The sequence below is a fragment of the Komagataeibacter diospyri genome (assembly GCF_043995075.1).
GTDB lineage: Bacteria > Pseudomonadota > Alphaproteobacteria > Acetobacterales > Acetobacteraceae > Komagataeibacter > Komagataeibacter diospyri.
Genome location: NZ_CP171836.1, coordinates 3,045,515 through 3,276,200, shown reverse-complemented (window position 1 = coordinate 3,276,200; position 230,686 = coordinate 3,045,515). Strand labels below are relative to the sequence as shown.

At 62.6% G+C, this 230,686-nt stretch carries 197 protein-coding genes, 3 tRNA genes and 1 pseudogene (2 of these 201 cut by a window edge); 69 read left to right on the top strand and 132 right to left on the bottom strand.

The annotated features are described in order from the left end of the window. Window positions 1–71, bottom strand: partial view of a nucleoside-diphosphate kinase gene (ndk, locus tag ACE2AA_RS15230; protein ID WP_010514331.1) — the beginning only. Its footprint begins 352 nt before the window's first position; 71 of the gene's 423 nt are visible here — the first part of the coding sequence; its start codon is at window positions 69–71; its stop codon lies off the left edge, out of view. A 160-nt stretch (window positions 72–231) separates the two neighbouring features. Between ndk and ACE2AA_RS15225 the strand changes: the two genes are divergently transcribed. Beyond that, a complete protein-coding gene (locus tag ACE2AA_RS15225) occupies window positions 232–2,118 on the top strand; it encodes an ABC-F family ATP-binding cassette domain-containing protein (protein ID WP_141302434.1) in 1,887 nt (628 codons plus the stop codon). 453 nt (window positions 2,119–2,571) lie between these two features. Continuing rightward, on the top strand, window positions 2,572–3,258 hold the full coding sequence (locus ACE2AA_RS15220; RefSeq protein ID WP_395370352.1) for a hypothetical protein: 687 nt from the start codon (window positions 2,572–2,574) through the stop codon (window positions 3,256–3,258). Window positions 3,259–3,424: 166 nt separating this feature from the next. On the opposite strand, the gene ACE2AA_RS15215 is transcribed toward ACE2AA_RS15220, so the two are convergent. After that, window positions 3,425–4,630 carry an MFS transporter gene (locus ACE2AA_RS15215; protein ID WP_395370350.1) on the bottom strand — a complete coding sequence of 402 codons (1,206 nt, stop codon included), beginning with the start codon at window positions 4,628–4,630 and terminating at the stop codon, window positions 3,425–3,427. Window positions 4,631–4,844: 214 nt separating this feature from the next. On the opposite strand from ACE2AA_RS15215, the gene ACE2AA_RS15210 reads away from it, so the two are divergent. Continuing rightward, window positions 4,845–5,969, top strand: a complete 1,125-nt coding sequence (locus ACE2AA_RS15210; RefSeq protein ID WP_395370348.1) for an AI-2E family transporter — start codon at window positions 4,845–4,847, stop codon at window positions 5,967–5,969. Window positions 5,970–6,070: 101 nt separating this feature from the next. On the opposite strand, the pseudogene ACE2AA_RS15205 reads toward ACE2AA_RS15210, so the two are convergent. The 5 genes and pseudogenes from ACE2AA_RS15205 to ACE2AA_RS15185 all read right to left on the bottom strand — a co-directional run bounded on the left by ACE2AA_RS15205 (window position 6,071) and on the right by ACE2AA_RS15185 (window position 11,136). Further along, window positions 6,071–6,822 (bottom strand): annotated as a pseudogene (locus ACE2AA_RS15205) (IS5 family transposase). A 164-nt stretch (window positions 6,823–6,986) separates the two neighbouring features. Then, window positions 6,987–7,571, bottom strand: coding sequence for an HAD family phosphatase (locus tag ACE2AA_RS15200; protein WP_141262278.1), 585 nt, complete (start codon window positions 7,569–7,571; stop codon window positions 6,987–6,989). Further along, entirely contained in the window at window positions 7,568–8,056 is a 489-nt protein-coding gene (locus ACE2AA_RS15195; RefSeq protein ID WP_141262277.1) for a hypothetical protein, read from the bottom strand. Before ACE2AA_RS15195 ends, ACE2AA_RS15200 begins: the two co-directional genes overlap by 4 nt. A gap of 15 nt (window positions 8,057–8,071) precedes the next feature. After that, complete coding sequence (locus tag ACE2AA_RS15190) at window positions 8,072–9,208, bottom strand: DegT/DnrJ/EryC1/StrS family aminotransferase (RefSeq protein ID WP_395370346.1); 1,137 nt, start codon at window positions 9,206–9,208, stop codon at window positions 8,072–8,074. After that, window positions 9,205–11,136: a polysaccharide biosynthesis protein gene (locus ACE2AA_RS15185; protein WP_395372230.1), complete on the bottom strand. Its 1,932-nt coding sequence runs from the start codon at window positions 11,134–11,136 to the stop codon at window positions 9,205–9,207. Before ACE2AA_RS15185 ends, ACE2AA_RS15190 begins: the two co-directional genes overlap by 4 nt. Window positions 11,137–11,239: 103 nt before the next feature. Between ACE2AA_RS15185 and ACE2AA_RS15180 the strand changes: the two genes are divergently transcribed. Beyond that, window positions 11,240–12,274 carry a glycosyltransferase family 4 protein gene (locus tag ACE2AA_RS15180; protein WP_227002517.1) on the top strand — a complete coding sequence of 345 codons (1,035 nt, stop codon included), beginning with the start codon at window positions 11,240–11,242 and terminating at the stop codon, window positions 12,272–12,274. Window positions 12,275–12,337: 63 nt separating this feature from the next. Here the strand turns inward: ACE2AA_RS15180 and ACE2AA_RS15175 are convergent, their stop codons facing one another. From ACE2AA_RS15175 to ACE2AA_RS15165, 3 genes are all read right to left on the bottom strand, one after another. Beyond that, window positions 12,338–12,823, bottom strand: coding sequence for a hypothetical protein (locus ACE2AA_RS15175; protein WP_141262274.1), 486 nt, complete (start codon window positions 12,821–12,823; stop codon window positions 12,338–12,340). A gap of 20 nt (window positions 12,824–12,843) precedes the next feature. Next, window positions 12,844–13,263, bottom strand: coding sequence for a MarR family winged helix-turn-helix transcriptional regulator (locus ACE2AA_RS15170; RefSeq protein ID WP_141262273.1), 420 nt, complete (start codon window positions 13,261–13,263; stop codon window positions 12,844–12,846). Window positions 13,264–13,423: 160 nt separating this feature from the next. Further along, window positions 13,424–14,863, bottom strand: coding sequence for a M17 family metallopeptidase (locus ACE2AA_RS15165; RefSeq protein WP_141302426.1), 1,440 nt, complete (start codon window positions 14,861–14,863; stop codon window positions 13,424–13,426). A 131-nt stretch (window positions 14,864–14,994) separates the two neighbouring features. Here ACE2AA_RS15165 and ACE2AA_RS15160 point away from each other — a divergent pair, with 131 nt between their 5' ends. The 3 genes from ACE2AA_RS15160 to fdxA all read left to right on the top strand — a co-directional run bounded on the left by ACE2AA_RS15160 (window position 14,995) and on the right by fdxA (window position 18,428). Continuing rightward, window positions 14,995–17,607, top strand: coding sequence for a helicase-related protein (locus ACE2AA_RS15160; RefSeq protein ID WP_395370344.1), 2,613 nt, complete (start codon window positions 14,995–14,997; stop codon window positions 17,605–17,607). 5 nt (window positions 17,608–17,612) lie between these two features. After that, the gene (locus tag ACE2AA_RS15155) at window positions 17,613–17,906 is read left to right on the top strand and encodes an RNA-binding S4 domain-containing protein (protein WP_141262270.1); all 294 of its coding nucleotides are present in this window, start codon (window positions 17,613–17,615) and stop codon (window positions 17,904–17,906) included. A 189-nt stretch (window positions 17,907–18,095) separates the two neighbouring features. Further along, the gene (gene fdxA, locus ACE2AA_RS15150; RefSeq protein WP_010507641.1) at window positions 18,096–18,428 is read left to right on the top strand and encodes a ferredoxin FdxA; all 333 of its coding nucleotides are present in this window, start codon (window positions 18,096–18,098) and stop codon (window positions 18,426–18,428) included. A 126-nt stretch (window positions 18,429–18,554) separates the two neighbouring features. Here fdxA and cyoD read toward each other — a convergent pair whose 3' ends face one another. From cyoD to ACE2AA_RS15125, 5 genes are all read right to left on the bottom strand, one after another. Continuing rightward, window positions 18,555–18,884, bottom strand: a complete 330-nt coding sequence (cyoD, locus tag ACE2AA_RS15145; RefSeq protein ID WP_026018424.1) for a cytochrome o ubiquinol oxidase subunit IV — start codon at window positions 18,882–18,884, stop codon at window positions 18,555–18,557. Continuing rightward, window positions 18,884–19,489, bottom strand: a complete 606-nt coding sequence (gene cyoC / locus ACE2AA_RS15140; protein ID WP_010507645.1) for a cytochrome o ubiquinol oxidase subunit III — start codon at window positions 19,487–19,489, stop codon at window positions 18,884–18,886. Before cyoC ends, cyoD begins: the two co-directional genes overlap by 1 nt. Continuing rightward, window positions 19,489–21,483: a cytochrome o ubiquinol oxidase subunit I gene (cyoB, locus tag ACE2AA_RS15135; RefSeq protein WP_141262269.1), complete on the bottom strand. Its 1,995-nt coding sequence runs from the start codon at window positions 21,481–21,483 to the stop codon at window positions 19,489–19,491. Before cyoB ends, cyoC begins: the two co-directional genes overlap by 1 nt. Window positions 21,484–21,488: 5 nt before the next feature. Next, window positions 21,489–22,415, bottom strand: a complete 927-nt coding sequence (gene cyoA / locus ACE2AA_RS15130; RefSeq protein WP_025437651.1) for a ubiquinol oxidase subunit II — start codon at window positions 22,413–22,415, stop codon at window positions 21,489–21,491. A gap of 652 nt (window positions 22,416–23,067) precedes the next feature. Next, the gene (locus tag ACE2AA_RS15125) at window positions 23,068–23,844 is read right to left on the bottom strand and encodes a Bax inhibitor-1/YccA family protein (RefSeq protein ID WP_162851970.1); all 777 of its coding nucleotides are present in this window, start codon (window positions 23,842–23,844) and stop codon (window positions 23,068–23,070) included. A 196-nt stretch (window positions 23,845–24,040) separates the two neighbouring features. Here ACE2AA_RS15125 and thpR point away from each other — a divergent pair, with 196 nt between their 5' ends. The 5 genes from thpR (at window position 24,041) to ACE2AA_RS15100 (ending at window position 30,218) form a co-directional block, all read left to right on the top strand. Continuing rightward, a complete protein-coding gene (gene thpR, locus ACE2AA_RS15120; protein WP_395370339.1) occupies window positions 24,041–24,592 on the top strand; it encodes an RNA 2',3'-cyclic phosphodiesterase in 552 nt (183 codons plus the stop codon). Between the two features lie 462 nt (window positions 24,593–25,054). Further along, window positions 25,055–27,274 (top strand): PQQ-dependent dehydrogenase, methanol/ethanol family, encoded by a 2,220-nt coding sequence (locus ACE2AA_RS15115; RefSeq protein WP_141262267.1) that lies wholly within the window; start codon window positions 25,055–25,057, stop codon window positions 27,272–27,274. 53 nt (window positions 27,275–27,327) lie between these two features. Continuing rightward, window positions 27,328–28,734, top strand: a complete 1,407-nt coding sequence (locus ACE2AA_RS15110; protein ID WP_227001110.1) for a cytochrome c — start codon at window positions 27,328–27,330, stop codon at window positions 28,732–28,734. 140 nt (window positions 28,735–28,874) lie between these two features. Next, window positions 28,875–29,579 carry an NAD-dependent deacylase gene (locus tag ACE2AA_RS15105; RefSeq protein ID WP_141262265.1) on the top strand — a complete coding sequence of 235 codons (705 nt, stop codon included), beginning with the start codon at window positions 28,875–28,877 and terminating at the stop codon, window positions 29,577–29,579. Window positions 29,580–29,588: 9 nt separating this feature from the next. After that, window positions 29,589–30,218, top strand: a complete 630-nt coding sequence (locus ACE2AA_RS15100) for a uracil-DNA glycosylase family protein (protein ID WP_395370338.1) — start codon at window positions 29,589–29,591, stop codon at window positions 30,216–30,218. Here ACE2AA_RS15100 and ACE2AA_RS15095 read toward each other — a convergent pair. The 3 genes from ACE2AA_RS15095 to ACE2AA_RS15085 are packed head-to-tail and all read right to left on the bottom strand — an operon-like array spanning window position 30,205 to window position 34,696. Next, a complete protein-coding gene (locus ACE2AA_RS15095) occupies window positions 30,205–30,942 on the bottom strand; it encodes a MarC family protein (protein WP_141262263.1) in 738 nt (245 codons plus the stop codon). The genes ACE2AA_RS15100 and ACE2AA_RS15095 overlap by 14 nt on opposite strands. Before the next feature lie 36 nt (window positions 30,943–30,978). Further along, window positions 30,979–33,078 carry a lysylphosphatidylglycerol synthase domain-containing protein gene (locus tag ACE2AA_RS15090; RefSeq protein WP_395370336.1) on the bottom strand — a complete coding sequence of 700 codons (2,100 nt, stop codon included), beginning with the start codon at window positions 33,076–33,078 and terminating at the stop codon, window positions 30,979–30,981. 10 nt (window positions 33,079–33,088) lie between these two features. Next, window positions 33,089–34,696 carry a lysine--tRNA ligase gene (locus ACE2AA_RS15085; protein WP_141302412.1) on the bottom strand — a complete coding sequence of 536 codons (1,608 nt, stop codon included), beginning with the start codon at window positions 34,694–34,696 and terminating at the stop codon, window positions 33,089–33,091. Window positions 34,697–34,828: 132 nt separating this feature from the next. On the opposite strand from ACE2AA_RS15085, the gene ACE2AA_RS15080 reads away from it, so the two are divergent. Beyond that, a complete protein-coding gene (locus ACE2AA_RS15080) occupies window positions 34,829–37,768 on the top strand; it encodes an ATP-dependent DNA helicase (RefSeq protein WP_395370334.1) in 2,940 nt (979 codons plus the stop codon). 42 nt (window positions 37,769–37,810) lie between these two features. Here ACE2AA_RS15080 and ACE2AA_RS15075 read toward each other — a convergent pair whose 3' ends face one another. From ACE2AA_RS15075 to groES, 3 genes are all read right to left on the bottom strand, one after another. Then, window positions 37,811–38,014 carry a cold-shock protein gene (locus ACE2AA_RS15075; protein ID WP_010507660.1) on the bottom strand — a complete coding sequence of 68 codons (204 nt, stop codon included), beginning with the start codon at window positions 38,012–38,014 and terminating at the stop codon, window positions 37,811–37,813. Window positions 38,015–38,308: 294 nt separating this feature from the next. Further along, a complete protein-coding gene (groL, locus tag ACE2AA_RS15070) occupies window positions 38,309–39,958 on the bottom strand; it encodes a chaperonin GroEL (protein WP_141262259.1) in 1,650 nt (549 codons plus the stop codon). 62 nt (window positions 39,959–40,020) lie between these two features. Next, on the bottom strand, window positions 40,021–40,311 hold the full coding sequence (gene groES, locus ACE2AA_RS15065) for a co-chaperone GroES (RefSeq protein WP_141262258.1): 291 nt from the start codon (window positions 40,309–40,311) through the stop codon (window positions 40,021–40,023). A 490-nt stretch (window positions 40,312–40,801) separates the two neighbouring features. Between groES and ACE2AA_RS15060 the strand changes: the two genes are divergently transcribed. Further along, on the top strand, window positions 40,802–41,464 hold the full coding sequence (locus ACE2AA_RS15060) for a dienelactone hydrolase family protein (RefSeq protein ID WP_141302404.1): 663 nt from the start codon (window positions 40,802–40,804) through the stop codon (window positions 41,462–41,464). Between the two features lie 157 nt (window positions 41,465–41,621). On the opposite strand, the gene ACE2AA_RS15055 is transcribed toward ACE2AA_RS15060, so the two are convergent. Together ACE2AA_RS15055 and ACE2AA_RS15050 are read right to left on the bottom strand one after the other, a co-directional pair. After that, window positions 41,622–42,527, bottom strand: a complete 906-nt coding sequence (locus ACE2AA_RS15055) for an S-methyl-5'-thioadenosine phosphorylase (protein ID WP_141262256.1) — start codon at window positions 42,525–42,527, stop codon at window positions 41,622–41,624. Beyond that, a complete protein-coding gene (locus ACE2AA_RS15050) occupies window positions 42,517–43,338 on the bottom strand; it encodes a cytochrome c1 (RefSeq protein ID WP_141262255.1) in 822 nt (273 codons plus the stop codon). Before ACE2AA_RS15050 ends, ACE2AA_RS15055 begins: the two co-directional genes overlap by 11 nt. Before the next feature lie 175 nt (window positions 43,339–43,513). Here ACE2AA_RS15050 and hemF point away from each other — a divergent pair, with 175 nt between their 5' ends. Continuing rightward, the gene (gene hemF / locus ACE2AA_RS15045; RefSeq protein ID WP_395370331.1) at window positions 43,514–44,422 is read left to right on the top strand and encodes an oxygen-dependent coproporphyrinogen oxidase; all 909 of its coding nucleotides are present in this window, start codon (window positions 43,514–43,516) and stop codon (window positions 44,420–44,422) included. Window positions 44,423–44,521: 99 nt separating this feature from the next. Next, window positions 44,522–45,613 (top strand): hypothetical protein, encoded by a 1,092-nt coding sequence (locus ACE2AA_RS15040; protein ID WP_141262253.1) that lies wholly within the window; start codon window positions 44,522–44,524, stop codon window positions 45,611–45,613. A gap of 177 nt (window positions 45,614–45,790) precedes the next feature. Here ACE2AA_RS15040 and ACE2AA_RS15035 read toward each other — a convergent pair whose 3' ends face one another. The 5 genes from ACE2AA_RS15035 to ACE2AA_RS15015 form a co-directional block, all read right to left on the bottom strand. Beyond that, window positions 45,791–46,405, bottom strand: coding sequence for a Smr/MutS family protein (locus ACE2AA_RS15035; RefSeq protein WP_395370330.1), 615 nt, complete (start codon window positions 46,403–46,405; stop codon window positions 45,791–45,793). Between the two features lie 146 nt (window positions 46,406–46,551). Next, the gene (locus ACE2AA_RS15030; protein WP_141262251.1) at window positions 46,552–47,964 is read right to left on the bottom strand and encodes a cytochrome-c peroxidase; all 1,413 of its coding nucleotides are present in this window, start codon (window positions 47,962–47,964) and stop codon (window positions 46,552–46,554) included. Window positions 47,965–48,048: 84 nt separating this feature from the next. Further along, the gene (locus ACE2AA_RS15025; RefSeq protein WP_141262250.1) at window positions 48,049–48,939 is read right to left on the bottom strand and encodes a site-specific DNA-methyltransferase; all 891 of its coding nucleotides are present in this window, start codon (window positions 48,937–48,939) and stop codon (window positions 48,049–48,051) included. A 57-nt stretch (window positions 48,940–48,996) separates the two neighbouring features. Further along, on the bottom strand, window positions 48,997–50,202 hold the full coding sequence (locus ACE2AA_RS15020) for a murein transglycosylase A (protein WP_395370328.1): 1,206 nt from the start codon (window positions 50,200–50,202) through the stop codon (window positions 48,997–48,999). Window positions 50,203–50,258: 56 nt separating this feature from the next. Further along, a complete protein-coding gene (locus tag ACE2AA_RS15015; RefSeq protein WP_141302396.1) occupies window positions 50,259–50,945 on the bottom strand; it encodes a Tim44/TimA family putative adaptor protein in 687 nt (228 codons plus the stop codon). A gap of 201 nt (window positions 50,946–51,146) precedes the next feature. Between ACE2AA_RS15015 and secB the strand changes: the two genes are divergently transcribed. Continuing rightward, window positions 51,147–51,668 (top strand): protein-export chaperone SecB, encoded by a 522-nt coding sequence (gene secB, locus ACE2AA_RS15010; protein ID WP_141262247.1) that lies wholly within the window; start codon window positions 51,147–51,149, stop codon window positions 51,666–51,668. 229 nt (window positions 51,669–51,897) lie between these two features. Here secB and ACE2AA_RS15005 read toward each other — a convergent pair whose 3' ends face one another. Both ACE2AA_RS15005 and hemC read right to left on the bottom strand, forming a co-directional pair. Beyond that, entirely contained in the window at window positions 51,898–52,590 is a 693-nt protein-coding gene (locus ACE2AA_RS15005) for a uroporphyrinogen-III synthase (protein ID WP_227001108.1), read from the bottom strand. A 37-nt stretch (window positions 52,591–52,627) separates the two neighbouring features. Beyond that, on the bottom strand, window positions 52,628–53,710 hold the full coding sequence (gene hemC, locus ACE2AA_RS15000; protein WP_141262245.1) for a hydroxymethylbilane synthase: 1,083 nt from the start codon (window positions 53,708–53,710) through the stop codon (window positions 52,628–52,630). A 71-nt stretch (window positions 53,711–53,781) separates the two neighbouring features. Here hemC and tsaD point away from each other — a divergent pair, with 71 nt between their 5' ends. From tsaD to ACE2AA_RS14970, 6 genes are all read left to right on the top strand, one after another. Next, window positions 53,782–54,900 carry a tRNA (adenosine(37)-N6)-threonylcarbamoyltransferase complex transferase subunit TsaD gene (gene tsaD / locus ACE2AA_RS14995; RefSeq protein WP_141262244.1) on the top strand — a complete coding sequence of 373 codons (1,119 nt, stop codon included), beginning with the start codon at window positions 53,782–53,784 and terminating at the stop codon, window positions 54,898–54,900. Between the two features lie 253 nt (window positions 54,901–55,153). Continuing rightward, on the top strand, window positions 55,154–56,125 hold the full coding sequence (locus ACE2AA_RS14990; RefSeq protein ID WP_141262242.1) for an NAD(P)H-dependent glycerol-3-phosphate dehydrogenase: 972 nt from the start codon (window positions 55,154–55,156) through the stop codon (window positions 56,123–56,125). A 106-nt stretch (window positions 56,126–56,231) separates the two neighbouring features. Next, window positions 56,232–56,717 (top strand): glutathione peroxidase, encoded by a 486-nt coding sequence (locus ACE2AA_RS14985; RefSeq protein WP_395370325.1) that lies wholly within the window; start codon window positions 56,232–56,234, stop codon window positions 56,715–56,717. 36 nt (window positions 56,718–56,753) lie between these two features. Beyond that, window positions 56,754–58,316 carry a murein biosynthesis integral membrane protein MurJ gene (gene murJ / locus ACE2AA_RS14980; protein WP_395370323.1) on the top strand — a complete coding sequence of 521 codons (1,563 nt, stop codon included), beginning with the start codon at window positions 56,754–56,756 and terminating at the stop codon, window positions 58,314–58,316. Window positions 58,317–58,376: 60 nt separating this feature from the next. After that, complete coding sequence (mutS, locus tag ACE2AA_RS14975; RefSeq protein ID WP_395370321.1) at window positions 58,377–60,986, top strand: DNA mismatch repair protein MutS; 2,610 nt, start codon at window positions 58,377–58,379, stop codon at window positions 60,984–60,986. 82 nt (window positions 60,987–61,068) lie between these two features. After that, window positions 61,069–63,978: a [protein-PII] uridylyltransferase gene (locus tag ACE2AA_RS14970; protein WP_141262238.1), complete on the top strand. Its 2,910-nt coding sequence runs from the start codon at window positions 61,069–61,071 to the stop codon at window positions 63,976–63,978. 112 nt (window positions 63,979–64,090) lie between these two features. On the opposite strand, the gene ACE2AA_RS14965 is transcribed toward ACE2AA_RS14970, so the two are convergent. Then, the gene (locus tag ACE2AA_RS14965) at window positions 64,091–66,262 is read right to left on the bottom strand and encodes a tetratricopeptide repeat protein (protein WP_395370319.1); all 2,172 of its coding nucleotides are present in this window, start codon (window positions 66,260–66,262) and stop codon (window positions 64,091–64,093) included. 98 nt (window positions 66,263–66,360) lie between these two features. Between ACE2AA_RS14965 and ACE2AA_RS14960 the strand changes: the two genes are divergently transcribed. From ACE2AA_RS14960 to ACE2AA_RS14935, 6 genes are all read left to right on the top strand, one after another. After that, entirely contained in the window at window positions 66,361–67,881 is a 1,521-nt protein-coding gene (locus ACE2AA_RS14960; protein ID WP_395370317.1) for a carboxypeptidase M32, read from the top strand. Window positions 67,882–68,047: 166 nt separating this feature from the next. Beyond that, the gene (locus ACE2AA_RS14955; RefSeq protein WP_395370315.1) at window positions 68,048–69,199 is read left to right on the top strand and encodes an L-dopachrome tautomerase-related protein; all 1,152 of its coding nucleotides are present in this window, start codon (window positions 68,048–68,050) and stop codon (window positions 69,197–69,199) included. A gap of 77 nt (window positions 69,200–69,276) precedes the next feature. Next, window positions 69,277–70,683, top strand: coding sequence for a threonine synthase (gene thrC, locus ACE2AA_RS14950; protein WP_141302380.1), 1,407 nt, complete (start codon window positions 69,277–69,279; stop codon window positions 70,681–70,683). An 82-nt stretch (window positions 70,684–70,765) separates the two neighbouring features. Further along, window positions 70,766–72,031, top strand: a complete 1,266-nt coding sequence (locus tag ACE2AA_RS14945; protein ID WP_141302510.1) for a pitrilysin family protein — start codon at window positions 70,766–70,768, stop codon at window positions 72,029–72,031. Continuing rightward, window positions 72,028–73,368 (top strand): TldD/PmbA family protein, encoded by a 1,341-nt coding sequence (locus tag ACE2AA_RS14940; protein ID WP_395370312.1) that lies wholly within the window; start codon window positions 72,028–72,030, stop codon window positions 73,366–73,368. The genes ACE2AA_RS14945 and ACE2AA_RS14940 overlap by 4 nt, the downstream gene beginning before the upstream one ends. Before the next feature lie 151 nt (window positions 73,369–73,519). After that, complete coding sequence (locus tag ACE2AA_RS14935; RefSeq protein WP_395370311.1) at window positions 73,520–74,488, top strand: Tim44-like domain-containing protein; 969 nt, start codon at window positions 73,520–73,522, stop codon at window positions 74,486–74,488. Window positions 74,489–74,705: 217 nt separating this feature from the next. On the opposite strand, the gene ACE2AA_RS14930 is transcribed toward ACE2AA_RS14935, so the two are convergent. From ACE2AA_RS14930 to ACE2AA_RS14870, 13 genes are all read right to left on the bottom strand, one after another. Further along, the gene (locus ACE2AA_RS14930) at window positions 74,706–74,852 is read right to left on the bottom strand and encodes a hypothetical protein (protein WP_395370309.1); all 147 of its coding nucleotides are present in this window, start codon (window positions 74,850–74,852) and stop codon (window positions 74,706–74,708) included. A 35-nt stretch (window positions 74,853–74,887) separates the two neighbouring features. Continuing rightward, on the bottom strand, window positions 74,888–75,847 hold the full coding sequence (cyoE, locus tag ACE2AA_RS14925) for a heme o synthase (RefSeq protein WP_141262203.1): 960 nt from the start codon (window positions 75,845–75,847) through the stop codon (window positions 74,888–74,890). A gap of 2 nt (window positions 75,848–75,849) precedes the next feature. Continuing rightward, a complete protein-coding gene (locus ACE2AA_RS14920; RefSeq protein WP_227002511.1) occupies window positions 75,850–77,214 on the bottom strand; it encodes a cbb3-type cytochrome c oxidase subunit I in 1,365 nt (454 codons plus the stop codon). A gap of 172 nt (window positions 77,215–77,386) precedes the next feature. After that, window positions 77,387–78,100 carry a class I SAM-dependent methyltransferase gene (locus ACE2AA_RS14915; protein WP_141262202.1) on the bottom strand — a complete coding sequence of 238 codons (714 nt, stop codon included), beginning with the start codon at window positions 78,098–78,100 and terminating at the stop codon, window positions 77,387–77,389. Between the two features lie 224 nt (window positions 78,101–78,324). Further along, window positions 78,325–79,335 carry a glutathione synthase gene (gene gshB, locus ACE2AA_RS14910; RefSeq protein ID WP_141262201.1) on the bottom strand — a complete coding sequence of 337 codons (1,011 nt, stop codon included), beginning with the start codon at window positions 79,333–79,335 and terminating at the stop codon, window positions 78,325–78,327. Window positions 79,336–79,447: 112 nt separating this feature from the next. After that, window positions 79,448–79,984, bottom strand: coding sequence for a transcription elongation factor GreB (greB, locus tag ACE2AA_RS14905; protein WP_395370307.1), 537 nt, complete (start codon window positions 79,982–79,984; stop codon window positions 79,448–79,450). Then, window positions 79,978–80,874, bottom strand: coding sequence for an aldose 1-epimerase (locus ACE2AA_RS14900; RefSeq protein ID WP_395372229.1), 897 nt, complete (start codon window positions 80,872–80,874; stop codon window positions 79,978–79,980). Before ACE2AA_RS14900 ends, greB begins: the two co-directional genes overlap by 7 nt. 46 nt (window positions 80,875–80,920) lie before the next feature. Next, window positions 80,921–83,167 (bottom strand): excinuclease ABC subunit UvrB, encoded by a 2,247-nt coding sequence (uvrB, locus tag ACE2AA_RS14895; RefSeq protein WP_395370305.1) that lies wholly within the window; start codon window positions 83,165–83,167, stop codon window positions 80,921–80,923. A 70-nt stretch (window positions 83,168–83,237) separates the two neighbouring features. Further along, a complete protein-coding gene (locus ACE2AA_RS14890; protein WP_395370303.1) occupies window positions 83,238–84,629 on the bottom strand; it encodes an ABC1 kinase family protein in 1,392 nt (463 codons plus the stop codon). Beyond that, a complete protein-coding gene (locus ACE2AA_RS14885; RefSeq protein ID WP_141262197.1) occupies window positions 84,610–86,463 on the bottom strand; it encodes a M3 family oligoendopeptidase in 1,854 nt (617 codons plus the stop codon). Before ACE2AA_RS14885 ends, ACE2AA_RS14890 begins: the two co-directional genes overlap by 20 nt. A 196-nt stretch (window positions 86,464–86,659) precedes the next feature. Beyond that, window positions 86,660–91,189: a glutamate synthase large subunit gene (gene gltB / locus ACE2AA_RS14880; protein WP_395372227.1), complete on the bottom strand. Its 4,530-nt coding sequence runs from the start codon at window positions 91,187–91,189 to the stop codon at window positions 86,660–86,662. A 5-nt stretch (window positions 91,190–91,194) separates the two neighbouring features. After that, entirely contained in the window at window positions 91,195–92,649 is a 1,455-nt protein-coding gene (locus ACE2AA_RS14875; protein ID WP_141302366.1) for an NAD(P)-dependent oxidoreductase, read from the bottom strand. A gap of 165 nt (window positions 92,650–92,814) precedes the next feature. Then, window positions 92,815–93,708: a complex I NDUFA9 subunit family protein gene (locus ACE2AA_RS14870; protein ID WP_141302364.1), complete on the bottom strand. Its 894-nt coding sequence runs from the start codon at window positions 93,706–93,708 to the stop codon at window positions 92,815–92,817. A 197-nt stretch (window positions 93,709–93,905) separates the two neighbouring features. Here ACE2AA_RS14870 and ACE2AA_RS14865 point away from each other — a divergent pair. From ACE2AA_RS14865 to hpf, 7 genes are all read left to right on the top strand, one after another. Beyond that, window positions 93,906–93,992: transfer RNA gene (locus ACE2AA_RS14865), tRNA-Leu, on the top strand. A 251-nt stretch (window positions 93,993–94,243) separates the two neighbouring features. Next, on the top strand, window positions 94,244–94,891 hold the full coding sequence (locus tag ACE2AA_RS14860; RefSeq protein ID WP_395370300.1) for a ribonuclease D: 648 nt from the start codon (window positions 94,244–94,246) through the stop codon (window positions 94,889–94,891). Window positions 94,892–94,944: 53 nt separating this feature from the next. Next, entirely contained in the window at window positions 94,945–95,997 is a 1,053-nt protein-coding gene (locus ACE2AA_RS14855) for an SIS domain-containing protein (RefSeq protein ID WP_141262192.1), read from the top strand. Further along, window positions 95,994–96,731, top strand: coding sequence for an LPS export ABC transporter periplasmic protein LptC (lptC, locus tag ACE2AA_RS14850; protein WP_141302362.1), 738 nt, complete (start codon window positions 95,994–95,996; stop codon window positions 96,729–96,731). Before ACE2AA_RS14855 ends, lptC begins: the two co-directional genes overlap by 4 nt. Then, window positions 96,731–98,038 (top strand): LptA/OstA family protein, encoded by a 1,308-nt coding sequence (locus tag ACE2AA_RS14845; protein ID WP_141262190.1) that lies wholly within the window; start codon window positions 96,731–96,733, stop codon window positions 98,036–98,038. The genes lptC and ACE2AA_RS14845 overlap by 1 nt, the downstream gene beginning before the upstream one ends. Continuing rightward, window positions 98,035–98,817, top strand: coding sequence for an LPS export ABC transporter ATP-binding protein (gene lptB / locus ACE2AA_RS14840; RefSeq protein ID WP_141262189.1), 783 nt, complete (start codon window positions 98,035–98,037; stop codon window positions 98,815–98,817). Before ACE2AA_RS14845 ends, lptB begins: the two co-directional genes overlap by 4 nt. A gap of 282 nt (window positions 98,818–99,099) precedes the next feature. After that, complete coding sequence (gene hpf, locus ACE2AA_RS14835) at window positions 99,100–99,726, top strand: ribosome hibernation-promoting factor, HPF/YfiA family (protein WP_141262188.1); 627 nt, start codon at window positions 99,100–99,102, stop codon at window positions 99,724–99,726. Window positions 99,727–99,837: 111 nt separating this feature from the next. On the opposite strand, the gene ACE2AA_RS14830 is transcribed toward hpf, so the two are convergent. Continuing rightward, window positions 99,838–100,092: a DUF1150 family protein gene (locus tag ACE2AA_RS14830; RefSeq protein ID WP_141262187.1), complete on the bottom strand. Its 255-nt coding sequence runs from the start codon at window positions 100,090–100,092 to the stop codon at window positions 99,838–99,840. Between the two features lie 83 nt (window positions 100,093–100,175). Further along, window positions 100,176–100,652 carry an Hsp20 family protein gene (locus ACE2AA_RS14825; protein ID WP_141262230.1) on the bottom strand — a complete coding sequence of 159 codons (477 nt, stop codon included), beginning with the start codon at window positions 100,650–100,652 and terminating at the stop codon, window positions 100,176–100,178. A 214-nt stretch (window positions 100,653–100,866) separates the two neighbouring features. On the opposite strand from ACE2AA_RS14825, the gene def reads away from it, so the two are divergent. The 3 genes from def to truA all read left to right on the top strand — a co-directional run bounded on the left by def (window position 100,867) and on the right by truA (window position 103,300). After that, on the top strand, window positions 100,867–101,409 hold the full coding sequence (gene def / locus ACE2AA_RS14820; protein ID WP_141262186.1) for a peptide deformylase: 543 nt from the start codon (window positions 100,867–100,869) through the stop codon (window positions 101,407–101,409). A 75-nt stretch (window positions 101,410–101,484) separates the two neighbouring features. Next, entirely contained in the window at window positions 101,485–102,486 is a 1,002-nt protein-coding gene (gene fmt, locus ACE2AA_RS14815; protein WP_395370295.1) for a methionyl-tRNA formyltransferase, read from the top strand. After that, entirely contained in the window at window positions 102,479–103,300 is an 822-nt protein-coding gene (gene truA, locus ACE2AA_RS14810) for a tRNA pseudouridine(38-40) synthase TruA (protein WP_141262184.1), read from the top strand. The genes fmt and truA overlap by 8 nt, the downstream gene beginning before the upstream one ends. A gap of 102 nt (window positions 103,301–103,402) precedes the next feature. Here truA and ACE2AA_RS14805 read toward each other — a convergent pair whose 3' ends face one another. The 9 genes from ACE2AA_RS14805 to rpmH all read right to left on the bottom strand — a co-directional run bounded on the left by ACE2AA_RS14805 (window position 103,403) and on the right by rpmH (window position 110,492). Next, window positions 103,403–104,053 (bottom strand): hypothetical protein, encoded by a 651-nt coding sequence (locus ACE2AA_RS14805; RefSeq protein ID WP_193557712.1) that lies wholly within the window; start codon window positions 104,051–104,053, stop codon window positions 103,403–103,405. Beyond that, window positions 104,053–105,210 (bottom strand): succinyl-diaminopimelate desuccinylase, encoded by a 1,158-nt coding sequence (gene dapE, locus ACE2AA_RS14800; RefSeq protein ID WP_395370293.1) that lies wholly within the window; start codon window positions 105,208–105,210, stop codon window positions 104,053–104,055. Before dapE ends, ACE2AA_RS14805 begins: the two co-directional genes overlap by 1 nt. Before the next feature lie 23 nt (window positions 105,211–105,233). Beyond that, window positions 105,234–106,082 carry a 2,3,4,5-tetrahydropyridine-2,6-dicarboxylate N-succinyltransferase gene (gene dapD / locus ACE2AA_RS14795; protein ID WP_141262182.1) on the bottom strand — a complete coding sequence of 283 codons (849 nt, stop codon included), beginning with the start codon at window positions 106,080–106,082 and terminating at the stop codon, window positions 105,234–105,236. Window positions 106,083–106,223: 141 nt separating this feature from the next. Next, window positions 106,224–107,129 carry an acetylglutamate kinase gene (gene argB / locus ACE2AA_RS14790; RefSeq protein WP_141262181.1) on the bottom strand — a complete coding sequence of 302 codons (906 nt, stop codon included), beginning with the start codon at window positions 107,127–107,129 and terminating at the stop codon, window positions 106,224–106,226. A gap of 66 nt (window positions 107,130–107,195) precedes the next feature. Next, on the bottom strand, window positions 107,196–107,861 hold the full coding sequence (yihA, locus tag ACE2AA_RS14785) for a ribosome biogenesis GTP-binding protein YihA/YsxC (RefSeq protein ID WP_162851969.1): 666 nt from the start codon (window positions 107,859–107,861) through the stop codon (window positions 107,196–107,198). 13 nt (window positions 107,862–107,874) lie between these two features. Next, window positions 107,875–109,638 carry a membrane protein insertase YidC gene (gene yidC, locus ACE2AA_RS14780; protein WP_141302351.1) on the bottom strand — a complete coding sequence of 588 codons (1,764 nt, stop codon included), beginning with the start codon at window positions 109,636–109,638 and terminating at the stop codon, window positions 107,875–107,877. Then, window positions 109,638–109,934 carry a membrane protein insertion efficiency factor YidD gene (gene yidD / locus ACE2AA_RS14775; RefSeq protein WP_141302349.1) on the bottom strand — a complete coding sequence of 99 codons (297 nt, stop codon included), beginning with the start codon at window positions 109,932–109,934 and terminating at the stop codon, window positions 109,638–109,640. The genes yidC and yidD overlap by 1 nt, the downstream gene beginning before the upstream one ends. Beyond that, window positions 109,931–110,281, bottom strand: a complete 351-nt coding sequence (gene rnpA, locus ACE2AA_RS14770) for a ribonuclease P protein component (RefSeq protein WP_141262227.1) — start codon at window positions 110,279–110,281, stop codon at window positions 109,931–109,933. Before rnpA ends, yidD begins: the two co-directional genes overlap by 4 nt. Window positions 110,282–110,357: 76 nt before the next feature. After that, window positions 110,358–110,492, bottom strand: a complete 135-nt coding sequence (gene rpmH / locus ACE2AA_RS14765) for a 50S ribosomal protein L34 (RefSeq protein WP_010507731.1) — start codon at window positions 110,490–110,492, stop codon at window positions 110,358–110,360. A 152-nt stretch (window positions 110,493–110,644) separates the two neighbouring features. Between rpmH and ACE2AA_RS14760 the strand changes: the two genes are divergently transcribed. Further along, window positions 110,645–110,872 carry a hypothetical protein gene (locus ACE2AA_RS14760; protein ID WP_162851968.1) on the top strand — a complete coding sequence of 76 codons (228 nt, stop codon included), beginning with the start codon at window positions 110,645–110,647 and terminating at the stop codon, window positions 110,870–110,872. 14 nt (window positions 110,873–110,886) lie between these two features. Here the strand turns inward: ACE2AA_RS14760 and gloA are convergent, their stop codons facing one another. From gloA to folK, 20 genes are all read right to left on the bottom strand, one after another. Continuing rightward, the gene (gloA, locus tag ACE2AA_RS14755) at window positions 110,887–111,276 is read right to left on the bottom strand and encodes a lactoylglutathione lyase (RefSeq protein WP_141262177.1); all 390 of its coding nucleotides are present in this window, start codon (window positions 111,274–111,276) and stop codon (window positions 110,887–110,889) included. A 14-nt stretch (window positions 111,277–111,290) separates the two neighbouring features. Continuing rightward, a complete protein-coding gene (locus ACE2AA_RS14750) occupies window positions 111,291–112,157 on the bottom strand; it encodes an LpxI family protein (RefSeq protein ID WP_141302345.1) in 867 nt (288 codons plus the stop codon). Beyond that, a complete protein-coding gene (gene lpxA / locus ACE2AA_RS14745) occupies window positions 112,147–112,998 on the bottom strand; it encodes an acyl-ACP--UDP-N-acetylglucosamine O-acyltransferase (RefSeq protein ID WP_141302343.1) in 852 nt (283 codons plus the stop codon). The genes ACE2AA_RS14750 and lpxA overlap by 11 nt, the downstream gene beginning before the upstream one ends. A gap of 131 nt (window positions 112,999–113,129) precedes the next feature. After that, on the bottom strand, window positions 113,130–113,615 hold the full coding sequence (gene fabZ, locus ACE2AA_RS14740; RefSeq protein WP_141262174.1) for a 3-hydroxyacyl-ACP dehydratase FabZ: 486 nt from the start codon (window positions 113,613–113,615) through the stop codon (window positions 113,130–113,132). An 89-nt stretch (window positions 113,616–113,704) separates the two neighbouring features. After that, window positions 113,705–114,847 (bottom strand): UDP-3-O-(3-hydroxymyristoyl)glucosamine N-acyltransferase, encoded by a 1,143-nt coding sequence (lpxD, locus tag ACE2AA_RS14735; RefSeq protein WP_395370289.1) that lies wholly within the window; start codon window positions 114,845–114,847, stop codon window positions 113,705–113,707. Next, the gene (locus ACE2AA_RS14730; protein ID WP_141262172.1) at window positions 114,801–115,649 is read right to left on the bottom strand and encodes an OmpH family outer membrane protein; all 849 of its coding nucleotides are present in this window, start codon (window positions 115,647–115,649) and stop codon (window positions 114,801–114,803) included. Before ACE2AA_RS14730 ends, lpxD begins: the two co-directional genes overlap by 47 nt. A gap of 7 nt (window positions 115,650–115,656) precedes the next feature. Then, a complete protein-coding gene (bamA, locus tag ACE2AA_RS14725) occupies window positions 115,657–118,077 on the bottom strand; it encodes an outer membrane protein assembly factor BamA (protein WP_141262226.1) in 2,421 nt (806 codons plus the stop codon). Between the two features lie 192 nt (window positions 118,078–118,269). Further along, window positions 118,270–119,376, bottom strand: coding sequence for an RIP metalloprotease RseP (gene rseP / locus ACE2AA_RS14720; RefSeq protein WP_141302339.1), 1,107 nt, complete (start codon window positions 119,374–119,376; stop codon window positions 118,270–118,272). A 48-nt stretch (window positions 119,377–119,424) separates the two neighbouring features. Then, complete coding sequence (dxr, locus tag ACE2AA_RS14715) at window positions 119,425–120,582, bottom strand: 1-deoxy-D-xylulose-5-phosphate reductoisomerase (RefSeq protein ID WP_395370286.1); 1,158 nt, start codon at window positions 120,580–120,582, stop codon at window positions 119,425–119,427. Between the two features lie 44 nt (window positions 120,583–120,626). Continuing rightward, window positions 120,627–121,460, bottom strand: coding sequence for a phosphatidate cytidylyltransferase (locus ACE2AA_RS14710; protein ID WP_395372226.1), 834 nt, complete (start codon window positions 121,458–121,460; stop codon window positions 120,627–120,629). A 4-nt stretch (window positions 121,461–121,464) separates the two neighbouring features. Then, entirely contained in the window at window positions 121,465–122,169 is a 705-nt protein-coding gene (gene uppS / locus ACE2AA_RS14705) for a polyprenyl diphosphate synthase (protein ID WP_193557715.1), read from the bottom strand. A gap of 98 nt (window positions 122,170–122,267) precedes the next feature. Continuing rightward, window positions 122,268–122,834 carry a ribosome recycling factor gene (gene frr / locus ACE2AA_RS14700; RefSeq protein ID WP_141262167.1) on the bottom strand — a complete coding sequence of 189 codons (567 nt, stop codon included), beginning with the start codon at window positions 122,832–122,834 and terminating at the stop codon, window positions 122,268–122,270. Between the two features lie 76 nt (window positions 122,835–122,910). Then, window positions 122,911–123,651: a UMP kinase gene (gene pyrH / locus ACE2AA_RS14695; RefSeq protein WP_141262166.1), complete on the bottom strand. Its 741-nt coding sequence runs from the start codon at window positions 123,649–123,651 to the stop codon at window positions 122,911–122,913. Window positions 123,652–123,767: 116 nt separating this feature from the next. Next, window positions 123,768–124,682: a GTPase Era gene (gene era / locus ACE2AA_RS14690; RefSeq protein ID WP_141302335.1), complete on the bottom strand. Its 915-nt coding sequence runs from the start codon at window positions 124,680–124,682 to the stop codon at window positions 123,768–123,770. Continuing rightward, on the bottom strand, window positions 124,679–125,455 hold the full coding sequence (rnc, locus tag ACE2AA_RS14685; RefSeq protein ID WP_141262164.1) for a ribonuclease III: 777 nt from the start codon (window positions 125,453–125,455) through the stop codon (window positions 124,679–124,681). The genes era and rnc overlap by 4 nt, the downstream gene beginning before the upstream one ends. Before the next feature lie 2 nt (window positions 125,456–125,457). Continuing rightward, window positions 125,458–126,264 (bottom strand): signal peptidase I, encoded by an 807-nt coding sequence (gene lepB, locus ACE2AA_RS14680; protein ID WP_395370283.1) that lies wholly within the window; start codon window positions 126,262–126,264, stop codon window positions 125,458–125,460. A gap of 126 nt (window positions 126,265–126,390) precedes the next feature. Continuing rightward, complete coding sequence (acpS, locus tag ACE2AA_RS14675; protein ID WP_141262162.1) at window positions 126,391–126,804, bottom strand: holo-ACP synthase; 414 nt, start codon at window positions 126,802–126,804, stop codon at window positions 126,391–126,393. Between the two features lie 3 nt (window positions 126,805–126,807). Further along, window positions 126,808–129,093, bottom strand: a complete 2,286-nt coding sequence (locus ACE2AA_RS14670) for a bifunctional (p)ppGpp synthetase/guanosine-3',5'-bis(diphosphate) 3'-pyrophosphohydrolase (protein WP_141262225.1) — start codon at window positions 129,091–129,093, stop codon at window positions 126,808–126,810. 60 nt (window positions 129,094–129,153) lie between these two features. Beyond that, on the bottom strand, window positions 129,154–129,549 hold the full coding sequence (rpoZ, locus tag ACE2AA_RS14665) for a DNA-directed RNA polymerase subunit omega (RefSeq protein ID WP_141262161.1): 396 nt from the start codon (window positions 129,547–129,549) through the stop codon (window positions 129,154–129,156). Window positions 129,550–129,630: 81 nt separating this feature from the next. Beyond that, window positions 129,631–130,167 (bottom strand): 2-amino-4-hydroxy-6-hydroxymethyldihydropteridine diphosphokinase, encoded by a 537-nt coding sequence (gene folK, locus ACE2AA_RS14660; protein WP_395370280.1) that lies wholly within the window; start codon window positions 130,165–130,167, stop codon window positions 129,631–129,633. A 194-nt stretch (window positions 130,168–130,361) separates the two neighbouring features. Here folK and ACE2AA_RS14655 point away from each other — a divergent pair, with 194 nt between their 5' ends. Next, entirely contained in the window at window positions 130,362–130,970 is a 609-nt protein-coding gene (locus ACE2AA_RS14655) for an NYN domain-containing protein (protein ID WP_141262160.1), read from the top strand. 52 nt (window positions 130,971–131,022) lie between these two features. Here the strand turns inward: ACE2AA_RS14655 and ACE2AA_RS14650 are convergent, their stop codons facing one another. Then, entirely contained in the window at window positions 131,023–132,519 is a 1,497-nt protein-coding gene (locus tag ACE2AA_RS14650; protein WP_395370277.1) for a malate:quinone oxidoreductase, read from the bottom strand. Between the two features lie 340 nt (window positions 132,520–132,859). Beyond that, window positions 132,860–133,813: a bifunctional enoyl-CoA hydratase/phosphate acetyltransferase gene (locus tag ACE2AA_RS14645; protein ID WP_395372225.1), complete on the bottom strand. Its 954-nt coding sequence runs from the start codon at window positions 133,811–133,813 to the stop codon at window positions 132,860–132,862. A gap of 181 nt (window positions 133,814–133,994) precedes the next feature. Here ACE2AA_RS14645 and ACE2AA_RS14640 point away from each other — a divergent pair, with 181 nt between their 5' ends. Further along, window positions 133,995–134,870, top strand: a complete 876-nt coding sequence (locus ACE2AA_RS14640; RefSeq protein WP_141262158.1) for an NAD(P)-dependent oxidoreductase — start codon at window positions 133,995–133,997, stop codon at window positions 134,868–134,870. A 121-nt stretch (window positions 134,871–134,991) separates the two neighbouring features. Here ACE2AA_RS14640 and ACE2AA_RS14635 read toward each other — a convergent pair whose 3' ends face one another. Then, window positions 134,992–135,846, bottom strand: coding sequence for a squalene/phytoene synthase family protein (locus ACE2AA_RS14635; RefSeq protein ID WP_141262157.1), 855 nt, complete (start codon window positions 135,844–135,846; stop codon window positions 134,992–134,994). A 129-nt stretch (window positions 135,847–135,975) separates the two neighbouring features. Between ACE2AA_RS14635 and ACE2AA_RS14630 the strand changes: the two genes are divergently transcribed. Further along, the gene (locus tag ACE2AA_RS14630; protein WP_141262156.1) at window positions 135,976–136,584 is read left to right on the top strand and encodes a superoxide dismutase; all 609 of its coding nucleotides are present in this window, start codon (window positions 135,976–135,978) and stop codon (window positions 136,582–136,584) included. 77 nt (window positions 136,585–136,661) lie between these two features. On the opposite strand, the gene ACE2AA_RS14625 is transcribed toward ACE2AA_RS14630, so the two are convergent. Both ACE2AA_RS14625 and yajC read right to left on the bottom strand, forming a co-directional pair. Beyond that, window positions 136,662–138,095: a sugar porter family MFS transporter gene (locus ACE2AA_RS14625; RefSeq protein WP_193557714.1), complete on the bottom strand. Its 1,434-nt coding sequence runs from the start codon at window positions 138,093–138,095 to the stop codon at window positions 136,662–136,664. An 85-nt stretch (window positions 138,096–138,180) separates the two neighbouring features. Continuing rightward, window positions 138,181–138,570, bottom strand: coding sequence for a preprotein translocase subunit YajC (gene yajC / locus ACE2AA_RS14620; RefSeq protein ID WP_141262154.1), 390 nt, complete (start codon window positions 138,568–138,570; stop codon window positions 138,181–138,183). A 172-nt stretch (window positions 138,571–138,742) separates the two neighbouring features. Between yajC and ACE2AA_RS14615 the strand changes: the two genes are divergently transcribed. From ACE2AA_RS14615 to mutT, 4 genes are all read left to right on the top strand, one after another. Beyond that, window positions 138,743–139,615, top strand: coding sequence for an ATP-binding protein (locus ACE2AA_RS14615; RefSeq protein ID WP_141302327.1), 873 nt, complete (start codon window positions 138,743–138,745; stop codon window positions 139,613–139,615). 87 nt (window positions 139,616–139,702) lie between these two features. Next, window positions 139,703–139,909, top strand: coding sequence for a hypothetical protein (locus ACE2AA_RS14610; RefSeq protein ID WP_162515748.1), 207 nt, complete (start codon window positions 139,703–139,705; stop codon window positions 139,907–139,909). Next, entirely contained in the window at window positions 139,887–141,008 is a 1,122-nt protein-coding gene (locus tag ACE2AA_RS14605) for a Rieske 2Fe-2S domain-containing protein (RefSeq protein WP_395370274.1), read from the top strand. The genes ACE2AA_RS14610 and ACE2AA_RS14605 overlap by 23 nt, the downstream gene beginning before the upstream one ends. Further along, window positions 141,005–142,015, top strand: a complete 1,011-nt coding sequence (gene mutT / locus ACE2AA_RS14600; protein WP_141262152.1) for an 8-oxo-dGTP diphosphatase MutT — start codon at window positions 141,005–141,007, stop codon at window positions 142,013–142,015. The genes ACE2AA_RS14605 and mutT overlap by 4 nt, the downstream gene beginning before the upstream one ends. Window positions 142,016–142,168: 153 nt before the next feature. On the opposite strand, the gene ACE2AA_RS14595 is transcribed toward mutT, so the two are convergent. Then, complete coding sequence (locus ACE2AA_RS14595) at window positions 142,169–143,086, bottom strand: SMP-30/gluconolactonase/LRE family protein (protein ID WP_395372224.1); 918 nt, start codon at window positions 143,084–143,086, stop codon at window positions 142,169–142,171. A 97-nt stretch (window positions 143,087–143,183) separates the two neighbouring features. Here ACE2AA_RS14595 and ACE2AA_RS14590 point away from each other — a divergent pair, with 97 nt between their 5' ends. Further along, window positions 143,184–143,942, top strand: coding sequence for a competence/damage-inducible protein A (locus ACE2AA_RS14590; protein ID WP_395370272.1), 759 nt, complete (start codon window positions 143,184–143,186; stop codon window positions 143,940–143,942). A gap of 110 nt (window positions 143,943–144,052) precedes the next feature. Here ACE2AA_RS14590 and ACE2AA_RS14585 read toward each other — a convergent pair whose 3' ends face one another. The 3 genes from ACE2AA_RS14585 to ACE2AA_RS14575 form a co-directional block, all read right to left on the bottom strand. After that, entirely contained in the window at window positions 144,053–145,009 is a 957-nt protein-coding gene (locus ACE2AA_RS14585; protein WP_141262150.1) for an acetyl-CoA carboxylase carboxyltransferase subunit alpha, read from the bottom strand. Between the two features lie 75 nt (window positions 145,010–145,084). Then, window positions 145,085–146,008 (bottom strand): tyrosine recombinase, encoded by a 924-nt coding sequence (locus ACE2AA_RS14580; protein ID WP_141262149.1) that lies wholly within the window; start codon window positions 146,006–146,008, stop codon window positions 145,085–145,087. Window positions 146,009–146,020: 12 nt separating this feature from the next. Next, window positions 146,021–146,248, bottom strand: coding sequence for a hypothetical protein (locus ACE2AA_RS14575; protein ID WP_227001104.1), 228 nt, complete (start codon window positions 146,246–146,248; stop codon window positions 146,021–146,023). A gap of 128 nt (window positions 146,249–146,376) precedes the next feature. Between ACE2AA_RS14575 and aroB the strand changes: the two genes are divergently transcribed. From aroB to ACE2AA_RS14550, 5 genes are all read left to right on the top strand, one after another. Next, a complete protein-coding gene (gene aroB, locus ACE2AA_RS14570) occupies window positions 146,377–148,110 on the top strand; it encodes a 3-dehydroquinate synthase (protein ID WP_141262147.1) in 1,734 nt (577 codons plus the stop codon). A gap of 281 nt (window positions 148,111–148,391) precedes the next feature. Further along, the gene (locus tag ACE2AA_RS14565; protein WP_395370269.1) at window positions 148,392–149,582 is read left to right on the top strand and encodes an OmpA family protein; all 1,191 of its coding nucleotides are present in this window, start codon (window positions 148,392–148,394) and stop codon (window positions 149,580–149,582) included. Between the two features lie 406 nt (window positions 149,583–149,988). Then, window positions 149,989–151,074: an OmpA family protein gene (locus tag ACE2AA_RS14560; protein ID WP_141262145.1), complete on the top strand. Its 1,086-nt coding sequence runs from the start codon at window positions 149,989–149,991 to the stop codon at window positions 151,072–151,074. Window positions 151,075–151,437: 363 nt separating this feature from the next. Further along, the gene (locus ACE2AA_RS14555; RefSeq protein WP_141262144.1) at window positions 151,438–152,532 is read left to right on the top strand and encodes an OmpA family protein; all 1,095 of its coding nucleotides are present in this window, start codon (window positions 151,438–151,440) and stop codon (window positions 152,530–152,532) included. A 156-nt stretch (window positions 152,533–152,688) separates the two neighbouring features. Continuing rightward, window positions 152,689–153,213, top strand: coding sequence for a GtrA family protein (locus tag ACE2AA_RS14550; RefSeq protein WP_141262143.1), 525 nt, complete (start codon window positions 152,689–152,691; stop codon window positions 153,211–153,213). Here the strand turns inward: ACE2AA_RS14550 and tenA are convergent. Continuing rightward, window positions 153,135–153,839 (bottom strand): thiaminase II, encoded by a 705-nt coding sequence (gene tenA / locus ACE2AA_RS14545; protein ID WP_141262220.1) that lies wholly within the window; start codon window positions 153,837–153,839, stop codon window positions 153,135–153,137. The two genes, ACE2AA_RS14550 and tenA, sit on opposite strands and share 79 nt — an antisense overlap. A 168-nt stretch (window positions 153,840–154,007) precedes the next feature. On the opposite strand from tenA, the gene alaS reads away from it, so the two are divergent. From alaS to ACE2AA_RS14530, 3 genes are all read left to right on the top strand, one after another. Beyond that, a complete protein-coding gene (gene alaS, locus ACE2AA_RS14540) occupies window positions 154,008–156,656 on the top strand; it encodes an alanine--tRNA ligase (protein WP_395370266.1) in 2,649 nt (882 codons plus the stop codon). A 295-nt stretch (window positions 156,657–156,951) separates the two neighbouring features. Next, window positions 156,952–157,644, top strand: a complete 693-nt coding sequence (locus tag ACE2AA_RS14535; RefSeq protein ID WP_141262141.1) for a carbonic anhydrase — start codon at window positions 156,952–156,954, stop codon at window positions 157,642–157,644. After that, a complete protein-coding gene (locus ACE2AA_RS14530) occupies window positions 157,559–158,542 on the top strand; it encodes an endonuclease/exonuclease/phosphatase family protein (protein ID WP_395370264.1) in 984 nt (327 codons plus the stop codon). Before ACE2AA_RS14535 ends, ACE2AA_RS14530 begins: the two co-directional genes overlap by 86 nt. Before the next feature lie 27 nt (window positions 158,543–158,569). Here ACE2AA_RS14530 and ACE2AA_RS14525 read toward each other — a convergent pair whose 3' ends face one another. After that, window positions 158,570–158,917, bottom strand: a complete 348-nt coding sequence (locus tag ACE2AA_RS14525) for a hypothetical protein (RefSeq protein WP_141262139.1) — start codon at window positions 158,915–158,917, stop codon at window positions 158,570–158,572. A 123-nt stretch (window positions 158,918–159,040) separates the two neighbouring features. On the opposite strand from ACE2AA_RS14525, the gene ACE2AA_RS14520 reads away from it, so the two are divergent. Continuing rightward, window positions 159,041–159,814: an NADPH-dependent F420 reductase gene (locus ACE2AA_RS14520; RefSeq protein ID WP_395370261.1), complete on the top strand. Its 774-nt coding sequence runs from the start codon at window positions 159,041–159,043 to the stop codon at window positions 159,812–159,814. Here the strand turns inward: ACE2AA_RS14520 and ACE2AA_RS14515 are convergent. Next, on the bottom strand, window positions 159,793–160,341 hold the full coding sequence (locus ACE2AA_RS14515) for an HdeD family acid-resistance protein (RefSeq protein WP_395370259.1): 549 nt from the start codon (window positions 160,339–160,341) through the stop codon (window positions 159,793–159,795). The genes ACE2AA_RS14520 and ACE2AA_RS14515 overlap by 22 nt on opposite strands. Window positions 160,342–160,657: 316 nt before the next feature. Between ACE2AA_RS14515 and rpsD the strand changes: the two genes are divergently transcribed. The 4 genes from rpsD to ACE2AA_RS14495 all read left to right on the top strand — a co-directional run bounded on the left by rpsD (window position 160,658) and on the right by ACE2AA_RS14495 (window position 165,195). Then, complete coding sequence (gene rpsD, locus ACE2AA_RS14510) at window positions 160,658–161,275, top strand: 30S ribosomal protein S4 (RefSeq protein ID WP_010506989.1); 618 nt, start codon at window positions 160,658–160,660, stop codon at window positions 161,273–161,275. A gap of 118 nt (window positions 161,276–161,393) precedes the next feature. Further along, on the top strand, window positions 161,394–162,956 hold the full coding sequence (locus tag ACE2AA_RS14505) for a peptide chain release factor 3 (protein ID WP_141262136.1): 1,563 nt from the start codon (window positions 161,394–161,396) through the stop codon (window positions 162,954–162,956). 86 nt (window positions 162,957–163,042) lie between these two features. Beyond that, a complete protein-coding gene (gene cysS / locus ACE2AA_RS14500; RefSeq protein WP_141302311.1) occupies window positions 163,043–164,407 on the top strand; it encodes a cysteine--tRNA ligase in 1,365 nt (454 codons plus the stop codon). Next, window positions 164,404–165,195, top strand: coding sequence for an RNA methyltransferase (locus ACE2AA_RS14495; RefSeq protein ID WP_193557710.1), 792 nt, complete (start codon window positions 164,404–164,406; stop codon window positions 165,193–165,195). Before cysS ends, ACE2AA_RS14495 begins: the two co-directional genes overlap by 4 nt. A gap of 96 nt (window positions 165,196–165,291) precedes the next feature. Here the strand turns inward: ACE2AA_RS14495 and gltX are convergent, their stop codons facing one another. The 4 genes from gltX to ACE2AA_RS14475 all read right to left on the bottom strand — a co-directional run bounded on the left by gltX (window position 165,292) and on the right by ACE2AA_RS14475 (window position 169,854). Continuing rightward, window positions 165,292–166,629, bottom strand: coding sequence for a glutamate--tRNA ligase (gene gltX / locus ACE2AA_RS14490; RefSeq protein WP_395370256.1), 1,338 nt, complete (start codon window positions 166,627–166,629; stop codon window positions 165,292–165,294). 212 nt (window positions 166,630–166,841) lie between these two features. Then, window positions 166,842–167,210 carry a hypothetical protein gene (locus ACE2AA_RS14485; protein WP_141262132.1) on the bottom strand — a complete coding sequence of 123 codons (369 nt, stop codon included), beginning with the start codon at window positions 167,208–167,210 and terminating at the stop codon, window positions 166,842–166,844. Between the two features lie 48 nt (window positions 167,211–167,258). Then, window positions 167,259–168,419: a nicotinate phosphoribosyltransferase gene (locus ACE2AA_RS14480; protein WP_141302307.1), complete on the bottom strand. Its 1,161-nt coding sequence runs from the start codon at window positions 168,417–168,419 to the stop codon at window positions 167,259–167,261. Between the two features lie 31 nt (window positions 168,420–168,450). Further along, entirely contained in the window at window positions 168,451–169,854 is a 1,404-nt protein-coding gene (locus ACE2AA_RS14475; RefSeq protein ID WP_141262130.1) for a class II 3-deoxy-7-phosphoheptulonate synthase, read from the bottom strand. Between the two features lie 307 nt (window positions 169,855–170,161). Between ACE2AA_RS14475 and ACE2AA_RS14470 the strand changes: the two genes are divergently transcribed. Continuing rightward, a complete protein-coding gene (locus ACE2AA_RS14470) occupies window positions 170,162–170,506 on the top strand; it encodes a hypothetical protein (RefSeq protein WP_141302305.1) in 345 nt (114 codons plus the stop codon). Between the two features lie 157 nt (window positions 170,507–170,663). On the opposite strand, the gene gorA is transcribed toward ACE2AA_RS14470, so the two are convergent. Next, window positions 170,664–172,064, bottom strand: coding sequence for a glutathione-disulfide reductase (gene gorA, locus ACE2AA_RS14465; RefSeq protein WP_141302302.1), 1,401 nt, complete (start codon window positions 172,062–172,064; stop codon window positions 170,664–170,666). 135 nt (window positions 172,065–172,199) lie between these two features. Further along, complete coding sequence (locus tag ACE2AA_RS14460) at window positions 172,200–173,078, bottom strand: ferredoxin--NADP reductase (RefSeq protein WP_141262128.1); 879 nt, start codon at window positions 173,076–173,078, stop codon at window positions 172,200–172,202. Between the two features lie 295 nt (window positions 173,079–173,373). On the opposite strand from ACE2AA_RS14460, the gene ACE2AA_RS14455 reads away from it, so the two are divergent. Further along, window positions 173,374–175,821 carry a helicase-related protein gene (locus tag ACE2AA_RS14455; protein WP_141302290.1) on the top strand — a complete coding sequence of 816 codons (2,448 nt, stop codon included), beginning with the start codon at window positions 173,374–173,376 and terminating at the stop codon, window positions 175,819–175,821. Window positions 175,822–175,929: 108 nt separating this feature from the next. Here ACE2AA_RS14455 and serS read toward each other — a convergent pair whose 3' ends face one another. The 8 genes from serS to ACE2AA_RS14415 all read right to left on the bottom strand — a co-directional run bounded on the left by serS (window position 175,930) and on the right by ACE2AA_RS14415 (window position 184,288). Next, entirely contained in the window at window positions 175,930–177,201 is a 1,272-nt protein-coding gene (gene serS, locus ACE2AA_RS14450; protein ID WP_141262126.1) for a serine--tRNA ligase, read from the bottom strand. Next, window positions 177,201–178,010 carry a twin-arginine translocase subunit TatC gene (tatC, locus tag ACE2AA_RS14445; RefSeq protein ID WP_141302288.1) on the bottom strand — a complete coding sequence of 270 codons (810 nt, stop codon included), beginning with the start codon at window positions 178,008–178,010 and terminating at the stop codon, window positions 177,201–177,203. Before tatC ends, serS begins: the two co-directional genes overlap by 1 nt. A 7-nt stretch (window positions 178,011–178,017) precedes the next feature. Next, on the bottom strand, window positions 178,018–178,590 hold the full coding sequence (gene tatB, locus ACE2AA_RS14440) for a Sec-independent protein translocase protein TatB (protein WP_141302286.1): 573 nt from the start codon (window positions 178,588–178,590) through the stop codon (window positions 178,018–178,020). Between the two features lie 90 nt (window positions 178,591–178,680). Beyond that, complete coding sequence (gene scpB, locus ACE2AA_RS14435) at window positions 178,681–179,343, bottom strand: SMC-Scp complex subunit ScpB (protein WP_395370252.1); 663 nt, start codon at window positions 179,341–179,343, stop codon at window positions 178,681–178,683. After that, window positions 179,343–180,185, bottom strand: coding sequence for a segregation and condensation protein A (locus ACE2AA_RS14430; RefSeq protein WP_395370251.1), 843 nt, complete (start codon window positions 180,183–180,185; stop codon window positions 179,343–179,345). The genes scpB and ACE2AA_RS14430 overlap by 1 nt, the downstream gene beginning before the upstream one ends. A gap of 39 nt (window positions 180,186–180,224) precedes the next feature. Then, window positions 180,225–181,199, bottom strand: a complete 975-nt coding sequence (locus tag ACE2AA_RS14425) for an SPOR domain-containing protein (protein ID WP_395370249.1) — start codon at window positions 181,197–181,199, stop codon at window positions 180,225–180,227. Continuing rightward, the gene (argS, locus tag ACE2AA_RS14420; RefSeq protein ID WP_395370247.1) at window positions 181,196–183,001 is read right to left on the bottom strand and encodes an arginine--tRNA ligase; all 1,806 of its coding nucleotides are present in this window, start codon (window positions 182,999–183,001) and stop codon (window positions 181,196–181,198) included. Before argS ends, ACE2AA_RS14425 begins: the two co-directional genes overlap by 4 nt. A gap of 108 nt (window positions 183,002–183,109) precedes the next feature. Continuing rightward, window positions 183,110–184,288, bottom strand: a complete 1,179-nt coding sequence (locus ACE2AA_RS14415) for a deoxyguanosinetriphosphate triphosphohydrolase (protein WP_141302278.1) — start codon at window positions 184,286–184,288, stop codon at window positions 183,110–183,112. 127 nt (window positions 184,289–184,415) lie between these two features. Here ACE2AA_RS14415 and ACE2AA_RS14410 point away from each other — a divergent pair, with 127 nt between their 5' ends. Beyond that, entirely contained in the window at window positions 184,416–184,781 is a 366-nt protein-coding gene (locus ACE2AA_RS14410) for an iron-sulfur cluster assembly accessory protein (protein ID WP_141262119.1), read from the top strand. Continuing rightward, a complete protein-coding gene (locus ACE2AA_RS14405; protein WP_395370244.1) occupies window positions 184,778–185,563 on the top strand; it encodes an exodeoxyribonuclease III in 786 nt (261 codons plus the stop codon). Before ACE2AA_RS14410 ends, ACE2AA_RS14405 begins: the two co-directional genes overlap by 4 nt. On the opposite strand, the gene ACE2AA_RS14400 is transcribed toward ACE2AA_RS14405, so the two are convergent. The 16 genes from ACE2AA_RS14400 to ACE2AA_RS14325 all read right to left on the bottom strand — a co-directional run bounded on the left by ACE2AA_RS14400 (window position 185,538) and on the right by ACE2AA_RS14325 (window position 209,331). Beyond that, on the bottom strand, window positions 185,538–186,446 hold the full coding sequence (locus ACE2AA_RS14400) for an EipB family protein (protein ID WP_395370242.1): 909 nt from the start codon (window positions 186,444–186,446) through the stop codon (window positions 185,538–185,540). The two genes, ACE2AA_RS14405 and ACE2AA_RS14400, sit on opposite strands and share 26 nt — an antisense overlap. A gap of 8 nt (window positions 186,447–186,454) precedes the next feature. After that, the gene (gene aspS / locus ACE2AA_RS14395; protein ID WP_395370240.1) at window positions 186,455–188,251 is read right to left on the bottom strand and encodes an aspartate--tRNA ligase; all 1,797 of its coding nucleotides are present in this window, start codon (window positions 188,249–188,251) and stop codon (window positions 186,455–186,457) included. Window positions 188,252–188,385: 134 nt separating this feature from the next. Continuing rightward, window positions 188,386–189,477 carry an S-methyl-5-thioribose-1-phosphate isomerase gene (mtnA, locus tag ACE2AA_RS14390; protein WP_162851965.1) on the bottom strand — a complete coding sequence of 364 codons (1,092 nt, stop codon included), beginning with the start codon at window positions 189,475–189,477 and terminating at the stop codon, window positions 188,386–188,388. A gap of 529 nt (window positions 189,478–190,006) precedes the next feature. Beyond that, entirely contained in the window at window positions 190,007–191,893 is a 1,887-nt protein-coding gene (gene htpG, locus ACE2AA_RS14385) for a molecular chaperone HtpG (RefSeq protein WP_395370238.1), read from the bottom strand. 286 nt (window positions 191,894–192,179) lie between these two features. After that, a complete protein-coding gene (locus tag ACE2AA_RS14380; RefSeq protein ID WP_141262114.1) occupies window positions 192,180–192,809 on the bottom strand; it encodes an NUDIX hydrolase in 630 nt (209 codons plus the stop codon). After that, window positions 192,806–193,264 carry a cupin domain-containing protein gene (locus tag ACE2AA_RS14375; protein WP_141262113.1) on the bottom strand — a complete coding sequence of 153 codons (459 nt, stop codon included), beginning with the start codon at window positions 193,262–193,264 and terminating at the stop codon, window positions 192,806–192,808. The genes ACE2AA_RS14380 and ACE2AA_RS14375 overlap by 4 nt, the downstream gene beginning before the upstream one ends. A 74-nt stretch (window positions 193,265–193,338) precedes the next feature. After that, complete coding sequence (locus ACE2AA_RS14370) at window positions 193,339–194,007, bottom strand: hypothetical protein (protein ID WP_395370236.1); 669 nt, start codon at window positions 194,005–194,007, stop codon at window positions 193,339–193,341. 8 nt (window positions 194,008–194,015) lie between these two features. Next, complete coding sequence (locus ACE2AA_RS14365; RefSeq protein WP_395370234.1) at window positions 194,016–196,220, bottom strand: beta-glucosidase; 2,205 nt, start codon at window positions 196,218–196,220, stop codon at window positions 194,016–194,018. A gap of 221 nt (window positions 196,221–196,441) precedes the next feature. Next, the gene (bcsD, locus tag ACE2AA_RS14360) at window positions 196,442–196,912 is read right to left on the bottom strand and encodes a cellulose biosynthesis protein BcsD (protein WP_141262111.1); all 471 of its coding nucleotides are present in this window, start codon (window positions 196,910–196,912) and stop codon (window positions 196,442–196,444) included. Then, window positions 196,912–200,901: a cellulose synthase subunit BcsC-related outer membrane protein gene (locus ACE2AA_RS14355; RefSeq protein WP_395370232.1), complete on the bottom strand. Its 3,990-nt coding sequence runs from the start codon at window positions 200,899–200,901 to the stop codon at window positions 196,912–196,914. The genes bcsD and ACE2AA_RS14355 overlap by 1 nt, the downstream gene beginning before the upstream one ends. 2 nt (window positions 200,902–200,903) lie before the next feature. Further along, a complete protein-coding gene (locus ACE2AA_RS14350) occupies window positions 200,904–203,318 on the bottom strand; it encodes a cellulose biosynthesis cyclic di-GMP-binding regulatory protein BcsB (RefSeq protein WP_227001099.1) in 2,415 nt (804 codons plus the stop codon). Then, on the bottom strand, window positions 203,305–205,542 hold the full coding sequence (gene bcsA, locus ACE2AA_RS14345; protein ID WP_141262109.1) for a UDP-forming cellulose synthase catalytic subunit: 2,238 nt from the start codon (window positions 205,540–205,542) through the stop codon (window positions 203,305–203,307). The genes ACE2AA_RS14350 and bcsA overlap by 14 nt, the downstream gene beginning before the upstream one ends. 187 nt (window positions 205,543–205,729) lie before the next feature. Further along, window positions 205,730–206,698, bottom strand: coding sequence for an endoglucanase (locus tag ACE2AA_RS14340; RefSeq protein WP_395370229.1), 969 nt, complete (start codon window positions 206,696–206,698; stop codon window positions 205,730–205,732). After that, a complete protein-coding gene (locus ACE2AA_RS14335) occupies window positions 206,695–207,774 on the bottom strand; it encodes a glycosyl hydrolase family 8 (RefSeq protein WP_141262108.1) in 1,080 nt (359 codons plus the stop codon). The genes ACE2AA_RS14340 and ACE2AA_RS14335 overlap by 4 nt, the downstream gene beginning before the upstream one ends. Before the next feature lie 1,057 nt (window positions 207,775–208,831). Beyond that, window positions 208,832–208,907 (bottom strand) — tRNA-Glu (locus ACE2AA_RS14330). A gap of 67 nt (window positions 208,908–208,974) precedes the next feature. Further along, entirely contained in the window at window positions 208,975–209,331 is a 357-nt protein-coding gene (locus tag ACE2AA_RS14325; RefSeq protein WP_141262107.1) for a hypothetical protein, read from the bottom strand. A 48-nt stretch (window positions 209,332–209,379) separates the two neighbouring features. Between ACE2AA_RS14325 and ACE2AA_RS14320 the strand changes: the two genes are divergently transcribed. Beyond that, entirely contained in the window at window positions 209,380–210,351 is a 972-nt protein-coding gene (locus tag ACE2AA_RS14320) for an RluA family pseudouridine synthase (protein WP_141262106.1), read from the top strand. A 242-nt stretch (window positions 210,352–210,593) separates the two neighbouring features. After that, entirely contained in the window at window positions 210,594–211,496 is a 903-nt protein-coding gene (rpoH, locus tag ACE2AA_RS14315; protein ID WP_141262105.1) for an RNA polymerase sigma factor RpoH, read from the top strand. Window positions 211,497–211,663: 167 nt separating this feature from the next. Here rpoH and ACE2AA_RS14310 read toward each other — a convergent pair whose 3' ends face one another. From ACE2AA_RS14310 to argC, 5 genes are all read right to left on the bottom strand, one after another. Next, window positions 211,664–212,953, bottom strand: a complete 1,290-nt coding sequence (locus tag ACE2AA_RS14310; RefSeq protein WP_395370226.1) for an adenylosuccinate synthase — start codon at window positions 212,951–212,953, stop codon at window positions 211,664–211,666. Between the two features lie 85 nt (window positions 212,954–213,038). After that, window positions 213,039–214,190 carry an ATP phosphoribosyltransferase regulatory subunit gene (locus tag ACE2AA_RS14305; RefSeq protein WP_141262103.1) on the bottom strand — a complete coding sequence of 384 codons (1,152 nt, stop codon included), beginning with the start codon at window positions 214,188–214,190 and terminating at the stop codon, window positions 213,039–213,041. Between the two features lie 77 nt (window positions 214,191–214,267). Continuing rightward, window positions 214,268–215,449 (bottom strand): phosphoserine transaminase, encoded by a 1,182-nt coding sequence (locus tag ACE2AA_RS14300; RefSeq protein ID WP_162851964.1) that lies wholly within the window; start codon window positions 215,447–215,449, stop codon window positions 214,268–214,270. 55 nt (window positions 215,450–215,504) lie between these two features. Next, window positions 215,505–215,588, bottom strand: a tRNA-Leu gene (locus ACE2AA_RS14295). 74 nt (window positions 215,589–215,662) lie between these two features. Beyond that, window positions 215,663–216,598 carry an N-acetyl-gamma-glutamyl-phosphate reductase gene (gene argC / locus ACE2AA_RS14290; protein WP_395370225.1) on the bottom strand — a complete coding sequence of 312 codons (936 nt, stop codon included), beginning with the start codon at window positions 216,596–216,598 and terminating at the stop codon, window positions 215,663–215,665. A 97-nt stretch (window positions 216,599–216,695) separates the two neighbouring features. Between argC and mazG the strand changes: the two genes are divergently transcribed. Continuing rightward, window positions 216,696–217,490 carry a nucleoside triphosphate pyrophosphohydrolase gene (gene mazG, locus ACE2AA_RS14285; protein ID WP_141262100.1) on the top strand — a complete coding sequence of 265 codons (795 nt, stop codon included), beginning with the start codon at window positions 216,696–216,698 and terminating at the stop codon, window positions 217,488–217,490. A gap of 107 nt (window positions 217,491–217,597) precedes the next feature. Here mazG and ACE2AA_RS14280 read toward each other — a convergent pair whose 3' ends face one another. From ACE2AA_RS14280 to dusB, 8 genes are all read right to left on the bottom strand, one after another. Next, the gene (locus ACE2AA_RS14280; protein WP_141302257.1) at window positions 217,598–218,437 is read right to left on the bottom strand and encodes an inositol monophosphatase family protein; all 840 of its coding nucleotides are present in this window, start codon (window positions 218,435–218,437) and stop codon (window positions 217,598–217,600) included. A 107-nt stretch (window positions 218,438–218,544) separates the two neighbouring features. Further along, window positions 218,545–219,855 carry a GTPase HflX gene (hflX, locus tag ACE2AA_RS14275; protein ID WP_141262098.1) on the bottom strand — a complete coding sequence of 437 codons (1,311 nt, stop codon included), beginning with the start codon at window positions 219,853–219,855 and terminating at the stop codon, window positions 218,545–218,547. Further along, on the bottom strand, window positions 219,852–220,133 hold the full coding sequence (gene hfq, locus ACE2AA_RS14270; RefSeq protein WP_141262097.1) for an RNA chaperone Hfq: 282 nt from the start codon (window positions 220,131–220,133) through the stop codon (window positions 219,852–219,854). The genes hflX and hfq overlap by 4 nt, the downstream gene beginning before the upstream one ends. Before the next feature lie 125 nt (window positions 220,134–220,258). Further along, window positions 220,259–221,650 carry a sigma-54 dependent transcriptional regulator gene (locus ACE2AA_RS14265; protein ID WP_141262096.1) on the bottom strand — a complete coding sequence of 464 codons (1,392 nt, stop codon included), beginning with the start codon at window positions 221,648–221,650 and terminating at the stop codon, window positions 220,259–220,261. Continuing rightward, window positions 221,640–223,901 carry a PAS domain-containing sensor histidine kinase gene (locus tag ACE2AA_RS14260; protein WP_370685936.1) on the bottom strand — a complete coding sequence of 754 codons (2,262 nt, stop codon included), beginning with the start codon at window positions 223,899–223,901 and terminating at the stop codon, window positions 221,640–221,642. The genes ACE2AA_RS14265 and ACE2AA_RS14260 overlap by 11 nt, the downstream gene beginning before the upstream one ends. A 2-nt stretch (window positions 223,902–223,903) precedes the next feature. Further along, window positions 223,904–225,355, bottom strand: coding sequence for a nitrogen regulation protein NR(I) (gene ntrC, locus ACE2AA_RS14255; protein ID WP_141302256.1), 1,452 nt, complete (start codon window positions 225,353–225,355; stop codon window positions 223,904–223,906). A 35-nt stretch (window positions 225,356–225,390) separates the two neighbouring features. Continuing rightward, entirely contained in the window at window positions 225,391–226,530 is a 1,140-nt protein-coding gene (locus tag ACE2AA_RS14250) for a nitrogen regulation protein NR(II) (RefSeq protein ID WP_141262093.1), read from the bottom strand. Between the two features lie 2 nt (window positions 226,531–226,532). Next, window positions 226,533–227,594: a tRNA dihydrouridine synthase DusB gene (gene dusB, locus ACE2AA_RS14245; protein WP_141262092.1), complete on the bottom strand. Its 1,062-nt coding sequence runs from the start codon at window positions 227,592–227,594 to the stop codon at window positions 226,533–226,535. Window positions 227,595–227,832: 238 nt separating this feature from the next. Between dusB and ispF the strand changes: the two genes are divergently transcribed. Further along, window positions 227,833–229,002 (top strand): 2-C-methyl-D-erythritol 2,4-cyclodiphosphate synthase, encoded by a 1,170-nt coding sequence (ispF, locus tag ACE2AA_RS14240; RefSeq protein WP_141302296.1) that lies wholly within the window; start codon window positions 227,833–227,835, stop codon window positions 229,000–229,002. 109 nt (window positions 229,003–229,111) lie between these two features. On the opposite strand, the gene ACE2AA_RS14235 is transcribed toward ispF, so the two are convergent. Together ACE2AA_RS14235 and ACE2AA_RS14230 are read right to left on the bottom strand one after the other, a co-directional pair. Then, window positions 229,112–229,885, bottom strand: a complete 774-nt coding sequence (locus ACE2AA_RS14235) for an ATP12 family chaperone protein (protein ID WP_395370222.1) — start codon at window positions 229,883–229,885, stop codon at window positions 229,112–229,114. After that, window positions 229,882–230,686: the 3' end of an AsmA family protein gene (locus ACE2AA_RS14230; RefSeq protein WP_395370221.1), read on the bottom strand. Its footprint extends 1,673 nt past the window's final position; the window shows 805 of its 2,478 coding nt (coding positions 1,674–2,478); the start codon falls outside the window, past its right edge; it ends in the stop codon at window positions 229,882–229,884. Before ACE2AA_RS14230 ends, ACE2AA_RS14235 begins: the two co-directional genes overlap by 4 nt.

The window sequence follows — 230,686 nt, the reverse complement described above, 5'->3', positions numbered from 1 at the left end:
TTGATCTTGCCGGTCAGGTTACGGCGGGTCGCATCGGGCTTGATGATCGAGAGGGTACGTTCGACTGCCATGGGACAGCTCCTTTCAAACGGGTTCTGAAATATACGAGGCGGCATTGGACATAAGCCGACATCACCTTACAAGCGCCATCTAGAGCATATCGCCGCAGACTGGTAGGTACAACCCGCACGAAACCAGCCATGTCCCCCATATTGCCGGAGTTTCCCGCCCGTGAGCCTGCTCGTCATATCCGACCTGACCCTGCGCATTGCAGGTCGCACCCTGCTTGATGGTGCCAGCCTGAGCATTGATCCGGGCCGCAAGATCGGCCTGGTCGGCCGCAATGGCGCGGGCAAATCGACCCTTCTGGCCGCGATCGCGGGGGATATCGCGCCTGATGGCGGCACGATCCACATGTCGGCGCGCGCGCGCATGGCGCGGATCAGGCAGGAAGCGCCTACGGGCTATGGCTCGCTACTGGATACGGTGCTGGCGGGTGATACCGAACGGACGGAGCTGCTGCGCGAATCCGAAACCACGACCGATCCCGCCCGCATTGCCGACATCCATGAACGCCTGCTGGCGATCGACGCCCACAGCGCCCCGGCGCGGGCGGCCGCCATCCTGTCCGGGCTGGGGTTTGATGCGCAGGCGCAGAGCCGCCCGGTATCGGACTTTTCGGGCGGGTGGCGCATGCGCGTGGCCCTTGCCACGGCGCTGTTTCTCAACCCCGACCTGCTTCTGCTGGATGAGCCGACCAACCATCTCGACCTTGAGGCCACGATCTGGCTGGAAAACTGGCTGGCGCGGTTTTCGGGTGCGGCCCTGATCGTCAGCCATGACCGCGGGTTGCTGGACCGCGCGGTGGACGCCATCGCCCATCTGGACCATGGCAGGCTGACGCTGACGCCGGGCGGGTATGAGGAATTCGTGCGCATCCGCACCGAACAGGCCCTGCAGCAGGCCCGCATGGCCGAACGCATCAACGCCAAGCGCGCGCACATGCAGTCCTTCGTTGACCGCTTCCGCGCCAAGGCCACCAAGGCCAAGCAGGCGCAGGCCCGCATCAAGGCGCTGGAAAAACTGCCGCAGATCGATAGCGTGGTGGAAGATACGCCCAGCCACTTTTCCTTCCCCGAACCCTCGCCGCTGCCGCCGCCCATGCTGACGATGGAGCGGGTTTCAGCCGGTTATGGCGATCATACCATCCTGGCCAACCTGTCGCTGCGCATTGACATGGAAGACCGGATCGCCCTGCTGGGGGCCAACGGCAACGGCAAATCCACCTTCGCCAAACTGGTGGCGGGGCGGCTGGAACCCCAGTCAGGCACAATCCAGCACAGCCCGAAGCTGAAGGTCGGCTATTTTGCCCAGCACCAGGCAGAGGAACTCCGCCCCAACGAAACCCCGGTGGACCACATGGCCCGCGCCCTGCCCGACGCCACGCCGCCAGCCGTGCGCGCGCAGCTTGCCCGTTTCGGACTGGACGCGGAACGTGCGGAAACGCCCACCCGCGACCTGTCGGGGGGCGAGAAGGCGCGCCTGCTGCTTGCACTGGCCACGCGTGATGCGCCGCACCTGCTGATCCTTGATGAACCGACCAACCACCTTGACCTTGATGCGCGTGACGCGCTGATCCGCGCGCTTGCGGAATTCGAGGGTGCGGTCCTGCTGATCAGCCATGACCCGCATCTGGTTGAACTGGTGGCCGACCGGCTGTGGCTGGTGGGGGATGGCACGGTCCGCCCGTTCGAGGGCGACATGGCGGAATACCGCACATGGCTGACCGAACGGGCGCGCGCAGTCTCGAACAACGACCCTGCCCGTCCTGCCGCAGCCCCGAAGCGCGACGACCGCCGCGAACGCGCCGAAGCCCGCAAGGCCACGGCCCCCCTGCGCAAACGCATCCGTGATGCAGAGCAACTGATGGCCAGACTGGTGGCCGAGCGCGCGAAGCTGGAAGCCCGTCTGGCGGACCCCAAACTGTATGAAAGCGGCAAGACGGATGAAGTCACCGCACTGAACACCCGCCTTGCCGCCATTGCACGCGAACACGACCGGGCGGAAGAAGACTGGCTGGCAGCGGAAACGGAACTGGAGGCCGCCAGCGCGGAATAGGCCCGCCTCCCCATCCACGCGCCTGCCTGATGAGGTCATTCACGGGCAGGCGCGTGCGGGCGGACCAGAAATCGGACTTACGTGGTGAACGCGCCATCCTGCCATGCAATGCCATCGCCTGCGGAACTGCGTCATCATATCGGACTGAAATGTCTCGATCCCCGCGCGCGCTGCATTCCATATGATTGACACATCGGCCGTTTTTCCCGGATTCGTTCACCGCATTCATGATCCGGGTGGGGTAAAGACCGCGCGGATGCGACCCAAATACGGTCATGTCGTCATCTTCTCCCTGCCCATTGCATGGACTGAAGTCAGGCATATCGGCTGATCTCAATTACGCGGCAGACAGACATTGAAGATATTACCAGACGTCAATAGTAGTGCTGGAAATTTTCAGATACAGGGAGATACAGTTAGATACAAAAAGTTACAAATGCAGGCTGTCATAAAATGAAAAAAGTCAGTTCCCTCATTTCATCCAGCGTCTTATGTGCGCTTCTTGCGGGATGTTACGGTACTGTTGCCAAGGAAGGCATAAAATACAGGCACCTGTCAAAAATGTCCGAGGAACAGATACAGGCGAAAACAATCGTAACCAACCAGCCATGGTCAAAAACCGCGATAGTCAGTCAGGAAAAACTATACGACAATGGTCACAATTGGGATAATTTTGGAGATAATAAAGTATTAACGGTTGATCTTACTTCATTTCTTTACTCTGTTATTAAAAAAAGTGATATATCTATAAATTATTATTTGGGTATTGATACAGATGTTGGCGGCGTTGCATATCAGCATATGGAATACACCGAAGATGGGGTCAAAAAATATACCAATGTCACCAATATTGATAACGAAACAAGCTGCGATGGAGCGCATGTCTATGCGGGCCGCGTCAGTCCGGACTGCCATTACGAAACAAATGCAGCCTTCCCCATCAGCAAGGAACTTCTGGAAAAAATAGCCAGTTCAGATCAGCCATTTAAAGTATTGTTTGTATCCGAAAATTCCACAATCGTCCCGTTTGATGACATTATCGCCCCATCAGAAGCCCGCGCCCTGCTTGACCGCGTGCAGCAGGAAGCCGCCAGCGTCACCCCCGCGACCAAAGCACAACCGGATACCCCATCGAAATAACATCATCCCCGACCACTCCGCGACGACCGACATTTTTCCGGAGATTGCCTGAAAGCAACCTGATGGCGGGGCATTGCGCGCGATGGGAGAACCCAGGTGGCAATATGCCGCATCCGCCCCGCCATTCATCATGGGTCACGCATTCTGCCAGCAGCAAATTCCTGACCTAGACCGGGCCACGCGCTCCCGCACGCGGCACCAGCAGTCCGATCAGGAAAATCGCCAGCCCCGCGACCGACAGCCCGGCCCCGGCCCATCCCACGTCCTGCGCACCATAGCCTGCGGCAATCACCGCCCCGCCCAGCCACGCGCCAAATGCATTGGCTACGTTGACGGCAGAATGGTTCAGCGCCGCCACCAGCCCCTGCGCATCGGCCGCCACATCCATAAGCCGGGTCTGCAACGCGGGCAGCAGGGCAATGATGCCGCCCATCAGGCTGGTTACGATCAACACCAGCACCATGCTTTCCGCGCATACGGAAAACAGGCACAGCATGATGGTACTGGCCGCCAGCGTCACCACCACCGCCAGCGTGGGGCTGATATCCACCAGCCGGGCACCGGCCATGTTGCCCGCCACCATGCCCACGCCCCACAATGACTGCGCCAGCGGCACGACATAGGCAGGCACGCCGGTCACGCCCAGCAATACCGCGGACAGATAGGTGCCGACACAGAACATGCCGCCAAACCCGATCGCGCCCGTCGCCAGCGTGAACCATACCTGCGACCGCCGCAGCGCACCCAGTTCACGCCACAGCGAACCCTGTGGATCGGGCGCCACGATGGGCACCGTACGCGCGATCATGACAAGGGCCAGCAGTTCCATGACCGCGATGAAGGCGTAAACCGCCCGCCAGCCCAGCATCTGCCCCGCCCATGTCACCAGCGGCACCCCGACCACATGGGCGACCGTAAGCCCGACGAACACACCGGCCACCGCCCGTCCCCGCCGCGCGGGATCGGCCATGCCCGCGGCGACAAGGGCCGCCACGCCGTAAAAGGCCCCATGCGGCAACCCGGTCAGGAAACGTATGACCAGCAGCATCCCGTAACCCGGCGCCAGCGCCGATGCCGCATTGCCCACAACAAACATGGCCTGTAGCGCCAGCAGCAGCCAGTAGCGCGACATGCGCGCACCGATCAGGGTGGCAAGCGGGGCACCGATCACCACGCCCACCGCATAGGCACTGATGACATGCCCCGCCACCGGCACCGACACGCCCAGCGATCGGGCGACACCGGGCAGCATCGCCATCAATGCGAACTCCCCCGTGCCTATGGCAAAGGTGGCGACAGCCAGCGCCCATCCTGCCGCCCCAAGCCGCGCGGGCGGGACCGGCTGCGATGAAGAAATATCTGGATTACTCACATGTCTGCCCTTTTCCGACAGGAGATATTGGCTTACGCCTTAACCGGTCACGAAGGGGATGCACCCACTGGATCCCACGTCCTAGCCTGCTGCCAGTTAGTGGAATTTCAGGTTAACGCAATCCATACCCTTTCCCGGACGTTATCCCGGCTGCGGCTGTGCTGGCGTTCACGTTCCACGCAGCCCGTTTCATGGCCACCATACGGACATATAGATGACAGCCTCCTCCCCGTCGGACCCGACGCCCGACGCACCAGATTCCCGCCCTTCCCCACAGAAAGACGAAACACCCGATCCCCGCGCCCAGCAACTGGCGCGCATTTACGCCCTGCTGCGGCTGACACTGGTCATTACCATCGTGGTCATGCTGATCTGGGTGGTGGGCGATGTGCTGATGGTCATCTTCGCCGCGACCCTTGTCGCCGTGATCCTGCACAACCTTGCCGGCCTTGTGGAACGCCACACGCGCATGCCCTACTGGCTGTCGCTTACGGCGGTGGTCGTAGCCATAATCGCGGCACTGACCGGACTGATCTGGAGCAGCGGCCCCGAAATATCGGAACAGGCCGTAAAGCTGCGCACCGCACTGAGCGAGCAGGCCCATAACCTGCGCGACAGCATGGGCCATTCCTCCACCGGGCGGATGATCCTCGACAATCTGCCCACGACACTGGGGGGGAATGAACAGGCCGCCAGCAGCAGCGGGTTCGGGTCCCTGGCGGGATCCATGACCGGTTTCGTCTCATCCGCCTTCGGGGCGGCTGGCACGCTGGCGGTCATCCTGATCGCAGGGCTGTATTTCGCCATCTCGCCCGAACTGTATGTCAACGGCATGCTGCGGCTGATCCCGCATGAATACCGTCATACATCACGCGAACTGCTGCTGACGGCAGGGCGCACCCTGTGGGCATGGACGGCGGGACAGGCGCTGGATATGGCCGTGGTGGGGCTGCTGTCCTTCATCGGGCTGTGGTGCATTGGCGTGCCACTGGCGCTGGCGCTGGGGGTCGTGGCGGGGATGGCCAACTTCATTCCCTATATCGGCGCATTCGTCGGTGCGGTGCCCGCCGTGCTGATCGGCCTGTCACAGGGCACGCGCGAAGGGGTCATGGTCCTGGGCCTGTATGCCGCCATCCAGTTTTTCGAGGGTAATGTCATGGCGCCGCTGATCCAGCGCCATGCGGTAAAGATGCCGCCAGGACTGACCATCCTGTCCCAGACGATCTTTGGCACTATCCTTGGCATTCCGGGACTTATCCTGGCCTCACCGCTTACGGCGGCCCTGCTGGCGACCGCCGATCGCGCCATGCCGAAGCTTAAGGACGACGAACGGGTATAAAAGGATGCCGGACGCAACATTCGGCAATCATCAGAACGTTTTTGATGAAGCTCTTTTCAAAAAGCTTCAGAAAACGCTGCCTTTTTGGGGCCTGTTGGGAATTATCTTGAATTGATGATTGCGCCAACGAGATAGATCATGGCTTCGAATGATCTGTCTGTTTTTTCGCTGCGCATGGCGATGCGCTTGAACTCCTTGAGCTTGCAGAAGAAGTTCTCAATGAGATGGCGTGCTTTGAACAGGGCCCCATCGAACGGGCGTCTGTCGAGGCGGTTTTTGCGCTGGGGAATGACCACACAGGCCCCTTGCGCGTGTAGGGCGTCCACGATCCAGTGGACGTCAAACGCTTTGTCAGCGAGAATCCCCTTGAAATCCGCCGGTTCGAGAAGGGGGGCAACCCCGACCGTGTCGTAATGCTGGCCAGGAATAAGCGTGAAGCGGACCAGATTGCCCAGGGCGTCGGTCATGGCGATGATCTTGGTCGACCACCCCGTCACACTGCGTCCTATCGCCTGATTCCGGGTCCCCCTTTTGCGCCCTGGCCGTGGCGATGAACCCGGACCACCGTACCGTCAATCATCGCGTATTCCATATCGGCATCGTCAGAGACAGCGTCAAAAAGCCGTTTGAAAACACCGGCTTTCATCCAGTCACTGTAGCGCGAGTAAACCGAGTTCCAATGTCCGAAATACGTCGGCAGATCCCGCCACGGACTGCCGGTCCGCGCTATCTATAAAACCGCTTCGATAAAGAGGCGGTTATCCTTCCCGCTGCGACCTCGATCCGTCTTCCTGCCAAGGCACAGCGGTTCCATTTTCGCCCATTGGGCATCCGTCAGTATGAAGCGATCCATATGGTCTTTGAAACACATCATGGCCCTTTAGAAAACTCAATTCCCAACAGCCCCTGAAAAAAGGCAGCGTCCAAAAACTTTCATTGTCTTTTATCATCCGAACAGAAACGGGGACGGGAGATCACACTCCCGTCCCCGTTCTGCATTCATCCGCATAGCCCGGTTCAGGGCAGCAGCGTATTTACATCCACATGCGCCATGCCGGCGCGGGTGGCGGCCAGCATGCCCTCGCGGCTGTCCTCGAAAACAAGGCATGATGCAGGGGCCAGCGCCAGTCTGCCCGCCGCCAGCAGAAACATGTCCGGTGCCGGTTTGGGATTATTCACGTCATCTATGGTGATGATGGCGTCAAACAGACGTTCCAGACCAAGGTGACGCAGACAGGCGGATACAATCTGCCGTGACCCGTTGGACGCCACCGCCATGGGCAGGCGGCCGTGGTACTGGCGGGCAATGTCCGCCACCACGGTAATTTCACGCAGCACGTGCAGCCTGCGCAGCATGCTGTCGCGCGCCTGTGAAATAATGCCGTCGCGGTTCACGCTGCGGCCCAGCCTGGCCTCGACAATATCCAGCACCATGTGTTCGGACATGCCGCCATGGCCATGAAACCATTCGGGCGGCACGCTCTGTTCTATGGCGTCCTCAAGGGCTGCGATCCAGCCCTCCCGGTATAACGGCAGGCTGTCAACCAGCGTGCCATCACAATCAAAGATCAGGCCCGCCGTATCTGCGCGCACCGGGCTCATGGAAACGCGGACCGGGGATAGTCGTACTGGTTGACGATGTCACGCAGTGCGTTGAAATCCTTGTCCTTGAAATGGTGGAAGCGGATGACCGCACCGGGCCGTTCTTCCACAAACACGGTATTGTTCCAGTCTGCGGCGCTGATACCGGTCCACAGTGTAATGCGGTAGGGAACCGCCTGCTCACCCGCAGGCTGCTGCCCCTTATGCTCGACCTGCATTTCCAGCACCGCATCCCCGCTGGATGGTGGCGTCTGTCCCAGCGGACCCCAGCCCGCGGTATGGGCCTGCAGCCAGTCATTGAGCGTATGGACCTGTGCCGCCGTCAGCGTGCGTTCCTTGCGCATGGGGCCTACGGCAATGGTGCCCGTTTCCATGGTGGGAAAGCTGAGGGGCCGGAAATTGGGCAGGGCGATAAGCCACAGCCCCGCCGCCGTACCGATCGTGATAACCAGGAACCCGATCAGCAGGGCTGTCTCGCGTCTCATTTGCGTATGATCTCCTTATGCACGCACGGCCGCGATGACCCGGCCCACGTCATGATCCGACAGTTCCGCATGCAGCGGCAGCGCCATGATCCGGCGCGACAGGTCTTCCGCCACCGGCAGTGCCGCGCCATCATGGGCACCGACATAGGCAGGCTGCTGGTGCAGCGGAAGCGGATAATAGATGGCCGACGCCACGCCATGGCTTTTCAGCTTGTGCTGCAGGACGGCACGGTCTTTTTCCCCCTTCGTCAGGACGGAATAGATCGCCCATGAACCGTGGCTGTGCGGCACGCGCGCCGGCGGGATCACATGGCCCGCGATGCCTGCATCATACGCGTCCGCAATGGCGCGCCTGCGTTCGAGTTCCATGTCGAACACATCCAGCTTGGCCAGCAGGATCGCGGCCTGGATGGTGTCCAGCCGCGCATTCATGCCAGTGCGCAGGACCTCGTACCGGGTCTTGCCTTCACCATGGGTGCGCAGCGAACGGTACAGTTCGGCCCGCTGCGGGTCATCGGTCAGGATGCCACCCGCATCACCATAGGCCCCCAGCGGCTTGGAGGGGAAAAAGGACAGGGTGGTCGCCACCGCCTCACGCCCCAGCCTGCGGCCCGACAGCGTCGCACCAAATGCCTGCGCACAGTCTGCCATGAGGAACAGCTTCTCCTCCTCGGCAATGGCGCGCAGTTCGGGCCACGGGGCAGGCTGACCGAACAGGTCGACGCCGATCACGGCACGCGGGCGCAGCTTTCCTGCCTGGCGGACATCGGCAATGCGCTTGCGCAGGCTGGCAGGGTCGATCTGGAAGGTCTCAGGGTCGACATCCACGAAGACCGGGGTCGCCCCCAGCACCAGCGGCACCTCCGCCGTGGCGGTATAGGTGAAGGCAGGCAGGAATACCGCGTCACCCGCGCCGATTCCCTCGGCCATCAGGACAATCTGGATGGCGTCCGTCCCGGACGATACCCCGACACACTGCGCGGCACCACTGTAGCTGGCCAGCCGTTCTTCCAGTTCGGTGACTTCAGGCCCCATGACAAAACGGCAGTGTTTCATGACCGCGTCGATACGCTGCCTGATTTCATTGGCAATCAGGCCCTGCTGCTGGGGCAGGTTCAGAAAACCTATGGGTGCTTCCGCCGGAGCGTTCATGATGCATTCCTTTCCACATCGACCTGTCCCGCTGTGTCCGGAACGGCCACGCCATGCGGGTTATGGGCAAATTCGGGGACAAGCCTGCGGACAAGGTCCAGCGCGCGCGCGCCATCACCATCCCGGCATGCCAATGTAAGTGCATCCATGATATTGGCGACCTGCGCAAGGTCCACCGTACGCGGCGTTGCCATCCGCAGGCCGGGACAGTCGGTAGGCTGCAGGATTTCCTGCTTATAAAACAGGTCCTCGGTCAACTTTTCCCCTGGCCTCAGCCCGGTAAAGCGGATCTGCACGTCCCGGTCGGGCCGCAATCCCGCCAGCACGATCATCTGGCGTGCCAGATCGACAATGCGCACCGGCGTGCCCATGTCCAGCACAAATACCCCGCCACTGCGCAGCAGTACCGCCATGTCGTCCGCCTGCCCCCCCGTGCCCCGCGCAGTGGCCTGCAGCACAAGGCCCACCGCTTCGGACACCGTCATGAAATACCGCGTCATGCGCGGGTCGGTCACCGTAAGCGGGCCACCGCATTCCAACTGGTGGCGAAACAGGGGAATGACCGACCCAGTGGATCCCATGACATTGCCAAACCGCACGGTCACGCACCGCATGTCCCCCCCGTCTGCACGGTTGCGAGCTGCCACATCCAGTGCCTGACAGTACATTTCTGCAATGCGCTTGGACGCCCCCATCACGCTGGCGGGATTGACCGCCTTGTCCGTGGAAACCAGGACCATGGCCGTCACCCCATGCCGGGCGGCGGTATCGGCCACGATGCGGGTGCCGGTCACGTTGGTCAGCAGTCCCTCGCACGGGTTTTCCTCCACCATGGGCACGTGCTTCAGCGCCGCGGCATGGAACACCAGTTCAGGACGGAAACGGGCAAATATGCGCTCCATCCTTCCTGCATCGCGTATATCGGCCAGGACAAGGTGGCGCGTAATGTCAGGGGCTTTTTCCGCAAGGTCGATATCCACCTGCCATAACGGAAATTCGCCAATATCCACCAAAATCATCTGGTCAGGGGCATGACCCGCGATCTGGCGGGCCAGTTCGCTGCCAATCGATCCGCCCGCCCCCGTAATCAGCACGCGCCTGCCGCGCAGCATGTCGGCAATGCCCTGCCCATCCGGTGCGACAGCCGGGCGGTTGAGCAGGTCTGACAGCCTGACCGGATGCAGAGGCGTCGTACCCCCCCCCGCGATACCCGACAGGTCGGGCATGCAGCGCACCTGCGTGCCGGTTTCCTGCGCCATCCGCAGGACAGTGGACAGACGCTCGCCACGAAAGCGCGGATCGGCCACCACCAGCAGCAGTTCATCTTCAGCCCGAAACGCCGACAGGATGCCCGGCAGGTCCGCCACCTGCCCCAGCACCGGCACGCCGCGCAACCTGCGGCCGGGACGGCGCTGGCGACCTTCGACCACCATACCCACGACCAGACCGCCCATATCGGGCATCAGGCTCAGGAACCGGCTTGCGTCCTCCCCATCCCCCAGCAGGATCACACGTCGGCCGCCCCTGTCCCGCCCCCCCCGATAGGACCGCCAGCACTGGTAACCCGCACGCACTCCCGCCATGATAACGAAGGCCGCCATGGCATACGCCCCGCCAAAGGCCGCCGCGCGCGCCCCCCCCGACGGGGCAAGCACACCCACAACCAGACCGCCAGCCAGTGTGCATGCGCCCGCCAGCCGCCAGAAATCGGACCGCCCCGCGAAACGCCAGTGCTGCTGGAATATACGGAACGGCCAGCCCGCCCCCCCGATGGCCGCCATGCCCAATACGGACAGGCCCCACCACGGCCATGCGGTATCAGGATAAGGGCTCAATCCCGTCGCCACGATTGCGGCCAGCCCCCCCATGACCGTATCAAGGGTGCTGTTTACGGCCAGCGTCCGTATCTTGCGCAGGCACTCCGCCATGCTGCCACTGCTTGAGGATTGCGTAACCATTACCCTCCCCCTATAGCCGAGCAGATGCAGGGCAAGAAGGAGAGATCATGCCCCCCTTCCAGCTTTCATGACCATGTTCCATTCATTTCATGCCGAAAACGTCTTTTTCGGGCTGTTCGTGGTGGCGGCGATCCTGATGTCCGCCGTGCTGTCGCGCCGGGTGATCGCGATGCGCGTGCTGGATTACCCCACCGGGCGCAGCGCCCATGCCATGCCGGTGCCCAAGGGCGGCGGACTTGCGATTCTGATCGTATTCGTGGTGGGCGTGCCGCTGGGGCAGATGATCTGCCATCGCCATGCGGATACGGCGGACGTGACACTGCTGCTTGCCACGGTGGGACTGGGGCTGTTTTCATGGCGCGACGACATGCAGCCCATGCCGCCGGTATGGAAACTGGGGGCGCAGATTGCAGCAGCCGCGCTGGTGGCATGGGGCGACATGACTGGCGGGTCGGTACATGCGCTGACAATGGGCGGACTTGGGCTGGGGGTCGTATGGCTGGTGGCCCTGTGCAACTGCATCAATTTCATGGACGGGCTGAACGGACTGGCCAGCGGGTGCACGCTGATCGCGGGCGTGATTACGGCGGGGCTGTGCATGCTTGCGGGCGGCGGGGTGGAAACATGGGGCAGCGCCCTGATGCTGGCAGCCGCCTGTGCCGGTTTTCTGCCCTTCAACTTTCCCCATGCGCGACTGTTCATGGGCGATGTGGGCAGCCAGTGCTGCGGGCTGGTACTGGGGGCGCTGGGACTGCGCATGGCGGGCATGCCGCAACTGGCCCATGGGGCATGGCTCATGCCGCTCATGCTGTCGGGGCTGCTGGTGGATGTCATCGTAACCCTGCTGCGGCGGCTGTACTGCCGCCGCCCCATCATGCAGGCGCACCGGGAACATTTCTACCAGATGGCCCATCGCAGCGGCATGCCGGCTGTCGATATTACGGTCGTGACATGGGCGGGCACGGTGTGCGGCGGCATGGGGGCCGGCGTCGTGGGCATGGGATGGGCCAGTCCCGGCCCCATCCTGCTGATCGTAGGCCTGATCCAGCTTGTATGGGTCACCAACGTCATACGCCGGGTGGGACGTATTCCCGGCCTGTCATGGTAACAAAAAACAGGGGGAACGGCCTGCTGGCTGTTCCCCCTGATTCTTTTGCCCTGACAGCGGATCTTATTTGCGCAGGGTAATCTTCATGCCCTGTGCTGCGGCGGCCAGACGGCCACCGGAACTGGACGTATCAAGGCGGATACGGACACCCGCGGGGTTGTTGAGCAGCACGGCGCCCACGCCGGTCCCGGCCGTAACATCCCCGTTGACGGCGGCATAGCTGCCTTCAAAATCCTTGACCCTGGTCAGGTTATAGACCTCACCCTGGCCAGTGATGTTGGCATAACCCACGGCCGCCAGCGAACCGCCCTCGATCTTGAAGCGGTAGGTGTGGTTCTGGAACACCAGCTTGCCCGTGCCCCACGTATGGCCAACCCCGATATCAAGCGACTTGAACTTCATCGTGACATGGCCCGATGGCGTGCCAAGCGATGATTCCGCAGCCCGTGCCAGTGTCGGCGCGCCCGCAAGCGGCGCCATGATCATGGCCAGGGCAACCAGACGTCTTGAAATGCGCATGGAATTGAAACCTTTTGTCTGTTTGAGCATGAAGTGAACCCTCATGTAACTCAGCCAGCGCGGCGATGTTCCTCGGTCCGACGCGTACGCGTGGCCTTGCGGGCGGGGGCCGCCGCCTTTTCCTGCGTTGCCGCTTCATTCACGATGCTGCACAGGTCACGCAGGTAGGCCTTGCCCTTGATGGTGTGCTTGATCAGCACCGAGCGGCGATCCATCGGGTCCGGCGCACGACGGGCGAGGTCCAGCGCCTTCAGCCGGTCCAGCGCACGGGTGATGGCGGGCTTGGACACGTTCAGTTCAGCCGCAAGGCCACGTACGGTGTGCGAACCGTCGCCACGCAGGTAACAGGTCAGGAACACGGCCAGCTGCCGTGCCGACAGGTCGGGGCCGTCGCGGCGGACCATCGCGACAATGGTATCGCGTAACGAATTGATCATCTGATCCGTATTAGTGTCTGATGACTTGCTCATCGGTGAAAATCCTCTGTCAGAAGTCAGCCTGCGGACCGGTGCGCATGAATGCGGAATCGGGCGGACTGGAATGGTGCGTTTTGGTTCTGCCTATATAATTAGCATTTACGGCATATATAAGTCGCACCAACCAAATTAGTTCGCATCCGGCATTGTTTCTTTAGTGATGCATTCTGTCCTCGATATTAAATATTTTTAACATTCCTTCGTAAACCGCTCTTAAACCAAGACTTTCTCCGCCTTCTGGCCGTCCGGGTCGTGCCGAATCGTTCCATCCATACGTGTCGATATGAACCCAGCGCACATCAGTTTTGACAAAATTTTCTAGAAAAAGCGCCGCCGTAATCGCCCCGGCCATGGGTTTGGATGAAATATTGTTCATATCTGCCACCGGACTGCGCAGCCATTTCCGGTAACCCGGCCACAGCGGCAACTGCCACAGCGGGTCACCACAGGCCAGACCGGATGCCACAAACGCTCCCGCCGTTTCATCATGGTTGCTGAACACAGCCGGCACATCCGGCCCCAGCGCCACGCGGGCCGCCCCGGTCAGGGTCGCGGCATCCACCAGCAGGTCCGGCTGGCGTTCGCACGCCGCATGCAGCAGGTCACACAGGACCAGCCTGCCTTCGGCATCGGTATTACCGATTTCCACCGTCAGCCCCGCGCGGGTCTTCACCACGTCGGATGGCCGCATGGCATGGCCCGATACGCTGTTTTCCACGCAACCCAGACGCAGTTCCAGCCGTATCGGCAGGTCACGCAGCATGACCAGCCGCGCAAGGGCCAGCATGATGGCAGCGCCCCCCATGTCCTTTTTCATCCGCAGCATGGAAGACGGCGGCTTGAGGTCATATCCGCCCGTATCGAAACACACGCCCTTGCCCACCAGCGACACCAGCGGCGCCGTCTCGGTGGCGGTGCTGCCCTGCCAGCGGGCTTCGACCACACAGGGCGCGCGGTCCGATCCCATGCCAACATGCAGCACGGTCGGGAAATCCTGCGCCAGCCGTGCCCCGCGAATGACCGATACATCCGCCCCCAGCGGGGCCAGCGCCATCTCGGCCGCCTTCGCCAGATCATCCGGCCCCATGAGGTTGGGCGGCGTATTGATCAGTGAACGGGCCAGATTGATGCACCGCGCCATGCTGGCCGCAGCCTGTCCCCCCGTATCCACCATCAGCCGCGCAGCCGGGACGGCCGGTGCTGCATCACGCCCGAAAGCGGGCATGCGATAGGCACCAAGGCAGAAGCCCAGTGCGATGTCACCAACCTGCACATCGGCAGGCGCACGCACCTGCCATGCCCCCGCGGGAAGCGAGTCGGGCAGTGCCCCGAACACGAACGGATCGGTACCATCCGCCTGCTCCGCAATGCCCAGCAGGGCTGTCGTAATGGTGCCATCCGCACCGGGCAGCAGCAGCACCTGACCATAACGGGCGGCAAAACCGGCCTGACGGGCAAAGCGGGCCGCCACTTCGCCTACCACCGCGTCCAGTTCCCCCAGCATGGAGGGACGGATGGCATGCACCATACCCACCGCTTCGCCGTGCACATCCTCCGCCGCGATCAGGCAGTCCTGCGTTTCCAACGCGTTCATCACACGTCCCTTCCCTGCATATGTTCCTATTTCCGGCAGGTTGCGTCCCCCGTCCGGGCAACGCAACACCCCATCGCGACCAGTACGTGGTTTTGCTTGCATTTGCCGTCACTTGGCCGGAGCATACGTCCATGACGGGTGTACCCAAGGGCACTGGTGGCCCCTATCGCGCAGCGGCCGGACATGGTTCCGGCCCCCATTCCGATACGCTGGTCCGGGCGGTGCTCGGCCCGACGAATACCGGAAAAACCCATCTGGCCATAGAAAGGCTGCTTTCGCATTCCAGCGGCATCATCGGTTTTCCCCTGCGGCTGCTGGCGCGTGAAAACTATGATCGCATGGTGGCACAGAAGGGGGCGCATGCTGTCGCCCTGATCACGGGCGAGGAAAAGATCATCCCGCCAAAGGCACGCTGGTTTTCATGCACGGTGGAAGCCATGCCGCTGGACCGGCGCGTGGAATTCGTGGCCGTGGACGAAATCCAGCTCTGTGCCGACCCTGATCGTGGCCACATCTTCACCGACCGGCTGCTGCATGCGCGCGGGATGTCGGAAACCATGTTTCTGGGCGCGGATACCATACGCAACCTGATCCGCCGCCTTGTGCCGGGCATCGAGATCGAACACCGCCCCCGTCTGTCGCAGCTGACGCATGCGGGCGCCTGCAAGCTGACACGCCTGCCACCGCGTTCGGCCATTGTCGCCTTTTCCGCGGGCGAGGTTTACGCCATTGCCGAACTGCTGCGCCGCAGGCGGGGAGGCTGCGCCATTGTCATGGGGCAGCTTTCGCCGCGCACCCGCAACGCGCAGGTGGCGCTGTACCAGGAAAAGGAAGTCGATTACCTCGTCGCGACCGATGCGATCGGCATGGGCCTGAACATGGATGTAAACCATGTCGCCTTTGCCAGCCTGTCCAAATTCGACGGCACGCGCATCCGCCCACTGACGGCGGGGGAAATCGCGCAGGTGGCGGGGCGCGCCGGTCGCGGTCTGCGCGATGGCACATTCGGCACCACCGGAACCTGCCCGCCTTTGTCCGAGGAACTGGCCGAAGCGGTGGAAGAACACCGTTTCGACCCACTGACCCGGTTGGCATGGCGCAACAGCGATCTGGATTTTTCCTCACCCGACCGGCTGCTGTCCAGCCTCAACCGCGCCTCTCCCCGTCCCGAACTGGTGGCGGGGCATGAGGCAAGCGACATGCTTGCCCTGTCCGCGCTGGCGGCGAGCACCGAAATCCGTCCGCTGGTCCATTCCCGCGCCGCGACGCGCCTGTTGTGGGAAAGCTGTCAGATACCGGATTTTCGCAAACTGGGCGATGACAGCCATATCCGCCTGTGCGGGCGGATCTTTACCCACCTGATTCAGGACGGGCGAATTCCCGCAGCATGGATGGATAACCAGATCACCCATTTTTTCCAGACGACGGGCACCATAGACTCGCTCATGCAGCGCCTGGCGGGCATCCGTGTGTGCAGCTACATCGCCGCCCGCCCCGGCTGGATCGCCAATGCGGAACACTGGCAGGCCCGCACGCGCGAAGCCGAGGACAGGCTGTCTGATGTCCTGCATGAACAGCTTACCGCACGTTTCGTGGACCGTCGCGCCACCACCCTGATCCGCCGGCTGGACGAAGGCGGCCATGACAACCTGCTTTCCGCCGTAACGGCACAGGGCAATGTCGTGGTGGAGGGACATGAAGTCGGCCGCATTGCCGGGCTGGACCTGATCGCGGGCGAACACACCGATGCCGAGGACGGGCGCCTTCTCATGCGCGCGGCACGGCGGGCGGTGCGCAGTGAAATCCCGCGCCGTGTCGCGGCCCTGGTGCAGGACGATGACCAGCAGTTCGCCTTTTCTGTCGACGGTTCGCATATCCTTTGGCAGGACATGCCCATCGCGCGGATGCAGCCGGGTAGTGACATGCTGTCACCGCGCCCGCAGGTGCTGGACAATCCGCTGCTGGACAATGCCCAGCGCGAACGAATCCGCAACCGCCTACAGACCTGGCTGGGACAGGTCGTGCGTGAACATCTTGCTCCCCTGTTTGCCGTGCAGGCAGCAGTAGCCAGCACGCCGGAACTGCGCGGTATCATCCATCGCCTTATGGAAGGTGCGGGGGTCGCCCCGCTCCATCGCGGCGAACGCCTTGGACACGACATGATCCACCGGCTACGGCGGCTGGGGGTACGGGTGGGTCACTACAGCCTGTTCATGCCCGCAATCCTGAAGGAACGTCCCATGCAGTTACGGGGCTGGCTGGTGGCGATCAGCCTGAACATGCCCTGTCCGCCCCTGCCCGCCATGGGCCGCATTACGTTACCACCCGACGCCCTGCCCCCCGCCTTCATGGACCGGATCGGCTGGCTGGATGCGGGGCCTGTGCGGATCAGGCTGGATATCGCAGAGAAATTTATCCTTGAACTGGCGCGCATGACACGTCGGGCGCCCATACCACTGCCTCCCCATCTGGCATCACGGCTGGGCATACGGCGCGAAATGCTGCCTGCGGTGATGAAAGGGCTGAACATGCGTGTCTATCATCCACGTCCCATGGCGGCCAACCGCTACGGGCCACCCGCCCCGGTGATGATCCGCTTCCTGCCTGAAAACGAAAATGGCGGCAGGGAAAAAGCCGTGCGGACCGTCCCCCCCCGCAATCACAGGCAACCGGCCACGGCCACCCGGTCGCGACGGGCCGACAGCCCCTTCGCCGCCCTGGCGACCCTGCTCAACCGTTCCTGACCGCCATGACACAGCCCCCCGATCCCATCATGAACCAGCGGCTGGACCTGTGGCTGCTACATGCCCGTTTTGGCCGTAGCCGCAGCATCTGCGCCAGGATCGCATCCGGCGGCCATGTCCGCATCAACCGCCAGCGCATAACGAAAGCGCATGCACAGGTGCATGTGGGTGATATCCTGACCCTGCCCTCCCCGGACCGGCAGACGGTGATCGTCATACGTGTCGTGGCCTGTGCCGAACGGCGGCAATCCGCCCCACTTGCACAACTTCTGTATGAAATTGTTCCGGAAACTGTCTGAATATTGTGGCCGACAGGCCAATACAGACGATGATTATGCATTAGCCGCCGTCTTGGGCTTGCCACGGCCCGAAAACACTCTCATATCTTCCGCCATTCCTGATGAGGTCATGCCCCATGTGGCACCTCATCCCTTTTAATGGCCGGGCCTATTGCCGCAGGCCGAACAAATAATGATCGGAGATAGGCGATGACCTATGTGGTCACCGAAAACTGCATTCGCTGCAAATTCACAGATTGTGTCGAAGTCTGTCCGGTTGACTGCTTCTACGCCGGTGAAAACTTTCTGGTAATCAACCCGGACGAATGCATCGACTGCGGTGTGTGCGAACCAGAATGCCCGGCTGAGGCCATCTTCCCCGATAGCGACGACCGCGCCACTCCCTGGGCCGAGCTGAACGCCAAATACGCCGCGGTGTGGCCCAACATCACGCGCAAGATTGACGCCCCGGCCGATGCCGAGGAATGGAAAGACAAGCCCAACAAGAAAGAGCTGCTTTCCCCTGAACCACAGAAAGGCTGATCCCAGCCTTTTCCATCGGGTTACCCCATAAAAAAAAGAACGGGGCGGGGGGGCGGGGCGGGGTCTTTTTTTATGCCGTCCGGCACAGGGGCAGTTACCTGCCCCCGCACCCTGACATGATACCGCTTAGCGCGACATCATGTTGATGGCCGTGTCATGCATGATGAACATCGTGCCGGCCACAAGGACCAGGACCGAAAGCACCGTGAAGACAAATGCCATGACGTTCCAGCGCTGTTCGGACGAACCGTTCATGTGCAGGAAATAAATGAGGTGAACAACAATCTGCACCACCGCCAGCAGGGCAATCGCCCCACCGGTGCCGGCCGGTGACATCGCATGCGACATCACCAGACCGAAAGATGCAACCGTCAGGATAACGGCAAGTACGAACCCGGTAAGGTAAGACCCTACACTCCCGTGGCTCTCTCCCGAGGAAGAAATATGGTCTGCCATCAGATCACACTCATCAGATAGACAAAGGTGAAGACACAGATCCAGACGATATCCAGAAAGTGCCAGAACAGGCTGAGGCAGGTCAGCTTGCCGATCATGCGTTCGTTCAGCTCGGTCTTGCCAGCCGTCTGGAACAGCAGGACAGCCATCCACAGCAGGCCGCAGGTGACATGCAGACCATGCGTGCCAACCAGCGTGAAGAAGGCGGACAGGAACGCACTGCGATCCGGGCCGTTACCTTCGGCAATCATGTGAGAGAACTCACGGATTTCCATGAACAGGAAGCCCAGCCCCAGCAGGAAGGTCACCCCGAGCCAGGTCCGCATGGTGCTGACCTTGTTCTCATGGGCGGCGATCATGCCGAAACCGTAAGTGATGGAGCTGAACAGCAGGATTGCCGTTTCAATGCCAACACCCGAAAGTTCGAACACTTCGTGGCCGGTCGGACCGCCGGCAAACTGGTCACGCAACACCGCGAACACTGCAAACAGTGTACCGAAGATGATGCAGTCCGTCATCAGATACAGCCAGAACCCGAACACCACGGGAGATTCGTGGTGTTCATCATGGGCATGGGCTGCATCAGCAGTCATGTTTTGCGCCATTATTCCGCTGCCTGTGCTGCCATAAGGTTATGGGTGTGCTCCTGCTCAATGCGAACCACCTCGGACACCGGCACATAGTAATCGACGTCGTTGTCGGACGAACGGGCGATCACCGTAGCGATGACACCGATCAGACCAACAGCCGCCAGCCACCAGATGTACCAGATCGCACCGAAGCCAAGCACGAAGCTGAAGGCACCGATCAGGAAACCGCATGCCGTGTTCTTCGGCATATGGATCGGCTGATAGTTGCCACCGGCCTGACGCGTGTCGATACCGGCTTCCTTGTCATGGGCAAAGGCGTCCAGTTCGTGGACTTCCGGCAGGATGGCGAAGTTGTAGAACGGCGGCGGCGAAGACGTGGACCATTCCAGCGTACGTGCGTTCCAGGGATCGCCCGTCAGGTCGCGGTTTTCGGCCAGATTGCGATCACGGATCGAAACATACAGCTGGGTCAGCTGGCACACGATACCGCATGCGATCAGAACCGCACCAACTTCAGCAATCAGCAGCCAGGGATGCCATTCGGGGTTGTCGTAGTGGTTCATACGACGGGTCATGCCTTCGAAACCGAGGACATAAAGCGGCATGAACGCAACATAGAAACCAATGAACCAGCACCAGAACGCGCGCTTGCCCCAGGCTTCGTTCAGCTTGAAGCCGAAAGCCTTCGGGAACCAGAAGTTCATGGCAGCGACGTAACCGAAATACACACCACCGATAATCACGTTATGGAAGTGGGCGATAACGAACAGGCTGTTGTGGAGAACGAAGTCAGACGCCGGGATTGCCAGCATGACACCGGTCATACCACCGATGGAGAAGGTGATCATGAAGCCGATCACCCAGTACATGGTCGCGTGGAATTCGATACGCCCCTTGTACATCGTGAACAGCCAGTTGAAGATTTTCACCCCGGTCGGAACCGCGATGACCATCGTCATGATACCGAAGAACGCGTTAACGTTCGGGCCGGCACCCATGGTGAAGAAGTGGTGAACCCACACCACCAGCGACAGGACCATGATGGAAGCGGTCGCATAGACCATGGTCTTGTAGCCGAACAGCGGCTTGCGGGAGAAAGTCTGCGTGATTTCGGAGAAAGCACCGAAGGCAGGCAGGACAAGGATGTACACTTCCGGATGGCCCCAGCCCCAGATCACGCTCAGATAGAGCATCTGGTTGCCGCCGCCGTCATTGGTGAAGAAGTGCATGCCCAGGTAACGGTCCAGACCCAGGAGGCCCATGGCCACGGTCAGGATCGGGAAGGCAACCATGATCAGCACGGTCGTGCAGAAGATGGTCCAGGTGAACACCGGCATACGCATATAGGTCATGCCCGGCGCACGCATCTTCACGATGGTCGCGAAGAAGTTCACACCGGTCAGCAGCGTGCCGACACCGGACAGCTGCACCGCCCAGATGTAGTAATCAACACCGACACCGGGGCTGAACTGCTGTTCGGACAGGGGCGGGTAAGCCAGCCAGCCGCACTGCGAGAACTCACCGATGAACAGCGAGACGTTGACCAGCAGGAAGCTGATGGTCGTCATCCAGAAGCTCAGTGTGTTCACGAACGGGAAAGCCACGTCACGCGCACCGATCTGCAGCGGCACCACGATGTTCATCAGACCCTGCATGAACGCCATGGCCATGAAGAAGATCATGATCGTGCCGTGTGCGGAGAAGATCTGGTCATAATGGTGCGGCGGCAGGTAACCGGGGTTACCGGCATAGGCCAGCGCAAGCTGGGAACGCATCATGATCGCGTCCGCGAAACCACGGAACAGCGCCACGAGTGCGACAACGATATACATGACACCAATGCGCTTGTGATCGACCGAGGTCAGCCATTCACGCCACAGGTAGCCCCATTTACCGTAGTAGGTGATGAGACCGACGACGGCCAGGCCAGCAATGGCCGCACCGATGAAGGTCCCAACAAGGATCGGCACATCATAAGGAATGGCCGACAAAGTTAATTTGCCTAACATCTGTCCTATTCCTTCATGTTCATGTCGGACATCGCGGACTGCTGCACATGCAGCATCTTGCCGGTGCTCTTATCCATGACCATGCCGTTGTTGTACTTGGCAACGATGTCATCGAAGAGACCTGCATCGACATGCGAGAAGTATTCAACCGGGTTGGCCTCGCTCGGCGCGGCCAGCTTCGGATAGCTTGCGCTGTCCAGCTGTTCGGAAGAAGCCTTCACCTTCTCTACCCACGCGCTGTACTGGTCCGCAGGCATTGCCAGCGCACGGAAACGCATGTCGGAGAAACCACGGCCGCTGAAGTTGGAGGATTCACCCTGGAAATCACCAGCTTCGTTCGCGATCAGGTGCAGCTGTGTCTGCATCCCGGCCATGGCATAGATCATCGTGCCGAGCTGCGGGATGAAGAAGGAGTTCATCACGGAGTCAGAGGTGATCCGGAAATCAACCGGCGTGTTCACCGGCATGGCCATCTGGTTGACGGTCGCGATCCCTTCATCCGGATAGATAAAGAGCCACTTCCAGTCCAGCGCCACAACATCGACATGAATAGGCTTGACGTTGGCTTCAGCCTCAAGCGGCTTGTACGGGTCAAGCGAATGACATGTCTGATAGGTCAGCACTGCCAGGAACAGGATGATCAGGCTGGGAACGGCCCAGATAACCACCTCGATCTTGTTGGAATGCGACCATTTCGGCAGATATTCCGCCGAAGTGTTGGACTGACGGTACTGCCATGCGAACAGCAGCGTCAGGATACATACCGGTATCACTACCAGCAGCATCGCGTAGGTCGAGGTCAGGATCAGGCTTTTTTCCTGAGCACCGATCACGCCTTTGGGGTCGAGCGTATCCCACGTACAGCCTGCTAACAGCGCTGCCGAAGATAGGCTCATCAGCTTCGTTAATCTTGGCAAGATTTTTTTCTTCATCTCACGCCTCGTTGGTTTCGACATCACCCTGTTTTGCTCACATCCTCGCTTCATCCACGGGCTTAGACAACAACGGCCACGTTATACGCCTGGCAGGAAAAATGCATCCGACTTTCCCCTGGCACCCAGCGACATCGCGCCTACGTCGACTTCCGAAATCGACACATGGTCTTTTTCGGTTTGCATCCGTCATGAGTTAGTTGCCGACCGGCTGACCATGATCTTGATCAATACGGCCCGCCAGACCTTACGTAATTATTACTGTCAGGGCAGATCGGACCATAAATCGCGACGCCGTCCTGTGTGCTGAAGCGCATGTTCTGTGCCGCATACCCTTTCATATAGTTTTTCTATTCAAGGGTTATCCGACCTGAATGGCCTCAGAGGCAAGCCTTCACATAATATTTCAATAAATTTCATTGCCAAAAATTTATCTAAGAAAATGCATATTTTACAATGGGTTGCATGAGTGTCCTGAACCTCACACTCATGTCATCTTATATTTTCTATATATGAATAAGTCTTATCTTTTTTAACTGTATGCATGGCTGGCAACCCTTCCCATGCAAAAAGGGCCGCCACTTGTGTGACGACCCTTCCATATTCTCATACCAGACCGATACGGTGCTGGTTCCGCAGGACTCCTGCGGGTTCAGTCGTTGCTGTTGTTACGCACACCCATGAACTGCAGCAGGAACTGGAACAGATTGATGAAGTTCAGGTAGAGGTTCAGCGCATCATAAACCGACCGCTTCGCCGCCTGTTCCGGCCCCTCATAATAGGCGAACTGCTGATAGTTCGCCTTGATCTGCTGCGTATCGAACATGGTCAGGCCGACGAACAGCAGCACACCTACCGCGCTATACACGAAATACAGGCCCGGGCTGTGCAGGAACATGTTCACAACGCCTGCGATAATCAGACCGAACAGCCCCATCATCAGGAAGGAGCCAAAGCGGCTGAGGTCGGTACGAGTCGTGTAACCCCAGATCGACATGGTGCAGAAAGTCGCGGCAGTAATGAAGAAGACCCGCGTGACCGATACCCCGGTGAACACCATGAAGATGTTGGACATGCTGGCGCCCATCACGCCACAGAACAGCCAGAACAGCGTCTGTACCGCCTGCGTGGACAGCCGGTTCACACCAAACGACATGACCAGCACAAAGCCCAGCGGGGCAATCATGGCCAGCATGGACAGCGCCGTCGGTTTCAGCGCCATGCCCATCGGTGTGGGCACATGCTGGTAAAACAGGGCCTGCAAGCTGGTATTTGCGATCAGATAGGCAACCAGACCGGTCAGGACCAGTCCGGATGCCATCCAGTTATAGACTCGCAGCATATAGGCGCGCAGGCCCATATCGACAGAACCTGCGGCACTATCAGCGGTGGGGCGGATGAAGCTCCGCGAATCAGGGCCAAATGCCATTGTGTTTCCTTCCTCCACGTCCTTGACTGACGTGCCTCTCCCAGCATGTGGGAATATGTTAGAACACGTTCAAGAACGGGAGCGTGTCCAATACATTACAATACGGCAACGCACGCCGCGGGCATATCACCTTATATATACTGTACACCCGATCATCACGGCACAGTCCGTTTTCCCTTGTCCGCAGGTATTCGTCATGCGTCTTTTCGTTGGTCTGGAACTTCCCCCCGCGCTGCTTCATGCGATAGGCGAACTACGTGGAGGCCTGCCGGATGTTACGTGGCAATCCCCTGAATCCTACCATCTCACGCTGCATTTCATTGGGGAAGTCACCCATCCTCACCTCCTGGAAGAAATCCATCACGGCCTGTCCGCAATCCGCGCGACACCTCCTGCCCTGCGACTGGGTGGAACAGGGCTGTTTACAGCAGGCCGCCCGAACGGACCGGATACGCTATGGATTGGCTGCGCACCCGACGATGCCCTGATGATGTTGCGCGAGAAGATTCGCAAGGGTCTGAACCGCATGATCCCGACCGGAAGCGAGCGGAACAACCGCCATTTTACTCCGCATATCACCATCGCCCGGATGGAACGTCCCGACCAGACCCGCAGGCAGCGCTGGCTTGCAACCACGGTTCCCCCGACCGGGGCACGACCGATCGGGCATTTCACCCTGTTCCAATCCATACGCCATGCGGATGGACCGTTTTACGAGCCACTGGAACATTATCCGTTGCACTTCTGATTCTCTGACCCATCCGCCCGATGCGGATGGAAACAGGAGTCTTCTGTAACCAGATATTTATTCCATTTATGAATAATAAAAATATCTTTCTTATCAATTATTGTGAACCGACCATATGTGCGCGACAGACACACCTTGTCATTCTTCCTGAAATATCAACAGATTTTATGAAAACATCCGAAATTCAGAACTATCCGTTTCATTGCTTATGCGACAGCATATTCACGTTTTAGTGAGGTCGAACACTAAAATGTCAGGAGACGGACGTGCTAGCCTCAGTATGTTCGGATGAAACGGACCACCTGCTTTGTCTTCCCTGTCTGAAGCCGGTTTCCTGTCTGGCCGGAAAAGGAGCGCTAGCGTGCTTTTTTTGCCGGATACATTCAGAAAGCCGCTCCGGGCAGAAAGTTGCAGCGGCGGCATCCTGAATTCGAAACCGTTAGTTTTCTGAGGACATCACATATGATTTCTGCCGTTTTCGGAAAAAGACGTTCTCTGAGCAGAACGCTTACAGCCGGAACGATATGTGCGGCTCTCATCTCCGGCTATGCCACCATGGCATCCGCAGATGACGGGCAGGGCGCCACGGGCGAAGCGATCATCCATGCAGATGATCATCCCGGCAACTGGATGACCTATGGCCGCACCTATTCTGAACAGCGCTACAGCCCGCTGGACCAGATCAACCGTTCCAATGTCGGTAACCTGAAGCTGGCCTGGTATCTGGATCTCGATACCAACCGTGGCCAGGAAGGCACGCCCCTGGTTGTTGATGGTGTCATGTACGCCACCACCAACTGGAGCATGATGAAAGCCGTCGACGCCGCAACCGGCAAGCTGCTGTGGTCCTATGACCCGCGCGTGCCCGGCAACATTGCCGACAAGGGCTGCTGTGACACGGTCAACCGTGGTGCGGCGTACTGGAATGGCAAGGTCTATTTCGGCACGTTCGACGGCCGCCTGATCGCCCTTGACGCCAAGACCGGCAAGCTGGTCTGGAGCGTGAACACCATTCCGCCCGAAGCGGAGCTGGGCAAGCAGCGTTCCTACACGGTTGACGGCGCGCCGCGCATCGCCAAGGGCCGCGTGATCATCGGTAACGGTGGTTCCGAGTTCGGTGCACGTGGCTTCGTCACGGCGTTCGATGCGGAAACCGGCAAGGTCGACTGGCGCTTCTTCACGGTTCCGAACCCCAAGAACGAACCGGACCACGCTGCATCCGACAGCGTGCTGATGAACAAGGCCTACCAGACCTGGAGCCCGACCGGCGCATGGACCCGTCAGGGTGGTGGCGGCACGGTGTGGGATTCCATCGTGTATGACCCCGTGACCGACCTGGTCTATCTGGGTGTCGGCAACGGTTCCCCGTGGAACTACAAGTACCGCTCCGAAGGCAAGGGCGATAACCTGTTCCTGGGCAGCATCGTCGCACTGAAGCCGGAAACCGGCGAATACGTCTGGCATTTCCAGGAAACGCCGATGGATCAGTGGGACTTCACCTCGGTCCAGCAGATCATGACGCTTGACCTGCCGATCAATGGTGAAACCCGCCACGTCATCGTTCACGCCCCGAAGAACGGCTTCTTCTACATCATCGATGCGAAGACCGGTGAGTTCATCTCGGGCAAGAACTACGTCTATGTGAACTGGGCCAGCGGCCTTGATCCCAAGACCGGTCGTCCGATCTACAACCCCGATGCGCTCTACACCCTTACGGGCAAGGAATGGTACGGCATTCCGGGTGACCTCGGTGGCCATAACTTCGCGGCCATGGCCTTCAGCCCCAAGACCGGGCTGGTCTATATCCCCGCGCAGCAGGTTCCGTTCCTGTACACCAACCAGGTCGGTGGCTTCACGCCGCATCCCGACAGCTGGAACCTTGGTCTGGACATGAACAAGGTCGGCATCCCCGACTCGCCAGAAGCCAAGCAGGCTTTTGTTAAGGACCTGAAGGGCTACATCCTGGCCTGGGATCCCCAGAAGCAGGCTGAAGCATGGCGCGTTGACCACAAGGGGCCGTGGAACGGCGGTATTCTGGCAACTGGCGGCGACCTGCTGTTCCAGGGCCTGGCGAACGGCGAATTCCATGCCTATGACGCGACGAACGGGTCCGACCTGTTCCACTTCGCGGCGGACAGCGGCATCATCGCACCGCCTGTGACCTACCTTGCCAATGGCAAGCAGTATGTTGCGGTTGAAGTGGGCTGGGGCGGCATCTATCCGTTCTTCCTTGGTGGCCTGGCCCGTACCAGCGGCTGGACCGTCAACCACTCGCGCATCATCGCCTTCTCGCTCGATGGCAAGTCCGGCCCGCTGCCCAAGCAGAATGACCAGGGCTTCCTGCCCGTCAAGCCGCCGGCACAGTTCGACAGCAAGCGTACTGACAACGGTTACTTCCAGTTCCAGACCTATTGCGCCGCCTGTCATGGTGATAACGCCGAAGGTGCTGGTGTGCTGCCTGACCTGCGCTGGTCCGGGTCCATCCGTCATGAGGACGCGTTCTACAATGTTGTCGGCCGCGGCGCGCTTACCGCCTACGGTATGGATCGCTTCGACGGTAACATGAACCCGACCGAGATTGAGGACATCCGCCAGTTCCTGATCAAGCGTGCGAACGAGACCTATCAGAGGGAAGTTGATGCCCGGAAGAACGCTGACGGTATCCCCGAGCAGCAGCCATAATCTCCCGGTTTTGACAATTTTTCGCATCAACGCGACGCATGATGGTGAACATAATGATCAACAGACTTAAGGTGACATTCAGCGCGGCAGCGTTTAGTCTGCTGGCAGGGACGGCATTGGCACAGACGCCAGATGCTGACTCCGCGCTGGTCCAGAAGGGGGCATATGTCGCGCGACTGGGTGACTGCGTAGCATGTCATACCGCTCTCCATGGGCAGCCGTACGCAGGCGGGCTTGAAATCAAGAGCCCGATCGGTACGATCTACTCCACAAACATCACTCCGGACCCGACCTACGGTATCGGCCGCTACACCTTCGCCGAATTCGACGAAGCCGTGCGCCATGGTATCCGCAAGGACGGCTCCACGCTGTATCCGGCCATGCCGTACCCCTCCTTCTCGCGCATGACAAAGGAAGACATGCAGGCGCTGTATGCGTACTTCATGCATGGGGTGAAGCCGGTCGCACAGCCGGACAGGCAGCCGGACATCTCCTGGCCCCTGTCCATGCGCTGGCCGCTGGGCATCTGGCGCATGATGTTCTCGCCTTCGCCGAAGGAGTTCACGCCGGCACCGGGCACGGATGCGGAAATCGCACGTGGCGATTATCTGGTAACCGGCCCCGGACATTGCGGTGCGTGTCATACCCCGCGTGGCTTCGCCATGCAGGAAAAGGCACTGGACGCGGCTGGTGGACCTGACTTCCTGTCCGGTGGCGCGCCGATTGACAACTGGGTTGCGCCGAGCCTGCGCAACGACCCCGTCGTTGGTCTGGGCCGCTGGTCCGAGGATGACATCTACACCTTCCTGAAGTCCGGCCGTATCGATCATTCCGCCGTGTTCGGTGGCATGGGCGATGTGGTGGCATGGAGCACCCAGTACTTCACCGATGACGACCTGCACGCCATCGCGAAGTACCTGAAGAGCCTGCCGCCGGTGCCGCCGTCACAGGGCAACTACACCTATGACGCGTCCACCGCGACCATGCTGGCTTCGGGTAACACCGCCAGCGTTCCGGGCGCCGACACGTATGTGAAGGAATGCGCCATCTGTCACCGTAACGACGGTGGTGGCGTGGCCCGTATGTTCCCGCCGCTGGCTGGCAACCCGGTCGTGGTGACCGAGAACCCGACCTCGCTGGTGAACGTGATTGCACATGGTGGCGTGCTGCCGCCGAGCAACTGGGCACCGTCCGCAGTGGCAATGCCGGGTTACAGCAAATCGCTGTCCGCCCAGCAGATTGCTGATGTGGTCAACTTCATCCGCACCAGCTGGGGCAACAAGGCACCTGGCACCGTTACGGCTGCGGATGTCACCAAGCTGCGCGACACGGGCGCGCCGGTTTCCAGCTCCGGCTGGAACAGCGTCAGCAGCGGCTGGTCGGTCTTCCTGCCGCAGCCTTATGGCTCGGGCTGGACGTTTGCTCCGCAGACGCACACCGGTCAGGACGCCGCCCAGTAAGGCGGATGGGTGGTCCCCCTCCGGGGGCCGCCTTTTCCTGATACCGTTACTGAAAACCGCCATGGGTTCTGCCCATGGCGGTTTTCTTATGTACGGCAATCCTCCACACTCGAGCGGCAACCAACGGGAGAAATGCCATCATGCAACGCATCGTGGTCCTGACCGGAGCAGGCATCAGCGAGGAATCGGGACTACAGACCTTCCGTGGGGCAGACGGGCTGTGGAACCATGAACGGATCGAGGATATCTGCACCCCGCAGGGCTTCATCCGCGATCCCCTGCGGGTGGACCGTTTCTATAACGGCCTGCGGGCACTGTTACCCACTGTCCACCCCAATGCCGCCCATCTGGCGCTGGCGGAACTGGAACGCGCAGGACGGGAGCGGCGCTGGGATGGGCAGGTCACCATCGTCACCCAGAATATCGATGACCTGCATGAACGCGCCGGTAGCCACAATGTCATCCACATGCATGGCGAACTTCTGCGCCTGCGCTGCACAGCCTGCCACGCAACCCCGGCGTGGCGAACGGACTGTTTTCCCGATACCGCCTGCCCTGCCTGCGGCCAGCCAGCACTGCGGCCCGATATCGTCTGGTTTGGGGAAATGCCTTACCATATGGACATTATTGCCCGGCATCTGGCCGAATGTGACCTGTTTGTCGCCATCGGCACGTCCGGCGTGGTCTATCCCGCCGCAGGTTTTGTGGACAGCGTGGCCGGACATGCGGATACGATGCTGTTCAATCTTGAAATCCCGTCCGGTCCCTCCGCCTTTGACCAGGCCGTTATCGGCCCCGCGACACGCACCGTACCTGCATGGACACGCGACCTGCTGGAAGCGTAAAGCTGGGCCATGGCCGAAACACTGGAAGAGCTTCTGGACGCCATCCGCGCGTGCCAGATTTGTGCCGCCCACCTGCCGCTTGGTCCCCGTCCGGTTCTGCATGTATCGCGCACGGCACGGCTATTGATCGCCAGTCAGGCCCCCGGCACGCGCGTGCATGAAACCGGACAGTCCTTCAATGATGCATCTGGGGACAGGCTGCGTGGCTGGATGGGAATCGACCGGGCGACATTCTATGATTCCAGCCGTATCGCACTGGTTCCCATGGGGTTGTGTTACCCCGGCAGGCTGACACAGGGGGGTGACTGCCCTCCGCGGCCCGAATGCGCGCCGCAATGGCGTGCACGCATCATGGCGCAGATGCCTGATATCAGGCTGACACTGGTGGTCGGGTCCTATGCCCAGCAGCATATTCTGGGCAAGGGACGCGTCAGTGCCCGCTGCCTTGATTTCCGGCGTTACCTGCCCCGGTATTTCCCCCTGCCCCATCCATCGTGGCGTACGGGGGCATGGGAACGGCGCACGCCACGGTTTGGCGCGGATGTGCTGCCTGCATTACGGGCCTGCGTGCAGGCCATACTGGCGGGTAATGACCTGCCGGACATTCCGCCATTATCCCCAGCCTTCAGCCAGCCATAAGCAAAATGGACCGCGCGCTGGACAGGACCACACCCTGTATGCCGGTAATCAGGATCTGCACGCCGATCGACAGCAGGATCAGGGCAGCAAGGCGCGAGACAATGCGCGTGCCGGTCGTACCCAGCAGACACAGAAGCTGGTCGGCATAAGTATAGGCCGCCCATACGATCGCAGCCACCAGCATGGCCGCCAGTGACAGTACGCCATAGAAGACAATGTGGTTCCCGCCCGGCGGCCCTTCCGATCCCAGCGCAATGGCAACTGCGATCGTGCCGGGACCAACGGTAAAGGGCATGGTCAGGGGAAAAAACGCCTGTCCCATCATGTTGCTGCTGGCCTGTGCCGAACCGCCCTGGCTGGCCTGCGCCTGCTTGCGGGCTTCCTCCGTTTCGGGGGCCTGCAGCAGGGACCATGCCCGTACCGCCACCACCAGTCCGCCCGCAATACGCAGGGCATCAATGGTAATGCCGAAAAATGAAAGAACCAGCCCGCCAATCCAGATCGAGGCCAGCATCAGCATCGCGGAATAGAACGCGACCTGCCGCGCCAGCGACATGCAGGCACGCCGGTCATGTCCCGCAGTAACCTGCGCGAAAATCAGCGCGGCCCCCAACGGATTGACAATGGAAAACAGCGCCGGAAACGCCATGAGGAAGGCGCCGGACAGGCTGGGCAGCCCCACCACGGTGGAAAAATGGGTCAATAACCCCTCATGGCTGGTCATGGGCACCCCACCATGTCGCACGGAATGCGCACGGGCTTATTCCTCCGCCTGTGATGGGACATGGAATGAAGGTCGTATCAGGGTACGGACCATGGTCAGGTCATCCGCCGCGGCACACAGGTAACCGGGATGGGTCGGATGCCCCTCTTCCGTCAGGGGCCACGGCGTCAGGCCCAGCTCGTTATAGACAGGCAGCAGGCTGATTCCGACATGCCAGAAAACCGGCTGGCATCCTTCCTGCAATGCAAGGTCACGCAACCACCATATGGCGGATGTACAGTCATCCGCCTTCCCCGCCGGATCACCCAGCCCGACCAGATAGGGCCCCAGCCTTACAAAGGGCAAAAGTGCACGCCGACGCGCACCCGGTATCAGCCCTACCGGCACCGGTGTCATCTGCCCCAGCCCATCCAGCGAATGGTCAAAGCTGTGGTACAGCGCCTGCGTCTGCGCATTCCACGGCATCACCTGAATGCGGCCTGGCCGTACCAGCCGCACGATCGTGACCAGCGCCAGCATGACCGCAAGCCCCAGCGTCCACTGGGCAATACCCGGACGCGTGGCGAACAGCATGATTTCCCACCAGCTGCCGCCCGCGGAATCATGCGGCCCCGCCATGATCAGAACGACGATGGAACTGATCAGCAGCACAAGAGATACAATGGTGTGGGAAGAAAGCGGTTCGCTCATGATCCGGGCATGGCGGTAATACGACCCGCGGAATGGCGCAAGCAGCATGCAGACCAGCATGAGCAGCCCCGGCACCGCCATGGGCGATCCCCGCAGCAGGGTCAGCCCGCACGCCCCCGCCAGCAGTATCATTGTCGCCTTCCACGCCAGCGTCACACGCTGCGACAGGCCGATGCCAAGACCGATCAGCACCACCCCGATCAGTGACAGCAGATAATCCCCCACCGTCGCGAACAGGGGCTGCATGCGACCCGTATTCAGCCAGTTTTCCGGGTCCAGCAGGGTCAGCGCCAGCAGCAGGCCGCCACATAGCGAGACCGCGCCAGTGGCCACGGCCACGGAAAAATCGGCCTCGCTTTCGCGTATGACCTGACTGGGACGCCCCATGCGCGGTCCCCGCACCGGACTGCGCGCCCCCACCTTGCGCGACAGGGCCGCATCCCCGCGCAGGAACAGTTCGTGGGCGGCAAACATGATCCCTGCCACGAACAGCGGCACGATGTAATAGAACAGCCGGAAGATCAGGATGGCGGTCACTGTCCGGGTCGCGGGCACATACGGTCCCAGCGCGAACATCATCGCGCCATCAAAGACGCCCAGGCCGCCGGGCACGCTGGCCACAAGACCCGCGGTGTAGGACGCGATATAGATGGCAAGAAACGTGCCGTAATCCAGACCGGGTGCTGAAGGCAGGAACGTGTAGGCAATAGCCGCCGTCGCCGCCACTTCCAGTGTCGCAACCAGCGTCTGCATGACCGCCATGCCAGAGGACGGAAAGGTGATCTGCCACCGCCATAGCCGGATCTCGTTCACATAACGGCCCATGACGACATAGGCGATGACCCCGCCCCACAGCACGATCCCCACCAGCCGCATGAGGATTCCGGGCAGCATGTGGCCCACGAAGGGCACCGTTCCGGGTTCCAGTACCAGCACGCTGCCGATCAGCACCGCCGCCCCCAGCAGGTAGGTGGCCGAACAGAAGGCGATGATCTGTGCAACCTGAAATGGCTTCAGGCCCCAGTTGCCATATAGCCTGAAGCGGACCGCCGCCCCGGAAATGGCGGAAAACCCAAGGTTATGCGACAGCACGTACGAACAGAATGCGGCAAACGCCGTGCGCCTGAACCCAAGCGGGCACCCCACCTGCCGCACCGCAAGCCAGTCATAGAAGGACAGGACAAGATAGGACAGCAGCGTAAAGCCCGCCCCAGCCCATAATGTTCCGACCGGGATGGCAGCCAGTGCATGGCTTATGTCGCGCCAGTGCAGATGGCGCACCTCGCGCTGCACCACGACCACGGCACCGACCAGCAGCAGCAGGCCCAGCACGTGCGGCAGGTGCCGCAGCAATGGATGCCTTGACGGTGGCGGCACGCTTCCCCCGGTCGCATTTCTTTCCCCATCGGGCTCGTGGGGCGCGTCGTGCAACGGATGGTCGGACATGGGCTGGCCCTTAGGCCACGGCCCCTTCGTTACGGGTCAATGCCGCTTCGATCAGGGCCACGGTTTCCGCAATCCCGTACAACGCCACGAAAATCCCGAAACGCGGGCCTTCCTTCTGTCCCAGCAGCACTTCATACAGACAGCCGAACCACGCCCGCAGCGGCTCGAAGCCATGGGTCTTGCCGATTTCAAACACAAGGTTCTGGCAGGCATCGGGGGATACCTCGCCCCCTTCCAGCCCGCGCAGGGCTTCAGCCAGGTCGGCCAGCGCCTTGCGTTCATGCGCATCAGGCGCACGGTAATGCTTCGTCGGGCGGACGAAATCGGCATAATAGACGATGGCATGATCCACCAGCCGCGCCAGCATGGGGCAGCTGGTGGGGGTGGCCTTCGCATCATAACGCTGGATGAACTTCCACAGCACATCCGGCGTCTCGGCATTGGCGACGGAGGCGAGGTTGAGCAGCATGCCAAACGTGACCGGGCTGCCCGCGTCCGCCGGGATTTCCCCCTTGTGGATGAACCATGCCGGGTTGGTCAGCAGGGCGGGATCTTCCGCCGCCAGCGTTTTCGCCTTGGCTACATGGGCCAGGTATTCATCCGTGGCCTTGGGGATCACGTCAAAGAACAGGCGCTTGGCGCGCTGCGGGGCGTTGAACATGTACTGGCCAAGGCTTTCCGCCGGGGCGTAGCGCAGCCATTCCTCAACCGAAATCCCGTTGCCCTTGGACTTGGAAATCTTCTGGCCGTTCTGGTCAAGGAACAGCTCGTACGTCAAACCCGCGGGCGGATGACCGCCAAGGATACGGCAGATCCTGCCCGACAGCCGCACGCTGTCAATCAGGTCCTTGCCCGACATTTCGTAATCAACGCCCAGCGCGTACCAGCGCATGGCCCAGTCGGCCTTCCACTGCATCTTGGCATGACCGCCGGTGACCGGAGTCTCGAACGTCTCGCCGTCCTCATCCGTCCAGCGTACCGTGCCCGCCACGGGGTCGATCGCATCCATCTTCACCTGCATGACCTGACCAGTGCGCGGGTGGATGGGCAGGACGGGGGAATAGGTGGCGCGGCGTTCCTCACCCAGTGTCGGGGCGATCACGGCCACGATTTCATCATGCACTTCCAGCACGCGCTTCAGTGCGGCATCAAAGCGGCCGCCTTCGTAATATTGCGTGGAGGATGCGAATTCATATTCAAACCCGAACCCGTCGAGAAAGGACCGCAGGCGGGCATTATTGTGGGCGGCAAAGGATTCATGGGTGCCAAACGGGTCGGGCACGCGCGACAGCGGCTTGCCGATATACTGGCGCAGCATGTCCTGGTTTGGCACGTTGTCCGGCACCTTGCGCAGGGCATCCATGTCATCGGAAAACGCCAGCAGGCGCGTGGGCAGGCCGGTCAGCTTCGTAAATGCCTGACGCACCCATGATGTACGCGCGACCTCGCCAAACGTGCCGATATGGGGCAGTCCCGACGGGCCATAGCCGGTTTCCAGCAGGGCGGGTCGGTCAGCCGTGACCTCACGCGCGCCAACATGCGTGGACAGTTTGGCGGCCTCCTCAAACGGCCAGGACTTGGGAAGGGGCGAGATAAGGGGACGATGCTGTTCTGACATGGACCGGCAAGCTATGGACAGGAAGGGCGCGGGTCAATCTATCCTATTTCGCGCCCGGGGGCACAGCAATAATAATGACATGACACACGACGGGCGACATCTGCCCGCCCGTGCCCTATATCATTGACCGACATGCCAGACACCCCGCCCCTGCCGGACAGTGCGCCGGCGCTCATTCCCCGGCACGGCGCATGGTCGGTGCTGACCCCGGACGGGGAAATCCTGTCCATGTCAGCCGATGACATACGGCGCGAACTGCCCCAGTGGCCCGTCCCCATGGTCATCCATGCGCCCGCGACCGCACGCAGGCTGGACCTGCCACCGCCGCCACGCCCCGGCCCATGGCTGGACCTGCTGGAACTGTTCGCCTTTGCCCTGCCCGCCCATGGCGCGCCACCGACCGCGCGCGGGCTGGGGGCGGCACTTGGCATTGCCGAAAACAGGCTGGACGCGCCGGAAGCCGACCTGCTGCCCGATCTGGCGTTTGAACTGCTGCGCCGGATCGCGGCCAGCCGCAATACGCCCGAAGGCAGCATAAAGGCCACGCTGGCCTGGGGCATGCGCAAGGCCGGATGGGCATGGGGACCATCGGTCTGCGCCGCACTGGGGCTGCCCCCCGCCGGCGGGCTGCCTGCGGGCATGATCCAGCCCAATGAGGCGCTGAAGGTCTGGACACGCCTGCCCAAATGGGAAGAAACCGCGCCCCGTCCCGCACCCGCCACACACCCGGTCACGGGGGAGGAAGCGCGCGCGCACCTGCGCACGATCCTTGGCGAAGGGGCGGAACACCGTCCTGCGCAGGAAGCCTTCAGCCACGTTGCAGCCCATGCCTTCGCCCCGCGCACGACACAGGGCGACCCGCACATGGTGCTGGCGGAAGCGGGCACCGGCACCGGCAAGACCCTTGGCTACGTCGCCCCCGCCAGCATCTGGGCGCAGCGCAATGGCGGGGCCGTATGGATCAGCACGTACACCCGTCACCTGCAGCGACAGATCGAATCGGAACTGGCCCGTGTCTATCCCGATCCCGACATCCGGCGCAGCCATGTCGTGGTCCGCAAAGGGCGGGAAAACTACCTGTGCCTGCTGAACATGGAAGAAAGCGTGAATATCGCGCTGTCGCGTGGGCAGGCGGCGAACCACACCATCATCGGGCTGGCGCTTGTGGCCCTGTGGGCAGCGCATACGCGTGATGGCGACCTGTTTGGCGGCGACCTGCCGGGGTGGTTTACCGACCTGTTCGGGCGCGGCCTGCTGACCGGCATCGCGGACCGGCGCGGCGAATGCATCCATGGTGCGTGCCCGCATTACCAGCAATGCATGGTCGAACACTCCATCCGCCGTGCCCGCACGGCGGACCTTGTGATCGCCAACCACGCGCTGGTCATGTCACAGGCGGCATGGCACGCCATGGACGGCGCGGACACCAATAACGAGGACAACACCCCCACCCGCTACATCATGGACGAGGGGCATCATATCGCCGATGCCGCCGACAGCGCCTTCGCCCTGGAACTGTCCGGGCTGGAGGCCGCTGAACTGCGGCGCTGGCTGCTGGGGGCAGAGGGCGCACGATCGCGCGCGCGCGGCCTGCGGCGCAGGCTGGAAGACCTGCTGGTGCATATTCCCCGTATCGAGACACCGCTGGACACGGCGCTGATGGCCGCCCGCGCCCTGCCCGCGCCGGGATGGTCCGCCCGTCTGGCAGCACTGGATCCCGGCAACAAAGCATCAGCCCCGACGGACGCGCCGGAGGAAAACGGCGAACCCACCCTGTCCAACCCGTCGGAAGCCCTGCTGCATGAACTGCGCCAGCAGGTGCTGGCGCGCACCCATGGCAGCCCCGAGGGCGGCCAGCGTCGCAGCGACAGTGAATGTGACCTGCACCCCATGCCCGAATCCCTGCATGCGGCAGCACAGGGGCTGGAACGTGCACTGCGGCGGCTGGCCGAACCACTGCGCACCCTGATCGCCCGGCTGGATGAAGCGCTGGAGACCGAAGCCGACTGGCTGGACACCCCCATGCGCGAACGGATTGCCGCTGCCATCCGGTCAATCCGCAGGCGGGCGCTGTCACGCGTGGATGGCTGGTGCGCCATGCTGGGTACCATGCAGGCAGGAGAGCAGCCGCCCGCAGGCGAAACCCCACAATATATCGACTATATCCGCATGGACCGGCGCGAGGGCCAGAACCCCGGCGAGCGGGACGTGGGGCTGTACCGCCACTGGCTGGACCCGACCATTCCGTTTGCCAGCGTGCTGGCAGCCCCTGCGCACGGCGTGCTGGTGACATCGGCCACATTGCGTGACGAGACGGGCGAAGACACGGAAAATGACAGCGCCGAGCGTGCCTGGGACGCAGCCGAAGCACGCTCGGGCGCGATCCACCTGCCATCCCCTGCTATCCGGTCGTCATTTCCCAGTCCGTTTGATTACGCGAAACAGAGTCGCGCCTTCATCATCACCGATGTGGCGCATGATGACCCGGCCGCGCTGGCCGGGGCCTACCGCACGCTGTTCATGGCGTCGAACGGGGGCGCGCTGGGGCTGTTTACCGCCATATCGCGCCTGCGCGAAGTCTATCGCCGCATCGTAACCCCGCTGGAAGCCGCGGGCCTGCCGCTGTTTGCCCAGCATGTGGACCCGATGGACAACGCCACACTGGTGGACATACTGCGCAGTGAACGCAATGCCTGCCTGCTGGGTACGGATGCGATGCGTGATGGGGTGGACGTGCCGGGCAATGCGCTGCGTCTGGTGGCGTTCGAACGCGTGCCGTGGCCGCGTCCCGACATCCTGCACCGTGAACGGCGCATTCACCTGTCCGGTGGCGCACCGGGGCGCTATGATGACAGGATAGCCCGCCTGCGCCTGCGTCAGGCGTTCGGGCGCCTGATCCGCAGCCGGCAGGACAGGGGTGTATTTGTCCTGCTGGACCGGCGCACCCCGTCACGCCTTCTGTCCGCCTTCCCCGAAGGGGTGACGGTCCGCCGCCTTGGCCTGAGTGCCGCGGCGCGGGAGATCACGGCTTTCCTGCAGGAGCAGGATACATCCGTGGACCAGCTTTCCTGATCATCGCTCCCTCTGTGGGCCGCCCCGCTACAGGGCCGCGTGTCAGAGCGCCTTGAGGTTGGTCGCGGCGGCCTTGCCACGTTCCATGGCGATGTCATAGCTGACAGCCTGATCCTCGTTCAGGCCACGCAGGCCGGCCGCCTGCACTGCGGTGATGTGTACAAACACGTCCTTGCCGCCATCATCAGGCATGATGAAGCCAAAACCCTTGGTTGCGTTGAACCATTTTACTTTTCCGGTAGCCATAGCCAGTCTCTTCTCCAGCGCCATCCTTGCCGGTCCTAATACCGGCAATCCGGGCGCGTGCCTTTACGGCCATGAAAAAAACGGGGCATCCGGAAAACACCCTGCCACTTTCACGTCGTTCGTGCTCCCTAGGGGCAGCATGAAATGACCGCCCGTGTCAAATCATCCTGACATGTCCGGCGCGCAAATGCCTGCCATGTGTACAAAAAAAGGGGGAAAGGCCACTGGCCCTTCCCCCCTTTTCGTGGCGCATGATCCCCGGCTTGCCCGGGGACCATGGCATGTACGGCTGGATCAGAAATCCATACCGCCCATGCCGCCCATACCACCCATGCCACCTTCCGGCATTGCGGGGGCCTTCTTTTCCGGACGCTCGGCCACCATCGCTTCGGTGGTGATCAGCAGACCGGCAACCGATGCCGCATCCTGCAGCGCCGTGCGGACAACCTTCATCGGGTCGATGATGCCGGCTTCCACCAGGTCCTTGTAATCGCCGATCTGGGCATCGAAACCATAGGTGTAGGTGTCGTTTTCCAGAACCTTGCCGGCGATGACCGCACCGTCTTCACCCGCATTGTGGGCGATCTGGCGCAGCGGAGCCTGCAGGGCCTTGCGGATGATGTCCGCACCGACGCGCTGGTCGTCGTTATGGAAGTGCAGGCCACCCAGCTTGGTCGATGCGCGGGCAAGCGCCGTGCCACCACCGGGGACAATGCCTTCCTCAACCGCCGCACGGGTCGCGTGCAGGGCATCGTCAACGCGGTCCTTGCGTTCCTTCACCTCGATCTCGGTGGAGCCACCGACGCGGATCACGGCCACGCCGCCTGCCAGCTTCGCCAGGCGTTCCTGCAGCTTTTCACGGTCGTAGTCGGAAGTGGTTTCCTCGATCTGCGCGCGGATCTGGCTGCAACGGCCCTTGATGCCGTCCGTGTTGCCAGCGCCTTCGACAATGGTGGTGTTTTCCTTGTCGATGTGCACCTTCTTCGCGGTGCCCAGCATGTCCAGGGTCACGCTTTCCAGCTTGATGCCGAGGTCTTCGCTGATGACCTGGCCACCGGTCAGGATCGCGATGTCTTCCAGCATGGCCTTGCGACGGTCACCGAAGCCCGGTGCCTTGACGGCCGCGATCTTCAGGCCACCACGCAGCTTGTTGACGACCAGGGTCGCCAGCGCTTCGCCATCAACGTCTTCCGCAATGATCAGCAGCGGACGACCGGACTGCACCACGGCTTCAAGCAGCGGCAGGATCGGCTGCAGCGAGGACAGCTTCTTTTCGTGGATCAGGATGTAGGGGCTGTCCAGATCGACGGTCATCTTTTCCGCATTCGTCACGAAATACGGGGAGATGTAGCCACGATCGAACTGCATGCCCTCGACCACGTCCAGCTCGGTGTGCAGGCCCTTGGCTTCTTCCACCGTGATGACGCCTTCGGAGCCGACCTTCTGCATGGCCTGCGAGATCATCTCGCCGATTTCCTTTTCGCCATTGGCGGAAATCGTGCCGACCTGTGCCGTCTCGGCCGGGGTCGTGATCTTCTTCGCGTTCTTCTTCAGCTCTTCAACGACAACACCAACCGCCTTGTCGATGCCGCGCTTGAGGTCCATCGGGTTCATGCCGGCGGCAACAGCCTTGGCACCTTCACGCACGATGGCCTGCGCCAGCACGGTCGCCGTGGTGGTGCCGTCGCCTGCGATGTCGTTGGTCTTGGATGCGACCTCACGGACCATCTGCGCGCCCATGTTCTCGAACTTGTCAGCCAGTTCGATTTCCTTGGCGACGGAGACACCGTCCTTCGTTATGCGCGGTGCGCCGAAGCTCTTGTCCAAGACAACGTTACGACCCTTCGGGCCCAGCGTCACCTTTACCGCGTCTGCAAGAATATCCACGCCACGCAGCATGCGCTGGCGGGCTTCACCGCCGAACTTTACGTCCTTGGCTGCCATTTTCTTCTTCTCCGATATGGAAAGTTCTAAAAGGTTACTCGGTCAGGAAAACACCGGGTGGGTCAGGCGACCACGCCCATGATGTCGCTTTCCTTCATGATCAGCAGTTCTTCACCGTCGATCGTCACTTCCGTGCCCGACCACTTGCCGAACAGGACGCGGTCACCCGCCTTCACGTCGAGGGGCACAACCTGACCCTGCTCGTTACGGGCACCTGCGCCCACCGAGATCACCTCGCCTTCCATCGGCTTTTCCTTGGCGGTCTCAGGGATGATGATACCACCTGCTGTTTTTTCCTCGCTCTTGAGGCGACGGACGACCACACGGTCATGCAGGGGACGAAATTTCGTCATGGATCGCTCCAAATCTCTTAAAAGGTAACGCCCTTGAATCAAGCAACGCCACCGGTTGGCGCGCGCGCCAGGCCGCATCGCGTTAGCACTCCCCTCATGAGAGTGCTAACATCCAGATAGGAAGCCCCCATACAGGTGTCAAGAACAGCGGCGGGGCTGGGCACGCATAATTCGTCCCCCAAAGACAACAAAGCGGGATGTTGTATTTTTATACTTTAATATCAAACAGTTACCCAAACAGATCCCACCCCGTCAAAAGCGGAAGCCCAGCCTTCACCCCAGTGCATGATGGATGATGGCGCCGATTCCCGACAGCCGGTCAGAGACCACCACAATGCCCCCACGCGGCACGCGGCCCCTGTTCCCGTGACAGGCTGCCGGGGCAGGAAAAAATTCTTGTAAACCGCCTCCTCACGCGGGTTTCATATTGACGCGGGATGGCACGGCATCATTGTGTGGCGGGCAACGAAGGAACGAATGGAGCAAAACCATGGGCGCAGTCATCACCGTTACAGCGGCGGACGGGCACACCTTTTCCGCCTACCGGGCCGGTCGGCCTGATGCCGCGCGCTGCGTTGTGGTGGTACAGGAAATATTCGGGATCACGCCCTATATCCGCGCCGTTTGCGATGCCTTTGCCGCACAGGGGTATCAGGCAATTGCCCCTGCCCTGTTTGACCGCGTGAAGCGCGACGCCATCCTGCCCTATGACAGCACCGGCATGCAGGAAGGCCTGCAACTGCGCAGCAGGATTGCACAGGCCGATACGCTGAAGGACCTTGTGGCTGCCGCCGGGACCCTGCCTGCGGAAAAGAAGGGCATTGTCGGCTTCTGCTGGGGTGGCAAGCTGGCGTGGGAAGCATCATGCCATACAAAGGCGTTCTCGGCGGCTGTGGCGTGGTATGGCGGTGGCATTGCCCAGACCCGCAACCAGGTACCCAACTGCCCCGTGCAACTGCATTTTGGCGCGGAAGACGCGCATATCCCCGCTGATGAAGTCGACGCCATCCGCGCCGCGCATGAGGATATCGAGATTTTCACGTATGAAGGGGCCGATCACGGTTTCGGCTGCACCGACCGCCCGTCCTATAACGAAGCCGCCGCAACCCTGGCCATGCAGCGCACACTGAGCTTTTTTGAACACTGGCTGTAACAGCCCTGCATAAAAAACGTCCATGCCCGGGCAAGGCATGGACGTTCTTTCAGAAGCCAAAACAAAGAAGTTGTTGGTGAAGCTTTTTTTTATGCTTCAAAGAGACACCGCCTTTTTCAAAAAGGCGGCACCCAAAAACTTTTATTACTTTCTCAGATCAGCCCCGCTTCAGCACGCGTCCCGCCACAGCTTCCAGCTTTTTCAGCAGGGCCGGGTCGCGTTTGTCCGGGGCCGTGATGATGGCGTGTTCCAGCGCGCGGTCACAGCCCGCGTAACAGGGGCCACGCTTCGCACCCAGCTTCGGGATGACCGAACGGACAAGGGCACGGGCACGGCTGGCGTTTTCCTGCATAACCTTGACCACTGCATCCACCGTCACGCTGTCATGATCGTCGTGCCAGCAGTCGTAATCGGTCACCATGGCGACGGTGGCGTAACAGATCTCGGCTTCACGGGCCAGCTTGGCTTCGGGCATGTTGGTCATGCCCACTACCGAACAGCCCCATGAACGGTACAGGTTACTTTCGGCGCGGGTGGAAAACTGCGGACCTTCCATGACCAGGTATGTGCCACCACGCGTCACATCCAGCCCCAGTTCCCGGCACTGGCCTTCCAGCACGTCACCAATGCGCGGACACAGCGGGTCGGCCATGCCGACATGGGCCACGCAGCCCGTGTCGAAAAAGCTTTTTTCACGTGCGAACGACCGGTCAATAAACTGGTCGATCACCACGAAGTGGCCCGGCGGCAGTTCTTCCTTCAGCGAACCGACAGCCGAAAGCGACACGATATCGGTCACACCCGAACGCTTCAGCGCGTCGATATTGGCGCGGTAGTTCAGGCGTGAAGGCGGCAGCGGATGGCCACGGCCATGACGCGGCAGGAACACGCAGCGCACACCGTCAAGCCTGCCGAACAGAAGCTGGTCGGATGGCTTGCCCCACGGGGTTTCGACCGTGCGCCATTCCTTGTCTTCAAGGCCTTCGATATCATACAGGCCGGAACCGCCGATCAGGCCGATAACCGGCTCGATCTGTTCTTCGGTGGCAGGCTTAGTGGACATTGGACCACGTTCTCCGTTTCAGGCAGATGGAAAGAATAAGCAGGATCAGCAGGAACACGGCCGCCCCCACGCCCGCGCGGTGGCGTTCGACCAGATGCGGACTGGCCGCCCATGCCAGGAAGGTCGTGACATCACGCGCCTGCTGCGCCACGGTTGCGGGCGTCCCGTCGGGATAGGTGATCGCGCCATCGTACAGCGGCGGCGGCATGGCGATCTGCCCATTCGCGGCATAGGGGTTGTAGAACAGCCCCGGCGGCACGACCGTGCCGGGCGGCGGGGTCTGCCCATAGCCGGTCAGGAAGGCGTAGATCCGGTCCACCCCACCCGGATGCACCACCGCCAGCCGCGACTGGTCCGGCGGTGCCACGCCATGGTTGGCGGCGGCGGCCGTATGCGCGTCGGGATAGGGCGACAGCAGATGGTCATCCATATTGGCCGGACGCGTGGCCGGGCGCCCGCTGGCATCCACGCCCGCCGGGACACGGTGTGCGCCCGCTATGGCGTTGATGTCCGCGTCCTTCAGGCCCATTCCCGCAAGGTCGCCATAGGTGACCGATTTCATGCCATGGCAGGCGGAACAGACCTGTGCGTATACGGTATAGCCGCGCTGGACCGACGCCATGTCAAAATGCCCAAGCGGCCCGCGAAAGCTCCAGTCCTGCCGGGGTGGTTCCCGATAGTCATGTGCCTGCGCCATCGCCCCGCCACCCGACACAAGCACCGGCATGACCAGACCGGCCAGCAGCATGCCACGCCGCAACAGATTACGCCCAGATGGCGCATTGCACTGCTGATGACCCCGTTCATGCATGTCCGCTACGTTCCCGCCGCAATTACGTGTTCCTTTTCGCGTTCCCGCCAAAAGGGTGCCCCCTTCCTAGCGGTTACGTAATGGATCTTGCAATCGCCCGTCTTGCAATAGGCGGAACAAACGGGCACCCGTAATACCCATTGCGAATGACCAGAACGGGCAGAACGATACAATCATGACAACATCCCGCACCCCAGTGGCCCACGACGGACTGAAGGACACGGCCCGGGCCTGGTTTGAAAACCTGCGTGACCGGATATGTAATGCGTTCGAAAAGATCGAGGACGACGCTGCGGCACACGGCAGCCCGACCCTGCCGGGCAAGGATGCGCCGGGCCGCTTCGAGCGCACGCCATGGAACCGCACGAATGATGACGGCACGCCCGGCGGCGGCGGTGTTATCAGTCTCATGCGTGGGCGCGTGTTTGAAAAAGTGGGGGTGAATGTTTCCACCGTCAGCGGGGAATTCAGCCCGGGCTTTCGCGACTCGATCCCCGGTGCGGCGGAAGATCCGCGCTTCTTCGCCACGGGCATAAGCCTGGTCGCCCATATGTGCAGTCCGCTGGTACCTGCCGCCCATTTCAACACCCGCATGATCATCACCACACAGGGGTGGTTTGGCGGTGGCGGCGACATTACGCCCATGTTCCCCGACAGCGCCGAAGCCATTAGCGACGCCGCACGGTTCCATGACGGATTCCGGCTGGCGTGCGAAAAGCATGACCCGGAATACTACCCGCGTTTCAAGGAATGGTGCGACAGGTACTTCTACCTTCCCCACCGCGATGAAGCGCGCGGGCTCGGCGGCATTTTCTATGACCGGCTCAATACCGGCGACCTTGATGCCGACTTCGCCTTCACGCGCGACGTGGGCCTCGGCTTTCTGGAAACCTATCCCGACATCGTGCGCGGGCGGATGATGGAACCGTGGACCGCCGAACAGCGCAAGGCACAGCTTGTCCGCCGCGGGCGGTATGTCGAGTTCAACCTGCTGCATGACCGGGGCACCATTTTCGGCCTAAAAACCGGCGGAAACACCGAAGCCATCCTCATGAGCCTTCCCCCGGAAGTCCACTGGCCATAAGAATAGGCCCATGCCTGCCTTACGCACCCCGTCCCGCCCCGTCCCGACCACCTGCCGCCCCATGCGGATGGGCCGGGCCGTGCCCGCGCAGGCACGGTCATGATCGGCCGGCGCAGCCTTCTGGCCCTGCTGGCGGGTGGGGTAGTGACAGCACCCATGCGCCAGGGAACTGCGTCCGAACTGCCGCGTGAGCGCCTGCCCATGCCTGCGGGCACGGCAGGTGGGGCAGGGTTGCTGATGGCGGGGAACCAGAGCGCCATGGCCGACCGGTGGAAGCCGGTATTGCCCGGCGCGCTGGCGCAGGGGCTGGGGTTGCCCGCCCCACTGCCGGTGCGCGATACCGTGGGGCAGGACGGGGTGACGGGGGCCAACCTGTTCGATTCCCAGTTCGCGTCGGATGGCATGATGGCGCTGGCTGCCCCCGGTTCGGCGCTTGTCGCCTCCCTGTGCGGTGATCCGCGCGTTCATTTTGACTACAGCCGCTGGCTGCCACTGCTGCTTAGCACGACAATGCCGGTGGTGATCGGGCGCGCGCAGCTGCATCGCGGCCTTGGCAGCTTCATACGTGACCGGCCCGTACGCATTGCCGTATCGACCCTGACGGGCATTGAGCTGCCGACCGTGCTGGCCATGAGCCTGTTCGGGCTGCGCCCCATCCCGGTCACCGGACTTGCGACACCACAGGCTGCGGCGGATGCCCTGCGCGATAACCAGGTCGATACCATACAGATCACCGACCCACTGGGCACACCCGAGACCTCAGCACTGGTCCATGCGCTGGCGCAGGCAGGTTTCCCCGCCCTGTTTACCCTCGGCACACAGGCCAGACCTCTCGATCTGTTAGATCAGCAGGTCATGAGCATGCAAAGCCGCCTGCAGCAGGACGCGCATTCGGCCCTGCATGACCTGCTTTATGCCGCATGGAAGCCGCTGGCGGCGGCGGCTGGCGTGGATCTTGCCCTTGTGCTGCCCATGCTGACCCAGCCCGCGACACTGGCCCGATGGCGTGCCGCCACGGCACAGGCCATACGCGACAGCGCCGTGCATACCATGGCGCAGGATACCGGCCGCGTCCTGCTGACCGGTACTGACGCGACCGAGGCATTGCGGCTGGCGGCGGGTGATATGTCCGCCATCATGACGCTACGCCGCTGGCTGGCCAGCAACCTGCCGACATGGCGACTGGGCTGACGCCACAGGTCGTTTTTTTCAGAAACTGTTTGGGAATCCAATCCGGGAAACACCGGGCAATCATAAGAAAGTTTTTGGTGAAGCTTTTTTCAAAAAGCTTTGAAAAACCCGCCTTTTAATAAAGGCAGCACCCATAAACTTTTATTTTTATCCGGACAAGTTGCTTCAGACAGTCTTTCAGAAACCGTTTCCACGCGCTGACCGGCGCAGCAGCACGCGCACCGCGCCCTGATTGGCTGCATGCGGGTGCACGACCGCAAGAATCAACCGTCCCAGATCACCGCGCCCCAGCCAGAACGGCAGTTCACGCCGCAGGATGCCGCCATTATGGCCACTGCCCAGCCCGGTTATGATCTCGACACAGCGCACATTGTCCGCATGGGCCTGGATCAGGAAACCATGCAGGCGGTGAAACGCCGTCTGCGCCACCTGCCCATGCAGGTCCAGCCTCCGGGCCGGGCGCAGCTTGCCGCTGACCAGACCACGCCAGCTGGTGTCATCCAGCCCCGGCCTGCGCACGCCAATTTCAAACGCCCCGCCTTTCCCCTTCTGCACGGTCAGGCTGTGGCTGGCGGTGCCATGGACCGCATGCACTCCGCCCGATGTCAGCCGCTGCATGATGGCGGCACGGCTCATGCCCGGTTTTGCCGGAGTTGCAGGGGGAATGGCCGGGGGCTGGGATGGCAGGGTATCGGGTTTTGCCTGCCTGGCGGCGGTCCGCAATGGCGCGATCCCATGCGCGAAGGCCGCCCACAGGGCCTGTTCCTCCTCGTTCAGTCTGCGCTGCCTCACGGTATGGTTCCTTTCTCCGGGCCGCTATCCGTGGCCATAGAATCATACCCCGCCCGGCAGGTCCATGTTTTCAGGCATGGCCCCATACGCAAAAACCCTGCCGCATATACGGCAGGGTCTGCGTTCCCTAACGGACAGGAACCGTCTTACTGTGCCGCGTTCTGCAGGGTCTCGCCCTGATAACGCCCGGTCAGGGTGTTGAGGAACGCCACGATATCCGCCACGTCCTGATCAGAAATGTTGTGATCCGGCGTCTGGTAACGCGCCATGTCACGCACGGCCCCGTCCAGCGTCTTGATACTGCCATCATGGAAATACGGACCGGTCAGCGCGATGTTGCGCAGGTTGGGCACCTTGAAGCGTTCCATGTCGGCGGGATCGTGGGTCACTTCAAAGCGTCCCTTGTCCGCATCCGTCAGCTTGCCGCCACGGGCCGAGAAATAATTACCTTCCAGCCCCAGCGGCTCGAACGCCTGTCCGCCCATGGACGGGCCGGTATGGCAGCCTGAACAGCCAACCTGCTTGAACAGCGCATAACCATGCTTTTCCTGCGTGTTCAGCGCTGCGTCATCCCCCTTGAGATACTGGTCAAAGCGGCTGTCGGGCGTCACCAGCGTCTTTTCATATTCACCAATGGCGTCGGTAATGGTGTTTTCATCAATCGTATCGCTGCCATAAGCGGCCTGGAAATCCGGGGCATAAGTGGGATCTTCACGCAGGCGGGCCGCAACCGATGTCCAGTCATGCGATCCCATCTCGACCGGATTCATGACCGGGCCGGCCGCCTGCTGCGCCAGCGTTCCCGCACGACCGTTCCAGAACTGCCATTTGTTGAACACCGCATCATAAACGGTAGGGACATTGATCGGCCCCTTCTGTCCATGGATGCCGGTCGCGGTAACCAGCCCGTCCACGCCACCATGCTGCAGGCTGTGGCAGCTGGCGCAGTTCAGCGTGCCATCACCAGACAGCTTGCGGTCAAAGAACAGGCGCTGGCCCAGCGCAACCTTGTGACTGTCCACCGGCACGGATTCGGGCACGGGCTGCACCGGTTCGGCGGCAAAGCGGTCGGCAACGCCGGGTGTCGCATAATGCTGGCGGCGCACCTGCGCAATCCATGTCAGCATGCTTTCCCGCTGGGCCGCCGACAGATGGGCATGCCAGTGCATGAGCAGGTACAGCGTAGGCGGCATGCGGTTCTGGTTGATGACCTCTTCAATGCGGGCCAGCGGTTCCTGATCGGGCACTCCACCGTTCTGCAGGGCATTGATGACCGGTTCAACACGGAAATGCCGCAGCCCCTGGTCCCGGTCATGGCTCATCAGCGTATTGGCGACGGGCAGGCTGAAATAGAACGGCAGGTCAACTTTGGCCGCGTGGCAGTAATCGCAACGGGCTTCACGTATGACATTCAGCGCCGCAGACGATGTCGCGTCCATCCCTGCCCCCGCAGGTGCTGGTGCGGTCGCATGATCGAAATGGGTCAGATAGGCGACCGTCCCGCCATACGCCACGATACCCGCAGCCATTAACGCCGCCACTGCTTTTTTAACCGACATCCACAGACCCCCTGTCCCTTGCTTGAATGGGTTTCTGGCCGATTCAGGGATTATTTGTCAAAATAATCGTTTAAATGAAAACCATCAAAGTTTTCGATCACCTGTCCCGGCCACGCCATCCACCTGCGCCTGCATGGCCTGCCGTACCCTTTGCCGCGCGACATTGACATAGATGGTATCAAGGTCGATTCCGATGCCCCGTCCCCCTTCGCGCACGGCGGCGACCAGCGTGGTGCCCGTACCCATGAACGGGTCCAGCACCACGGGTGCGGTCTTGCCATGCAGGCGGATGCACATCTGCGGCAGCAGCACGGGAAATGTGCCGGGATGATGGAATTTCTGTGCCTTGCCCTGCACGGTTTCATACGGGATGAACCATGTATCGCCCCGGCATCGCCGGTCCTGCCGGTGGCCCCGGCGCACGATATTGGACTTGTCCATGTAGGGCACACCAATATCCAGACGTTTCAGCCCGACATTGCCCGTACGTGTCAGATGGAACAGGTGTTCGTGATTGCGGTTAAGGTAACGGTGGCTGTTGACCGGCTTGAAATGTCCATGCGTTTCCGTTCCCACCGAAATCGACTTGACCCAGGTGATATGGTTCTGCAGCACGAACAGTTCACGCAGCCGGACCATCAGTTCAAACGGCAGCCATGGCTGCGCCGAGGAACCCGCGACATTAAGAAAGAATGACCCATCAGGACGCATGACGCGACGCACCTCACGCGCGACATCAACCATCCAGTCCAGATAGCCGTCTTCTGCCAGCCGGTCGCGGTACGTGCGGTATTTCAGACCGATATTATACGGCGGCGAGGTCACGACCACGTCCACGCTGTCCGGTTCCATGCGGCGCATGGCCCGGATGCAGTCGCCACGCACCAGCAGGTGCGGCCCCTCGGGATAGCGGACAGTCCGCGGCAGGCGGGTTTCGGGTGCGCAAGCCTGCCCCGCGCGGGGTCGCCCTGTCATTGATCTACTACGCTCTTCACTCCGCCCATGCGGATCTGGTGTTTGGACCTGTATATCTTATTTTGCCGGTTCGGCACCACGGGGTACCAGCACGACCATCTGCCCGGTCGAACGCAGGTTGCCCGCCGCCTGTGCCGCTTCCGGTCCCCAGCCCATGTACAGGTCGGCGCGGTCAGGCCCCTTGATGTCGGTGCCCAGATCCTGTGCGAAATCAAGTCGGTTCCATGTTGTGGGATGTCCATCCTGCGGAACCTGCGCCTGCACCCATACCGGGCTTCCGAGCGGAATGAAATCCCGGTCCACCGCCATGGAACGGCCCGGCGTCAATGGCACGCCCAGTGCGCCTGGCGCACCGGCCTGCGCATCATCATGGTCCAGTTCACGAAAAAAGACATAATTGGGGTTCTGTTCCATCATGTTCATGGCCTTGTCCGGATTCGCCTCAAGCCAGCCCCGGATGGACGCCATGTTCACGTCATCGGCGCGCAGCAGGCCCTGCGCCACCATCACACGACCCAGTGGCACATAAGGCTGGCCATTCAGGCCGTCAAAGCCAAGGCGGATCACCCTGTCATTGGGCAGGCGCACGCGGCCCGCGCCCTGCAACTGCAGGAAGAACAGGTCAACCGGGTCAGCCAGCCACAACAGTTCAAGCTTTTTATGCGCCAGCGCGCCCTGGTCAATCTGCGCGCGGCTCCAGTACGGCACGATCTGCCCGTCCCGGCTGCGGCCCGTCACGACCTTGCCCTGCGCGTCGCGTTCGCGCACCAGATCGGGCGGACGGCGATAGACCGGGGTCTGGTAAATTCCGCCACGACGCAGGGAACCACGGATTTCAGGTTCATAATACCCGGTGAACAGCGTGCCATCCGTCCGTTTGCCGACCGGCAGGGTGTATGGCACGAACCACTGTTCAAAAAATGCCCGTGCGGCGGCACGGTCGCCGGTAGGCACATCGCGCGCGGCATTGCAGGCAGCCTGCCAGTCACCGACCTGCCGCCCGGCATATTTTATGTCTGTCCCGCCCAGCGTGCTGTCTGCAGGAAGACTGCCGACCTTGTGACAGTCCTGCAGGAAAACCGGCAGGGCGTCTTCCAGTGCATCATCCTTCCACCCCGGCAGGGCACTGAAGGACACGGGCCGGGCATGACCGGATTTATGATGGGAGCCGTGTGGGGGTCGGGGGGCGCCCAGATTGGGGCTTTCCCCGACATGACATCCGCACAGGGTGAGAACGGCGCATAAAGGCGCCATACGCTTCATTACTTTCATACGCACAGACTGATCACGGATTTGTCGGTAAATTATGGCAGGACGGCCTATGCGCTGCGGCTGGCCCCCAGACGCCAGCCTGCGCCATCGGTGTTGACGCCCAGCAGACGTTCGAACGTCCACAGGTCCGAAAACTCCGTCACGGCATCCACACCGGCCACGGGCTGGCCATTGCTGTCCACGGTCAGGCTGATCTGGTCGGACACGATCCGCACCTCGATCCGGGCCAGCGGGCTGGGGCCGGCCGTCTCGTCAATGTCGGCGCCAATGATGGCGATATCGGTAATATCTTTGATTTCGCTGCGCAGGACTTCGCCCGCCTGCTGCCGGGACTGGATCGCGGCCTCGAAGGCTGTGAATGTCGCCGCCGTCAGCCGCTGGCGCAGTACGTTCAGGTCCCCCGCCGCATACGCGCCGACGATCTGGCGGAAGGCGGCCTCGGTCCCCTTTGCAAAATCCTGCGGGGTGAAACCGGGCTGGAGCGTGCCGATACGGGCCAGCACGCCACCCACCCGCGTATCGGGGGCGGGAATGTCATAGGTAATGGCAGGTGGCGGCGGCTCGGGCTTCTGTTCCACCACATTTGCAGCCATGGGCGGCGGCGCCATGGGGCGCGGGGCCGGTTCCGCGCCAACCCGGCGGCCAAGAATGCTGCGCAGTCGCAGAACAAGGAATACAGCCACCAGCCCCAGAACAATCAGATCCAGCGGAAAATGACCAAAAGAAAAATTCATGCCGCGCGTCCATAATGCAGGCGGGCACCCTGCCCAGATTACCCTGCGCAACAACATAGGCAACGCCCGGAGCCAGCACAATGCGCAAGGACCGTTAAAATTCCGACAGCTGGTATGGCATCACCCGCAGACCCATGCTACGGCCAGAGAATACGGTATTCATTTCTTTTTTCCGCATATCCCTGGGGAATACAGACAAGCATGTCCGACACGACTCAGCCGCCCACCCCTGAAAACGGCCAGAGCGCGCCCCCGGCGCTGCCGCTGGCAATCAACCTGCAGTATATCAAGGACCTTTCGTTTGAGGTGCCCGCCGGTGCGGAAATCTTCGCAACCCTGCGCACGAACCCGCAGATTTCGGTCAATATCGACGTGCAGGCCAACCGCCTTGAGCAGGAACAGCCGGTATTCGAAGTTGTCCTGACCGTAAAGGCCGAAGCCAGCGAAGCCCCGCAGCAGGAAGGAGGCCCCGCCGGTCGCCCGGTCTTCATTGCCGAACTGTCCTATGCCGCGATCGCGACACTGAACAGCCCGCCCGCCGAACTGATCGAGCCGATCCTGCTGGTGGAAGTGCCGCGCCTGATTTTCCCGTATGTGCGCAACATCCTCAGCGAAGTCACGCGCGATGGCGGGTTCCCGCCCGTGGTGCTGCAGCCGATCGACTTCGTGGCGCTGTGGCAGGCCAAGCGTAACTCGTTCGACCAGACGCCGGGCCACGCCTGATCCATACAGGCATGATACCAGAGGCTGTTTCAGGACAACCTGTTGATAGGGAATAATAAAAGTTTCTGGGGGTCGCCTTTTTTCAAAAAGGCGGCGTTCTTCGAAGCCTTTTGAAAAAAGCTTCGCCAAAAACGTCCTTATCAGTCTGCCGAATTTCTGAAACAGTCCCTGATGAATGGGCCGGGAGCATATGCTTCCGGCCTTTTTTCATTGCCGGGACAACCCGATTTCAGGCGGCATCATGGGACAGGCAGTCCAGCATGGCATCCTGATCGGGACGGGCGGCCACACGTATGTCACGCCAGCGCACACCCGCACCAAGAGCGGCAGCCACCCCGTCTGACATGGCGATGGCCTCCACCCCCAGCAGCAGGGGCACCAGTGCTGGCGTCAGGGCCGTGATGAAAGCTTCCGCCGTTCGGGTGGAATAGACCATCACCGCCCCCACCTGCCCCGCCTGCAGGGCCGCGACAGCATTGGATGGCAGGCCTGTTGCCGCACGCACGACATAAACGCAGCGCCGCAGCACACGGTATCCATGCCCGCGCAGCGCCACTGCCATTTCCTGCCCATAACCCTGCCCCACCGCCAGCAGCAACCGGGCGGCGGGCGGCACGGCGGCCTGCAACAGCACCAGAAGGTCATCCGCCGTGCCAGATGCAGCAGTCACATGGACAAACCCCGCCGCACGGGCACGCCGCGCGGTGGCGTCCCCCACCACGTAACAGGGAATGTCATGCAGTTGCGGGTCGGTCAGGCTGCCCACCGCCTGTCCACTGGTCAGGACAATGGCATCGGGACGGAATGAACCGATGGAAAGGGTGCGCTGGCTGACATGCAGCATGGGGGCGGCGATTGGATGCAGTCCCCGCGCCGCCACCGCCGCCATGGTCGGGGCAAGCCCCGGCGGCGGACGGGTCACGATCACCCCCGCGCACCGGGCGGAAGGGATGGAATCGTTACTTCTGTTCAACAAAAATATCGGCAGGACTGTCAGCACGCAGGCTGCGGCCAAGATCACGGCCAAGACGCGCCGCATCGCCCGGTGCGCCGCTGATCGAACGCTTGAGCAGGAACGACCCGTCTTCGCGCGCAACAAGGCCGGTCAGATGCAGTTCCGGCGCGCCACCGGCCACGACCGGGATCAGGCGGGCATAACCACCGATCGGCGTACGGCACGATCCATCCAGTTCCGCCAGCAGCGCGCGTTCGGCCGTGGCGACGGCGCGGGCTTCATAATCCTCGATCGCGGACAGCAGTTCACGCAGTTCGACATCGCTTTCACGCACAGTGACCCCGACAATTCCCTGCCCCGCCGCAGGCACCATGATGGTGGGGTCAAGGATCACGTCGGCCCGGTCTTCCATGCCAAGGCGCCGCAGCCCGGCATAGGCCAGCAGCGTTGCATCGCACTGCCGCGCCGCCAGCTTGTCCAGTCGCGTCTGCACATTGCCACGCAGCAGGCCGAATTTCAGGTCGGGACGCACATGCAGCATCTGCGCCTGACGCCGGACGGAGGCACAGCCCACCAGCGCACCATGCGGCAGGACCGCATACGGGTCGGCAGGATCAGGCTCACCACAGCCAGGACCAAGGATCAGCACATCGCGTGCATCCTCGCGCTTGAGGGTGCAGGCCAGAACCAGCCCCGGCGGCAGCGTGGTCTCGAGATCCTTCAGGCTGTGGACGGCAAAATCGATCCGGCCATCCAGCAGCGCTTCATGAATTTCCTTGGCGAACAGGCCCTTGCCGCCAATTTCCGCCAGCTTGCGGTTCTGCACCTGGTCGCCGGTGGTGCTGATCTGGTGTTCCTGGAACGCGCCCATGTCGCGCAGCACGGGACAGAAACGGGTCAGCAGCGTCAGGAACGCCCGTGTCTGCACCAGCGCCAGCGGGGAAGCGCGCGTCCCGACCTTCAGCGGCAGCTGCCGGCGGTGGGGTTCGGGATGTGTGGCTTCCTTTCGCTGGCGTGCAGCGGCCTCGGCCGCGACTTTCTGTAGCGCGGACGATGGAAACGGGGCAGATGGCTTTGCGGACTCCATATCGCGTGTCTATTACCGCACCGCGATAAAGGAAAGATGACATTCGGCACATCCGGATTGTAAATTACGCCATGCCCCATACCGAACCGACATGCCCCGATCTGCCAACGCCCGTTATGGCCATTGAATCTTCGTGCGATGACACGGCCTGCGCGATCGTTACGACAGGCGGCCAGATCCTGGCAGAAACGACATTATCGCAATCCGGCCATGTGCCATTCGGCGGGGTCGTGCCCGAAATCGCCGCCCGCGCCCACCTTGGCGCGCTGCCTGCACTGGTGCGCGACACGCTGCGCGCGGCCGATATGCAGCCACATGAACTGGGTGCGATTGCCGCAAGCTGCGGACCGGGGCTGATTGGCGGCCTGATCGTGGGGGCCGACATGGGCAAGGGCATGGCCATCGCACTGGACCGGCCCTTCATTGCCGTCAACCACATCGAGGCCCATGCCCTGACCGCGCGCCTGCCCGGTGTCGCCAGCAATGGCGCGCCGTTTCCCTACCTTCTGCTGCTGGTGTCTGGCGGACATTGCCAGTGCATCGCGGTGGAAGGGATTGGCCATTACCGCAGGCTGGGCGGCACGATTGATGACGCGGCGGGGGAGGCATTCGACAAGGTGGCCAAGATGCTGGGCCTGGGCTGGCCCGGCGGCCCGGCGGTGGAACAGCTTGCACGTGAGGGCGATCCGCACGCCGTACTCCTGCCGCGCCCACTGCTGGGGCGGGCCGGATGCGATTTCTCCTTCTCCGGCCTCAAGACCGCCGTGGCGCAGAAACTGCCTGCCGAGGTCCGCACCGCCCTGCCCCGCCAGCAGGCCGCCGATATCGCCGCAAGCTTCCAGCAGGCGGTCAGCGACATCGTAATCGACCGCCTTGGACACGCGCTGGACATGATGGAGCAGCGCCCCACCACGCTGGTCGTGGCGGGCGGGGTAGCCGCCAATGGCGTCCTGCGCGCACGCCTGCAGGAATTCGCCACTGCGCACGATTTGCCCTTCGCAGCCCCGCCGCTACGGTTATGCACCGATAACGCGGTCATGGTGGCATGGGCCGCGATCGAGACCATGCGCGCACGCACGGCCCTTGGCCTGCCCATACCCAATGATATCGCCATGCGCCCGCGCCCGCGCTGGCCACTGTCGGAGATGACGCAGCGCATGACGGTGGATGCGGACAGCATGCCCGCCTGAACGCATTCGCTTCCCCCAGCGATCGGGCATTGCGGTTGCCTTGCAGCCAACATAACGCCTGAAATATCTTATTGATAAGGAACAATAAATTTTTTAGCGCTACTTTTTTTTCAAAAAGACGGCGTTCTTTGACGCTTCTTGAAAAAAGCTTCACCAAAAACTTCTTTATGATTTACAGGCCGTTTTGTTAGCTGACTGACAAGCAAGCAACAAAAATGCCGGATACGGTACATAACCTTCGGGGAACAGACGGATGACGCATACCGCACGGATTGCCGTGATCGGCGCAGGCGCATGGGGGACGGCGCTGGCGCTGCAGGCCGCCCGCGCGGGGGCCGAAGTCAGCCTGTGGGCACGCAATCCCGCTGCCATGTCCGCAGGCCGCGTCATGCCCCGCCTGCCCGGCTACGCCCTGCCATCCGGCATTGCCGTAAGCGATGTCATGCCACGTCAGGCCGACCTGATCCTGCTGGCATGCCCCATGCAGCACCTGCGCGTCACTGCCCGCAACGTGCCGCCCTGCGCGCCGATGATCGCATGCTGCAAGGGGATCGAGCAGGCAACCGGCCTCATGCCGCTACAGGTTCTGGGAGAACTGTTCCCCCACAGCGTGCTGGGCGTGCTGTCCGGTCCCAACTTCGCGCATGAAATCGCGACCGGGCAGCCTGCCGCCGCCGTGCTGGCCAGTGCGGATCGCACGCAGGCCCGGAGGCTTGCGGACCTGCTGACCACGCCCGCCTTCCGGCTGTATGCCAGCGACGACCCGACGGGCGTGCAACTGGGTGGGGCGGCAAAGAACGTGATCGCCATCGCAGCAGGTGCGGCCATCGGGGCGAAACTGGGGGAAAATGCCCGCGCGGCCCTGATTACCCGCAGCATTGCCGAACTGTCGCGCCTGTCCCACGCGCTGGGCGGGCGGCCCGAAACGCTGTCGGGCCTTGCGGGAATCGGGGATCTGCTGCTGACCTGCACCGGGGCTGCGTCACGTAATTACCGCCTTGGTCTGGCGATTGGTCAGGGAACCCCGGCACAGCAGGCCGCAGATGCGCTGGAAGGTGTTGCCGAAGGCCGGGCGACGGCACCCGCGCTACTGCAGCTTGCACGCCAGCATGGCGTCAGCACGCCGGTCATCGCCACCGTCACCAGCCTTCTGGCTGGCACGATCGACATGGATGACGCCAGTCAGCTGCTGCTGTCGCGCCCGGTCGGGCATGAATTTGCCTGAACGGACACGCACGCCACATCCCTCATCTGCAAACAGGCGACTTGACCCCCTGCATGCGACCCGGCAATCCGGTTCTTCCGGCGCGCTTACGAAACCGAGCATCCCAATGACCACGATCTATGATTTTGTCCTGCCTGCCCTGAATGGTCCCGACATTGACCTGTCCGCGTTGCGGGGCAAGCCGATCCTGATCGCCAATACGGCGTCCAAATGCGGTTTCACCCCGCAATATGAAGGATTGCAGAGCCTGTGGACAACATGGCGCAGCCATGACCTGATGGTGATTGGCGTACCGTCCAGTGATTTCGGCAATCAGGAACCCGGTACGCCCGAGCAGATCACAACATTCTGCCAGCGCAACTACAACGTCACCTTTCCCCTGACCGCCAAAAGCCATGTGAAGGGACCGCAGGCGATCCCGCTGTTCCGGTGGCTGGCGCGCGAGGGCGGGTTCCTGTCGCTGCCGCGCTGGAATTTCTACAAATACCTGATCGGGCGCGACGGGCAGCTGGTCAACTGGTTCACTTCCGTCACATCACCCGAATCGCGGCGCGTGCGCATGGCGGTCGAACGGGCGGTGATGGATCACTGATGCCCCCATCATCTCCGCGCGCGTCATGCTGACACCATGCTGAAGGGTTTCCTGACCGTAAGCGGCTGGACCATGATCAGCCGCGTGCTGGGACTGGTGCGTGACCAGCTGCTTGCGGCCCTGCTGGGCACGGGCGCGGCGCAGGACGCGTACCAGATCGCCTTCCGCCTGCCCAACATGTTCCGCCGCCTGTTTGGCGAAGGCGCACTGAACGCCGCCTTCGTGCCACTGTTCTCCGCCCTGCTGGAACGCGAGGGCCGCGACACCGCACAGCGATTCGCCAGCGAGACGATGAGCGTCCTGCTGTCATGGCTGCTTCTTCTGACAGTGCTGGGGGAAATCTTCATGCCCGGCGTGCTGCGCCTGATCGCGCCAGGGTTCACGCACGGCGACGTGCGGGACACGCTGGCCATATCGCTAAGCCGCATCACGTTTCCCTACCTGCTGATGATCTGCGGGGCAGCACTGGTTTCGGGCGTTCTGAACGGCATGCACCATTTCGGCGTGGCGGCAGCAGCGTATGTCAGCTTCAACATCATCGGCATCGCCGCCATCCTTATCCTTCCCCCGCTTACGGGTGACGTAGCCCATGCCGCCGCATGGGGGGTGACGGCATCGGGCGTGGTACAGTTCGGCATCCTCCTATATGCCGCCCGCCGGGCCGGAATGCGCCTGCGCCTTGTCGCGCCCTGCCTGACACCCCGCATCCGCACGCTGCTGGCGCGCATGGGGGTTGGGCTGGTGGGCAGCGGGATCACGCAGATCAACTTCCTGATCGACACCATCATCGCCACCCTGCTGCCTGCGGGCAGTGTCTCGCTCATGTATTTTGCCGACCGGGTAAACCAGCTGCCGCTGGGGGTACTGGGGGCTGCGGCAGGCACCACGCTGCTGCCGGTGCTGACGCGGCACCTTGCGGCGGATGATCTGACCGGGGCGCACCATATCCAGAACCGGGCCATTTCCTATGCCCTGATCCTGACGCTGCCTGCGGCGGCGGGGCTGCTGGTCATTGCGGCACCGGTCATGATGGCGCTGTTCGGTCATGGGCATTTTTCGGCGCATGACGCGATGCTGTCGGCGCAGTCACTGCGGGCCTACGCACTGGGACTGCCAGCCTTCGTGCTGGTCAAGGTACTCTCGCCGGGGTTCTTCGCGCGCGGGGATACACGCACACCGGTGCTGGTGGGCATGGGCACGCTGGTGCTGAATTTCATCCTGAACATAAGTTTCATGCACTGGCTGGCGCATATCGGCCCGCCACTGGCCAGCAGCCTTGCGGCGATGGTCAATGCCGGTGTTCTGGCATTCCTGCTGCTGCGGCGTGGCGCGCTGGTGCCGGACCCGACCCTGATCCGGCAACTGGCGGGCATGACGGTGTGCGCGGTGGTGATGACGGTGGGGCTGGTCATGCTGGGTTACACACCCCTTGGCCGCGCGATGCAGGCTGGCCCGGTCATGCGGATCGTGGATGTGGGCGTGATGGTCACGCTGGGTGTCGGCATTTACCTGCTGGCGCTGCAGGTGCTGGGGATTGCGGACATGCGTCAGGCTATGGCCGCGATCAGCCGCAGGCTGCGCCGCAACCGCGCGGCATAAGCCGGGGCTGCCATGAAATCCGCACTGGCGAATCCCCTACCCCGCCGCTAGACACCGGACATGACATTCCCATCCCCCGAAGGCGCCACCCCCGCCATGGCGCAGTGGTTTGCGCTCAAAGCCGAACATCCCGACGCCCTGCTGTTCTTCAGGATGGGGGATTTCTACGAACTATTTTTCAATGATGCGGAAGCGGCGGCGGCGGCGCTGGACATCTCGCTGACCGCGCGCGGCACGCATGGGGGCGAACCCATCGCCATGTGCGGCGTGCCTGTGCATGCGGCGCAGGCCTACCTTGCGCGCCTGATCCGGCGCGGGTTCCGCGTATCGGTGGCCGAACAGACCGAACAGCCCCGCAAGGGACGCCCCGCATCCAAGGGACCACTGCGGCGCGAGGTCGTGCGCCTGATCACGCCGGGCACGCTGACCGAGGATGAACTGCTGGAGGCGGGACGGCAGAACCTGCTGGCCGCCATTATCTGCCCCACCGGACGTGACGCCAGCGATCCCGGCCTTGCGTGGATCGATATTTCCACCGGGCTGTTTGAAACCGCCACGGTCCCCGCGCGTGACCTGAACGACCTGCTGGGCCGTCTGGACCCGGCGGAAATCCTGTGTGCGGATAATGTGGATCTGGGTGATTTCGCGGGCCGCCGCACGCCCATCGTCCCGCCTGCCAGCGCCGATGCCGCCCGCCAGCGCATGGCCGAAGCCTTTGGCGTAGCCAGCCCTGACGCCTTTGGCACCTTCAGCGACGCGGAAGCCATGGCGGCTGCGGCGGCCATTGACTATATCCGCCGCAGCCAGGCGGGCCAGCTGCCACGCCTGTCGCATCCCCGCCCCAGCGACAGCAGCGACATCCTTGGCCTTGACCCCGCTACCCGCGCCAGCCTCGACCTGCTGCGCACGCGTGATGGCGAAACCGAACATACCCTGTTCGCCGCCGTGTCCCGCACCGTCACCGCAGCCGGCAGCCGGATGCTGGCGGACTGGATCGCCGCCCCCCTGACCGATCCCGAACGCATTGCCCGCAGGCAGGCCGGATGGGTATGGCTGCTGGACAAGCCGGGAATACGCGACGACCTGCGCGCCAGCCTGCGTGCCGCCCCCGACATGGCGCGCGCGCTGGGCCGGCTGTCACTGGGCCGCGGGCAGCCACGCGACGCGGTGGCCATCCGTCTGGCCATTGGCGTGGCGCGCGAAATCGGGACAATCCTGAACCGGCACGACACCCTGCCCCTCATCATGGAACAGGCGGCACGCCATCTGGACCGCGCACATGAACTGCAGGACCTGCTGGCGCGCGCGCTGAGCGAAAACCCGCCCGCGCGCATGGATGACGGTGGCATCATCGCCAGTGGCTATGATGCGGAACTGGATGCCCAGCGCGAACTGCGCGACGGCAGCAGGCGTGTGATTGCGGCCCTGCAGCAGGAATACGCCACCGAGTTCGGCGTCCCCAACCTCAAGATCCGCCACCATGCCCAGCTTGGTTATGTGATCGAGGTGCCCGCCGCAGCCAGCGCACGCCTGCGCGGGCGTGAAGACCTGATCATGCGGCAGGGCACCGCCAGCGCCAGCCGCTTTTCGACCGAACGGCTGGTCAGCCTTGACCAGCAGATCGCGCAGGCCGCCGAAAACGCGGGCCTGCGCGAACGCCACCTGTTTACACAGGTGGTGGGCAGGATACTGGACGAAACTGCCCTGCCGGACATGGCGGCCGCCCTGTCGTGCATCGACATCGCACAGTCCTGCGCGATGCTGGCCGGTGGCGGCATGTGGTGCTGTCCCGCTGTCAGCACGGATACGTCCTTTGTCATCCGCGCGGGCCGGCATCCGGTGGTGGAAGCCGCCCTGCCCAAGAACGCGCGCTTCACCCCCAATGACTGCGATCTGGAACCCGATCACCGCGTCATGCTGCTGACCGGCCCCAACATGGCGGGCAAGTCCACCTTCCTGCGGCAGACGGCGCTGGCGGTCATACTGGCGCAGGCAGGCCTGCCTGTTGCGGCACAGGCCATGCGCATTGGCGTGGTGGACCGGCTGTTTTCACGTGTTGGCGCATCCGATGACCTGGCGCGCGGGCGGTCCACCTTCATGGTGGAAATGACCGAGACCGCCGCCATCCTGAACCAGGCAGGCCCACGGTCGCTGGTAGTGGTGGATGAAATCGGGCGCGGCACCTCCACGCTGGATGGACTGGCAATTGCATGGGCCGTGCTGGAAACCCTGCATTCCACGCTGCGCTGCCGCGCGATATTCGCAACGCATTTCCATGAACTGGCCGAACTGGCGGACAGCATGCCCCGCCTGTCCCCCCACACCATGAGCGTGCGCGAATGGAAGGGACAGGTCATTTTCCAGCATGAGGTCATACCCGGTTCCGCCCGCCGCAGCTGGGGCGTGCATGTCGCGCGCCTGGCGGGCGTGCCCGAACCCGTAGTGCGCCGCGCGGGCCGCCTGCTGTCCATGCTGGAGAAGGAACGCGGTCGGCAGGCCCCGCCCCTGCCGCTGTTTGAACAGGCATCACCCGACATGCCGGAAGAACCGGAGGCCCCCGCACTGCCGCCTGCCGCGATGGATATGATCGCGGAACTGGACCCCGATGCGTTAAGTCCGCGCACGGCACTGGAAATGTTATATAAACTCAAAAAACTGCTGAAACCCTGATACGGCTCTGGACCTGACCCTATCAAGGGCGGCACACTCCCCCGGATCTTTACCGTCATATACAGGACGCCATCTGACCACGATGTCGAACGCCGCCCCCCCTTTCGCCTCTGCTTCGGTCGAGGCCATGACAAACGCCCTCCATACCGCCCTGTTCCCGTCCGGGGATGGCGGTGACGATGCACGCGCCCTGCCGCGGGAGGACGCCATAGGGCTGGTCCGCCGCCACCTGTCGCGTTACCAGGCCCATGTACGCGAGGAATTCGAGCATCACCGTCTGGGCGGCGCCGAGGCCGGCAAGCTGCTGGCGGCCTATACCGATGGCATGATCCGCGTGCTGGCCAGCTTCGCCATGCAACAGACGGATATCGATTCGCAACCCGAAGCCCCCTTCGCCATTGCAGCGACCGGCGGGTACGGGCGCGGCCTGCTGGCGCCGTTCAGTGATATCGACCTTCTGTTCCTGATCCCCGATGCGTCAGAAGAACAGGGCGAGGACGTACGCGCCTGCGTGGAATACATTCTGTATTTCCTGTGGGATCTGGGGCTGAAGGTCGGGCACGCAACCCGCACCATCAATGAATGCATTGCCGAGGCGGAAGCCGATACCACCGTGCGGACCACCCTGCTGGATGCCCGCGCCCTGACCGGCAGCGAATCGCTGTTTTCCATGTTCCAGGCCCGCTATATCGTGGCCTGCGTGCGCGCGGGCGCGGACCGCTTCATTACCGACAAGCGCAAGGAACGCGCCGCCCGCCACCACCGTTTTGGCGACAGCCCCTATCTGGTGGAACCCAACATAAAGGAAGGCCGTGGCGGCCTGCGCGACCTGCAGACGCTGTACTGGATGTGCCGCTATACCTTTGGCACGCGCCATGTCTCCGACCTGCTGGCCCCCGGCTTCAGCGAACTGGGGCTGCTGACGGAACCCGAAGCCAAGCGCGCGCGCCGGGCATGGGACTTCCTGTGGCGGGTGCGTTTCCACCTGCATTACGTGTCGGGGCGGGCGGAAGAACGGCTGACATTCGACGTACAGCCGGTCGTGGGCGGCCGCATGGGCTATACCCGCCACGGGCGGCAGGTGGGCGTGGAACGCTTCATGCGCCACTACTTCCTGACCGTGCGCGAGGTCATGCGCCTGACACTGGTGCTGGAACCCGCCGTGCTGCGTCAGGCGCTCGGTCCCGTGGCCAACGCGCCCGAAGCCGACAGCCAGATGCGTGACGCGGGCTTTACCGTGCTGGATGGCCGTATCCTTCCCCAGCGCGGCACATCGTTCGAAAATGAACCCATCCAGATGATGCGCCTGCTGGACTGGGCCAAGAAGCGCAAGCTGCCCATCCACCCCATGGCGATGCACCAGCTGATCCGGTGGGAACGCAAGGCCGCCAGCCTGCGTGGCGATCCGGAAACCGCGCGCATCTTCCTTGACCTCATGTGCGGCGACCCGCCTGACCGCCCGCAGCGCGCCCCCCGTGGCGAGACAGCCGAACTGCCCGATGCCTCCCCCAGCTTCCACCTGATGGATGAAGGACGGCGCAAGGGTAACGCCTACTGGCTGCATATCCTCAATGAAACCGGGCTTATGGGCCGCCTGCTGCCCGACTGGTCCCGTGTTGTGGGACAGATGCAGTTCGACACGTACCATGTGTTTACGGTTGATGAGCATATCATCGACGCGCTGCGCATCCTTGGCCGGGTGGAACACGGGCAGATGGCTGATGAAATCCCCATCGCCTACGACCTTGCGCGCAACCTGCATTCACGCCGCGCGCTGTATGTGGCGGTCATGCTGCATGACATCGCCAAGGGCCGTGGCGGCGACCATTCGGAAATCGGGTCGCAGATCGCGCTGTATGTCTGTCCCGAACTGGGCATGGACAGCGAGGAGACGGAAACGGTTTCATGGCTGGTGCTGCACCACCTGCTGCTCAGCCACACCGCGTTCCAGCGCGACATTGACGATCCCAAGACCATCCTTGACCTGGCCGATATCATCCAGTCGCCCGAACGCCTGCGGCTGCTGCTGCTGCTGACCATCGTGGACATGCGCGCGGTGGGGCCACGCGTATGGAACGCGTGGAAGGCGACGCTGCTGAACGAGCTGTACATGCGCGTGGCGGAGGTGCTGGAAGGCAGCCTTGCCACCACCGAACGCGACGTGCGCGTGGAACGTGCCAAGGGTGCGACCGCCCAGTGGCTGGTGGAAGACGGCATGAACGAAGCTGATGTCCAGCACTTCATGGGACTGGGTTACGGCAGTTACTGGCTGTCCTTCGACCATGATACCCATGCCCGCCATGCCCGGCTGATCAGCGAATCGGAACGCATGCATTCGCCGCTGACGGTGGAAACCCAGCCCCTGCCCGCGCGCGGGGTGACGGAAGTCACGATTTACGCTGCCGACCATCCGGGCCTGTTTTCCAAGATCGCAGGGGCGGTGGCCATTGCCGGGGCCTCGATCGTGGATGCGCGCATTCACACCATGACCAACGGCATGGCGCTGGATACGTTGTGGATTCAGGATGCGGGTGGGGCTGCGTTCGAGGAACCGCAGCAGCTTGCGCGGCTGTCACTGCTGGTGGAACAGGCGCTGACGGGCCGTATCAACATCAACCGTGAAATTGCCCAGTGTGGCCGCAGGCTGAGCGGCCGCCGCATGCGCGCAATCCACGTGCCGCCACGTGTGGTGATCGACAACCGCGCATCGAACACCTGCACGGTGGTGGAAATAAACGGCCGCGACCGACCTGGCCTGCTGCATGATGTGACTGCGGCGCTGAGTGAACAGAAACTGCAGATCGCGTCTGCCCATATCACCACCTATGGCGTGCGGGCGGTGGACGTTTTTTACGTCAAGGACCTGTTTGGGCTGAAAATCACGGACAAGGGCCGTCTTGACCGTATCCGCACGACCCTGCTGGCGGGATTGCAGGAAGCGGAAGCCGCTGCCCAGCGCCGGTCGTCCGAACTGGAATCCATTACAATCTGACCCACCGATTCAACCCATTGATAAAAATAAATAAAAATTTTCGGTGCCGCCTTTTTTCAAAAAGGCGGCACTCTTTTGAAGCTTTTTGAAAAAAGCTTCACCAAAAACTTTTTCAGGTTCCAGCATCCCGTCGCCAATCCGCCGCCCATACCCGCAGGGTGCGGCACAGGTCGGCCATGACCGGCTTCCATGCCTGTTGCGGGGGCAAAAGGCTGGCCTGACGGAACAGGCGCAGGTTTGGGTACCACTGGCTGGCAGGCCGCAAAGGGGGAAGCATATTCCTGTGCCTGGAAATAATTTGAAAACAACTTGTTGATAAAAAACAATAAAAGTTTCCGGATGCTGTATTTTCCCGAAAAGACGACGCTTCCTGAAGCTTCCTGACCAAAGCTTCAATAGAAACCTCCCTGTCATTTAAAGATGCTTCAAAGCCTGACGTTTCACGCAGCTTTTTGCCGTTTCCTGATGGTAACGGGTCAGGTTCGGGCAATCTCCCAGCCATTGCCGGCACAGGCAGGTCAAAAGCCGGCGACCACCGCCAGTCCCCGCCGAAACGACACAACAGCCACACCGGACAGCCCATGGCCCCGGCCAGATGGGCGGACAGCGTATCCACGCTGATGACCAGATCCAGCGTTGCGATCAGACGCGCAGTATCCATCAGGTCTGCATCAGACGGCAATTCGTGCCGGACAAAAGGCGGATCCACCATGTCCACAGCCTGCGGACGCAGGGATATGAATTCGATCCCTGCAATTTCCCCCAGTGCCGACAAATCCTCCACCGGAATGGAACGTCGCGCGTCAAAGCGATAGGCGGCGTTACCCGCATGGCACAGCCCAACCCGTAATGGCCCCTTCCGTCCACTGGGCTGCCGCCATGGGCTTTCTCCCAGATATGGCCTGAAGGGTGGCACGCTGTCCGCGCCCAGCAGGTGCGGCAGGCTGAACAGATCACATTGCGCAGCCGAACCCGCACTATCATTTGTATTATGTGTGATAATTTTTATGGGATATGTCTCCCCCTGCCCCAACGTGGCCGCCAGTCGCCGCAGGGAAGCGGGCACTTCCAGCACAACCGGCACCCGCCGGGCCGCAAGGGTTACGTAACGCAGGAAATGGACAGCATCCCCCAGCCCCTGCCCTGTCACATGCACCAGCAGTGCCCAGCCCGCAGGCAGCCCATGCCCATCCCATCGCGGCAGGCGGCTGGCGGATGGATGCGCGGGCAGGAAGTCCAGCCGGGATTCCCACAGCTTCCATCCCTGCCGCAGTTTCCCCTGCGCCAGACAGGCCACGCCAAGGTTGAACCGCGCCCGGGCCAGTGTATCGCGATCGGGCGGCGGATCATGCGCCAGTATGGTTTCATATACCGTGGCTGCCTGCATCACGTTGCCGCCTTCAAACAGACCGGTTGCATGGTTCAGCGCAATACGCGCGTCATCGGGCCGCAGGCGCATCGCAATGGCAAAAGCACTGCCCGCCCCCCGCATGTCCCCCAGCGCCATGCGGGCAAGGCCAAGGTTGCTGCAGGTTTCCACTGTCGGACCATGCGCCATGGCGCGTTCCAGCACTGCCGCCGCAGGGCGTATCCGACCACGCGCAAACAGAAGCGTACCCAGCAGGGACAGGGCCACGCCATCATCGGGATCATGCGCCATGACCGCCCGAACGACTGCTTCGGCCTGTTCGGGCAGTCGATGCGCCAGCAGCATTTCGGCCAGTTCGTGCATAAGGACCGGGTCCGGCACACATCGTATCATATGACGCATCTGCTGTATGGCGGCGTCACGCCGCCCCCGTCGCCACAGGAAACGGGCATGCAGCCTGCGTGCCTGCACGGCCGGCGCAGGGGATATGGTGACCGCCCGCACATAAGCCTCAGCTGCGGCCCATGGATCGCCTGTCGCCTCCATGATCTCGGCACAGGCCAGCAGGACAGGCACATCATCGGGCTGGCACATGCACGCCGCCCGAATCGCGGCCTGTGCGGCCATGTGGTGCCCCTGCACCAGCAGGGCGCGGGCCAGCACTTCGTGGAATGGTCCCTGTGGCGAAAGTCTGACGGCCTGCCCTGCAAGACTTATGGCCAGATCCGGTCGCCCCGCCGCCAGCGCAACGCAGGCCAGTCCGTGCAGGGCATCAGGATCATCGGAATGGCGCGCGCGAAGGGCAGCGAAACACGCCCGTGCAGTATTGATATCCCCCGCACGCAGGGCCGCATGGCCACGTGCCAGGATGCCCCGTCTGTCCATGTCCTGCCTGCCCGCGCTGTTCGCGTTCATCTCATCCGGCCTTCCCTTGCATGGTGGGGGACGGTCCCGCACACTCCCCCCGTTATCCATACGCGACAGAACGTTAAGAATTTCGGTCAGGAACCCGCATGAACACTTCCTCCGGCACGACCGGCCAGCAGGCCTATGATACGTTGCGGCAGCGTTTCGCCCGCATGGGGCATATACGCAATGCCCAGGGAATCCTCGGCTGGGACAAGGACACCATGATGCCAACGGGGGCGAGCGACAGCCGCGCCGAAAGCATTGCGGCCCTTGCCGTCCTGTCGCACGAACTCATGACCGCGCCGGACATGGGCGAGCTGCTGGCGCGCGCGCAGGCCCCCGGCACCCCCATGGCGCAGGCCAACCTGCATGAAATGCGCCGCCAGCATGCCCATGCCGCCGCCGTGCCGTCAGATCTGGTGGAGGCGATGTCACGCGCGTCCTCGCGGTGCGAAATGGCCTGGCGCACCGCGCGACAGAACAGCGATTTCGCCAGCCTGCTGCCCGAACTGGAAACCGTGCTGGCCCGCACGCGCGACATTGCCGCAGCCAAGGCGCAGGCCCTTGGCCTTTCGCCTTATGACGCGCTGCTGGATCAGTATGACGCGGGTACGCGGCAGGCGGATATCGACCCGGTCTTTGCCGAACTGGCCAGCGAACTGCCCGACCTGATCCGCACGGCGCTGGCGCATCAGGCAAGCCTGCCCGCCCCCGTGGCACCTTCCGGCCCGTTTGATGTGCCGGCGCAAGCGCGACTGGGACATGGGACCATGCATGCGCTGGGCTTCGACATGCAGCGCGGGCGGCTGGATGTCAGCCTGCACCCCTTCTGCGGCGGGGCGGAGGATGATGTGCGCATCACCACCCGGTATGAGGAACAGGACTGCATCAACGCGCTTATGGGCATCGTGCATGAAACCGGGCACGCGCTGTATGAACAGGGCCTGCCCAGGGCATGGCGTGCCCAGCCAGTGGGAGAGGCACGCGGCATGAGCCTGCATGAAAGCCAGTCCCTGCTTATGGAAATGCAGGTCGCACGGTCGCAGCCCTTCATGGACTGGATGGCGCCACGCCTGCGCGATGCGTTTGGTGGGACTGACACCGACCCGGCATGGGATGCGGACAACCTGCACCGGCTTGTCACCCGCGTGCGCCCCGGCTTCATCCGCGTGGATGCTGATGAAGTCACTTATCCTGCGCATATCCTTGTGCGGTATGAAATGGAAACCGCGCTGATCGCGGGCAGGATGAAGCTGGCGGACCTGCCGGAAGCCTTCAATGCCCGCATCCATGACCTGCTGGGGCTGAAGGTAACCGAAGATCGTCTGGGCTGCCTGCAGGATATCCACTGGCCATCTGGCGCATGGGGATATTTCCCCACCTATACGCTGGGGGCTGTTATCGCGGCGCAGTTGCGCGAAGCAGCACAGCGTGACGATCCCACCATCATGTCCAGCATTGCCAAAGGCGATTTCGCGCCCCTGCTGGCATGGCTGCGTCCGCGTATCCATGCCCGTGGCAGTGGTGCGTCCACCAGTGAGATCGTGCGCGACGCCACGGGCGCGGTGCCCAATACGGGGCCATACCTGCGACACCTGCGTCAGCGGTACTGCGCGCTGGCCTGAAATTATTTGATAAAAAATAACAGCATTTTTTAGGATGCCGCCTTTTTCCAATAAAGGCGGCGTTCTTGATTGACAGGCAGCCTCCCCCAACAGTCCTGTACGACAGGGCGGACATGCCGCATGCCCCCCTTGCCAATCGCCGCGGTTCGTGACGAGATAACGCGCGATGTACGCGAAATCTCCATCTGCCATCCGCCACCTGCGCTCCGCGGGTTTTCTCCTTGCCTGCGGTACCTGCCTGCTGGGCGCGCCCCATACGGCCCATGCGGCCAAACCCGCGCCGCCACTCAACCCGCCTGCAGTGCTGGAGGACGTAGCGTCCTCCTCAACCGCCGCATGGGATCGGGTGGTCGTACTGCCGGACGGACAGCTGCTGGTGGAACTGCCGCGCTGGGCAGGGAATAGCGGCCCGGGGCTGGCGCTGGTGGACGGGGACAATACGCCCCATCCCTATCCCGACAATTCATGGAATGATCCTGCCACACCAGCGGCAGACCGGCTGGTCGCCCCGTCCGATATCCAGCTCCAGCCCGATGGCACGCTGTGGGTGCTGGATAGCGGACAGCCCGACCCGGCAGGCAAACCGGAAGAAGGTGGCCCCAAGATCGTGAAGATCGACAGCCATACCGGTCAGGTCATGCAGACATGGCCACTCAATCCCGGCATGCTGCGCGCGGGCAGTTATGCCGCCACCATGCGTATTGCGCGCGGGCATGCCTTCATCGGGGATTCCGGCATCCCCGCCATGATCGTGGTCAGGCTGGACACCAACATCCAGCGCCGCCTTATGGAACACACGCCCGCCCTGACCGCGCACCAGCCCATTACGGTCGACGGCAAGGTGGCGACCAACCCGGCAGGACACACCGCCATCATCAATATCAGCCAGATGGACATAAGTGCCGATGGCCAGTGGCTGTATTTCGAGCCGCTATGCGGTCCCGTTTACAAGCTGGACACAGACCTGCTGGTGGACCCGAAGGTTACCCCCATCGAACTGGAGGAAGGCCCCACCCTGTGGTACAAGACGCCACCGCTGGGCGGCATCACCGTCGGGCCGGATGGCACGCTGTATTTCAATGACGTGTCCACCGGCAGCATCTTCCGCCTGATGCCTGATCGCGTTTACCAGAAAATCGTGACCGACCCGCGCCTGCACTGGCCCGGCGGGTCGTTCGCGACCGGCGACGGGCAGCTTTATGTGCCCGCATCCCAGCTTGACCGCACCGCACCGCTGAATGGCGGGCATAACGCCATCCAGTGGCCGGTACATATCTACCGCATCAATATCGGCAACCTGCCACCACCGAAATTCTGACACACCACGCGCGGAATTGCACCGCGCGCCGCATCCGCCCCCTTCGCGCGGGGGGCGGTTGGGATTATGATGGTGCAATGCGCTATATTTCTACCCGGGGGAATGCCCCCGTCCGCGATTTTTCGTCCGTTCTGCTGGCGGGGCTGGCAGAGGACGGTGGCCTGTACCTGCCCGAAAGCTGGCCCGAACTGTCGGTGGCCCAGTGGCGCGACCTGCGCGGCCTGCCTTACCCCGAGCTTGCGGCCCGCATCATCGCCCCCTTTGCCGAAGGGTCGATCACGCATGACGTGCTGCTGAAGCTGTGCCGTGATGCCTATAGCCGATTCGACCATCCGGCCATCGTGCCGCTGACGCAGGTGGAAGACGGACTGTTCGTGCAGGAACTGTTCCACGGCCCGACGCTGGCGTTCAAGGACATGGCCATGCAGCTGCTTGGCCGCCTGTTTGACCATGTGCTGAACGAACGTGACGAGAAGGTCACCATCGTGGGTGCGACCTCGGGTGATACCGGCTCGGCTGCGATCGAGGCATGCCGTGGCCGGAAGCGTCTGAACGTGGTGATCCTGCACCCCGAGGGCCGCACATCGGAAGTGCAGCGCCGGCAGATGACCACCGTGCTGGAACCCAACGTGACCAACCTTGCGGTGCAGGGCACGTTTGATGACTGCCAGGATCTGGTCAAGGCGATGTTCGCCGATGCGCCCTTCCGCACCGACATGCACCTCTCGGCGGTCAATTCCATCAACTGGGCGCGTATCGCAGCCCAGGTGCCGTATTATGTCTACGCCGCCCTGGCGCTGGGTGCGCCGGACCGCGAGGTATCGTTTGCCGTGCCCACGGGTAATTTCGGCAACGTGCTGGCCGCATGGGTCGCCCGCCGCATGGGCCTGCCCATCCGCGCGCTATGCGTGGGGTCCAACCGCAACGATATCCTCTCGCGCTTCCTGAACGAAAACGACATGAGCATCCACGGCGTAGTGCCCAGCCTGTCGCCGTCGATGGATATTCAGGTGTCGTCCAACTTCGAACGCCTGCTGTTCGAACTGCTGGACCGCAACGCCACCGAGTGCGCGCGCGTCATGACCGATTTCCGCAAGACCGGCGTGATGAAGGTGTCCACCCCGGTCTGGGACCGCGCCAATGCGCTGTTCCACGGCATTTCGCTGGATGACGCCGCGACGGAGGCGGAAATCCGCATGCTGAACACCCGCAGCCACTACCTTGCCGACCCGCACACGGCCATTGGCATCGCTGCTGGCCGCACCTTCCGCGAACCCGGGATTCCCATGGTGGCCATGTCAACTGCCCACCCCGCCAAGTTTCCCGATGCGATGGAACTGGCAACCGGCATCCGCCCCGCCCTGCCCGCATCACTGGCCGACCTGTATGACCGGCCCGAACGGTACAGCGTGGTACCAGCCGATCTGGGCATGATCGAGGACAGGGTGCGCGCGGCGGTCCTGTCCAACAGCAAGGCGGGCTGATCCCACTCCTTTCCTTTTTCCATCTTACGCAAGCAAGGGGCGGCATGGGGCCATGATGCGCCACGTCGCCCGCAGGACCAGCATGACCGACCTGATCAATGTGACCCGACTGGATTCCGGCCTGACCATCGTGACCGAACGGATGGACCGGGTGGAGACCGTGTCCCTCGGGGCGTATGTCGCCGCGGGCACCTGCAATGAAACCGCGCCCGAAAACGGGGTGTCCCATTTCCTCGAACACATGGCGTTCAAGGGCACGGGCACCCGCACCGCCGTGGGCATTGCCGAGGAAATCGAGAACGTGGGCGGCCATATCAACGCCTACACCGCGCGTGAGCACACGGCATATTACGTCAAGCTGCTGAAGGAGAACCTGTCGCTGGGTGCGGACATCATCGGGGATATCCTGACCCACAGCACGCTTGCGCCGGATGAGCTGGAGCGCGAACGCGGCGTAATCCTGCAGGAAATCGGGCAGGCGAATGACACGCCCGATGACATCGTATTCGACCATTTCCAGGAAACCGCCTTTCCCGACCAGCCGATGGGGCGCCCCACGCTGGGCACGGAAGCGGGCATCCAGACCATGTCGCGCGCAACGCTGGTCAACTACATGGGCACCCATTACCGCGCGGGCAACACCATCGTCGCGGCGGCGGGCAACCTTGAACACGACCGCGTGGTGGATCTGGTGCGGCAGCATTTCGCGGACCTGCCCACCGGTACGGTCCCGCCACAGCCCGCCGTCAATTATGTAGGCGGTGCGTTTACCCGCGAACGCGAACTGGATCAGGCCCATATCGTGCTGGGCTTCCCGTCCATGCCTTATGGCGATCCGGACTATTACCCGGCCCTGCTGCTGTCCACGCTACTGGGTGGCGGCATGTCCTCGCGGCTGTTTCAGGAAATCCGGGAAAAGCGGGGACTTGTCTATTCCGTCTATTCCTTCAACGCGCCCTTCCGTCAGGGCGGGCTGTTCGGCATCTATGCCGGCACGGGGGAAGCACAGGTGGCCGACCTTGTCCCCGTGACGCTGGAGGAACTGCGCAAGGTCCGCCATACGGTAACGGACGCGGAACTGGGGCGTGCGCGTGCGCAGCTCAAATCCTCGCTGCTCATGTCACTGGAAAGTACGGGCAGCCGGTGTGAACAATTGGCCCGGCAGTTGCAGGTCTTTGGCCGCCTGATCCCGACTGCGGAAACCGTGCGCCGGATCGACGCTGTCACAATCGCCGATGTGCAGCGTGTCGCAACGCGCATCTTCAGCGGCAGGCCGACGCTCGCCTCCCTCGGGCCGGTCAGCCATATTCCTTCCCTCGACAGCATCACGGGGGCGCTGGCGGCATGAGTACCGAACCACTCGACCTGATTTCCACCCTCATCACCCGTGCCCGTACGGCAGGGGCCGATGCGGCGGATGCAATCTACGTCACCCGCGTCGCCCACGGTGCGCAGGTGCGCAATGGGCAGACCGAAGACCTTGAACGCTCAGAAACCTGCGACCTTGGCCTGCGGGTCTTTGTCGGGCAGCGTTCGGCCATTGTCTCGGCCACGGCGCTGGACCCCGAACGTTTTGATACGCTGGCCGAACGCGCCGTCGCCATGGCCCGCGTGGTGCCCGAGGACCGCTTTGCCGGATTATGCGCCGAAGCCGCGACCACCTTTACCGACGCCAGCGGGCTGGACCTGTTCGACCCGACCGAAGTCCCCACCACCGACCTCGTAACCCGCGCGCGCGTGGCGGAGGAAGCGGCACTGGCGGTAACAGGCATCACCAACAGCAATGGCGCATCCGCAAGCTTCGGACTGTCGGACATCATCCTCATGACATCCGCCGGATTTTCGGGACGGTATGCACGGACCAGCCATTCCGTCTCCGCCAGTGCTGTTGCGGGCAGCGGCACGAAGATGGAACGGGATTACGACTATCATTCCGCTGTACACCTGTCCGATCTTGAGGATGCGGGTCTGATCGGCCGCCGTGCGGGGGAACGTACGGTAGCCCGCCTGAACCCGGTGCGTCCGCGCACGGGGCGCATGCCCATCGTGCTGGACCCGCGTGTGTCCACCAGCCTGCTGGGCCACCTGTCAGGGGCGATCAACGGCATCGCCATCGCGCGCGGGACCTCTTTCCTCAAGGAAAAGATGGACAGCCGCATCATGCCTGCCGGCATCACCATCATTGACAACCCACGCCGTGTGCGTGGTCCCGGCGCGCGCCCGTTCGATGGCGAAGGCATGCTGACCGCCACCCGCACGCTGGTGGAAGATGGCGTGCTGAAGACATGGGCGCTCGACTCACGCTCCGCCCGGCAGCTGGGGCTGAAGCCCAATGGCTGCGCCAGCCGGGGCACGTCGGGGCCGCCTGCGCCATCGCTTGGCAACATGTTCATGCAGCCCGGCGACCTGACGCCTGCCGCCCTGATGGCGGACATAAAGGAAGGGATTTACATAACCGAGATGATGGGATCGGCCATCAACGGTATTACCGGCGATTACAGCCGGGGGGCTGCGGGCTTCATGATCCGGAATGGCGTACTGGCCGAACCGGTGGCCGAACTGACGGTTGCGGGCAACCTGAATGACATGTTTGCCCGTCTGGTCCCGGCCAATGACCTGGTCTTCCGCCAGTCCACCAATGCGCCGACCATCCGTATTGACGACATGGTGATTGCAGGGGCGTAACTTATCCTTTCTGTGATTTCATGTTTCTGTAAGCCCGTTGCCCCTGTTATGGGGGCGCGGGCTTACTTATATTTGCAACAGGTGGCCCAGGATAATGCAGGCCGCAGGATAATGATGGTTCCGACACAGGATTGCAGATACCCTGACCCAGATGAAAAAGAATTCCTCGCGCCTGATGCCGCGTAAAAGCATCGTCCTCGCTGCCAGCGCGGCCCTGACCATGCTGCCGCTACTGGCCCATCCCGATGTAGCCGACGCCCGCGCTGGTGGTGGCTTCTCCATGGGCAGCCGTGGATCCCGTACCTATAGTGCGCCCGCGCCATCACAGACCGCCCCGTTTGGCGCAACCCCGTTCCAGCGTACCATGACGCCCCGCCCGCAGCCCACGCCTGGCTACGGCGCGCGTGCGCCGTTTGGTGGCGCAATGGCCATGGCACAGCCCCGTCGCCCGTTCATGAGTGGCTTCATGGGCGGCCTGATCGGCGCGGGCCTGTTTGGCATGATGTTCGGTCATGGCATGTTCGGATCCGGCATGGGGGGCAGCGGTTTCCTTGGCCTGCTGATCCAGCTGGCCCTGGTCTTCTTTATCGTTCGCTGGGCCATCCGCCGTTTTGCCGGAAATCGTGCCAATGCCGGCAGCGCCATGCCGTTTGGCATGCAGCGCCCGGGTGCGGGGCCTGTGCCACAGGGCGGCCAGCAGCCGGTAAGTGTCGCCATTACGGCAGCCGATTACCAGGCCTTCCAGCAGGCGCTGATCAATATCCAGACGGCATGGAGCCAGCAGAATGTTGGGGCCATGCAGCACATGGCCACGCCGGAAATGGTGTCCTATTTCAGCAGTCAGCTGAATGATCTGGCCAGCCGCGGCGCACGAAACGTGGTGTCGGATATCCGGTTTGATCGCGGCGATCTGGTGGAAAGCTGGCGCGAAAACGGGTTTGATTATGCCACCGTCGCCATGCAGTATTCCATGATCGACATCACAACCGACATGACGGGCCGCGTAATTGAAGGCGACCCCAGCAACCGTACCACCGTGACCGAACTGTGGACATTCGTCCGCTCGGCCGGGACAGGCACATGGCTGCTGTCCGCCATCCAGCAGACCCCACGCCGCTGACCCGGTTCATATCTGGACAGGAAAAGGCCCGCATCACCTGATGCGGGCCTTTTTTATGACCGTCCCGACTGAACCGCGAGCGGGAGCAGTGTCACACCGATCATATCCAGCAAATCATGTTGCCTTTTTTCAGAAAGGCGACGTTTTCTAAAGCTTTTGAAAAAAGCTTCACCAAAAACTTCTATTTTTTATAAGTAAGTGATTTTGGAACGCACTTTTATATATGCGCAAGGCTGAGCGCATACAGGATGGCCGCCAGCGCCGACAGCGTAATCGCCACGGCGCGGATACGCCCCTTGTGCCGACGCGCCGCCTCCTGCGCTTCCATCTGCGGGGTAACCTGCACCGTCGTTGCCTGATCCATCTGCCCGAACTCCCGTATGGCTAGAAACTGCCCGATCAGTGGGCGATAAAGGCATGGTCGGCCAGCAGGCCAAGGAACAGGAAGAACAGATACGCCAGCGAATAGCGGAACGAGCGGCGTGCCGGTCCATCACCCGTCAGGCTGACACCACTTGTGTCCTGCCGGTCACGCAGCACCCCGATGGCGCAGCAGATGAACCCTGCCCCCAGCACGCTGGCCACGACCGTGTACAGCCAGCCCGCCAGATGCATGAAGGACGGCACCAGCGACACGGCGGTCAGGATGATCGTGTACCACAGAATCTGCCACCGCGTATGCCGCGCTCCACGCACCACCGGCAGCATGGGAATGCCAGCCCGGCCGTAATCCTTGCACGCATAAAGCGACAGCGACCAGAAATGTGGCGGCGTCCACAGAAAGATGATGCCAAACATCACCACCGGCATGACCGCCATCGACCCGGTAGCGGCTGCCCACCCGATCATGGGCGGAAACGCACCTGCGGCCCCGCCGATCACGATGTTCTGCGGCGTCGAACGCTTCAGCCACATGGTGTAGATGACGGCATAGAAGAAAATGGAAAACGCAAGGATACCCGCAGCCAGGGCATTGGTGGCAAGCCACATCAGGATAACAGACGCCACCGACAGGCCGATGCCATAACCCAGCGCCGCATCGGGACTGACACGCCCGTTGGGAATGGGACGGGTCACGGTGCGCTTCATCACCGCGTCGATATCGCGGTCATACCACATGTTGATCGCACCGGCAGCCCCCGACGCCATGCATATGCACAGGATGCTGACAGCCGCCACCAGCGGGTTAATCGGTCCTGGCGCCATGTACAGGCCTGCCGCGCCGGTGAACACCACCAGTGAGATGACACGCGGCTTGAGCAGCACCAGCCAGTCGCGGGCTTCCGTGCCAACGCGCGCGGCATCATAGGTAATGGCGGCGGTTTCAGCCGCGTCGGGCGTTGTGATGGCGCCACTCATGCTCATGCATCTCCACGCGTGGGGGATGGCGCCTGCCATTCAGGGGTGCGCGCACCCGGTCCCCAGTAATTGGCGGGCAGCGACGTGCCGGGTTCCATGCCAACGCGCACCACGATTCCGGCAAACACCACGACGGACAGTCCCATCAGCACCGCGCCAATAACACCAAGCGGCCCATGGAACGCCATAAGCGACAGGATTGTTCCCCCAACCGTCAGCCCGAAATGGACGCGGCTGGCGCCCACCGGGGCGACATGGCCCATCATCTTGCCAATCCAGTAATAGAAACCGGCGAACAGCGCGAATACTGCGGCATACAGCGTTGCCGCATGCACATCCGCCATGCCGCCGGGCAGCAGCGACATGCCAGACCCCGCCAGCAGCAGCGCCACGAACCCTGCGGCCCATTCCATGGGAACCGAGGCACGGACATGCCCGGCCCGTACCGTGCGCGCCCATGCCACCAGAACAGCCAGCACCGGCAGGACGATCAGCCCAAGCTGGACAATGGCCGCCGGGGCCGCCATCTGCGCCAGACCACCATGCAGCAGGTCATGCACCCATACCGAACCCCCACCGACGGACATGACGACCAGCGCACCCAGCACCACGCGCGGCATCTGCAGGGGGGCATGGGAAAACGTTTCGATAATCTGGGAAACGATTCCGATGGACGGCAGCAGCAGCAACGCGATTTCAGGCCCGGCGAAAACATGCAGCAGGCCATCGATCTGTCCGGACATGTCACCACCGGCCATTACGATGCGTGTCAGCCCGCCAGCCAGCACCGGCATGACCATGACAGCCATCATGGCCGTCAGCCCCTGCGCCCATACGAATATGGGCATGTCACGCAGGCGCTGGCCCATCGGCCCCATATTCAGGACAGTGGCGACCATGTTGATGGCCTGCAGCAGCATGCCAAGGCACCATGCCACCAGCGCCAGCAGCGAAACCTGGGCGGGCACGGCAGGGGAAAGTCCCGCAAGGACGGCCACGAAACTGGTAGCCACAAGACCCCACCCCGCCAGCGCCATGCGCGGGAAGGCCAGTGCGCGGGCACGCAGCAGCAGTGGCACGAACCAGTTGCCGAACCCGCCGAACAGGGCTGGCAGCGCACAGAAGAACACCATCATCATGCCATGGCGGCGACCGATGCGCCCTGCGGCGCCAGCGATATCACCCCCGGCCCATGCGTCGGTCAGCGTCTGTGGCAGCAGGCCGGCCTGAAGACCGACAGCCAGCAGGCCACCGACCATTCCAGCCACAATCGCCATGACAAGGTACAGCATGCCAACCGTCCTGTAGCCACAGGATCCGCCAGCCTCCCGCACCGTATCTGCCCCGAACTGTGTGCCTGTGGGCATACGATGTACTCCCTGCTGCCATGCGCCGGTGTCTGGCATGGCCAATCGTTACCATGATTTCATCATATACCGCGCCTTATACACAAAAACGACCCTGTGGGCCGCTCCTGTGGTCGCGCAATCGTCATTTCAGCCCTGTCACAGGGACAGGGCTGGCCGTCCGCTGCGGGATTTATGCCACCATGGGACTGGCACAGCTATCCGCTTCGCGCGGCAGCGTGACCAGGGTGAACAGTCCAGCAGGCGGCACCGGCTGCAGCGTCGCACGCCGCAGGTCAGCGGGCGGCAGCAGCGATTCAATGGCAAAATCGGGATGCCACCCCAGCGAGTGCGAAGCCCGCGCCATGCCGCGTTCAACCGCCAGCCGCACACCGCCCTGCGCCAGGAAGTGATTGACGAACAGGATATGCCCACCCGGCTTGACCACACGCTTGAGTTCCGCCAGCAGCGCACGCGGATGCGGCACGACGGACGCGACAAACATCGCCACCGCGATATCGAACGTGCCATCGGCAAACTTCGTTGCCTCGGCATCCATTTCCAGCAGGTCATCCACGTTGGACAGATGCTGCCGCCTTACGCGCAGGCGTGCGCGTTCCAGCATGTCACCGGACAGGTCGATGCCGGTAATATGCTTGTCCTTGCGGTAATACGGCAGCGCAAGACCCGTGCCCACGCCCACTTCCAGCACCCGCGAACCGGGCAGGGTGTTGACGGCTTCGACCGCGCGCTTGCGCCCGAAGGCTGAAATGCTGCCGAATACGGCATCATACACGCTGGCCCAGCGGCGGTACGCCGCCTTGACCGCAGCCGCGTCCAGCGCGGATTTGGGGGAAGGTATTTCCACGACTTTCTCGGCAGCCTCATCATGCAGAACGTCACTCATCAGGCTGCTCCCATGCCAAGGCCATGGAAGACGGCACATCCGGCCCGCTCCCGTGCTGCATCCGCCATGATCAAATCCGTCCCGTTCTGCTGCATTACACTTCCACCTGACCTGCCCACGCGCCACCCGGCCCGTGCGACCGTCCGTAATCCCTGCCCGATGCCATGCCACATGGCACGACAGCCACGACCATCGTGCCTGCCATGGACACCGTTTCCCAATTCCTACGCGTCCACGCCGCCCGTGACCAGACGGGACACGATCGCATCCCATATCAGACCCGCGGTATTGATACCGTCAAAACGGTCGATTTCCTGCAGGCCGGTCGGTGAGGTGACATTGATTTCGGTCAACCATTCACCAATCACGTCGATTCCGACAAAAATAAGTCCCTGTTCACGCAGCATCGGGCCGATCGTGTCACAGATTTCCCGGTCCCGCGCAGTCAGTTCCGCACGCACCGGCCTGCCGCCCACATGCATGTTCGACCGCGTCTCCCCTTCCGCCGGGATCCGGTCAATCGCACCCACCGGCACGCCATCAACCAGGATAATGCGCTTGTCGCCACGCCGCACGGCGGGTTCGTAGCGCTGGATCATCAGCGGTTCACGTGACCGGGCAAAATGCATTTCCAGCAGGGCGTTCAGGTTGGGATCGTCTTCCCGGATACGGAAAACGCCTGCCCCCCCGTTGCCAAACAGCGGTTTTACGATGATGTCGCGCCATTTTGCACGAAATTCCAGTATCGCCTTCACATCCCATGTCACCAGCGTGGGCGGCATGAGGTCGGGATAATGCGTGACCAGTATCTTTTCAGGCGCATTGCGCACGGCGGCGGGGTTGTTCACCACCAGCGCGCGATCCGGTCCGATGCCATGGATATGTTCAAGAATATGGGTCGCGGTAATATAGGCCATGTCGAATGGCGGATCCTGACGCATCAGCACCACGTCCATATCAGCAAGGTTGATGACCTGTTCCGGCCCGAAGGCCGCATGGTCGCCTGCCCTGCGCCGCACCGTGACCGGACGGGCACGGGCGGTGACGCGGTCGGTGCGCTGGCCACCCTGTGGCGCGGTCCGTCCCTCGCTCAGGCTCAGGGCCTCGACCTGATAGACAAACAGTTCATATCCCCGGGCCTGCGCCTCCAGCATCATGGCAAAAGTGGAATCACCGTTGATGTCGATACCGCCAAGCGGGTCCATCTGGACAGCAACCTTCAGGGGGCGTGACATAGGCAGGTTTTCTCCACGCGGAACAGGGCTGGTTCATGCTGGCAGCCAGGGGGCAGGGCCAATCGGGAACAAACGTCATAATATGCCTTTGCCCCCACGGCCAGCCCCCTTCTTACGGCGTGGATGGATAGGAAATGGCGAGGACCTCGATCATTTCCTCGCCACGCGGAGTGACCAGACGGACCTCATCCCCCACACCCGCACGCATGAGCGCCCGCGCAACGGGGGAGACAAGACTGATCTGGCCAGCCGCCATATCGGCTTCATCCACGCCAAGTATGGTAACGGTCCGTTCCTCGTCACGTTCAGTGACATAGGTGACCGTCGCGCCAAAAAACACACGGTTGCGCTGCGGCTGGGCCGACGGGTCGACAATGATGGCGTTATCGATGCGCCTGGTCAGGAACCGGATGCGGCGATCAATTTCACGCAGGCGACGCTTGCCATACTGGTAATCACCATTTTCCGACCGGTCGCCATTACCTGCCGCCCAGGACACGATTTCCACGATCTTTGGCCGTTCGTCACGCAGCAGGGCGTTGAGTTCTTCGCGCATGGCAGCGATACCGCCGGGTGTAATATAACATGACAGACCGCCCTGTGTCGGCCTGCCCCCTTTCGCTGCGGGTTGCGGGCGGGTCGTCAGCATCGTGCCACCGTCATGCGAACATGCCCTTCCATCACCTGTCCGGGCGCCAGCGCGCGCACGCCGCTATCGGCGATGGTGGTGCGGTTGAAGCCGTCATTCATGTTGCTGACCGGCTCCAGCCCGATATAGGGCAGTTCCGGTGGCGTAAACAGCACGAGGTGGGAAAGTTCCGGGCTGCCTTCCACCGTCAGGGCATATCCTGCCCGTGGCCAGCGCAGGAAGGCGCTGCCCGACCACCCGGCGTAACAGTTGTCGATCGGCGCATGGCCTGCGTCGCGCATATGGGCGAATGACCAGTCCCCTTCCGCCGGGATCCGCAGCAGTGGCAGGTGATCCGGCCCGTTTGTCCACACGCTGCTTGCGACGAACCCCAGTTTCAGCCCCGAATGACGGGGAAAATAGGGATGGAAGCCAATGCCCACCGGCTGGTCACGCGTATCGGTATTTTCCAGCAGGATCCCGATCGACAGTCCCGCTTCATGCAGGTCATAACGTAGCTGGGCGCGATAGCTGAATGGCCACTGTCCCGCATAGGCACCAGACGGGGTATGATCGAGGGCCAGGGTCGCGCTGCTGTCGGACAATAGCGCGATTCGCCACCGCCGCTGCCATCCATTGCCATGAATGGCGCAGTCTTCCCCCGCGAAGCTGGGGGCAAGGTGGTAGTCCACCCCTTCGAAATGGAAATGATCACCCGCCACCCGGTTGGAAAACGGCACCAGCGGATAACCCGCCACCGCGCGACCGTGCTGGGCCACAAGATGCGGATCACTGACGGGACGCAGGAATTCCATGCCCGCCCCGTTACGCCAGAACGCGATACTGCCCCCAACCTCGGGCAGCAGACCAAGGCTCATGCCGCCTGCACGCAGCTCCAGCGTGGGGGACATGCTCCGTTCCCGCTGTCCGGCGCAGGGCTGGGGCTGTGCGCCTGTCCTATCGTCCACGCCGCTTTCCCCTTCCCTTTGCCTGATCGGGGTCATAGCCACCGCCCCCCGGACCCAGCGGCACCGGGCCACGGTTGCGCCGGGCTATTGCCTTCGGGCTGGTGCCCGGCCGTCCCGCGCTGGATTGCGGCAGGGGCGGTGGTTCCATGCCCAGCTCCAGCGCCTCCAGCCTGCGGATTTCGTCGCGCAGACGGGCCGCGGTCTCGAATTCCAGTTCGGCCGAAGCCGCGCGCATCTTCTTTTCCAGATCGGCAATCGCCGCCTTGTAGTCCTTGCCCACCATTTCCTGCACGCTGCCATCCGCCGTGGGCGTGACGGTGACGTAATCCTGCTCGAACACCGAGGATATGGCCTCCCCGATATGCTTGCGCACCGATTGGGGGGTAATGCCGTGTTCCTCGTTCCACAGGCTCTGCTTTTCGCGCCTGCGGGCGGTTTCCTCGATGGCGTAGGCAAGGCTGTCGGTCATCTTGTCGGCATATAGCAGTACCCGGCCATCCACGTTACGCGCGGCGCGCCCGATCGTCTGGATCAGCGACGTGCGTGAGCGCAGGAAGCCTTCCTTGTCCGCATCCAGAATGGCGACCAGCGAGCATTCGGGAATATCCAGCCCCTCACGCAGGAGGTTGATGCCAATCAGCACGTCAAACGCGCCAAGCCGCAGGTCACGGATGATCTCGATGCGTTCCAGCGTATCCACATCCGAATGCAGGTAGCGCACGCGGATACCGGCTTCGTTCATGTATTCGGTCAGGTCTTCGGCCATGCGCTTGGTCAGCGTCGTGACCAGCACGCGCCCGCCATCGGCAATGGTCAGGCGGCATTCGGCCAGCAGGTCATCCACCTGATGTTCGACAGGGCGGACAATGGTGACCGGATCGATCAGGCCCGTCGGGCGGATGACCTGTTCAGCGAACACGCCATCAGTACGGCGCATTTCCCACGGACCGGGGGTGGCACTGACGAACACGGTCTGGGGACGGTAGGAATCCCATTCAGCAAAGGTCAGCGGACGGTTATCAAGGCAGGACGGCAGGCGAAAGCCGAATTCCGCCAGCACGGATTTACGTGCGTGATCGCCCCGTTCCATCCCGCCAATCTGCGGCACGGTCACGTGGCTTTCATCCACGATCAGCAGCGCATCCTCGGGCAGGTATTCAAACAGGGTGGGCGGCGGTTCACCCGGTGCGCGACCGGACAGGTAGCGTGAATAGTTCTCGATCCCCTTGCACACGCCTGTCGTCTCGATCATTTCAAGGTCGAAAGTCGTGCGCTGCTGCAGCCGCTCGGCTTCCAGCAGCTTGCCTTCCCCGGTAAAGCGGGCCAGCGTTTCGCGCAGTTCCTGCTTTATGCCCGTCATCGCCTGCGTCAGCGTGGGGCGCGGGGTAACGTAATGGCTGTTGGCGTAAATGCTGATGGATTCCAGGTCACCGGTCTTTTCACCCGTCAGCGGGTCGAATTCGATGATTTCATCAATCTCGTCGCCAAACAGGCTGATGCGCCAGGCGCGATCCTCGTTCTGGACGGGAAAGACATCAATCGTCTCGCCACGCACGCGGAAGGTGCCGCGCTGGAAGGCCGCGTCATTGCGGCGGTACTGCAGTTCAACCAGCCCCTTTATCAGCCTGTCGCGGTCGATTTCACCACCGACCTCCAGCTTGACCACCATGCGCGAATAGGTCTCGACCGAGCCGATACCGTAGATGCACGACACCGAAGCGACGATGATGACATCGTTGCGTTCCAGCAGCGCCTGCGTTGCGGCATGGCGCATACGGTCGATCTGTTCGTTAATCTGGCTGTCTTTTTCGATATACGTATCCGACCGGGGCACATACGCTTCGGGCTGGTAGTAATCGTAGTAGCTGACAAAATACTCGACCGCGTTATCGGGAAAGAACTGCTTCATTTCCGCATAAAGCTGGGCGGCGAGCGTCTTGTTGGGGGCAAGCACCAGCGTCGGCTTCTGCGTCGCCTCGATGATCTTGGCCATGGTGAAGGTCTTGCCCGACCCGGTCACGCCCAGCAGGACCTGATCGCGTTCGCCCCCCTCCACGCCGCTGACCAGTTCGGCAATGGCCGTGGGCTGGTCGCCTGCGGGTTCATAGGGGGAATGGACCCTGAATTTGTTGGTCTTGGGTTTTGCGGGCTGACGTTCGGGCTGGAACAGGACAGGCATGTCCGCCGGATCAATGTCAGTCGTCTTTTTCTTCTTGCTGCGCGATGCTGTTGCCATGGCTACAGACAGTGGGGACGCAACCGCCGCGACACAAGGGCGCCGTGTCGGTGTCTTGTCCCCTTTTCCTTCAGTTCCGTGACCCGAGCGGCGCAGGCACCCTGGCGGTGCGCAGGGCTTCGGCCTGCCTGCGGGCCAGCGCGGCCTCGTTAAAGTCGCCAGCCAGTTCCTGAAACAGTTCGTGCCAGTTCACCTTGGCCTTCAGGCGCAGGAACACGCTGCCCAGCCCCACGGCGGAACGGTCCACCAGCACGAATTCACGCGGCGGCTGCACGCCTCCGGTGCGTTTCAGGCCATTATAGACGCGTTCGGCCACGGCGCGGCCATACTGGGGGTCGTTATCTTCCTGAATGAAGCGTTCCCGGTCATCAAGCAGCGGGCCATAGATGAAGCGCGCCCATTCATTAAGCACCCGCACCGTATCACGCGACAGGTTGACGAAGCCCCATGCTTCATACGCATGCATGGCCAGATCCTCGTCATCCGTCTCGATCGCGCGGTGCAGATCGATGATGCCCTGCACGAAGCGTGAGGGAAAAATCCGGATCGCACCGAAATCCAGCAGGTTGATGCCGTAATCATCGCGCACGGTGAAATTGCCCATATGCGGGTCACCATGGATGACGCCATACCGGTACAGCGGCGCATACCACGCGCGGAACAGGGCGCGGGCCATGCGGTTGCGCTCCTCCTGCGTGGGATTGGTGTCCAGCACCTGCTGGATGCCACGTCCATTGACCCATTCCATGGTCAGCAGACGCTGGGTACACAACGCGTCCACCGGCTGGGGAATGGTGATGTCCTCGAATTCCGACAGCATCAGGTGATACAGCCGCATGTTCGCGGCTTCACGCAGATAGTCCAGTTCCTCATACAGCCGGTCCTGCAGTTCCTCCAGCACGTCATCCTGACAGATCGTGCTGTCCAGCCGGTAGAACAGGCTCACTGCCAGGCGAAACTGCTTGAGGTCGGATTCGACCGTGGATTTCATGTCCGGGTACTGCAGCTTGCACGCGACCTCGCGCCCGTCAGGCAGCACCGCACGATGCACCTGCCCAAGACTTGCGGCAGCCGACGCCTCGCGGTTGAAAGAGCGGAAATTGCGCTCCCAGTTCGGCCCCAGTTCGGCGGACATGCGGCGGCGGACGAAGTTCCATCCCATGGGCGGCGCATTGGCCTGAAGCTGCGCCAGTTCCTTGGCATATTCCTCCGGCAGGGCACCGGGAATGGTGGACAGAAGCTGCGCACCCTTCATCAGCGGCCCCTTCAGCCCGCCAAGGACGCTTTTCAGATCCTCGGCATGGATGGACTGGTTGGAGCGGAAACCCATCTTGTGCCCGGCGATACGCGCGGCAATGCCACCCACAGTCCCCGATGTGCGCACCATGCGACGGAATTCACCAAACAGGCCGGTATTATCGATATTCCGTTCATCCGCCACGTCAGACACGCTCCAGTTCATCAATAAATCCGGCGATCACATCCAGCCCCTTCTGCCAGAACCCGGGATCCGCCGCATCCAGCCCGAAGGGGGCCAGCAGTTCACGATGCCGTCTGGTCCCGCCAGCCTTCAGCATGTCGAGATACTTGTCCTGAAAACCCGGATGGCCGGACCGGAACACCCCATATAGCGCGTTTACCAGACAATCGCCAAAGGCATAGGCATACACATAGAACGGTGAATGGATGAAATGGGGGATATAGGTCCAGTACACATCGTAATCTGGCGTGAAATTGAAGGCCGGGCCAAGGCTTTCGACCTGTGTCTGGCGCCAGATTTCCCCGATACGGGCGGGCAGCAGTTCGCCATGGCGGCGTTCTTCATGCACCAGCATCTCAAAACGGTAGAAGGCGATCTGGCGCACGACGGTGTTGAGCATGTCCTCCACCTTGGCCGCCAGCATGAGCCTGCGCCGCTGGGGATCGGTCTGGGCGTCGAGCAGCGCGCGGAAGGTCAGCATTTCACCAAACACGCTGGCGGTTTCCGCCAGTGTCAGCGGCGTGCTGGACATAAGGTAACCCTGCTTTCCCGCCAGCACCTGATGCACGCCATGGCCCAGTTCATGCGCCAGCGTCATCACGTCGCGCGTGCGCCCACGGTAATTGAGCAGCAGGTAGGGATGCACCGATGGCACGGCAGGGTGGGCAAACGCGCCTGACGCCTTGCCCGGCACGGGAGGGGCATCGATCCATGCGTGGTCGAAAAACTGCTTCGCCACCGTGCCCATGCGCGGATCGAAACCCTCATAGGCCGTCATGACCTGCTTCGTTGCCTCCGCCCACGGGATCAGCGGTTCGTCCTGCGTGGTCAGCGGCGCATTGCGGTCCCAGTATTCCAGCTTTTCCAGCCCCAGCCATTTGGCCTTGAGCGCATAATAACGATGGGACAGGCGGGGATAGGCCTCGGTCACGGCCTGAACCAGCGCATCGACAACTTCATCCTCGACCATATTGGCGCAGTTACGTGCCGAGGTCGGACGCGGGTAATGGCGCAACCCGTCCACAATGGCCTTGTCCTTGGCCAGCGTGTTCGTAATCAGTGAAAACAGCTTCACGTTACGGCCCAGTTCATCACCAATGGCGCGGGCTGCATGTTCGCGCACCGTCCGGTCCGGGCTGGACATGGTGTCCAGTGCATTGCCCAGCGTGGTATCCTCGCCGCCGACACGCACGCGCAGGCCGGCCATCGTCTCGTCAAACAGGCGGTTCCATGCAGCAGCCCCCGTGACGGATTTTTCGTGCAGGACGGCTTCGACCTCATCAGACAGCTGATAGGGACGGAACACCCGCAGGTCGCGCAGGAATGGCGCCCAGTGCGCAAGGGCCGGGTCACTCATCTGCGCACCCAGTCCGTCATCGGAAATCCGGTTGATTTCCAGTGTGAAGAACAGAAGATGCGTGGAAATGGCGGTCAGCCGTTCATTGACCGACTGCGCGAAACGGGCCACGTCGGAATCCGATGTATTGGCCGCGAACAGAAGCTGGGCATAGGACCCGGCGCGGCCCAGCACTTCGTCAATCCGCTGGTATTCGGCAATGGCCTGCGCCAGTTCGCCCCCGGTCACGGCAGCCAGCCGCCCCTGCCATGCGCGTGAAAACGCCTGCGCGTCCGCATCTGCCTGATCAAGGTCGATTGCAAGCTGCGGCGAATCCGGCCCGTCATACAGGTCTGACAGATCCCAGCGCGGCAGCCCGGCCAGTGCGGATGCGCCGCCTGCTGGCTGGCCTGCATTCCCATGCACGGGGAAAAGACCGGCGGCACCGGCCTGGGGGGCGGAAAAATACGCTTTGGACATAGATCGAGCACCAACCATCAGATCGGGCGAAGCCTGCGCACATGCGCATGCCCCGCGATTCCCATATGGTGAATCTAGTGCGTCCGGGCGCAACGCGCGACCCCGCCCGTCGATATTCTGCCCTGAATACAGATGGGGCCGGACATTCCTGCCCGGCCCCACCATGCCTGTACAATAGGGAAAACCAGCCCTGCGGTCAGGCGCCACGCGCCATGGCGGGGGCTTCGAACCCGATGACACGTGCATATTCCTTGGGCACGACATGCCAGAAACGCGGCAGGGTCTTATCCCAGTTATGCAGCAGCAGCTCGGCATAGCGACTGCCGGTTTCGCGTGTATGGGTTTCCACCTGTTCACGCAGCATGGCTTCCCATTTCGGGTCCTGCACGCGGCACCACATGACCGTATCGGGGTTGACGCGCTCGGCAAACGTGCCGCTGGCGTCATAGACAAAGGCCATGCCGCCGGTGAAGCCCGCGCCGAAATTGTCGCCAATTTCCCCCAGGATCACCACCGTACCGCCGGTCATGTATTCACACCCGTTCGAACCACACCCCTCGACCACGGCAGTGGCGCCGGAGTTACGCACCGCGAAGCGTTCGCCCGCCTGCCCCGCCGCATACAGCGCACCGGCTGTTGCGCCATACAGGACGGTGTTGCCGACAATCGCGTTTTCATTCGACACAAGGCTGGAGGACGGCGATGTCCGCACCACGATGGTCGCCCCCGACAGACCCTTGCCGACATAGTCGTTCGCATCGCCCAGCACCTCAAGCTTGAGGCCCTGTACCGCGAACGCACCCAGCGACTGCCCCGCCGAACCGCGCAGCCGCACCGTCAGGTGCCCCGGCGCCAGCGTGGTCATGCCGAACTGCCGCACGATCAGGGAGGAGATGCGCGTGCCGATGGCGCGATGCGTGTTCTGCACGTTGTATTGCAGCTGCATCTTCTCGCCATGGTCGAACAGCGGGCGCGCGTCAGCGATCATCTGCGCATCCAGCGTCTCGGGCACCTCGTTGCGGCCTTCACGCGTGCAGTAGCGGCCATAGGGGCCGGGATCGGCCTGTGCCAGCAGCGAGTTGAGGTCAAGGTCATCAAGATAGTCCGCACCACGCAGCACCTGGTGCAGCAGGTCGGTGCGACCGATGATCTCGTTGAGCGTAGTGAAGCCCAGCGAGGCCAGGATGTTGCGCACGTCCTCGGCAATGAAGGAGAACAGGTTGATCACCTTCTCCGGCGTGCCCTCGAACTTGCGGCGCAGTTCATCATCCTGCGTGCACACGCCAACGGGGCAGGTGTTGGAATGGCATTGGCGCACCATGATGCAGCCCATGGCCACGAGGCTGGCCGTACCAATGCCGAACTCTTCTGCACCCAGCATGGCAGCAATCACTACGTCACGACCGGTCTTCAGGCCGCCATCGGTGCGCAGTTTCACCCGGTGCCGCAGGCGGTTGAGCATCAGGACCTGATGCGCCTCCGCCAGACCCAGTTCCCACGGCATGCCCGCATATTTGACCGAGGACTGGGGGCTTGCGCCCGTACCGCCGGAATGGCCCGAAATCAGGATCGCATCCGCCTTGGCCTTGGCCACGCCTGCCGCGATCGTGCCGATGCCTGAACGCGCGACCAGCTTCACGGTCACGGTGGCCTCGGGGTTGATCTGCTTGAGGTCGTAGATCAGCTGGGCCAGATCCTCGATCGAGTAGATGTCATGATGCGGCGGGGGCGAGATCAGGGTCACGCCCTCCGTCGCATGGCGCAGCTTCGCGATCAGGCCGGTCACCTTGAAGCCGGGCAGCTGCCCGCCCTCACCCGGCTTGGCACCCTGCGCCATCTTGATCTCGATCTCGCGACAGTCGTTCAGATACTGCGCGGTCACGCCAAAACGGCCCGACGCGATCTGCTTGATGGCGGACGACGCATTGTCGCCATTGGGGCGCGGCTTGGCGCGTGCGGGGTCTTCACCACCCTCACCCGAATCGGACTTGGCACCGATGCGGTTCATGGCGATGGACAGCGTCTCATGCGCTTCGGGGCTGAGCGCGCCCAGCGAGATGCCGGGTGCGATCAGGCGCTTGCGCAGTTCGGTAATGCTTTCGACCGATTCCACGGGAATGGGCGTGCGCCCGCCACGAAAGTCCAGCAGGTCACGCAGGGCCACCGGCGGCTGACGACGCACGGCATCGGCATAACGCTGGTAGACCGAGAAGCTGCCGGTGGAAACCGCCGTCTGCAGCATGTGGATCAGGTTGCCGTCAAACGCATGCACTTCACCGCTGCGGCGCAGCTTGTAGCGGCCACCCACGGACAGGGTTTCGACCTGTTTGTTCCATGCCTTGTGATGGAAGCTCAGCACATTGCGCGCGATGCCGGTCAGGCCGATGCCGGAAATACGCGAAGGCATGCCGGGGAAGAATTCCGCCGTCAGCGCGCGCGACAGCCCGATGGCCTCGAAATTATAGCCGCCACGATACGACGCCACGATGGAAATACCCATCTTGGACATGATCTTCAGCAGGCCCTTGTTGACCGCCTTGCGGTACCGCTCCACCGACTCGCTCAGCGTCAGCTTGCCGAACAGGCCGCGGCGGTGACGGTCGGCAATGCTTTCCTGCGCCAGGTACGAGTTGACCGTGGTCGCTCCCACCCCGATCGTCACCGCAATCGCATGTACATCGAGCGCACCCGCCGAACGAACGTTGAGCGATGTGAACGTGCGCAGCGACTGGCGCACGAGGTGCGTATGCACCGCCGCCGTAGCCAGGATCATGGGGATATAGGCACGATCACCGGACTGGTGTTCGTCGGTCAGGAACACATGCGTGCAGCCCTGGCGCACGCGGTCCTCGGCCTCGGCACGGATACGGGCGATGGCGGCGCGCAAACCCGCTTCCCCGTCGGCTGCGGGAAAGGTGCAGTCGATGATGCACGCGTTCTTGCCACAGAAATCGACCAGCGCCTGGAATTCGCCCGTGGTCAGCACCGGGGAGGGAAGCTGGAGCAGGTCGCACTGGCTCTCGTTTTCCTCAAGGATGTTGCCAAGGTTGCCCAGCCGGGTCACGAGGCTCATCACCCGCGTTTCACGCAGGCTGTCGATGGGCGGATTGGTGACCTGGCTGAACGCCTGACGGAAGTAATGCGCCAGACCACGGTAACGGGTGGACAGCACCGCCAGTGGCGTATCGTCACCCATTGACCCGATGGCTTCGGACGCGGTTTCCACCATCGGCTGCAGGATGGTTTCAAGATCTTCCAGCGTCAGACCAACAGCCAGCTGGCGACGGCGCAGGTTTTCCGCGTCATACAGCACGGGTTCGCTGCCATCAGGGCGGACAATGCTGGAGATTTCCTGAGTGCGCCTGACCCAGGCCGAGAAATCCTGCCGGCCCGACAGTTCATCAAGCAGTTCCTGATTGCTGTAGAGCTTCGCGGTTTTCAGGTCGAGCGCAAGCGACTGCCCCGGTCCAAGGCGGCCACGGCTTACGATCTCGGCTTCCGGCACCTTCACCATGCCGGTTTCAGAACCCACGATCAGCAGGCCCCCATCGGTAATGGTGTAGCGCAGCGGGCGCAGGCCACTGCGGTCCAGTCCCGCCACCATCCACCGGCCGTCTGTGGCGCACAGGGCGGCCGGGCCGTCCCATGGTTCCATCACGGCGTTGCAGTAGGAATACATGTCCTTGTGCCGCTGCGGCATGGCGGAATTGCCGCCGACGCTTGCCGGAATCATGAGGCACCGCGCCATGGGTGCGTCACGACCGGCGAAGGTCAGCAGTTCGAACACGTTGTCAAAGCATGCCGTGTCCGACCCCTGCGCCTGCACCACGGGCTTGAGATCATCCATGTACGGGTCAAGGATGGGATCGGCCAGACGGGTTTCGTGGCTTTTCATCCAGTTGACGTTGCCCGAAATGGTGTTGATCTCACCATTATGGGCCAGCCTGCGGAACGGCTGCGCCAGCTTCCATGTCGGGAAGGTGTTGGTCGAGTACCGCTGGTGATAGATGGCAAAGCGGCTGACGAAACGCGGGTCAAGCAGGTCGGGGTAGAATTCCGTCAGGTGTTCGGCCAGGAACATGCCCTTGTAGATCAGCGACCGGCACGACAGCGAACACACATACAGGTCTACCTGATTGGCAATCGCGCTTTTTTCGATCTTGCGACGGATCACATACAGGTCGCGCTCGAATTCGTCTTCCGTGCTGCCGGGCAGGTTGCGGATCAGGATCTGTTCGATCTCGGGGCGGGTGGCGTTGGCCTTTTCCCCGATGCAGTCAGTGTTGATGGGCACCTGACGCCAGCCATAGATGCTGTAACCGAAGGCAAGGATCTCGCTTTCGATGATCTGGCGGCAGCGTTCCTGTGCCGCGATATCGGTCTTGGGCAGGAAGATCATGCCCACCGCGATCTGGCTGTCCACGCCGCTTTCCGCGCCACCGGCATGGATCGCGTCGGCAAAGAAATCCTGCGGAATCTCGACATGGATGCCCGCGCCGTCGCCGGTCTTGCCATCGGCATCGACAGCACCCCGGTGCCACACGGCCTTCAGCGCCGCGATGCCAGCTTCCACCACGTCACGGCGCGGCCTGCCATCCAGGGCCGCGACCATGCCCACGCCACAGGCATCATGTTCATCGGCAGGGCTGTACAGGCCGGAAATGGCCTGTGCATTATCCTGCCATTCCTGAACGAAATCGGTGGACTGGGTTTCAAACTGATCCATCATGCTTACTCCGCCACCTCGGCCTGTGCGGCCGTCATTTCCTCAAGCCATGCGTGCATCTGGGCTGCCGCGTCACGCCCGTCGCGAATGGCCCACACCACCAGACTGGCCCCGCGCACGATGTCACCTGCGGCAAACACGCCGGGCAGGCTGGTCATGAATGTCTTGCGATCGACCATGAGCGTACCCCAGCGCGAGACCTCCAGTTCCGGCTGGCCCCACAGCGTGGGCAGCGGTTCCGGATCGAAGCCCAGTGCCTTGACCACCAGATCGGCTTCCAGCGTGAAGGCGCTGTTTTCCACTGGCTCGACAGACTGGCGGCCGCTGGCGTCGGGCAGGCCCAGCTTCATGCGACTGGCGCGCACGCCGCTTACAGATCCTTCGCCTTCGAACCCCTGCGGAGCGGCAAGCCATACGAACTCGACACCCTCTTCCTCGGCGTTCTTCACCTCACGCACCGATCCGGGCATGTTCGCCCGATCACGGCGGTACAGGCACTTGACGGACCTGGCACCCTGCCGGATCGCGGTGCGCACGCAGTCCATGGCCGTATCGCCACCGCCGATCACCACGACCGACTTGCCCGCAGCATTCAGTTCGCCATTATCATATTCCGCGACCCTGTCACCCAGCGAGACACGGTTGGACGCCGTCAGGTAATCCAGCGCGCGCACGATACCGCCAAGACCCGCGCCGGGGCCGCCAATATCGCGCGACTTGTAAACACCCGTTGCGATCAGCACGCCGTCATGGCGCGCGCGCAGGGTGGAAAACGCAATGCTGTCCGCGCCATCGGTATCGCCAATGCCCTTGCCCAGATGGAACTGGACGCCCGAGTCCACCAGCAGCTTATGCCGACGCAGAACGATGTCCTTTTCCAGCTTGAATCCGGGGATGCCATACATAAGCAGGCCGCCAATACGGTCGTAGCGGTCATAGACATGGACCTGATAACCCTGCTCGCGCAGCTGGACTGCGGCAGCCAGGCCACCGGGGCCTGCGCCGATGATGGCCACACTCTCGTCACGCTCGGCGACCGGCTTCACCGGCCTGACCCAGCCGTTATCAAAGGCGGTGTCGGTAATGTAGCGTTCGACCGCGCCGATGGTAACGCTTTCGAAGCCTTCCTCGATCACGCAGTTGCCTTCACACAGACGGTCCTGCGGGCAGATGCGGCCACAGATTTCGGGGAAGGTGTTGGTGGCGGACGACAGTTCATACGCCTCCTCCATCCGTCCTGCCGCCGTCATCATCAGCCAGTCGGGGATGTTGTTGCCCAGCGGACAGTGCACCGAACAGAACGGCACGCCGCACTGCGAACAGCGCGAGGCCTGCGCTTCGGCCTTGGCCGGCACGAATTCGGCGTAAATCTCGTTAAAGTCCTTGCGGCGCGCCTCGGCAGGCCGTTTGTCCGGCTGCTCCTGCGCCACAGAGACGAATTTCAGCATGCGCTCGGCCATCGGTCTGCCCCTGGTCTGCATAATGGAAGGACGCCCTGGTTACGCGGCACGCACCCACAGCGAGGCACAGACCTACGCAACACCCTGCCCAAATAAAAGACAGCAGTACTGACCTTATTCAAAGAAAATGCCAGAAATACGCGAAAATCCCAAGTTTTCTGGCACTCACCCCATTACCAGTCCCATGGGAGACGGCGTGATGCCCAGCATGTCGAGCGTGCGCGCGCCGGGGGCCACGACATTATCGACATACAGCATCCGGACCTGATCGCGCGTCAGCATCTTTCCGGGCAGGTGTTCCAGTACCGCCCCCTGAAGGGTCGCAAGCCACCGGGGCACCGCGAATAACGGACGCGGATGACCACTCCAGCGCGCCGCCCACGCCACGATCTGCCGCATGGTCAGGACCTGCGGGCCGCCAAATTCAAAAATGGCCCCCGCCATGTCCGCCCCCGTTGCGATACGGGCCATGCCTTCAGCCACATCGCCCACCCATACCGGCTGGAAACGGGTCGCCGCCCCGAACACCGGCACGATGGGCATGAACCGCGCCATGCGCGCGAACATGGCGGGAAAAGGACCATCCACCCCGAATATGAGCGAGGGACGGATGATGACCGCCTCCGGCATCGCACGGCTGACCACGCATTCGCCCTCCGCCTTGCTGCGGGCATAGGCGGAGGGGCTGGTGGCGTGCGCACCGAGCGCCGAGACATGGATCAGACGTTCAGCCCCGGAAGCCGCGGCCAGCCTTGCCACCCGCGCGGCGCCGTCCACATGGATGGCCTCGAACGTCTCGGCCCCACGGGGAGACAGAATTCCCACCAGGTTGATGACAAGGCTGCTGCCCTCGATCGCGGCGACGCACGCGCTTTCATCCGTGATGGACGCGACGACAGGCACCACCTGCCCCACATCTCCCAGCATCCGCAGTGTCGCCGCATTCGTTGCAGTGCGTCCGGCGACCCGCACCACATATCCCGCTCGCGCCAGCCGTCCGACCACGGACTGCCCCACGAACCCCGAACCGCCAAAAATCGTCGCGACCTTGCGTGTCATCGCCTGCCCCCGCCTGTGGCGCATGAGTGCGCCCCCACCGTTTTCCCATTTTACCCCCCGCACCGGCCTGCCGGAGGGGAAGAAAAGAAAAAATACGCCTGTTTTCAAAAAAATGCATTTACCCTGTTGACCGTACCGCCGGGCCGGACTAAACACCCCTCACACCACCCCGGCGGCCTCCGCTGGGGAGCCTCTGAGCCCAGATGGCGGAATTGGTAGACGCGCAGGTTTCAGGTACCTGTGGCCGCAAGGTCGTGGAAGTTCGAGTCTTCTTCTGGGCACCATCACTGAAAAATTGGTAACACTCCCCTCCGGGGATGGTCAGGGCAGCCCTTCTCGGGACTGCCCCGTTATCTTTTTGTCTGTTTCCCTGCGCAAATTGGTGTAAACCGCCCACGAATACCCATTTCACAGGCAGGCCCACGGTTCCCATGCCCCCTGCCGGTGGGATCGGGATACAACGAATGCCTTTCCTTGCGGTTGCGTTCCAGACCTGCCACCGTGAAGCCGAATATCGTGACGGAGCATTTTCCATATGGCTGTAAGCCCGGCCCCAGACGCCATCCATTTTCATCGCGGCGACCTGCCGGCCGACGTCACGTTTACCGGCGCCGTGGCCGTCGATACGGAAACGATGGGCCTGAACCCGCACCGGGACCGGCTATGTCTTGTGCAGCTTTCGGGGGGCGATGGCCATGCCCATCTGGTGCAGGTGCCTGCCGGCGTCACGGCGGCGGACTGCCCCAACCTGGTGCGCGCACTGACCGACCCCAGACTTCCGAAGCTCATGCATTTCGCACGATTTGACGTAGCGATCCTGCAGCATACGCTTGGTATTACGGTTGCGCCGAACATCTGTACCAAGATCGCCTCCAAGCTGGTGCGGACCTATACCGACCGCCACGGACTGGCGCATCTGTGCCGCGAACTGCTGGGGGTGGAACTGAGCAAGCAGCAGCAGACGTCCGACTGGGGCGCTGCGGAACTTACACCCGAACAGCGGGCCTATGCCGCATCCGATGTGCTGTACCTGCATGCCCTGTGGGAAAAGCTGGAGGCGCTGCTGCACCGTGAAAACCGTCGCGAACTGGCGCAGGCCTGTTACGATTTCCTTCCCGCCCGCGCCCGTCTGGATATCCTTGGATATGAGGATCCGGACATTTTCGCGCATCGCGCAGCCTGAATAATGGTTCCGGCGTTTGACCGGAAACCATTTCATGACAATACAGACCCGGCATGAACAGCAGCCTTTCCCCTTCCCTCCCCGCCGTTGAAGAAAGCGTGCAGCAGGCACAGGCCCGCATGCTCAACGAAGCATGCAGCGTGCTGCGCACCGAATCCGCCGGCCTGCAGGCGATGATTGCCGCCATGGAAGCCTCCGGCCCCGATGGGCAGGGGGCACTTGGCACGGCCTTTGTCGAAACGGTCGAACGCATCCTGACGGACAACATGCGCGTGGTCGTGACGGGGATTGGCAAGTCGGGGCATATCGGGCGCAAGATCCAGGCGACCCTTGCCTCCACCGGCACGCCCGCCATTTTCGTGCATCCGGCCGAAGCCTCGCACGGGGATCTGGGCATGCTTCAGCGCGGGGATGCGGTACTCGCCATTTCCAATTCCGGCGAAACGGCGGAAATGGCCGACCTGGTTTCCCACACACGCCGGTTTGGCATGCTGCTGATCGCCATGACATCGCGCCCGGACTCCACACTGGCCCGCACGGCCGATATCGTACTGCCGCTACCCCATGCGCCCGAAGCCTGCCCCAACGGGCTGGCGCCCACCACCAGTTCCACCATGCAGCTTGCGCTGGGGGATGCACTGGCCGTCGTGCTGCTGCAGCGCCGCCGGTTCAGCGCCAGTGATTTCGGCATTTTCCATCCCGGCGGCCGTCTGGGCACACAGCTGCGCCGGGTGCGTGAGCTTATGCATACGGGCGACAGCATGCCGCTGGGCCTTCCCACCATGCCGGTGCGACAGGTCATCATGGAAATGACCCGCAAGGCCTTTGGCTGCATGGGCGTGGTGGACATGAAAAACCGGCTGACCGGGCTGATTACCGACCGCGACCTGCGTCTTGCGCTGGAACAGGACCTGGACCACACCTGTGCAGCCGATATCATGAATGCCGAACCCCAGATCATTGGCCCCGACATGCTGGCGGCAGAGGCACTGCGCATCATGAATGACCGGCCCCGGCCCATTTCCAGCATCTTCGTGCTGGATAATGAAAATCATCCTGTCGGTATCCTGCACCTCCATGACCTGCTGCGTGCTGGCGTTGCATGACCGAACAGCCGGACGACAGGGACGACGGGACCGATCCCAACCACATCCAGCGTGAGGACTATACCCGCAGCGCGGCCGATATCGAACGCCAGCGCAGCATATTCGACCAGTCTGCACGGGCGCGCCTGCTGCCCAACGCCGCCGACCTGGCCCGGCGGCAGGCCATCATGCGCTCGGCCAAGTGGATGCTGCCGCTACTGGCACTGATCCTGCTGGGGTCCATCGCCGCATGGCCCGCAGTGCAGCGCGCGGTCATCATGCATACCGGCACCATGGCGCAGATGAGCCATGTGCGCGTGAAAAGCGGCAGCATGCTCAACCCCACCTATCGCGGGCTGGATGACCATAACCGCCCTTACATGATTACCGCGGATGAGGCGCGCCAGGTCTCCTCCGAACGGATTGACCTGAGCAACCCGGCCGCCGACACATTGATGGATAACGGAAACTGGATGTATGTCACCGCGCGCGACGGCGTTTATATCCAGCATGCGCAGATCCTGGACCTGGCGCATGATGTCACGCTGTACCGCAATGACGGGACCCTCATGCTCAGCCCCTCGGCCAATATGGACATGCGCCACAACATCGTCGTATCCGATGACTGGATCCATGCCGAAGGGCCCATCGGGCAGATTGACGTACAGGGCGGCATGCTGGACACACGCGGCGGCGTCATGCTGTTTCGAGGGCCGGGCCGCATGATCCTCAACGCAGCGGAAAGATCGAACTGATGGCGCGCGCAACATTCCGCCTGCCGCTTGGCGGCATCCTTGTGGGACTGGTGGCGGCACATCCCGTCATGGCGCAGGGACTGGACATGTCCCACGGCCAGCAGATCAACGTCACCGCCGCCGGTGGCTTCGACTGGGACCAGAACGCGCAGACCGTCACTGCCTATGACCGCGCACAGGCCATCCGTGGCGACATGACCGTGCGGGCGGACAGGCTGGTCGCCTTCTACCGCAAGAAGGCCGCGGCCACGCCCGCTGCCGGGCAGGCCACGCCGCCTGCCACCGGGCCACGGGCCGCCGCATCCGGGCCGCCCGCGGCCGATGCGCCACTGGCGGCCCATCTGGGCGTTGCTCCTCCGCTGGAAACCCGCCGCCCCCACATAACCGATAACGCGCCACAGGCGGCAGGCGACACCCCGCCCGCCACGACACCACAGGCCACGTCGGCAGCACCAGCAGCACCAACCGCCCCCGTCGGCACCGATTCCGATGTGGACACCAGCCTGACCACGACATCCGATACCCTGCCGCAGGACATGCCCACGCCCGACGCCCCGGCGCCCGCAGGCATGCCTGGCGGCCAGCCCGGCGCCGCAACGGGCAACGGCGCGGGCGATGCAGGTGGTAACGGTTCGGGCGGAGCCAGCGAGGTCTACCGGCTGGAAGCGATCGGGCACGTCCATTCCTTCAACACGAATGACCAGGCATGGGGCGATCATGCCGTATACGACGTGGATCAGGCGATCCTGGTCATGACCGGCCAGCACCTGAAAATGACCACGCCACAGGACATCCTGACCGCGCGCGACGTGCTGGAATACCATTCGCACGAACACATGTCGGTCGCCCGTGGCAACGCCACCATGACCACCAATGACGGGCGGCAGCTGCGCGCGGACGTGCTGGTCGGGTATGACAGGCCAAAGGCGCAGCGCAGCAACGCACGCCGCGACTGGGATGCCACCCACCCCAATGACAAATCCCGGCCCGCAGCAACCAGTGTTGACGACCGCCCGTCACCCGGAGCCGGGACGATCGACCATGTCGATGCCTTCGGCCATATCGTGATCCGCACCCGCACCGAGACCATAACCGGCGACCGGGGCGTGTACGTGCCTGATACGGGCATTGCCCGTCTGGTTGGCAACGTGCATATCACCCGTGGGGAAAATCAGGTCAGCGGCACCTCGGCCATCGTGAACATGCACACCGATATCGCGACGCTGACCGACAACCCCGGCTCACGGGTCAGTGGCCTGGTCATTCCGAATCAGGCCGGCAAAGGTGACAAGGGATCAGCAAGATGAACCAGACATCCCCGGCGGACCAGCCCGACGCCACCGGACAGCCGGTCCCTGCCGCCGAAACGGGACTGATCGCCAGTGGCATCGGCAAAAGCTACAAGAAGCGGCAGGTCGTGCGCGATGTCTCGCTACAGGTCCAGCGTGGTGAAGCCGTGGCCCTGCTGGGGCCGAACGGCGCGGGCAAGACCACCAGCTTCTACATGATCGTGGGACTGGTGCGGCCCGACATGGGCACAATCACGCTGGATGGCGCGGATATCACCCAGTTGCCCATGTACCGCCGCGCCCGCATGGGTATTGGCTATCTGCCGCAGGAATCAAGCATTTTCCGTGGCCTGAATGTTGAACAGAACATCATGGCCGCCCTGGAGATTGTCGAACCCGACCGTGACCGGCGGCAGACGATGCTTGATGGCCTGCTGGGAGAATTCGGCATTACCCGGCTGCGGCATTCCTCCTCCCTCGCCCTGTCGGGTGGTGAACGGCGGCGGCTGGAAATCGCCCGTGCGCTGGCCAGCCAGCCGCATTACATCCTGCTGGACGAACCGCTGGCCGGTATTGATCCCATCGCGGTCGGTGAAATCCGTGATCTTGTCGCGCACCTGAAGGATCGCGGCATCGGGGTGCTGATTACCGACCACAACGTGCGCGAGACGCTGGAAGTGATCGACCGGGCCTACATCATGCACAGCGGACAGGTGCTGACCGAAGGCAGGCCCGAGGAAATCGTGGCGAACGAGGATGTGCGCCGCGTCTATCTGGGTGAAAAATTCACGCTATAGGCCCGTTCGTGCCCTCCCTGTGTGACAGGGGGCGTGCACAAGGGAGCAGCCATAGAGAAATCTGTGGTCTTTTATGCGAGGAAGGCATGGACAGCCACGGTGCAACCATGCCCAAATGTACCCGTTCGGGACCATGTGCCCGACAGGCACAACGCAACCGCCACCAGCACGCAGCCCGCATGGGAGCAGGATCGTCCCCTTAATTCATGACCATTGACTGAAACGACCGTATTCCGTCTCCCGCATGCGACTGCGTTGTGATCATGTAAGGAGTTACCCCTTATGCACATCAGTGTTGCCGGAAAGCAGATCGACCTGTCCGATGCCCTGAAACACCGGGTAAGCGCCCATCTGGACCGCATTTCGGAAAAGTATTTCGGGCAGGCCATGGAGGCCCGGGTCACCTTCAGTCGCGCACGTTCGTTTTTTACCTGTGACATCAACCTGCACGCCACGCGGGGTCTGACCCTGCGCGGTGAGGGCGAAGCGGCGGATGCCCATTCCGCCTTTGACGACGCGGCCGAACATATTGCCCGGCGCCTGCGCCGCTATCACCGCAAGGCTACGAATCACGGTCACCTCAAGGTCCGTCAGCAGGTACCCGAAATCGGTCGTGGCTATGTGCTGCGTCCCGGCATGACTGAACCGCTTGCCGCCGCCGAGGAAGACAGCGTGGCCGAGGATGAGGACGCGGCGCTGCCGCCCGCTGGCCCCTACGCCACCATCATTGCCGAACACCCGACCGAAATCCCGGCCCTGAGCGTGAGCGAGGCAGTGATGCGCCTTGACCTGGCGGACAGCCAGATCCAGCTTTTCCGCAATACCAAGACCGATACCATCAACGTGCTGTACCGCAGGCCGGACGGCAATATCGGCTGGCTTGACCCGTCCCTGCGTCAGGCCAGCTGACACGACAGGCCAGTCCGCCTGACCCGCGCGGACTGGCAGCACCACAAATGCAAATGGCCCTGCCCCGAAAACCGGGACAGGGCCATTGCCTTATCTGGTGTGATGAAATGCCTAGTGCAGCGGCACTGGCATCATTTCATGCTGGAGAATGGCGTTTATGGCGGTTTCCCAGTCTTCGGTCACCGCCATGGGCGTACCATCGGCGGCATGGATGGCAAACGCGTCTTCGCCCTCTACTTCCACCGCGCGGATGTAGGCCACCGATTCCATGCCCAGACCGCGCAGTTCCGACGTGCTGATGACCGGTGCGGCATTCACCACATCATTCTGCAGCAGCACCCGACCATTCTGTGTTGTAACTCTCATCGCGTTATCTCCGCATCATGAAGGGACGGTCGTCCCTTCCCATCTGCATCGCAATATGGGCCGTTACATTACGGCGTACGCTGTTATTCCTCGTCAATAACCCTCACGACACGTTGCTTGCGCCCGGCCGGTACGTCCACCACCGGCGCCACACGATCGCGCGACGAAGAGGCCGTGGGCCCATGACCGATCTCGATCTTGCGCACACGGACTTCCGGCTGCGGGCGGGCCAGTTCAATATGAAGCAGGCCGTTATCCATCCATGCCCCGCCGACCTCGATTCCCTCGGCCAGTACGAACGCCTTCTGGAACTGGCGGGCGGCAATCCCACGGTGCAGGAAAATCCGCCCCTGCCCGTCGTCACTCTGCCGACCGCGAATGACAAGCTGGTTGTCTTCCTGCGTGATGTGCAGGTCTTCCATCACGAACCCCGCCACTGCCAGCGTGATGCGCAGGGTCGTGGGACTGACCTGTTCTATATTATAGGGCGGATATCCGTCCGACGCGTTTTTCGACGCGCGTTCAAGCATCTGCTCCAGATGGTCAAACCCGAGGAACATGGGTGACCCGAAAACTCTACCCGACAAATCGGCCTCCTCTGCTGCGAGCGAGACAAGAAACGAAAAACGGACCCGAAACAGCACCCGCATCCCGTCCCTTCACGATATGGGAGAATAATAGCCATGCGCAAGGGGAAGACACCATGCGCGCACCATGGCATTTTGGCCGCCTCCCCTCTGGTATCCCATGTGGGGACACGCTAAATGGCAGTCTATGATTGATCATGATGTCATCGCTCAGGCGACCCCCATGCCGATCCTGGTCGCACCCCAGGCGGTCCTGCGCCAGAAAACCCGCCTTGTCCGCCCCGAGGACATGAACGAGCTGCGCACCATCATCCCGCGTATGTTCGCGGCCATGTACCAGGCGCCCGGCATCGGCCTTGCGGCCCCGCAGGTGGGCCTTGGCATGCGCTTCGCCATCGTGGACGTGGCCGACAGGGACGAGGCGCGCAATCCGCTGGTGCTGATCAACCCCGAAGTGATCGCCGAGACGGACGGCATGGCCGTGCGTGAGGAAGGCTGCCTGTCGCTGCCCAACCAGTATGCCGAGGTCATCCGTCCCGAAGCCGTGCGCGTGCGGTATCAGGACATGGACGGCAAGGTGCAGGAACTGGAAGCCGATGACCTGCTGGCCACCTGCCTGCAGCACGAGATCGACCATCTGGAAGGCATCCTGTTTGTCGATCATCTGTCGGCGCTGAAGCGCAACATGATCATGCGTCGCCTGGCCAAGGAACAGCGCCAGAAACACTAATCGCCCGCCGCGATCCCCTGCCGGACCCTGAATGCGCCAGACGGGTCCTGCCCAGCCTGAACGGACCCCAACGACATGCGACTGGCCTTCATGGGTACGCCTGATTTCGCGGTGCCCGCCCTGCGCGCCCTGCATCAGGCCGGGCATGACATCGTAATCGTCTACAGCCAGCCCCCCCGCCCCGCCGGACGGGGGAAGAAGCTGCGCCCTTCTCCCGTGCAGGTCGCGGCGGAGGAACTGGGCATTCCCGTCCGCACGCCGCAGTCCCTGCGGCGCAATACGGAAGAACACGCCTATTTCCGTAACCTGAAGCTGGATGCCGCCGTGGTGGCGGCCTATGGGCTGATCCTGCCGGTGGAGATGCTCGACGCCCCCGCGCGTGGCTGCCTGAACATCCATGCCAGCCTGCTGCCACGCTGGCGCGGCGCCGCCCCGATACAGGCCGCCATTCTGGCCGGTGACAGGGAAAGTGGCGTTACCATCATGCAGATGGATGCAGGACTGGATACCGGGGCCATGCTGCTGCGTGACCATGTGACGCTGACCGACCATACCACCGCCACCACACTGCATGACGACCTTGCGGCCATGGGCGGGCGGCTGATTGTTGATGCCCTGAGCCGTCCACCATTTCCCGGCACGCCGCAGCCTGACACCGGTGTCACCTATGTCCAGCGCCTGAGCCGCGAGGACGGGCGCATCGACTGGACCCGCCCCGCTGCCGAGATTGACCGGCAGGTGCGGGCCCTGACCCCGTGGCCGGGCACCTTCACCACGCTTGATGGTCAGGTCATCAAGATCGGGGCGGTAAGTCTTGAATACAGTTTAAGTTTTAATTCTTCCGACACGAAGAAGATGGTGATCAGAGCGGTGGACCTTGCCCGGGCCTACAACATGCCGCTCGTCCCTGGCATGGTAGTGGATGACCGGCTTTGCGTTACCTGTGGCAAAGACTCGCTATTGCGCATCACCCGCCTGCAACGCCCCGGACGTGGCATGATGGATGCTGCCGATTTCCTGCGCGGGCAGGCCATCGCCCCCGGCACACGTTTCGGGCTGGAGATGCCCGATGCCTGAAACCCCGCCCGCGCGTCCCGGTGACGCCGCCCCGCCATCGGTCTGCCGGTGGGCAGTTCTGATCGAATATGACGGGCGCGGCTTTGTTGGCTGGCAGCGCCAGCAGGCGGAACACCTGACCTCGATACAGGGTATTCTGGAGAATGCCGCGAAAAACCTGACAGCCGGACGCGATGTCCGCAGCATCACCGCCGGTCGCACTGATGCCGGCGTACATGCCAGCGGGCAGGTCGCGCATCTGGATTTCCCAGCCGATGTCACGCTGTCCAGCGCCACGGTGCGGGACGGACTGAATTTCTACATGAAGCCGCATCCGGTCGTGGTACTTATGGCGCGCCCGGTGCTGCCGCACTGGAATGCGCGTTTTTCAGCGTGCTCACGCGCCTATCGCTACCGTATCCTCAACCGTGCCGCCCGCCCGGCGCTGGAGGAAGGGCACGTCTGGCATGTCCGTGCAGCGCTGGATGCCGATGTGATGCACACTGCTGCCCAGTTGCTGGTAGGACGGCATGATTTCACGTCTTTCCGTGCCTCGGCCTGTCAGGCACGCAGTCCGGTGCGTTCGATCGACCGACTGGATGTACGGCGCGAGGGCGACCATGTCGTGATTGAAGCCGAAGCCCGTTCCTTCCTGCACCATCAGGTGCGCAACATGGCGGGGACCCTGAAACTGGTGGGAGAAGGCCGCTGGGCACCGGAACGGGTCGAACAGGCCCTTGCAGCCCGTGACCGCCGTGCGGGCGGCCCGACCGCCCCACCGGAAGGCCTGTGCCTGACCGGCGTAGGCTACGAGGAAAATCCCTTCAGCCGCTGACCTGTGCACCAACCAGTAAAAGTTTTTGGGTGAAGTTTTTTCAAAAAGCTTTGAAAGACGCTGCCTTGTTAAAAACAGGCGACACCCGGAAACTTCTGTTTTTCATCGATGGGCAGACCCCTGGCCCTGCTGCACCAGCAGGGGATAAAGAAAGTCATGCCACGCACGCTGGTTCGGGGAAAGCACACCGACCGCCATTGACAGCAACCCAAGGCTGCCCAGTATCGCCAGCACCAGCACCACCGCCTGCCCACGCCGCAACAGCAGGCCGATACGCGCCACGTACCACGTCAGCCACAGGCTGTAGCCGAACTCCACCCCATTCAGGATCATCGCCCCCGTGGCGGATTCCAGCAGCTTGGGCGAGGCCAGCGCCATAAGCAGCGCCACCGCCAGCCCCACGAACAGCGTGACCCAGTCTGTCCACCACGCCGCCGTGATGTAGCGCAGCCACAGCCCTTCGCGCTTCCACCGCCGCGCCAGCGCATGGGTCACAACGGCAGGCAGCAGGATAAGGCACAGTGCGAACAGCACCTTCACCCCACTGATCGCCTGCGGGGCGGTGCCAATGGTCAGGCCGCCACCCACCAGCCATAGCGCAAGGCGGGGCGCCAGCGCGGCCAGAACGGAATCGCGGGTATTGCCAAAATAGGCGATGCCTTCCGCACGGCCCCGCCCCAGCAGCAGCATTCCCTTGAGGATCATGCCAAGTCCGGGTGAATTCGGCTCGGGGGATATGCCGCGATCAGACATTAACGCATTACCTTTTCAAGGAAGCCGGTATAGATCGCCGTCAGATGCTTCAGGTCTGACAGGCTGACATGCTCGTCCGTCTTGTGCATGCTTGCCCCCACCAGCCCGAATTCCGCAACGGGGCAGTAACGGCTGATAAAGCGGGCATCCGACGTGCCGCCGCCGGTATCCAGCTTCGGCACATGCCCCGTCACCGCACGCACGCTCGCACGCAGGGCTTCGACCGATGCGCCAGGTTCGGTCAGGAAGGATTCACCACTGATGGAGATACCTACATCCGCCCGGGGGGCATGACGGATTGCTACGGTGCGGATCCAGCCCGCAAGGTCGGCGCCGGTATGAAGGTCATTGAAACGGATGTTCAGCCGGGCTTCGGCCCGGGCAGGAATGACATTGGTGGCCGTATTGCCCACGTCAAGGCTGGTCACCTGCAGGCTGGATGCCTCGAACCACTCACTGCCGTCATCCAGCGGGGCCGCCGTCAGTTCACCCAGCAGCGCCAGCAGGCGATGGACCGGATTATCCGCCCGGTGTGGATAGGCTACATGCCCCTGCGTGCCTTGCACGGTAATATGGGCATTCAGGCTGCCACGACGGCCGATCTTGATGACTTCGCCCATCCCGGCGGGATTGGTGGGTTCGCCCACAAGACAGAAATCGGGAATCTGGCCTTCAGCCGCCATCCATTCCAGCACGCGTACCGTGCCATTGGTGGCGGGGCCTTCCTCATCACCCGTAATCAGCAGGCTGATTGATCCCTGCGGCTGCGGCGTGCGTTCAAGATACAGCCTGACGGCGGCGACAAAGGCGGCAATGCCCCCTTTCATGTCGCACGCGCCACGACCGAACAGGACACCGTCATGTATTGCCCCGCCAAAGGGGTCATGCGCCCACGCGGCCGTGTCCCCCACCGGCACGACGTCCGTATGCCCGGCGAAACACAGGTGTGGATGCCCTGCGCCAAGGCGGGCAAACAGGTTGGGGGTGCGCGCCACCCCTTCGCCAAACGGCAGCAGGGTGACGCTGAAACCGATCTGTTCCAGCACGCGGGCCAGCGCGGTGATGCCGCAGCCATCATCGGGGGTTACGGAAGGACAGCGGATCAGGTCACGCGTCAGGGCGATAACACCGCCAGGATCGTGTTGCGTATCCGCCATTCCGCCGTCCCCCATGATACCGGTCAGCCGCGCAGCAGGTCGTTGATCGAGGTCTTGGAACGCGTACGTTCATCCACGCGCTTGACGATCACCGCGCAGTCCAGCGACGGCAGTGGCTTGCCATCGGTGCTGGTCGCCTGACGCGGCGGCAGCGTGCCCGGCACGACCACGGAATAGGCCGGGACACGGCCCATGAAGACTTCACCCGTCGCACGATCAACGATCTTGGTCGAAGCACCAAGGAACACACCCATGGACAACACGCTGCCACGTTCGACCACCACGCCTTCGGCCACTTCCGAACGCGCGCCGATGAAGCAACCGTCCTCAATGATGACGGGGGCGGCCTGCAGCGGCTCCAGCACGCCGCCAATGCCCACGCCACCGCTGATATGGCAGTTCTTGCCGATCTGCGCGCAACTGCCGATCGTGACCCATGTATCAACCATCGTGCCGCTATCGACATACGCACCGGCATTGACGAAGCTGGGCATCAGTACAACACCCGGCGCGATGAACGCGGAACGGCGCACGATGGAACCCGGCACCGCGCGGAAGCCTGCCTCGGCAAACGCCGCCTGGTCCCAGCCTGCGAATTTCAGCGGCACCTTGTCATAGCTGGGTGCCCCCGCACCGCCGCCTTCGACAATCCGGTTGTCATTGAGGCGGAAGGACAGCAGGACAGCCTTCTTCAGCCATTCATTGACCACCCAGCCAGCCGGGCCGGGGGTTGCGACGCGCAGCCGGCCGGAATCCAGCGCCAGAAGCGCCGCCTCGACGGCATCACGGTCAGCGCCGGTGGTGGCGGTGGACAGCGTCTCACGACGCTCCCACAGGGCCTCGATCTGGCTCTGAAGGGATGTATCGGTCATATTTGCAAAATCCTGTCTTGGGCAGGCGTCCCCGGCAGGGCACGCCGGGGGCCTTTGGTATTGATTGCCTGCGGACCATGCGGAGGATCATGGGCAATGTCAACGCAATGCCCCCCTCCACATGACCTGATCCAGCGGGGGTCAGCTGCCCCGGATCAGGGTGCCCGGCCCGGCTTCCGTAAACAGTTCCAGCAGGCAGGAATGCTGCACCCGGCCATCAAGGATGACGGCGGCCTTCGCCCCCGCGCGCACGGCCTCAAGGCAGGTTTCGACCTTGGGGATCATGCCGCCGGAAATCATGCCGCTGGCGATGCCGCGACGCGCATCTTCCGCCGTCAGTTCCGGGATCAGTTTCCCGTCTCCATCCAGCACGCCGGGCACATCCGTCAGCATGAGCAGGCGACTGGCATTGACCGCACCCGCAATCGCACCCGCGGCCGTATCGGCATTGATGTTATAGGTCTCGCCCTGCTCGCCCGCGCCGATGGGCGCGATCACCGGAATCAGCCCCGAACCGGACAGCGCATAGATGACGCGCGGGTCGATGCGGGTCGGTTCGCCCACGAAGCCAAGGTCCAGCAGGCGATCGGTCTCGACCCCGGCCTCACGCGCGCGGCGCTGGAGCCTGCGGGCGGAAATCAGGCCACCATCAAGCCCCGAAATGCCAACCGCCAGCGCACCGGCCCGGTTGATCAGGCCCGCGACCTGTTTGTTCACCTTGCCGCCCAGCACCATCTCGATCACGTCGATCATGGCGGCATCAGTCACGCGCAGGCCGTCGATGAAGGTCGATTCAATCTGCAGCCGCTTGAGCATCGCGCTGATCTGCGGCCCGCCGCCATGCACCACGACCGGGTTGACGCCAACCTGCTTGAGCAGCGCGATATCATGGCCAAACGCGGTGGACAGCGATGTATCGACCATCGCGCTGCCGCCATATTTGACGACAACCGTATCCCCCGCATAACGACGCAGGTAAGGCAGCGCCCTGGCCAGAACCTCGGCCCGTGCCTGTGCTTCCCGGTCGCCCGATTGCGTTCCTGTCATCCGAACGTTCCCTTCGCTCCTGACTGCTGAATACCCATGCCCCGCAGGGCCAACCGTGTGGCCGCCTTATACCGGATTGGCCAGCCGTGCGAGTTCCGCGCGCAGTTCCGCAATACCTGTCCCGGTCTCGCTGCTGGTTGCCAGCACATCCGGGAAAGCTGCCGCATGTGTGGCCACGATACCGGTGACTTCACGCATCTTGGCCTCCAGCACCGCAGGCCTGGGCACGTCGCATTTGGTCAGCACGACCTGGAATGTCACGGCAGCCCGATCCAGCAGTTTCATGATTTCCTGATCGGTCGCCTTGACCTCCACCCGGCTGTCCAGCAGCAGCACGACACGGCGTAGCGTCGGCCTGCCGCGCAGGTAGGAAAACATCATGCCCTGCCAGTCTTCCTTGACCGCCTTGGCGGCCTTGGCAAAACCATAGCCGGGCATGTCCACCAGTGTCAGCCGGTCGGCCAGTTCAAAGAAATTGAGCTGCTTGGTCCGTCCCGGCTCGGACGAGGCCCGCGCCAGCGCCTTTCGCCCGGTCAGGGCGTTGATCAGGCTGGACTTGCCGACATTGGATCGCCCGGCAAACGCGATTTCGGGCAGCACGGGATCAGGCAGCTGGCCAAGCTGCTGCGCACCAAACACGAAATTGAATTCACCCGCGAACAGGACGCGACCAATTTCAATGTCGCGTTCCATTTCTTCCGGTGTCGGCATGGATGAGGAAAATTCCACCATCTTGGTCCCGTCCCTATTTCTTCCCTGACGGAAGCCTGGGCTTCGCGGGTGCAGCAACAGCGGGCGTACCCCTGTTCATGCGGCGCTGGATCAGCGTCTGCTGCGCCATGGTCAGCAGGTTGTTCCAGCAATAGTAGATCACCAGTCCCGATGGCTGCCGCGCCATGAAGAACGTGAAGATGATCGGCATGAACTGGAACATCTTCTGCTGCGCCGGGTCTGCCGCCGGTGTCGGGTTCAGACGCATCTGGGCAAACATGGTCAGCCCGAACGCGATCGGCCACAGCCCAAGCTGGAGCATGGGGGAAATGACCGACGGATTCCACGGAATCAGCCCGAACAGGGTGAACAGGTTTGTCGGGTCGAAAGCAGACAGGTCATGAATCCAGCCGAAGAAAGGCGCATGCCGCATCTCGATCGTGACGTACAGATCCTTGTACAGACACCAGAACACCGGGATCTGCAGCAGCATGGGCAGGCAGCCGCTGGCCGGATTGACTTTTTCCTGCTTGTACAGCGCGATCATCTGCTGGTTCAGCGCCATCTGGTCGTCTTTATACCGTTCCCGCAGGGCTTTGATCTTGGGCTGGAGCTGCCGCATCTTGCCCATGGAATGGAACTGCTTGGTCGCCAGCGGGAAGAACAGTGCCTTGACCAGCAGGGTGAACGCCATCAGGGCCAGGCCGAAATTGCCCAGCATGGTGTTGAGCCAGTCCAGCACCGTGAAGATCGGACGGGTCAGGAACGCGAACCAGCCAAAATCGACCGCTTTCCAGAAATCGGGGATATGCAGGCTGGATTCATATTTTTCCAGCAGCGGCACTTCCTTCGCCCCGGCAAACACATGGCTTGCTGTCGTGGCATCGCCCCCGGCGGCAACCACCAGCGGCGCACGCGCGGTAAAGCCGACATCATAGATGCCCTTGTCCCCGCCCGCGGGCTGGTAGGCATAGGTGCCCGCAACATCACTGTCCTGCTGCGGGATCACGGCGGACAGCCAGTACTTGTCAGTAATCCCGGCCCATCCACCCTGACCCGTCTTGGTCCACGCGATGTTGCCCGGCGGCACCGCCCCCTTGCGCAGGGATTTGTAGGAGCTTTCATCCAGCCTGTGGTCAATGACGGAAATCGGCCCTTCATGCACAAGGTAGCCGCCCGTCTCGACCGGGGTGTAGGCACGTTCCACGCGGGAGAAAGGATACAGCGAAACCGCATCCCCGCCATGGTTGATGACCTTCTGCGTAACCGAGAACATGTAGTTCTGGTCAATCGCGATGGTGATCTGGAACACCTGCCCCTGACCGTTATCCCATGACAGGGTAACGGGCTGCGCCTGGGTCAGGGTATCATGATCGGCAGTCCAGATGGTATTGGCGTCGGGCACGCTGACATGGCCGCCGCTGACATTGGTCCAGCCGACCTCAACCAGGTTCGGTTCCGCCTGCCCGCGCGGTTCCAGCACGCGTACCAGCGGGCTGCCCGGTTCCACCGTCTCGTGATAATTCTTGAGCACAAGGTCATCAAGACGCGCGCCACGCAGGTCAAGCGAGCCATGCACGCGGTCGGCGTCAATCGCAACGCGCGGGTCGGGCTGGCCCGTATCCGCGGGTGCTGCGGCGGCCGTGGCATCCGCTGGCGCGGGGGCTGGTGCCGACGCAGGCGTGGCGGTATCAGCCTGCTGTTCGACCGTTTTATGCTGCTGTGGCAGGAAATACTCGAACCCAACCAGCACCACGGCAGACAGTGCTGTTGCCACCATAAAACGCTTGATATCCATCAGCGACCCGCCAGACTTTTCGTGTTTTTCATGGAGTCATGCATGTCACAGCCGCAGGCCGTGGCGGGAACGGGATCATGACCACCCGCATTCCAGGGGTTGCAGCGCAGGATGCGCCACCCCGCCAGTACACTGCCGCGCATGGCCCCGTGACGGGCGATCGCGTCGCGTGCGTAATGACTGCATGAAGGAGTGAATCGGCAATGCGCACCCCATATGGGGCGGATCACCAGCTGATACGCGCGAATGGCCGCGCGCAGCATATGGGCAGGCAGGCTGATGGAAGACGTGCTCACGATTCTTCCTTCACTCCCGCCTTGCGCAGGGCCTTGCGGTAATCCCCCATCAGGGCATCAAACCGCCGCCCGCATGTGCCAGCCCGACCAATGACCACGATATCGACGCCTGCAAGCGCCTGTTCGCGGCCCACCAGCCGGACTACCTCACGCAGGCGCCGCCGCACCCGGTTGCGCACGACGGAATTGCCTACTTTCTTGGTAACGGTAAAACCGTACCGGGCAGCCTGCATGTCGCCGCGTTCAAGCGCCTGCAGCACCAGTCCCGGAACGGGGGCCTTGCGACCCTTGGCCGCAACCCGCAGGAACTCAGCGCGTTTCTTAAGGCGCGTGGACTTATCGGCCACTTTCAGCCGCCCCTTGTATAGAGACATTCATGGTTCCGGACACACAGGCACCCGGAACGTACAGACGTCACCTGCCTCAGGCAGAAAGACGCTTGCGGCCCTTGGTGCGACGGTTTGCGACAACCTTACGGCCACCAACGGTTTCCATACGCGAACGGAAGCCGTGGCGACGCTTGCGGACCAGCTTCGAGGGTTGATACGTGCGCTTCACAACGGCACTCCCAGATTGACAATGACAGACAGGTTACGGAATAAATTCCAACAGGCCCCGTACACTACGGAAACCCTGAGCCGCGCCTTATACTGATGCTTTCGGGCAACGTCAATGCTGCTCCCCTCCCGCACCATAACCGGATGATTTTCATGACCAGCCCTGCACGCGACTCTGCCGATACGACCGACGATATCCTGCGGCAGCACATCCATGACATCCGTGGCCACCTGTCCCCCGCCATGCTGCGGGCGGATTCGCTGGCGCTGAGCAAGGACGAACACATCCGGCAGGCAGCACAGGACATCCTGACGGCCCTGGATGCGGCGACAAGGGAACTCAGCGCAATGCGTCAGCTTCTTGCCGCGCGCAGATCATAAGCGCACTGACACGATCAGGACTTCTGGATCAGTTCGATCTTGTAGCCGTCGGGATCTTCGACAAAAGCGATGAAGGTGGTGCCGAATTTGACCGGCCCCGGCTCGCGCGTGACCTTGCCACCGCCTGCGCGGACCTTTTCAACCAGGGCGGTCACGTCGGGCACCCCAAGGGCGAAGTGACCGAATCCCGTGCCCACGTCATATCCATCATCCTGACCCCAGTTATAGGTCAGTTCGATTTCCGCCTGTCCCGCCGCATTATCGGCATAGCCGATGAATACAAGGGTATATTTCCCCTCGGGCACATCCTTGCGGCGCAGTTCGCGCATGCCCAGCAACTGGTAGAAATCAAGGCTGGCTTCCAGATTGCGCACGCGCACCATTGTGTGCAGGTAGGTTCCCATCCGGCATTTCCCCTTCAGTCCATTTTTTCATCTTCGCCGCCAATTCCGATCAGGAACAGTCCGGCCTCATCCGCCATCGTAATGCAGGCGGCGGGATCGGTCATCAGGGTAGCCCCTGCCTCGATCGCGATTCCACGCAGGCCTGCAGCCACGGCACCTGCAACCGTTCGCGGGCCAATCGTTGGCAGGTCGGCACGCCGCTCCTGCCCCGGCTTGGCCATCTTGACCAGAACACCGGCAGGACGGTCGGGTTGCCGCAGGCCACCCACGCGTTCCAGCATGCAGTCGGTGCCTTCCAGCGCCTCGACCGCCAGCACCAGACCGCCCTGGACCACACATCCCTGCCCGATATCCAGCCTGCCCAGTTCCCGCACCACGCGACGGCCCTGCATGATATCGGCCCATGCCGCGGTATCGGGGCTGATCGTACCCATCACGCCCCGGCGTGCGACCGACCCGGACAGATATTCATGCGCGCCGCGGATGGTGAAACCTTCTTCCCCCAGCACGCGCACGATTGCCCCAAGCAGTCCATCATCACCCGCGAACAGCGCCTTGCCAATACGCGCCAGAATCCGGGCACCCGTCGCATCAGGACGCAGGTTGATAAGGGAAGGCCGCCTTACAGGGCCAATCAGCACAAGATCATGACAGTGATGTTCATGTAATGCGGACAGGATTTCACCCGCCGCCGCAAGACGGATCATGCGGTGGGGCCAGTGCCCGATCACCGCGGGTTCAGCAAAACCCTGGAAACCGACAATGAAAACCTGGCCACCCGCCCGCTCTACCGCCCGCGCCACCTGACCGGGCAACGGGCCACCACCGGCAAGGATACCAACGCATGCCCCCTGCCGGTCGACTGCCAGTTCAGGCGCCATCGCTCTCGATCATGTCCCCGCCCTGTACCCTGACAAGGCCGCGATGGCTGGGGGCTGCAATAAAATCAAGGATTTCAACAACACGCGCGTCATCAGCATAAGTCTGGCGCACATGCTCCAGCCGGTCCTGGAAAACCGCGCCAGTGGCGTGGGCCGCCTTGGGATACAGGGCACGGAAGGCCTGGCGCATGCGCCGGACCTCATCAGGCTGGACACCATTGCGCCTCAGCCAGATCCAGTGCAGTCCCACCAGCCGCGCGCGGTTGCCCAGCACGCTGCCATACGGAATGACATCCGCTTCCACCCCACACACGCCACCGACCAGTGCGGCATGGCCGATGCGTACGAACTGGTGCAGGGCGGCCGCCCCCATGATGCGGGCATCATCCCCGATCACCACATGGCCACCCATGACCACATTATTGACGATAATGACGCCACGCCCCAGCGTACAGTCATGCGCCACATGGGAATTGGCCATGATCAGGCAGTCCGGCCCGATGCGGGTCACACCCGTACCGGTAGCCGTGCCACGGTGAATGGTCACGTTTTCACGAATGATGGTGCGGGCACCAATCATGCACGATGTCGGCTCGCCCCTGTATTTCAGGTCCTGCGGCGCCATACCCACAGATGTGAAGGGATAACACACCACCCCTTCGCCCAGGGTCGTGCGACCATCAACCACCACATGTGAAATCAGTTCGGCATTATCCCCGATTTCGACATCCGGTCCGATCGAGCACCATGGCCCGATGCGTACGCCATCACCAATACGCGCACGGCTGGAAACAATGGACGATGGATGGATTTCAGGCGCTTTTCCACGCCGTTCATCCATGTCAGTACCGTTAGATGAACTTCCTGCCAGAATAGCCTCCATCCCCGCAAGTAACTATGGCCCAAAGACCCGGAAGCGGACACCGGGCCGCCCGCTGGACGGACCCGCGCCACCACCCGTTTCCCGCGGTATTACCCCATGATCATGGCGCTGAATGTTGCTTCGGCAACAGATACGCCATCAACCCGCGCCACACCCTTGAATTTCCAGACATTCGCGCGGCTACGTTCTTTTTCGACATGGATGCGCAACTGGTCACCCGGCCCGACGGGACGGCGGAATTTCGCACCATCAATCGTCATGAAATAGACCAGCTTGCCTTCGAATGCCGAACCAAGCGTCATGACCACCAACGTTGCCGCTGTCTGGGCCATGGCTTCGATGATCAGGACACCGGGCATGACGGGACGTGCCGGGAAATGCCCCTGAAAATGCGGTTCGTTGACCGTGACATTCTTGATGCCAACCGCCGACTGCCCCAGCACGATATCAACCATGCGATCAATCAGCAGGAACGGATAGCGATGGGGAATCGCTTCCATGATCCGCATGATATCAATTGATTCCAGCGTCGCGGGTGTTCCGTCCGCTGGGAGTGCCTCTACTTCTTTATCCACGTCGTCCAACCACTTGTTCGGCCTGAAAGCCCCCGCGCCAGACGGAACAGTGGCTTCGGGCCGGTTGAATATGCAATGATATCAGGCAATCAGGCATTGTCTGCCTTTTCACTGCCTCCATCCTGCGTCGTTTTCCTGGCCATCCGACGCAGAAAGGCGACATTCCGGAAAAATTCCCGAAAAGGCATAGCCGGACTGCCGATTACATCGGCTCCGGCTTCCACATCGGACATGACACCACACTGCGCGCCGATCCGGGCCTTGGTGCCGATCTTGATATGCCCGATCAGGCCGGCCTGCGCCGCAACCGTCACGAAATCACCAAGTTCGGTCGAACCGGAAATGCCAGCCTGGGAAACCACGATACAGCAGCGTCCCAGCCGCGCATTATGGCCAATCTGCACCAGATTGTCGAGGCGTGAGCCAGCCCCGATCACCGTATCACGGATGGACCCGCGATCCACGGTGGAATTGGCCCCGATCTCTACCCCGTCTTCCAGGATCACGCGGCCAAGCTGTGGCACGCTTTCAAAACCTTCGGACGTTACGGCAAAGCCAAATCCGTCCTGTCCGATACGCGCGCCCGGCAGCAGCGTGACACGTTCACCCAGCAGGGCATGGGAAATGGCGACATGCGCGCCAATGCGGCAGCGCGCCCCGATTTCCACCCCGCCCCCAATGCTGACATGGGTACCGATATCGGTACCCGCACCAATGCGTACCCCATCACCCACCACCGTAAACGCACCAATCGCGGCCGTGGGATCGATTTCACACCCTGTCCCGATCACGGCGGAAGGGTGAATGCCCGGCCGGACCGGCGGCGGCGGATAGAACAGGGACGCAATGCGTGCCCATGTCTGATACGGCGCCTTTGACACCAGAACCGCTGCATGGGGAGGCACTTTGTCCGCGAATGCCGGGGCCACGATCACTGCACCGGCTTCAGTTCCTTCCAGCAGCGGAAGGTAGCGCCGGTTGTCCAGAAAGCTGACCTGCCCCCGCGTTGCAGACTGCAGTGGCGCTATGCCGCTGAACTGGGTGCAGGCCTGCGCACTGTCAGCAGCGTTGCGCAGTTCAGCCCCGCTGCACTGCGCAAGCTGTTCCAGCCCGAACGGTCCCTGCGTTACGAAAAACCGTGGATCGCCCGGTACGTTATCCGGCGTCACTGTCATGCAACCGACCTTAATGCTTGGCCGGTGCGGCGGCAGGGGCGGCCTGACGGTCGGCATCCGCCGTGGTCGGCATGGTACCGGACTTGGCCAGAACCTCGGGGTCCACATCGGCTGCGGGGATGAATACGGTCGGCAGCACCCCGTTCAGCTGCGTCGCCACCTGCTGCGTGATATCCAGGCTTTCCTGGCTCAGGGCCACCTGCTCGCGATGCAGCACAAGGTTCATGCCACGGCTGGCGGCAACCTGCCGTATGATCTGGACCAGCTCACGCTCGATCTGCCCCAGCGCGACCTGCGCGGCTTCCTGGATCACGCGGTTGCGGTTGCGGAAGTTTTTCTGGGCCGCCAGCACGCGTTCCTGCAGCTTGCGCTCGCTGCCCTGGATCTGGTCGGATGACATCGTCTTGGCCTGACCCTGCAGCTTCTGCTGTTCGTCACGCCAGCCGGCCTGCTCCTTCTGGGCATCGCGGGCCAGGTCGTCACGGCGCGCACCCAGCACACGTTCGGCCTGCTGCGCGGCAGATGACATGCGCATGACATCAGGCACGCTGATGACACCGATGACAGGGGCCGGGGGCGGTGCGCTCTTGGGCACGTCCGGTGCCTTGGGCACGGGCGGCTGCGGCAGGATGGGCGGCGTCTGTGACTGTGCTTCCTCACTGTCCGACTGGGGGGCGGGCAGCTGGACGGGGGCAGGTGCCTCATGCTGGGCCGGATGGGCGGCGGGCTGCGCCGCCTTGGGCACGAACCAGCCGGAGTTCCCGCCGGAACCCTGCGCGTGCGCGCCTGATACGGCCTGATATCCCCACCCGAGCAGAGCGGTTGCGGCAAGCAGACGGATGCCGGATTTACGCAACATTATCACCTCAGAATTGTTGGCCGAAGCCGAAGCGGAGCAACTGGGTCCTGTCGTTCGTTCCCTTGTGCAGGGGAACGCCCAGATCGATATTCACAAGCCCGAACGGACTCTTCCACGCGATACCCACGCCGGTCGAGACCACAGGTGTCAGTGTATCATCATACACCGGGGTATATTTCGGCCAGTCCTTCATGGATGTATAGCGCCTGCGCACGCGCAGCCCGTCCAGTCCACCCATATCCACAAAGTACCGTCCCTTGATCCCCATGGCGGATGCGAACGGAATGGGGAAGTCCACCTGCGCTGACGCCGTGTACATGAACCGGCCGCCCAGGAAGTCCTGCTGCGAATGCATCGGGTTACCGTCACGCGCGGGGATGGCGTAGCTTCGCGGCCCGACACCACCATCCATGAAGCCACGCAGCGAGTTACCACCAAGATAGAAGTTATCGATGATGTCGCTGCGACCACCGCCCCAGTTCATGATGTCGCCCGCACCGGCACGGAAGCTGACCGTCCAGTCGTGGTTGCCCATGATGCTGTCAAGCGGGATGTAGTAGGCGGCATCCACCTTGCCACGCAGATAGCGTTCGTTACCGCCAATACCGGCGAAGTCACCACCCACACGTATGACGAAACCTTTATGCGGCTGCTGCCTGCGGTCACGTGTATCGTATGTCAGTGTAGTGCTGAGCTGTGACAGAAGCGACCAGCCATTCTGGTCCTGCACGTAATACGATGAATCAGACCACGTGTCCCCGATATCACGATCGGTCAGCGTATAGCTCCACGACTGCGACAGGTGGTTGTTATAGGAGTAACCCATACGCAGCGTCATGCCGATACGCGCTTCGGAATAGCTCTGGTACGTCATGTAGCGGTTCTGGATACCGAACAGGTCGATGCCCGCCACAAGGTTGCGGTTGAGGAAATACGGGTCCGTCAGCGAAATGTCTGCCTGGTCTTCATAATACGCGGCAGTACCCGTGAAGCCCGCGTCAATGCCGGTACCCAGCAGGTTATGCTGCTTCAGCCCGAGGTTGCCCAGCACGCCGGCATCGGTCGAGTAACCGCCACCCAACGAGAATTCACCCGTCGGCTTTTCCACCACGTCGGCCGAAATGTTGACCTTGTCCGGCGCTGAACCCGGCGTCTGGTCGATCGAGACGGTCTTGAAGAATCCCAGATCTTCCAGGATCAGCTTGGAATACTTGCGGTCCAGCGGGGTGTACGGGTCGCCTTCGGCCATGGGCAGCTGCCGCCGGATGACCTTGTCCTCGGTAATGGTGTTGCCGTTGATGTCGATACGCTCGACATACATCCGCGGGCCTTCGCTTATGTCAAACAGAAGGTTGACGGTGCGCTTTTCCGGGTTGCGGGCAATTTCAGGATGGACCATGGCGAAGGGATAACCCTTGCCCTGCAGCATTTCCTGCATATCCGTCGCGTTATGCTGGATGGCGCTGCCATCATACCACTGCCCGTGGAACAGCGAGATGTACTTGCGCATGGACTCAGCACTGACATGGCGCAGGGAGGACCGCACATCCATTTTGTTCAGGCGATAACGCGGGCCTTCTTCCATCGTATAGGTGATGTAGAAGCTCTTGCGGTCAGCTGACAGTTCACCCGTGGCATTCTTGATCTGGAAATCAACAAAGCCATTTTTCAGGTAAAAACGATGCAGCAGTTCAGCATCGTATTTGATGCGCTCGGGATTATACTGGTCGCTGGATGCAAAGAAACGGTACCACGCCGTCTCCTTGGAGGATACGACACCCGCCAGGGCCGCGCTGCTGAACGCGTGGTTCCCCACGAAGGTCACCTTCTTGATAAGCGTTTTCTGCGCTTCGTTGATGTGGAAGATCACATCAACGCGGTTATGCGCAAGGCGGATGATCTGCGGCGTGACAGTAGCTGCGTAACGCGCCTTTTCTGCATACACCCCCAGAATTTTCGTGCGGTCGGCAGCAATCCCCTGCGGGGAATAGACCGCGCGCGGCCGCAGCGAGATGACCTTTGTCAGGTCCTCGTCCTTGGCGGAATGGTTGCCTTCAAACACGATACGGTTGACGATCGGGTTTTCGACCACATGCACTTCAAGCACGTTGCCCACGCGCTTGAGCGTTACATCATGGAACAGGCCGGTGGCGTACAGGGTCTTGAGCGAACGGTCGAGCAGATCCTGATTGAAGCGGTCGCCGGGCTGGACAACCATGTATGACAGGATGGTGCTGGTCTCGATGCGGCTGTTACCCTTGATATCCACCGCTTCGATCGGATCTTCAAGCGGAGGGGGCTTGATCGCCTCCACCTCGGGTGCCTGCTGCTGTTCCGCGCCATCCACTGGCGCCATATCCCCGCCGAATGGCGTGTTCTGTGCTGCTTCTTCCTGTGCATACGCACCGGCCGTCCAGAACAGCGGCATAACGCAGGCAGACGCAAGCAGCGCTGAACGTTTACTCGACAAAATCGCTATTCCTCACCACTCGGCATGCGGATCAGCCATGCATTAAGACCGGATGGAGGGCCGGCTCCCTTCCTGTCATGTATCAGTCTTCGTGGCGGACCTATCCGATATACGCCACACTGTGCAAGCACTTGTCTCACCTGCTGCACCTTAGCCCTGTCCCGCGCGCGACGCGAGCCATTGGAACAGGCCGAAATGTGACAGATCGTTAAAGGTTGAAAACAGAAATAATCCGGCGATCAGCGCAAAGCCGGCCTGAAAGCTGATCTCCTGCACCCGGCGGGACACCGGCCGCCCCAGAATAGCCTCAAATATATAAAATACCAGCCGCCCACCATCAAGAATCGGCACGGGGAACAGGTTGATCAGCCCGAGGTTGATCGACAGCAGCGCCATGAACGACACCAGGCTGGGCAGGCCATACTGCGCCACCTGTCCCGACATCTGGGCAATGCGCAGTGGGCCGCCAAGATCTTTGGTGCTGTGCTGCCCCGTAATCATCTGCCACAGTCCATCCAGCGTCTGGACCGACACGTTCCATGTTTCCTTTATGGCGGAAACAAAGGCCCGCGGCAGGGATTGCGGCTTGCCGACCTCGGCTGCAAAAGACACGCCAATCTGGCCATGACGGCTGGCCCCGTCCCCCACGGCGCCGATATGGACCGGCAGCGTCTGTTCCGCGTCATTTCGGCGGACCGTAAGCGTGGTCCGGGCATCCGCCTGCCCGCTGACAAAGGACTGCAGATCGGCCACGTCACGTACACTGTGGTCACCCACACGCACGATCACGTCGCCCTTTTCCACCCCGGCATCGGCGGCGGCACCGCCAGGCACGACCTGGGCCACCTGATTAAGGATATGCGGCTGTCCCGACATGGCGAACAGGCCGGTAAACAGCACGATGGCCAGCAGGAAATTGAATACCGGCCCGGCCATGATCACGATGGCCCGGGACAGGACCGGCTTGTCATGGAACGTCCGTCCGGGCTGCCACGCTGCTTTCTGCTCCTCGGTCGCGTCTTCCGGCCCTTCGAATCCATGCGGGCGGACATATCCACCCAGCGGCACGGGGCACAGACGCCATTCCGTACCCACGCTGTCATGCCAGCGCAGGAGCGGACGGCCGAAACCGATCGAAAAAACCTCGACATGCACGCCACGCCAGCGCGCGGCAAGGTAGTGACCAAGTTCGTGAATGAAAACCAGCACCCCCAACACAAGGGAGAAAGCCAGAACGGTCCGGATCAGATCATGCATGAATGCTACGCTATCTCCCGATGGCCAGAAAGACCATCCAGAATCATGTCAGGCCGCGCGGGCAACCGTACGCTGGCGGGCAACACGGCGGGATTCGTTATCCCAGTGCAGCACTTCCTCCAGCGTATCCGCACGCTGTGGCCCGATGGATTGCATCACATCCTCGACGATCCGTGCAATATCAAGAAAGCCGATTTCGCGTTTCAGGAACGCTTCGACCGCAATTTCATTCGCCCCCGACAGGATGGCGGGCATCGCACCGCCCACCCGCAGGGATTCGCGCGCAAGCCGCAGCGCGGGGAAACGGACCTCATCCGGGGCCTCGAAATCAAGGCGCGCCAGCGTGGCCAGGTCCAGCCGCGGTGAATTGGTGGCCATGCGCGCAGGCCACGCCAGCGTATGGGCGATGGGAATGCGCATATCGGCAGAACCAAGCTGGGCCACGATGGAGCCATCGGTATACTGCACCATGCCATGCACCACGGATTGCGGATGCACGACAACACCCAGCTTGTCCTCGGTCACGTTGAACAGGCGCGCGGCCTCGATCAGTTCCAGCCCCTTGTTGAACATGGTGGCGGAATCGATGGTGATCTTCGCCCCCATGGTCCATGTGGGATGCTTCAGCGCGGCCTCCAGCGGGGCCTTTTCCATTTCCTCAAGGCTCGCCCTGCGGAACGGGCCACCCGAGGCGGTCAGGATGATCTGTTCAACCTCATCGGCCTGCTTGTCGGCCATGGACTGAAATACGGCGTTATGTTCGGAATCGACCGGCAGCAGGGTCGCCCCCGCATCCGCCACGGCCCGGAGCATGACATCACCGGCGCAGACCAGCGCTTCCTTGTTGGCGAGGGCTACGGACCCGCCGTTACGCACGGCGGCCAGCGTGGGTTCCAGGCCCGTGGCGCCGGTAATCGCCGCCATGGTCCAGTCCACCGGCAGGCCTGCGGCCTCGATCACGGCGGCACGGCCGCCCGCGGTCTCGACCCCGCTACCCGCCAGCAGGCGTTCCAGTTCCGGCAGCAGGCTTTCATCAGCGATCACCGCACGCTGCGCATTCAGTGCCCGGGCCTGTTCCGCCAGCGTCGTGACATTACGCCCGCCCACCAGGGCGCCGGTACGGAACTGGTCAGGTGCCTGCAGCAGCAGGTCCACCGTGGAACAGCCAATGCTGCCCGTGCTGCCCAGAACGGAAACTGTCTTCATTGTAACGTCATTCCCCAAAACTGTTCATGGCCGCAGCCATCGGCTCAGTGCAGACCCACATACCAGAAAGCAATGCCACCCGCCGCACCCAGCGACAGCAGCGCTGCCATGGGGGCCGCAACCAGCAGGCCATCAAAACGGTCCAGCAGCCCCCCGTGCCCGGGCAGGATGGCGCCCGAATCCTTGACCCCACGCGCGCGCTTTAGCGCGCTTTCCGCGAGATCCCCGACCTGCGCCGCCATGGCCACAAGGGCGCCGAACACGGCCCCGCGCCACACAGCGCCCGGCAACGCCCCGGGCAGCAGACCTGCTATCAGCATACCCCCAAGCACGGCACACCCCAGACCACCGATGGAACCTGACCATGTCTTGGCCGGTGAAATACGCGGCGCAAGCTTCGGACCGCCAAGCAGCCGCCCGGTCATGTAGGCACCGGTGTCACTCAGCGCCACGCAGGCGACAAGGAACAGGACAACCCCCGCCCCCGGTTCACTCATGTAACGCAGCCACAGCAGTGACAGCCCGGCACAGCCAATGGCCACCTGCCCCGCCCACAGGGCCGACCCCAGCACGATCGCCGCCGCCATGACCAGCAGCGCCCCGCCCCAGTGCCCCGCCAGCGCCGCAATCCCCATACAGGCCGCCCACGCCATGCAAAGCTGCCCGCGCCGCGTTTCCAGCCCGAAGCCGAACATGCGCGCCCATTCCATCGCCATGCCCGCCATGGCCAGCACGATCAGCGCGCCGTAAAGCAGGCCGCCATACCACACGCACAGCGCGACACACGGCACCAGCACGGCGGCCGACAGGACACGCGCGCGCAGATCCTTCCAGTTGCCTGATTTTCCTGCCGCGCCAGCAGGGACCGCCCTGCCCATGATTTCAGGCTGGTCTTGCACCGAATCGCCTTTCACGCCGTGAATAGATATCCAGCACGGTATCGAAATGCGTCGCGTCAAAATCCGGCCAGGGAATATCAAGGAAAACCAGTTCGGCATAAGCCGACTGCCATAAAAGGAAATTGGACAGGCGGCATTCCCCGCTTGTCCGTACCACCAGGTCGGGATCCGGCATGCCCGCCGTCAGCAGGGCACTGGCGAAAACGGTCTCATCAATCTGGTCAGGGCGCAGTTCACCCCGCGCAACGGCCTGTACCATGCGGGTTGCCGCCTGCACGATATCCGCCCGCCCGCCATAGGACAGCGCCAGCACCAGCACCAGCCGGGTATTGCCACGCGTCACATCTTCGGCGCGACGGGCTTCTTCCTGAATATCGCGGGGGAAACGTGCAAGATCACCAATGATCCGCAGCCGCACCCCTTCGCGCGACAGCTCGGCTACCTTGTGCCGCAGATAGTAGCGCAGCAGGCTGGTCAGGTCCGCGACCTCCCCCGGTGCGCGCCGCCAGTTTTCAGATGAGAATGCATACAGCGTCAGCCATCGCACCCCCCGTGCCGTAGCGGCGCGAACGGTCCGCTGCACGGCTTCCGCCCCCGCGCGATGTCCCGCCAGCAGCGGAAGGCCACGCATACTGGCCCAGCGGCCATTGCCATCCATGATGATGGCAACATGTTCCGGCAGGCACATATGGGCTGTGGCTGGATGATCTGACCCGGACAAGACCTGATCGCCCTCCTCAGTCACGCACACTATGGAGCACAGGGGTTACGGCATTCACGGATTGATCAGACCTGCTTGATCTCGCGTTCTTTTTCAACCAGCAGGTCATCAATGCGCTTGACGTACTGGTCGGTCAGCTTCTGGATCGCGTCCGACCATGTCTTGACATCGTCTTCGCTGATCTCGCTGCTCTTTTCCAGCTTCTTGGTCTGGTCCATACCGTCACGGCGCACGCCACGTACGGCGATCTTGCCATTTTCCGCATATTTACCCGCAGCCCGGGCCAGTTCGTTACGGCGTTCTGCCGTCAGCTGGGGAATGGGCACGCGCACGGTCTGCCCATCGGCCGCCGGGTTCAGGCCAAGTCCCGCATCACGGATGCCGCGTTCAACAGCACCCACCAGGGTCCGGTCCCATACCTGCACCGTCAGCATGCGCGCTTCCGGCACGGCGATGGAGCCAACCTGCGTCAGCGGCACTTCGCCGCCATAGGCTTCCACGCGCACGGGTTCCAGCAGCGCCGGATTGGCACGGCCTGAACGCAGGCCCGCGAAATCACGACGCAGGCTTTCAATGGCGCCGTCCATACGGCGGGTCAGATCCGCCAGCAAGGTTTTCTGATCGACAGACACTGTGGCCCTCCTTTTTTGATTCTTGATCCACCAGGCATGGCTGCGCCCGCGAACGGGCGACAGGGACAGCCCGGTGTCAGTCAGCCGCCACGATGGTGGTGAAACGCCCCTCGCCACGCATGACGCGGCTGAAGGGATCCTTCCCATGGATATTGAATACCACGATAGGCAGCCGGTTTTCACGCGCAAGACTGATCGCCGCCGCATCCATGACGTTCAGGTCATTGGCCAGCACGTCACGGTATGTCAGCGTGTCATAACGCTTCGCATCGGGCACCTTGCGCGGATCGGCGGAATAGACGCCATCAACCTGCGTGCCCTTGAACAGGGCGTTGCATTCCATTTCCGCCGCACGCAGCGCAGCCCCCGTATCGGTGGTGAAGAACGGGTTGCCGGTGCCCGCCGCGAAGATCACGACGCGCCCCTTTTCCATATGCCGCACGGCGCGGCGTCGGATATAGGGTTCAGCGATGGAAGACATGTGGATGGCGGTCATGACCCGCGTCGGCACGCCATGGCGTTCAAGCGAATTCTGCATGAGCAGGGCATTGATGACGGTCGCCAGCATACCGGCGTAATCGCCCTGTGCGCGGTCCATGCCGCGGGCTGCCGCCGCCACGCCACGGAAAATGTTGCCGCCGCCAATGACCAGGCAGACTTCGACCCCCGTCCGGGCCACGGCTGCAACGTCCGCCGCGATGGCGTCAACGGTCGCGGGATCGACCCCGTATGATCCACTGCCCATCAGGGCTTCCCCTGATACCTTCAGCAGGACACGCTTGTAGGAGGGAACGGGGAGTGTGTCGGACTGGGTCATTGGTCCTCGGCGCAGGTCAGGCAGACAGGGCTAGGGACGGGCAGGCCGCCCGGCCATGCCCTGTCATATAGAGGGATGCCCCCCCCCACAAGCCGATGTACCCCTCTTTTGAGGATTCAGGACGCATCATCCAGGCCGATCGCACGCAGGCGGGCGCGCTCCTCATCCCATCCCGCGCGTTCCTTCACATTCAGGAAAAGATGGCATTTACGCCCCAGCAGCCGCGTCAGTTCATGGCGCGCCTTTTCGCCAATCGCGCGAATCCGGCTGCCGCGTTCGCCAATCAGGATGGCCTTGTGCGAAGCCCGCGCCACATAGATCGTGACATCAATGCGCACCGACCCGTCAGGCCGTTCGGCAAAGCCTTCGGTTTCGGCTGTGGCGGCATAGGGCACTTCCTCATGCGTCTGCAGGAAGATCTGTTCGCGCACCAGTTCGGCTGCAAGCAGGCGGTCCGGCAGGTCGGTCAGGTCATCTTCCGGATACAGGTACGGCCCCACCGGCAGGTCGGCGGCCAGACGGTCCAGCAGGTCATCCACCCCTTCGCCCGAACGCGCGCTGACCATGAACACGTGTTCGACCGGCAGGATGGCGGACAGTTCCGCCGTCAGCGGCAGCAGGGCATCACGCTTCACCAGGTCGGTCTTGTTCAGCACCAGCCACAGCCTGCGCTTCTGCTGTGCAAGCCTGGTCGCAATCGCCCGCAGCGCATCCGTCATGCCCGCGCGCGCATCCACGATCAGCAGCGTGATGTCGGCATCTTCCGATCCCGTCCACGCGGCAGCAACCATGGCGCGGTCCAGCTTGCGCCGCGGCTGGAAGATACCCGGCGTATCCACCAGCAGGATCTGGGCATGGTCACGCATGAGGATGCCCAGCACCCTGAACCGCGTCGTCTGCGCCTTGGGGCTGACGATGGAAAGCTTGGTGCCCGCCATGCGGTTGAGCAGCGTGGACTTGCCCGCGTTGGGCGCGCCCACAATGGCCACGAAGCCACAGCGTGTCGTGTTGTCCTGATCGTGCCCGGTCATTGTCCCTGCCCCTTGCGGTCGGTGGAAGAAGTGGCCTGTCCGCCCGCGCCAAGCTGGCGCAGCAGGTCCGATGCGGCATCGCTTTCGGCCGCGCGCTTGCTGCCCGCGATCCCCTGCCCGGTTTTTCCCTGCGCGTCCACCGCAATGACGAAACGCGGCGCATGCGATGGCCCGTCGGCGGACACCACGCGGTACTGCGGCAGCGGCAGCCCCCGCCCCAACACCCATTCCTGCAACGCGGTCTTGGGGTCCTTGGGCGGACGTGCCTGGGCCACGATGGATTCATTCCACATCCGCCGCACGAAAGCGCGGGCAGGATCCAGCCCGCCATCCAGGTACATGGCCCCCAGTATGGCCTCGACCGCATCGGCCAGCACGTTGGCCATCTGGCGTACGCCCGCGCGGGCTTCGTGCTCGGCCACGTCCAGCGCCGACTGCAGGCCCATGACGTGGGCCACCTGCGCCAGCACGGTGCGGGAGACGAGATGCGCATGACGGGGACCAAGCGCACCCTCCTGCTCATCAGGGAAGCGTTCGAGCAGCCATTCGGCCATCAGCAGGCCCAGCACCCGGTCGCCTATGAACTCCAGCCGTTCATTGGACCCGGCCCCGCGCCTTGCCACGTTCTGGCGTGCGCGGCGGCCCCCATTGCGCTCATGCGCTGCGGAACGATGGGTCAGCGCGCGCAAAAGCAGGTCGCCCCGCGTGAAATGATACCCCAGACACGCCTCCAGCCGGGTAATTTCCGCCGCAGGCACGCGTTCGGCCGTCATGGTCAGTGGATCCCCATGAACAGGCGGTTCCAGCGGATCTCGACCGGCCAGTACCAGACCTGCCAGAACGGATGGGCGTTATCGACGGACATGAAGATCCATTTGGCCTGTCCCACCAGGTTTTCCATCGGAACGAAGCCAAGGTCCTGCGGTTCATCGCCCATGAAGCGACTGTCGGCACTGTCATCACGATTGTCGCCCATGGCGAAGAAATAGCCCGGCGGCACGACGTATTCCGGGGTATCGTTCTTCCCCCCTTCATCCGTCAGTTTCAGGATGTCGTGGGCAACCGGGCCATGGCCACCACTACCGGGCAGGATTTCACGGTAACGCTCGCCATCCATATGGGTACGGTGTTCGTCTATCGCGGTGTATTCGCCTTCCGGCTCACGCGGGACCTGCTGCCCGTTCAGGAACAGCTTCCCTTCGCGCATCTGCACCGTGTCACCTGGCAGGCCGACGATCCGCTTGATGTAATCGATGGACGTGTCCTTGGTAAAACGGAACACCGCCACATCGCCACGATGCGGGGCGCTGCTGAAGATCCGCCCCTCGAACAGGTTGGGGGAACCGGGCAGCGCATAGCGCGAATAGCCATAGCTGTATTTGGCCACCCACACGTAATCCCCCACCTGCAGTGTCGGGATCATGGAACCGGACGGGATGTTGAATGGTTCGAACATTACCGTGCGCACGCTGATGGCCAGAATACCGGCAATCACGACGGTACGCACAAGGTCCAGCAGGCCACCGTCCCGACGCGCCGCGTCTGGTCCCGATGGGGAGGAAATCGTCTTGTTATCGTCCATTGGCATAATTATTCTTCAATCCGGATCTGGCATCGACCGGACAGGCAACGCCGGACGAATAACGTGCGGATCAAGCCCACGCACCCCTCCCCTGTCAAGCATTGCCCATACGGGCACGACAGGTGATCAGGGTCCGCTGGCCTTTTCCGCCATGATCATGACCTGTGCGAAGGCATAGGGGTGTTCATCGGTCATGGTCAGGAAAACCCGCGCCACATACCCATCAGGCACCAGCACGTCCAGACGCGCCAGCGCCCCGCCCGTCAGCCGCATGACCGGCTGGCCGGTCGGCAGGTTTTCAACCCCCATGTCACGATGGAACACACCTTGCGCGAAACCGGTGCCCAGCGCCTTGGCGCAGGCTTCCTTTGCCGCCCACCGCTTGGCGTAGGTTCCCAGCCGCGCCGTTCCCTGCCTGCGACCGGCTGCGGCGCGTTCGGTTACGGTAAAGACCCGCTGCTCGAACCGCGCGCCATGCTGCGCAAGGACGGTTTCGATCCGCCTTGCGTCACACAGGTCCGACCCGATACCGATCAGCATGACCTACCCCCTGGCCCGTTCAACCTGCACCACGCCACGCGCCGCGCGCAGCGCCACCATGATGGCGGTCAGGTGGCGGAGATCCCGGACCTCGATATCGGCAAGGATTTCCATGAATTCAAGCTGGCGGTTGACGATACGCAGGTTGACCAGCACGCCTTCATGCTTGGCGGCGATATTGGTCAGCGTCGCCAGCATGGCCGGTTCATTGGCCGTCACCACACTCAGCCGCCCGGTGTAATGCCCGGTGGCGTTGCGCGCGATCAGGTCGTAATCCCAGTCAAGGTCCATGAACCGTTCAGGAGTCGCGGCAAAGGTTTCCAGCGTCTGGCATCCCAGCGTGTGGACCGTAATCCCCTTGCCGGTGGACACGATACCCACGATCCGGTCACCGGGCAGCGGATGGCAGCACCCGGCGAAATGCACCGCCATGCCAGCGCCCACCCCCGCCAGCGCCATGCCCGCCGCAGGCTTGCGCCGCCCCGCGGCCCCACCGGGCGCGCCCGTGGGCGCGCGCATGGACAGCCCCGGCACCATGCGCGGCGCACGCGGCGCACGCCGCAGTTCGGGATAGGCAAGCTGCACGACCTCACGCGCGGACTGGTTGCCATTGCCCACCGCCACATACAGGTCGGGCACCGATTGCAGGCGCAGGTCCCTGAGCAGGCTGTCCAGCACCTTTTCCGATCCATCCACGCCTTCCTGCCGGAAGGCCTTGGCCAGCGCCACGCGGCCACTTTCCAGATGGGCCTCGCGCTGCTGCAGCGCCACATGGCGGCGAATACGCGCGCGTGCCTTGCCCGTGACGACAAAGCGTTCCCATGACGGCGAGGGCGTGCCCCCGCGCGCGGTCATGATCTCGACCTGATCCCCATTCTGCAATTCATGGCGCAACGGCATGAGACGGCCATTGATGCGCGCGCCAACGCAGCTGTCGCCCACCTGGCTGTGCACGGCATAGGCGAAATCGACCGGCGTCGCCCCACGTGGCAGCGAAATCAGCTGCCCCTTGGGCGTAAAGCAGAAAACCTGATCCTGATAGAGTTCAAGCTTGGTGTTCTCAAGAAACTCATCGGGAGCTGCCGAGTCCTCAAGGATATCGAGCAGGTCCTGCACCCAGCGCAGGCCGGAGACGACGCCCTTCGTCTCCTTGCCCGTCGCGGCATCGGGCAGCTGTTTGTACAGCCAGTGCGACGCAACACCGTTTTCGGCGACGTCGTGCATTTCCGGCGTGCGGATCTGGACCTCGATCTTCTGGTTGCGCGGATGGCGCAGGGTCACACCGGTATGCAGGCTCTGGTAACCGTTGGCCTTGGGGGTGGAGATATAGTCCTTGAACCGCCCGGCAATGACCGGATAGGCCGCATGCACCGCGCCAAGGGCCACGTAACAGGCTTCCCGCGTCGGCACCATGATACGGAATGCCATGATGTCGGACAGCTGTTCAAACGCGACATTGCGCCGCTGCATCTTTTCCCAGATGGAATAGGGCGTCTTTTCACGCCCCGTCACTTCCACGCCCTCAAGTCCGGCCTGCGCGCACAGGGCCTGAAGTTCGCGACGGATTTCCTCGATTACATCAGCACCCTGCCCGCGCAGGTAATTCAGGCGCGCGCGGATGGTCGCCATCGCTTCCGGCTCAAGCGCCGCGAACGACAGGTTCTGCAGTTCCACCTTCACCTTGTCCATGCCGATACGGCCGGCAAGGGGGGCGTAGATTTCCATAGTCTCGCGCGCGATGCGCTGGCGTCGGTCCAGACGCTGGACATAATGCAGCGTGCGCATGTTGTGCAGGCGATCGGCCAGCTTGACCAGCAGCACACGGATGTCGCGCGACATGGCCAGCACCAGCTTGCGGAAGTTTTCCGCCTGCTTGGTACGGTCCGACTGCAGTTCCAGCCGTGTCAGCTTGGTGACGCCATCCACCAGTTCGGCAACGGTGTTGCCGAATTCGCTGCGCAACTGCTGCTGGGTGACACCCGTATCCTCGATCGTATCATGCAGCAGCGCCGTGATGATCGAGGCGGTATCAAGGTGAAAGCCCGCCAGTATGTTGGCGACAGCCAGCGGATGGGTAATGTAGGGATCACCGTTGTCGCGCGCCTGCCCTGCATGGGCGGCCAGCGCCACATCAAATGCGCGGCGGATCAGGTCCGTATCGGCGCCGGGATCATACGCCAGAACGCGACGGATCAGGCCATCGCATGAAACCACGCGTTCCCCTTCCCCCCGCGTGGCGGGAAGGGCGGCAGCGCCTGCCGTCACTCCGCCCGTGACAGGCACGGGCATGGAGGAAGATGTCGTTTCCGATCTGACCGGGTCAGTCACCTTCCACCCCTTCGTCAGATGTTACCGACCCCGTCCACTCAGGGCCGCCTCGACCGAGGCCTCAAGTTCTTCAGCCGACATGCCGCTGCTGGAATTGCGTGCCTCTTCCTCGGCCGAGACATCCTGCAGGCCGAAGATGTTCTGTTCGGTCGGGATCAGGTCGACCACTTCCTCATCGGCAGGCTCGGGTTCCGGCGCGCGGGCCAGCGAGCGGATGAGGTCGCTGCGGATCTGGTCCAGACCCACGGTCTGGTCCGCGATCTCACGCAGGGCAACAACGGGGTTCTTGTCGTTGTCGCGGTCAATCGTCATTTCCTCGCCGCGCGACAGGGCGCGTGCACGCTGGGCCGCCAGCAGCACCAGTTCAAAACGATTGGGAACCCGCTCAACGCAGTCCTCGACAGTGACGCGTGCCATCAGGCCTGAACTCCGGTTATTAATTGGTTGTGTTGATCAGAATTTACCTTACTACCCCCACCCCTGTCCTGATGCAAGCATTCACTCGGCGCGCGCGGGCATGACCGTGATCTCCTGCCCCGCGATACCGGGCAGGAAAGTATCGATCCCCCGCCCCGTCACCGGGTCGCGCCAATCCGGCATGACATCACGCAGCGGCAGCAGCACGAAGGCTCGCCCGGTCGCGCGTGGGTGTGGCACGACGGGATCGGGGCTGGCGCGCACAAGGCCGCCCATGGTGATGATGTCAAGGTCAAGCGGGCGGGCGGCATTGGCCACCGTGCGCCTGCGTCCGGCCGCAGCCTCGATTTCATGCAGGCGCGCCAGCAGCCATGCCGGGCCTACCTGCCCCGACAGCCGCACGACTCCGTTTACATAAGGCGGCTGGCCCGAAGGGGGCACCGGCGCGCTTTCATACCAGCGCGAAACCGCCACCACCGACAGGCCGGGCAGGCATGCAAGCTGGCCCACCGCCCAGAGGCAGGTCTCAGCCGCAGTTTCACCACTTTCACGTGGCAGGTTGGCACCCACAGCAATTGTTATATCGCCAGAACTGGAGGCAGATTGCAGCATTGTCATGTGAAAACAGTGTCCCGGACGGTTGCTGTCGGTTAGTAATCCCCGCATAGGGAACTTCCGGAATGGATCCAGCTTCTATGTATGCAGGGTTCATTTCTGCCAGACAACTTTCACTGCGCGGCAGAATACATGCAACGCAAATTTTAACACGGCTGTGACGTATTCACTTTTTTTGTTTCAGGGACAGACCATAAATGTTTTTTCAATCTCAGGAGCGGCTTTGTCTTTTTATAGACGGCACCAGTCTGTACTCCGCATCCCGCAATCTTGGATTTGAGGTCGATTACCGCAAGCTGCTGCAGTTTTTCCGTTCCAAGTCGAATGTACTGCGTGCCTATTATTATTCCGCCGTCCTGGACACCGAGGAATATTCACCCCTCAAACCGCTGACCGACTGGCTTGTCTATAACGGCTACTCACTCGTCACAAAGAACGCGCGTGAGTTCATCGACCATAACGGCCGCCGCCGCGTGCGGGGCAACATGGATGTGGAACTGGCGGTGGACATGATGGAAATGGCCCCGCACATAGATCATGCCGTCCTGTTCAGCGGGGATTCGGATTTCCGTCGCCTGCTGGAATCCATGCAGCGTCAGGGCGTGCGCACCACCGTGGTCGGGTCGATCAAGACTTCGCCGCCACTGATTGGCGACGAACTGCGCCGTCAGGCGGACCAGTTCATTGAACTGGCGGATATCGCGACCCACTTCATGCGCCGCCATATCGAAAACCGCCCCCCCCGCAATGCCGTCCCCCCGGTACGCCATCCCGCTGACCAGATGAGCGAACACGACGAGGACTGAGACAGACCGCACCCCGCCCGCCACAGACTGCCGGGCGGGGTTTTTCGTGGGATCAGCCGTCCAGTTGCAATGCCGTGCGCGTACGTTCGCGCACCTGCGCGCACAGGGCCGCGTCCTGCCCCAGCTTGGTGCCATAGGACGGGATCATTTCACGCAGGCGGGATTCCCACTGCGGCAGGCGATCGCCAAAGCAGCGCTGCAGCACCGTCAGCATGATTGGCGCCGCCGTGGATGCGCCCGGTGATGCCCCCAGCAGGCCCGCGATCGACCCGCCAGCCCCGGTCACCACTTCGGTGCCGAACTGCAGCACGCCGCCACGCCTGGCATCCTTCTTGATCACCTGCACGCGCTGGCCTGCGGTAATCAGTTCCCAGTCCTCCTTGCGTGCGGTGGGGACGAAGTCACGCAGCGCCTTCAGGCGATCCTCGCTGGACTGCATGACCTGCTGGATCAGGTATTTTGTCAGCGGCATGTTGTCGCGCGCCACCGCCATCATCGCCCCGATATTGTCCATACGGATGGAGCGCGGCAGGTCCAGCCACGACCCCTGCTTGAGGAACTTGGTCGAAAACCCGGCATACGGACCGAACAGCAGGCCACGCTGCCCGTCAATCACGCGCGTATCCAGATGCGGCACCGACATGGGCGGCGCGCCGACCGATGCCTTGCCATATACCTTGGCATGATGCTGCTGGACCACATCGGGGTTGGTGCAGCGCAGGAACTGGCCGCTGACCGGGAAACCGCCAATGCCACGGGCTTCGGGTATGCCGCTTTTCTGCAACAGGTGCAGCGCGCCGCCGCCTGCGCCGATGAACACGAATTTCGCGCGCACCTTGCGCTCGCCCCCGCCATGCACGGCACGAACGGAAACATCCCACCCGTTGCTGCCTGCGGGCTTGAGGTCTTCCACTTCATGCGCGAGGTTGAGATCAAAGCCCGGCTTGCCCCGCAGCAGGTCGATCAGACGATGGGTCAGCGCGCCGAAATTCACGTCCGTGCCCGCCGGGTGCCAGGTGGCGGCCAGCTGCTGGCCGGACTTGCGGTCCTGCATGACCAGCGGCATCCACTGGCGCATCTGCCCTTCATCGGTTGACAGCGACATGCCGGCAAACAGCGGGTGTTCCTGCAGCGCCGCATGCCGCCTGCGCAGGAAATCCACGTTTTCAGGCCCCCAGACGAAGCTCATATGCGGGATGGGATTAAGGAAGTCGCGTGGTGAGGCGATCTGTCCCGTTTCCACCAGATAGGACCAGAACTGGCGTGAAACCTGAAACGCCTCGTTAACGTTCACGGCCTTGGAAATATCCACCGTCCCGTCAGGGCGCAGCGGCGTGTAATTCAGTTCGCACAGGGCGGAATGGCCGGTGCCGGCATTGTTCCAGCCATTGGAACTTTCCAGCGCCACGTCATCCAGCCGCCCGAACAGGGCAATGGACAGGCCCGGCTCAAGCTGGCGCAGCAGCGCGCCCAGCGTTGCACTCATGATTCCGCCGCCAATCAGGACCACATCATAGGTGGAAGCGGCAGAGGAGGGATTCGAGGTCATGGCATTCTCCGGATCGGCATCGGAAACCCGCTGCGTGGCTGTTCATCGGCTGGACCGGGCAGCCACCCGGCGGCGCGGGGAACCCGGCCTGATTGCACGTTCATGTCAGTCACCGGCACACGGGGCATGACCCCACGCCGGGTAGTCGTCAGCCCTTTCCTTGCCACCATGTGCGCCATGGCGGGGCATCATCTCTGCGCGAGGACGGCAACCCGCGCCACCACGCCAGGGACCGGACGCCGCGGTTCACACCGTGCCTGCCGCCGGAAAACGCCACCCGCCAGCATGGACAACATCGCGCGAGCGGGCCGCCCCTCCTTACACGCATCATACGGGACCGTCATCCGCATTGATCCATGCTGGCCGTCGGATTCCCGCCATAACCCTGCTGAATCATGACCGCCGCCACCATGCATGACAGCACGCGCACCGGCACGGGATCGGCGCGACTGGTCAGGATGACGGGCACGCGCATGCCCATGACAATACCCGCCGCCCGCGCCTGACCGATAAAGGTCATCTGCTTGGCAAGGATATTTCCGGCCTCAAGGTCGGGCACCACCAGTATGTCTGCCTGTCCCGCCACGGGGGAGACCACGCCCTTGCAACGCGCGGCCTCGGGGCTGACAGCGTTGTCCAGCGCCAGCGGGCCATCCAGTACCGCGCCTGTAATCTGGCCGCGTTCGGCCATCTTGCACAATATGGCCGCATCCAGCGTGGAGGGCAGGTCGGGATTGACCATCTCCACCGCTGACAGGACCGCAACCTTCGGCCGGGCCATGCCCAGCATGTGGCCAAGGTCGATGCTGTTCTGGACGATATCGCGCCGGGCCTCGAGATCGGGGGCGATGTTCACCGCCCCGTCCGTCACCAGCAGCACGCGCGGGGCCTGTGGCGCATCAAGGACATAGACGTGGCTCATGCGCCGGGTCGTGCGCAGGCCACCTTCATGGTGGCCCAGTTCATGCAGGAAGATGCGCGAATGCAGCGATCCCTTCATCAGGGCAGCAACCGTCCCCTCACGCGCCATGCGCACGCCTTCGCGCGCGGCGTCACCATCGGTGGGCACGTCAACATTGCGGCAACCGGACAGCGTGACGCCTGCATCCTTCGCCATCTGGCCAATCCGGTCGGCAGGGCCGATCAGCACTGGCGTGGCCAGACCCGCATGCGCGACCTCTGATGCCGCCTGCAACGCGGGCACGCTGCAGGGATAAACCACGCCCAGCGCCATGGGCGGACGCCCGGCCAGGGTGCGTGCAAGATCGTTAAAAAAATGCAGGCTGCGCATCATGTCTCCTTCCCGTGGCGGACAGGCCATGCGCACCTGATGCCACAGGACCCTGCCCTCCCCCGCCATCATCTTTGTGCGAGGCATGGCCGCCGCGCGTCATCGGGGCGTGACGCCATGCATGCCATCGCCCACCTTATGCACCGGCCCACGGGCCATCACGAAACAAGCAAGGAGAACCCGCATGTCCACCGCTCCGCTGATCGGTTTTGTCGGATTTGGGGCCATGGCGTCCCGCATGGGGGCCAATCTGGTCAAGGCTGGCTACCGGATCGTGGCTTACACCCCATCGGGCAAGGGGGGCGACGGCAGCACCCGGTTCCTGCCCACCCCACGCGCGCTGGCGCAGGAAGCCGATATCGTCATTGCCTGCGTGCCGGATGACGACGCACTGGACAAATCCATGAACGGTCCCAACGGCGTACTGGCGGGCATGAAGTCCGGCGGCCTGCTGCTCAACACCAGCACGGTTGCACCCGAAACATCCGTAGCTCTGGCGCAGGTGGGCCACGCGCGTGGCATTACCGTCATTGACGCCCCCGTGGCCGGCAGCACGCCAGAGGCGGAGTCGGGTAACCTTATCGTGCTGGCCGGTGGCACGGCCGCCGATATCAGCCGCGCGCAGGGTATTTTTGACGCCATTGGCCGCCTGACCATCCATGCCGGGCCTGCAGGCAGCGGGTCGAAGCTGAAACTGGTCATCAACGGCATCATGGGCGCGACCCTTGCGATCGTGGCGGAAGGCGTCACTTACGGGCTGGCATCCGGGCTGGACCGGGACATGCTGTTTGACGCGCTGGATGAGGTGCCGGTGATCTCACCCCACCACAAGCGCAAACTGAAGGCGGCGAAGGCTGGCGATTTCAGCCCCCAGTTCCCCGCCCGCCTGATGCAGAAGGACATGCGCCTGCTCATGACCGACGCGGCGCGCCAGACCGCGCCCCTGCCCGCCATGGCCGCTGCAACCCAGAGCCTGTCGCTGACCCGCCGCCGCCACCCGGACGAGGATTATTCCGCCCTGTTCGCCGTCATGGAAAGCATGGTGGCCAATACTCCATAATCCTTTGAAAATTAATAAAAATTTTTGGTGAAGCTTTTTTTCAGGAAGCTTCGAAGAACGCCGCCTTTCTGAAACAGGGCGGCACCCAAAAACTTCTGTTATTTTCGCCTGTGGATTGTCCCTAGACCCGCCCGCGCAGCAGCGCACCCATGACCGCCAGTCGGTCGCCCATGCCACGGGGGGATGCATCCGCATCGTTCCCCACATGCCCGCGCATGTCCCGCAAACCAAGGACAGCAGGCAGTCCCGTGGCAAGGGCCGCGCGTGGCAGGCGCGGTCCCTCACGCACCATGTCCAGCCATTCGCGTCCCTGCTGGCGCAACCCGTCGCGCAGGGTGGCGATCTGGGTGGGCGTGGCCTGCCCGGTGCGCAGGCCGTCGCGTGTCAGGCCAACCGCCGCCAGTGCATCCTCGGGTAACGGGCATCGCCCCGCGCGCAGCACGACAGGCAGGTAACGCACCAGTGCGCCCGCACCATAAATCCCGCCCATAAGGCGTATGCGCGCCAGCAGTGTGGGGTCGGTAAAGCCCGCCGCCTGCGCCATGGCGACCTGCACGCCACCCGCGCCATCCAGCATGGACGCCTGCCATGCCGCCCCGTCGGGCAGGCCATCGAGTTCACATTCGCGTGCCATGATGATGCCCTCCAGCGTCTCGCGCCGCACCATGCCGCGCCCCAGCAGCTCCAGCAGCGCCACCGCCGTATCGTGGCGCTGCGCATTGCCGCTTTCCAGCACGTCGCGCCACCACTGCAGCCGGATCAGCCCCGCCATCGGGCCTGCAACCGCCCATGACGCGGGTGTCGCCACCGCCCGCGTACATTCATGGTTGAAGGCGATCAGCACCATCGCCGCCATGCGCGCGGCGGGGGGGACGAACAGCGCACAGAAAAAGCGGTCAGGGTCGATACGACGCGCCTCATGCAGGAATGAGGCCCCTGTGCCCGCCGGCTGGCATGCATCCATCTGCCCCGTCATGGCGTTTGGTCCGGAAGGCGTGGCGCGGGGGTGTTCATGTGACCGTCACTTGACGCACCCGCTCCGCACCCATAGCAATCTTGGTATGGCGGCTTCATGCCGCTCCTTGCAATTCCCAGGAGAATGTTCATGGCTTTCGAATTGCCGTCCCTTCCCTTCGCCTACAATGCCCTTGCCAACCGTGGCATGTGCCAGGAAACGCTGGAACTGCATCATGACAAGCACCATCAGGCCTATGTGACGGCGCTGAACGGATTTGTCGAATCCAAGCCGGAACTGCAGGGCAAGTCGCTTGAGGAAATCATCCTCATGGTCAAGGGCAAGCCTGACCTGGCGCCCGTGTTCAACAATGCGGGACAGCATTGGAACCACATCCTGTTCTGGCAGAACCTTGCCCCCAAGGGCGGCGAGATCCCCTCGTCCCTGTCCAAGAAGCTGGTCGAGGACTTCGGCACCATTGAAAAGTTCAAGGCCGATTTCAAGGCAGCCGCCGCATCGCAGTTCGGCTCGGGCTGGGCATGGCTGGTGCTGGCATCCGACGGCAAGCTGAAGGTGACCAAGACCGCCAACGGCTCCAACCCGCTGGCCGAAGGCCAGGGCAAGGTGCTGCTGGGTCTGGATGTATGGGAACACTCCTACTACCTCGACTTCCGCAACCGCCGTCCCGACTACATCACCAACTACCTGGACAAGCTGGCCAACTACGAGTTCGCCGAGGCGCAGCTTCAGTCCGCCTGATTGCCTGATTTCAGGTAACAGACCGAAAAACCCGGCCTTGCGCCGGGTTTTTTGCGTAACGGGTCACGATGCTTCCTTCACGCCCCCGAATGTGCCCGCCCGCCCAATGCCCGCAGCGGGGTGCCGCGCATCAGTTCCACCTCGATCTGTTCCAGCGTCATGCCACGCGTTTCGGGCACGCGCAGCGCCACCATGACCATGAACACCGCGTTCAGCCCGGCATACCCCCACAGCACCCCGTTCGCACCCACGATTTCCAGCCCGGTCAGGAACGTGGCGCTGACCAGCATGTTGGCGATCCAGTTGGCGCAGGTGGAACACGCCATGCCGAACTCACGCCCGCGCAGCGGCAGGATTTCGGCACAGAGCAGCCAGGTCAGCGGTCCCGCCGCGAATGCGAACGCTGCCACGAACACCAGCATGCACACCCCCATAAGCAGCCGCATACCCGGCATGGGGGGCATGCCATGCGCCACCATGGCCGCCTGCCCTGCCATGGCCAGTGCCATGACGGCAAAACCGCCGATCAGCATGGGCCTGCGTCCGATCCGGTCCACGCAGGTCGTGGCGATACAGGTGGACAGCAGGTTGATGAACCCGATCCCGACCGGTCCCCAGACCTGCACATAATGGCCATACCCCACCAGACCGATGATGTAGGGAGCGTAGTACAGCACTGCGTTGATGCCCGAAAACTGCTGCGCCACCTGCAGTCCCACCGCCAGCCACATGGCCCGGCGGCAGTTCGGGTCCTTCATGAAACTGCCGATCCCGTCACGGCGCGCGGCCAGCCGGGCCATGATGGCGTTGCGTTCGGCCATGACCAGCCGGGGCAGGCCACGCAGTTCGATCAGTACGCGGCGCGCGTCCCGCTCACGCCCCTGCGCCAGCAGCCAGCGCGGGCTGGGCGGCAGGAACAGCACCCCCATCATGAACACCAGCCCCGGAAAGCCCACGACGCCCAGCATCCACCGCCATCCACCGAAATAGGAAAACAGCCCGTCGGACACGAACGCCGCCAGCAATCCGCATGAGATCATGAGCTGATAGCCCAGTATCATCGCGCCCCGGCGCCCGGAATCGGCGATTTCAGCAATATAAAGCGGTGTGGTGAACGTGGTCGCCCCGGTCGCCAGCCCCAGCATCAGCCGGGCCAGCATGAGCGTGCGGTAGGATGTGGATTCGGCACATAACAGGGGACCGATCACGAACAGGCCCGCCGTCAGCACCAGCGTGCGCTTCCGTCCGCAGCGATGCGACAGCCATGCCGCCCCCAGCACGCCAATCGCGGCACCCAGCAGCATGATGCCCACCATGGATTCGCGCTGGAAATCCGACAGGATGAATTCCTGCGAGATCAGGTCCAGCGCACCGGACATGACACCCGTATCCAGCCCGAACAGGATGCCCGACAGCGCCGCAAGACCACCGATCAACCCCGCACGTCCCCGCAGGACCGGCCCATGCCGGATGGTGGGGCCAGTTTCTGCGTTGCCGGGCTGCCTGTGCATCATGCCTGCTCCTGATGTTACAGTAAGCAACGGCACAATGCGGGGGAAGTTCACCCCCGCCTGCAGTCAGGCGGGGAAAAGGGCGTCAGCCGTTCTTTGCGGGCTTGTCCGGGGTGGCATCATTCGCAGGAGTGCCCGCGCTGGTAATGACCGAACCGATGGTGTCACGCAGCACGTTCACGCGCACGCCGGGTGCGATCTCGACCTCGACCTCGTTCGATTCCGCCTGGACTTTCTGCACCACGCCGATGATGCCGCCCGCCGTCAGCACCCGGTCACCCCGACGCAGGCCCGCAAGCTGGTTGCGCAGCTGCTTCTGCTTGACCTGCTGTGGGCGAATCAGCAGGAAATAGAAAATGGCAAACATGGCCACGTACGGCAGCACGGCCATGATGCCGTCGCCACTCAGCAGGCCGCCGCCAGCCGACTGGGCATGGGCGGGAGTGGTCAGCAAATCATTGATAATGGAAGGCATTATGATCTTTCCGGCATAATGAAGGATTGAACGGGTTGCGACTTTGTCATGCGGACCATAGTTTTCGCCTGTTTCCCGTCAAGGCGTTCGCCTGTCCTGTTCGGCCAACGCGCTCCGGATCACCTGGTGGCATACGCTACCGCACACAGTCATGCTGGAATCAGGAACGACGATGGACAGCACTTCCCTCCCCCTTCTCGAACGTATCGCCGCCGCCCTTGAACGGCTGTCACCGCCCGCCCCCTCGCTTGCCGGACTGGATCAGGCGGATGCCTTCATCTGGCATCCCGGCCTTGGCCGCCTGACGGCCGTGCCCCATGTCGCCCATGTGGACATGGCCCTGCTGCAGGGCATCGACCGCCAGCGGCAGATGCTGCTGGACAACACGCTGCATTTTGCAAGCGGCCTGCCGGCCAACAACGCCATGCTGTGGGGCGCGCGCGGCATGGGCAAGTCATCGCTGGTCAAGGCGGCCCACGCGCAGGCAAATCTGGTTGATGGCAGGCCCGCGGCGCCGGGCAAGGGGCGACTGGTACTGGTTGAAATCCAGCGCGAGGACCTGTCCACCCTGCCTGACCTGCTGGCGCTGCTGCGTGAAAGCCCGCGCCGCTTCATCGTCTTCTGCGATGACCTGTCGTTCGAGCGTGAGGACGCGGATTACAAGGCCCTGAAATCGGTGCTGGATGGCGGGATCGCCGGGCGACCACAGAACGTGCTGTTCTACGCCACGTCCAACCGCCGCCACCTGATGCCGCGTGAAATGATCGAGAACGAAAGTTCAACGGCCATCAACACGGCCGAAGCAACGGAGGAAAAGGTCTCGCTGTCCGACCGTTTCGGCCTGTGGATCGGTTTTCACAACTGCGCGCAGGATACCTTCATGGACATGGTCCGCGCCTATGCCAGGGAACGCAGCCTGCCGATCACGGATGCGGACCTGACCCGGCGGGCCAATGCGTGGTCGCTATCGCGCGGTGGCCGGTCGGGACGTGTGGCGTTCCAGTTCATTGAAGACCTGAGCGCGGAACTTTCGGCCCGAGCATGATCCATAACATGGATTGATCCATATCCAGCCTGCCATGGTGGCGTTACCATCAACATCCATGGCAGCAGCGAGGGAAACCGTCGGGGCATGGCGCCACAATACATTACAAAACATTATGGCGCTGAACCATTTGCCCTGAGAGTAAAAAACATTCTTAATATCGCCATGGCGGCACGATACGGTCGAACATGCATCACCTTCCGGCATGTGACCGGCATCCTGTTCCATGGCACATCCGGCTGCCATGCCCTGTTAACAGTCAAGAGAGACAATGGATCAGTCGTTATCGCCTGACAGCATGCAGTCCTCCGCCCCGGTCACCGGGCGGGATCTGCGCCGAATTCGTGCCAACCCCGATTTCTGGTACCCCGTCGCCTGGTCGCGGGAGCTGAAGCCAGGCAAAACCATAGGCACCCGCTATGCCGGGCAGCCCATTGCCCTCGTCCGCCCCAGGGAAGGCGGAAGCGTATTCGCGCTGGAAGACCGCTGCGCCCACCGTCAGGTCCCGCTGAGCAAGGGCACGGTCAAGGGCGAATCGGTCCAGTGCTGCTATCACGGCTGGGCCTATGGCCGGTCGGGCCGCTGCATTGACGTGCCGTATCTGGGCAAGGGCAAGCTGCCCAATGGCGTGCGCACCTATCCCGTGCGCGAGGTCGATGGCCTGATCTTTGTCTTCCCCGGCGATCCTGCCAAGGCGGAGACAACACCTTTTCCCCGTCTGGCGGAAGTAGCCAATCCGGCCTACAAGACCCGCCGCTTCGGCCAGCTTGTGCATTGCCACTACAGCTTCATGCACGAGAACCTGATGGACATGAACCACCAGTTCATGCACATGAAGCAGATGGGCCAGATGAAGCCCCGCTTCCTGGGCCAGGAACGTGGCCCCGGACTGGTGGAAGCGCGCTACAGCTTCGCGCGAACCGGCGGCAAGCAGCCGATTGGCGAGGCGCTGATCTTTGGCCAGAAGCGCGACAACAGCGAAAAATTCGCCCATCGCGACGTCATGACCATCCGCACGACCTACCCCTACCAGACGCTTCATATCCAGACGGGTGACAACGCGCCGGTCATGGACCTGTGGATCGCGTACGTGCCACAGGACGAAGCGGAACTGACCAACCGGGTGTTCGGGCTGCTGTCGATCAAGCGGCCGGGCATTCCGGGCATACTGGACCTGGCATGGCCGTTCCTGACCGCGTTTACCGAACGGATTTTCCGTGAAGACCGCGAGATCGTGGAACTGGAACAGAATGCCTGGTACGAACAGGGCGGCGACCGTAACCAGGAAATCTTCCCGGTCATCTGCAACCTGCGCGAACTGCTGGTGGAATGTGGGCTACCGGCCGGGCAGGACGCCCCGCCACCGGTTGCCAGGGGTGCCTCGCCCGCATGAGCGTGCAGGGATTACATGGTTCAGGCACCCTACTGGATGCCGGGGAATACCGCCTGCGTGAAGTCCGCACGTCTGATGCAGCCACCATGCACAGGCTGATCAATGACTGGAGCGTGGTGCGGATGCTCAGCCGCGTTCCATTCCCCTACTCGCTGGCCCTGACTGAAGAGTGGATTGCCGCCACCATCGAACAGTCCCAGCGCGGGGAAGCCTATCATTTCGCCATTACATGCCCCGGGTCCGATCAGCCTGATTCGCTGATCGGATGCATCGGCCTGCGCATCAACAGTGCCGACCGGTCATGTTCGCTGGGGTACTGGGTGGGACGGGCGCACTGGAACCGCAAGGTCGCCAGCACCACGGCGGGCCGACTGGCGCGCTGGGCGCTGGCCAACCTGCCGGTAGACCGCCTGACGGCATCCGCGGCGCACGACAACCATGCCTCCGTTGCGGTGCTGAAGCGGATCGGCTTTCGGGAAAACGGGACGGGATCTCAGGAATTCGTCTCACGCGGGGGGGAATATCCCGTCCGTCTGTTCGAAGCACGCCATGCCGACCTGTCGGGAGAGGCAATGGCCGAAGAAATGGCGCAGGCTGCGGACACGACCCGCAAGGTCGTGCTGGTCGCGGCCGTGGCCCTGGTGGATTCGGATGCCCGCGTGCTGCTGGCCCGCAGGCCCGAAGGCAAGTCCATGGCGGGCCTGTGGGAATTTCCCGGCGGCAAGGTCGAAGCCGGGGAAACACCGGAAGAGGCCCTGATCCGGGAACTGGATGAGGAACTGGGGCTGGACGTTGCACGCTCCTGCCTTGCGCCGTTTACCTTCGTTTCCCATGATTACGGGCATTTTCACCTGCTCATGCCCGTTTATGTCTGCCATCGGTGGAAAAACACTCCCACCGCGCGCGAAGGGCAGACCCTGAAATGGGTGGCAGCCCATGACCTGCGGGATTATCCCATGCCTGATGCCGACCGCCCCCTGATCCCGCTGCTGCAGGATCTGCTGTAAGGGACGGCTTGGAAAAGCCTGCAGATCATAAAAGAAGTTTCTGAAGAAGCTTTTTTCAGAAAGCTTCAAGGAATGCTGCCTTTTAAAAAAGGCAGCACCTAAAAATTTTTATTTATCAACAATCTCTTTTCAAGACTGTCCCTGACGGCGCGATCAGTCCGGCCCCAGCGTCATGCCATGCAGGGCATCGAATTCGGTGGCCGGAAACGCAACAGGTTCCTGCCCCGGCACATCGACACGCAGGCTGAACAGGCTGCCCGCCTGTGGCATCCGTGCCAGACATTCGGGCGGTGTGTTCCTGCGCGCCGTGGTGATATAGGCCGTGCGAAGGTCTGGACCACCAAAGGCAACCTTGGTCACGTTCAGCGCCCCCGGCACGGGAATGGATGGCAGGGCCGTGCCATCGGGCAGAAACCGTGCGATCCGCCCCCCATTCCACACACCGACCCACAACGTGCCCGCGCTATCGACAACCACGCCATCGGGATAGCCGTCACTGACGCGTGCAAATACACGCCGGTTCGACAGGCTGCCATCATCGGCCAGATCGAACACGTAGATGATCCCGGCGGGAGAATGGTTATGGTACAGCTGCCGCCCATCAGGCGAAATACCGGGGCCGTTGGTGACGACATATCCCTCATCATGGCGCCGGACATCCAGCCCACCCGCCCTGCGAATCACGGAATACAGCGCGCCGCTGGGAGTGCTTTCGCCATCATCCATGGTGCCGAACCACAGACGCCCCTTCGAATCGACACAGCCATCATTGATCCGGTTACCCGGCAGGCCGGGTTCGACCGCGACTTCCCTGCGAAATTCCCCACTGGTCGGATTCAGGCTGTACAACCCGTCCTTCAGTCCGCACATCAGCGTGCCATCACTGACCGGGGTCACAAAACCGGGGCGCAACGGTGTAGGCCATGACGCGCGTGCACCACTGCCGGGGTGAAAGCGGTGAATGGCCTGACCGACAATATCGACAAAATAAAGCGCCTGTTCACGTACGGACCATACGGGGCCTTCACCCAGTTCCGCCCGGATGTCCCATACGCACTGCGGTTGTGGCATTACTGCCGTATTCATGGCTTCTCCTTCCGGTAAGGGAACTGTCGTTATAGGGTGGCGGCAAACGGCTTCCATCCGCAACCTGTTGGACACACGCATCATGAACCCCACCGCCTGCCTGCTGGTCATAGGCAACGAGATCCTGTCCGGTCGCACACAGGACGTGAACGTGCAGTATATTGCCCACCGCCTGTCAGAAACCGGCATTACATTGAACGAGGTCCGGATCATACCTGACATCCGCGCCGTCATCGTGCGCAACGTGACCGAAGCCCGCGCCGCCTATGACAATGTCTTTACCACCGGTGGCATCGGCCCGACGCATGACGATATCACCTCCGCCTGCGTCGCGGAATCGTTTGGCGTGCCCTGGGTCCACCATCCCGAGACGTTCCGACTGCTTGAAGCCCATTTCACACCCGCCGATTTCAACGCCGCCCGCCAACGCATGGCCACGATGCCGCAGGGGGCAGTGCCCATCCGCAATTCTGTTTCGGTGGCTCCCGGCTTCACCATGGGCAATGTCCATGTCATGGCGGGCGTGCCGCGCATCATGCGCGCGATGTTTGAGGAAGTGCTGCCCACCCTGCCCCATGGCACGCCGGTCACATCAGAAGCATGGCATGCCAACGGCCTGTATGAAGGCAGTCTGGCCGCGGGCCTGGAAACGATACAGCAACGTTATCCCGACATCGACATCGGGTCCTATCCCTACCGCCTTGATGAAAGCAGCCGGGGCGTGTGTCTGTTATGCAAGGGAACGGACGCAGACGGCGTAAAGGCTGCATCTAGCGCCGTGCGTGACCTGATCAAGCAACTGGGCTTTACCCCGCAGGCGGGTGAGCCGCCGAAAGCCTGAGGCCTGCCATGCCGCGTCCCGCACATCACAACAGGGACGCTTCTGGCAAAGCTTTAAAAAAGCTTCACCAAAAACTTTTATTGCTTTTACAGCCGCACGGTATCAGCAGGTCAGGCGACGGCTTCACGCCCCATGGCGAGGAATTTCTCACGCCGCTGCGCCTTAAGCAGCACAGGGTCCTTGGCCTGCAGTCCCGGCAGTTCGGCGGCAATCGCGTCGCCCACTGCGCGAATCGCAGCAGCCGGTTCACGCTGCGCGCCGCCCAGCGGTTCGGGAATGATCCGGTCGATCAGCCGCAGCTGCAGCAGGTCCTGCGCCGTCAGCTTGAGCGCATCCGCAGCCGTGGATGCCTGCTTGGGATCACGCCACAGGATGGAGGCGCATGCCTCGGGCGAGATCACGGAATAGATGGCATGTTCCAGCATCATCACCCGGTCACCGGCACCCAGCGCCACGGCCCCGCCAGAACCGCCTTCGCCAATGACGGTGGCGATCACCGGCACCGGGACATTCAGGCAGGTTTCGATGGACCGTGCGATGGCTTCCGCCTGCCCGCGTGCTTCCGCATCAATGCCCGGCCATGCGCCAGAGGTATCGATAAAGGTCAGGACCGGCAGACCGAATCGTCCGGCCAGCTTCATCAGCCGCTGCGCCTTGCGATAGCCTTCGGGCCGGGCCATGCCGAAATTGTGCTTGAGCCGCGTTTCGATCTCGGCCCCGCGTTCGGTCCCGATCACCACGACAGGCGTGCCCTTGAACCGGCCAACGCCGCCAATGATGGCCTTGTCATCGCCAAACAGGCGATCGCCGGCCAGCGGCGCGAATTCGGTAATCAGCGCATTGATGTAATCAAGCGTATGCGGGCGCTGGGCATGGCGGGCCACCTGAACCTTCTGCCATGGCGTGAGCTTGGCATAGGCCGTACGCAACTGCCGGTCGGCTTTCTCGCTCAACCGGGTGATCTCTTCGGCGATGTTGATCCCGTCCGGACCGGACATCTTGCGAAGCTCGTCGATCTTGTTCTCAAGTTCGGCGACCGACTTTTCGAAATCTAGAAACTGGCGCATGCGCTGCCGATAGCACAGCCTGCACGCCAGCCAAACATTTTCACGCAGGGAATTCGTCCTGCCATGCATTTTTGTCTATGTCGCCGCCGTGTCATGCATTGCCGACAGCGGATGATGCTGCGCCACCGCGTCACGCAGGCGGTCCAGCATCACGTGGGTATAGATCTGGGTCGTTGCGATATCGGCATGGCCCAGCAGAACCTGCAACGCCCGCAGGTCAGCCCCATGGGCCAGCAGGTGTGTTGCAAAGGAATGCCGCAGCACATGCGGTGACAGCCGTTGAGGGTCCAGCCCCGCCCGCAGCGCCACGTCATGGATGATCCGGTCAAACCCCTGCCGCGTCATGGGCCGCCCCGCCCCACGGCCGGGAAACAGGTACGGGCTTTTCCGCCCCGCATCCAGGTCCATAAGCGCCCGGGCCGCGGCGCGGGCGCGGGCGGACATGGGCACCATGCGTTCCCGCCCGCCCTTGCCACGCACCAGCATCATGCCGGGCGCCGCATCCAGCGCGCGACGCGGCAGCGACAGCAGTTCGGATATGCGCAGGCCCGATGCATACAGCATTTCCAGCGCCGCCCGCGCCGCAAGCAGCCTGCGCCTGCGTGCGGGTGTCGCATCCGCCTCCGGCGCGCAGGCGGCCAGCAGCGCCGTGACCTCCGCCTCCGACAGGAAACGCGGCAGGGGCGTGTCCAGACGCGGGGCCTCCAGCAGGGCGGCCGGGTTGTCCGGCCGCAGCCCTTCACGGGCCAGGAACAGGAAATACTGTTTCAGGCAGGACAGCCTGCGGGCCTGCGTGCGCGGGGCCAGCCCCTGACGCGCAAGGCCGGACAGGTAGTCGCGCAGGTCGCCCTCCCCTGCATCAAGGGGAGAGATGCCCCGTGCGTGCAGGGCCTGCATCATATCCCCAAGGTCACGGGCATAGGCACGGATGGTGTTCAGCGCCGCCCCACGCTCGGCCGCCTGCATTTCCAGAAAGGCGTCAACCCCGTCCGCGACCATGTGGTCCGCCGTTTACTGTGCGGGTGCAGACATGGGGGCCGCCGTCGGAGCCAGCGGCGCCACGGGCAGGGGGGCGGGCGTGCCCAGCGCCGCAGGCGCTGCCGCCACGGGGGCCGCAAACGCAATATCCCTGTGCACGTCCTGCTGCACCAGCGCAGGCGGAAAAGCACCGAGGGAAAAGAATCCCCCTACCGCGCACACAACCAGAACACCTATGACGGCAATAACAATACGGATCATCCAACCGCTTCCCATATCCAGCACACCCGGTGACACATGACCGGGCCGGTGACACACTTTCGCACGCATGGCCGGACCCAGGCGCGGACTCTACCGGTTCCATCCTGCTGTATGTTAGGTTGTCCGGCATGTCACGCCAGATTCCCCCCGACCGGCACGCGCCGGCTGCCTCGTCGCTCGCCATACCGCTTGACCTCAATGCTGTTGGCCCCGCTACGCCACGGCAGCCGGGCAGTGGACGCACCATCGTGCTGGTCGGGCTTATGGGAGCGGGCAAGACGACGATCGGACGCATCCTCGCCGCGCGGCTGGGTGTGCCCTTTGTCGATTCGGATGAGGAAATCGAACGCGCCGCCGGCTACACCATCGCCGACCTGTTCCAGAAATACGGCGAACCCGAATTCCGCCGGGGCGAACGGCTGGTCATCCGCCGCCTGCTGTCCGGCCCACCCGTGGTGCTGGCGACAGGCGGCGGGGCCTTTATGGATTCCCGCACGCGTGCCAGCGTGCGCGAGCATGCGATCTCCATCTGGCTGCGCTGCCCGCTGCCGGTGCTGGTGCAGCGCGTGGCCGAACGCACGCACCGGCCCCTGCTGAATACGGCATCCCCCCATGCGGTGCTGGCGGACCTTATGCAGCTACGCCATCCGGTCTATGCCGAAGCCGATATCATCGTGGATTGTGGAGATGACAACGTGGAACACAGCGCCGACCATGTCATGCAGGCCCTGAAACATAACCGGCAGCCGCTGCGGGTGCCCGTACGGCTGGACCGCGCCAGCTATGACGTCGTGATCGGGCCCGACGTGATCCGGCGCGCGGGTGCGCTGCTCGCCCCCGTCCTGCCGCAGAAGCGCGTGATGATCCTGACGGATGAAACGGTTTCCCCCCTGCACCTGCCCCGCCTGCTGGAAGGGCTGGAAGAAACCGGGATCCGCGCCGAAGTCATCACCATTCCCCCCGGCGAGGGGTCAAAGACCATTACCATGTACGAACGCGTGACCAACGCCCTGCTGGAGGCGCATGTCGAACGCGGCACCACGGTCGTGGCCCTGGGCGGTGGCGTGGTGGGGGACCTGGCCGGTTTCTGCGCCGCCACCACGCTGCGTGGCCTGCCCTTCGTGCAGATCCCCACCACGCTGCTGTCGCAGGTGGATTCGTCCGTGGGGGGCAAGACCGGCATCAATACCCCGTTTGGCAAGAACCTGCTGGGGGCGTTCCATCAGCCGATCGCGGTGCTGGCCGATACGTCCGCCCTTGCCACCCTGCCGGTGCGCGAACTGCGCGCGGGCTATGCCGAAATCGTCAAGTCGGGGCTGCTGGGGGATGCCGGCCTGTTCGACTGGTGCGAACGCCATGGGGCGGACGTGCTGGCAGGCGACCCGGCCATGCAGGCCGAAGCCATCCGCATGGCCTGCGCGTTCAAGGCGCGGGTGGTCATTGCTGATGAGCGCGAGGAACGCAAGGCCGATGGCCGCGCGCTGCTCAACCTCGGCCATACTTTCGGCCACGCGCTGGAAGCGGAAATGGGCTATGACGGCAGCCTGCTGCATGGGGAGGCCGTGTCCATCGGCCTGCGGCTGGCATTCATGCTGTCGGTCCGGCTGGGCTACTGCCCGGCGGAAGACCTGGAGCGGGTGACCCGTCACCTCGAACGCCTGTCCATGCCCGTGCGAATCAGCGATACGGGGCGGAATTTCTCCGCGGTCCAGCTGGTGCGCAACATGCAGCGCGACAAGAAGATGCGCGACGGCCGCCTGTCCTTCGTGCTGGTGCGCGGCATTGGCCAGGCCTTCACCTGCCGCGACGTGCCCGATGATGTCGTGCTGGATGTCCTGCGCGCGGATGGCTGCACGCCCTGACTCCCCTGCCCCGCGCATGTGGTATTTGTACAACGCCCTTTCCAGACCAACACGGTACGGAAAGGGGATTTAATATTATCTCAACCTTTGGTCCGCACAACGATCCAGCCATGGACAGGTGCGGACAGGTTTACCGGCATTCCCGTCTCAGCGCCTTCCCGCTGGCATTGCGATAATGGCCCCCGGGCCAATTGTATCAACATGCATCAGGCCAGTGTGGAACATGCCCCCATCTCCACAAAAAAGAAGGCGTCTGATCAAGTATCCTTAAGGACGGGAATATGCGTCTTCGCATGGTATTACTGGCGACTGCACTTGGTGCCGCGCCGTTCGCCACCGCCATGGCCACGACGATTACTGGGCCATATGTCGATATCGGCGGTGGCTATGACCTGACCCAGACCCAGCATGCGCATGGTTTTGACAGGAACCAGTACGAAAACAACACGAAAACCGACGGCTACCTTGACGCATCGGACAACGCACGACTGCTGAAGGAAGCCCATTCACGCGAACGCATGGAGCATGGCGATGGCTGGACCGGCTTCGCCACGTTTGGCTGGGGTTTCGGCAATGGCCTGCGCGCTGAAATCGAAGGGGATTACAACTGGTCCGCCCTGACGGGTTACCGAGACTCCACGGGCGACGGACGCCACCAGAGTGGCAGGACCAGCGGCAGCGACCGCTCCTATGGCGGATTCGTCAACGTCCTGTATGACATCGACCTCAAGCGCCTGTTCAACATTGACGTGCCCGTGACACCGTTTGTCGGTGTCGGTGCCGGTTACCTGTGGCAGAACGTGGACGCCAGCACCCCTGTTACAGGCAACCTGAACGTGCGCCAGAACGGCACGAACGGCAGCTTCGCCTATCAGGGTATCGTGGGTGCGGCCTATGACATCCCCGGCGTACCCGGCCTGCAGATGACCACCGAATACCGCATGATCGGACAGGTGGAATCCTTCGCCATGGGCAATATCAGCCAGACAGGCAGCGGCGACCGCACGCTGAGCTACGACCATCGCTTCAACCACCAGTTCATCGTGGGTGTCCGCTACGCCTTCAACCATGCGCCCCCGCCACCGCCGCCAGCCCCCGCCGTGGCGCCGCCCGCGCCGACTGCAGCGCGTACCTACCTGGTGTTCTTTGACTGGGATGGCGCGGCCCTGACCGACCGCGCGCGCGGGATCGTGGCGGAAGCGGCCCAGGCATCGACCCATGTCCAGACGACCCGGATCGAAGTCAACGGCTACACCGACAACACATCGGCGCACCCCGGACCGCGTGGCCAGCAGTACAATCTTGGGCTGTCGCTGCGGCGTGCAGACAGCGTGAAGGCTGAACTGATCCGTGACGGTGTGCCCGCTGGCGGCATCGACATCCACGGCTATGGCGAAGCCCGTCCGCTGGTGCCCACCGGCCCCGACACGCGTGAACCGCAGAACCGTCGGGTCGAAATTATCCTGCACTGACGTCTCATGCTGCAATAAACTGATAAATATGTATATTTGCAGAGGGGAGCACTGGATGCTCCCCTTTCCATATCGAATCGTTCCGCCGCGTAACAGGCCGCGAAACAGCTCTTCGGTTTCCGGCACTGTCCTATGCAAAATCATGGGGTCTATTATCCAGGCTCAAAAAAAACCTTATAAAATCAGGACTTTTCATAAAATGCCTGCAAATGCCCTGAAAGATATGTGTGTTTTTGGTCACACCTCAGTGCCATGCGGCATTTTGCCCATTCTCAAATCGGCCCAGACAGGCTAATCCCGCATCATAGCTTGCGGGTAATCTCAGGCTGCCCTGTCTCGGGGCAAATCCATTGCCCGACCACAAGATAGGGCTCTGCCCTGCAACAACAGAGTTAAGGACTGAAACATGCGTCTTCGCGCAGCGTTACTGGCTACCAGCCTGCTGGCAGCGGCTCCTTTCGCCGCCAAAGCAACCACCATCACCGGCCCCTATGTTGGCATCGGCGGCGGTTACGATCTGACTCAGACTCAGCATATGCGTGATGCTGAAGACAAGCCCGGCCCACAGGGTGACGGCGGCGCGCATGTCCGCCACGGCCACGGCTGGACCGGCTTCGCCAATGTCGGCTGGGGTTTCGGTAACGGTCTGCGTGCCGAAGTTGAAGGCGCCTATACCTGGTCCGCGATCAAAAGCGTTGATACCGTCAAGACCAAGGGCCACGACCGCTCCTACGGTGGCTTCGTCAACGTCCTGTATGACATTGACCTGAAGCGTCTGTTCAACATTGACGTGCCTGTCACCCCGTTTGTTGGTGTTGGTGCCGGTTACCTGTGGGAAAATGCCAGCATCAGTGGTGGTGGCGGCAAGATCGCAGGCACCAATGGCAGCTTCGCCTATCAGGGTATCGTCGGTGCAGCCTACGACATCCCGGGCGTGTCCGGCCTGCAGATGACCACCGAATACCGTATGGTTGGTCAGGTTGAAGACTTCGCGATGGGTAACATCCACGCTGTTGGTGGCGACGCTGCCCGCTTCGACCACCGCTTCAACCACCAGTTCATCGTCGGTGTCCGCTACGCGTTCAACAACGCGCCGCCGCCGCCGCCGCCGGCTCCTGCTGTCGTCCCGCCCGCGCCGACTGCAGCCCGCACCTACTTGGTGTTCTTCGACTGGGACGGCGCAGCCCTTACCGGCCGCTCGCGTGAGATCGTGGCAGAAGCTGCTCAGGCTTCCACCCACGTCCAGACGACCCGCATCGAAGTCAACGGCTACACCGACAACACCTCGGCCCACCCGGGTCCGCGCGGTGAAAAGTACAACCTTGGCCTGTCCATGCGTCGTGCGGACAGCGTGAAGGCTGAACTGATCCGTGACGGCGTGCCCGCCAACGCCATCGACATCCACGGTTACGGTGAAGCTCACCCGCTGGTGCCGACCGGCCCCGACACGCGTGAGCCCCAGAACCGTCGCGTCGAGATCATCCTGCACTGATCTTGACCAACCGGTCACAAAAGAAAGGGAGCACTTTGTGCTCCCTTTTTTTATGCCAAAGTTTCCATGTGCATGAAGATACAAACCCACTGTGTTGTTCACGCCACGAAATGTCCTAAATATTTTATTAAACTATTGTTCTGCGCGAACTATTTCCCACATATTTAATTGTAATCAGAGACAAAAAGCCTTCTGCCCGGCACATGTCTGCAACAATGCGACTTTTATGCTGCCTGTTAGCCTTAAAGGAACGCAACTACAGACGGCACACCGTGTTTAAGGGTGATGGACTGACTGGTTTGCGCAGCCTGCGCACGCTGCGTGACCTGTAAAGAAGCAATAATTGTAAGGAAGGACGAACATATGCGTCTCCGTTCTGCCCTGCTGGCAACAAGCCTGCTGGCCGCGACACCGCTGGCTGCCAAGGCCACGACCATTACCGGCCCGTATGTCGATATCGGCGGCGGCTATAACCTGACACAGACCCAGCATGGCCACTTCGCTGATACTGAAGATGGTCCGGGCCGTGAAAAACTGGGCCACCGGCATGGCTGGACCGGCTTTGGCGCCGTCGGCTGGGGCTTTGGCAATGGCCTGCGGGCAGAGGTTGAAGGCGACTACAACTGGTCCGAAATCTACAGCAGCTCCCGTGGCGACAGGGGTAGCGACCGTTCCTATGGCGGTTTCGTCAACGTGCTGTATGACATCGACATGAAGCGCCTGTTCAACATCGATATACCCGTGACGCCGTTTGTCGGCGTTGGTGCCGGTTATCTGTGGCAGAATGCACATGACGTAACGGTAGGCAACTCCCCCGGTCGCAGCATGAGCGGCACCAAAGGTGGCTTCGCCTATCAGGGCATTGTCGGCGCGGCCTACGACATTCCCGGCATTGCCGGCCTGCAGCTGACCGGCGAATACCGCATGATCGGCCAGCCGTCTTCCTTCACCATGGGCAATTATACCGCCAGCGGACCATATGATTCGGGTCACGCCAGCTTTGACCACCGATTCAACCATCAGTTTATCGTTGGTCTCCGCTACGCGTTCAACAGCGCACCGCCGCCGCCGCCGCCAGCCCCTGCCGCCGTGCCGCCCGCACCGACCGCAGCCCGTACCTATCTGGTGTTCTTCGACTGGGATGGCGCATCCCTTACCGGTCGTGCACGTGAAATCGTGGCAGAAGCTGCCCAGGCATCCACCCATGTCCAGACAACCCGCATCGAGGTCAATGGCTATACTGACAATTCGGCCGCCCATCCCGGCCCGCGTGGTGAAAAGTACAACCTTGGCCTGTCCATGCGACGTGCGGACAGCGTGAAGGCTGAACTGATCCGTGACGGTGTGCCCGCCAACGCCATCGACATTCATGGCTATGGTGAAGCCCATCCGCTGGTGCCCACCGGACCCGATACACGGGAGCCCCAGAACCGTCGTGTCGAGATCATCCTGCACTAATGTAAAGAAAAGAAAGGAGGCTTTGATCTGCCTCTTTTCCCCTTCCATTCCGATAGTATTATACCGTATGACATATCCGCGCAGCGCGGAGCCTTGATGTCACATGCAGACCAGCCCCTGTGACCGTCGCCTGTCGTTCGGCATAAGGATGATGTCTTGCCAAAGCTCTCTTCCCAGAAAATTACACAGTTCCTGAAGTTTGGTGTTGTCGGGCTTCTGGGGCTGTGTTGGGATACGGGAACGGTCTACAGCCTTCGCCCCTTTGTGGGGCTGACGATTGCAACGATTGCCGCGTATTTCATCGCGGCATCGATCAACTGGTTGATCAACCGCCTGTGGACCTTCCGCAACGTTGGCAACCAGCACCATTTCGTCATCCAGTGGCTGCGTTTCCTTGCGGGCAATTCGCTGGGCTTTTTCCTGAACCGCGGTTGCGTGTTCACGCTGTTTCATCTTTCCCCCGTCTTCAAGGCCTATCCGGTGCTGGCGCTGGCGGCCGGGGCGGCTGCGGGGATGATGGCGAACTTCCATATCAGCCGGAAGCTTGTTTTCCATTCCGAATCCACCCAGACCAAACGCACGACGGCGGAAATCGTCCCGTTTCAGCCCGAACGCGCCGTGGTCCAGAACACGGTTTCCAGCCGCACGGCGGTTGTGAACTCCCGCAGCAAGGTCGGATAACGCGCCTGCGCGCCATAGGCCGCGCCAACTTCATTCAGGCGACAGACCCCGTCTTCCACCAGCGCGGTATATTCGTCCCCCCCATACAATGCGATCCATGACCAGTACGGATTGCCTTCACGCACCGTCCGCGGGCTGGCATGCAGTCGTGCGCCTACCTCGGCATACCCGATCAGGCATGGCGCCAGCGTTACCAGCAGGTCAAGCATGTCGCCCGTCTGTGCACGGTCAAGTATAAAGCGGCTATAGGCAAGTAATTCTATCGATTCCTCCGCCTGTTCCAGTGCCGGTTCCTCGATCCCCCACTGACGGCAGTAACCCACGTGCATGGACAGTTCGGTATCCAGTATGCCCGACAACAGTTGTGCCGCATGCCGCATGGCCGTGAGGGTATCCGATTTGTGAACCAGCAGGGCACACGCACGCGCATACTGGATCAGGTAGAGGTAATCCTGAATCAGGAAGTTGCGGAACGCTTCCACCTCCATCGTGCCACTGGCCACGCCCTCCACGAACGGATGCCCCACAAAATCCAGCCACTGCTTCATGCAATCCTGACGCAGGCGGCCAGCAAGCCCCTGTGTCAGCAGCGGCCAGTCACGTTCAGCCTGCCATTCCCCCGTCATGTTTCCTGTCTCCTGCTGGGCCTGTTCACCCTTGCGCCGCGCATCGCACGCAACAGCCATATGGGCACAACACGCATGTTCATGCTTCCGGTCTGGCGCTACGTGCGCTAGGTGAATGAAACCGGTTTTACATCTATACCTTCAATACAGGATCGTCTGTTTCCCGCCATGCCCACAACAAACGACATTCGTGCCACCTTCCTCGACTATTTTGCGGGGAACGGGCATCAGATCGTGCCGTCCTCGTCCCTGGTGCCGCACAACGATCCGACGCTGCTGTTTACCAATGCTGGTATGGTGCAGTTCAAGAACGTGTTCACCGGGCAGGAGACGCGCCCGTATTCCCGCGCCACCACGGCCCAGAAGGTCGTGCGCGCGGGCGGCAAGCACAACGACCTGGACAATGTGGGGTACACCGCCCGCCATCACACCTTTTTCGAGATGATGGGCAATTTCTCGTTCGGGGATTATTTCAAGGCGGAAGCCATCGAACTGGCATGGAAACTGGTTACCGGCACCTTTGGCCTGCCCCGCGAAAAGCTGCTGACCACCGTCTATGCCGATGACGAGGAAGCAGCCAGCCTGTGGCGCAAGATTGCCGGTCTGCCGGATGACCGGATCATCCGCATTCCCACCTCCGACAATTTCTGGCGCATGGGTGATACGGGTCCGTGCGGCCCATGTTCCGAAATCTTCTACGACCACGGCCCCGAGGTGGCGGGCGGCCCGCCCGGTTCCCCTGATGAGGACGGTGACCGGTTTACCGAAATCTGGAACCTCGTGTTCATGCAGTATTTCGAAAACCCGCCTGGCACGCGTTCACCGCTGCCGCGCCCGTCCATCGACACCGGGCTGGGACTGGAACGCTTTGCCGCGATCCTGCAGGGCAAGCGCGACAATTATGATACGGACACCTTCCGCGCGCTGATCCTCGCCTCCGCCGAAGTCACGGGCCAGGACCCGGATGGCCCGTTCAATGCCAGCCACCGCGTGGTGGCGGACCATCTGCGCTCCACCTCGTTCCTGATTGCCGATGGCGTGCTGCCGTCCAAGGACGGGCGTGGTTACGTGCTGCGCCGCATCATGCGCCGCGCCATGCGCCACCTGCACATGATGGGCACGACGGAGCCGACATTCTACAGGCTGGTTCCCGCGCTGATCCGTCAGATGGGCGAAGCCTATCCCGAACTGGTCCATGCCCGCGCTCTGATCGAGGGGACGATGAAGGGCGAGGAAGAACGCTTCAAGGCCATGCTGGACCGTGGACTGTCGCTGCTGGCGGACGAGACGGAACACCTTGGCGATGGCGCGCCGCTGCCGGGTGCCGTTGCGTTCAAGCTGTATGACACGTTCGGCTTCCCGCTTGACCTGACACAGGACGCCCTGCGCGGCACCAGCCATAGCGTGGACGTTGAAGGCTTCAACGAAGCCATGGACGTGCAGCGCAAGCGCGCCCGCGCGGCATGGAGCGGGTCCGGCGACAGTGCGACCGAAACCGTATGGTTCGAGGCGCGTGATACGTTCGGCGCCAGCGAATTCCTTGGCTATACCACCGAAACATCCGATGCCGAAGTCCAGACCGTGGTCGTGGACAATGCACAGGTGGACAGTGCCGGCCCCGGCACCAAGGTTGCCCTGCTGCTGAACCAGACCCCGTTCTATGGCGAAAGCGGTGGACAGGTGGGGGATACCGGCACCATCACCGCACCCGGCCTGCATATCGCCATTACCGATACGCAGAAAAAGCTGGGCGACCTGCTGGTGCATTACGGCACGGTCATCGAAGGCACGGTCAAGCCTGGCATGGCGGTAACGGCACAGGTCGATCATGACCGCCGCAGCGCCATCCGTGCGCACCATTCGGCAACCCATCTGCTGCATGAAGCCCTGCGCCGCCGGCTGGGGGACCATGTCACCCAGAAAGGCAGCCTGAACGCGCCCGACCGCCTGCGCTTTGACGTCAGCCAGCCGCGCCCGATCACGCCGGAGGAACTGGCCGATATCGAGGCCGAGGTGAATGCCCGCATCCGTGAAAACACGGATGTCACCACCCGCCACATGACGCCCGAAGAAGCCATTGAACAGGGTGCCATGGCCCTGTTTGGCGAAAAATATGGCGATGAGGTCCGCGTAGTGTCCATGGGTGGCCCCGAGGATGGACGTGCGGGCTGGTCGATCGAACTGTGTGGCGGCACCCATGTGCGCCGCACCGGCGATATCGGGCTGTTCCGCATCACATCTGAAAGTGGCGTGTCATCCGGCGTGCGGCGCATCGAGGCCGTGACCGGCCTTGCAGCGCAGAACGCCACCATCGCCACCGAAGACCGCCTGAATCAGATGGCCGCCATGCTGCGCGTGCCCCCTGCGGAAGCCCCCGAGCGCCTTGCCGTGCTGCTGGAGGAACGCAAGGTGATGGAACGCCAGATTTCCGACCTGCAGCGCAAGCTTGCGTCGGGCAGCCAGTCAGCGGCATCCATCGTGGAGATCAGTGGCATCAAGCTCGATGCCCGCAACGTGGGTGAACTGCCGTCCAAGGAACTCAAGCCGCTGGCCGATTCCCTGCGCAAGGAAATCGGATCGGGCGTGATCGCCCTGATCTCCACCGCGGATGGCAAGGGCAGCATCGTGGTTGCCGCCACCCCTGACCTGGCGGAAAAGGTGGATGCCGTGGCGCTGGTCCGCGCAGCCAGCGCAGCCATGGGCGGCAAGGGCGGCGGTGGCCGTCGCGACATGGCGCAGGCCGGCGGCCCGGATACCGGCAAGGTGGAGGCGGCACTCGAGGCCGTGCGCACCACCATGGCAGGCGGGGCGGCCTGACCTCGGTCCCCGTTTACACGAAACGGACACACAACGGCGCACCATGTGCGCCGTTGTGCTGTACGCCCTTATCTGCCGCCGCATAAATACTGCAATACAGAAAGTGAATGTTTCTTAATTATATTGTGATTACATAGTATTTCCATTGCTGCACAGGAAGAAACAATTGTGCGCGACAGGTGTTCTCATGCTACAGATTGCATGGGATACCACCCCAACCGCCGGATTGTGCCGCGATGTCATTGCGGCGGGTGGATCTGTCTTTATCCGGACATTCAGGTGACAGGATTTTACAATGGCCGCTACCCATACCGCCCGCGATACCCTTATTGAACTGCTGCATGGCGTGGAGCGGTTCAATACCGAAGTCTTTCCGCAGAACCGCGAACTGTTCGCAAGCCTGGCGGAAAGCCAGTCCCCCGACACGCTGTTCATTGCCTGCGCCGACAGCCGGGTAAACCCCAGCATGATTACACAGACCCAGCCGGGCGATCTGTTCGTGCTGCGCAACATCGGCAATATCGTGCCCGCCTATGGGGAAATGCTGGGGGGCGTATCATCCGCCATTGAATATGCCGTAAGTGCACTGAAAGTTTCGCACATCATCGTATGCGGTCATTCCAACTGCGGCGCGATGAAGGCACTTCTGGACCCCGATCCCACGAAGCTTGCGAAAATGCCCACCGTCGCAAGCTGGCTGCGCAATGCCGAAGCCGCGCGCGCGGTGCTGGAAGCATCCGACGCCGGGCCCGCCAGCGTGCGCAGCCTGTCCGAACAGAACGTGCAGCTGCAGATCGCGCACCTGCGCACCCATCCCGCCGTCGCGGCAGGACTTGCCCGCGGCACCCTGACGTTGCAGGGATGGTTCTATGACATTGCCAGCGGGGAAGTTGTCGTGCTGGATGAAACGTCACGCACGTTCATCCACGTGGACGAAGCCATCGCCAAGCTGCAGGCGCAGCAGGCGGCTGATACCACCACGCCATAATCCCGGCCCGGCACACGCGCGGGGACTGCGGCAGGCATGGCTGTGCCTGACCGTAGCCCTTGCGCTGGTGGCCCTGCCTGTCGGTGCGGGGGCCACCGGCAGCCTCAGGCTTTCCACCTGGAACCTTGAATGGCTGACCACGCGTCCACAGGGCGACCCGGCCCTGCCTCCTGATGTCACGCCGCGCACACCTGCGGAACTGGACCGGCTGGCGCACTACGCCAGCCGCCTTGCCCCCGATATCGCGGCGCTGGAGGAAATTGATACCCCGGATCTGGCAGCCCGGCTGTTTCCGACACCACGTTACCGCATCATCATGTCCAGTGACCATGTCGTGCAGAAGGTGGCGCTTGCAGTACGCGCGGACCTTGCGGTCGTACGGCATGCGGATGTCACGGCGCTGGATGTCTATCCCCCTTCTGCCCCCCATCACCTGCGCGCCGGACTGGACCTGACGATAGGACAGGGCACGGACAGCCTGCGCGTACTGGTCGTGCATCTGAAGGCGGGATGCCGCGATTCGCAGCCCATAGCCCGCAAACCGGCCTGCCAGACGCTGATGCGCCAGATCGCGATCGTTCAGGACTGGATCATGGAACGGCAGGACGAAGGGGAAGCCTTTGTCGTGATGGGGGATTTCAACCGCCTGCTGGCGCCCGACGATCCCGCCTGGTGGGCACTGTCTGGGAATGGCCCGCTGGCGCTGGCTACAGCCGGTCACGCCAGTCCCTGCGCACAGGGAAATTATTTTATCGACCATATCATCGCTGGTGGCCCTGCGCGTGAATGGCTGCAGCCGGACAGCCTGCGCGTCATGCTTTACCGCCAGAACGGACAGGACGACACCACGCGCCTATCCGATCATTGTCCGGTATCGGTCAGGCTCTCACTTCCCTGACGCATACGGCATGAACGGATCAGGCAATCATTCCGGCCAGATGCCCGACGCATGCATGGCGTTCCACCCCACCGCCAGCACGATCAGCACGAACACGATCGCGCCCATAAGCTGGAACAGTTCCTTGTAAGGCATGAATTCAGGGGCCATGGCGGCCGTTGCAGCGGCCTGGCTTGTCGCCACGGCGTCACTGTCGGTGGGCACGACCTGTGTCTGGGCTTCGGGCACCGGGCCGGGATCGGGGACGGCGGTGGCTGCAAGTGCCGCCTCATCTTCCTGCACGGCTTCATGCAGGGCTTCCACCGGATGTTCCACGCCTGCGGGAACAGCGGACTGCGCGACGACGGTCCGGTCCTGATCGGGGGTATCGGTCATTGACGCTGTACTCCTGCTGCAGCCAAGTCTGTGCCATATATCCGACAGGTCGGCAAAGAACCAACCATTGGATTAAGCCATCCCGTGTCATACTACCACATGCCGCCAGAACAGGAGAGATGCATGCCAGCCCTGAAACTGACCCGCCGACACGGCCTGCTTGCCGCACTGGCGACCCTCCTGCCCGCCGGTATGCCAGGGGTGGCCCATGCGCGCCGCCCCCTGCGTATCGGCATGATCGGGTCGGGCCATGTCGGCAGCACGCTGGGGCATTTATGGACCCGGGCGGGGCACCAGGTCATGTTTTCCGACATTCATAAGGGTGCGGCCAAAAAACTGTCGTCAGAGCTCTACCCCCTCGCCCGTGAGGGCACTCCACAGGAAGCGGCAAAGTTTGGCGATGCGGTGGTGCTGGCGGTCCCCTATGGCGCGCTGCCCCAGTTGCGGCACACCATCGGATCGATCGTGGGGACAAAACCGCTTATCGATCCGACCAATCCCTATGGCTGGCGGGATGGAAAGATAGGACGGCTGGCGCTGCGCAAGGGGGCGGGTGTGACCACGCAGGCACTGTTCCCGCAGGCATCGGTGGTACGGGCCTTCAATTCCGAGGACATGACCACGCTGGAAGCCGAGACATTCCGCACGCCCCCTCGCCTGGCCCTGCCCATGGCGGGCGACGTGGTGCAGGCACTGTATGTGGCAGGGTGGCTGATCCATGACGCGGGGTTCGATCCTGTCATGGTCGGGCCGCTTTCGACAGCCATGCTGTTCCAGCCCGGCAATCCCGGTTTCGAGGCCCGGATGAACGCCACCGACCTGCGCAACCTGCTGGGGGTTTCGGCCAACAATCCCATCGACCGAAACCTTGCCACTCAGTTTGCGGGCGGGATGTAGGCGACCTGCCGCAGGGCGAGGCCGAACTGGATCCAGCCAATGCCCGCGGCAATCAGTTCAACCGCGACAAAGGTGCCGATCAGCCACAGGCCCGACCATGGCAGCGTCACATACAGGCACACACCCACCAGCAGGCTGATCAGCCCACCCAGCCCGATCAGCCACCAGCCCTGCAGGCCGCGCTGCTGGAACGCCATGATGATGCGCCCTATGCCGGACACGACCAGACAGGCGGAAATGAAGATGGTGATGACCATGGAGCCGGTGGTCGGTTCCTCCATCATCATCGTGCCGGCAAGGATATACAGCGCGCCGCCCAGGATGGACATGAACCGCCCGCTCCAGTCGCGCACGACAAAGGCATGCACCAGCTGTATCGTGCCCGCGACGAACAGCAGCACCCCAAGCAGGATGGTACTGGCCAGCGACACCGCCAGCGCATCCACCCACGCCACGATGCCCAGGCCGAACGATATGACGCCAAGGCCGACAAACAGCCCCCAGCGCTGCGTAAATGGCGTTTCCATGCACAAAAACCCTTTATTCCTGTAATGTGGTCTTCCGGTTCCCGTTTAATAACAGGCCAGCACCGCCATGCGATACAGGCTTTTGGGGGCTGCGCCATGACGCACAATGATTGACAGGACGGGCACAGTACTTCTATACGCGCCCGACTGCCGGGAACGTGGACGATACGGCTGGTGCCCATGGGTGATTGCTCCCCGGTGCCGGTAATACGGATCGCGCCCGTCCTGTTCATGCGGAACAGGACCTACCGGTGCAACAACATGGCCATACGGTTCTGCCGCATGCCATGCAGATGAATGAAGAGAGAGCGCGCAGATGAGCAAGCGCCTTGAGAGCAAGTACAAAATCAACCGTCGCCTTGGCGTAAACCTGTGGGGCCGTGCAAAGTCCCCGGTCAACAAGCGCGAATATGGCCCCGGCCAGCATGGTCAGCGCCGCAAGCAGAAGCCGTCCGACTTCTCCGTGCAGCTGATGGCCAAGCAGAAGCTGAAGGGCTACTACGGCAACATCGGCGAAAAGCAGTTCCGCAAGTATTATGACGAGGCCGTCCGTCGCAAGGGCGATACCTCCGAAAACCTGATCGACCTGCTGGAACGCCGGCTGGACGCGGTCGTGTACCGCCTGAAGTTCGCGATCACCCCGTTCGCGGCGCGTCAGTTCATCAGCCACGGCCACATCACGGTCAACGGCCGCAAGGTCAATATCCCGTCCTACCTGGTGCGTGATGGCGACGTGATCGAAGTGCGTGAAAAGTCCAAGCAGCTGGCCATCGTGCTGGATGCGGCACAGAGCGGCGAACGCGACGTGCCGGAATACATGGAAGTGGACCACCGCCAGATGAAGGGTTCGTTCCTGCGCAGCCCCAAGCTGTCGGACGTTCCGTATCCGGTCCAGATGGAACCGAACCTGGTCATCGAATTCTACTCTCGCTGATCAAGTCCCGGAACCGGGCAGGCGTGACGCCGGACGTGGGGTTTCATCCCCGCGTCCGGCGTCCGCGTTTCTGGCCCCTGCCCGGTTCCGCCTTCCGTCCGTCGGGCCAGCAGCAGGAATGGACAAGACCGTGACCGCCACCGCCGCCGATACCCCGCTTGCCGCCGAAATCACCCGGCGGCGCACCTTTGCCATCATCTCGCACCCTGATGCGGGCAAGACCACGCTGACCGAACGCATCCTGCGCGCCGGTGGCGCGATCCAGATGGCGGGCAACGTGCGGGCCAAGGGCGAACGGCGGCGCACGCGTTCGGACTGGATGGGGATCGAACGCGACCGTGGCATTTCCGTCGTGACATCGGTCATGACGTTTGAATATGGCGGCTGCATCTTCAACCTGCTTGACACGCCAGGCCATGAAGACTTCTCGGAAGATACCTACCGCACGCTGACGGCGGTGGACGCCGCCGTGATGGTGATTGATGCCGCCAAAGGGATCGAGGCCCGGACGCGCAAACTGTTCGAGATCTGCCGCCTGCGCGATATTCCCATCGTCACCTTCATCAACAAGATGGACCGCGAATCGCAGGATCCGTTTGCGCTGCTGGATGAAATCTCATCCTCGCTGGCACTTGATACCTCTCCTGCCACATGGCCGGTGGGGCGTGCCGCCAAATTCGTGGGCACCTATGATATCCGCCACCGGGAACTGCACGTTACCGAAGAACTGGACCAGACCGACCCGCGCATGGTGCAGCTGGGTGAGGAACTGGAACTGGTTGAGGCGGCGCTGCCGGAATTCGATCTTGAAAGCTTCAATGCGGGGCACCTGACACCGGTGTTCTTCGGTAGTGCCATGAAGGAAATTGGCGTCACCGACCTGCTGGATGCACTGGCGGCCTTCGGGCCACCGCCACGCGACCAGGCGACGGAAACCCGCAACGTGCGCGCCGATGAGCCTGCGCTTACCGCGCTGGTGTTCAAGATCCAGGCCAACATGGACCCCAACCACCGCGACCGTATGGCGTTCGCCCGCATCTGTTCGGGCAAGCTGCAGCGCGGCATGCGCCTCAAGCACGTACGGATCGGCAAGCAGTTCGCGCTGCATACGCCGCAGTTCTTCTTCGCGCGTGACCGGCAACTGGCCGAGGAAGCATTTGCGGGCGACGTGGTGGGCATTCCCAACCACGGCACGCTGCGCATTGGTGATACGCTGACCGAAGGCGAGGACCTGCGCTTTACCGGCGTGCCCTACTTCGCGCCTGAAATCCTGCGCCGCGTGCGTCTGGATGACGCGATGAAGGCCAAGAAGCTGCGGCAGGCCCTGACCGAACTGGCGGAAGAGGGCGTGGTGCAGCTGTTCCGCCCGCAGGACGGTGCGCCGCCGATCGTGGGCGTGGTCGGCACGCTGCAGCTTGACGTGCTGCAGTCCCGGCTGAAGGGGGAATACGGGGTTGCGATCGGCTTCGAATCGACACCCTACAACCTTGCCCGCTGGGTCACCGGCCCGCGTGACAAGCTGGAAGCCTTCTGCATGGCCAACCGCACGGCCATGGCGGATGATATCGACGGGGATCCGGTCTTCCTCGCCTCATCGGCATTCATGATGAAGCGTACGGCGGAAGGCAATCCGGACCTGACATTCCATGACATCAAGCAGATCGGCCAGGAAATCGCCTGACCGGACGGGCCAGCGTGACTGGCCCGCACCGCAGGCACAGATGAGGTCTTGCCTAATCCCGCCCGTCTGTCGCATCTAGGCGCATCATGTCCGACACACAGCCCCGCCTGCACCTGCACGACAGCAGGACGCGCAGCACCGTTCCCTTCGTCCCGCTGGCACCCGACAACGTGCGGGTCTATTATTGCGGTCCCACGGTCTATGACCTGGCGCATATCGGCAACCTGCGCGCCATGCTGACGGCAGATGTGCTGGTGCGCCTGCTGCGCCACCTGTACCCGCGCGTGACCTATGTGCGCAACATCACGGACGTGGATGACAAGATCAATGCCCGCGCCCATGCCAATGGCGAATCCATTGCAGACCTGACCACGCGCACCATCCGCGATTTTCACGAGGATCTGGCCGCCGTTTCCATCCTGCCACCGGATGTAGAGCCGCGCGCGACCCATCATATCGGTGAAATGCAGGACATGATCCGCAGCCTGATCGAAAGCGGCCATGCTTACGAAGCCGAAGGGCACGTCCTGTTCGCGGTAAACACCTATCCATCCTATGGTGCGCTATCGGGCCGCACGCCCGATGACCTGATCGCGGGCGCGCGGGTGGAAGTCGCCCCCTACAAACGTGATCCGGGTGATTTCGTGCTGTGGAAGCCGTCTGATGACCAGACGCCGGGATGGGACAGCCCGTGGGGTCGGGGCCGTCCGGGGTGGCATATCGAATGTTCGGCCATGTCGCAGCGTTACCTGGGCGAAAGCTTCGACATTCATGGCGGCGGGTCGGACCTTCTGTTCCCCCACCATGAAAACGAACGCGCGCAGAGCATGTGCTGTCACCCGCATGGCCGCTTCGCCAACCACTGGGTGCATAACGCCATGCTGCTGGTGAACGGGGAGAAGATGTCGAAGTCCCTCGGCAACTTCCTGACCGTGCGCGACGTGCTGCGTGACACCCCTGCCGAAGCGCTGCGCCTGCTGCTGCTGCGCGCGCAGTACCGTTCGGTGCTGAACTTCACCCGCGAAGGGCTGAATGAAGCCCGCCAGATGCTCGACCGGTTCTACCGCGCGCTGGAAAACCTTGATCCCATGCACGATGCCGTGCCCGCGCCGGACAGCGTGGTACAGGTGCTGTGCGACGACCTGAACACGCCGCGCGCCCTGGCGGAAATGCATGCACTGGCTGACGCCGCCATGGCGGGTGACAGCAAGGCTGCCGCGCAGCTGAAGACGGCAGGCAACCTGCTGGGCCTGCTGCAGAATACGCCGGAGGCATGGTTCCGCGGAGACGCGAAGGTTGACCCGGCCCGGATCGAACGCCTGATTGCAGAACGGCTGGCCGCCCGCAAGGCGCGCGATTTTGCCCGGGCGGATGAAATCCGCAACGATCTTGCGGCACAGGGCATCGTACTGGAAGACGGTCCACAGGGCACGACATGGAGGCAGGCATGACCGGCCGTGACGGCGGGGCGGATATCGGCCCCATCGGCAATAGCCCGGTCGTAATCCTTGTCCGGCCCCAGATGGCCGAAAACATTGGCACCACGGCGCGCGCCATGGCCAATGGGGGCCTGTTTCACATGCGGATTGTAGCCCCCCGCGACGGCTGGCCGCAGGAACGTGCGTGGCGCAGCGCCTCCGGTGCTGACCGTATCCTCGAATCCGCGCAGGTATTTGATACGGTGGATGATGCGGTGGCCGACCTGCATCATGTCTTCGCCACCTGCCCGCGTCCGCGCCATATCGTAAAGCCGGTGCTGACTGCACGCGGTGGCGCCGCCGAACTGCGTGAAATGACGGATCGCGGACTGAAGGTCGGCCTGATGTTCGGTCCCGAACGCGCGGGGCTGGATAACGAAGACATGGCCCGCGCCGATGCGCTGATCCGCTATCCGCTCAACCCCGCTTTCATGTCGCTCAACCTGGCGCAGGCAGTGATGATCATGGCGTATGAGTGGTGGATGGCGGTAGACGATACGCCGCCGCGCACGCTGATGACCAACGAGACGCATGTGGCAACCCGTGGCGAGCTGGACAATTTCATGCGCCACCTGATCGCTGATCTGGATGAATGCGGTTTCCTTCGCAATGAACAGAAGCGGCCGGGCATGGTGCGCAACCTGCGCCACTTCTTTCTGCGTGGTGAGGTAACGGAACAGGAACTGCGCACGCTGCATGGCGTGGTGACGGAACTGTCGCGTGGGCGTAAGGCGCGGCAGGGCAGCGGTAAACAAGAGTAAAAGCTTCAGGGAACGCTGCCTTTTTGAAAAAAGGCGGCACCCAAAAACTTCTTGCTGTTGAAAAAAGGCCCGGTATGAAACCGGGCCTTTTTTATATCAGCGTGCCGCGACCTGCAGCCGGTCGGCCACGCGCGCCCGGCCCATAAGCGGCAGCAGGTCACGCATTTCCGGCCCGCTCTCTTCCCCCGTCAATGCAAGGCGCAGCGGGTGAAACAGCGCACGACCCGTGCGGCCCGTGGCATCCTTTACGGCCGTGGTCCATGCCTTCCATGTGGTTTCATCCCACGGTTCCGCAGGCAGCGTCTCCAGTGCCTGCAGCAGGAAGGGGCGATCTTCCTCCTCAATCACCGGAGGGATGATCTCACCCGCCACGACATCCCACCAGTGGCGCAGTTCACCCGCCATATCCACATTGCCCCGCACCGCCAGCCAGAAGGCTTCCGTCGCCCCTTCGGGCAGGCGGGCGCGGATTTCATCAAACGGCATGGCGTGCATGATGCGGCGGTTCAGGCCCAGCAACTGCCGCATATCAAATCGCGCGGCCGAGCGCGAAACACGCCCGAGGTCATACGTCTTGGCCAGTTCATCAAACGACAGCGGCGCCGGGTCATCCGCACTGCCCAGCCGTGAGAGGTAGGATACGATAGCCGAAGGCTCGACCCCGTCCTGCCGCAATGCGCGAATCGACAGCCCGTCAAAACGCTTGGACAGCTTGCCGCCGCCTTCATCCAGCAAAAGCGGCAGGTGCGCGAAGGTGAACTGGTTGCGCTTTGCCCCCAGTGCCTCGGCAATGTCGATCTGCACGCCGGTATTGGTCACGTGGTCCTCGCCCCGGATGATATGGGTGATGCCCAGTTCCATATCATCCACGACGGATGCCAGCGTGTACAGCACCGTCCCGTCCGCGCGCACCAGAACAGGGTCGGAAATGGCAGGCAGCTTCACCCGGCACGCCCCCATGACCAGATCATTCCATTCCACCGTGCGGTGATCGGACAGCCGGAAGCGCCAGTACGGTACCTTGCCATTGGCTTCGGCCTGCGCGCGCTGCTGCGGGGTCATGCGCAGCATGGCGCGGTCATAGACCGGCGGCTTGCGCATGCGGATACGGGCCTCACGCTTGGAGGCCAGTTCCTGCTCACTTTCAAAACACGGATAAAGCCGCCCGGTGGCCTTCAGCTGTTCAATGGCCAGCGCATAGCGGTCCAGCCGGTCTGACTGACGCACGAATTCATCCCAGCCAATGCCAAGCCAGCGCAGGTCATCCTGCAGGGCCTGCACATATTCCTCTTTCGAGCGACCGCGATCGGTATCGTCAATACGCAGCAGGAAGCGTGCATCGTGGCGGCGGGCGAACAGGGCATTGGCAATGGCCTGACGCGCATTGCCGACATGGATCAGCCCGGTCGGGCTGGGCGCAAAACGGAGTTTCATGACCCCTATATGCGGCGATTACGCCCCAAATGCCAGAGAACACATGCGCAATCCGACGCGGAATACACCAGCCTTGCAGGCCCAGCCCGATGCACGCCGGTATGGGTGCCTGACCCGTATGGGGAAAGTGTTTTCAGGCGGGCCGCCGACGCCGCCTTTTTAAAAAGGCGGCACCCAAAAACTTTTACACTTTTACGGATTTAGGGACGTTCTTACGCCCCTTCATCCTCATCATCGCCACGGCGCGGATCAAAGGCACGCCAGTCACGTTCCATCGGACTTGCGGCGTGGGCCACGAAATCATCCAGTTCATTGGCCGAACGCCAGCCCTGATCACCTGCTTCCAGCACTTCCGCATCCTCGCCAAAGGAAAACCATGCCTTGAGGATATCGGCTGCCGACAGGCCGGGCATGCGGCAGCGTTCAATGCTGTCACGTACATAGGCGCGCGCAAAGGCATTGGCCTGGATCAGGTCGGGAAAACCGCCGACTTCCTCGACAATATTGTCCTCGGCGCCGCCTGACAGGTCCAGAATCCGTACGCGCCATCCCCCTTCGGGGGCAAAAATGGTTTCTGACAAGATGAAGCCTTTCGTTATGCATCCCTGCGCGGGACGTGACCATGTGGCCTAGCGGTTGCGCATGTGGCGCAGCAGGAACTCACGCCCCGCCTTGACCCGCGGCACATCGTCATAGGCCACGATATCGGCTGTGGCATAGGTTTCCGACCAGTGGTCGGGAATGAAGGAGCCTGTACCGATCACATCGACCGGCGCATGGGCGTCGGCCATGCTGAGGCATTTTTCCACGCTGAAACCCGACGACGCGATGATGCGTACATGCGCGAATCCTGCATCATCCAGTGCTTCGCGCATGCGCCAGATTGCGGCGGCGGAAACCCCGGTACCCACAAGGTAACGCAGTTCCTTGTCCGACCGGTACCGCCGGATGCTGCCCGGCGTATGGCGTTCCAGCACGTCATAGGATGATTGCGGGTCCAGCCCCTCCAGAAAACGGCCGCCATGCGTATCCAGACGCACGGCCAGCCGTCCGGTTGCGGCAAGGTCCGGGAAATGGCGGCAGACTTCCAGCGCGTCCGTCACCTCGCGCCCGAAATAGTCCACCAGCACCACAAGGTCCATTTCGGGATAGACCTCGTGAAACATCTCGGCGGCCCGCAGGGTGGACCCGGCGTAGCCCACCAGCGCGTGCGGCATGGTGCCCAGCCCCTTCGTGGTGCCGAAATAATGCGCCGTCGCGTCATTGGCGCTGCCGATAAAGCCCAGCGCGCCTTCCTTCTGCGCGGCATGACTGCCGACGGAGGCGGCATAGGCCATCTGTTCCTGCATGCCGAAGCCCGCGCAATGCCGCGCCTCCATCGCCATGAAGCGCACATGCGGCAGCGCCATGGACATCTGGTAGGCATTGTGGGCGGCGACACAGGCCGGGCCAAGACGCTGGAGCACCAGCGTCTCCAGCACCGCAAGCTGCGCGAACGACCCGGTCACATAGGCCAGCGGTTCACCCGCGCCCACCCATGTTCCCTCGGGGAACATAAGGTCACATTCAATGTCGATCCCGCGTTCGGTGGCAACGGCGCGCAGCCAGTCCACCATAAGCCGGGGCGCGGACACGACGGGGCGGCGCAGGAAGACGGCATAGGTCACCTTCCTGTCCCCAAAGTGTTCGACAATGGCACGCGTGCGGTTGAAATACGCATCGGTGCGGGCGGCGATCACATCACGTTCCACCGCGCCCGCACCCCGGCCTGCCTTCTCACCATGGGTCATAGCCCCTCCAATCCCCCCGATACGGGCGGGACTAGCGTGCCCCGCCACTCATGCGATGCATCCGCGTCTTCAGTTCTTCAGACAGACGGAATGCCATTTCCAGCGACTGTTCCGCATTCAGGCGCGGGTCGCAGAAGGTCTCATAGCGTTCACCCAGATCGGCTTCCGTCAAGCGGTGGGCACCGCCGATGCACTCGGTCACGTTCTGGCCGGTCATTTCGAAATGCACGCCGCCGGGGTGGGCGCCAGCTGCCTCGAATACGTCAAAAAAGCCGTGAATCTCCGACAGGATGGCATCGAACGAACGCGTCTTGATACCTGTCGAAGTCGAGCTTGTGTTGCCATGCATGGGATCACACAACCATGTGACTGTCCGCCCCGTGGCCATCACTTTCTCAAGAAGTGGCGGCAGATGGTCGCGCACCTTGCCCGCCCCCATGCGGGAAATGAGCGAAATGCGCCCGGCTTCATCGGTCGGGTTGAGAATGTCGAGCAACTGCTCAAGATCCTCGATGGTCGTGGTCGGGCCGACCTTGATCCCGATGGGGTTGCGCACCCCACGCAGGAATTCGACATGCGCGCCATCTGGCTGGCGGGTACGATCCCCGATCCACACGAAATGGGCCGAGCAGTCATACCATTCGTCCGATGTCGAATCGATGCGGGTCAGCGCCTGCTCGTACGGCAGCAGCAGGGCTTCGTGCGAGGTATAGAACTCGGTCTCGTCAATCTGGGGCGTGGTGGCCGCCGTCAGGCCGCACGCGGCCATGAAGTCCAGTGTTTCGCCAATACGTTCGGCCAGCTGCCCGTAACGCTGCGCCAGCGGCGAACGTTCGACAAAGCCAAGGTTCCAGCGGTGGACTTCATGCAGGTTGGCATAGCCCCCGCTGGCGAAGGCGCGCAGCAGGTTCATGGTGCCGACAGACTGGAAATAGCCGGTTTCCATGCGCTTCGGGTCGGGAATGCGCGCAGATTCCGTGAAGTCCGAACCATTGATGATGTCACCACGGTAGGACGGCAGCGTCACGCCATCCTTCGTCTCGGTATCGGAGGAGCGCGGCTTGGCGTACTGCCCGGCCATGCGCCCTATCTTGATGACGGGCACCTTGGCGCCAAAGGTCAGCACAACAGCCATCTGCAGCAGCACGCGGAAGGTGTCGCGCACGATATCGGCGGTGAATTCACTGAAGCTTTCGGCGCACGCGCCACCCTGCAGCACGAAGGCCTGCCCCGTGGCGGCCTTGGCCAGATGGGCGCGCAGGCGCCGGGCTTCCCCCGCGAAGACCAGCGGCGGGTAGCGGCGCAGGCGCGCCTCCACGCCCTCCAGGGCGGCTTCGTCAGGATATCGCGGCATCTGCCGCGCCGGAAACGACCGCCAGCTCTCCGGCGTCCAGGCCTGCCGGGAAGAACTGCTGTGGCTGTGCGTCGCACTCATGGGTCGGATCCTAATTCCTCTTGATACAAGACAGTCCCCGCCGCCAGCGGCGGAAGGGCAGTCTTTATGTCGAAAAAAGCCCGGCATGGCAAAGCCTGTTCTGGGCCGGTCCCCTCTGGCTGCACCGCCAGCGGGGACTCAATGTTGCATTGACGCCACAAACAGACCCGATCCATACAGTTGCAGGTCGCATTACAGTCATGCTTCCCCCATATGTAAAAGCAGCATGGTTGGACTGCCAGACCACGGCTTCCCCTGACGGGGCATGGTTGGCATGGTGTCCCCTCAGGTAAAAGGATTACGGATCATGGCCACCACACGTGGGAAATTCATAACCGCCCTGGCAGCCGGGCTGTGTCTGTTCAGCGTGACGGCCATGGCCGCGCCCGACAGCAGTGACGACAGCGGCAGCCAGAGCGAAGACAAGATGACCGTTCATGGTCAGCGCAACCATCTGCCGCCCGGCTATGAGGAAGCGCCGTCCATGGAACTGAACCACGGTCCCGACCCCGACCATCTGGAACATGTGCACCGTGATTCGGTCACCGGCACGGACCTGTCACGTTTCGGCAGCGCGTACCAGAGCAGCGGGATCAATGGCGATGGCCAGCTTGGCGATTCGACCGGCAATGGCTGGGTCGCGCCCCGCTAAAAAATCACTTCAGAAATAATAAAAGTTTTTGGCTACCGCCTTTTAAAAAAAAAGCCTTACCAGAAACTTCTGTGGTTCGCGGGTTTGCCCGCCTGTTACACAATAAAAAAACCGTTGCCGGTCAATGTGCCAGCAACGGTTTTTTACATGGGCCGTATCAGACCGGGTGATGCGGCGTGACACGCGTGCGGGTACGCATGGTCACGAATTCCTCAGCCGAGGACGGATGGATACCGATGGTCCGGTCCCAGTCCCCCTTCTTCAGCCCCGCCGTCACGGCAATCGCCAGGCCCTGCATGATCTCCGGCGCGTCATCACCCAGCATGTGCGCGCCTACAACCACCTGACTGGCCTTATCGACCACCAGCTTCATGAACGTACGCTGCTGGCGGCCACTGAGCGTATTGCGCATGGGGCGAAAGCGGCTGACATACACGTCCACATCGCCCTTATGCGCAGCCTCGGCTTCCGTCAGGCCGACACTGGCAAGGGCGGGGGTAAAGAACACCGCCTTCGGTGTCGTGCCATAGGACCACTGGCGCGCCGGTGCGCTGCCAAACAGACGGTCAGCCAGATTATGCCCTTCCGCGATGGCGACGGGGGTCAGGTTCAGCCGGTTGGTCACGTCACCAATGGCGTAAATGCCGGGCACGGTTGTCTGGCTGTCCTCATCGACGATGATGCGCCCGTTCTCCTCCATCGCCACACCAAGCTGCGTCAGGCCAAGGCCGGTGATCTTGGGATGACGGCCGGTGGCGAAGAAAACGCAGTCGGTTTCAATCCGGGTACCGTTATCAAGGGTGACGGTAAAGCTGCCATCCCCGCGCTTTTCAATTTCAGTGGGCGACGCGCTGACATGCTGGCGGATGCCACGCAGATCGATGGCGTCATGCAGGGCATGGCGCAGGTCGCCATCAAAGCCACGCAGCGGCTGCTGCTGGCGATAGACCAGATCAACTTCCGAGCCGAGTCCACGGAATATCCCTGCAAACTCCACGCCAATATAACCGCCACCCACCATGCACACCCGCTGCGGGCGCCGTGTCAGGTGAAAGGCCTGATCGGATGATATGGCGTATTCCGCGCCGGGGATCCTGGGCGCCGTCGGCGTGGACCCTACGGCAATGACAATCCGGGCCGCAGTCACACGGCGCGGGGCTTCATGGGGGGCCAGCGGGGACGGGTCGATACGCAGGGTGTGCGCGTCCTCGATGGTGGCAAGGCCGGTAAACAGCGCAACACCCGCCTTTTCCAGCATCGAGACATACAGACCGTTCAGGCGCGTGATTTCGCGGTCCTTGGCTTCAATCAGTGCGGTCCAGTCATGCTGCCCGCGCTTCGTGTTCCAGCCGAAACCGTGGCTGTCATCCACCCAGTCGCCATATTCGCTGGCCTGGACCATCAGTTTCTTGGGCACGCAGCCAAGGTTGACGCAGGTCCCGCCCCAGTGGCGGCTTTCCGCCACGGCCACGCGCGCCCCATGGCTGGAGGCGATACGCGCACACCGCACGCCGCCCGAACCCGCGCCGATTACAAACAGATCGAAGTCATAACTCATGCCGGTTGTGCATCCTGCTTCCAGCCGGAAGGACGGCGACAGCATGCGTCATTCCGGCAGCACCCCGCCCTGACGCGGGGCGGGACCAATAAAAAAAGCCCCGACCATGCTTCCTATGGCCGGGGCGGGGCGGGATCAGCGTTCGGCGAACGCCTTTTCCACCACATAGGCGCCGGGGTTGGAGTTGTTCCCCTCGTCAAAGCCACGGTCCTGCAGCAGCTTTTCCGTATCGGCCAGCATTTCCGGCGAACCGCAGATCATGACGCGGTCATGTTCAGGATCCAGTTCGGGGATGTTCAGGTCCTTGAAGATCTTGCCCGTCTCGATCAGCTTGGTGATGCGGTCGGTAACGGCAAATTCCTCACGGGTCACGGCCGGGTAGTACAGCAGCTTGCCCTTCACGTCCTCGCCCAGGAACTCGTGTTCGGGCAGTTCGTGGCGGATGTGGTTGGAATAGGCCAGCTCACCCGAGATACGCACCGTGTGGCTCAGGATCACGTGGTCGTAGCGTTCATAGCATTCCGGATCCTTGATCAGGCTCATGAAGGGCGCAAGCCCCGTACCCGTGGACAGGAAATACAGGTTGCGGCCCGGACGCAGGTTGTCCAGCAGCAGCGTGCCGACGGGTTTGCGGCCGATCAGCACCTTGTCGCCCACCTTTACATGACGCAGGCGCGAGGTCAGCGGACCATCGGGCACCGCGATCGACAGGAATTCAAGGTGGTCCTCGTAATTCGCGCTGGCAATGCTGTAGGCGCGCAGCAGCGGCTTGCCCTCGACCTCGATGCCGATCATCGTGAACTGGCCGTTCTCGAAGCGCAGCGCCGGGTCGCGCGTGGTGGTGAAGCTGAACAGCCGGTCTGTCCAGTGATGGACCGACAGGACGGTTTCCGCATTCAGGTGGCCATATTCCTTGGTCGGTTCGGCCAGGTGGAACACGCCTTCCTGCCCCTCGACCGGAGCAAGGCCGGTGAGCATGGTCTCGGCGGTTGGCACAATCAACGTATCTGACATCTGGTTATCATTCTCCCGGCTGGATATGACGCAGACACAGGATTCCCTGAAACATGCGCCCGGCCACAGCTACATAACTAAGGCGGGCATGTTTAGGCCATCCACAGCGTGGAATTCCAGCACAAAACTAACATATCACGCGCCACGGGGAACAGATTGACCGTAGAATGCCCATTCCGGGACGCGCTTGTCACGCCACACGCGTACGATACGGCGTTCTATTCAATGATTTCGGGCACGGATGCAAGTACGGAGTCCATTGTCGTCAGCGCGTGGATGACGCACATAGTCAGGTATGACTTCTGAATTCCCCGACCGGGCCGCCCCTGCCCTGCTGGCGCTGGACGCGGCGATCGCCGCAACCGGACTGCATGTTGAAACCCGCGAGCGCCCGAAGCTGGAGCGCGTGATCGCCCGCATGCTGAAACCCGGCGCCACGCACATAGATGACGCCGCCTTCCGCAGCGCCCTGTGTACCGTGCGGCGCAAGCCGTGGGGGTCGCGGCTTATGGACCTGACCCGCCGCGCGGGGCAGATATGGGTCACGCGCGCAGATACGGAAGCCGCCGCCGTGACGGTGGACGACCCCGAACCCGATGACGCCCGCCTTCTGTCAGCCCTGGCCCCCGTACTGCATGAAAAACTGCGCGCGCAGGGCGATACGCCGCGCGCCGCAGTGGAAAACGTCCGCGCCGACCTGTTTGACGGCACCGGCCGCACGCTGGCACCAGCCGAACTGCGCACCCTTGCCGTGGCGGTGGCCGATGCCTTCGCCCTGCCTGATGCGGATGCCTTCGCCGCCGGACTGGAACGCGAGGACGCAAGCCGCAAGGACCGCGATACCCAGATCGAGGATACGGCGCGCGCACGGCGGCGCGAGGAAGTGCTGCGCCTGCGTGAATGGGAAAAAAGCCTTGTTCCCTTCAGCGACGTACCCGGCCTGCTGCGCTGTTCGCACCGCGAGGCGCTGCGCTGGATCGCGGAAAACCGTCTGCCGGTCGCACGCCGCGTGCCGCAGGCGGATGGACAGGAACGGTGGGAATTCGACCCGACCGAACTTATGGCCCTGCGCCAGCAGTTACCCCAGTGGCGCAGGGAGGGACAGGAAACCCCGTCGCGCGCACCACTGGCCCCCGACCTGGGCAACCGCCGCGTGGGTAACGCTGTCATTGCACAGGTCGCGGCCCTTGACCGCTACGCCGCTCATTTCCGCACCGCACGCGCGCTCAACCGTCGTATCACGTTGGTGACGGGACCGACCAACAGCGGCAAGTCGCACACGGCACTGGATGCGCTGGCCCGTGCTGAAAGCGGGCTGGCGCTGGCGCCGCTACGGCTGCTGGCACATGAATTCCGCGAGTCGCTGACCGCGCGCGGCGTGCCGACATCGCTGGCCACGGGCGAAGAGCGCATCGACGTGCCCGGTAGCCGCCATCTGGCCGCCACCGTGGAAATGTGCCCGCTGAACAACCCGGTCGATGTAGCCATAATCGATGAAGCCCAGATGCTGACCGACCCCGACCGTGGGGCGGCGTGGACTGCGGCCATCATGGGTGCCCCCGCGCGGCACCTGTTCATCCTTGGCGCGCCTGATTGCATTCCCATGGTGAAGCGCATTGCCGAACTGTGCGGTGACCCGGTGGATGAAATCCGGCTGGAACGCAAAAGCCCGCTGGTTGCCGCCGAACGTTCGGTCAGCCTGCATGAACTGCAGAAGCATGACGCGCTGATCGCCTTTTCCCGACGCGAGGTACTGGACCTGCGCGCGCTGCTACTGGCGCAGGGCAAGCGGGTGGCGGTGGTGTATGGCGCGCTCAGCCCCGAAGTCCGCCGGGCGGAAGCCCAGCGTTTCAATGATGGCGACGCCGACATCCTGATCGCGACCGACGCAATCGGCATGGGGCTGAACCTGACCATCCGCCGCGTGGTCTTTGCCGCCCTGCGCAAATATGACGGCAACCAGACGCGCGACCTCAACCCGCAGGAAGTCAAGCAGATCGGCGGTCGCGCCGGGCGTTACGGCAAGCATGAACAGGGTGTTGTGGCCGTGCTGGAAGGGGTCGGCAGCCCGTCCTTCATCCACGCCATGCTGGCTGCCCCCCCGCAGCCGATCGAGGACATGCGCCCGCAGGTGCAGCCCGATGCGGACATTGTTCAGGCCGTCGCGGCCGAAATCGGGTCCGACAGCCTGTTTGGCGTGCTGGTGCGCATTCGCCGCGCGGTGCTGCGCCGCGATGACCCGAATTACCGGCTGGCCAACATGGAACAGGCCTTCGCCATTGCAACCGCGCTGGAAGGTGTGTCGGATCTGACGCTGGCGCAGCGCTGGGTCTATGCCATGTGCCCGGTGGATGACCGCGACAATGGCATCCAGCGCCTTGTCCACTGGGCGGCAGACCATGCGGCGGGCAATGCCGTGCCACCACCGGGCACGGGCCGCCTGCCGCCGCCCGAACGGGCCGAGCGCACGGAACTGGAACGCGCGGAAAAACGCCACAAGCGGCTGGTGGCATGGCGATGGCTGGCGCTGCGCTTCCCCGAAGCTTACGTCAACCGTGAGGAAGCCGAGGCCACGACCGCCCGCCTGAATGACTGGATCGAAGACGTGCTGCGCCAGCAGAGCATCCGCGCCCGCACGCCGCGCACGTCCCCCTTCAGCCCTGATAACCGCGCCAGCCCGCCGGGCCGCCGCAACCGTGAGGCACCGACCAAGGGCAAACGCCCGCACCGCAAGCGACGTTAAGGGAAGACGCAAAGATAAAAGTTTCAGGTGCCGCCTTTTTTGAAAAAGGCGGCGTTATCTGAAGCTGTTTGAAAAAAGCTTCACCAAAAACTTCTTTATTTCAGGCTCTCAGGCCGCGCGGATAACCTCGACGCCGCCCATATAGGGACGCAGCACATCGGGGATGGTGATGCTGCCGTCCTCGTTCTGGTAATTTTCCATAACTGCGATCAGTGTGCGGCCCACGGCCAGACCGGACCCGTTCAGGGTATGGACGAACGCGGGCCTGCCCTCTGCCGCGCGATAGCGGGCGTTCATGCGTCGCGCCTGAAAATCGCGCGTGGTGGAGCACGACGAGATTTCACGCCATGCCTTCTGCCCCGGCAGCCATGCCTCAAGGTCAAAGGTCTTTGCCGCGCCAAAGCCGGTATCCCCTGCGCATAGCAGCATGCGGCGATAGGGGATGCCCAGCTTTTCCAGCACCATTTCCGCGCAGCGGGTCATGCGTTCGTGCTCGGCATCGCTTTCCTCCGGCGTGGTGATGGACACCATCTCGACCTTCTGGAACTGGTGCTGGCGCAGCATGCCGCGCGTGTCGCGGCCCGCCGCCCCGGCCTCGCTGCGGAAACACGATGACAGGGCGACAAGGCGGCGCGGCAGCACATTGCCCGGCAGGATCTGGCCCGCGACACTGGCGGTCAGCGGCACCTCCGCCGTGGGGATCAGCCAGCGGCCGTCCTCGGTACGGAAGGACTGGTCAGCAAATTTGGGCAGCTTGTCAGTGCCGTACATCGCCTCGTTATTGACCAGAACAGGGACTGCGGTTTCCTCATACCCGTTTTCACCCGTATGCAGGTCCAGCATGAACTGCCCCAGCGCGCGTTCCAGCCGCGCAAGCTGGCCATGCAGCACCACGAAACGCGCACCCGACAGGCGGGATGCGGTCTCGAAATCCATCATGCCCAGTGCCTCGCCCAGCTCGAAATGCTCACGCGGGGCAAAAGCGAATTCGCGCGGCGTACCGTTCTGGTGCACCTGCACGTTCGCATTTTCATCCGCCCCTGCGGGCACACTTTCGTCCAGACGGTTGGGCAGGCGTTCCAGCGTGCCGCGGATCTGCCCGTCCAGATCATCGGCGCGGGTCTGCAGTGCCTCCATCCGGGCCTTGGCGCTGATCACTTCGGCTTCCAGAGCCGAGCTGTCCGCCCCAGATTTGCGCATTGCCCCGATTTCCTTGGAAATCTGCTTCCGGCGCGCCTGCAGTTCCTGCAATGCGGTTTCAGCGGAGCGGCGGTCATGGTCCAGCAGCAGCAGCGCCTGCGCCACGGCAGGCTCCCCCCGCCGCTTCAGGTCGGCGTCAAAACCGTCAGGATCGGCGCGAAGGGCGCGCAGGTCGTGCATCAGGTAGTCTCCTCGGTGTCTTCAGGCAGATTGCGCGGCTCGACAAGGCGGGCGCAGAAAATGGAAATCTCGTACAGCCCGATCAGCGGCACGGCCAGGCCGGTCTGGGTAATCACGTCGGGCGGCGTCAGGATGGCGGCGGCCACGAACGCGCCGACATAGGCATAGCGCCGCACACGCGCCAGCCCCTTTGACGTAACCAGCCCCACCCGCGCCATAAGCGTCAGCACCACGGGCAGTTCGAACGCCATGCCGAACGCCAGGATCAGCTTCATCACCAGTGTCAGGTATTCCGACACCTTGGCCTGCAGCTCGATCTGCAGTCCGTCCTGCCCGTCCGCCGTCTGGAACGACAGGAAAAACTTCCATGCGGCGGGGAAGATGAAGTAGTACGCCAGCGCCGCTCCCATGGCGAACATGATGGGCGTTGCCACCAGAAACGGCGCAAAGGCCCGTTTTTCGCTGCGATACAGCCCCGGCGCGATAAAGATCCACGCCTGTACCGCCATCATGGGAAATGACAGGCAGGCCGCACCGAAAAAGGCAACCTTCATGTAGGTAAAGAAGGCTTCGTACAGTGCAGTATAGATCAGGTGCGGCTGTTCCCCCTTCTGGCGCATGATGTCGCCCAGCGGCTTGGCCAGGAAGAAATAGATCTGTTCCGAATAATAGTAACAGACGGCAAAACACACCATGAACGTCACGATGGACCACAGCAGCCTGCGCCGCAGTTCCACCAGATGTTCCAGCAGCGGCATGGGCTGGTCGTTGATCGAATCCTGATTCAGGGTTTCGTCTCCTGCGTCCATCGCGTTCTTATTCCCGCCCATCGGCTGTAACGGAGACACGCTGCCCCCGGTGAATGACCCTGACCGGCGGCAGGAAGGCCGGGGGCGTAAGATTTGGCAGTTCCGCCGCGATGCGGCGTGCGATACGCGGCGGCAGGAAGTCGGGCGCACTGGCCAGTACCGCCTCGTCCGCCTCTTTCGGGGCCGTGCTGGACAGGGGGGGAATGTAATGGCGCGATGGCACCTGCTGTTCAGGCAGGGCGTCACCCGCAACGGGCGTTGCCGGGCGTGTGGCGGGAAGATCCCCCGTCAGCGTGGCGGGATCAAGCGAGCGGCGCAGCGTGCCATCCCCGTCAATCGCCTTCATCAGCTTGTCGCGCACGTTCAGCCGCTTGAGCTGGCCAAGCTGGTCACGGGCTTCGGTCAGATCCGCTTCCCGCACCATTTCGTCCACATGGGACTGGAATTCGGTGGCAAGACCGCGCGCCTTCTTGATCAGACCGGTCACCGTCCGGATGGCAATGGGCATGTCCTTTGGCCCGATCAGCAGCAGGCCCACCACCCCGATCAGGGCAAATTCAGACCACGCAAAATCGAACATGACCACTTTCCTCCACCACCACGCACGCGCGGCACACCCGCACGCAGCCGCGCGGCATCACATTTCGTCCGTGCACGCCCTGCACACCTATCACGACGCGGGCGGGTCAGGAACCTCGTCCGGAGCATCGGGCAGCATGCCGGTATCTGGCACATCCACCAGCAGTTCCTCCCGCCGGGGCAGGTCGCCCAGATCCTTCAGCCCGAAATGCCTCAGGAAACCCGATGACGTTCCCCACAGGATGGGCCGTCCCGGTACTTCCTTACGGCCCAACGGCATGATCAGTTCCGCCTCCAGCAGGGTATCCAGCACCTGCTGGCTCAGGCTGACGCCACGGATCTCCTCGATCTCGGCACGGGTGCAGGGCTGGTGATAGGCAATAATGGCCAGCGTTTCCATGGTCGAACGCGCCAGCCTGCGTGGGCGCGGCATGACACGGGTCAGTCGCGGGGCCAGGTCGGGCGCGGTCCGGAACTGCCAGCCCCCCGCCACTTCCACCAGCACGACACCACGCCCCGCATACTGCGCCGCCAGTGCGGCCAGGGTGGCTGCGACATAAGCATCCCGATCGGCGGTATCATGCGGTATGCCGCCCTGCCCGGCCAGCACTTCGCCAATGGCGCGCGTACTGAGCGGATCGGCGCGGGCAAAAATCAGGGCCTCCACCAGACGGAGCGAAAAATCACGCACTTCGATCATTGCGACGTCCGCGTCATCTTCGGGTAGCAGTCCGGGCTGCTGCGTATCATTCATCAGGCCATGTCCCCTTCCGGTTCTGTCCCAGCATCGTCTGGCTGTCCCGTGCGTTCACGCAGCCATATACGGCCAAACTGTTCCGCCTGCTGGAGTTCGATCATCCCGCTGCGCGCCATTTCAAGGCTGGCCAGCAACGTTCCCGCAACAGCGGCGCGGCGGCCGGTCTGCACCATTGTTTCCGTCATGTCAGCCTGTGGCGGCAGGTCGGGCACGAACCCGTCCAGCCCGCACCAGTCCGCCTTCAGGTCATGCGTACCCAGCATGCGCCGCAGCCGCGCCAGCGCGTCCTGCACCGTCCAGAACCGCAGCACGCGCGGCTGGTAGACGGATTTGCGCGCCCGCCTGCGCATGGCCGCCATGTACCCACGCATAAGCTGTGGCACATCGACCGCAAGGCCCGAACGATCGATTTCCACAAGGTTTTCCGCCTGTCCGCGTTCGAACACCTCCAGCCCCAGCTGCGGACGCGCGGCCAGCCAGCGGCCAAGCTGGACCATCCGCTCCAGCTCCAGCAGGCGTTCGTGCAGGAGGCTGGCCGCCTCCTCCGCATCGGTGGCCTGCTCATCATCCTCGGGCAGCAGCAGACGGGACTTGAGCCACGCCAGCCATGCCGCCATGACCAGCCAGTCTGCAGCCTGTTCCAGCCGCACGTCATGTGCCGCACGCACCACGGCCAGGTACTGATCCACCAGTTGCAGGATGGAAATGCGCCACAGATCCACCTTCTGCGCCCGCGCCAGTTCCAGCAGCAGGTCCATCGGCCCGTCAAACCCGTCCAGATGCACGATCGGGGCGTTGGTGGACGCGGAGGGGACGGGCGGGGTGTCAGCCCCGCTCACCGTCCCCTCCGCAGCACGGAATCGCAGGCCATGGCTGAATCAGGAATGGACCAGCTCGCACGCCAGGCTTTTCGCCTTGGCCTTTTCACACAGGCTGACCGCCTGTGCCTTCGCCAGTCCCTTGACCCGCAGGCGGTAGAAGGTCTTGCCGCCGCGCTCCGCCTTCACCACGGTAGGCTGGTACGGCCCGAACACGTCGGGATAACGCGCACTGAGGCGGGTCCAGCTTTTCAGTGCCGCTTCCTGCGTATCAAGCGCGGCAAGCTGCACGCCATACGCCCCTGTCCCGGTGCTGAGCGCACGTGGCACGGGTGGTGGCAGGGCGGCAGGGGCTGCAGGCTGTTCCGGTGCCTCCGCCCGTGCCGGGGCGGCAGGCTGGGATGCGGGCGCGCTGGCAACTGCATCCGCCGCCGGTGGCGTGGCAGGGGCAGCAGCCGGTGACGCCTGTGCCGGGGCAGATGGCGGTTCCCCGTCACCCGCCACCTGTCCGTACTGGCGGGCCATGGCGTCAGGCTGCGGCTGTTCGGGCGGCGGGGACAGGCGCATCACGCCCCCATCGGCGGGCATGCCGTCGCCCGCGCCCAGTATCTGCATCCCGCCCGGATCTGCGGGCTTGACGCGCACCGGGCCGGGGGGCGGCCCCAGAACGGGAATGCCGCCCTGATGGTGACCGAACAGCGACCATCCGCCAATCGCCACCACCAGCACGCCGCCAAGACCCGCCGCGCCATAGACCAGTCTGCGCGTAAGCGGATCATCACCAAGCAGGTTGCTGCCTGCCACGCGCGCCATCAGGGCCTTGATATCAAAACCACCACGGCGGCCACGCCGAGCACCCGCACCGATGTCATCTGCCGGTTCCATGGGTTTGCGGGCGCCCAGATCGGGATTGGAATCGGCCCCCATGCGTTCCCGCCCCGGGCCGGAGGGCGCGGAATAGGGATCGGGCGCGGGCGGGTTGTCGCCCCTGTTATCAGGGGGGACATTGGGGGGGGACGTGTTGTCAGGGCTCATCGCATCTCCTCGACCGGCTGTACGCCGAGCACTTTCATCCCCGATCGCAGCACGGTTGCCGTAGCCTCGACAAGGGCAAGCTTCATGCGGGTTGCGGCAATATCATCTTCCTGCAGGAAACGCAGGGTCGCATCATCACGTCCCCGGTTCCACAGCGCATGGAAATCCGACGCAAGTTCATTGAGATAGAAGGCGATACGGTGCGGTTCATGCGCCGCCGCCGCCGATTCGACCATGCGGGGCCACTGCGCCATGCGCTGCAGCAGCGCCAGTTCCGCATCCGCCGTCAGGCCCGACAGGTCCACGCCCGCCAGTTCCGCAGGCGTGATGCCACCCGGGATTTTGCCATCATTGACCATCTCCGCCGCCGAACGCAGGACCGAACAGCAGCGCGCATGGGCGTACTGCACATAGAAAACGGGATTGTCCCGGCTCTGCGCCACGACCTGATCCAGATCGAATTCCATCTGCGCGTCGGCCTTGCGGGTCAGCATGGTAAAACGCACGGCGTCGCGCCCGACTTCATCGATCAGGTCGCGCAGGGTCACGAACGTCCCCGCACGCTTGGACATGCGCACCGGCTGCCCATCACGCACGATACGCACGATCTGGCACAAAAGCACGTCCAGAACCGGCCGCCCGTCTGTCGCCAGTGCCGCGACCGCCGCCTTCATGCGCGTAACATAACCGCCGTGGTCGGCCCCCCATACATCCACCAGCACGTCCGCGCCCCGGCGGATCTTGTCGGCATGGTAGCCGATGTCGTTGGCGAAATAGGTGTTCGACCCGTCGGACTTGCGCAGCGGACGGTCCACGTCATCCCCGAATTCGCTGGATCGGAACAGCGTCTGCGGCCGGGCTTCCCAGTCATCAGGCAGCTTGCCCTTGGGCGGCTCCAGCACGCCTTCGTAAATCAGGCCCTTCTTTTCCAGCTGTGCGATGGCGTGATCGGTTTCACCATCAGCCAGGATCTTCGCCTCGCTGGTAAAGACATCATGATGCACGCCTAAAGCTGCCAGATCCTCACGGATCATGGCCATCATGGTATCGACCGCCTCCCGCTTCACAATATCCAGCCACACGGCAGGATCTGCGGGTTTCAGGCCGGGGGCAGCGAGTTTATCGGTAAATTTGCGGGCCAGCGCCTCACCGACCGGCACCAGATAGTCACCACCGTACTGGATCACGCCACCGGGCACGACAGAGGCGAATTCCTCCTCGGTCATGGTGGTGCCCAGCGCCTGCAGATAGCGCCAGTAGGTCGCCCATGCCAGCGCGATAACCTGCGCACCGGCGTCGTTGATGTAATATTCCTTCGTGACCTCGTAACCCGCCTTTATCAGCAGGTTGGCCAGCACGTCGCCCACCACGGCCCCACGGCAATGACCGACATGCATCGGGCCGGTGGGGTTGGCGGACACGTATTCCACATTCACCTTTACCCCGTTACCCGCGGTGCTGGTGCCATAATCCTCCCCCGTCGCAAGCACACTGTGCGCGACATCCTGCCACACGGCGGGGACCAGGCGCATGTTGACGAAACCGGGGCCGGCCACTTCCGCATGCGCGATACCGGGTACATCCGCCAGCGCCGTTACCAGTTCGCCCGCAATTTCAGCCGGGCGGCGGCGCGCGACCTTGGAGACGACCAGCGCCGCATTGGTCGCAAGGTCGCCATGGGCCGGGTCGCGGGTGGGCGTGACCTCCACCCGGTCCAGCAGCGCAGTCGGCAGGTCGGGGACGATCCGGCCCAGTGCTGCGCGCACATGCGTAAGGTAACGGACGAACAGACTGTCTGACATGCGGCACGGTTTCCCAACAAAAACGGTAAATGGGCCATCAGGCCCGGCAGAAAGGGCCTGCCGTGATACCAGAACGGCAGGCAATCGGATAAATGCAATGGGCGTGTTTCACCCCGGCGAGGACAGGTCCGTCAACCGTCGATATTCTTCCATCGCGCAACGATCGGTCATACCGGCGATATAATCCGCCACCACGCGGCATGCACCCGCCCTGTCGCCCCCATCCTGCGCCGCAAGGGCAGGCTCACGCGTGCCATCAGGCAGCAGTGTCAGGTTTTCCGACAGGATGGTGAAAATCGATTCGACCGTCAGCCGCGCCTTGCGTGTCATGCGGTTGACGCGCCAGTGACGGTACAGCCGCGCATACAGGAATTTGCGGATTTCCAGGTTGGCTGCAGCAATATCCGGGCTGTACGCCACCACGGGACGGGCCGCGTGACGGATATCATCGGAACATTTCGGGGCAAGGCGTTCAAGGTTGCGCTGGGTCTGCCCGATCAGGTCCATGGCCAGCGTGTTGATGACCCGGCGGATGGTTTCATGCCGCAGGCGGGGATCGTTATTGCTGGCATGACAACCACTGAGGCGCTGGGCATTACGGGCATCGGCCAGTGCTTCACGCACGACGGGCAGGCTTTCCAGTTCCTCGATATGCAGCAGGCCCGCGCGCAGGCCATCATCAAGATCATGGGCATGGTAGGCGATATCATCCGACAGGGCCGCGACCTGTGCCTCTGCTGCGGCATAGCTGCCCAGTTCCAGGCCATGCCTGGCCGCATAATCGGCGACATAGGGCGTGGGCTGATCCACCGGCCCGTTATGCTTGGTCAGCCCTTCGAGCATTTCCCATGTCAGGTTCAGGCCATCAAAGGCGAAATACCGGCGTTCCAGCAGCGTCACCAGCCGCAGGGACTGCGTATTGTGGTCGAAACCACCCCACGGCTTCATGGCCGCCGACAGCGCTTCCTCCCCTGCATGGCCAAAGGGGGTATGGCCCAGGTCGTGGGCCAGGGCGAGACCTTCGGTCAGGTCTTCCTCCAGCCCCAGCCTGCGCGCGATGGACCGGGCGATCTGGGCCACTTCCAGCGAATGGGTCAGACGGGTGCGGAAAAAATCGCCTTCGTGGTTGAGAAAAACCTGCGTCTTGTACTGCAGCGTGCGAAACCCCGCCGAATGCAGCACCCGGTCACGGTCACGCTGCCATGGGCTGCGGGTCGGGGCCTCGGCTTCGGGATAGAGCCTGCCACGGGCCGTGGCGGTCTGGACAGCATAGGGTGCAGTACTCATATAAGATCAGGATCCAGCCATGGATGGAACGGCACATGATGATACCGCCGCCCATCCATAACCCGCGCGCAGCCCGTGGCCAACATGATCCCATGACCCTGCGCGCCATTGATCATGGTGAAACCCGATGTCCATGCCCCCTGCCCCCGCCACCGAAAGCTTCCGCGTATCGGATGCGGCCGCCTGCCGCCTGCGTGAAATACTGGATGAACAGCCAGCAAGCCCTGGGGGCGAACCCGCGCTGCGGGTATCGGTCGAGGCCGGGGGGTGCAACGGCTTCCAGTACAAATTCGCGCTGGATGGTGAAAGCCGGCCCGATGATATCGTCATCCCAGCGGGAACGGTCCGTGTCGTGGTCGATCCGGCCAGCATGGACCTGCTGTCGGGGGCCGAACTGCATTTTGATGACAGCCTGATGGGCGCGCACTTTACCGTGCGCAATCCCAATGCCGCGTCATCATGCGGATGTGGCACGAGCTTTTCGGTCGAATGATGAAATTCGCTACCTGGAACGTCAATTCCATCCGCCAGCGTCAGGACCATGTGCTGGACTATCTGGCCCGCGAACAGCCCGATGTGCTGGCGCTGCAGGAAATCAAGTGCCAGACCGAGGTCTTTCCCGTCGATGTGTTCAGGGCGGCGGGCTATGACAGCGTCGTGGTCGGGCAGAAAAGCTATAACGGCGTCGCCATCCTGACCCGCCACCCGCATGAGGTCACGCACACCGCCCTGCCCGGCTGGGAAACCGATCCGGCACAGGCACGCTATGTCGAGATCCGCAGTTGCGGGCTGGTATTTGGCAACCTGTATCTGCCCAACGGCAATTCCGGCGGTTCTGCTGGCTACGACTCCAAGCTGGCATTCATGGAGGCACTGGCGCTGCATGCACGTGGCATGCTGCAGGCGGGGCAGGATTTCGTCCTGCTGGGTGATTACAACGTCTGCCCCACCGATGAAGACTGCGCCCCCGGCGCACTGTCCTCCGATGACGCGCTGGTCCGCCCGCAAAGCCGCGCCGCCTTCCGCCGCCTGTTATGGCTTGGCCTGACCGATGCGCTGCGTGCGCTGCACCCGGTGGGCCGGTTCTATACATTCTGGGATTATCAGGCAGCCGCGTGGCAACGTGACAGCGGGCTGCGCATTGACCATGCCCTGCTCTCCCCCCGCGTGGCCGAACGGTTACTGACCACCCTGCCCGCACGTGATGAGCGGGGCAGGCCGCAGCCATCCGACCATGTGCCGCTGGCGGTTACGCTGGCGGATGCGACGGACTGACACCCCCATGCCCGCGTACCCCACCGGGTACCGGGCAATGGTCGGGCGCTGGCAGCAGCCGGAATTCGCGTAACGTGCCCGACATCCGGAACTGCCCGAAATCCATATCCACCCGGTCGGCCACGCCATTGCTGAAATAGCGCATCCCCGTTTCAAACACGGGGGTCATATCGCGGGTAGTGGTATTGTAATAGGCGATATGCACCCGCTGTGCCGCAAGCGGAACAAGGGCAGGAAACGTGGTCACGACCGGAGGCGCATCATGCCCCAGAAACAGCACGTATGTACCAAGCGCCCCCGTATCCACCGTACCATCGAACAGATAAGGGGCAATCGGCCCCTGCCCGTCCTGCCCCGCCTGAATGACCGCCGCCGTATGGGCCACGGGAAACAGCGTGCCCGCAGGCAGCGTCACGTCATGTACTGCGGGGTTGGTGTAATGTGCCTGTCCCCCGGTGGGGCGCATATGCGCCTCCCCCGCGATACGGGGGGCGGGATGGCCGTTTTCCGTCTGGTCGGCGCGAAAGACCAGGGACGAGCCGTCCTTTTCCTCCAGCACGGCGTAATCCGAATCACTGACTGATTCCGCCCCGTCACGGCCCACGGTGCGCAGGCGGAGCTGCTGCTGCGTGGACCATGCCGAACACATATCGGACAGGACGAAGGTCAGCTTTCCCTCCGCCGTGACGACATCGCCACCGTTGACCGCCACCAGCGTCAGATCATAGACCGCGCGGTGGGCGGCCATGACGGGTGCTGCCTGTACGGGTGTGGTGCGCCACAGGCACGCCAGCGTCATGCCCACCATCATGCAACACCGTCCCACCGGTACCCCGTACTGCACGGCACGGGGTATCAGGCAGGCAAGTGCATCGGCTGGCATCACGCCACTCAGTTCTTGGTCTGACCGGGCTTGGGGCGTGGCAGGTCGAGGGCAAGGGACAGTTCCTTCAGCCGCTGCGGCTCGACCGGGGCGGGTGCCCCCATCATCAGGTCCTCGCCCTGCTGGTTGAGCGGGAACAGGATCACCTCACGGATGTTCGGCTCATCAGCCAGCAGCATCACGATACGATCCACACCCGGCGCCGAACCACCATGCGGCGGCGCGCCATAGCGGAAGGCATTGAGCATGCCGCCAAAACGGGCCTCGACCTCGCTGGCCGGGTAGCCCGCGATTTCGAACGCACGGATCATCACGTCGGGCTGGTGGTTACGGATCGCGCCCGAGGACAGTTCGATGCCGTTACACACGATATCGTACTGGTAGGCCTTGATGGTCAGCGGGTCCTGATTCTGCAGCGCGTCCATACCACCCTGCGGCATGGAGAACGGGTTGTGGGAGAAATCGATCTCGCCCGTTTCCTCGTTGCGCTCGTACATCGGGAAATCCGTGATCCAGCAGAAGCGGAAGGCGTTCTGTTCGATCAGGTCCAGTTCAGTCGCAACGCGCGTGCGCACCGCACCGGAGAACTTGACCATCTCATCACCCTTGCCCGCCACGAAGAACACGGCATCCCCGGCCTTCAGGCCGGTCCTGGCACGGATGGCCTCAATGCGCTCGGCTTCAAGGTTCTTGGCGATCGGGCCCTTGCCGCCCTCTTCGGCGAAGATGATGTAGCCAAGGCCACCGGCGCCGGATTCGCGCGCCCAGTTGTTCAGTTTGTCAAAGAATGCACGCGGGCGGTCGCCCGCACCGGGGGCCGGAATGGCACGGATCTGGCCACCATCGGCTGCGATGCGCGCAAACAGGCCAAAGCCGGAACCGGCGAAGGCTTCGGTCACGTCCGACAGCCTGAGCGGGTTGCGCAGGTCGGGTTTGTCACTGCCATAGACTTCCATGGCCGTGGCGTAGGGAATGCGCTCGAACGGCCCTTCGCTGACAATGCGGCCACCGCCGAATTCGCGGAACACGCCTTCCATCACCGGCTCAAGGGTCGCGAACACGTCTTCCTGTGTCGCGAACGCCATTTCGAAATCAAGCTGATAGAACTCACCCGGTGAGCGGTCCGCCCGGGCGGCTTCGTCACGGAAGCACGGTGCGATCTGGAAATAGCGGTCGAAGCCCGCCACCATCGCAAGCTGCTTGAACTGCTGCGGGGCCTGCGGCAGGGCGTAGAACCTGCCCGGATGCATACGTGCGGGCACGAGGAAGTCACGCGCCCCTTCGGGCGAGGATGCGGTCAGGATCGGGGTCTGGAATTCCACAAAGCCCAGATCCGTCATCCGCTTGCGCAGGCTGGCGATTACCTGCGCGCGCAGCATGATGTTGCGATGCACCTTCTCACGACGCAGGTCGATATAGCGGTAGGTCAGGCGCAGGTCCTCGGGGTAGTGCTCGTTGCCCGCCACCTGCAGCGGCAGCACGTCGGCGCTGGACTGGACCTCGATCTCTCGCGCGCGCAATTCGATCTCACCCGTGGGCAGGTTCGGGTTCTTGGTCGCGCCATCACGCAGCACGACTTCGCCCGTGACCGTCAGCACGCTTTCCACGCGCACGCGTTCCGCCGTTTCCAGCACGGGGGAGCCTGCGGGAATCACGATCTGCGTCATGCCGAAATGGTCGCGCAGGTCAATGAACAGCAGGCCGCCATGATCGCGCTTGGAATGTACCCATCCGGAAAGGCGGGCCGTCTGCCCGGCGTCAGCAGCCCGCAGGGCCGCACAGCTATGGGTACGATAGGGATGCATGATCTTGTCCTGATTCTACCAGATTTGGGGGGATGCGCCCCATGGGGCCACACCCGGTTGCAGGCGCGACAAAGCCAATCCCGCCCACGCCTGTCAAGGTTATAGGTGGCAGCCCCGGCCTGCGGGGCCGTACCTTACACGTATTCGGGGAACAGGTCGCACAGCCCGTCCGCCGTGGCGGGGCAACGCCCACGTTCGGTAATCAGTCCGGTCACAAGACGTGCCGGGGTCACGTCAAACGCCGGGTTGGCGGCCGCACTGCCATCGGGCACAAGCTGCACGCTGGTCACGCTGCCTGCTTCGTCGCGCCCCTGGATATGGGTGACTTCACGCCCGCTGCGTTCCTCGATGGGGATTTCCTTCACGCCATCGTTGATGGTCCAGTCGATAGTGGTGGACGGCAGCGCCACCCAGAAGGGCACGCCATTGTCATGAGCCGCCAGCGCCTTGAGGTACGTGCCGATCTTGTTGGCCACATCACCCGTGCGGGTCACGCGGTCGGTCCCCACGATCACCATATCCACCTGACCATGCTGCATCAGGTGCCCGCCTGCATTATCGGCAATGACGGTGTGCCTGACACCGTGGCGGCCCAGTTCCCATGCGGTCAGCGACGCACCCTGGTTGCGCGGGCGGGTTTCATCCACCCACACATGCACGTCAATGCCCCGGTCATGCGCCATATAGATCGGCGCAAGTGCGGTGCCCCAGTCCACTGTCGCGATCCAGCCCGCGTTGCAGTGGGTCATGATGTTGACCGGACCGGGGCGACGGGCAGCGATTTCCTCGATCAGCTCAAGGCCCTGCCGGCCAATGGCTTCATTCTGGATCACGTCTTCATCACAGATACGCCCGGCTTCGTCATACGCCGCCGCCACGCGGTCCGCAGGCGCGGTGGTGCGCAGGCGGGTCAGCATACGCCGGATCGCCCAGCCAAGGTTGACCGCCGTGGGCCGTGTGGCCGCAAGCAACGCCGCGTCACGTTCCATGGCTGCATCGCTGCTGTCCTGACGCAGGGCCAGCGCCAGCCCATAAGCCGCGACAGCACCAATCAGCGGCGCGCCGCGCACCTGCATGGTGCGGATGGCATGCGCCACCTGATCGCGTTCGGTCAGGCGCAGGATATCAAGCGACCATGGCAGGCGGGTCTGGTCAAAGATACGGACCGACCAGCCATCATCCGTGTCCACCCATACGCTGCGATAAGAGACGTTATCAATTTTCATATAATACTTGCCGCCATCGAAAAACCAGAACACACAAAAGGGCGCGTAGGGAAGCATCCGGCCGACAGGCATTCAAGCCCCCCTGGACCCGAATACTTCATGAACCGGTAATATGGGCCTTTCGTACCACCGTGGCAGCATGGCCCCGTCCCTGCATGACACCATCATACAGGCAGTCCGCACAGTATTCCACACCGGAACCATATGCCAGACCATGTATGCAGGCCCGGTCCCATGCACCGGAAAGGGGACAGAAATAACGCCCGCACAGTAACGCTTAGAAGAAACACTGCCATTTCATGCCGGGCAGACAGGCGACATCGTGCAAATCGTAAAGAAATTCTGGTGAAGCTTTTCCCAAACAAGCGTCAAAGAACGCCGCCTTTTTGTGAATAAAAAGGACACCTGAAAATTTTATTTTTATTTATCAATATGTTGTTTTCAAACAGTCTTCAAAACCAAAAAAAATCCCGCCATGCGCGATGCATGGCGGGATTTTTTACCAGTCAGGCTGACGGGACCGGAATACTCAGCCCTGCGGCCCGTCCGACAGCGGCAGGCGGGTCAGGATCATAGTCAGGCGCTGGGCAAAGCCAGTCGGGTCCTTCGGGCTTTCGCCGTCCTGGATACGGGCCATATCCATAAGCGTCAGGGCAATATCCTGCACCGGGTCGCCATTCTTCACCCGGGTTGCAAGATCCGCTATCAGCGGATGGCCGGGATTGACCTGCAGCACGGGCGCTGTGTCAGGCACCTGCTGGCCGCTGCGCTTCATCAGGCGAAGCATCTGCAGATCCGGACCGGACTCGGGAGCCGCCAGCACCACGGCGCTGTTGACCAGACGGTTGGTGCCCTTCACATCCGATACCGCGTCACCCAGGGCTTCCTTCAGCGCTGGGATGACGACATCCAGCGCATCCTTTTCAGCCTGCGTTTCCTCCGGCGCACCGAACTTTTCCAGATCAGTGTGGAACTGGCTGATATTACGCAGGGGCGTGTCCTTGTACACACCCAGACGTTCGGGCCAGAAGGAATCCACTGGATCGGACAGCAGCAGCACCTCGATGCCACGGGCGCGGAAACCTTCAAGCTGCGGCGAGGACGGCAGCATTTCCGTGCGGTCGCCGGTCAGGTAGTAGATGGCTTCCTGCTCGGGCTTCTTGCGCTCAAGGTAGGCGTCCAGCGTGGTCCAGCCGTCCTGCGTGCTGGAACGGAAACGCGCGATGGCGGCCAGTTCCGTGCGGTGTTCGGCATCGTCCCATATGCCTTCCTTGAAGGTCGGGCCGAAATTGTCCCAGAACTTCTCGAAATCCGCCTCGTCCTTGCTGCGGGTCCTGAGTTCGGAGATCACGCGGTTGGTCACGGCCTTGCGAATGCGCGCCAGCACCGGCGTCGCCTGCAGCATTTCACGCGATACGTTCAGCGGCAGGTCTTCGGTATCCACCACGCCGGTGACAAAGCGCAGCCATGGCGGCAGCAACCCGGCATCATCAGTAATGAACATACGGCGGACATGCAGGCGGATCTGGCTTTCACGCACCGGTTCGGCGAATTCAAACGGCTTACTGCCGGGGATGAACAGCAGGGCAGAGAATTCCAGCATTCCTTCGGCATGCCAGTGCAGCGTTGCCCATGGCGTGTCGAAGTTGTGGCTGACGTGGCGATAGAATTCGTTCAGCTGTTCTTCATCAATCTCGCCACGCGGCTTGCGCCACAGCGCCGTGCCCTTGTTGGCGGATGTTTCCTCGCCATCATCCTTGACAATGGTGATGGGCCACGAGATGTGATCCGCCCATTTGCGCACGATGTTCTCAAGCTGCCATGAATCAAGAAAGTCGTTCGCATCTTCCTTGATATGCATGATGATGTCGGTACCCGGCCTGTCACGGGTGGCCGGGCTGATCGTATAGTTGCCCTTGCCAGTGGAAGACCAGCACCACGCTTCGTCGCTGCCCACGCGGCGCGAGATCACGTCCACCCGCTCCGCCACCATGAAGGCGGCATAGAAGCCCACGCCGAACTGCCCGATCAGGCTGGGCTTGTCCTCAGGCCTGGCATTGGCCAGTTCCTCGCCAAAGGCACGGGTGCCTGAACGCGCGATGGTGCCAAGATTGCGGGCCAGTTCTTCCTTGCTCATGCCCGCGCCATCATCGCTTATGGTCAGCAGGCGGGCGTCCTTGTCGGGATTGATGCGGATCTTGGCATCATCGGGCAGCGCACGGGCACCATCGGTCAGGGCCTCGAAACGCCGCTTGTCAGTCGCGTCTGCCGCGTTGGCGACAAGTTCGCGCAGGAAGATCTCGCGTTCGGAATAAAGCGCATGCACCACAAGGTCGAGCAGGCGGCCGACCTCGGCGCTGAATTCATGCTGTTCGCCCGTGGCTTCGGGTGAAGTTGTCGTTGTGTTTTCTGTCATTGCCGGTCCTTCGTTCGTGAAAATGCCGTCTGGTTTCAATTTGTAATGGATATGGAAATCTTCGCGGCGTTTTCAATGGCCTGCGGGCAGAGGTGCTCCAGGACCATTTCAGAATTCCGCCCCGAAAAGGCTGTCTGAAAAGTCAGCCGGGGAAACATCAGGCAATCAAAGGAAGTTTCTGATAACGCTTTTCCCGGAAAGCTTCAGGGAACGCCGTCTTGCAGGAAAAAGGCGCAGTTCAAAACTTTTCTCATTCCCTATCAATCCGTTGTCTGGAAACACGCTTTCAATCAAAATCCGTTGGCAGGGCCGGATCATGGACATGGTCGAACATGCGCGCGATCTGGTGGGGCAGGACGCGGCCCATGGACAGGTCCGCAGGGATTTCATCGGGGCCGAACCAGCCGATTTCGGATGTCTCGACACTGGTTTGTGCCTGCCCGCCGGTCAGTTCACATATGAAATAAAGCGTGTAACAGGAAAACGGTGCGGGCGGATGGCCCTGCCGGTCCCGGTCCCATACAGCGGCAAGCCGGGTCACGCGGACATCATACCCACTTTCCTCACGCACTTCCTTGACCACGTTTTCCACCGGGCTGAGATTCACGTCCGCCCAGCCACCGGGCAGGGTCCACCGATCATGGTCCAGCACTTCGCGCACCAGCAAAATCCGCTGACGGTCATCAAACACGGCAGCCCGCACCACGATTTTTGGCGTGGCGTAGCCGTCCTGCTGGCTGAACAGGCCCAGCACGCGTTCCATGTCGACGCTGCTGCCTGCGGCCATCATGTCAGCCGCGATCTGCCTTATGCTTTCATAACGTTCACGGTCGAACGGACTTTCGGCATAGGTCAGGCCACTCTGGGCCAATGCCTGCAGGTCGCGCGCCCAGGTCAGCCATCTGGGGAACGTCATGATGCCTCTCCTTCTGGCGACCAGCCCGGCGGGGCCATCTCGAAATGACTGAAAACGAAGGCCGGTGCGACCTGACAGCCCATCAGGCTCCATGCCCCCAGCGGGAATGCCGCCTGCCATGCGCCTGCCGGCACAACAGCCTGCGTCACCTGCCCCTGCTCCGGCAGCGGTCCAATGGTCACGCGTTCAACCGGGCCGCCTGCATGGTGGGCGATCTCCAGCATCAGCGGGCTGCCACCCTGCCAGCACCAGATTTCCGCTGCATCGACCCGGTGCCAGTGCGAACGCTCCCCTTCAGCCAGCAGGAACTGTATGGTCGAGACCGCGCCACGCGGACCATCAGCGGGGGTGTCGCGCCAGATCTCGCGGTAGCTGCCACCTTCGGGGTGGGGTCGCAGGCCAAGCACCTGCCGCACGTTCCGTGCGGGCGTGCTGGGATCACGCAGGTCGATCATGATGATTTTCTCTTGCTCCGGTCATGTGGCCATGCACCGCAGTAGCGTCCCTTCCCCCAGGCCGCAATGCAAGGCTAGTGCGCGTAATCCGCATCCGCCATCGGCATGAAAGCGAGGGTCTGGTCGGTATAGGTCTCCACCACCTCGCTAAAAGGCTGGCCATGCGTATCGCGCAGCACCGCGCGCTGGCGCACGATTGCGGCTGGCGGCGTAATCACGCCCCCTGCGCCCTGCGGGCCACCCGGCCATGGGGACCACAACCGGGTGAATTCCAGCCGGTCGCGGGAAAAATGCAAGGGTGCGACCACATGCCCGAATGCGGCATCGGTTCCATCCAGTGCTGTATTCATATCTGCTGTCAGCCGGTCGGGCACATACCAGTTGTCGGCAACCGACAGCACATGCGTCCCGCAGACAAGCTGCACCTGCCGGTGCCGGATGGGCTGCGTGGCGCTGGCCCCAAGGTCGGCCCGCACACGTTCGGGCACGGGATCCGGGGCCGCCAGTGTCATCTTGCGCGCAACCACTACCGGCCTGTCGGCCATGTGATGGGTGGCGCACCAGTCTTCCAGCGCCAGCGTCGCGCTGGGATGGGTCAGCAGCGTGATTTCCAGTTGCTGGACCGCCAGCAGCACACGGGCGCGATCAAGCGGGGTATCGGGCAGGCCGGCCGCCAGACAGGAACCGGAAGCAGGCAGCACGACCGCCCCCAGCACGCCTATGGCCCGCACGATATCCTTCACCGGGTAACTCAGGGTGCCAGCGTGCGGCCAGACAGATGCACGCTCACCTGCTGGCTGTCATCCATGGCCGAATGACCCAGCCAGACCCGGAACCGGCCCGAGGGAATGTCCCAGCGGTCATGCTTGCCATCAAAATGGGCCAGCAGGCGCGGATCAACCTGCACCGAAACCTGACGGCTTTCACCCGGCGCCAGCTTGACGCGTTGCCAGCCCGCCAGCCTGCGCGCGCCACCGTCGGGCAGCCCGACATAAACCTGCGGCACATCCACGCCCGGACGCGTGCCGGTATTACGCACGTTGAACGTCACCGTCAGTTGCTTGTGGTGATACCCCGCCACCAGCCCGTCGGTTGCGAAAGTGGTGTAGGTCAGGCCATAGCCGAACGGATAGAGCGGCTTGAGGTGATTGCGGTCGAACCAGCGGTAACCGACATCGCTGCCTTCGTCGTAAACCAGCTCCTGATCGGTGTGGAACTGCATCTCGAACACGTTATTGGCGTTCACACCCGCGATATCGGGATGGGCCAGTTGGGATTCAGCCTGCGGGAAGGTCATGGTCAGATGGCCCGAGGGTGCGACCTTGCCAAACAGCAGCCGGGCGATGGCGGTCCCGCCGCCGGAACCGGGGAACCATGCCTCCAGCACGCCCGCAACACTGCCGTTCCACGGCATCAGCACCGGATCGCCGGTTTCCATGACCACGACGGTGCGCGGATTGGCGGCGGCGACGGCAGCGATCAGCGCATCGGCATTGCCGTCAAGGTGCATGTTCGGCGCGTCCATCCCCTCAAAGGTAAACTGTGTTGCATACACGACGGCGACATCGGCCGCGCGGGCGGCACGGACGGCAGCGGCGATATTCGTGCCCGGATCATAGGTGATATGGGCGGCCGGTGCTTCGGCCCGCATGGCCTTGAGCGGGGAAGACGGGAAGTAGACCGGATCGCCCGGCCAGTCCTTCTTGCCCGGTCCCTTGACCACCTCGCCCCCGATGGGATCGACCTGACTGGACCCACCGCCCGAAATCACGCCCACATCCGCATGGCCGCCAATGACCGCAATGCGCGCGGTGGGGGCCAGCGGCAGGATATTGCCCTCGTTACGCAGCAGGACCGCCCCCTCCTCCTCATCACGCTGGGCGACAAGGGTATCGGTCACGACATCCAGCGGGGCGCGCACGGGCGGATGGTCAACCAGCCCCTGCGCGAACAGGGAGCGGACGATACGCTGCGCCATGTCGTCAATACGCGACTGCGGCACGCGACCGGCCTTCACATCAGCGGCCAGCAGCGTGCGGAAATAGGGCCGTGCATCAGCATGGTCACCCGCGGATTCCTGATCAAGGCCAGCCAGCGCCGCACGGGCGGAGGAATGGGTCGCCCCCCAGTCGGACATGACAAAACCGGGATAATGCCAGTCCTGCTTCAGCGTCTTTGTCAGCAGGTACGGGCTTTCGCACGCATACAGGTCATTGACGCGGTTATAGGCACACATGACGGAACCGGGATGTCCCGTTTCGATCGCGATCTCGAACCCCAGCAGGTCGCTTTCGCGCATGGCGACAGGGTCGATATCGGCGCTCATGGTCATGCGCGATGTCTCAAGATCATTCATCGCGTAATGCTTTAGGGTGGAAATCACATGCTGTGACTGCACACCCGCAATGGTGCTGCCAACCATGCGACCGGTCTGCAGCGGATCCTCGCCCGCATATTCGAAATTGCGGCCACCACGCGGGTCACGGGTCAGGTCGGCCCCACCACCCAGCAGGACATTAAAACCCTGCTGCCATGCTTCACGACCAATCATGGCGCCTGCCTGGCGCGCCATGTCCATGTCCCACGAACTGGCGGTGGACAGACCCGATGGCAGGGAAACCGCCGCACCGTCCTTACGGATATGGGCCGGGTTACGCACGCCAAGCCCCGCATCCGAAATCTGCAGGTCAGGCAGGCCTGACCCGGCAGGTGCACGCAGGTAAGCCGCCGAACCAAGGCCGCCCGGCGGGGCAACACTGCCGTTGAACCCGCCGCCATCCACGCTGAACAGCAGGGACATCTTGTCTTCCAGGCTCATATGCGCGAGCACCTGCCGCGCCTTTTCATCCGCCGGGTCGGTCGAACCGTGCGCGGCATGGGCATGGGGGACGCCATGCGCCACCATCATGCCGCACGCCACGGCAGACAGCAGGGATATCTTGCGGGACAGTTTCATGCGGCAGGCTCCTCCTTGATGATAAGGGCAGCAGTGATGCGGGCCAGACCGCCCATCCGCCTGCTGCGGCAATATTACTGAAACACTCCACCTTTAATCCGCATGATCTAGCGCAAGGCTGGACTGGAAATTGGAGCGACAGGTGTAAAAAAACCCCACCTGCAGGCCATATACATGCCTGCGGGCGGGGTTTTGGAAACAGAACAGCCGGGCGGGCCGGATCAGTTGCTGTTGCTGCGGGTGCGCATATACAGGATGATGGTCTGGCTCGGGACGGAATTCAGGTCTTCCGCATCGATATCGCGGCTGACGACATAATCACCGAACGCACCGGGCTGCGACGTGATCCAGCGGCCGTACAGCCCTTCCAGCACCGGGGCCAGCCATGTGCCTGACGGCTCACCCGCGCTGCCAACCTGCGGCAGGTCTTCATGCACGATGCGCATGGCCTGTTCTTCCGCCAGCAGTTCCAGCTTCACATAGCCCCAGTTGATCATGCCCAGCAGGGCATTCAGTTCGATCTGCAACTGGTGAATGGTGTTGCACAGGGGCGGCTGCAGGCGACCAGCCATTCCGCGGCCGACCTCCCGCAACAGGTCATTTCTGACCTCGATCCCGGCCTGATCGTCAATTTCCCATGACAGGGCCTGCAAGAAAAGCGAGAAGTCCGGTTTTGCGTTGAAAGTTGTCATTACTGGTCCATAATAAGATAGTGTGCGGAAATCATGGCGCCGCTTTCAGTCCAGTTACCGGCCTTCTGCCAGCGCCCCGACAGATCAAGACGAAGATTGTGGGTAAATCGGTACCCTACCCTAGCATTGAAGCCACCCGTAAGACTAGCAATACTATCCCCGGGATAGTAGGCGCTGTTGACCGTTTCCTGTGAGAGATAATCAGAGCTTGTCGCGTTCGTCACGTAATTATTGGCCACATACTGCGCCCCCGACTGCAGCAACGAAGACGTGGGGAAGAACGGTGACGAATGTTCGTGGAAGACCTGATAGCCAACGGAAGCGTTCACGTCCCAGTCAAGCCGCTTGTGCTGACCGGCATAACGGATCGGAACGGTGGCTGCGTAATAGGACTGCGGCGAGAAGTAGCCGCCCTGTCCGTAGGTATAGAAATCCTGGTTGTTCGCATAACCGAAGTAGGTCAGGCTGACACCGATCCGCACCAGCATGTTGGCATTGTGCCACACCAGCGTATTGACGCCGATGCCCGCTTCACGCTCGTTATTGCTCCGCGTGTTCTTGCCGGTCTGGATTGCGTAGCCACCACCACCATATACGATGGTGTTGCCCAGCGTTGCCTCAACCTGCCCATGGAAGTGGTTGGTGACGACACCACCCCATTCCTGGCTCCACTGTGACGCCAGTTCCTTGCCGTACAGGCTACGGGCATAACGCCCGATGGCGGAATAATAGTTCGGGTCACGCAGGCCGCCATAGGACAGGACACTGTTGGTAATCGAACGCCGTTCGGCACTGACACGGAACGTGACCGGACCAACACGCGGCGAGAACTCGACCCCGCCCAGCACATTGGTGATGGGGAAGCCGATCGGTGACGCACCGACATCCGCCCGCACCCAGCTATTGCCAAACTGGACATCAGGCGCGAAGCCTGCTTCGCCCTGCCCGCCCTGTATCGCCTGGGTCTTGTAGCGGGTGGTGGAGTTCTGGTTCTGCCGGTTCATGTAAGTGGCGTACTGGTTCCACGCCTTTACCGCCATGTCGGTGCCATAGCGGGGCACGTCATAGACAGAATCACTATCAAGATCACCTGACCAGATCATGGTTGGCGTGAGCGAGAACGTCAGGCTGGACTCACCCGCCTGCAGCGGCAGGCGGCCCACGATGGGAATATTGGCTTCCGTCAGGCGGCCCATGCCGTGTTCACCCGAACGCGACCGGAACCCGAGGCCCCCGTCGATGGATGGAGCCAGGTTTTCACGCAGCGTGTTGATCTGCCCGGAAATGGAGGACAGCATCTGGTCCGATGCCTCGGGCGAGGTCGCTTCCATGCTGTAGGACCCACCGGTGACCGGCGCGCCCAGTTCCGTCTGCCGACCATAACCATGGTGCCGGAAAGGGTTGCTGGAAGGCGGCGCAAGCGCGTCCTGCTCGGCCCCGGCCGCACCGGCGCCCGCCGCCATGCGGGAACCCTCAACCTGCTGCAGGCGAAGGTCATAGGCCCGGCGCAGGTCCGCAATGGTCCGGTGGCCATGTCCGTCAGCCTGATCAGCCACGGCCATGCCCAGCCACGCACGGGCATCCATCGGACTTTCCTGCACACCATCCATCGCCAGTCGGGTCGCCAGGCTCTTGCGCCCGCTATTGACCGCAGCCTGCACCGCCGCCTGACGGGCATCAAGATCCTGCGGATTGTGGCGCAGCACCGCAAGGTCGATCTCCAGCGCCTTGCTCGCCTTGCCTTCACCATTGTACAGCCGGGCCAGCGCGAGTTTGGGGGAAGTCGCCTCCGGATCGGCGCGCAGCGCGGGGGCCAGATGATCGTAAGCCTGCGCCTGATCGCCACGCTGGTTCAGCAGGTCGGACTGGGCCACGGAAATACCCATGCGCAGCTGCTGCAGGGTCTGCTGCTGTTCAGGCAGCATCGCATTGCCCGTCCCGTTCCCGCTGCCATCGCCCAGGGGCGCAAGCAGACGGGCGGCAGCGACCGGATTGCTGATCTTCATGTATTCGGTGGCATAGGCCAGACGCTGCTCGGTCGACAGGTCGATCGTGCGTGTCGAGGCGATACGCAGCGCCATGCGGGCATGGACCATGTCGCCACGCAGGCGAAACAGGTCGGCCACGGCTACACCGCGCGCGCCCGTCGGGTCCGGCGGGGACAGGGCCTCACGGATCAGGGGTACCGGGTTGGGCACCATCGACAGGCGACTGGCCAGATCTTCCTTGATCTGCATTTCCTCGGCAATGGAACGGATGGCCGGGGAATAGTCCTCGGGCGACATGCCGGACAGTAGGCGGCGGGTCGCCGCATCATTGCCTGCGCCATAAGTATACAGGATGCCTGCCTGCCGGTCCTGTGCCGTAACCGGGTTGGCCAGAATCGGCTGCATGACACGGCCGGCTTCCGCCACGTCACCCTGCTGCTGCAGGGCGTTGGCAAGATTGATGCGCACCCACGGGTCGCGCGGTGCCTGTGTCATGGCTTCACGCAGGATGGAGACCTTACGTGCCGAATCCGACGTATGCGAGGCTGCGGCCATCAGGCCCGTCACCTCGATCTCGCCCACCTGTTCGGCATATTGCGGCCCGACGCGTGAAAGCAACTGGCGGGCTTCCGCCGTATTGCCCTGCGCCATGTCCACCCGCGCCAGTCCCATCAGGGCCAGCGGGCTGTTGGGGTCGCGCGCCAGAACGGAACGGTATGACTGCTCGGACGCATCAATCTGCCCGGTCGTGCGCTGCAGGTCCGCCAGCATCAGCGTCGCACCGGTGAACTGCCCCGGCTGGCGCGCCAGGGACGTCAGGCGCTGCTTGGCTTCGGTATATTCATGCGCCGCGATCATCTGGCGCACGGCGGCATAGTCACCACTGATTTCCATACCCGCCAGCGCGGGACGCCAGCGGTCAGCCGTCTTGGGGTCGGCCGCCATCGCTTCCTGGAAATAACGGCGTGCTTCCGCCGCGTCGCCCTGACGCATGCTGACCAGCCCCATGCCGCCCAGTGAATCCGCATCATGCGAATTGACCTGCAATGCGGACTGGAAGGACTGCTCGGCTGCGGAAAGACGCCCGGCGTTCAGCTGCTGGTAGCCTGCCTGACGTGCAAGACCCGCCTTGTCCGGCGGACCGCCGGGCGGGTGAAGCATGTGTTCCTTCAGCGCCGCATCATCGGGATGCGCCGCCAGCCACTGCTGCATGAGCGGCTGCGTCTCAGGGGTAACCGGCAGCCAGCTCAGTGTCTGTCGATAGGACTGGGTTGCAGCCGCGGCTTCGACCGGGGCCTGACTGCGGAACCCCTGCAGGTCCTTCAGTCGCGCCAAGCCTTCCATACGGGTCGGGGTATTGTATGTCAGTGCCTGCGCGAAGGCGAGCTGGGCACGGTAATCCTGCGGATTGGCTGCCACAACACTGGCCAGTCCCGCCCGTGCCTGATCCCAGTCGGCCGGCACGCCAGCCATTGTCTGGTAATATTCCACCGCCAGCGAATGGGGAGGCTTTCCACCATTGAACAGCTTCTGGTACCCCGCCACGGCCTGCGCGTTATGGCCTGAAGCCGCGAGCGAGCGGACCTGTGACAGGTCGGAAGTGGAGATGGAACGCTCATGCAGCAGGTCGGTCAGGCTGTTCGCGGCCGCACTGTTGGGTGCGACCTGCTGCAGGTGACGCAGGGTATCAGCGGCGGCTTCACGGTTGCCCATGGCCGTCTGGTATTCACCCTGAACCTCCAGCACGTCCGGAGAGTCGGGCGCAATCCGCTGCGCGTTCTGCAATGCCTGCCGGGCATTGTCATACTGCTGCTGCTGCAACCAGAAACGTGCCTGCTGCAGCAGGATCTGCCGGGGGGCTGCGGCCCCACCGGTAGCCTGCGCGCCAGTCATGGCCGTTGATGCCTGCTGCGCGCGGGCTACCGGCACAGCCATCATCACACCCATGCAACTGCTGGCAAGAAGGCCGGCAGAAAGTGAAAAGACGTATCGCCTACTCATGATCACGATTTCTGCCTTTCTTCCTGCAACTGCCGGCGACGGTACATCGCGTGGCGGAACAGTGCACGAACCAGGACAGCCACCACCAGCAGACAGCCGAACAGGCCGACCACAACCACACGGATGGGATGATTGTGCATATACCAGTCAGGCATGAGCCACATCGGCAGCGTGCCAACCGTATAAAGCGGTGAGCTGCGGTAGGATGTCAGGTCGTCGCCATGCGCCAGCACAAGATCACCCTGCACCTTCGCCTGATTTTTACGCTGCCCCAGGATCTGGACCAGATTATCCAGCCCCTGCCCATCAGCCGACAGCAGGGCCAGCACCGTACGACCGGAAGCCAGCGGTGATTCTGCTTCCACCATCGCGCCGACACCGCCGCTCAGGGTGGTTTCGACCTCGGTCGGACGGGTGCTGCTTATGACCGACATCGGATCCTGGAAGATGTTCCACACCCCGCTGAGGGTAGAACGCAGCCCCATGTGCAGCCGCCCGTCCGAAATCTGGTAAGCCGAGTTGGCCAGCAGCGAGGAGACTTCCCCACTGTTCGACAGGGTGGACAGGACAATCAGGTTCCGGTCCGCCACATCGCTTACATGGTCAGCCGACACGATATCGACACCCGATACGGGATACCAGGTCGTCGCCCCCATGAAACCCATGAGGTCGAGATAGGCGCTGACCACCGTGCCATTGGGATGATCCGGCAGCACCACGGCCGAACGCGACAGATCGGCATAGGTGGTGAACGGATACCCGGCACTGGCCATGTAAGCCAGGTTGGGCATGCGTGTGATGTGATAGGCGTTGGACAGGTCGATGGTTGAATCCGGATCAACCGACATGTGGATCAGGCTTGGCCCGGGACGGCAGCCTGGCTGTGTCAGGGGCGCTGCGTCAAAATAGAACTGCAGCTGATCCTGACCGAACACCATCCACGGCGGAATGGTCAGCGTATGCTGTTCCACGCCAGCGTTCTGGCTGCCCACGCCAACACGACGCAGCAGCTGGTCGACTGCGGAACTCTGCTCGCGCAGTGAATAGGACTGCAGATAGGTATTGTTGATACCGACATCCAGATGTGAACGCGCCACATCCAGGATCGGCCCATCCGGCGCACGGAAGCGCACATTCAGCTTGTACGGCCGGTCACGCCACGTATACAGGTCGGGGGACACGCGGAAGGGCACCGACAGGACACCCGGCGTATAGCCTTCCCCCTGCAATGCGCTGACAGGCACCAGTTCACCCAGCCGGACCGGACGGGTGGTGGGGATGAAGGACGGCGCGTCATTTGCGACGCGTGGTGCGACGTCAATCGGCGCCACGTCCATGCGGCTGGCGACTGGCAGGGCGCTGGAACCAAAACCGACCCCCTTGCTTGCGGTGATGACTTCGTCGCGGTCACGGCCCGTCACCAGCAGCAGCGTGCCATTGGGGTCGGACGGATTGGCGACCTCCATAAGGGTTGGCCCACTGATCGAAGGCCGTCCCAGTGCGGCAGGCAGTTCATCCGCCACACCGACCACAATGGCGTTGCCCGTCTGGGGAATGGTGGAGAAGACGGGGAAATTGACCCCACGGTAGTCGGTCTGCTGTCCGAACCACGACGCGATGATGCCGGATGCCTTGAGCACCTCGGGATCAAATGTCTGTGCAAGGACAAACGGAATGACCACTTTCTGCCTTACAGTCTTGTCAAAGAAAGGCTGCGGCAGCCGGGCCAGCTGGCGCCGGGGGGGAAGCGGTATGGTTGTGATCTGCAGTTGCGAATGTTCGGACACGCTGGCCCACTGCAGCCCGTTGGACGGGTCCGCGCATCCCTTCGACCCGGCGGCAAAGCTGAAATTCAGGCGGTTGCCGCTGACAAAGAAGATGGGATTGACGTCAAATGACAACGGACCAAATGCCGGATGCGACGGGTCAGGGCGCAAGGTACCGATATACTGTTCATTCAGCGTGATCGTAACCGCACTGTTGTCAGGCTGGAGGTTGGGCGACATCGCACCCGAGACCACCAGCCGTGCCGACGTTACCAGCTGGTCCGCCGGTATACCGAACTGCAGCCCCTGCAGCGGGGCCGCGCCGCGCATGGTCAATGCGCTTTGCGCACCCAGTTCCTTCAGGGAATAGGTATGAACGGTCGCGACATCGGAACCGGCACCTGCCGCATTTTCGGCATTGTCCAGTATCGCATCCGCGTTATTGGCCGCGTCCGCCGGGGTGGAGGCGGCAGCATTACTTCCCGTCTGTGCCTGGGGCTGCGCCACAGGGGTAGACGCAGGTAAGGGGGGCAGGTCACTACCCGCAGGCGGGGGCGCTGGCGCCCTGGATGCAATCGGGGCAGCCTGTGCTCCCGTTGCAAAGACCAGTAGCGCGATCAGGGACACCATTTTCATATCACGAGGCCGCACGACTGATCTTTCCTTCCTGTTTCTGACCACCCTGACTGGTTGTTGGCTCCCTACGCTCAACCGGCAGTGCAATTGGTTTTTTCTTGGGACGACTATGGGCAATCATCTGACCCTTCCTGCGGAACAGTGCCTTGATGCTGAGGATCAGACTCCACAGGCTTCGTAACGGCCGGTCATCCTCATAATTATTCCACTGCAGCCAGGCATCAGCACGCCCGAACACGAACCGGACCACGGCTGCTTCAACCTGAATGTTATTGATCGACCATGTGAACACGGCCTTGCCCCGGGCACTACGGATCATGGTGGCCGGAAGGTTCACCTCCTCGCCATCCAGTACCGCATGGATCACGACCTGTACAGGCTGGTCCGGGGTAACATCGCGCCAGGGCATGTGGATCGCCACACCACCCATGGAAACGTCCTCGGTAATGCCGTGGCTTGAATTGCCTTCGTAATCATAAACCGTAACGGGAATCTGGGCTTCAATACGGTGACTGTGGCGGATCTGCTTGGTTTCACGACCCACGGCAATGGCCGCCAGCAGTATGATCAGGCTGATCATCGACCAGATGCAGTTCAGCGCGTAAGCACGTTCCGAAATAATGTCCAGATGCTGAAAAATCAGCGCATATGCCCCGCGCAGCAGGCCAAGGGCCATGATGCAGGCGAAGATGATGTTCGGATAGGTGGCGCCAAGATCGAATTCCTCGTGCTCCAGAACACCACCTTTTTCCGTCACGTTGAACTTGCCCTTGGAGGGGAACATCATCGTTACGATGGTCACACGCACCAGGAACAGCGCCATGACGGTTTCGTACACTTCACTCCAGAACGAATAACGCCAGCCCTTGTTGACTTTCGCCGCCGTCGCGATGGAATGGAACATATGCGGAATGGCGTAGGCCAGCACCGCCAGCGGGGACGCGGCGATGATGTTCTGGTTGAAGAACAGGAAGGCCAGCGGGGACGCAAGGAAGATGACGCGGGGAATGGCGAAGAAGAACGACGTCATGGCCGACAGGTAACACAGCCGCTGCCCCAGTTTCAGTCCCGGTCCCATCATCGGATTGTCGACACGGAAAATCTGGATCATGCCACGGGCCCAGCGCATACGCTGACCGATATGCGTGACAAGGCGTTCAGTCGCCAGACCACTGGCCAGCGGAATGCGCAGGTAGGCGGTTGACCATCCCTTGCGCTGCATGCGCAGCGCGGTATGGGCGTCTTCCGTCACGGTTTCTGTTGCAAAGCCGCCGATTTCCTCAATCGCCTTACGCCGCAGGATGGCGCACGAACCGCAGAAAAAGGTCGCATCCCAGAAGTCGTTACCGTCCTGAATAACACCGTAGAACAGGTTGCCTTCCGGCGGGGTACGGTACCCCACGGCCAGGTTACGCTGGAACGGGTCAGGGGAATAGAAGTGATGCGGGGTCTGCATCAGGGCGATCTTCGGATCCTCGACCATCCAGCCCATCGCGATCTGCAGGAACGCACGCGTCGGGATATGGTCACAGTCCAGGATGAGGATGTAATCGCCTGTCGTATGCTTGATGGCGTAGTTGAGGTTGCCGGCCTTGGCATGCGCGTTATCGGGACGGGCGATATAGCGCGCGCCGCATTCTTCGGCAAAGCGGGCGAATTCCTCACGCTTGCCGTCATCCAGAATGTAGACGTTTACCTTGTCGGGTGGCCAGTCGATACCCAGCGCACCCAGAACCGTCAGGCGTACGATCCCCAGCGATTCATCGTAGGTCGGGATAAAGATATCAACGGTGGGCCAGTCATCCGGGTTGGGTGACATCGGCAACGGGGCGCGATGAAGGGGTGAAATCGTCTGGAAATAACTGAGGAACAGCATGTACAGCGCATACAGTTCCGCCAGCAGCAGGGTAACGCCCAGTCCGCCCTGTATCCAGGTATCGAAGTCCAGCGTTTCTGTCAGGCGCCATGTCAGGTACCGCAGCGATACCAGCGCCGAAAGCACTTCAAGAAAGACCTGGGTACGGCGGCTTTTACGCCGGCCGACGATGAAAAATACCGCAATACATATTAATGCCACAATCAACTGTTCATTTATCGACAGCGTGACGGTAGTGGCGGCGAGCAGGGCAAAAATCCCCACAGCCCCAACTATGTAACTGGCACCGCGCGGTGCCAGTATCTTATTGGAAAAACGGCCGAACCGACTTTCCGCAGGCGCTGACGACTGAACCTCTGACATCAATAACTCGTCCGGTTAATAAATACTGATAAAACAGATAGTTACGTTCAAAAGAAAACCGTCAGACGCATCTGGTCCGTCATGTCGCCTTTCTGCCCGCGTGGCCTGCGGGTCATACGGGGATCATCCCCATTCCTTTTTGCCATCACGGGCTGGCCTGCCATCATGTCCAGCCCGCCGATGCAGCTTAGGATTCCCCGTTTTCTTCTTCGCGCTTGCGCAGCAGGGCTTCACGCAGGCTTGGCTTGGGGATCAGACGATCCGTGGCCCGGCCTCCCAGAGTCATGAAAACTTCCGTAAGCGTCGGGGAATTGTCCGTCGGGGCCGGGGACCGTCCCGTACTGTTGTTCCATGAATTCTTGTCTAATTTGGTCATCGTGGTCACCTTGGAAACAGGTTTGGGAACAGGCGGTGATGTCGGCACCGGGGTGGATTGGAACAACCGGGCCATCTGGGTCAGGTCGCCTGCCTTGGCAAAGAAGAATCCAGGCCCTGTCGGGCGCTGTCCACGACGCTGCTGCGCCTTGGGTACAGGGGCCCAGTCATCTGTCGCGGTGACCACCGGTTCGGACGCTTCAACCGCGAAGGGCGCGGACTGCACCGGTGCCGGGCGTGGCGGCACGTGGGCAGCAGGCGCTTCGGTAAACGGCGGCAGGCCACGTCGCTCCTGACCACCCGACTGCACGACATCCGCTGCCGAAGCAACAGGATTCGGCCGAGGCGCAGGCCGCACCACGGTTTCCGGCGGCGGAGGGGGCGGAGCCACGGTCTCAGCCACGGGGGGCTGGGGCGCATGCACGACTTCCGGCGCCATTGGCGGTGGCGGCGCGGGCGGCGCAGAAAGTATTTCGGGGGATGCTACGACTGGCGGGGCCACAGGTTCCGGTTCCGGCTCGGCGGCGGGAACGTGCGGTTCCGGTTCGGCATACTGATCTTCAGTGTAGGCATGAACGTCGTGCGCGTCTTCATGAACGGACTCTTCCGGGTCTTCCACGGGCATATCCCGCACGACAGGGCGGAAGGAATGGTAATGAAACCCCTCCCCGCTCAGACCGTAACCAGCCGTAAGCATGCGGGACACATCCTGTGGATTGTCCATGTCCACAGTCGGGCGAGGCGCCTGTGCTCCTGCCACTTCCTTATCGGCTGAACTCACATTCCACCTCCCTCGGCACGGGCGATATAGACCAGCAATGTAAGCGCTGCGGAATAGTAATCCGGCGCATTATCCAGCGTAGGCAGTTCCCCTGCCGATGCCAGACCCGAACACGACGCGACGGCCAGATAGCCGGGCGGTGCATTATAGGGCGACCGCGAACCATTTGTCAGGTCAATCCAGCCCGGCAGCGCCGATGCGCCAAAATGGTTCCAGAAACGCGTGAAGTCAGCCAGAAGCTCCGGTGACAGCATATGCGCCCAATACAGGTAGAGCGGCACGCGAATCGCATCAAAGGAGAAACGCGGCGGCCAGCCCTTGGCTATGGAAAAGGCACCGGTCTGTCGATTGATTGACAGCCAGTCCGGCGGAAGCTTCCATTGCCCGAATCGTCCCTTGCCGATAATGCGCAGGCCATTTTCCATTACGGTCTGCCACCGCGGATCGGCCGACAGCTCAAACGCCTGCATGAGCGAGGGCATGACGTAATAGGAAAGGTTGAGAGTGACCGCATCCTTGGTGACGAATCCGGTCGCACCGGGCAGCAGCACCTCATAGGGGCCGACCTTCATGGTCATGAGCTTCAGCACATCGGCATAAATGGCCATAGCGTCCTGAATATAGTCGGCCCGCTTCCAAAGCCTGCCGGCCCGTGCCAGGCCAAGCGCAATCAGCAGATCGCCATCGGTAGCGTTGTTCTTGTCCGCGACCGGCGGGTTATGCCCGTCCAGGTAGCGCCAGGAAAACAGGGCATCGGTCTTGTGCTGGAGATTGGTGCGCGCCCACACCCATATCGCCTCGAATGCCGCCTGATCGCCAGCGGTGGCGGCGAAAAGCATGCCATAGCCCTGCCCCTCGCTGTGGGATTCGCCGCTGTTGCCGGTATCAACGATACGGCCATCGGGATGGAAATATTTGCTGCGGAAAATGGCCCACTGCTGATTCACTGCCGTGCCGTCACCTGCTTCAGCCGCTGAAATAAAAGGAATGCTGCCTGCTGCCGCCATGACGGACAGAAAGGAGCGACGCCCCATCCCGGATACATGCTTCTGCAGCTTCATAAAATCCAACAGCATTGATCACCACACACTTCAGAAATCCGAACCGATGCAACCACAGGCAGGAACTGGTGTTCAATTCCATACCCGGTCGCACCCATGACGCCTTAATCGCAAACTCCCCTATCCTGCAAGCCGGACATGGCCGTGACGAGACAGACTTTATTACGGAAGAGAAGCATAACGTCTTACCTCCCGGTGGTGAAACAGTCACCAGCGCCCTTACGGACCGGAAAGGTGAGAAAGTTGCATTTTTATCACGTCAGGCCCGCGAGCTCCCCAAAAAATCCCGTTGATTATTCCAGAAAAAATCAAAAAGAGAGATATGGAAAACGATCGGGTTCCAATATGCTGCCATCCGTCCGGAAATTAAAAGATGGAAAATATTTTTAAATTTCAGGGCAAATTGACCTGGATCAATGTTTTTCACGCAAACTGCATAGGCACCGATATAAGATGCCTTTATTATATATTAATATGAAAAACATCACCATGCCATAGATTGATTGCCCTTCTGATAAAAAATAACTGTCGAAATACTGTAATACATAGGGAAAAGCCGCCTTACGGCGGGCTTTCATTCAACACTCATGGGCATGAAGCCCATTGTGGATAATATGCAGTGGTAGCGCCACATCCCGATCCATCGGGGCAGGCCACAAGACCCTTGTCTGCGGATACACGCAGACAGACAATACTCACACCGAACATTTCATATACTGAACGGATAATTCATTTATATTTTGCATAACACCATGCCTTTCCCAGAAGACAGTCCTGCAAATGATGAAGAAGTTTTTCGGTGAAGTTTTTTTGAAAAAATGGCGCTGAAAAATAAACATTATTTATCAACGCGATATTCAAAACAGGTTCGTGACATACGGCCAAAGTCCGCTGCCCGTGCCTGATTTACAAAAATGATGACGTTCCCTGCCTGTGGCCGCGCGCCATATGCACTTTATCATGCCGCGATGATATGGCGGAGCCAGCCTGCATGCGGACTACTGGATGTCCGTCATCATCCGGCCACGCAGGCAGGTTGCCCATTGCATAACGAAAAACCGTGGGAAATATCTGGCGTCCCGTACGGGATTCGAACCCGTGTTGCCGCCGTGAGAGGGCGGTGTCCTAGGCCTCTAGACGAACGGGACAAAGGCCGGTGCCGCGTTCTATGCGATCACCCGTGGGGATGCAAGGAAAGAATTGTGGCCCATCCCATCAGGGGCGGCCAACCACCAGTCGGGCCACGATACGTCGGCCTGCCGGGTCCCACACCACCACACGGTCCGCACCACCACCACTCAGCACCACCGCCAGCAGCCCATCAGGGCGGGCCGTCACCGCCTGCACATGTGTGCCCGGCGCTTCATCCATCACCAGATCCCCCGGCACGCCTGGCCCTGCAACGACCGGCGCAGCTACCGTTACCATCCCGGCCACTGCAGCGGTCGGGGCGGGCACCGGGTGCATCATGCGATGCACCAGCACGCCCACCAGCGCCAGCGAGCCTATGAACAGCAGAACCCCCATGCCGATCACCGCCGCAAGCAGCGCCCGCGATCCCTGTTTTTCCATTATGTGCTTTCCGTTCCCGAATACCGTTTTTTCCGATAGACACATGCCATGAGTGACACTGCCCCCCCACCCCCCGTCATCGCCACCGCCGATGACGCAGGCCAGCGCACGGACCGCTTCATGGCCAATGCGGTCGAAAGCCTTTCGCGCTCACGCGTCAAGTCGCTTATGGAAAGCGGGCACCTGTTGCGCAATGGCAGCCCGCTGCGTGATCCGGCGGAACCCGTGCGGGCAGGCATGTGTTATGAAATTCACATCCCCCCCGCAATCCCCACCACGCCACAGGGGCAGGATATCGCACTGGACATATTATATGAGGACCGCGACCTGATCGTGCTGGACAAACCTGCGGGCATGGTTGTCCACCCCGCCCCGGGCAATGAGGACGGTACCCTGGTCAACGCCCTGCTGGCCCACTGCGGCGAAGGGCTGACCGGAATCGGGGGCGAAAGGCGGCCGGGAATCGTCCACCGGCTGGACAAGGACACATCGGGCATCATGGTGGCGGCCAAGACTGAAATGGCGCATCAGGCACTTTCCCTCGCCTTTGCCGAACGCAGGATCGACCGGGCTTACCAGGCCGTCTGCTGGGGCATCCCCTCGCCTGCCAACGGCTCGTTCGATGGCGCGATCGGACGTGACCGACGCGATCGCAAGCGCATGGCGGTGATTGCCAACGGCGGTGGCAAGGTGGCGCTGACCCATTACCGGGTGCTGGACACGTTCCATGGCGGCCTGGCCCATGTGGAATGCAAACTTGCGACCGGGCGCACCCACCAGATCAGGGTACATTTCGCCCATGCCGGACACGCGCTGGTGGGCGACCCTGTCTATCTGCGCCGGATTCCGGCCGCTGCCCGTGGCCTGCCGCCCGCAGCGAAAGAGGCGGCACTGGATTTTCCCCGTCAGGCGCTTCACGCCCGCAGGCTGGGATTCGTTCATCCCCGCACAGGTGAGCAGATGCTGTTCGAGACCGCTCCACCGGAAGACTTCCGTCACCTGCTGTCCAGTATTGCCTGATTTGCAGGCATATTCATTGACACAATGGGGCGAAATGCCTATGTTCGGTGATTGTTCGCCGGGGCCGACGCCCCCAGGCTAACTGGACGTCCTGTATAAAACTGCCCATGACGGGGGTCATATACAGGGACGTGAGATGTCCAGTCGTGCGTCTAGCAGAGAGACGATGCAACCCTTCCGGTCACGGTTACGTTAGACCGGGTTAAAGCTGTCCCGTCCCTCTGGAACAGGAGTCCGTTACAATGGCCTCTTCTGCTTCTGCCCTTATTTCCGGTCCCGAAAACAACCTGTCCAAATACCTTCGGGACATCCGCAAGTTTCCCATGCTCTCCCCCGAGGAGGAGCTTCGTCTGTCGCGCCGCTGGAAGGACAAGGGCGACACCGAAGCCGCGCATAAGCTTGTCACCTCCCACCTGCGTCTCGTCGCCAAGATCGCCATGGGCTATCGCGGTTACGGCCTGCCGGTGGGCGAACTGATCAGCGAAGGCAATATCGGGATGATGCAGGCGGTCCGCCGGTTCGACCCCGACCGTGGCTTCCGTCTGGCGACATATGCCATGTGGTGGATCCGTGCCGCGATACAGGAATACATCCTGCATAGCTGGTCACTGGTGAAGATCGGCACAACCGCTGCACAGAAAAAACTGTTCTTCAACCTGCGTCGCCTCAAGGGGCAGATGCAGGCCATTGATGATGGTGACCTGCAGCCCGAACAGGTCAACAAGATCGCCCAGTCCCTCGGCGTGCCCGAACAGGACGTGGTGAACATGAACCGCAGGCTTGCCGCCCCCGACCATAGCCTGAATGCGCCGCTGCGTATGGATGGCGAGGGGGAATGGCAGGACTGGCTGGTTGATGACAACGACAACCAGGAAGAAACCCTTGCCCAGAGCGAGGAATATTCCGGCAGGCAGGCACTTCTGGCCAATGCCATGAAGTCACTGAACGACCGTGAACGTCATATCCTGACCGAACGGCGGCTCAAGGACGAACCGGCGACGCTGGAAGAACTGTCCCATGTCTACAACATCTCGCGCGAGCGCGTGCGCCAGATCGAGGTCCGTGCCTTTGAAAAGGTGCAGACCGCGATGAAGGCGGAAGTCGCCACCCGCCGCGCGAAACACGAGGCACAGCCCGAAGCCTGACCATCTTTTCCCGATAAAAAAGCCCCGCACGCTTCTGGCGTTGCGGGGCTTTATTTGTCTGTGACGGCCATAATAAAGAAGTTTCTGGTGCAGCCTTTTCAAAAAGCTTCAAAGAACGCCGCCTTTTTTCAAAAAGGCGGCGCCCAGAAACTTTCATGACTTTTCGATCAGTCCTCGAACGGATCACGCATCAGGATGGTGTCATCACGTTCGGGGCTGGTGGACAGCAGGGTCACAGGTGCTTCAACCAGTTCCTCAATCCGACGGACATACTTGATGGCCTGCGCGGGCAGTTCGGCCCAGGAGCGCGCGCCCTTGGTGCTGTCCTTCCAGCCTTCCATCGTCTCGAATACCGGGCGGATACGCTGCTGCGCGCCGGGGGCTGACGGGAAGGACGTAATCTTCCTGCCATCCAGTTCGTAACCGACGCAGATGCTGATTTCGTCCAGACCGTCAAGCACATCCAGCTTGGTCAGTGCCAGGCCGTTCACGCCACCCACGCGCACCGCACGGCGCACCAGCACGGCGTCAAACCAGCCACAGCGGCGGGGGCGGCCCGTCACGGTACCGAATTCATGCCCGCGCTCACCCAGCGTACGGCCCATCTGGTCATGCAGTTCGCTGGGGAACGGCCCCTCACCCACGCGCGTGGTGTAGGCCTTGGCGATACCCAGCACGAAACCGATGCTGGTGGGTCCCACACCAGCACCCGTACCCGCATTGGCCGCGACAGTGTTGGAACTGGTCACGAACGGGTAGGTACCGTGGTCCACGTCCAGCATCACGGCCTGCGCGCCCTCGAACAGGATGCGCGAACCACTGCGGCGGCTGTCATCCAGCAGGTCCCATACCGGGGCCATGAAGGGCAGCACACGGGGCGCCACGCCGTTGAGGAAGTCCAGCAGTTCCCGCTTGGTAAACGTATCCGCGCCAAGACCCTTCAGCAAGGTGTTGTGGTGCAGCAGCAGTTCGTCCAGCTTCCAGTCCAGCGTTTCCGGTTCGGCCAGATCACACAGGCGGATGGCGCGACGGGCCACCTTGTCTTCATACGCCGGGCCGATGCCACGGCCCGTGGTGCCGATCTTGCGCTCGCCGCGCGCGGCTTCACGCGCACGGTCCAGCGCGCCATGCACCGGCAGGATCAGAGGCGCGTTTTCAGCAATCTTCAGCGTCTCGGGCGTGACCTTCAGGCCCTGCGCCGTTACGCGATCGATTTCCTTCAGCAGCGCTTCGGGATCAACCACCACGCCATTGCCGATTACGCCCATCTTGCCACGCACCAGGCCGGACGGCAGCAGGGACAGCTTGTAGGTCTGCTCGCCCACAACCAGCGTATGGCCCGCATTGTGGCCACCCTGGAAACGCACGACCACGTCGGCCCGGCTGGCCAGCCAGTCCACAATTTTTCCCTTGCCCTCGTCACCCCACTGGGTGCCGATCACGGTGACGTTGGACATTTCATGCTCCTTGATATGCTGACCGACCGGAACACAGGCAACCAGCCGGAAAAAACCCTGTTATTTTAAACGACTAACAAAAACTTCAGATGCCATCCACCGGCATGGGCTGACCATCAACCACCACCAGCGCGCAGGACAGGCGTTGCGCCTCGGCCCGCGCATCGCCTTCATCGCCCAGCGCGCTGACGGTGGCATAGCCCCCCGCACGCAGGCTGGCGCCCACCTCTGGCACTGTCCCCCATGGCAGGAACACACGTGTCCGGCATGGCAGCGGCGGGGCCGCGCGCAGGATAATGTCGGGCCGCAGGGTCAACCCGCAGGCCGGTTCATCATTATTGGACAGGTAACGGCCGCCCCGACCCAGTTCTTCGCGCTGGCCTGCGGCATATACGCTGACGCATACGCCGGTATGGTACTGCCAGCCACGGAATTCCACTGGGTCCACTGTCAGGCGGATGCCCGGTACACGCGCCTCGATCGCGGCGACCGTGGCCGCCAGCCGGGCGCTGTGAACGCGTACTGCGGGCGGCAGATCCACCGCCGCCAGTTCCGCAAGCGCCCCATGGGCCGGACCGGCCGCATGCAGCAGGCGGATCAGCACCGGGGCCAGATCGCCGCCATGACGTTCCACGGCGGCAGCATCCTTGCGGTCCAGCGCGCGCATCAGCATCCCGCGCACATGCGCATCAAAGCCCCCGGCATCCACCAGCGCAGTGGTCAGCGCGGGCATGGTCAGGTCAAAGGACACGCCCTGCACCCGCAACGTGGCGAGACATTCGGCTGCAAGCGCCACGATTTCCGCATCTGCTTCCGGCTGGTCAGGACCGATCAGTTCCACCCCGGCCTGCGAGATCTGGCGTTCGCCATCGCCCCGGTTACTGTCCATGAGGATACACGGCCCGGCATAGGCCAGACGCAGGGGACGCGGCACATCGGGCAGCCGTGTTGCGGCAATGCGCGCGATCTGGGGCGTCATGTCGGGACGCAGCGCCATCATGCGCCGCGTGTCAGGATCCATCAGGCGAAAGGTCTGTTCCGCCACGGCAGCACCCGAACCCGATAGCAGCGTTTCCTCGAATTCCAGCAGCGGTGGCGTTACGCGATCATACCCATGGGCCGCGAAAACGCGCATCAGCGTCTCAACCCCCGCCGCCTCGGCCTCGGCCTCGGGGGGGAGCCTGTCCACGAAGCCTGCGGGCAGCAGCGCGGGGTTGAACGGCGGATCATCAGTCATATCGGGGGCCTATCGTGCTGCATCATGCCCGCAGTGACAGCCGGGGCATGATGGATCAGACATGGAAAGCGGAAAGATCAGACGTGCTGGGCGCGCACCTGCGCATAAGCCCAGTCCAGCCACGGCAGAACCGCGCGCAGGTCAGCGGATTCAACCGTGGCCCCACCCCACAGCCGCAGGCCCGGCGGCGCGTCGCGGTAACTGCCCACGTCCATCGCCACCCTTTCCCTGCCCAGCAGGGATACGATCTTCTTGGCCGCCGCCGTCTGGCCCGCGTGGTCCAGAGCAGTAAACCACGGGGCGACAATACGCAGGCAGATGGCCGTGCTGGAACGATGCGCAGGGTCGGGGGCAAGAAACCGCGCCCACTCGGACCGTGCTTCCCACTCGGCAATGACGGCAAGGTTGGCTTCGCTGCGCGCGACAAGCCCTTTCAGGCCACCAACGCTTTCTGCCCATTTCAGGCCATCCAGCGCATCTTCCACGCACAGCATGGACGGCGTGTTGATCGTATCGCCACGGAAGATACCGTCAATCAGGCCCTTGCTGTTGGTCAGGCGGAAAATCTTGGGCAATGCGCGGGGAGCAGGCGTGGACACCAGCCGTTCCACCGCACGCGGCGACAGGGCCAGCATGCCGTGGGCCGCTTCGCCACCCAGTACTTTCTGCCATGACCATGTGACCACATCCAGCTTCTCCCACGGCAGGTCCATGGCAAAGGCGGCGGATGTCGCGTCACATATCACCAGCCCGTCGCGCAGCATGGGGATGGTGGCGTCATATGGCAGGCGCGCACCCGATGTCGTGCCGTTCCATGTCAGCACCACGTCGCGTGCCCAGTCCACCTGCGACAGGTCGGGAATTTCACCGTAATCGGCCTTCAGCACGCGGGCATCGGGCAGTTTCAGCTGGGCTATGATGTCGTTGGCCCATGTGGCGGAAAAGCTTTCGAATGCCAGCACGTCCACCGGGCGGGTGCCAAGGATGGACCACAGCACCATTTCAACAGCACCCGTATCGGACGCGGGCACGATGCCCAGCACCCAGTCATCCGGCATGCCAAGGATGGCTTTGGAGCGGGTAATGACCTCGTTCAGCCGTGCGCGCCCCTCGGTCGAACGATGCGAACGCCCCACCAGCGCATCCGACAGGGCATGGAGCGACCAGCCCGGGCGCTTGGCGCAGGGACCGGAAGAAAAGCACGGATTGGCAGGCCGTACGGACGGCTTTGCAGTAAGGGCTTCAGGCAAGGGAGACATCGTCCTGTTCGCGGCACGGGCAAAGGGACAGCAACACCGGGGCGGTGCGCCAGACTGGTGCGAGAGGGGGGATTCGAACCCCCATGCCTTTCGGCGGTCGATTTTGAGTCGACTACGTCTACCGTTCCGTCACTCTCGCATACAGGCAGCCCGCCCTGTGTGGGACGGAATACCACGGCAATCAGTCCAGGGACGTCTTGCGGACCCGCTATATCACACGGGCGGCGGCGGTTCCAGCCCAAGCATCAGCGCCACATTCTGCAGTGCGGCGCCCGATGCGCCCTTGCCCAGATTGTCCAGCCGCGCGGTCAGCACGGCCTGCCGCAGTGCGTCATCGCCATGCACGCGCAGTTCCATCCGGTCAGTACCCGCCAGCGTATCCGCCACCAGTCTGGCGCACGGATCAGCCACGGTGATGCGGTCCGAACCCCTGTAATGCGCGACCAGCGCCGCATGCAGGTCCGCAATCATGACCCTGCCGGGCAGGCGGTCCAGATGCAGCGGTACGGATACGATCATCCCCTGCGGAAAATGCCCGACCGACGGGACAAAGACCGGCTGCTGCGCCAGACCGGCATATAGCCGCATTTCCGGCATATGCTTGTGGCCAAGACCCAGCCCGTACAGTTCAAACGCCGGGCCGCCGTCACGCTCATGCGCCTCGATCATGCCGCGGCCGCCACCGCTATAGCCACTGACGGCATTCACGCACACAGGGTAATCGGCCGGCACCAGCCCCGCCCTGACCAGCGGACGCAGCAGGCCGATAAGCCCGGTGGGATAACAGCCGGGGTTGGAAACACGGGCGGCGGCCCGGATGGCGGCAGGCTGTGTCGCATCCATTTCGGGAAAGCCGTAAACCCATGTCGGGTCGGTGCGGAACACGGTGCTGGCATCCAGTATGCGTGGCGCATCGCTGCCCATGGCGTCGGCCATGGCCACGGCTTCCTTCGCCGCCGCATCAGGCAGGCACAGGATGACGACATCGACCGCCGCCATCATCTCCCGCCGGGCATCGGGGTCCTTGCGGCGGGCGGGATCGATGGAACGCACCGTGACGGGCAGGTGGCGCAGGCGATGGCGGATGCCCAGTCCCGTCGTGCCCGCTTCGCCATCGATAAAGACCGTTGCCTGTCCGTTGCTGCTCATGTTCGGTATGTCCTGATAAAAACTTCCCGCCTCGGGATGGGCGATCTATACAAAACCTGTGCCCGACCGCAATACAAACAGGCAGGACTTCCCACCCATGCACGATGCTTCTTCCGCCCTTGTCCGCCTGCTGGACATCATGGCCCGCCTGCGTGACCCGCAGACCGGCTGCCCGTGGGACCGGGAACAGGATTTCGCCTCCATCGCGCCCTACAGTATTGAAGAGGCGTATGAAGTCGCGGACACCATCGCACGTGAAGACTGGGACGGCCTGCCCGACGAACTCGGCGATCTTCTGCTGCAGGTCGTCTATCACGCGCAGATGGCCGATGAAAAAGGCATGTTCGACTTCGCTACCGTAGCACGCATGATTGGCGACAAGATGGTCCGCCGCCACCCCCATGTCTTTGGCGACGCCCCGGCGGAAGCGGGCCAGTGGGAAACGGGCAAGGCGCAGGAACGGATGGCGCGCAACCGGGGTGGCACGCTGGATGACGTGCCGGTGGGCCTGCCCGCCCTGCTGCGCGCGCGCAAGCTGTCCGCGCGCGCGGCCCGCACCGGTTTCGACTGGGATACCGTGGGAGAGGTCGCGGCGAAGGTGGATGAGGAACTGGACGAACTGAAGATCGAACTGGAAAGCGGCGACCGGGCAAAAATATTTGATGAACTGGGCGATGTGCTGTTCACGCTGGCAACACTGGCACGCAAGCTGGACATGGACCCCGAAGCCTGCCTGCGTCAGGCCAATGCCAAGTTCACCCGCCGCTTTACCGCTGTCGAGCACGACCTCGCCGCCCGTGGCCTTGCACTGACGGACGTTGATGTCAAAACCATGGAAGAAGGCTGGCAGGCCGTCAAACGCCGTGAACGCGCAGCACAGCCACAGGACTGAACCGGCGCAAGCCATCAAGGGTTTCTGGTGAAGCTTTTTCAAAAAGCTTCAGGAAACGCCGCCTTTTAAAAAAAAAGACCGCACCCGAAAACTTTTACTTTTCCGATTCATGCAGCGGGAGTCAGCAGCAGATCACGCAGCGCCTGCCAGCTTGCCCTGTCCGGCGCATACAGCAGACCACCACTGCGGTCCGTGACACGGTAAGGCGAGCCGTCAAAATGCGCGCTGTAGCCGCCTGCTTCCGCATGGATCAGCCACCCCGCCAGATGGTCCCATGGCAGCGTGCGGTTGAACAGCAGGAAGTGACACCGCCCATCAACCAGCATCAGGTATTCATGGGCGGCACACCGGAAATCCCATGATCCGGCAACTTTCGGCAGATTATGCGTCACCACATCACGCACGGGTGCGGGCAGATAACGCCATGACGCATTGCCCGACATGTCCCGCGCGGGCACGGGGGCTGCCACATGCAGCCTGCGTTTGGTGCCCTTGCCATCATGCAGCCATGCCCCCTGACCACGCGCGGCCAGAACAGCGATGTCACATACGGGATCGACAATGGCCCCGCCAATCACGTCCCCCCGCGACACGGCGGATACCATGACGCCAAACAGCGGCACGCCTGCCGCGTAATTAGCGGTGCCATCAATCGGGTCGATCACGAAGGCAAGGTCCGCTGCCGCCAGACCGTCCAGCAGGGTGGGATCGGCCGCGACCGCTTCCTCCCCCAATACATGGGCATCAGGCCATGCGGCCCGCAGGGCGGCGGTCAGGTCACGTTCGGTCGCCTCATCGGCCACGGTCACGATATCCAGCGGCCCGCTCTTGGCACGGATGTCAGCACGGTCAAGGCAGCGGAAGGACGGCATGACGTGGCGCGATGCCGCACCCCGCATCATGTCCACCACATTGTGCATGTCCGCCAGTGTGATCCGTGCCGTCATTGCCGCCCTCCGCTACGCGTGTCCGTCCTTCACTGCTGCCCATCCATGCGCCGGTGAAGACATATTTTCCACCCCGCCTGCGGTCACAGGACAGTCAGCATACAGGCCTAATCAAGCAGGCAGGTCACAATACGGCCAAACTGCATCTCGAACCGCGCGCGGTTGGCAGGCGACAGGCGCACGGTCATTTCCACGCCGTCCTCCCCGTCCTCACGCTGCGTGACCTCGCCATGTTCATACAGCCAGGCCATCGCCGCCCCTTCGACCAGCGGCACTCGATAGGCGACGACTTCCATCGCCCGCGTCATGCGTTCGTCGATCGCAGCCAGCAGGTCAGGCAGGCCGTCTCCTGTAATGGCGGAAATGACCACATTGCCTGGCCGTGCGCCCACCGCGTCACGACCACCCACCAGATCGGCCTTGTTCAGCACCTCGATCACACGGGACTGCCAGTCCTGTTCGATGGTGCCATTGCGGGCCATGCCTTCCAGCACCTCGATCACGTCACTGCGCTGCGATGCGCTGTCGGGATGCGAGACATCGCGCACGTGCAGGATAATGTCGGCTTCCGCCACTTCTTCCAGCGTCGCGCGGAAGGCCGCGATCAGTTCGGTCGGCAGGTCGCTGATGAACCCCACCGTATCGGACAGGATCACCCGCCGCCCCGATGGCAGCTGGATGCCGCGCATGGTGGGGTCAAGTGTGGCGAACAACTGGTCCTGCGCATACACACTGGCCCCGGTCAGTGCATTGAACAGGGTGGATTTGCCTGCATTGGTGTAGCCAACCAGCGCCACGATGGGAAACGGCACACGACGGCGCGCCTGACGGTGCAGGCCACGGGTGCGCCGGACCTGTTCCAGTTCGCGCTTCAGCCGCACGATCCGGTCACCGATCATCCGGCGGTCGGCCTCGATCTGGGTTTCGCCGGGACCGCCAAGGAAGCCGAAGCCACCTCGCTGGCGTTCAAGGTGGGTCCATGTGCGCACAAGACGGCTGCGCTGGTATTCCAGATGGGCCAGTTCAACCTGCAGCGTGCCCTCACGCGTGGCCGCGCGTTCGCCAAAAATATCAAGGATCAGCGCGGTCCGGTCGATCACCTTGCAGCCCAACGCGCGTTCAAGGTTACGCTGCTGCACCGGGGTCAGGCGGGAATCGATGATGACAACAGTGATGTTGTCCGCCTTGACCGTTTCCTTGAGCGAATCCACCTGTCCGCCACCCAGCAGGGTCGCCGGCCTGCGCGCACGCAGCAGCAGCACCGCCTGGCACACGACCACCAGACCGATGGACGCGGCAAGGCCTACCGCTTCTTCCAGACGGGCTTCGGCCGCGCGGGCGTCATCGTGCCGGTCGGGGCGCTCCCATGGCAGGATGACGGCAGCGCGCGTGGCGGACGGTGGCTGCGCCACCGTCACGACGGGCTGCCATCCGTGGCTGCACGCTCCTCTGTGCCATCCTCGGCTGGCGGTTCGAACAGGCTGACCGGGGTGGCCGGCATGACCGTGCTGATCGCGTGCTTGTAGACAAGCTGCGTGTGCCCGTCACGGCGCAGCAGGACGGAGAAGTTGTCAAACCAGGTGATGATTCCCTGAAGCTTGACGCCATTGACCAGGAAAATGGTAACCGGCGTTTTCGACCGGCGAACGTGGTTGAGGAACACGTCCTGGACATTCTGTGAAGGTTCTTTTGCCACGGCAGGGCCTTACTTGTTGCTTGTTGGGCGGAATCACACGGCACAGTCGCGTGTCATGCTACGGCGTTGCCACCGTCCGTATCACAGTTCGTTGTCTAGCAGTCATGGGCTGCGTGGGCAAAAGCTCATCCGGTGTTACGATCCTCGGACGTGACACCAAGCTGCTTCAGCTTTCGATGCAGGGCACTGCGCTCCATCCCCACAAAGCCCGCAGTACGACTGATGTTCCCCCCGAAACGCAGCAGCTGCGCCTGCAGGTACTGGGTCTCGAACAGATCACGGGCCTCACGCAGCGGCAGGCTCATCACATCCTCGTCAGAATCGAACTTGAGCAGCGCGGGCGCCCCATCCCCCACGGTGGAAGGCAGCATGTCGGCGCGGATCGGATCCGAACTGTTACCCGGCATCATGATCAGCAGGCGTTCCATGAGGTTGCGCAGTTCACGCACATTGCCCGGCCATTCATAGCTCTGTAACGCCGCAATCGCATCACCTGACAGTTCACGCAGCGGCAGGCCGGCATTTTCGGCCGCACGGTCAAGGAACATGCGGGCCAGTTCGGGTATGTCCTCGCGCCGTTCACGCAGGCTGGGAATGCGCAGCGGCACGACCGCAAGGCGGTAGTACAGGTCCTCCCGGAAGCGCCCCATCGCGATTTCGGACTGCAGGTCGCGGTTGGTGGTGGCCAGCACGCGCACATCCACCTTGACCCGCCGCGCGCCACCAAGGCGTTCGAAGGTCTGGTCCTGCAGCGCACGCACGATCTTGCCCTGCGTTTCCAGCGGCATGTCGGAGACTTCGTCCAGAACCAGCGTGCCGCCATGCGCCCGTTCCAGCACCCCGGTACGGCGGCCCGTGCCGTCATCCCCGCCTTCGATGCCGAACAGTTCCTCCTCGAACCGACCGGGGGCAAGGGTGGCGCAGTTGAGCGCGATGAACGGCCCTTCCGCCCGGCGGGAACTGGCATGGATCATCCGCGCCGCCACTTCCTTGCCCGTACCCGCAGCACCTGAAATCAGCACGCGCGACCCGGTGGGGGCCACACGGTCGATCTGGTTGCGCACGGCGGTAATGGCCGCACTTCGTCCCTCCAGCACCGTGCCTGAACCTGCGCGCAGGCGCAGTTCGGCATTTTCGCGTGCAAGGCGGGATGCCTCCAGCGCGCGGCGCACCACGACCAGCAGACGGTCGGCCTGGAAGGGTTTTTCGATAAAGTCATACGCACCGTGCTGCAGGGCGGCGACAGCGGTTTCGATCGTGCCATGTCCCGAGATCATGATGACCGGGATGGACGGCTCCTCCTTATGGAGGACATTCAGGATTCCCAGACCATCCAGCCGTGAACCCTGCAGCCATACATCCAGCACCACCAGCGAGGGCCGACGTTCCCGGAAGGCCGCAATGGCGGAATCGGAATCCGCCGCCAGCCGCGTCTCGTATCCCTCATCAGCCAGAATACCCTCGATAAGGAGCCGTATATCCGGCTCGTCATCGACGATCAGGATTTCATGCCCCATGGTCGTCCTTTATCGGCAAAATCAATGTCGACACAGCTCCCCTGCTCCCGGCGCGATCCGCAAGCCCGATGCTACCGCCATGATCCTCAAGAATCTTCTTGACGATCGCAAGGCCAAGTCCGGTTCCCTTGGGCTTGTGGGTCACATATGGCTCGGTCAACCGGGCGCGGTCCTCGACCGGCAACCCGATTCCATCATCCTCAACGCTCAGGATGACGTTCGGATCATCCTGCTTCAATGTAATACGGATCGTGCCGATCACGCCATCCCCGCCAGCCGCCCCGACTTCCGGACGCATGGCGATGGCGTCCGCCGCGTTCTGTAAAAGATTGGTCAGCGCCTGCCCCACCAGCCTGCGGTCGCACCGGACCAGCGGGCCACGGTCGGGTAGGTGGACCTCATACAGGATTTCCGGGTGCGCGTTGCGCTGCAGGATCAGCGCCTCGCGCACGATACGCGACAGGTCCTCCATGCGCATGACCGGCTGCGGCATGCGGGCAAAGGCGGAAAATTCATCCACCATGCGCCCGATATCCCCCACATGGCGGATGATGGTGTCCACACACTGGGCAAATGTGTCGGGGTCGGATGATATCTCGCGCAGGAAGCGGCGCTTGAGCCGTTCGGCGGCAAGCTGGATGGGGGTGAGCGGGTTCTTGATTTCATGCGCGATGCGGCGGGCGACATCGGCCCACGCCGCCTTGCGCTGCGCAACCTGCAGGGCAGTTATGTCGTCAAAGGTGACGACATAGCCATCAGCGAAATCACCGGTCACCGTGCTCTGCATTTCCGCGCCGATTCGCACCAGCAGGGTACAGGCGCGCCCACCGGCCAGCACCTGCACCTCGCCCGTCAGTTCACGTCCACCCTGCTGGGCGATGCGTTCCAGCATGGTACCGAGTTCCGGCACCACTTCGGTCAGCGGACGCCCGACACTGGCCGCCATGTCACGCTGCAGCAGGACGCTGGCGGCACGGTTGGGCAGTTCGATCATGCCGTGCGAATCCAGCCCGATGACGCCCGCCGAAACCCCCGACAGCACGGCTTCGGTAAACCTGCGGCGTTCATTGATCTGGTTGGTGGCGTTGACCAGTTCCGCGCGCTGGGTCGCAAGCTGCGTTGTCATGCGGTTGAAGGCGCGTGACAGGCTGGAGACCTCGTCATCGCGCTCGCCCTCGGGCACGTTGCTGTCCAGATTGCCCTTGCTGACGCGTTCGGACGCCAGGATCAGCAGCCCCAGCGGACGCACGATCTGGTTGGCCAGCATGAGACCGATCAGGATCGCCGCCCCCAGCACCAGCACGGCCACAAGGGCGAAGATCAGCACGAAGGTGAACTGGATCTTGGCCCGGTTGCCGTTCAGGCGCTTGTAATCGGCCACCACCTGTTCGGTGCGGTGCATGTGTTCAAGGATATCGGGGTCCACCGGCCGTGCGATCATGAGCATGAGCGGCGGCGTATCCCCCAGGGTCACGACCGCACGGACGGTCTTTTCATCGGGCGAATCAAGGATCGCGATTTCGTTCGTCCGCGCCATGAGCGTTGCGGCAGGTGGCGGCAGGTCCTTCAGGTTGGCCGCCCGCCCCATCAGGCCGCCTGACGCCACGACGGTATTGGTGAACGGGTCATACACCACCGCCACGTCCAGACCGCGCAGCGTGGCCTGCGAATCCAGCACCTGCGCCAGCGCGTCGGGATCATGCAAAAGGTCGCCCCCCGACCCGGACAGCCCGTTCTGCGCGCTGACAAGGTAGTTGGCCAGCGAGAACGCCTCGGTGCGGATATTGGCATTATGTTCCTGCAGATAGCCGCGTGATGTCTCCAGCGCCTCGTTCAGGGCGGTATTCACCCGGTCACTGAACCATATCTGGATGCCGTAGTGAAAGAACACGGCGGCGAACGTGCCCACCACGATGGTGGGCGCCACCGCGACAATGCCAAACAGCGTGACCAGCCGCACATGCAGCCGTGCGCCTGCCAGCCCGCTGCGACGTTCGGCCAGCACACGCCCGACCTTTTCCGTAAGCGAGGTCGCCAGCAGCAGCAGCACGAGAAAGTTCAGGATAAAGACCAGCGCCTGGATCTGCGGGTGATGGGCCAGCGACTTGCCACCCGACAGCACCACGAAGGTCGCGACCCCCAGCACCAGCGCCAGCAGCACCAGCACCAGCGCCACGTTGCGCCGCACCAGCATGTCCAGCCCCCGCCGGGCCAGCCGGTAGGCCATGCCGGGGCGTTGTGTCGCGTTCATGCTCACGCGCCGCCGCGCACGACCGGAATATCCAGGTCCCTGATTTTCTTGCGCAGCGTATTGCGGTTCAGCCCCAGCATGGCCGCCGCCCGGATCTGGTTCCCCCGCGTGGCTGCCAGCGTCATGGTAATCAGCGGGCGTTCGACCTCGGCAATGACCTTGTCGTAAATATCGCTCAGCGGCATCCCGTCCTGCCCGGATGCCAGAAAGCGGCGCAGGTGCCGTTCCACCGCCTCGGCCAGTGTCTCGGCAGTGCCGCCGCCCGCGCTTTCCCCTGGTGCTGCCGTATTGCTGGCCTCGGCCAGTTCGGCTGCGATGATGTCAGCGCCTATGCTTTCCTGTGGATGGAGTGCCGTGATGCGCCGCATGAGGTTTTCAAGCTCACGCACATTGCCTGGCCAGCGATAGGCCTGCAGCTGTGCCATCGCCTCGTCATCCAGTACGCGCACACTGCCGGCACCTTCGGCGTTTTCATTCAGGAAATGCCGCGCCAGCAGGGGAATGTCCTCCACCCGTTCACGCAGGGGCGGCAGACGCATGGGCACCACGTTCAGGCGATAGTACAGGTCCTCGCGGAAGGTACCGGCCCGGATCGCCTGCCGCAGGTCACGGTGGGTGGCCGCTATGATGCGCACATTGGCGCGGATGGGCGTGGTGCCGCCCACGGTCGTGAACTCCCCATCCTGCAATACGCGCAGGAGGCGGGTCTGGGCTTCAGGCGGCATGTCCCCGATTTCATCAAGGAACAGCGTGCCTCCCGCCGCCTGTTCAAACCGCCCGGCAACCCGGCTGGTCGCCCCGGTAAAGGCGCCGCGTTCGTGCCCGAACAGTTCGCTTTCGATCAGGTTGCGCGGGATGGCGGCCATGTTGATGGCGACAAACGGTCCGGTACGCCTGCGCCCGTAATCATGCAGGGCGCGGGCCACCAGTTCCTTGCCTGTGCCGCTTTCACCGTTGATCATCACCGTCAGGTCCGATGTCGTAAGGCGGGCGATGATGCGGTAGATGTCCTGCATCACCACCGACCGCCCGATCAGCGACATCTGTTCATCCGGCTGCGGCGGGGCCAGCGGCTGCACGGGGGTGGCGGGAGTGGCCAGCGCGCGGGCGACCACCGCCAGCACTTCCTTGAGGTCAAAGGGCTTGGGCAGATATTCGAACGCGCCGCGCTGGGTCGCCTTGACCGCCGTCATCAACGTGGACTGCGCACTCATGACCACAACGCGCAGGTCGGGGCGGATGCGGCGGATGCGCGGGATCAGGTCCAGCCCGTTTTCATCGGGCATGACAACATCGGTGATGACGAGGTCGCCCTCGCCTTCCTCCACCCACTGCCACAGGGTGGACGCCTGGGCGGTGGTGCGGACCTGATAGCCCCCACGCCCCAGCGCCTGGCTCAGCACCGTACGGATGGAGCGGTCATCATCAGCAACAAGAATGGTCGGCAGCGACATACGCTATAAATCTCTCAGGTCCAGTGGGGGGAACATCATGGTGTGTCCCGGCCCTCGGTCACGACAGGCAGGTGCAGCAGGACCTCGGTGCGGCCGGGCTGGCTTTCCACCTCGATCACGCCACCATGGTCGCCCACGATCTTGCCAGCCAGCGCCAGCCCCAGCCCGCTGCCCGTGGTCTTGGTTGTCAGGAAGGGTTCGAACAGGTGCGGGCGGATGTTTTCGGGAATGCCCGGACCGTTATCGCGCACCGACACCAGCAGCGGCAGCTGCACGCGCTGGCTGCCCGCCCCGGTGGAAACCCATATGCCGGGACGGTAGCTGGTGGTCAGGGTGATTTCGGGCGGGGCCGCGTCATCGGGATTTGCATGCAGGGCTTCGGCCGCGTTCTTGACCAGGTTGAGCAGCACCTGCACCAGCTGGTCACGGTTGCCCCATACCGGCGGCAGCGAAGGGTCATACACCTCGTGAAAGCGGATATCGGCGGCAAAGCCCTGCTGCGCCAGCCTGCGCACATGTTCCAGCACGCGGTGGATGTTCACGGGTCGACGGTCGATCGGCCGGTCGCTGAACATGTCCATCCGGTCCACAAGGTCACGGATGCGGTTGACCTCGTCCTGGATCAGGACCGCAAGCTCACGATCGGATTCGCCCACCGATGTTTCCAGCAGCTGGGCCGCCCCCCGGATACCCGATAGCGGGTTTTTGACCTCATGGGCCAGGATGGCCGCCATACCCGCGACACTGCGGGCGGCGGAGCGGAAGGTCAGCTGCCGGTCCAGCACGCGCACGGCTGAAAAATCATGAAAGGTCAGCACGACCGAACCGGGTTCTTCCATGACCGGCGCGCCCTGCACCGTCACCCCGTCATGGCGCAGGCGGGGGCTTTCCAGCGTGACTTCGTGTTCAACCACCGTATGGTCCTGCGCGCGGACCTGTTCCATCAGCAGAAACAGCGGACTGTCACCGGGCAGGATATCGGTCAGGCGCATCTGAACCAGATGCGCGCGCGACATGCCGAAAAACGGTTCCGCCGCGCTGTTTACATACCCGATGGCGTTATCCGCCCGCACAACCATAACCGGCAGCGCCAGCGAGTCGAGGATCACGCGCCCGTTGCCCATCACGTTATCGGGCGCGCACGGCACATGGGAAACAGGGGAAAGCGGACCCATCCTCATGCCGCCTGTGCCGCGGCCCTTTCCGCCCCTACGGTGGACGGGCGCGGCCCGCGCACATTGCCCGCTTCGATCTGGCGATCATAGAATTCATGGATCATGCCAATGGCCGCATCCACCGTATCGACCCGGTTGACTGCTGCGCGGAAACCCGCGGAATCCGGCAGGCCCGCCGAGTACCACGACACATGCTTGCGCGCGAGGCGCAGGCCAGGATGGGCGCCAAAATGGTCGATCATCATGCCGTAATGTTCCAGCACGATGGCTTTTTCCGCCGCAAGGTCGGGTTCGGGCACGTGTTCGCCATGCATGAGCGCGCGCGCCACCTGCGCCAGGAACCATGGACGGCCATAGCAGCCACGCCCGATCATGACGCCGCGCGCGCCAGAACGTTCCAGCGCCACGCGGGCATCTTCCACCGTCAGGATGTCGCCATTGACGATAACCGGCAGGTCCACCGCATCCACCACGTTACGGACGAAATGCCAGTCCGCCGTGCCGTTATAGAACTGCTGCCGGGTGCGGCCATGGACCGTCACCATGCGTATGCCCGATTCCTGTGCAATCCGCGCAAGTCTGGGGGCGTTCAGGCTGTTGTGGTCCCAGCCCATGCGCATCTTCAGTGTCACGGGCACATCCACCGCGCGGACCACCCCTTCCAGCAGGCGGGCGGCCTGTACCTCGTCGCGCATCAGCGCGGAGCCGGCCAGTTGCCCCACCGCCACCTTTTTCACCGGGCAGCCGAAATTGATGTCGATGATGTCCGCCCCGCGATCGACCGCAATCCGCGCGGCCTGCCCCATGGCGTCGGGGTCGCAGCCCGCCAGCTGCACGGAATTGGGGCCGTCATCCGCAACTTCAGCCATGCGCAGTGTGTTCTCGTTCTCCCGCACCATGGCCCATGACGCGATCATTTCGGACACGACCAGCCCCGCCCCCAGCCTGCGCGCCAGCCTGCGGAACGGCAGGTCGGTCACCCCGGCCATGGGCGCCAGAATGACGGGCGCCTGAAGGACGACCCCACCCCCCAGATCAATGGGCGACAGTAGCTGAGACGACATGAACCACGCTTCCCCGCCGAAAACCCCAGCCGCGCCCGATGGCGGCAGAAAGGCATGCCGGCTGCAATATCCACCAATAATGCTTATGATTTAGGCAGAATACCCTCTCCCGCCGCCCCGTGCAATCAGGTTCGGTGCATTGGGGAAACATTTTCGTGCAGGCCAATGCACCCACGCGGGCAGTCAGTCCACGCTCAGTGCTTGACGCGCGGGCCACATGGCCGCATTGCTCCGCATCATGCGTGTTGCAGCCATCCTTCTCGCCGCGGGTCAGGGCAGCCGGTACAGCGCCCAGACCGCGACACCCCTCGCCAAGCAGTATGTCACGCTCGGCGGGCGACCCGTCATCCGCCATGCGGCGGATGCCCTTGCTCCTCATGTCGGCATGATCCAGCCCGTGGGCGATCCCGCCCTGCTGGCCAGTGCGCTGGAGGGGTTCGCCCCCACCGGCTGCACGGTCCTGCCGATTGTTCCGGGCGGGGCCACGCGACAGGCCAGCGTCAGCGCCGGTCTGGACGCCCTTGACCGCCTGCCTGAAAACGCGCGTCCCGAACTGGTGCTGATCCATGACGGCGCGCGCCCCTACGTCCCGGCCGAGGTGACGCAGGGCGTGATCGCGGCACTGGAAAAGCACCCGGGCGTAATCCCCGCCGTGCCGGTGGCCGACACCATCAAGCGTGCAAAGGACGGAATCATTACCGATACCGTGCCCCGCACCGACCTGTTCCGCGCCCAGACGCCGCAGGGTTTCCGTTTCGCGCTGCTGCGTGACCTGCACCGCGCGGCCAGTGCCGCCGACGCCACCGATGACGCTGCCCTGCTGGAACAGGCGGGACACCACGTGGCCATCGTTCCCGGTTCGGAAGACAACATCAAACTGACCTACAAGGAGGATCTGGTGCGCCTGGAACGCCTGATCGGCCCGACCCTGCTGCCGCGCACCGGGACGGGCTACGACGTACACGCCTTTGCCGAAAACCGGCCCCTGATCATGTGCGGCATCAACGTGCCGCACACGCGCGGCCTTGCAGGCCACTCGGATGCGGATGTGGGCATCCACGCCCTGTGCGACGCCATTTACGGCGCACTGGCCGAAGGCGACATCGGCCGCCACTTCCCCCCCAGCCAGAATGAATGGAAGGACGCGGACAGCGCGCGCTTCCTGGTCCATGCGGGCGAACGCATCCGCCAGCGCGGCGGCATGCTGGTCAATGCCGATGTGACCCTGATCTGTGAACGCCCCAAGATTGGCCCCCATTCGGAAGCGATGCGCGCCCGTCTGGCCGAACTGCTGAAGGTCGATATCGACCGGATCTCGGTCAAGGCCACGACCTCCGAACGTCTTGGCTTTACCGGGCGCGAGGAAGGCATAGCCTGCCTGGCCAGCGCCACGGTGCTGGTGCCCTGATCGCCTGAGACGCACAAAAAAACGGCCCGGTGCAATGCCGGGCCGTTTCTGTTTGTAGACGACTGAAAATAAAGTTTTTAGGTGCTGCCTTTTCAGGCTGCCCTTTGCCTCAGGCCATATGGCACAGGCGCAGGAAACGCGATGCGTCAGTCACCTCGACCGCCGCCAGACGCAGGCTTTCTTCCTGCCTGTCATCCCTGCCCCATATTTCCATCTGGGTGCGTTCATCCACGGATGCGATCTCGGCTGCCTTCGCGGCAGACAGCGCGCCGGTCACGACCGCCAGCCCCAGCACGATGCTTTTCATGGCAGGCACCATCACACCCAGCGCCGCAAGCGTGGGATTATCCGTCTTTTCCAGTATGCTGCGCCACGCCACATGCACCGCCTGCGATTGTGACAGGGGCATGATGCCCTGCGTCACCGCCATATCGATGCCATAACGGGCATGCAGCCACGCAAGCTGCGGGTCCCATTCCGCCTTCTGGCGCGCGCACAGCAGGGCGGGATAATCCGCGCGGTAGCACAGCAGTTCCCCATCCACGTAATGCAGCAGGGCACTTACCTGCGCTGCCGGGTCGGGGGCGACGCGTTCAATCATGGTGCCGGCAATACGGGTCAATGGCAGGTCATCGGGGGTGAAATCTCCCCCTTTTTCTCCACCGGCATGCGCCCATTCATCGGCAATCGCACCGGCCAGCGCCCGGGACGTGACACACAGCGGCGTCCCGCCGGGCAGGCGGATGCCACGCCCGTCAAGTTCGACACTGAATCCGCCCTCCGCCGGGCGGGCGGCAGCCAGTGCCCAGAACCGCTTGCGCCTGCCCTGTGTCTGGGGTGTGGGGGGACTTACCCCCTCCTTCATCCCGTTACCCTGCGTCATTTCAGGATACCCAGCCCCTTCAGCAGGCCAGCCGCCTTCTTCACATCCGGTGAGGACTTGGAGTTGCCCAGCAGGCCCGCCGCACCAGAGGACTTTGCCTTGGGTGCCGCCGTCGTGGGTTCGGGGCCAGCCTGTCCCTCACGCGCGGCCTTCAGCGTCGCGGGACAGGGATCGACCGCCGCCTTGCTGTCCGAACCGCCCAGAAGCAGGCCGATGGCGTAACGGCCATCTGCGCCGCCATCCATCTTGGGACGGGGCGCGGAAAGCGTGCCCCCCACGCGCAGCGGCACGCTGGCCCCGGTGCCGCTGATCATGACCTGCGGCACAAGATGCAGGTCCAGGTCATGCGACACCATGCCCACCGTGCCCTTGCCGGTCACGGTCAGCGCATTGGTCTGCACGCCGATGGTGTCAACATTCGCCTTTTTGTCCGCCATGCTCATATGCAGGCCGAAGCAGCGCAGCGCGATCGGGCCGGAACCCAGCGCGCCACGCGCCGCATCCCCCAGCAGTTCACCCAGCGCACTGCCGCTGACCGTGCCATTGACCATGGACACGCCAAGATGCCCGGTCATGGCGGTGCGCAGTTCGGTCGCGGTATTACCCTGCGTATGCACTTCACCCACGACCTGCAGCGCACCCTGCACCATGTTGGACAGGCCCGCCTTGCTTTCCAGCCATGTCGCCGGCAGCACCAGCGTGCCGATCGTGCCCGATACGGTGGGCACGCTGCCCGATGCATTGACTTCAAACTGGCCCGACAGGCGACGGCCGGTGCCTTCGGCCTGTAGCGGATCGACC

What these genes read in the sequence shown, in the direction of transcription:
- ispF (WP_141302296.1), top strand. Translation starts at nt 227,833, where the DNA reads ATGCGTGTTGCAGCCATCCTTCTCGCCGCGGGTCAGGGCAGCCGGTAC.
- dusB (WP_141262092.1), bottom strand. Translation starts at nt 227,594, where the DNA reads ATGTCGTCTCAGCTACTGTCGCCCATTGATCTGGGGGGTGGGGTCGTC.
- ACE2AA_RS14560 (WP_141262145.1), top strand. Translation starts at nt 149,989, where the DNA reads ATGCGTCTTCGCGCAGCGTTACTGGCTACCAGCCTGCTGGCAGCGGCT.
- truA (WP_141262184.1), top strand. Translation starts at nt 102,479, where the DNA reads ATGCCTGAAACCCCGCCCGCGCGTCCCGGTGACGCCGCCCCGCCATCG.
- mtnA (WP_162851965.1), bottom strand. Translation starts at nt 189,477, where the DNA reads ATGAAAATTGATAACGTCTCTTATCGCAGCGTATGGGTGGACACGGAT.
- ACE2AA_RS14590 (WP_395370272.1), top strand. Translation starts at nt 143,184, where the DNA reads ATGAACCCCACCGCCTGCCTGCTGGTCATAGGCAACGAGATCCTGTCC.
- ACE2AA_RS14760 (WP_162851968.1), top strand. Translation starts at nt 110,645, where the DNA reads ATGACCAGCCCTGCACGCGACTCTGCCGATACGACCGACGATATCCTG.
- cyoE (WP_141262203.1), bottom strand. Translation starts at nt 75,847, where the DNA reads ATGAGTGGCGCCATCACAACGCCCGACGCGGCTGAAACCGCCGCCATT.
- aroB (WP_141262147.1), top strand. Translation starts at nt 146,377, where the DNA reads ATGTCACGCCAGATTCCCCCCGACCGGCACGCGCCGGCTGCCTCGTCG.
- ACE2AA_RS15170 (WP_141262273.1), bottom strand. Translation starts at nt 13,263, where the DNA reads ATGAGCAAGTCATCAGACACTAATACGGATCAGATGATCAATTCGTTA.
- ACE2AA_RS14930 (WP_395370309.1), bottom strand. Translation starts at nt 74,852, where the DNA reads ATGGATCAGGCAACGACGGTGCAGGTTACCCCGCAGATGGAAGCGCAG.
- ACE2AA_RS14605 (WP_395370274.1), top strand. Translation starts at nt 139,887, where the DNA reads ATGGATCAGTCGTTATCGCCTGACAGCATGCAGTCCTCCGCCCCGGTC.
- ACE2AA_RS14235 (WP_395370222.1), bottom strand. Translation starts at nt 229,885, where the DNA reads ATGACGCAGGGTAACGGGATGAAGGAGGGGGTAAGTCCCCCCACACCC.
- ACE2AA_RS15080 (WP_395370334.1), top strand. Translation starts at nt 34,829, where the DNA reads ATGCCAGACACCCCGCCCCTGCCGGACAGTGCGCCGGCGCTCATTCCC.
- ACE2AA_RS14325 (WP_141262107.1), bottom strand. Translation starts at nt 209,331, where the DNA reads ATGGAAAAACAGGGATCGCGGGCGCTGCTTGCGGCGGTGATCGGCATG.
- ACE2AA_RS15055 (WP_141262256.1), bottom strand. Translation starts at nt 42,527, where the DNA reads ATGTCCACTAAGCCTGCCACCGAAGAACAGATCGAGCCGGTTATCGGC.
- ACE2AA_RS14935 (WP_395370311.1), top strand. Translation starts at nt 73,520, where the DNA reads ATGAAAAAGAATTCCTCGCGCCTGATGCCGCGTAAAAGCATCGTCCTC.
- ACE2AA_RS14300 (WP_162851964.1), bottom strand. Translation starts at nt 215,449, where the DNA reads ATGTCTCCCTTGCCTGAAGCCCTTACTGCAAAGCCGTCCGTACGGCCT.
- ACE2AA_RS15020 (WP_395370328.1), bottom strand. Translation starts at nt 50,202, where the DNA reads ATGAAGCGTATGGCGCCTTTATGCGCCGTTCTCACCCTGTGCGGATGT.
- thrC (WP_141302380.1), top strand. Translation starts at nt 69,277, where the DNA reads ATGCGCTATATTTCTACCCGGGGGAATGCCCCCGTCCGCGATTTTTCG.
- ACE2AA_RS15200 (WP_141262278.1), bottom strand. Translation starts at nt 7,571, where the DNA reads ATGAGCCCGGTGCGCGCAGATACGGCGGGCCTGATCTTTGATTGTGAT.
- ACE2AA_RS15195 (WP_141262277.1), bottom strand. Translation starts at nt 8,056, where the DNA reads ATGAGACGCGAGACAGCCCTGCTGATCGGGTTCCTGGTTATCACGATC.
- dxr (WP_395370286.1), bottom strand. Translation starts at nt 120,582, where the DNA reads ATGAAGACAGTTTCCGTTCTGGGCAGCACGGGCAGCATTGGCTGTTCC.
- ntrC (WP_141302256.1), bottom strand. Translation starts at nt 225,355, where the DNA reads ATGTCGCTGCCGACCATTCTTGTTGCTGATGATGACCGCTCCATCCGT.
- ACE2AA_RS14920 (WP_227002511.1), bottom strand. Translation starts at nt 77,214, where the DNA reads ATGCCCACAGGCACACAGTTCGGGGCAGATACGGTGCGGGAGGCTGGC.
- alaS (WP_395370266.1), top strand. Translation starts at nt 154,008, where the DNA reads ATGCCCACAACAAACGACATTCGTGCCACCTTCCTCGACTATTTTGCG.
- ACE2AA_RS14495 (WP_193557710.1), top strand. Translation starts at nt 164,404, where the DNA reads ATGACCGGCCGTGACGGCGGGGCGGATATCGGCCCCATCGGCAATAGC.
- ACE2AA_RS14915 (WP_141262202.1), bottom strand. Translation starts at nt 78,100, where the DNA reads ATGAGTGACGTTCTGCATGATGAGGCTGCCGAGAAAGTCGTGGAAATA.
- gorA (WP_141302302.1), bottom strand. Translation starts at nt 172,064, where the DNA reads ATGAGTTATGACTTCGATCTGTTTGTAATCGGCGCGGGTTCGGGCGGC.
- secB (WP_141262247.1), top strand. Translation starts at nt 51,147, where the DNA reads ATGTCCGACACGACTCAGCCGCCCACCCCTGAAAACGGCCAGAGCGCG.
- dapD (WP_141262182.1), bottom strand. Translation starts at nt 106,082, where the DNA reads ATGACCGATACATCCCTTCAGAGCCAGATCGAGGCCCTGTGGGAGCGT.
- tatB (WP_141302286.1), bottom strand. Translation starts at nt 178,590, where the DNA reads ATGTTCGATTTTGCGTGGTCTGAATTTGCCCTGATCGGGGTGGTGGGC.
- rpsD (WP_010506989.1), top strand. Translation starts at nt 160,658, where the DNA reads ATGAGCAAGCGCCTTGAGAGCAAGTACAAAATCAACCGTCGCCTTGGC.
- ACE2AA_RS14825 (WP_141262230.1), bottom strand. Translation starts at nt 100,652, where the DNA reads ATGTTCCTCGGGTTTGACCATCTGGAGCAGATGCTTGAACGCGCGTCG.
- ACE2AA_RS15160 (WP_395370344.1), top strand. Translation starts at nt 14,995, where the DNA reads ATGACGGGTGTACCCAAGGGCACTGGTGGCCCCTATCGCGCAGCGGCC.
- hpf (WP_141262188.1), top strand. Translation starts at nt 99,100, where the DNA reads ATGCACATCAGTGTTGCCGGAAAGCAGATCGACCTGTCCGATGCCCTG.
- fmt (WP_395370295.1), top strand. Translation starts at nt 101,485, where the DNA reads ATGCGACTGGCCTTCATGGGTACGCCTGATTTCGCGGTGCCCGCCCTG.
- ACE2AA_RS14400 (WP_395370242.1), bottom strand. Translation starts at nt 186,446, where the DNA reads ATGCCAGCCGATGCACTTGCCTGCCTGATACCCCGTGCCGTGCAGTAC.
- ACE2AA_RS15210 (WP_395370348.1), top strand. Translation starts at nt 4,845, where the DNA reads ATGACAGCCTCCTCCCCGTCGGACCCGACGCCCGACGCACCAGATTCC.
- bcsA (WP_141262109.1), bottom strand. Translation starts at nt 205,542, where the DNA reads ATGTCAGAGGTTCAGTCGTCAGCGCCTGCGGAAAGTCGGTTCGGCCGT.
- ACE2AA_RS14615 (WP_141302327.1), top strand. Translation starts at nt 138,743, where the DNA reads ATGGACAGCACTTCCCTCCCCCTTCTCGAACGTATCGCCGCCGCCCTT.
- ACE2AA_RS14940 (WP_395370312.1), top strand. Translation starts at nt 72,028, where the DNA reads ATGAGTACCGAACCACTCGACCTGATTTCCACCCTCATCACCCGTGCC.
- cyoC (WP_010507645.1), bottom strand. Translation starts at nt 19,489, where the DNA reads ATGGCGCAAAACATGACTGCTGATGCAGCCCATGCCCATGATGAACAC.
- yajC (WP_141262154.1), bottom strand. Translation starts at nt 138,570, where the DNA reads ATGCCTTCCATTATCAATGATTTGCTGACCACTCCCGCCCATGCCCAG.
- ACE2AA_RS14480 (WP_141302307.1), bottom strand. Translation starts at nt 168,419, where the DNA reads ATGACCCATGGTGAGAAGGCAGGCCGGGGTGCGGGCGCGGTGGAACGT.
- murJ (WP_395370323.1), top strand. Translation starts at nt 56,754, where the DNA reads ATGCTGAAGGGTTTCCTGACCGTAAGCGGCTGGACCATGATCAGCCGC.
- bcsD (WP_141262111.1), bottom strand. Translation starts at nt 196,912, where the DNA reads ATGACAACTTTCAACGCAAAACCGGACTTCTCGCTTTTCTTGCAGGCC.
- uvrB (WP_395370305.1), bottom strand. Translation starts at nt 83,167, where the DNA reads ATGGCAACAGCATCGCGCAGCAAGAAGAAAAAGACGACTGACATTGAT.
- lepB (WP_395370283.1), bottom strand. Translation starts at nt 126,264, where the DNA reads ATGGACGATAACAAGACGATTTCCTCCCCATCGGGACCAGACGCGGCG.
- ACE2AA_RS14960 (WP_395370317.1), top strand. Translation starts at nt 66,361, where the DNA reads ATGAACACTTCCTCCGGCACGACCGGCCAGCAGGCCTATGATACGTTG.
- ACE2AA_RS14310 (WP_395370226.1), bottom strand. Translation starts at nt 212,953, where the DNA reads ATGTCCAACGTCACCGTGATCGGCACCCAGTGGGGTGACGAGGGCAAG.
- ACE2AA_RS14845 (WP_141262190.1), top strand. Translation starts at nt 96,731, where the DNA reads ATGGCGCGCGCAACATTCCGCCTGCCGCTTGGCGGCATCCTTGTGGGA.
- aspS (WP_395370240.1), bottom strand. Translation starts at nt 188,251, where the DNA reads ATGCATCCCTATCGTACCCATAGCTGTGCGGCCCTGCGGGCTGCTGAC.
- lptB (WP_141262189.1), top strand. Translation starts at nt 98,035, where the DNA reads ATGAACCAGACATCCCCGGCGGACCAGCCCGACGCCACCGGACAGCCG.
- ACE2AA_RS14945 (WP_141302510.1), top strand. Translation starts at nt 70,766, where the DNA reads ATGACCGACCTGATCAATGTGACCCGACTGGATTCCGGCCTGACCATC.
- def (WP_141262186.1), top strand. Translation starts at nt 100,867, where the DNA reads ATGATTGATCATGATGTCATCGCTCAGGCGACCCCCATGCCGATCCTG.
- cyoB (WP_141262269.1), bottom strand. Translation starts at nt 21,483, where the DNA reads ATGTTAGGCAAATTAACTTTGTCGGCCATTCCTTATGATGTGCCGATC.
- ACE2AA_RS14280 (WP_141302257.1), bottom strand. Translation starts at nt 218,437, where the DNA reads ATGACGGCACGGATCACACTGGCGGACATGCACAATGTGGTGGACATG.
- ACE2AA_RS15105 (WP_141262265.1), top strand. Translation starts at nt 28,875, where the DNA reads ATGCAACGCATCGTGGTCCTGACCGGAGCAGGCATCAGCGAGGAATCG.
- hemF (WP_395370331.1), top strand. Translation starts at nt 43,514, where the DNA reads ATGACAACATCCCGCACCCCAGTGGCCCACGACGGACTGAAGGACACG.
- cysS (WP_141302311.1), top strand. Translation starts at nt 163,043, where the DNA reads ATGTCCGACACACAGCCCCGCCTGCACCTGCACGACAGCAGGACGCGC.
- ACE2AA_RS14425 (WP_395370249.1), bottom strand. Translation starts at nt 181,199, where the DNA reads ATGAGCCCTGACAACACGTCCCCCCCCAATGTCCCCCCTGATAACAGG.
- greB (WP_395370307.1), bottom strand. Translation starts at nt 79,984, where the DNA reads ATGCTGACGACCCGCCCGCAACCCGCAGCGAAAGGGGGCAGGCCGACA.
- ACE2AA_RS15190 (WP_395370346.1), bottom strand. Translation starts at nt 9,208, where the DNA reads ATGAACGCTCCGGCGGAAGCACCCATAGGTTTTCTGAACCTGCCCCAG.
- tsaD (WP_141262244.1), top strand. Translation starts at nt 53,782, where the DNA reads ATGCCCCATACCGAACCGACATGCCCCGATCTGCCAACGCCCGTTATG.
- ACE2AA_RS14640 (WP_141262158.1), top strand. Translation starts at nt 133,995, where the DNA reads ATGTCCACCGCTCCGCTGATCGGTTTTGTCGGATTTGGGGCCATGGCG.
- ACE2AA_RS14990 (WP_141262242.1), top strand. Translation starts at nt 55,154, where the DNA reads ATGACGCATACCGCACGGATTGCCGTGATCGGCGCAGGCGCATGGGGG.
- ACE2AA_RS14985 (WP_395370325.1), top strand. Translation starts at nt 56,232, where the DNA reads ATGACCACGATCTATGATTTTGTCCTGCCTGCCCTGAATGGTCCCGAC.
- ACE2AA_RS15060 (WP_141302404.1), top strand. Translation starts at nt 40,802, where the DNA reads ATGGGCGCAGTCATCACCGTTACAGCGGCGGACGGGCACACCTTTTCC.
- ACE2AA_RS15155 (WP_141262270.1), top strand. Translation starts at nt 17,613, where the DNA reads ATGACACAGCCCCCCGATCCCATCATGAACCAGCGGCTGGACCTGTGG.
- ACE2AA_RS14415 (WP_141302278.1), bottom strand. Translation starts at nt 184,288, where the DNA reads ATGAGTACTGCACCCTATGCTGTCCAGACCGCCACGGCCCGTGGCAGG.
- ACE2AA_RS14470 (WP_141302305.1), top strand. Translation starts at nt 170,162, where the DNA reads ATGGCCACCACACGTGGGAAATTCATAACCGCCCTGGCAGCCGGGCTG.
- ACE2AA_RS14305 (WP_141262103.1), bottom strand. Translation starts at nt 214,190, where the DNA reads ATGACTGATGATCCGCCGTTCAACCCCGCGCTGCTGCCCGCAGGCTTC.
- yidC (WP_141302351.1), bottom strand. Translation starts at nt 109,638, where the DNA reads ATGGATATCAAGCGTTTTATGGTGGCAACAGCACTGTCTGCCGTGGTG.
- ACE2AA_RS14515 (WP_395370259.1), bottom strand. Translation starts at nt 160,341, where the DNA reads ATGGAAACGCCATTTACGCAGCGCTGGGGGCTGTTTGTCGGCCTTGGC.
- dapE (WP_395370293.1), bottom strand. Translation starts at nt 105,210, where the DNA reads ATGGCGGATACGCAACACGATCCTGGCGGTGTTATCGCCCTGACGCGT.
- ACE2AA_RS15175 (WP_141262274.1), bottom strand. Translation starts at nt 12,823, where the DNA reads ATGCTCAAACAGACAAAAGGTTTCAATTCCATGCGCATTTCAAGACGT.
- fdxA (WP_010507641.1), top strand. Translation starts at nt 18,096, where the DNA reads ATGACCTATGTGGTCACCGAAAACTGCATTCGCTGCAAATTCACAGAT.
- ACE2AA_RS14460 (WP_141262128.1), bottom strand. Translation starts at nt 173,078, where the DNA reads ATGTCAGATACGTTGATTGTGCCAACCGCCGAGACCATGCTCACCGGC.
- cyoD (WP_026018424.1), bottom strand. Translation starts at nt 18,884, where the DNA reads ATGGCAGACCATATTTCTTCCTCGGGAGAGAGCCACGGGAGTGTAGGG.
- mutT (WP_141262152.1), top strand. Translation starts at nt 141,005, where the DNA reads ATGAGCGTGCAGGGATTACATGGTTCAGGCACCCTACTGGATGCCGGG.
- ACE2AA_RS14885 (WP_141262197.1), bottom strand. Translation starts at nt 86,463, where the DNA reads ATGTCCAAAGCGTATTTTTCCGCCCCCCAGGCCGGTGCCGCCGGTCTT.
- ACE2AA_RS14900 (WP_395372229.1), bottom strand. Translation starts at nt 80,874, where the DNA reads ATGTCCCCCACGCTGGAGCTGCGTGCAGGCGGCATGAGCCTTGGTCTG.
- lptC (WP_141302362.1), top strand. Translation starts at nt 95,994, where the DNA reads ATGACCGAACAGCCGGACGACAGGGACGACGGGACCGATCCCAACCAC.
- rpoH (WP_141262105.1), top strand. Translation starts at nt 210,594, where the DNA reads ATGGCCTCTTCTGCTTCTGCCCTTATTTCCGGTCCCGAAAACAACCTG.
- ACE2AA_RS14355 (WP_395370232.1), bottom strand. Translation starts at nt 200,901, where the DNA reads ATGAGTAGGCGATACGTCTTTTCACTTTCTGCCGGCCTTCTTGCCAGC.
- ACE2AA_RS15115 (WP_141262267.1), top strand. Translation starts at nt 25,055, where the DNA reads ATGATTTCTGCCGTTTTCGGAAAAAGACGTTCTCTGAGCAGAACGCTT.
- ACE2AA_RS14265 (WP_141262096.1), bottom strand. Translation starts at nt 221,650, where the DNA reads ATGGGGCATGAAATCCTGATCGTCGATGACGAGCCGGATATACGGCTC.
- htpG (WP_395370238.1), bottom strand. Translation starts at nt 191,893, where the DNA reads ATGACAGAAAACACAACGACAACTTCACCCGAAGCCACGGGCGAACAG.
- serS (WP_141262126.1), bottom strand. Translation starts at nt 177,201, where the DNA reads ATGCACGACCTGCGCGCCCTTCGCGCCGATCCTGACGGTTTTGACGCC.
- ACE2AA_RS14335 (WP_141262108.1), bottom strand. Translation starts at nt 207,774, where the DNA reads ATGCTGTTGGATTTTATGAAGCTGCAGAAGCATGTATCCGGGATGGGG.
- ACE2AA_RS15095 (WP_141262263.1), bottom strand. Translation starts at nt 30,942, where the DNA reads ATGACCAGCCATGAGGGGTTATTGACCCATTTTTCCACCGTGGTGGGG.
- uppS (WP_193557715.1), bottom strand. Translation starts at nt 122,169, where the DNA reads ATGTGCCTGCCGGAACATGTTGCCATCATCATGGATGGCAATGGCCGC.
- acpS (WP_141262162.1), bottom strand. Translation starts at nt 126,804, where the DNA reads ATGCTGATCGGTATCGGGTCGGACCTGTGTGACGCAAGGCGGATCGAA.
- ACE2AA_RS14855 (WP_141262192.1), top strand. Translation starts at nt 94,945, where the DNA reads ATGAACAGCAGCCTTTCCCCTTCCCTCCCCGCCGTTGAAGAAAGCGTG.
- argS (WP_395370247.1), bottom strand. Translation starts at nt 183,001, where the DNA reads ATGTCAGACAGTCTGTTCGTCCGTTACCTTACGCATGTGCGCGCAGCA.
- ACE2AA_RS14475 (WP_141262130.1), bottom strand. Translation starts at nt 169,854, where the DNA reads ATGAGTGCGACGCACAGCCACAGCAGTTCTTCCCGGCAGGCCTGGACG.
- ACE2AA_RS15180 (WP_227002517.1), top strand. Translation starts at nt 11,240, where the DNA reads ATGTTCCATTCATTTCATGCCGAAAACGTCTTTTTCGGGCTGTTCGTG.
- ACE2AA_RS14870 (WP_141302364.1), bottom strand. Translation starts at nt 93,708, where the DNA reads ATGACACGCAAGGTCGCGACGATTTTTGGCGGTTCGGGGTTCGTGGGG.
- ACE2AA_RS14250 (WP_141262093.1), bottom strand. Translation starts at nt 226,530, where the DNA reads ATGGGTCCGCTTTCCCCTGTTTCCCATGTGCCGTGCGCGCCCGATAAC.
- ACE2AA_RS14375 (WP_141262113.1), bottom strand. Translation starts at nt 193,264, where the DNA reads ATGATCGACCTGCGTGATCCCAGCACGCCCGCACGGAACGTGCGGCAG.
- ACE2AA_RS15110 (WP_227001110.1), top strand. Translation starts at nt 27,328, where the DNA reads ATGATCAACAGACTTAAGGTGACATTCAGCGCGGCAGCGTTTAGTCTG.
- ACE2AA_RS15030 (WP_141262251.1), bottom strand. Translation starts at nt 47,964, where the DNA reads ATGTCGGTTAAAAAAGCAGTGGCGGCGTTAATGGCTGCGGGTATCGTG.
- ACE2AA_RS14410 (WP_141262119.1), top strand. Translation starts at nt 184,416, where the DNA reads ATGTCCATGCCCCCTGCCCCCGCCACCGAAAGCTTCCGCGTATCGGAT.
- ACE2AA_RS14730 (WP_141262172.1), bottom strand. Translation starts at nt 115,649, where the DNA reads ATGTTGCGTAAATCCGGCATCCGTCTGCTTGCCGCAACCGCTCTGCTC.
- ACE2AA_RS14645 (WP_395372225.1), bottom strand. Translation starts at nt 133,813, where the DNA reads ATGATGCGCAGCCTGCATTTTTTTAACGATCTTGCACGCACCCTGGCC.
- cyoA (WP_025437651.1), bottom strand. Translation starts at nt 22,415, where the DNA reads ATGAAGAAAAAAATCTTGCCAAGATTAACGAAGCTGATGAGCCTATCT.
- ACE2AA_RS14670 (WP_141262225.1), bottom strand. Translation starts at nt 129,093, where the DNA reads ATGCCCGTGCCTGTCACGGGCGGAGTGACGGCAGGCGCTGCCGCCCTT.
- ACE2AA_RS15185 (WP_395372230.1), bottom strand. Translation starts at nt 11,136, where the DNA reads ATGGCGGAGTGCCTGCGCAAGATACGGACGCTGGCCGTAAACAGCACC.
- ACE2AA_RS14805 (WP_193557712.1), bottom strand. Translation starts at nt 104,053, where the DNA reads ATGTCTGATCGCGGCATATCCCCCGAGCCGAATTCACCCGGACTTGGC.
- ACE2AA_RS14630 (WP_141262156.1), top strand. Translation starts at nt 135,976, where the DNA reads ATGGCTTTCGAATTGCCGTCCCTTCCCTTCGCCTACAATGCCCTTGCC.
- thpR (WP_395370339.1), top strand. Translation starts at nt 24,041, where the DNA reads ATGCGTCTTTTCGTTGGTCTGGAACTTCCCCCCGCGCTGCTTCATGCG.
- ACE2AA_RS14520 (WP_395370261.1), top strand. Translation starts at nt 159,041, where the DNA reads ATGCCAGCCCTGAAACTGACCCGCCGACACGGCCTGCTTGCCGCACTG.
- folK (WP_395370280.1), bottom strand. Translation starts at nt 130,167, where the DNA reads ATGACAATGCTGCAATCTGCCTCCAGTTCTGGCGATATAACAATTGCT.
- ACE2AA_RS15165 (WP_141302426.1), bottom strand. Translation starts at nt 14,863, where the DNA reads ATGAACGCGTTGGAAACGCAGGACTGCCTGATCGCGGCGGAGGATGTG.
- scpB (WP_395370252.1), bottom strand. Translation starts at nt 179,343, where the DNA reads ATGAATGATACGCAGCAGCCCGGACTGCTACCCGAAGATGACGCGGAC.
- mutS (WP_395370321.1), top strand. Translation starts at nt 58,377, where the DNA reads ATGACATTCCCATCCCCCGAAGGCGCCACCCCCGCCATGGCGCAGTGG.
- ACE2AA_RS14575 (WP_227001104.1), bottom strand. Translation starts at nt 146,248, where the DNA reads ATGATCCGTATTGTTATTGCCGTCATAGGTGTTCTGGTTGTGTGCGCG.
- ACE2AA_RS14580 (WP_141262149.1), bottom strand. Translation starts at nt 146,008, where the DNA reads ATGGTCGCGGACGGGGTTGACGCCTTTCTGGAAATGCAGGCGGCCGAG.
- groL (WP_141262259.1), bottom strand. Translation starts at nt 39,958, where the DNA reads ATGGCAGCCAAGGACGTAAAGTTCGGCGGTGAAGCCCGCCAGCGCATG.
- ACE2AA_RS14830 (WP_141262187.1), bottom strand. Translation starts at nt 100,092, where the DNA reads ATGAGAGTTACAACACAGAATGGTCGGGTGCTGCTGCAGAATGATGTG.
- ACE2AA_RS14530 (WP_395370264.1), top strand. Translation starts at nt 157,559, where the DNA reads ATGAAACGTCACGCACGTTCATCCACGTGGACGAAGCCATCGCCAAGC.
- ACE2AA_RS14380 (WP_141262114.1), bottom strand. Translation starts at nt 192,809, where the DNA reads ATGACGTTCCCCAGATGGCTGACCTGGGCGCGCGACCTGCAGGCATTG.
- ACE2AA_RS15100 (WP_395370338.1), top strand. Translation starts at nt 29,589, where the DNA reads ATGGCCGAAACACTGGAAGAGCTTCTGGACGCCATCCGCGCGTGCCAG.
- ACE2AA_RS14635 (WP_141262157.1), bottom strand. Translation starts at nt 135,846, where the DNA reads ATGACGGGGCAGATGGATGCATGCCAGCCGGCGGGCACAGGGGCCTCA.
- tenA (WP_141262220.1), bottom strand. Translation starts at nt 153,839, where the DNA reads ATGACGGGGGAATGGCAGGCTGAACGTGACTGGCCGCTGCTGACACAG.
- ACE2AA_RS14890 (WP_395370303.1), bottom strand. Translation starts at nt 84,629, where the DNA reads ATGAACTGGAGCGTGTCTGACGTGGCGGATGAACGGAATATCGATAAT.
- ACE2AA_RS14320 (WP_141262106.1), top strand. Translation starts at nt 209,380, where the DNA reads ATGAGTGACACTGCCCCCCCACCCCCCGTCATCGCCACCGCCGATGAC.
- ACE2AA_RS14875 (WP_141302366.1), bottom strand. Translation starts at nt 92,649, where the DNA reads ATGGCCGAGCGCATGCTGAAATTCGTCTCTGTGGCGCAGGAGCAGCCG.
- mazG (WP_141262100.1), top strand. Translation starts at nt 216,696, where the DNA reads ATGCACGATGCTTCTTCCGCCCTTGTCCGCCTGCTGGACATCATGGCC.
- rpoZ (WP_141262161.1), bottom strand. Translation starts at nt 129,549, where the DNA reads ATGGCACGCGTCACTGTCGAGGACTGCGTTGAGCGGGTTCCCAATCGT.
- tatC (WP_141302288.1), bottom strand. Translation starts at nt 178,010, where the DNA reads ATGGACGCAGGAGACGAAACCCTGAATCAGGATTCGATCAACGACCAG.
- ACE2AA_RS14555 (WP_141262144.1), top strand. Translation starts at nt 151,438, where the DNA reads ATGCGTCTCCGTTCTGCCCTGCTGGCAACAAGCCTGCTGGCCGCGACA.
- ACE2AA_RS14610 (WP_162515748.1), top strand. Translation starts at nt 139,703, where the DNA reads ATGGCGCCACAATACATTACAAAACATTATGGCGCTGAACCATTTGCC.
- ACE2AA_RS14565 (WP_395370269.1), top strand. Translation starts at nt 148,392, where the DNA reads ATGCGTCTTCGCATGGTATTACTGGCGACTGCACTTGGTGCCGCGCCG.
- gltB (WP_395372227.1), bottom strand. Translation starts at nt 91,189, where the DNA reads ATGGATCAGTTTGAAACCCAGTCCACCGATTTCGTTCAGGAATGGCAG.
- argB (WP_141262181.1), bottom strand. Translation starts at nt 107,129, where the DNA reads ATGACAGGAACGCAATCGGGCGACCGGGAAGCACAGGCACGGGCCGAG.
- era (WP_141302335.1), bottom strand. Translation starts at nt 124,682, where the DNA reads ATGACCGGGCACGATCAGGACAACACGACACGCTGTGGCTTCGTGGCC.
- gshB (WP_141262201.1), bottom strand. Translation starts at nt 79,335, where the DNA reads ATGTCACGCCCCCTGAAGGTTGCTGTCCAGATGGACCCGCTTGGCGGT.
- ACE2AA_RS15050 (WP_141262255.1), bottom strand. Translation starts at nt 43,338, where the DNA reads ATGCATGAACGGGGTCATCAGCAGTGCAATGCGCCATCTGGGCGTAAT.
- ACE2AA_RS14750 (WP_141302345.1), bottom strand. Translation starts at nt 112,157, where the DNA reads ATGGCGCCTGAACTGGCAGTCGACCGGCAGGGGGCATGCGTTGGTATC.
- ACE2AA_RS14585 (WP_141262150.1), bottom strand. Translation starts at nt 145,009, where the DNA reads ATGCGCCAGTTTCTAGATTTCGAAAAGTCGGTCGCCGAACTTGAGAAC.
- ACE2AA_RS14260 (WP_370685936.1), bottom strand. Translation starts at nt 223,901, where the DNA reads ATGAACGCGACACAACGCCCCGGCATGGCCTACCGGCTGGCCCGGCGG.
- lpxA (WP_141302343.1), bottom strand. Translation starts at nt 112,998, where the DNA reads ATGGATGAACGGCGTGGAAAAGCGCCTGAAATCCATCCATCGTCCATT.
- ACE2AA_RS14365 (WP_395370234.1), bottom strand. Translation starts at nt 196,220, where the DNA reads ATGAAACTGTCCCGCAAGATATCCCTGCTGTCTGCCGTGGCGTGCGGC.
- ACE2AA_RS15075 (WP_010507660.1), bottom strand. Translation starts at nt 38,014, where the DNA reads ATGGCTACCGGAAAAGTAAAATGGTTCAACGCAACCAAGGGTTTTGGC.
- ACE2AA_RS14535 (WP_141262141.1), top strand. Translation starts at nt 156,952, where the DNA reads ATGGCCGCTACCCATACCGCCCGCGATACCCTTATTGAACTGCTGCAT.
- ACE2AA_RS14505 (WP_141262136.1), top strand. Translation starts at nt 161,394, where the DNA reads ATGGACAAGACCGTGACCGCCACCGCCGCCGATACCCCGCTTGCCGCC.
- gloA (WP_141262177.1), bottom strand. Translation starts at nt 111,276, where the DNA reads ATGGGAACCTACCTGCACACAATGGTGCGCGTGCGCAATCTGGAAGCC.
- ACE2AA_RS15090 (WP_395370336.1), bottom strand. Translation starts at nt 33,078, where the DNA reads ATGTCCGACCATCCGTTGCACGACGCGCCCCACGAGCCCGATGGGGAA.
- ACE2AA_RS15040 (WP_141262253.1), top strand. Translation starts at nt 44,522, where the DNA reads ATGATCGGCCGGCGCAGCCTTCTGGCCCTGCTGGCGGGTGGGGTAGTG.
- ACE2AA_RS14525 (WP_141262139.1), bottom strand. Translation starts at nt 158,917, where the DNA reads ATGACCGATACCCCCGATCAGGACCGGACCGTCGTCGCGCAGTCCGCT.
- ACE2AA_RS14625 (WP_193557714.1), bottom strand. Translation starts at nt 138,095, where the DNA reads ATGCACAGGCAGCCCGGCAACGCAGAAACTGGCCCCACCATCCGGCAT.
- rseP (WP_141302339.1), bottom strand. Translation starts at nt 119,376, where the DNA reads ATGCATGATCTGATCCGGACCGTTCTGGCTTTCTCCCTTGTGTTGGGG.
- ACE2AA_RS15125 (WP_162851970.1), bottom strand. Translation starts at nt 23,844, where the DNA reads ATGGCATTTGGCCCTGATTCGCGGAGCTTCATCCGCCCCACCGCTGAT.
- hemC (WP_141262245.1), bottom strand. Translation starts at nt 53,710, where the DNA reads ATGGAGTCCGCAAAGCCATCTGCCCCGTTTCCATCGTCCGCGCTACAG.
- ACE2AA_RS14970 (WP_141262238.1), top strand. Translation starts at nt 61,069, where the DNA reads ATGTCGAACGCCGCCCCCCCTTTCGCCTCTGCTTCGGTCGAGGCCATG.
- groES (WP_141262258.1), bottom strand. Translation starts at nt 40,311, where the DNA reads ATGACGAAATTTCGTCCCCTGCATGACCGTGTGGTCGTCCGTCGCCTC.
- ACE2AA_RS14860 (WP_395370300.1), top strand. Translation starts at nt 94,244, where the DNA reads ATGGCTGTAAGCCCGGCCCCAGACGCCATCCATTTTCATCGCGGCGAC.
- ACE2AA_RS14710 (WP_395372226.1), bottom strand. Translation starts at nt 121,460, where the DNA reads ATGGGCAGGGCGGTCCCTGCTGGCGCGGCAGGAAAATCAGGCAACTGG.
- lpxD (WP_395370289.1), bottom strand. Translation starts at nt 114,847, where the DNA reads ATGCCGACCGTCAGGCCGCCCCTGCCGCCGCACCGGCCAAGCATTAAG.
- ACE2AA_RS14405 (WP_395370244.1), top strand. Translation starts at nt 184,778, where the DNA reads ATGATGAAATTCGCTACCTGGAACGTCAATTCCATCCGCCAGCGTCAG.
- argC (WP_395370225.1), bottom strand. Translation starts at nt 216,598, where the DNA reads ATGAGCAGCAACGGACAGGCAACGGTCTTTATCGATGGCGAAGCGGGC.
- ACE2AA_RS15015 (WP_141302396.1), bottom strand. Translation starts at nt 50,945, where the DNA reads ATGAATTTTTCTTTTGGTCATTTTCCGCTGGATCTGATTGTTCTGGGG.
- bamA (WP_141262226.1), bottom strand. Translation starts at nt 118,077, where the DNA reads ATGCCGCTGTTCTGGACGGCCGGTGCGTATGCACAGGAAGAAGCAGCA.
- ACE2AA_RS15085 (WP_141302412.1), bottom strand. Translation starts at nt 34,696, where the DNA reads ATGTCAGAACAGCATCGTCCCCTTATCTCGCCCCTTCCCAAGTCCTGG.
- ACE2AA_RS14595 (WP_395372224.1), bottom strand. Translation starts at nt 143,086, where the DNA reads ATGCCACAACCGCAGTGCGTATGGGACATCCGGGCGGAACTGGGTGAA.
- gltX (WP_395370256.1), bottom strand. Translation starts at nt 166,629, where the DNA reads ATGAAACTCCGTTTTGCGCCCAGCCCGACCGGGCTGATCCATGTCGGC.
- ACE2AA_RS14955 (WP_395370315.1), top strand. Translation starts at nt 68,048, where the DNA reads ATGTACGCGAAATCTCCATCTGCCATCCGCCACCTGCGCTCCGCGGGT.
- ACE2AA_RS14455 (WP_141302290.1), top strand. Translation starts at nt 173,374, where the DNA reads ATGACTTCTGAATTCCCCGACCGGGCCGCCCCTGCCCTGCTGGCGCTG.
- pyrH (WP_141262166.1), bottom strand. Translation starts at nt 123,651, where the DNA reads ATGACCCAGTCCGACACACTCCCCGTTCCCTCCTACAAGCGTGTCCTG.
- ACE2AA_RS14965 (WP_395370319.1), bottom strand. Translation starts at nt 66,262, where the DNA reads ATGAACGCGAACAGCGCGGGCAGGCAGGACATGGACAGACGGGGCATC.
- ACE2AA_RS15025 (WP_141262250.1), bottom strand. Translation starts at nt 48,939, where the DNA reads ATGACAGGGCGACCCCGCGCGGGGCAGGCTTGCGCACCCGAAACCCGC.
- rnc (WP_141262164.1), bottom strand. Translation starts at nt 125,455, where the DNA reads ATGACGGCCGAACGCGTGCCTGCGGCGGAAATTACCCGGCTGGAGGCG.
- yihA (WP_162851969.1), bottom strand. Translation starts at nt 107,861, where the DNA reads ATGGTGGAATTTTCCTCATCCATGCCGACACCGGAAGAAATGGAACGC.
- ACE2AA_RS14650 (WP_395370277.1), bottom strand. Translation starts at nt 132,519, where the DNA reads ATGACCTCGAATCCCTCCTCTGCCGCTTCCACCTATGATGTGGTCCTG.
- ACE2AA_RS14655 (WP_141262160.1), top strand. Translation starts at nt 130,362, where the DNA reads ATGTTTTTTCAATCTCAGGAGCGGCTTTGTCTTTTTATAGACGGCACC.
- ACE2AA_RS15220 (WP_395370352.1), top strand. Translation starts at nt 2,572, where the DNA reads ATGAAAAAAGTCAGTTCCCTCATTTCATCCAGCGTCTTATGTGCGCTT.